The sequence below is a fragment of the Propioniciclava tarda genome (assembly GCF_900182665.1).
Classification (GTDB): domain Bacteria; phylum Actinomycetota; class Actinomycetes; order Propionibacteriales; family Propionibacteriaceae; genus Propioniciclava; species Propioniciclava tarda.
In genome coordinates this window covers 170,772-381,962 of the sequence record NZ_FXTL01000002.1, presented here as the reverse complement: position 1 = coordinate 381,962, position 211,191 = coordinate 170,772, and the positions used below count along the sequence as shown (strand labels likewise).

Below are 211,191 nucleotides of genomic sequence, written 5' to 3'. Positions count from 1 at the left end.
CTGACTCACCCTCGCCGCTCGACAGCCGCGACGGCGACCCACCCGCCACCCACGACCAACCCGCCGTCAGATAGACGCCTTGTTCAGCAGGCTCCCAGCACGACCGGTCCGGGATCGACGCGCTCGGCCCCGATCGTCACGGCGTCCGCGAGGGCCTCGAGGGCGCGGGGCACCCGGTCCGCGTCGTCCGTGGATAGGCGGAACAGCTCCTGGCCGGCGCTGACGCGGTCGCCGACGCCCGCCGTCCAGGTGACGCCGGCCGCCGCCTGCACCGGATCCTCCTTGCGGGCGCGTCCGGCGCCGAGCCGCCAGGCAGCGAGACCGACGGCCATGGCGTCCATGCTGGTGATGAAGCCATCGGACGCGGCGCGGACGACCTCCGTGTGCTGGGCGACGGGCAGGGGGCTGTCCGGATCGCCGCCCTGAGCAGCGATCATGCGCTTCCAGACGTCCATGGCCCGACCGGACGCGAGCGCTTCCGCCGGATCGGCGTCCACACCGGCGCAGGCGAGCATCTCGCGGGCCAGAGCGAGGGTGAGGTCAACCACGTCGGCTGGTCCGCCGCCGGCGAGCACCTCCACCGCCTCGGCCACCTCGCAGGCGTTGCCGGCGGACCGGCCCAGGGGAGCGTCCATGGCAGTGACCAGGGCGACCGTGTTGACGCCGGCGGCCTTGCCGAGGGCGACCATGGTGCGGGCGAGGGCGTCCGAGTTCTCGCGCGTCTTCATGAAGGCGCCCGATCCGGTCTTGACGTCGAGCACGAGCGAGCCGGTGCCCTCGGCGATCTTCTTGCTCATGATCGAGGCGCTGATCATGGCGATCGACTCGACGGTGCCCGTCACGTCGCGCAAGGCGTACAGCTTCTTGTCGGCGGGGGCCAGGCCGGTGCCGGCGGCGCAGATCACGGCGCCGACATCCTCCAATTGGGCGAGCATGTCGGCGTTGCTCAGGGACGCCCGCCAACCCGGGATCGCCTCGAGCTTGTCGAGCGTGCCGCCGGTGTGGCCGAGCCCGCGGCCCGAGAGCTGCGGAACCGCGACGCCGCAGGCCGCAACGAGGGGCGCCAGCGGCAGCGTGATCTTGTCGCCCACGCCGCCGGTCGAATGCTTGTCGGCGGTCGGCCGGGACAGCGACGAGAAGTCCATGCGCTCGCCGGTGTTGATCATGGCCGTCGTCCAGGTCGGGAGCTCGCGGCCGTCCAGGCCGCGGAAGAAGATCGCCATCGCCATGGCCGCCATCTGCTCGTCTCCGACGCCGCCGTCGGTGTACGCCCGGATCAGCCAGCGGATCTCGTCGTCACTCAGGACGCCTCCGTCGCGCTTGGTCCGGATGAGGTCAACCACGTCAAAACTCGCCATGCCGGCGACGGTACCCTCTTCCCCATGCGTATCGCTCGTTATGTGGTGGGGGAAGACCCCGTGTACGGCGTGGTCGAACTGGCAGCAGACGGCGGTGAGCATCCCGATACCGTGCGCACGCTCACGGGCGACCCGCTGGCCGGCCCGGTGAAGTACACCGGCGAGCGGCTCCACCTGGACGATGTCCGCCTGGTCGCGCCGGTCATCCCGCGCTCCAAGGTGGTCGCCATCGGGCGCAACTACGTCGCCCACATCCGCGAACTGGGCAACGAGATCCCGGACGCGCCGGTCAGCTTCCTGAAGCCGAACACGAGCGTGATCGGTCCGGGGGAGCCCATCGTCTACCCCAACGCCACGAAGCATGTCGACCACGAGGGCGAACTGGCGATCGTCATCGGACGCATCTGCCGCGACGTCCCCCGCGACCGCGTGCCGGAGGTGATCTTCGGCTACACGGCCGCCAACGACGTCAGCGCCCGCGATCTGCAGAAGTCGGACGTCCAATGGGGGAGGGCCAAGGGCTACGACACGTTCTGCCCGCTCGGGCCGTGGATCGTCACGCATCTGAGCGTCGACGAGGCGTCCGACCTCGACATCACGGTCACGGTCGAGCACGCCGACGGCTTGCGGGAGGAGCGCCAGCACGGCAACACGGGCCTGATGATGCGGGGCATCGCCGAGTTGGTGGAGTTCGTGTCCTCGTTCTGCACCTTGCTGCCCGGCGACGTCATCTTGACCGGGACGCCATCCGGCGTCGGTCCGATCGTGGCCGGCGACCGCGTCAACGTCGAGATCTCGGGCATCGGCGTCCTGTCGAACCCGGTCGTGTCGCAGGACGCCTGAGTGGCGTCCGACAAGCGTAAGCCGGCGCCGCGTCCGATCGCCAAGGCCCCGACTAGGACCGGTGCCCTCTCCTTCTGGGCCACCGAGCAGGTGCCGGAAGGGGTCGAGTTCACGGGGGTGCTCCGGACGCCGGGGGCTCGCCCGCTGATCGGCATCCTCGGCGTGATCATCGGGATCGGCAGCTTTTTCGCCTTCACGCCGTTGCTGACCCAACTCCTGGCTGTCGCCTATTGGCTGGCGACGGGCCGGGCGACGACCTTCCCCGAGACCTACAAGACCCTGCTGTCGTACGAGGTTCCGTTCGGCATGGTGGCCGCCCAGTTGGGCATCGCACTGCTCATCCCGATCTCCGCCGCCGTGATCCTGACCATCCACCACGTGCGTCCGGCGTATCTCTTCTCGGTGCGGCCCGGCCTGCGCTGGCGGGCGCTCTTCATCTTCCTGCCGGTGGCCTTCGTCGCCCTCAACGCCGTCCTGTTGCTCCAGAACGCCCTCGCGGGGCGTCCGTTCGTCCTGCAGCCCCAAGAGGGCTTCGTCGGCTTCCTCATCGCGATCTTGCTGACGTCCCCGCTCCAAGCGGCGGCCGAGGAAGTCTTCTTCCGCGGCTACCTGCTGCAGGCGTTGGGCTCGCTCGCGTCCAGCAAGTGGGTGGGCATCGTCGGCTCCGCGTTCGTCTTCGCCCTGTTCCACGGGACGCAGAACGCGTGGCTGTTCGGCAGCCGCTTCGCGTTCGGCGTCCTCGCCGCCCTGCTCGTCGTCTACCTCGGGGGACTCGAGGCCGGCATCGCCGCCCACATCGTCAACAACATGTGCGCGTTCGTCTACGCAGGCCTGTCAACCGGCATCGCGACACTCAAGGCCACCACCGAGGTCACACCGATGGACGCCGTCGGCGAGGTCGTCATGTACGCGGTCTTCACCCTGGCCGCCCTGGGGGTGGGGCGGGCGCTCCGCCTGCGGAGCCGCACGTCGGCGTCCGGTTTGGGTGAAGTCAAAACGGTGCGCTAAGGTTTGACCTCGCTGGCCGCAAGGCCAGCGAATCTGTGAGTGGGGCTCCACCCCCGCTCGCAGGCCTAGGGGTATGGGGTAATTGGCAGCCCGCCGGATTCTGGTTCCGTCAGTCTAGGTTCGAGTCCTAGTACCCCTGCGGAAGGCGATTTCCAGGCGCCACGCAGGCTCTGGTAAGGTCTTCTGGTCGCAAACGCGACAACCTGGCCCCGTTGTGTAGCGGCCTAGCACGCCGCCCTCTCAAGGCGGTAGCGCGGGTTCGAATCCCGTCGGGGCTACCAGGTGGCAACAGGGCGAGTCCTCTCGGACTCGCCCTGTTTCGCGTCTGGCATGCTTGGGCGCCATGAGCAGCATGTGGCCGGCGTCCAGTAACGACTCGTGGTTCAGGGTCGGACGCCTCGAGGTCACGACCGTCATGTTCGTGGTCCTCGTCACGGTGGCCTCCTGGCTCGCCTGGGTGATCTACCCGCCCCTGAGCTCCGACTTTGCGCTCATCCCTGGCGCCGTGTGGGACGGTCAGGTCTGGCGGCTGATCACGTGGCCGCTGGCCGACGGTTTGTCGTTCTGGGGCGTGCTCAACCTCTTCTTCTTCTGGTACTTCGGCACGGAGCTCGAAGGCCAGATCGGACGCCGACGCATGGCCTGGTTCCTGGGCGGGGTGTGGCTGAGCCTGACGACCGCGACGATGGTCGTGGGCTTCGTTTCGCCCGCGCTCTTCTTGGCCGGAATCGGCCTGATCGAGTTCATGGTCCTGCTGGTCTGGATCGCGGAGTACCCGAGGCGTCCGCTGTTCTTCGGAATCCAGGCCTGGGCGTTCGGCGCGATTCTGCTCGCGCTGCAGGTGCTGCAGTTGCTGGCGGCGCGGGGCTGGGCCAACATCGTCAGCCTGCTGCTCGGCGTCCTCTTGGTGGCGATCGTGGCGCGTAGCCAGGGCCTGTTGAGCGACTACGCGTGGATTCCGGGTCGGATGACCAAAGCGGCCCGTCCGGCTCGCCCCAAGAGCGCTGACCGAGCAGCAGCCCGGCAGCAGACGCGGCGAGCGTCCGATCGCGAGCGCCTCGACACGCTGCTGGACCGCATCAGCGAAGGTGGCCTGCAGAGCCTCACCGACGCCGAGCGCAAGGAGCTCGGCGACATTCGCAACCGCCTGCGCGGCGACCGCTGAACGTACTGGGTCGCCCCTAGGTCTGGCACGGCGATCGTCGCGTCGATGTCGCGGTTCACCATGACCCCGAGCGCTTGGGCGCCGGTTCGATGAACGGTCCAGCCGGCCAGAACTCGGTCAACCCGAGCCGCTGCCACACCTCGGACGCCTCACGTCGCAGGTCGGCCTCCGCCGCCAACAGTGCCGCATCCGAGGGATCCATCACCCTCAGCCCTCGGCGCCGGAGCGGCGCAAGACCTCTGACAGGCGCTCTGCTGCGGCGATCACGGCCGGTGCGTGCATGCGTCCGGGCTGGCGGCTGAGCCGCTCGATCGGACCCGACACCGAGACCGCGGCGATGACCTTGCCCGAGGGGGAGCGGACGGGGGCCGACACCGACGCCACACCCTGCTCGCGCTCAGCGACCGACTGGGCCCATCCGCGCCGACGCACGGTCGCCAGTGCTACCGCGGAGAACGACGAACTCGACAGTCCGCGGTGGATGCGCTCGGGGTCCTCCCACGCGAGCAGCACCTGAGCGGCGGAGCCCGCCGACATCGTGAGCTGGGCGCCGACCGGGATGGTGTCGCGCAGGCCGGACGGACGCTCGGCGGCCGCGGCGCACACGCGCAGGTCACCCTGGCGGCGGAACAACTGAGCGGACTCGCCGGTGATGTCGCGCAACCGGTTTAAGATCGGTCCCGCGGTCGCGAGCAGCCGGTCCTCGCCGGCTGCGGACGCCAGCTCGGTGAGGCGGGGGCCCAACACGAAGCGGCCCTGCAGATCACGGCTGACGAGGCGGTGGTGCTCCAGCGCCACGGCGAGGCGGTGAGCGGTCGGCCGCGCGAGCCCCGTCGCCCCGACGAGCCCTGCGAGAGTGGTGGGGCCTTGCTCGAGCGCTGTGAGCACGAGCGCTGCCTTGTCGAGCACGCCGACGCCGCTGGAATTGTCCATAGTGTGATACTGCCGTCTCGATTGGTGACATAGCAAGCGAGAATAGAGCGATAGATCGGCTTTTCTCGACGTCGAGATACTTTCACGAAGGAGCTGCGGTGGGCAAGACCCTTGCAGACAAGATCTGGGAGACCCACGTGGTCCGGACCGCGGCCGGTGAGCCCGATCTGCTCTACATCGATCTGCACCTCGTGCACGAGGTCACCAGCCCCCAGGCGTTCGATGGGCTCCGGCTCGCTGGCCGACGCGTACGGCGTCCGGACCTGACGCTCGCGACCGAGGACCACAACACGCCGACCGAGAACATCCTGGCCCCGATCGCAGATCCGGTCAGCAAGCTCCAGGTCGACACCCTCCGGGCCAACGCGGCGGAGTTTGGCGTACCGATCCACTCCCTCGGCACCGCCGACCAGGGCGTCGTCCACATCATCGGACCCGAGCTGGGCCTGACCCAGCCCGGCATGACGATCGTCTGCGGCGACAGCCACACCGCGACCCACGGCGCCTTCGGCGCGATCGCGTTCGGCATCGGGACGAGCGAGGTCGAGCACGTGCTGGCCACGCAAACCCTCGCCCAGGCGCGCGGCAAGCGGATGGCCGTCAACGTCCGCGGCGACCTGGCCCCCGGAGTCACCCCGAAGGACCTGATCCTGGCGCTCATCGCGCAGGTCGGCACCGGCGGCGGCCAGGGCTACATCGCCGAGTACCGCGGCGAGGCCATCGAGAAGATGTCGATGGAAGGCCGCATGACGATCTGCAACATGTCGATCGAGTGGGGCGCCAAAGCGGGCCTCATCGCGCCGGACGAGACGACGTATGCCTACCTGCAGGGGCGTCCGAACGCGCCGGAAGGCGACGAGTGGGACGCGGCGCTGGCGTACTGGAAGACCCTCTACTCGGACGCCGACGCGTCCTTCGATGCCGAGGTCGACCTGGACGCCTCCGCGCTCACCCCGTTCGTGACGTGGGGCACCAACCCGGGGCAGGGCCTGCCGCTCTCGGCCAACGTCCCCGTGCCGAACGAGATCGCGGACGCCGTCGATCGCGCCGCCGCCGAGAAGGCCATCGAGTACATGGGGCTGACCCCGGGCATGGCGCTGCGCGACATCAAGGTCGACACCGTCTTCCTGGGCTCGTGCACCAACGGACGCATCGAGGACCTGCGCGCCGCGGCGTCCGTCTTGAAGGGCCGCAAGGTGGCCGACGGCGTCCGGATGCTCGTCGTGCCGGGCTCGGCGCGGGTGCGCGTCCGGGCGATGTCCGAGGGGCTCGACAAGGTCTTCACCGAGGCCGGCGCCGACTGGCGCGAGGCGGGCTGTTCGATGTGCCTGGCCATGAACCCGGACAAGCTGGCGCCGGGGGAGCGGTCGGCGTCGACGTCCAACCGCAACTTCGAAGGGCGCCAGGGCAAGGGCGGCCGTACCCATCTCGTGTCCCCGGAGGTCGCCGCGGCGACCGCCGTGCGCGGCACCCTGTCGTCCCCCGCGGACCTGTGATCGGAGCCTGAACCATGGACAAGTTCACCACCCACACCGGCATCGGCGTCCCCCTGCGGCCGAGCAACGTCGACACCGACCAGATCATCCCCGCGGTCTACCTCAAGCGGGTGACGCGCTCGGGCTTCGAGGACGGCCTGTTTGCGGCCTGGCGCACCGACCCCGACTTTGTCTTGAACCAGCCGGCGTACGCGTCCGGATCGGTGCTCGTTGCAGGACCCGACTTCGGTACGGGCAGCTCCCGCGAGCACGCGGTGTGGGCCCTGCAGAACTACGGCTTCAAGGTCGTCGTCGGCAGCCGGTTCGCGGACATCTTCCGGGGCAACTCCGGCAAGGCCGGGCTGTTGATCGCCCAGGTCGACCAGGACGTGGTCGAGGAGCTCTGGCGCTACCTCGAGGACGCCCCCGGCTCGACCATCGCCGTGGACCTGACCGACCGCACTGTGACGGCCGGGGCCAACTCCTACCCGTTCACGATCGACGACTACACGGCGCATCGGCTGCTGAACGGCCTCGACGACATCGGCATCACGCTGAGCCACGCCGACGCGATCTCGGCGTACGAGGCCACGCGTCCGTCGTTCAAGCCGACCACGCTTCCGGTGCGCGTGGCCTCCTGACACGGGACGATTCCGACGCGGGTGGTCTGGCGGGTGCTCCGGACGCGCACGTCCGCTGATGCGCGTCGGTTTCATCCCGGACGCCGACCGCTACCGTTAGCGCGGTACAGCGACGATGGGGAGCCCGTGACCGAACTCGAGCCCTACGACGGACGCGCCCAGCGTCCGCTCCGGCAGGTCAATCGCGACGCGGCGACGCCGTTCTACGAGGCCATCACCAAGGCCTTCGGCTGGCTCATGCGACGCACCTCGAAGCAGAACTGGGGTCCGGCGAGCGCGATCCCGGCGCAGGGGCCCCTGATCGTCTGCCCGAACCACATCTCCAACTACGACGCGCCCGCGATCGGCCACTTCCTGATGTGGTCCGGACGCTTCCCGTACTTCCTGGGCAAGCGGCAGGTCTTCACCTGGCCGGTCGTCGGCTGGATCGCCCGCAAGTGCGAGCAGATCCCCGTCGATCGCGGGACGGACCGGGCCGGTGACGCCCTCACGCACGCCCGCGCTGCCCTCGAAAAGGGCCGCTGCGTCGTCATCTACACCGAGGGCACCCGGACCAAGGATCCCGATCTTTGGCCCATGACCGGACGCCCCGGCGCGGCCCGCCTGGCCCTCACCACCCGGACGCCCGTCATCCCGGTCGGGCAATGGGGCGCGCAAGAGGTCATGCCGCCCGGGCGGCCGGGATTCCACATCTGGCCGCGCCGGACGATGCGGGTGATCGCCGGCCCGCCGGTGCCCCTGGCCGACCTGTACGGCGACGAGCCCAGCAAGGCCGACCTCCAGGTCGCCACCGACCGGATCCTCGACGCCATCACGGTGCTCGTCGAGCAGGCGCGTGGCCAACAGGCCCCCGAGGGACGCTGGGACACCCGGGTCGGCGCGCGCCAGCCGCACTGACGGCGCTGAGGGCTTCGCTAGGCTGGCCCGCGGTCCACCACACTGACGACCGGCAGGAGCCTCCATGTCGAACCACCAAGCAGACCGCATCACGGTGGCGCTGATCTTCGGCGGGGTCAGCTCGGAGCACGACGTCTCGTGCCTCACGGCCGGCGGGGTCACGCGCGCGATCGACAGCGAGCGCTTCGACGTCGTCGGCATCGGGATCACGCCGTCCGGTCGCTGGGTGCAGGTGCCCCTGGCCGACATGCGGGCGATGGAGGTCGTCGACGACCGTCTTCCACGGTTGGACGAGGGACGCCCCGAGGCGTCCGTCTTCCGCGGAACCAACGGCGGCGGCCGGGTCGCCACGCTGGACGGCGACCGGCTCTCCGACGTCCACGACTTCGACGTGGCGTTCGCCCTGCTCCACGGACCGTTCGGCGAGGACGGCACGATCCAGGGCCTGTTCGAGATGCTGGGTATCCGGTATGTCGGCTCCGGCGTCGCCGCGTCCGCCAACGGGATGGACAAGGACATCATGAAGCGCCAGCTGATGGGCGCCGGGCTGAGCGTCAGTCCGTGGGTGACGATCACGAAGGCCGCCTGGGACGCCAACCCCGGACGCCTCCTCGACAAGTGCTCTGCGGACCTCTCGTTCCCGCTCTACGTCAAGCCGGCCCGCGCTGGGTCGTCCATGGGCATCAGCCGCGTGACTGGTCCCGCGGACCTCCCTGCAGCAATCCATGCGGCCCAGCAGCACGACCCCAAGGTCCTGGTCGAAGAGGGGCTGGTCGGCGTCCGCGAGATCGAGCTGTCGGTGCTGGGGGTGACCGGCGGGCGTCCGCGGGTGTCGATCGCGGGCGAGATTCTCGTGCACACCGACGACGCCTTCTACGACTACGAGGCCAAGTACACCCCGGACGAGCGTGTCACGCTGCAGATCCCCGCCGACGTCAGCCCGGCCCTGCTGAGCCGGATGCAGCGGGTCGCGGCCACAGCGTTCAACTCCCTCGACTGCGAGGGGCTGGCACGCGTCGATCTCTTCGTCACCGAGGACGACGACGTGGTCGTCAACGAGATCAACACCATGCCGGGCTTCACCCGGACGTCGATGTACCCCTCGCTGTGGGCGGCGTCCGGGCTGGCCTACCCCGACCTGATCGCGGCCCTCGTCCAGTTGGCCCTCGAGCGCCCCATGGGCCTGCGGTGAGCCTCCGGCCACCGGAGCCGACCGTCCGGGACGTCGGCGAGTTTGGGCTGATCGCCGCGATCACGGAAGGCCTCGGGCCCACGGCGTCCGTGCCGGTGAGCGTCGGCGACGACTGCGCCGTGCTGGCCCCGACCGGACGCCTCGCGGTGTCGACGGACGCGATGATCGAGGACGTCCACTTCAAGCGTGTCTGGTCGTCGGCCCACGACGTCGGACGCAAGGCCGTGGCGTCCGCGATGGCCGATGTCGAGGCGATGGGGGCGCGCCCCCTGGGTCTCGTGGTCAGCGCCTCGCTGCCCAAGGACCTGCCGGCGTCCTGGGCGCGGGAACTGACCGCAGGCATCCGCGCCGAGGCCGAGCTGTGCGGCGCCCAACTCGTCGGCGGCGATATCACCAGCGGCGACAAGATCGGCATCGTCTGCACCGTCTTCGGAGACCTCGAAGGCCGGACGCCGACGCTGCGGTGCGGCGCGGTGCCGGGCCAGGTCGTGGCCTACATCGGCAACCTCGGCATGGCCGAGGCCGGGCTCACGGTGCTGCGTCGCGGCTTCCGCTCGCCGGCGGCGGTCGTGAACGCGCACCGGGTGCCCGCACCGCCGTACGGCCAGGGGATCGTCGCGTCCGAAGCGGGAGCGGGGGCCATGATCGACTGCTCGGACGGGCTCGTGGCCGACCTGCGGCACATCGCCGAGGCGTCCGGGGTGGTCATCGCCCTCGAGACGGACGCGCTGCAGGTGGCCGAGCCGCAGAAGACGGTCGCCGCGGCCATCGGGGGAGCGGAACCGCTCGACTTCATCCTGCGCGGCGGCGACGATCACGCGCTGCTGGCCACCTTCGCTCCGGGACGCGTCCCGGCCGGCTGGACCGTCATCGGCGGCGTTGCCGCCGCCGACGGGACCCCGGGCGTCCTCGTCGACGGACGTCCCTGGGACGCCGATGGCGGCTGGACGCACTTCTGAGTCCGGGGATGACGAAGCTGCGCATTCGCCTGGTCGAGCTCTCGGACGCGGACGAACTGGCGGCCCTGCTGGTCGCGTCCCGTGAACACCTCGAGCCGTGGGAGCCGACCCGGGGCGACGACTACTTCACGCTGACGGGTCAGCGCACCGTGATCGAGAAGGCGCTGCGTCTGCACCGGCTCGAGGCCGGCACCCTCGTCCACAGCGTCGCGTCGCAGAAGGCTCTACTCGCCAACGGATTCGAGCGCTACGGCCTCGCGCCGAAGCTGGTGAAGATCGCCGGCGTCTGGCAGGACCACGTGCTCTACCAAGCTCTCACCGACGACCCCACCGTCTGAGCCGCGCTCGGCGTGGCGGACGCCCGGCTCGGGGGTCCGGCCGCGGGAGCTTGTTAGGGTGACCTCCATGGCGACCCGCGCGTCTTCCCCCACGCGGACCCGATCGACGTCTGCCCGTACGGGCGGGGCGAGGTCAGGTTCGGCTGGCTCCGGAAGCAAACGACCCACGACGGCACGTCCCAGGACCAGGTCCTCGGGTGGCGTGTTGTCGACGCTCGGACGCGGCGTGGCGGGGCTCTGGAACGGCATCGCCCATCTGCTCGGCGGAGCCGTCCGGTCGGTGGGTCGCGCGGTCCGCAACATCGATCCTTCCGTGCGCCGCGACGGCGCCGGGCTCGCACTCGTGGCGGTGGCGCTTGTCACGGCCGCGGCGTCCTGGTTCGCCTTGCCTGGCGCGGCTGGCGATTGGCTGCGGATGGTCGTCACCACGGTCTTCGGGTCGTTCAGCTACGCGCTGCCGCTGTGCGCCGCCGCGATGGCCTGGCGGACGCTTCGCCATCCCGAGAACAACGGCCCAGCCGGACGCCAGGCGGTCGGTTGGACGGCTCTGGTGCTCGGCGTGCTGGGCCTGATCAGCATCGCCAAGGGAATCCCCAACCCACAGCACCCGCTCGACCTGCGCGCCGCGGGCGGCATGCTCGGCTTCATCTCCTCCAGCTTCCTGGCCGATCTGCTCACGGCCTGGGTGGCCGCCCCGATCCTGGTCCTGCTCAGCCTGTTCGGCGTCCTGGTCATCGTCGGCATTCCGCTGCACGAGGTGCCGATGCGCCTGCAGCGGGTTCGCGAGGTCATGGCCGCCTCGCGCACCCCTCGGGTCACGACCTACCGCGCGGACCTGGCCTACGAGACCCCGTTGATCCTCGAGGCGCTGACCGACGACGAGGGCGCCCCGGGCGCAGCCCCGCTCGCCCTGGACGAGGCCCCCAAGGCGCCGGTGACCGCCGGACGCAGCCGTGCGGCCAAGGCGGACGCCCCGGCCGAGTTGCTCCCGCCCGCCCACTCGAACGCCCCGCTACGCGCGGAGCAGCTGACCTTGTCGGGCGACGTCGCCTACGTCCTGCCGGACCACTCCATCCTCAAGCCGGGCACGACGCCCAAGGCGCGCTCTGAGGCGTCCGATGCCGTCGTGGGACGATTGCAGGACGTGCTGAAGCAGTTCGACATCGATGCGACCGTGACCGGCTACCAGCGCGGGCCGACGGTCACGCGCTACGCCGTCGAGCTGGGCACGGGCATCAAGGTCGAGAAGGTCACCGCCCTGGCGAAGAACATCGCGTACGCGGTGGCGTCCCCGGACGTGCGCATCCTCTCGCCGATCCCCGGCAAGTCGGCCATCGGCATCGAGATCCCCAACAGCGACAAGGAGATCGTCTCGCTGGGCGACGTGCTGCGCTCGCCGAAGGCGCGCAACGACCATCACCCGATGACCGTCGGCCTGGGGAAGGACGTCGAGGGCGGCTACCTCGTCGCCAACCTCGCCAAGATGCCGCACCTGCTGGTCGCCGGCGCCACCGGCTCGGGCAAGTCGAGCTTCGTGAACTCGATGATCACCTCGATCATGATGCGGTCGACTCCGGACGAGGTGCGCATGCTGCTGGTCGACCCCAAGCGGGTCGAGCTCACGCACTACGAGGGCATTCCGCACCTGGTCACGCCGATCATCACCAGCCCGAAGAAGGCCGCGGAGGCGCTGCAGTGGGTCTGCCGCGAGATGGACGCCCGCTACGACGACCTCGCAGCGTTCGGGTTCCGGCACATCGACGACTTCAACAAGGCGGTCGCGGCCGGCCAGGTCAAGCTGCCGCCGGGCTCCGAGCGCAGCCTTGAGCCGTACCCCTACCTGCTGGTGATCGTCGACGAGCTCGCCGACCTGATGATGGTCGCCCCCCGCGACGTCGAGGACTCGATCGTCCGCATCACCCAGCTGGCGCGGGCGGCGGGCATCCACCTCGTGCTGGCGACTCAGCGTCCGTCCACGGACGTCGTGACCGGCCTGATCAAGGCCAACGTGCCGTCCCGCCTCGCGTTCGCGACGTCATCCATGACCGACAGCCGCGTGATTTTGGACCAGCCGGGCGCCGAGAAGCTGGTCGGCCAGGGCGACGGGCTGTTCCTGCCGATGGGGCAGAGCAAGCCGGTGCGCGTCCAGGGCGCCTGGGTGACCGAGCACGAGATCCGCGAGGTCGTCGCGGCCATCAGCGCGCAGGCCAAGCCGGTCTTCCGCGAGGACGTCTCGGTCGTGGCCGAGTCGACGAAGGTCGCCGAGGACATCGGGGACGACCTCGAGCTGGTGCTCGAGGCGGCGTCCCTGGTGGTCAACCTGCAGTTGGGCTCGACGTCGATGCTGCAGCGGAAGCTGCGGGTCGGCTTCGCCAAGGCCGGACGCCTCATGGACATCCTCGAGACCCGCGGCGTCGTGGGCCCGTCCGAGGGCTCGAAGCCCCGCGAGGTCCTCGTCAAGCCGGACGATCTGGACGCCGTGCTGCTCAACCTGCGCGAGGGCTGACAGGACGCCTCCGCGCTCAGCCGAGGGTGCGATCCAGGAACGGCAGGACCAGTCCGCGCAGCACCTGGTCGGTGTAGAACGCGCCGTCATCGTGGCCCGCGGGCAGCAGTTCGAGCTGCACCGGCGTCCCGGCGGCCCGGAGCGCGTCGGCCATCCGCTGACTCTGCGCCGCGGGCACCAGGCAGTCCTTCGTCCCGTGGAGCAGCAGCATCGGCGTCCTGGCGCCGCCCGCGTGGGACACGGGGCTCGCCCGGAGGGCCTCCTCGCGCGCGGCGCCGGCCGGGTCGCCACCCAGCAGCGTGATCAGGACGCCCGTCGTCGCGGCGTCGAACTGGCAGCCGGCGGCGTCCTGATCGGACGTCAGCCGCGTGAGATCGGAGACGCCGTAGAAGCTGACCACGGCGGACGCCTTGGTGGAGACGCCGGTCGTCCCGACCGTCCCCTCCCAGGCGGGATCGTCACCGGTCAGGGCGGCGAGCTGGGCCAGGTGGGCGCCGGAGGAGTCGCCGGCGAGGACCAGGGTGTCAGGTTTAAGCGTGAGGCCCCCCGCGTTCGCCCGCAGGAACCTGATCGCCGCCTTGACGTCGTCGAGCTGGGCCGGGAACCGCGCGGAGGTGCTCGGGCGGAACTCCGCGCTCGCCACCGCGTAGCCCCGTGCCAGCAGGGCGTCTCTGAGCGCCCCGTAGCCGCCGAGCATCGTCTTGCGGCCGATCGCCCAGGACCCACCGTGGAGGAACAGCACGGTCGCGGACGGCCCCGGGGTTGTGGGGAGGTACAGGTCCAACCGATGGGACACCGAGTCGTCCGAGGCGTACGCGACGTCCAGGTAGGCCGCCCCCGGCGTCCCCCGAGGAACGGACGCCGACGGCGTCGCCGCGCTGGCTGACGCGATCCCGGACGCCGACGTCGAGGTCGACGGCGACGCCCCCACACCGGGCACCGGACCCGGCGCCGACGCGCACGCGCCGACCGTGAGGGCGACGACGGCCGCCCCGGCCAGCAGGCCCGCCGACCGCACGGATCAGGCTCGCTTGGTCTCGAGGAAGCTCGCGATCCGGCCGATGGCCTCGGTCAGCACGGACGTGTCCGGCAGTGCGACGAGGCGGAAGTGATCCGGGTGCGGCCAGTTGAAGCCGGTCCCGTGCGTGACCAGGATCTTCTTGGCCCGCAGCAGCTCGATGACGAACGCCTGGTCGTCCTCGATGGGGTAGACGTCCGGGTCGAGGCGCGGGAAGACGTACAACGCGCCCTGCGGTTCGACGCAGCTCACGCCGGGGATCTCGTTGAGGAGCTTCCAGGCGAGCTTGCTCTGGTCGTAGAAGCGGCCCCCCGGGACGATGTACTCGTCGATGCTCTGGTAGCCGCCCAGCGCGGTTTGGATGGCCTGCTGACCAGGCACGTTGGCGCACATCCGCATATTGGCCAGCAGCGTGATGCCCTCGATGAAGTCGGCGGCGATGTCCTTCGGGCCGGTGATCACGGCCCAGCCGGCCCGGTAGCCGCAGACCTGGTATGCCTTCGACAGCCCGCTGAAGGTGATGCACAGCACGTCGTCGCCGGCGAACGTCGCCGTGTGGTGGTGGACGTGCCCGTCGAACAGGATCTTCTCGTAGATCTCGTCGCTGAACAGGACCAGCTCGTGGCGGCGGGCGATCTCGGCAAGGCCCTTGACGATGTCCTCGCTATAGACCGCTCCGGTGGGGTTGTTGGGGTTGATCACGACCAGCGCCTTGGTGCGGTCGGTGATCTTGGCCTCGATGTCGGCGAGGTCGGGGTTCCAGCCGTTGCTCTCGTCGCACAGGTAGTGGACGGCCTTGCCGCCCGACAGCGTGACGGCGCCCGTCCAGAGCGGATAGTCGGGCGCGGGCACCAGGATCTCGTCGCCGTTGTCGGTGTAGGCCTGCAGGATCATGCTGATCAGCTCACTGACCCCGTTGCCGATGTAGACGTCGTCGACGCCGACCCCGGTCAGCCCGTGCGACTGGTAGTAGTTCGCCACGGCCGTCCGGGCGGCGTAGATGCCGCGCGAGTCCGAGTAGCCCTGCGACTCGCCCAACGTATGGATCATCGCCGCCTGGATGCCCTCGGGGGCCTCGAAGCCGAACGGAGCCGGATTGCCGATGTTGAGCTTCAGGATCTTGTGGCCCTCGGCCTCGAGCCGCTGGGCCTCGACGAGGATGGGTCCCCGGACGTCGTAGCGGACGTCGGCCAGCTTGCGGCTCTGAAAGATCTGTCGGCGCATGGGGGCGATTATCGCACCCGGGCGCGGCCGATCCTCCGGAGGCCCATCGCGCGTTCGCCGCGTCCGGTTGCCGCGCCGCTAGCCTGTTCGGGTGACTGCTGCGACCACCGTGCACATCGTCTCCCTCGGCTGCGCCCGCAACGAGGTGGATTCCGACGAGCTCGCCGGACGCCTCGAGGCCGGCGGTTTCGTCCTCGTCGACGAGCCATCGGACGCCGAGGCGATCGTCGTGAACACGTGCGGCTTCATCGAGTCGGCCAAGAAGGACTCCATCGACACGCTGCTCGCGGCGTCCGATCTGAAGGGCGGAACGACGCGGCGCGTCGTGGCAGTCGGTTGCATGGCCGAGCGCTACGGCGCCGAGCTCGCCGACGCGCTGCCCGAGGCGGACGCCGTCCTGGGCTTCGACGCGTACGCCGACATCGATGCCCGGCTGCGCCGGATCATGGCGGGCGAGCACCTCGACTCCCACGTCCCGACCGATCGTCGGCGGCTCTTGCCGCTGGCACCGAGCGGACGCCAGCGTGCGGCGTCCGATGTCGCCGTTCCCGGCCTGTTCCAGCCGCAGCTGTTGGAGCCGACCGACGACCTGCCGGATCTGCCCAGCGTGGCCGCCCCGGCGTCCGGCCCTCGTCCGGTGCGACGCCGGCTGAGCCCGGGTCCGTCCGCGCCGGTGAAGATCGCGTCCGGCTGCGACCGTCGCTGCACGTTCTGCGCCATTCCCTCGTTTAGGGGCTCGTTCGTGTCGCGTCCGGTGGAGGACGTCGTGGCCGAGGTGCGCGCCCTGGCCGCCCAGGGCGTCAAGGAGGCGTTCCTCGTCAGCGAGAACTCGACCTCGTACGGCAAGGACCTGCGCGATCTGGACGCGCTGCCTCGATTGCTGCGGGAGCTGTCGGCGATCGACGAGCTGGAGTGGATTCGAGTGAGCTATCTGCAGCCGGCCGAGGTGCGGCCCGGGCTGCTGGAGGCCATGTGCTCGACGCCGAAGGTCGTGCCGTACTTCGACTTGTCGTTCCAGCACGCCTCGACTCCCGTGCTGCGGCGCATGCGCCGCTATGGCAGCCCCGAACAGTTCCTCGGCCTGCTAGAGCGGATTCGCACGTTGGCGCCGAACGCTGGCGTCCGCAGCAACGTCATCGTCGGGTTCCCCGGCGAGACGGACGCCGACGTCCAGACCCTCGTCGACTTCGTGTCAGAAGCTCGACTGGACGCGCTCGGCGTCTTCGCGTACTCCGACGAGGAGGGCACCGAAGGCGTCGCACTGCCGGACCACGTGGACGACGACGTGATCGCCGAGCGGTACGAGCGCCTGTCCACGCTCGCGAACGACCTGGTCGAGGCGCGAGCAGACGAACGGATGGGGGAGCGCGTCCAGGTGCTGATCGAGGGCCGCGACGAGCGGGGAGCGGTCGGACGGGCCGAGCACCAGGGCCCCGACGTGGACGGCTCGGTGTCGATCGAGGACGCCGCGGGCCGCCTCGCCGTGGGCGAACTCGTGTGGGGTAGGGTCACGGCAACTGACGGCGCAGACCTGATCGTGGAGCGTGAGCGATGACCACACCGGTGCAGGGCACGACCAGCAACTGGAACGTGCCGAACGCCTTGACCGTCCTGCGCATCGTGCTGGTGCCCGTCTTTGCCTGGCTGCTGCTGGCCAACCTCGCCAGCCCGTCGATGAGGTGGATCGCCGACGGGGTCTTCATCCTCGCGATCCTCACCGACATGGCCGACGGCAAGATCGCCCGCAGGTACAACCTGATCACCAACTTCGGCAAGCTGTGGGATCCGATCGCCGACAAGGCCCTGACCGGAATGGGCTTCATCGGGCTGTCGATCCTCGGCGAGCTGCCGTGGTGGATCACCGTGATGATCCTGCTGCGCGAGTGGGGCATCACGCTGATGCGGGTCTGGATCCTCCAGTACGGAACGGTCATGGCCGCCAATATGGGCGGCAAACTCAAGACCGTCACCCAGGCGGTCGCCCTGGCCATGTTCATTCCGGGGCTGGGCTTCCTCCCGGCGTGGTGGGGGTGGATCGCGTGGGCGATCATGATCCTGGCCTTCGCGCTGACCGTCTACACGGGCATCGACTACCTGCTGGCGGCAGGACGCACCCGGGCGGCCTACTTCGAAGCGCACCCCGAGGAACGACGGCGATGACCGACCTGGCCGCCCGCGTGGTGGCGACCATGCGCGAGCGGGACATCACCTTGGCCACGGCCGAGTCGTTGACCGGCGGGATGCTGGGGGCGGCCATCACATCGGTGCCGGGGGCGTCCAAGGTGTACCTGGGTGGAGTGGTTGCCTACGCCACCGAGCTCAAGTCGAGCCTGCTGCAGGTCGAGCGCTTGGAGATCGAGACGTTCTCGGTGGTCAGCTCGCAGGTCGCGCAGGGGATGGCCGCCGGCATCAGCGCAGCCACGGGGGCCGACTGGTGCATCGGCGTCACCGGCGTTGCGGGTCCGGATCCGCAGGACGGCCATGATCCGGGCGAGGTCTGGATCGGCGTCCAGGGCCCGCGCATCGGAACGCTGGCCCCCTTGGTGATGACCCAGCAGTTCCAGTTCGAAGGCGACCGCTCGGCAGTCCGAATGGCCACCGTCGACGCGGCGTTGTCGATGCTGCTGCGCATCTTGTCCCCGGTGTAGGCTGAAACGATCCGGAATACCTCACGGCTCGTGTGGGTTTCAGGGCATGGCTTGAGGATGGGAGGCGAGATGGCTGCGGTGCTGATGAGAGACATGCTGGGGCAGACGCTGCGCGAGTTGCGCGTGTCCTCCGACCTCACGTTGCGTGACGTCTCGTCGTCCGCGCGGGTCTCGTTGGGCTACCTCTCGGAGATCGAGCGTGGCCACAAGGAGGCGTCCAGCGAGCTGCTGAACGCGATCTGTGCCGCCCTGGACGTCCCTTTGGCGGACGTCCTGCGCGATGTCGCCGAGCGGGCCGATGCCGGCACCCGCATCACCCCGCTGCCGCTGCGCACGGTCCGCGCGGCCTGATCCTCGGCAACCTGCGGTGAGGGAGACGGAGCTGTGGCGCCGTCTGGACAGCCATGTCGGCGCTGGCTACGCGAAAAGCTGGGCCGGCCAGGTCGCCTTGACCGCCCTCGACAGCCGAACCGTCCTGGAGGCACTGGCTGACGGCGTGCCGACACGGGCGGTCTGGGATGCCGTGTGGGTCGCCCTGGAACTGCCTGATTCCGAGCGCTGATTCCGCTCCTCGACACGCCGGAGACCGGTTGCTTGTCTTCGAACATGTGTTCGGTAGTCTGTCTCGCGACGCTGGATCCGAGCAGAGTTATCCACAGATTTGGCGAACGTGACGAAATGTCGGAGGCGGTTCCTAATGTGTGGACGTCAACTGGCTGAGGCAGGAAAGGAACGGTCATGGCGGTAGCTGATCGCGAGAAGGCTCTGGAGGCCGCGCTCGCCCAGATCGAGAAGCAGCACGGCAAGGGGTCGGTCATGCGGCTGGGCGATGAGACCCGGTTGCCGATGGAGATCATCCCGACCGGGTCCATCGCTCTGGACGTGGCGCTCGGGGTGGGCGGCCTGCCGCGCGGGCGCGTGGTGGAGATCTACGGCCCGGAGTCGAGCGGTAAGACGACCGTGGCCCTGCACGCGGTGGCGAACGCCCAGCGCGCGGGTGGCATCTGCGCCTTCATCGACGCCGAGCACGCCCTGGATCCCGACTACGCGAAGGCGCTGGGCGTCGACACCGACGCCCTGCTGGTCAGCCAGCCCGACAACGGCGAGCAGGCGCTGGAGATCGCCGACATGCTGGTGCGCTCGGGTGCCCTTGCACTGGTGGTCATCGACTCCGTCGCAGCTCTGACCCCGCGCGCCGAGATCGAGGGCGAGATGGGCGACAGCCACGTCGGCCTGCAGGCGCGCCTCATGAGCCAGGCGCTGCGCAAGATGACGGGCGCTCTGAACTCGTCGAACACCACCGCCATCTTCATCAACCAGCTGCGCGAGAAGATCGGGGTGATGTTCGGCTCACCCGAGACCACCACGGGTGGCCGCGCCCTGAAGTTCTACTCCACCGTGCGCCTCGACGTGCGTCGCATCGAGACCCTCAAGGACGGCACCGAGTCGGTGGGCAACCGCACCCGCGTCAAGGTCGTCAAGAACAAGGTCGCGCCGCCCTTCAAGCAGGCCGAGTTCGACATCATCTACGGCGAGGGCATCAGCCGTGAGGGCAGCCTGATCGACGCCGGTGTGGAAGAGGGCATCATCCGCAAGGCAGGGGCCTGGTTCACCTACGAGGGCGATCAACTCGGCCAGGGCAAGGAGAACGCCCGCAACTACCTCAAGCGCAACCCTGAGGTTGCGAACGAGATCGAACGGCGCATCAAGGCCAAGCTGGGCATCGGTCCGGAAGGTGCGGCCGCGCTGGCCGCCGCCACGGCTGCGAGCGCTCCGGCGCCCGCAGCCGAGCCCGCCTCGCCGTCGCCGCGCGGACGCAAGGCGTCCGCTGTTCCCGACGGCGTCGACCCCCTGACCGGCGAGCTGGTCTTCTGACGCCGATGGTCTCTCGACGACGGCCCCGGGAAGAGCCGGAGGGCGGGTCTGGCCCCCCGGCCGATCCCGTGGCCGTCGCCCGCGAGATCGTGCTGCGGCAGCTCACCACCCGGGCGCGTAGCCGGGCCGAGTTGCAGAAGGCGCTTGATGCGCGCGGGGTGCCGGCCGAGGCGTCCGAGGAAGTGCTCGACCGGTTCGAGGAGCTTCGGCTGGTCGACGACGCCGCGTTCTCGCAGGCCTGGGCCGAGAACCGCCAGCGGTCGGGGCGCAGCACCCGTGTCATCCGACAGGAGCTGCGCACGAAGGGCGTCGACTCCGACACTGTTCTGGAGGCCATGGGCAGCCTGGACGAGGACGCCGACCTGCAATCGGCGCTCGCCTTCGCGCGCAAGCGGGTCTCGGCCCTGCGGAACGTGGAGCCCGCAGTGCGGTATCGGCGTCTCGCCGGGGCGCTCGCGCGTCGAGGCTTCCCGTCCGGCGTCGTAGCCCGCGTGCTCCGCGAGGTGCTGAACCCATCCGAGCCTGAGTGAGTTCGTACGGGGAAAACGCGGTCACCCGTGTGCACGACGAGAAACCAGGGCGACGGATCCCGAGCGCACCTAGTCGGGGCTCAGACGCCGCCGGGTGCTCGCGAGGTCCCGAGCGACTACGAGCCCGAGTGAGTCCGCACGGCGCCGGGTGTTGCCCGGGGGCGATTGTTTAGGTCCGATCACGTCCTACGATGGCCCCGACGCGACGAGGGGGCGACATGACGACAGACGCATTGCTGAGGCTGGGCGTCGTGCTCCTGATCGTCGTGGTCGTGCTCGTCGCGGCCGTCCTGGTCATCATGGCGCGCATGCCGAGGCTGTTGGTCCGGCTGCGGCGCCCTCCAGTCGAGCCGACCCAGCGTCCCGCCGAGCAGGTCAGCAAGAAGCAGACCGCGATGGAGAAGGCGAGCCTCGAGAAGGCGCGGGCCGAAGTCGAGGGGATCAAACTCGAAGCCGAGCGTCTTCGGATTCAAGCCCGTGAGGTCCTCGCGGTCCAGACCGATGCCCTGGGGCGGCAGCGAGAGGAGCTGGACCAGAAGGCGTCCGAACTTTCGACGCGGGAGGACGAGCTGAACCGGTCCCGGCGCGCGGCCGTCGAGCACGAGGCCAAGCTGGTTGGCCAACAGGATGAGGTGCTGCGCCGCCTCGAGACCCTGAGCAAGCGTGAACTCGACGTCGAGCGGCGAGCGCAGGACTTGGCCCGGACGGAGGCCACGGCGCGCGCGACGCTGGAGCAGTTGGCCGGGCTGACCGCCGAGGAGGCTCGGCAGGCCCTGATGGCCCGCGTCGAACACGAGGCCAAGCTGTCCGCCGCAGCCCTCGCGCGCGAGATCGAGACCGCCGCCGTCCGGGACGCCGAGGCCCGGGCACGCCGGACCATCGTGGAATCGATCCAGCGGCTTGCGTCGGAACAGACGTCGGAGTCGGTCGTGACCACCGTCCCGCTGCCGAGCGAGGACCTCAAGGGACGCATCATCGGCCGCGAGGGACGCAACATCCGCGCGTTCGAGCAGATCACCGGCGTGAACCTGATGATCGATGACACCCCCGAAGCCGTCCTACTCAGCTGCTTCGACCCGGTGCGGCGGGAGACGGCCAGGATCACGCTCGTCGAGCTGATCCGCGACGGCCGCATCCAGCCGGCGCGCATCGAGGAGGCGTACGAACGCAGCCTGGCCACCGTCGAGGAGCGCTGCCTGCGAGCGGGCCAGGAGGCGCTGGTCGAGATGAAGATCACCGACCTGGCGCCTGCGCTGGTGCCGATCGTGGGGGCGCTCCAGTACCGAACCTCGTACGGCCAGAACGTCCTCAAGCACCTCATCGAGTGCGGTCATCTCGCCGCCATGATGGCTGCTGAACTCGGGCTCGACGTCGACACCTGTCGGAGGGCCGCCTTCCTGCACGACATCGGCAAGGCCTTGACCCACGAGGCGGGGGGCTCCCACGCGATCGTCGGGGCGGAGTTGCTCCGCCGGCACGGGGAGCACGCCGACATCGCGCACGCCGTCGAGGCGCACCACAACGAGGTCGAGCCCCGCACCGTCGAAGCGGTCCTCACCCAGGCCGCGGACGCGATCTCCGGGTCGCGACCCGGGGCGCGTCGGGAGAGCCTCGAAGCCTACGTTCAGCGGCTGGAGCGGCTCGAGGAGATCGCGGGCGACAGGGACGGGGTCGACCGCGTGTTCGCCATGCAGGCCGGACGGGAGATCCGCGTCATGGTCAGCCCCGAAGCGGTCTCGGACGCCGACGCGCAGTTCCTCGCCCGCGACATCGCCAAGCAGGTGGAGGCGGAGCTCACCTACCCGGGCACGATCAAGATCACGGTCGTCCGGGAGTCCCGCGCCACCGAGCTCGCCCACTAGCCGACCGCTGGCAGCCAGATCGGGCCGAGCTGGCGTCCCGCTGGCCACCGAAAGAGCGGGACCACCCGATGAGCCCGCTCTCTGGACCCATGGAGTGCCGGTGCGCCTTGAATAGCCCTAGGCCAGCCGCAGCCACACGGCCGTGTCGGACGGCAGCAGCCCGCCATCGATCGGTGCACCGCTGCTCAGGATCGGCTCGGCGCCGGCGGGCAGAGCGACCGGCTCGGGCCCGAAGTTCACCCAGCAACCGAACCCCGGATCTCTGGTGAAGGCGAGGACCTCGGGTCCGGCGTCCACCCAGGTCATGCCACCGTCTCCCAACGCGGGGTTGCCAGCCCGCGCCTTCAGCGCCGCGCGATAGAAGCTCAGCGTCGAGGACGGGTCACCTTCCTGCGCGGCCGCGCTGAGGCGTCCGAAGAACTCCGGCTGCGGCAGCCAAGGCTGCTCGCCGCCGATGGGGCCGAAGCCGAAGGTGTCACCGGACGCCGTCCAGGGCAGCGGCACGCGGCACCCGTCGCGGCCGAGATTCTCGAAGTTGGTACCGAAGGCCCACGGGTCCTGCAGCGCCTCCCGCGGGATGGCCTCAGCCTCGGGGAGGCCCAGCTCCTCGCCCTGGTAGATGTAGGCGCCGCCCGGCAGGGCCAGCGACAGCAGCGCCGCGGCGCGGGCACGCCGCAGGCCCACCTCGAAGTCGGCCGGGAAGGGTAGGAAGTCGGAGAGGAATCGATCCTCGGGCTTCAACAGGTCCTGCGGACGCGCGTACCGCGACACCGGACGACACACGTCGTGGTTCCCCAGCACCCACGTGGGCGGCGCGCCGACGGACGCGTGGGCGTCCAGGGTTCGGTCGATGACGGTCCGCATGGGTCCGGGCAGCCACGGGGCCATCAGGAAGTTGAAGTTGAACGCCGTGTGCAACTCGTCTGGACGCAGGTAGGCGGCCAGCCGCGCGTCACGACCCACCCAGATCTCGCCGCAGAAGGCACGCGCGCCCTCATACGAGTCGGCCACCCGCCGCCAGGCCCGGAAAATCTCGTGCACGTCGGGACGATCCCAGTGCGGGTGGTCGACGCCGTCCGGGGTGTCGTCGGGCAGCGGGAAGCCCAGGCCGTCGAGGTCGGGCAGGGACGGGTCCTTCACGAGACCGTGCGCCACGTCGATGCGGAACCCGTCGACCCCGCGGTCGAACCAGAACCGCAGGGTCTCCTCGAACTCGGCGTGGATGTCGGGGTGCGACCAGTTGACGTCGGGCTGCTCCGGGGCGAACAGGCGCAGGTACCACTGCTCACCGCGACCGTCGGCGTCCGTCAGGCGCGTCCAGGCGGGGCCGCCGAACACGCTCATCCAGTCGTTCGGCGGTTCGGCGCCGTCCTCGCCGCGGCCGTCCCGGACAATGAACCGCTCGCGCTCCGGTGAGCCCGGGCCCGCCGCCACGGCGTCCTTGAACCAACGGTGCTGATCAGAGGTGTGGTTGGGGACGATGTCGATGATGACCCGGATGCCACGCGCATGCGCCTCGGCGATGAGCGCTTCGGCCTCGGCCATCGTCCCGAAGATGGGTTCGATGTCGCGGTAGTCGGACACGTCGTAGCCGGCGTCCTTCATGGGGGAGGGGTACCACGGGTTGATCCAGATGGCGTCCACCCCCAGCTCGGCCAGGTGGTCGAGGTGGGCGCGGATCCCGCCGATGTCGCCGACGCCGTCGCCGTTGCTGTCGGCGAAACTGCGCGGGTAGATCTGGTAGACGACGGCGTGGCGCCACCAGTTTGGGTCGGGTCGGACGGTGGACTCGGGCGCGGTGTGGGCCATGGCGATCCTTCGAACGGGAGTTAGGTGTCGAGGCAAAGCTCAACGACGACAGCTAGGATCCCCCTTCGTTATGACGAACGCCACGCGCAGCTACCAGGTGATCACCTACGGGTGCCAGATGAACGTCCACGACTCCGAGCGCATCTCGGGGCTGCTGGAGGACGCGGGCTACGTACGGGCTGCGGAGGACGCCCAGGCCGACGTCGTGGTCTTCAACACCTGCGCGGTCCGCGAGAACGCCGACAACCGGCTGTACGGCAACCTCGGCCATCTGCGTCCGGTCAAGAACGCGCACCCCGGGATGCAGATCGCGGTGGGTGGCTGCATGGCGCAGAAGGACAAGGACATCGTCACGTCGCGCGCCCCGTGGGTGGACGTCGTCTTCGGCACCCACAACATCGGCTCGTTGCCGATCCTGCTCGAGCGGGCCCGAGCGCTTGAAGCGTCCCAGGTCGAGATCGAAGAGGCGCTGACCCGGTTCCCGTCCACGCTGCCGACGCGCCGCGAGTCCGCCTACTCGGCCTGGGTGTCGATCAGCGTCGGCTGCAACAACACGTGCACTTTCTGCATCGTTCCCTCGCTGCGGGGCACCGAGCAGGACCGCCGCCCGGGCGACATCCTGGCCGAGATCGAGCACCTGGTGAGCGAGGGCGTCCAGGAGGTCACGCTGCTCGGCCAGAACGTCAACACCTACGGCGTCGAGTTCGGCGACCGGCTGGCCTTCGGCAAGCTGCTGCGGGCTTGCGGACGCATCGACGGGCTGGAGCGCGTCCGGTTCACCTCGCCCCATCCGGCAGCGTTCACCGACGACGTCATCGCCGCCATGGCCGAGACGCCGAACGTGATGCCCAGCCTGCACATGCCGCTGCAGTCCGGGTCGGACGCCGTCCTGCGCGCCATGAAGCGCAGCTACCGCTCCGAGAAGTTCCTCGGCATCATCGAGCGCGTCCGGGCCGCCATGCCGGACGCCGCCATCACGACCGACATCATCGTCGGCTTCCCGGGCGAGACCGAGGACGACTTCGAGCGGACGATGGACGTCGTCGCGGCGTCTCGGTTCGCCGCCGCCTTCACCTTCCAGTACTCGATCCGCCCCGGGACGCCCGCCGCCACGATGCCGAACCAGGTGCCCAAGGAGGTCGTGCAGGCGCGCTACGAGCGGCTGGTCGAGCTCGTCGGCGACATCTCGTGGGACGAGAACAAGAAGCTCGTCGGCCAGACCGTCGAGGTCATGTTCGCCGAGGGCGAGGGCCGCAAGGACGCCGCCACGCGCCGCGTCTCCGGACGCGCCCGCGACAACCGCCTCGTGCACGTCGCGGTGGCCGACGGCGAGGTGCCGCGTCCTGGTGACATCGCCGACGTCGAGATCACCTACGCGGCCCCGCACCACCTGAACGCGGACGCTGGCCTGACGAACCTGCGTCGGACCCAGGGCGGCGACGCCCACGAAGCCCGGTTGGCCGCCGCGCAGGAGCCGGCGGCGACGGCGTCCGTGGGGCTCGGTCTGCCGACGCGACGGTCCTAGCGGGCGCGCCGCCGAACGACGATCGTCGCGATGACGACGACGGCGACCGCGGCAATGACGGCGATCCCGAGTGGCGACGAAATAGCCGCCCCGAGCAGCGCCTCGAAGGCGGCGATCCCGATCGTGGAGTAGATCCAGGCCCAGGCGATGGCGCCGGGCAGCTGGGCGAGGGTGAAGCGCACCCACCCGACGCGGAGGAGTCCGGCGCTGGCCAGGATGATCGTCTGCAGGCCCACCGTGAGATAGCAGATCGTGATGAGCGGCAGGCCCCAGCGCCCGAGGAGGCGGCGGCCGACCGCGACGCGGGGGCCGTCCAGCCACGCGGCCACCCGAAGGCGCCAAGGCCGCGAGTTCTCCGTGACGCGCGTCGAGCCGTGGGCGACGAGGCGGGCCAGCCAGTAGGTGCCTTGGCCCCGGAGCATCGCGATCGCGAAGAGCCCCGCCAGCGCGATCCAGAACGCGGTGGGCTGGGTGGTGGTCGGCACCGGCATACCGTACCCGAGGACCGGTGACAGGGCAGAATGGCCCGGTGCCCCCCGTGCTCGCGCTCAACGGACCGACGGCGTCCGGCAAATCGACCCTCGCCGTCGACGTCGCCCTCGCGCTGATCGAACGCGGGCAGCCGGCAGAGATCGTCAACGCCGACTCGATGCTCGTCTATCGAGGCATGGACATCGGCACGGCCAAGCCCACGCTCGCCGAGCGCAGGGGCGTCCGGCATCACCTCGTCGACATCATCGACGTGACCGCGACGGCGACCGTGGCGGACTTCCAGCGGCTCGCGCGCGCCGCGATCGCCGACTGCCGGGAGCGCGGGGTCGTTCCGATCGTCGTGGGGGGGTCTGCGCTCTACGTGCGGGCGATCCTCGACAACTTCGAGTTCCCCGGAACGGACGCCGAGGTCCGGGCCCGCTGGGAGGCCGAGCTCGAGCGCGTCGGCCCCGAGGCGCTGCACGGACGCCTCGCAGCGTCGGCCCCGGACGTCGCGTCCGGCATTCTGCCCGGCAACGGCCGCCGCATCGTCAGGGCGCTCGAGGTGATCGAGCTGACCGGCGGCTTCACGTCCACGCTGCCGGAGTGGACCTACGCCGTGGAGGGGGTGCTGTCCTACGGCCTGGAGCTGCCGCGCGAGGTCATGGACGCCCGCATCGAGGCGCGCGTCCACGCGATGTGGGCGGACGGGCTGGTGGACGAGGTCAGGGCGCTGCTGCCGCTGGGCCTGCGGAACGGACGCACGGCGTCCAGGGCGCTGGGGTACCGGCAGGTGCTGGAGTTCCTGGACGGAAGCTGCACCGAACAGGAGGCTCAGGAGGCAACGATCCGCGGCACGCGTCGCTTTGCCCGCAAGCAGCTGGGCTGGTTCAGGCGCGACGCGCGGATCACCTGGCGTGCGGCCGGCACGCCGGGACTGGCCGCCGAGCTCGCGGACGCCGTCGCGGCTACTTGAGCCGCCGAAGCTGGGACTTCGCGAGCGCCTGCGCCTGGTCGATCTTGCGCGTATAGCGCCCCTTCGTCTGGGCGTCCACGAAGTCGCCGACCTGATCGACGAGGCCCGCCAGGTCGTCGGCGTGCTCGGCCGCGAAGCCGCGGAGCTTGACCAGGGCCGCCTTGACGTCGGGCCTCGACGACGTGGCCGCCCGCGAGCCGGCGCCGCCCGGCGGCTGCTGCCAGGTGGGCTCCTCGTCGAGGTTGAACGGGTCGGCGGCGTGCGCGGGGGCGTCCGGCTTGAGCGTCGACTTCACGCGCGTCGTCACCGCAGCCTGGGCGCGGTCGATGCGGTCGCTGTAGCGGCCCTTGGTGCGCGCGTCGACGAAGGCACCGAGCGAGTCGATCACGCCGACGATGTCGTCGGAGTGGTCCGTGGCGTAGGCGCGGAGCTTGGCGAGGGCGGCGCGGGCGTCGGCGGCTCCAGAGGCGCTCTTGTCGGTCATGGCCTCTATCGTGCCTGACCTGGCAAGGGGCGTCCGGAGACTGTCGGAGTGCTGTGGGAGAATCGCGCACATGCCTGTCCAGCTCGAGTTCGCCAAGGGTCACGGCACGATGAACGACTTCGTCGTGTTGTCAGATCCCGACGGCTCGTTCGATCCGAGCCCGGCGCAGGTGCGCTTCCTGTGCGACCGTCGAGCCGGAGTCGGGGCCGACGGGGTGCTGCGGGCCGTGCCCGCCCGGTTCATCGAGGGCTGGGCCGGCAAGCCGGAGCTGTGGTTCATGGACTACCGCAACGCCGACGGTTCGCTGGCCGAGATGTGCGGCAACGGCGTCCGGGTCTTCCTCGTCTTCCTGAAGGCGGCCGGGCTGGTGCCGGCCGACGTCGAATCGGTCACCATCGGCACGCGCGCCGGCGTCCGGATCGGCACGTACCTGCCGGCCGGCGGGGTGCGCGTCTGGATGGGCCGCCCCGCGGTCGAGGAGCCCGCGGTCGAGGTGAGCGTCGGCTCGCACACGTGGCGCGCCCGGGCGGTGGACGTGGGCAACCCGCACGCCGTGAGCGTCGTGGACGCCGACCGCCTGCGCTCGCTGGACCTGACGCGCATGCCCGCCTGGTCACCGTCGGACGCCTTCGCGAACGGCGTGAACCTCGAGTTCATCACGCCGGTCGGCGCGAACGAGCTGCGCATGCGGGTGTTCGAGCGCGGGGTGGGCGAGACCTTCTCGTGCGGCACGGGGACGGTCGCGGCGGCGTCCGCCTTCGCCGCTGATCACGGCGAAACCGAGGCCGAATACGTGGTGCACGTGCCCGGCGGAAGCGTCCGGGTGGAGCTGGCCGGCGGTGACGCGTACCTCAGCGGGCCCGCCGAGATCGTCTACCACGGCACGATCGTCGTGCCTGAGGAGGAGCATCGTGGCTGAGCGCGTGGAGTACACGGACGCCGCCGATCCGGAGGCGTACGACGGCGACCAGAGCGAGCTGGCCGAGCGCCTCGCGCTGCGCCGGGTCGCCGGCATGTCGACGCAGCTGACCGACATCTCCGAGGTCGAGTACCGCGACCTGCAACTGGAGCGGGTCGTGCTCGTCGGAGTGTGGATGTCGGGCTCGGCTGCGGACGCCGAGAACTCGATGGCCGAACTCCGACTGCTCGCCGAGACCGCCGGAGCCGAGGTCCTGGACGCGCTCGTCCAGCGCCGATCGCATCCGGACGCCGCGACCTTCGTCGGTCGCGGCAAAGTGGACGAGGTGCGCGAGGTCGTCATCGCGACGGCCGCCGACACCGTGATCGCGGACGGCGAACTCGACCCCGCGCAGCTCCGCAACCTGGAAGACCGCCTGCAGGTCAAGGTCATCGACCGCACCGGGCTGATCCTGGACATCTTCGCCCAGCACGCGAAGTCGGTCGAAGGCAAGGCCCAGGTCGAGCTCGCGCAGCTGCAGTACCTTCGCCAGCGCCTCCGCGGCTGGGGTGGCAACCTGTCGCGCCAGGCGGGCGGTCGCGCGGCCGGCGGCGCCGGGATCGGCGGCCGCGGCCCCGGTGAGACGAAGATCGAGACCGATCGTCGCCGCATCAAGACCCGCATCGCCATCCTGCGCCGCAAGCTGCGTGACATGGACGCCGTGCGCGCGACGACGCGCGCCGAGCGCCGACGCAACGCGGTGCCGTCCGTCGCGATCGTGGGCTACACCAACGCGGGCAAGTCGTCGCTGCTGAACCGGCTGACCGGCGCGGGCGTGCTCGTGCAGGACGCGCTGTTCGCGACCCTCGACCCGACGACGCGCCGCACCGCGACCGGCGACGGACGCGTCTACACCCTCACCGACACCGTCGGTTTCGTCCGGAACCTGCCGCACGACCTGGTGGAGGCGTTCCGGTCGACGCTGGAGGAGTCCGTCGAGGCCGACCTGCTCCTGCACGTGGTCGATGCCTCGGACGCCGACCCCGCCGGCCAGATCCGAGCCGTGCGGACGGTCCTGGCCGAGATCGGGGCGTCCGGGGTGGCCGAGCAGCTGGTCTTCAACAAGGTCGACCTCGCCGACGCCGACCGGATCACCGAACTGCGCACCCTGGACGCGGGAGCGATCTTCGTCTCGGCGCGCACCGGGGAGGGCATCGAGGAACTCCTGGCCCGGGTCGAGGAGCGGCTGCCGCGGCTGCAGATCGAGATCCGCGCCCTGGTGCCGTACGCCCGCGGCGACCTGATCGACCGCATCCACAAGGCCGGCGAGCTGATCTCCACCGAGCACACCGGAGACGGCACCCTCGTCGTCGCCCGCGTCGCGCCGGCCCTTGCCGACGAGCTGTCGCCGTTCGTGCAGGACGCCTCGTGACGACCGAGCCGGTCCTGTTCCCGCTGTGGCACCTGGCGCTGGCGTCCGACTGGGAGGACGCCTTGGCGTCCGGCTCGTACGAGATCAGCACCCGGGGACGGTCGCTGGCCGAGGAGGGCTTCATCCACTGCTCCTACCCGCATCAGCTCGCCGGCGTGGCCAGGGCCTTCTATGCCGACGTCGACGAGCCGTTGCTGGTCTTGGAACTCAACCGCGAGGCGCTCGCGGCCCGCGGCGTCCGGGTGCACGTCGAGGAGGTGCCCGCCTCGAACGGGCAGCGGTTCCCGCACGTCTACGGGCCGATCGCGGTGGACGCCGTCCTCACCGTCCGGCCGGCGACCTTCGACGAGGGCGGCGGTCTGGTCCTGGGGACGCCGGGTGTCGTCGAGTAGCTCCGAGATCCTGGCCGCGGCCGTCGCCGCGATCGGCGGCGCGCCCCGCGAGGGCCAAGAACAGATGGCGGACGCCGTCGCAGCGGTCATCGAGCACGGCGGCAATGTCTTGGTGCAGGCGGGCACCGGCACCGGGAAATCGTTGGGCTATCTGGCCCCGGCGCTGAACTACTTGAGTGAGCACCCGTCCGAGCGGGTCGTCATCGCGACGGCCACGCTGGCGCTCCAGGCTCAGCTGGCGGGCTCGGACATTCCTGCGGCCGTCGACGCGGCGGCCTCGGTGACCGGGCGGACGGTGAGCCACGCCGTGTTGAAGGGGCGCTCGAACTACGCCTGCCTGCTGAAGGTCCGCAACGGAGCCGGCCACGAGGACCAGTCGACGCTGCTGGGCGCCGCGGACCTGGCGGACACGCTGCGCAAGGGCGCCGCCGACGCCACCTCGGTGCTCGGCGCCGAGGTGGTGGCCCTGCGGGAGTGGGCCGAGGACGAGGCGTCCGACGGTGGCCTGGCCGATCGCGACGGGGCGCCGACGCACACCCCGGCGGCGTGGTCGCAGGTGTCGGTGCCCGTTCGCGAGTGCCTGGGCGCCACGAACTGCCCGTACGGGGGTGAGTGCTTCGTCGAGAAGTCGCGGGAGATCGCTCGCGGTTCCCAGCTGATCGTGACCAACCACGCGCTCCTGGCCATCGATGCGATGCACGGCGGCACCGCGCTGCCCGAGCACTCGCGGCTGATCATCGACGAGGCGCACGAACTCGTCGCGCGCGTGACGGGGGCGGCGTCCATGGAGCTCTCCCCGCAGCAGGTCGAGCGGGTCGCCAAGCGCTGCCTCACCTGGCTGGACGACGACCTCGGCCTGGAGTTCCTCAACGTCGCCGACGATCTCGGGGCGGCACTGCTGGACGCCCCGCTGGGCCGCATCGAGGACCCGGATGCCGAGGTGATCGCCGTGCTCTCCCTCGTCGCGGACGTGTCCCGCCGGGTGGTCTCCGCCCTCCCGAGCGACGACCCGGACGCCAAGCAGGCGTCGGCGGCGGCCAAGGAGGTGCACGACGCGGCGTCCGCGATGGCGACGCTGAAGCCGACCGACGTGGTCTACGTCAGCGAGCGGGAGCGGTTCGGACGCTGGCTCGTCCTGGCCCCGCTCGACGTCGCCGGCCTGCTGCGGGAGCGGGTCCTGAGCCGGACGCCGACCGTCCTGACCTCGGCCACCCTCAAGCTCGGGGGCGACTTCGAAGCGGTCGCGTCCAGCGTGGGGCTGCGCCGCGACGAGCGCGATGCCGAACTGGACGCCGACGGCGACGGCCTGACCTGGACCGCTCTGGACGTGGGCTCGCCGTTTGACTACGCGCGTCAGGGCATCCTCTACATCGCCGATCAGCTGCCTACACCGGGGCGCGACGGCATCGGCCCCGAGGTCCTGGCCGAGGTTGCCGAGCTGCTGTGGGCCGCGGATGGGCGCGTCCTGGGGCTGTTCGCGTCCCAGCGCAACGCCGAGGCCGCCGCTCGCCACTGTCGGGCGGAGCTGCCGGGACGCACGATCCTGTGCCAAGGCGACGCCCAGCTTCCCGAGCTGACGAGGCGATTCGTGAACGAGCCCGAGACGGCGCTGTTCGGCACGCTGTCGTTGTGGCAGGGCGTCGACATCCCGGGCGACACCTGCTTGTTGGTGATCATCGACAAGATCCCGTTCCCGCGTCCGGACGAGCCGCTCATGCAGGCCCGCCAGCAGGCGGTGGCGCAGGCCGGCGGCAACGGATTCATGGCGGTCGCGGCCACGCACGCGGCGCTCCTGCTGGCCCAAGGCTCCGGACGCCTCATCCGGCGGCTGAGCGACAGGGGAGTGGTGGCCGTCCTCGATCCACGGCTCAAGCGCGCGCGGTACGGGAGCTTCCTGAGGGCATCCATGCCGGGCTTCTGGCAAACCACCGATCGCGAGATCGCGGTGTCGGCGCTGCGCCGTCTGGCGTCCAGCGCGAAGGACGCGGACGCCTGACGACTCGCTAGCTACGGTTACGTAAGTGTAGGATCGCGGCATGGATCTCGACCACGATCCCGGCTTCGTCCAGCTGCTGACGCCCGACGGACGCCGCGTCTCCCACCCTGACTTCGGCTACGCCGGCGACGATTCCTCGATCGCGGCCCACCTGCGCGCCATGGTGCTGGCGCGCCGGTTGGACGCCGAAGCGACCGCCCTGCAACGCAAGGGGGAACTCGGGCTGTGGCCGCCGATGCTGGGGCAGGAGGCGGCCCAGGTGGGCTCCGTGGCCGCAGTGGGGTCGCGCGACGAGGTCATCCCGAGCTATCGCGAGCACGCCGTCGCGCTCGGGATGGGCGTGACGCCCCTGGAGATCCTCAAGACGTTCCGCGGCACCCACATGGTCGACTGGGACAGCCGCGCCCTGCGCTTCCACCTGTACAGCTTCGTGATCGGCACCCAGGCGCTGCATGCCACGGGCATCGCGATGGCCCTCCAGCTCGACGGACGCGTGGGCCCCGACGACGCCACCAACGCCGCCGCCATGGTCTACTTCGGCGACGGGGCGACGTCCCAGGGCGACGTCAGCGAGGCCTTCGTGTTCGCCGCGTCCTACAACGCGCCGCTGGTCTTGTTCTGCCAGAACAACCAGTGGGCCATCTCGGTGCCGATCGAGCGCCAGACCAAGATCCCGCTCTACCAGCGTGCCCGGGGGTTCGGCATCCCCAGCGTCCGCGTGGACGGCAACGACGTCCTGGCCGTGCAGGCCGTCACGTCATGGGCGCTCGACCGGGCGCGTCGCGGCGAGGGTCCGACGTTCATCGAGGCCTTCACCTACCGCATGGGCGCCCACACCACCTCGGACGACCCCACCAAGTACCGGGGACGCGACGAAGAGGCGTCCTGGCGGGCCAAGGACCCGATCGCCCGCGTCCGGGCCTACCTGCGGTCGACCGGGGCCATCGACGACCTCTGGGAGGGTCATCTCACCAACGAGTCCGACGCCCTCGCCGAGCAGCTGCGCGACGACGTCGTCTCACTGCCCGATCCGGCCCTCGCCGACTGGTTCACCCGCGTCTACGCCAAGACGCCGTCCGGGCTGATCCGCCAGCGCGACGCCCACGAGGCCTACGAGGCGTCCTTCGAGGAGACCGCATGATGACGATGACCCTGGCCAAGGCGATCAACGCCGGCCTGCGGCGCGCCCTGGAGGCCGACCCGAAGGTCGTCCTCATGGGCGAAGACATCGGACGCCTCGGTGGCGTCTTCCGCGTCACCGAGGGCTTGCAGGCCGACTTCGGCGAGAGCCGGGTCATGGACTCGCCGCTGGCCGAGTCCGGGATCGTCGGCACGGCCGTCGGGCTGGCCCTGCGCGGGTATCGGCCCGTCGTCGAGATTCAGTTCGACGGGTTCGTCTTCCCGGCCTTCGACCAGATCACGTCTCAGGTCTCGCGGCTGCACTTCCGCTCGCACGGACGCCTGACGGCGCCGCTGGTGATCCGGATCCCCTACGGCGGCGGCATCGGGGCCATCGAGCACCACTCCGAGTCGCCCGAGGCCTACTTCGCCCACACGCCCGGGCTCAAGGTCATCACGGTCAGCAACCCGTCGGACGGCTACTGGGGCATCCAGCAGGCGATCGCATCGGACGACCCGGTGATCTTCCTCGAGCCGAAGCGGCGCTACTACGTGCGCGGGGAGGTGGATCCCGACGTCTCGCCCGAGCCCCTGCACGCCGCCCGGGTCGTCCGGTCGGGCACCGACGCCACGCTGCTCGCCTACGGCCCCACCGTGCAGACGTGCCTGGACGCCGCGGAGGCGGCGGCGTCCGAAGGTCGACAGCTGGAGGTCGTCGACCTCCGCTCGCTAGCTCCGTTGGACGACGACGCGATCGTGGCATCTGTCGAGCGCACCGGCCGCTGCATCGTCGTGCACGAGGCGTCCCGCTCGGGCGGGCTTGGCGCCGAGATCGCCGCCCGCGTCACCGAGTCGTGCTTCTACAGCCTGGACGCGCCCGTCCTGCGCGTCACCGGCTACGACATCCCCTACCCGCCGGCCAAGACCGAACACGCCTACCTGCCCGACGTCGACCGCGTCCTGGACGCCGTGGACCGCGCGTTCGCCTACTGAGGAGAGTCCGATGAAGACCGTGCTGCTGCCCGACCCCGGTGAGGGTCTCGTCGAGGCTGAGATCGTGCACTGGCTGGTGAAGCCGGGCGACGTGGTGGCCGTCAACGACGCCATCGTCGAGATCGAGACGGCCAAGTCGCTCGTCGAACTGCCCGCGCCGCATGCCGGCACCGTGGTGGCCCTGCTGGTGGACGAGGGGCAAATCGTGCCCGTCGGATCGGCCATCATGACGGTCGACGAGGGCCAGGACGCCGGGACGCCGACGGTGTCCGGCCCTGTCGTGGGCGAGGTTGAAGGCTCGGGTGCCGTCCTGGTCGGCTACGGCACCTCTGCGGCGGCCGTCAGCCGACGCCCCCGCAAGGGGGCGGTCGTGGCCGACGAGCGGCACGAGCTGGTGAACGAGTCCTACGCCACGGACGCCCCCGTGTCCCGGCCCGTCGACGAGGTCTCGTCGCCCGCGCCCCTCTCGGCGGGAGCCGTCCCGCCGCCGCTGCCCGAGCCGGGCGAACCGGCGTCCGGGGCGTCCGGCTTCAACGGTGTCCGGGCGAAGCCGCAGGTCCGGCGGCTGGCCCGCGACCTGGAGGTCGACCTCTCGACTGTCACCGGGACGGGTCCGGACGGGACCATCACCGCGGCCGACGTGGCGCGGGCGGCGTCCGTCTCAGGCGGGAACGGTCCGCAGCCCGGACGGGTCACCCGGACGCCCCTGCGCGGCGTGCGGCGCGAGATGGTCAACGCGATGATCAACTCGGTCAAGGCCCCGCAGGCCTCGCTGTGGGCCGACGTCGACGTGACCGAGACGGTGCGCTTGATTGAGGCGCTCAAGAAGCGCCGCGAGTTCGACGGGCTGCGCATCTCGCCCATCCTGGTGCTCGCCCGGGCGGTGTGCCTGGCCATGAACCGCAGTCCCGAAGTCAACGGCTCGATCGACCTCGATCGAGGCGAGATCGTCGTCCCCGACGACGTGAACCTCGGCGTGGCCGCCGCGACCGCCCGCGGGCTGGTCGTGCCGAACATCAAGGCGGCCAACCAGCTCAGCCTCGTGGCGCTGGCGCAGGCCCTGAACGGCATCGTGACCGCGGCCCGCGAAGGACGGATCACGCCGGCCGACTGCCGGGGCGGTACGTTCACCATCACGAACGTCGGCGTGTTCGGCATCGAAGGCGGGACGCCGATCCTGGTGCCGGGGGAGTCGGCCGTCTTGTGCCTGGGGGCCATCAACAAGCGACCCTGGGTGGTGTCCGGCCCGGACGGGGATCAGCTGGAGATCCGGTCGGTGGCGACGCTCACGCTCACGATCGATCACCGCGTCCTGGACGGAGAAGCAGGAGCCCGGTTCCTCAACGACGTGGCCACCGTGTTGAGGGAACCGGGCCTGGCCCTGCTGTTCTAGCTAGACGCGACGCAGAACGGCCGTCACCTTGCCGAGGATCGTGGCTTCGTTGCCGTCGATGGGGGAGTACGCGGGGTTGTGCGGCAGCAGCCACACCTGCCCCGGCGTCCGCTTGAACGTCTTGACCGTGGCCTCGTCGCCGATCAGGGCGGCGACGATGTCGCCGTTGTTGGCGTCGGGCTGCTGGCGGACCACTACGTAGTCGCCGTCGCAGATGGCGGCGTCGATCATCGAGTCGCCGCGGACCTCCAGCAGGAACAGGGTGCCCTCGCCGACCAGCTCGCGCGGCAGCGGGAAGACATCTTCGATCCGCTCCTCGGCGAGGATCGGACCGCCCGCTGCGATGCGTCCGACGACGGGCACGTTCACCGCGTTGCCGGTGGACGAGAAGTCCTGGGCGGAGTCGAGTTCGTGAACGGACGCCGGCGCCTCGACCACCTCTGACACGTCGGCAGGCGGCAGATGGACCATCAGGGCCCTCGGGCGCTTCGGATCACGACGCAGGAAGCCCTTGGCCTCCAACGCCTTGAGCTGGTGCGTCACCGACGAGGGGGACGCCAGCCCGACAGCCTCACCCATCTCGCGGATCGTGGGCGGGTAGCCGCGGGACTCGGTGGACTCCTTGATCATCTGCAGGATCAGCCGTTGGCGCAGCGTGAGCCCGGCGCCGTCGACCGGACCGTCCGGCAGGCTGGTGACCTTCCCGAGCTTCTTGGCCACCTTCCCGAGCGCGACGATCTCGTCATCGGTCGGACGCCCCCGCCGCGCCTGGGACGGGATGACCTTCTTCGTCGGCGGACGGCCGACCCGCTTCGGAGGTTCTGAGGTACCCATGCCATCAACCTAAGCATTCGAACGGAGCCTAATCAAACACACGTTCGGCGTGTCGTTCGATTCTCCCCGAGTCCCGTCCAGGGCGCTTCCCAAAACTGTCGGAGGCGCCTGGCAGGCTCCTCGTCACGGAAGCACGGATCGAACAACCAGCCGATTACGTCTTGCAATCGGGCCTGCGTTCGATAATACTTCCGAACAGACGTTCGAGTCGATGGGAGATCGAGATGACCGCACTTCTGGCACAGCCGGCGCCCAGCCATGTCGCGCCGAAGCGCCCGGCGGACGTTCGCCACGCACCGAGGGCCCGATCGAGTGCACCCGTCGGCCCCCAGCAGCCGACGCGTTGGACCGCGAGAGCGGCCATGGTGCCCGTCAACCTGGCGCCGACCTTTGTCAACGAGGGCGCACCTCAGCATGAGGCCGACACGGTCCGCGTCGTCCGGCTGGCCGATCCGGCGCCGCGCTACGAGTGGACGAGCCGGGGCCTCGCTGTCATGCTCGCGATGGTCACCCTCGTGGTGGTCGCGATGACGACCACCTTGGTGTCGTCATTCCTGGCCGTGAGTGACGCCCCGATCTCGGGACAAGTCGCCGCAGCCGGCATCGTTGCGGAGGCCGCCATCGGCCGCTGAGGCAGAGCCACGTTCGAGCCCGGCCCGGTGGGTCGGGCTTGATCTTTTTCCGGATCGGTGCGTCGGCGTGTCGGCACTTGCAGCCCACGACACTCGCGGCCTAACCTCTACATCTAGTAGTTACAAGGGTGTGTTTTTCCCACAGATTGTGGTGAGAGTGCACATCTCGTCCACAGCGTCGTCCACATCCTCGCGGCGCAGGCGTCCGAACTGGAAGGGGTACGGCGTGCATTGCCCTTACTGTCGGCACCCTGATTCGCGCGTCCTCGACTCTCGGGTCGCCGAGGACGGCTCCAGCATCCGCCGCCGCCGCGAGTGCAAGGAGTGCGCGCGCCGGTTCACCACGCTGGAAGCCACGCAGCTCGTCGTGCTGAAGCGATCCGGCGTCGTCGAACCCTTCTCGCGCGAGAAGGTCATCGGCGGCGTCCGCAAGGCCTGCAAGGGGCGTCCGGTCAGCGAGGCCGACCTGGCCAAACTCGGCCAGCAGGTCGAGGAGACCATTCGGGCGTGCGGCCAGGCCGAAGTGCCGGCCGAGCAGGTCGGGGTCGCGATCCTGGGCCCGCTGAAGAGCCTGGACCCGGTCGCGTACCTCCGGTTCGCGTCCGTTTATAAGAACTACGCCTGCCTCGACGACTTCGAGACCGAGATCCAGCGGCTCCGTGACACGGTAGCCGCCGTCCCACCCCGCGCACAGAGCTCTGCTGAGCACCTGTTCTGAACCACCAAGAACCACCCACACCACCCGGTACGTCCTGAGGAAGGCGAAACGCATGACCGACACCAAGACCGAGCGCACGAAGGCGTCCGGAAAGCCGAAGGGCCTGACGATCCAGCGGGTCTTCACCACGGCGGGCGTCCACCCGTACGACGAGGTGACCTGGGAGCGCCGCGACGTCGTCCAGACCAACTGGAAGACCGGCGAGACCGTCTTCGAGCAGCGCGGTGTCGAGTTCCCCGACTACTGGTCGCTGAACGCGTCGACCATCGTGACCACCAAGTACTTCCGCGGGGCCGTCGGGACGGACGCCCGCGAGGCGTCCCTCAAGGCGCTCGTCGATCGCGTCGTCGACACCTACCAGGCGGCCGGCGAGCGATACGGCTACTTCGCGACCGCCGAGGACGCCGAGATCTTCGGGCACGAGCTCAAGTGGATGCTGATCCACCAGTACTTCAGCTTCAACTCCCCGGTGTGGTTCAACGTCGGCACGGCGTCCCCGCAGCAGGTGTCGGCCTGCTTCATCCTCAGCGTCGACGACTCCATGGAGTCGATTCTGAACTGGTACCGCGAAGAGGGGTTCATCTTCAAGGGCGGCTCGGGCGCAGGCCTGAACCTGTCGCGCATCCGCTCGTCCAAGGAGCTGCTGAGCTCGGGTGGTACGGCGTCGGGTCCGGTCAGCTTCATGCGTGGCGCGGACGCCTCCGCGGGCACGATCAAGTCCGGCGGCGCCACGCGGCGCGCTGCGAAGATGGTCGTTCTGGACGTCGACCACCCCGACATCGTCGAGTTCGTCGAGACCAAGGCGCGCGAGGAGGACAAGATCCGCGCGCTCCGCGACGCCGGCTTCGACATGGATCTCGGCGGCAAGGACATCGTCAGCGTCCAGTACCAGAACGCCAACAACTCGGTGCGCGTCTCCGACTCCTACATGGCGGCGGTGGAGGCCGGCAGCGAGTTCGGGCTTCGCGGCCGCAAGGACGGACGCGTCGTCGAGACGGTCGACGCCCGCGAGCTGTGGAACAAGATCGCGCTGGCCGCTTGGGAGTGCGCCGACCCGGGCATTCAGTACGACGACACGATCAACGCCTGGCACACCAACCCAGAGACCGGACGCATCACGGCGTCCAACCCCTGCTCGGAGTACATGAGCCTCGACAACAGCTCCTGCAACCTGGCCTCGCTGAACCTGCTGAAGTTCCTCGGCGAGGACGACACCTTCGACGCCGCCACGTTCGTGAAGGCCGTCGAGCTGATCATTACCGCGATGGACATCTCGATCTGCTTCGCCGACTTCCCGACCGAGTCGATCGCGGAGACCACGCGCAACTACCGCCAGCTGGGCATCGGGTACGCCAACCTGGGCGCCCTGCTCATGGCGATGGGTCGCGGCTACGACACCGAGAACGGACGCTCCCTGGCCGCGGCGATCACCTCGGCGATGACGGGCGCGTCCTACCGCCGCTCCGCCGAGTTGGCCGCGATCGTCGGCCCCTACAACGGCTACGCGCGCAACGCGTCCGCGCACCAGAAGGTGATGCGCAAGCATCAGGTCGCGAACGACGAGCTGCGCCTCATCGAAGAGGCCGATCGCGACATCCACGAGGTGGCAACGCACGAGTGGTCCCGGGTGATCGAGCTGGGTGCCCGCAACGGCTTCCGCAACGCGCAGGCGTCCGTGCTGGCCCCGACCGGCACCATCGGCTTCATGATGGACTGCGACACCACCGGCGTGGAGCCCGACTTCTCGCTGGTCAAGTTCAAGAAGCTGGTCGGCGGCGGCTCGATGCAGATCGTCAACCAGACGGTGCCGCGGGCACTGAAGCGGCTGGGCTACTCGGACGAGATCTCCGAAGCCATCGTCGCCTACATCGCCGAGAACGGGCACGTTGTGGACGCCCCCGGGCTCAAGCGCGAGCACTACGAGGTCTTCGACACGGCCATGGGGGAGCGCGCCATCAAGCCGATGGGGCACGTCCGGATGATGGCCGCCGTGCAGCCGTTCATCTCGGGCGCCATCTCCAAGACGGTGAACCTGCCCGAGACCGCGACGGTCGAGGAGATCGCGGACGTCTACCTGCAGGGCTGGAAGCTCGGCCTCAAGGCGCTGGCCGTCTACCGCGACAACTGCAAGGTCGGCCAGCCGCTGTCGGACGGCAAGAAGAAGGAGGCCGTCGTCGAGGCGCCGGTCGCCGAGCCCGAGGTGCGGATCGAGTACCGGCCCCGCCGCCAGCGGCTGCCCAAGTCGCGGCGCGGCAAGACGACCTCGTTCACGGTCGGCGGCGCCGAGGGCTACATGACCTCCTCGGAGTACACCGACGGACGCCTCGGCGAGTTGTTCCTCAAGCTCGGCAAGCAGGGCTCCACCCTCGCCGGCGTGATGGACGCCTTCTCGATCGCCATCTCGATCGCGCTCCAGTACGGCGTCCCGCTCGAGACGTACGTCCAGAAGTTCACGAACCTGAAGTTCGAGCCCGCCGGCATGACCGACGACCCGGATCTGCGGATGGCGCAGTCGATCATCGACTACGTGTTCAAGCGGCTGGCGCTGGACTACCTGGCCTTCGACGAGCGCTCCGAGCTCGGCATCTACACCGCGGACGAGCGCGCTCGGTACGTGGCGACCGGGTCGTACCTCTCGGAGGAGGACGAGGCTCAGATGATCGAGTCCGAGTCACTCAAGAACGACGCGGCCGACAACATGACCTTCGACGAGCGCGGCGCCAACCAGCCCGCCCTGCTCACCATCGAGCCCCGGCTCAGCGGCACGGCGCGCACGTCGGCCGAGCTGATGGAGAAGCTGACCGGCCACGCCGTGGACGCCCCCCTGTGCCTCACGTGCGGCACCAAGATGCGTCCGTCCGGGTCGTGCTACGTCTGCGAGGGCTGCGGGTCCACGTCCGGCTGCAGCTGAATGTCAGTCCTCACTGAGATGTCGCCGAACTCATCAAATGTCAGTGGGTGCTCACAACCGGGCTGGGTGAACCGCGGGTCGAAAGACTTTGGACGGCCCGGAGCGGCCAGGTGAGAGCAGGAGCGACATAGGGATGACGATTTCCCCGGTCCGCATTGGCGGGCCGGGGTTCTCGTTGACGGGTCCTGTGGGTTGTGGTGTGGCGCTCGGGCGTGAAGCATGCCCCAGGCCCGTGCGCTGCGTCCATCAACCGCCCGAACCCGGCAGCCGACGTGCCCATGTTGGCGTGGGCGACGACCAACCGCCGACCACACGACCACGGACCTGCCAGCCCACTTCCACCACCTCGCGAGCTGAACCCGGCCACGGACGCTCGACTGGGCCGAAACGCTTCGACTGGTTCACCGCCTCGTTGGCGAGGCATGGCACGTACCCGGCCATGACCGAGGACGACTACCTCAACATGCTCAGCCCTCTGATGACGAAGATGGCGATGAGCAAGAGTGGGAACCTTAAGTGGCGTTGCCAAGCAGCGGACCCAAAGTGGGTGCGTGTCGACGAGCCAGCGGCAGGCGGCCGAGTACAGAATGGGTCAATGGAGTTCACCCCCGCCGAGTTGTTGCTCGACGTGACCAATCCGCGGTTCGAGGCGACCGCGAGCCAGCGCGAGGCGATCAACGCGCTGCTCGCGGACCGGGAGAAGATGCTTGCTCTGGCGGCCGACATAGGGGACAAGGGCATGCTGAACCCTGCCGAGTCGCCCATCGTGGTAGAAGAGGACGGAGCCCGGATCGTTGTTGAGGGAAACCGTCGCTTGGCCTGCCTGAAGGTTCTCGCGAACCCCGATCTAGCGGACGACCCGAAGATCAGGGCTGCGTTCGAGCGTCTCGCACAGAGGGGGCCCGGTCCGGCGCGTATCGACGTGTGGGTTGCCCCCTCGCGGGACGCGGCCCGTCACTGGATCGAACTGCGGCACACCGGCCAGAACGGCGGGGTAGGCGTGAACCCGTGGACGACGGAGCAGCAGCACAGGTTCGACAGGAAACTCGGCACTCAGGCAGATCGTGCTTTGACGTTTACAGACGGGGTAGCGGTCGCATTCGCTGGCGACAAGGAGATGACGGACGCTTTGCGGCAGGCGAAGGCGCGTTCGATCACCACAATCGGGCGTGTCATCGCCGACCCGGACGTGCGGGCCGCGTTCGGTTTCGACCTCCACAACGGGCAACTCGTGTTCCTGTACGAGCGGGCGGCAATTCGACGGTCTTTGCTGAGGCTACTGCGGGACCTGGCGGCGAACACGGTGGGCACGTTCATGTCGAAGGAGGATCGGCGCGACTACACGAAGGATGCCGTGTCCGATCAGCCGACGAAGGAAACCCGTCTGGCGAAGCCCGTGCAGGCAAGCGAGCTAGCCCCTGTCACGGACTCCGACGATGATGAACGGGCGGGCAAGGGAAGCCCTGTGGAGAGCAAGCCGAAGAGCAAGATGACAAAGGACGAACGCGTCATCTTCGAAACGGTGAAGCTGAAGTACGTCGCGAACCGGACGAAGATCACTCTGAGCGAGGCGCAGAGGGTCGCCATCGAGGATGCTCCTCACGTCGGCGCTGTCATGCTCCGAGTGATACTTGAACTTGTCCTGTCTGAGGCGGGGCAGAGGTACGGATGGTGCGCCGAAAGTGACAAACTGCATCAGAAGGTCGTCAAGGCGATCAGGATACTCGACCCGGACTGCGACAACTCATCGAAGTGCGACAGGAAGCTGCAGCCGGCATACATCTCCTCTAACACCGGCAAGGGCGGGGTCGCGATCGTCGACCTGAACCAGGCAGTCCACAACTTCTCCAAGGTCGCGTCCTCGTCCGACGTGCGGGCACGCTCTGCGGACTTCGGGCCGCTGCTCGTGGCCGTGGACACCTATGTCGGGCAGAATCCTGTCCCGTGACGACGCGCTATCTCTCCCCACTGCGGTATCCAGGGGGTAAAGCACGTCTCGCTCCCTACCTCGCCAGCCTGCTCCGACAACAACGACCCCGACCGACCGCATACGCAGAACCGTTCGCCGGCGGAGCAGGAGCAGCCCTCCGCCTCCTCGTTGACGAGCACGTAGAGACCATCCACATCAACGACCTGAACCCGGGCATTGCCGCGTTCTGGCGAGCAGTCACAAACCACCCTGCTGAGTTCGAGGAGCGAGTCCGTAGAGCCATCGTGAACCTCGACACGTGGCACGAGGCCGTCGCCACCTACAACGACCTGGAGACTCGCGATGACCTCACTCTCGGCTTCGCCACCTTCTTGCTTAACAGGTGCAATAGGTCGGGGATCCTAGATGCCCGACCTATTGGCGGGCTCGATCAGACCGGTGCGTGGAAGATCGACGCCCGCTATAACCACGACACGCTCGCCCGGCGCGTCCGCCTCATCGGCCAGTACTCGTCCCGCATCCATGTCACCGAGCTCGACGCCCGAGCTTTTATCACCGGCCTGGAGAAGCGCGCGGACGCGGACCTGCTGTTCATGTACGTGGATCCGCCATACCTCGGCCAGGGCGAGCACCTCTACATGGACTCGCTAACTCTCGTCGACCACCAGGAGCTCGCAACCCGCCTCCGCGCGACCCCGGTGAAGTGGTTCCTCACTTACGATGCCGACCCGCGCATCACGGACGAGCTATATGCGGGACTAAGGTGCAAGGAGTTCGACATCGCCCACACCGCGCATACCCAGCACGTCGGCACCGAATACGCCCTGTTCAGCGACCACGCCACCGCCTCGGGCGAGCGGCTCATGCGGCTAGGCGAGTCTCGATGGGTCCACGACGGGCCGGTCATAGGTGGTTCATTGGAACCTGCAGGCAGCAACTGATCACTACCCGGACCGGAGGAAGATAAGGGCGCCGTCGCGACGCCCGCGAGCTGAAGGTCGCTTGAAGGTCGCATACAACCACAGCCTCAACGACACATCGGCACGTTCGCGCTCACCTTGCCAGCCAGCCGATAGCACCCAAGCGCGAACTCGATGCAGACCTTGCTTCCACCCTCAAGCCAGTTGGCAGAAGGTACAAGGTCACCGTGCCCAGTGGTGGCCGGCGCCGGGTTGGCCCACACGAAAGTAGGGCTCGTCGCCCGACCGAAAGCGATTAGCGGGTGCCGGCCGCTGGCGCCATCAGCACCGTTGACGAGGTTCAAGCGACCGAGTGAGAACTGGACTGACAACTGCGGGTGAACTTGCGGTTATGGGCCGGTCGTGAGCGGTCTCGGAGTCATCCGGAGCCCGCTCTGGCATTGGCGCGTCGTGGCGAGGGCCAGGATCGACCCGGGGGAAGCATTGATTCAAGGCAGGCCACGGGTGTGAAGAGTCAACTCGTGGTCGCCTGGCGGCCGTCACGTCAGCGTGGTGCCTCGGCGGCGTCCCCATGTGGCAACATCACCAGTGAAATCCGCCTGCCGCCGAAGGACCGACGGCGCATCGCTGAAGGAGCACCAACGTGTGCGGCATCGTCTCCCTGTGCTACGGCCAGGACAACCCCCGCCTTGGTTTCGAGGGCGGTGAGCTGCTGAAGCGACTCGAGTACCGCGGCTACGACTCGACCGGTGGCGGCTTCGTGGCCGAGGACCGTTCGATCAACCTCCTCAAGGCCGTCGGCGCGCCCAGCCGCGTCGTCCCGGACCTCGGCATCGATCGGGCGAGCGGCCAGCGCTTCATCGGTCAGGTCCGCTGGGCCACTTACGGCGCCGTGACGCAGGAGAACTGCCAGCCCCACCAGATGGCCTGCCGGCTGCCGTTCCTGGGCGCCCACAACGGCAACATCTCCAACACTGACGCGCTCAAGACGTTCCTCGCCGACGCCGGCCACACGGTCGTGTCCGACAACGACGGCGAGATGATCACCCACCTCACCGAGCACTACTACGCCCAGGGCCTCGCCGACGCGGCCGTGCTGACCGAGGTCCAGGCCGCGGCGACGGCGTCCGGAATCGATGTTCCTGACACCGCCCTGCTGCTGATCGAGGGCGCCCGTCGGGCGGACGCCCAGGCCGACGGCAGCTACGCCGCCGCCTTCTGCGACCCGGCCTCGCCGGGCGTGGTGGCGGTCAAGTCAGGTTCGTCGCTGTACGCCGGCATCGGCTCGGACGGCTTCGGCGAGTTCGTGGTCGTGTCCAGCGATCTGACGTCGGTGCTCTCGAAGACCCAACTGCTGATCCCCTTCACCGAGGGCCAGGGCGTCTGGTTCACCGAGAACCGCTATGTCGTGTTCAACCTCGCCGGACCGCTCACCCTGAGCGTGCCCGCCCCGAAGCGGTCGCGCCTCGGCGTCCACGACACCGCGCTGCGGCCCGAGTTCGAGTACTACATGGACCAGGAGATCTCGTCTGTCCCCGAGAACCTGGACGCCGTGGCGCGGTACTACCTCGCAGACGCGTCCGATGCCCTCGCGCCGGTCGTCACCGACCAGCCGGACGCCGTCGCCTCGGTGATCGCTGCTGTCCAGCAACTGGGGGACGCGACCGACGAGGCCTCGCTCCTCGCGGCGTCCCAGGCCCTCGCGGACGCCCCCGTGCTCGCCTCCGTCGCCCACAACCCGACCGCGGCGCCGCTGGTCTCTGATGAACGCGCCCTCCTGGCGGACGCGACCCGCGTGCTGCCCGGCGCCGCGGCGTCCTTCGCCCTCGCGGACCGCCTGCTGGTGGCCGCGAAGAGGCACGACGTCGTCGCCAACCGGGACCGCCTCGTCGCCGACCTGAAGAGCACCTACGACAAGGGCGGACGCATCTTCCTGGTGGCGTCCGGCACGTCGTATCACGCCGCCCTGGTGGGGGCCTACTTCTTCAACGGACTCGCTGGCATCAGCGTCATCGCGTGCAACCCCGGCATGTTCCGCTCGATGTACCTGGGCTCGCTGACGCCCCGCGACACGCTCGTGGGCATCACCCAGTCGGGTGAGACCAAGGACCTCGTCGACATCTACCTGGACGCCGCCGCGCAGCAGCCCGCGATCCGTCGGGTCACCCTCGTCAACAACGAAAACAGCCGCATCCCGCAGGAGCTGAGCGACTACTACCTGCCGCTGCTCTGCGGCCCCGAGATCGCCGTGGCGGCCACGAAGAGCTTCGTGAGCCAGTTGGCCGTCTTGTACGTCCTGGCCTGTGCGTTCACCCACACGGACGCCCAGATCGCCCCTCGGGTGAGCACCGCCAAGCGGTTGGTGAGCGACACCTTGACCCAATGCTCCGCCGCCCTCGACGCGGCGGCCGAGCGGCTGTTCCAGGAGCCGAGCATGCATCTGCTGGGCACGAGCCTCATCGGCATCGCCCGGGAGGGCGCCCTGAAGATCCGCGAGGTCGTCCTGAACCACGCCGAGGGCTACGACGCAGCGGAGTTCAAGCACGGCCCGAACACCATCCTGGGCAAGAACACGATCTTCTCGATCGACGACCTGGGCGCCCTGCTGGACGCCTACGAGGCCGGACGCCCCAGCGCCCGCTTCACTGGTGGACGCCAGACCCTGACCGAGCGGCCCGAACTCCTCGAGGGCCTGTTCTCGAACTATCCGCTGCTGTTCGTCTGCCCTCCGGACGCCCGCGACCAGCGCATCACCATCAGCCAGATCCACACCCACAAGATCCGCGGGGCCAACGTCTTGCTGCTGGCCGAGTCGGACGCGGCACTGACGGCTGCCGTCGAGGGGCGTCCCGCCGGCGTGGACGACTACTGGGCGCAGTGCATCGACTTGCCGCCGTCGGGGGACCCGAACCTGTTCGTGTTCTCGGCCTCGGTGGCGCTGCAGAGGCTCGCGTTCCGCATGTCGGAGCTCAAGATGCAGGCCCTGGACGCCCTGGGGGTCCGTGACCACGGCGTCCATCCTGACGCGCCGAAGAACGTCTCGAAGTCGATCACAGTCGACTAGGCGAGGCCGAGGAAGTCCTTCCAGCGGCCGACCTCGCCGGCCGCCTGGATGCGGCCGGCCTGGAAGGCGTGATCGAGCCGGTCGAGGCGCTTCTCGGAGTTGGTGATGCGCAGATCGACCGGACGGAAGAGGTAGGCGCGTCCCTGCCGTTCGAGCTCCTCGAGTTGGTCCAGAGTCTCGTTGTAGCGCTGGTAGCGATGCAGCAGCGCGTCCACGACCACGGGGAACCCACGCAGGGCCCTCCGGTACAGACCTGGGTGCCGCTCCGGACGCTTCCGATAGCCGGCCGGGCGCGTCAGCACGACGAAGAACTTCGAAAACCCGTCCTCCTGAGCGATGTCGAGGGCGATGCCGCCGGACGTCCCGAGCGCGCCGTCGACGTAGCGCTCGGAGTCGATCTCGGGCATCGGCATCAGGATGGGCATGGTCGACGACGCCCGGACCCTCTTCATGAGCCCGTCCAGGCCGCCGAGGTCGTCCTTGCCCCAGTAGACGGTCTCCCCGGTGGACGCCTTCACCGCGCCGATCCGGACGCGGGCCTCGTTCGCCATGAACCGCTCGTAGGGAAAGGGAAGTGCCTGGCCGGGGTGCCCGGTGCCCTCGTAGATGTACTCGGCGTGAAAGAAGCCCTTCCCCGAGACGAACGTCCGCAGATCGCCGAAGCGTGGATCGGCGGCGAGATCGACGAAGGACCGACGCGCGCGATCGGCGTCCTGGGCGACGTAGTTGCAGGTGCAGCTTGAGCCCGCCGAGATGCCGCCGACCCAGCCGAAGCGGATGCCGTGGGCCAGCATTGTCACCAGAGCGCCCGAGGAGTACGCAGCCCGCATACCCCCTCCTTCCCAGATGAGCGCGGTGTCCGTGACGTTGGGAGCGGCGGGAAGTCCCGCGGGGGTGTTCATCCGCTCAGCGTACGTCGAGAGCGAGCCCGCTCGACCCTGTCACCCCGAGGGGCACTTCACGTCCGTCGGACCCCACACATACGGTCACACGCATGGCGCACGCTACAAGTTCACCGCGACCGACCGCAGAGGACCACGGGCAACGCAACGCGGAATGGGAGGAACTCGGAAGCGTCTTCCGGGCGCTGGGATCGCCCCTGCGGGTGGGCATCGTCGTCCTGCTCCAGGAGCGGTCGCGCAGCGTGAACGAACTCGTCGAGGCCCTAGCAGTGTCTCAGCCGCTCGTCTCCCAGCACCTGCGCGTGCTGCGGTCTGCCGGCCTCGTCGCCGGCGCGCGCAACGGTCGAGAGATGATCTACGCCACCACCTCCGACGCGGTCTTCGACCTCGTGGCGCGGGCGGGACGACAGCTTCGGCAGCCGCGTCCGTCCTTGCGGGTCGCGCGCTAGAGCCTCTGGGAGCCTGCTAGGCGTTCGCGGCCCGACGCATCAGCCAGGACCCGAGCCAGACCAGCCCCACCCCAGCCGTTGATCCGGGGCTGGCCGGATGCAGGACCGTCCCCGTCTGCCAGACAATCCCCGTCCCGAGCACGAGGATGGCGTAGGCCACGACCACGATGCGTCCGTCCTGGTGCTCCCCGAGCGGCGGAATGAGCCGGTACTCGATGCGTCCGAGCAGGGGCACGACGGCCACCACGATGGCCAGGCTGAGGACCGCGACGCTCGCCTGGGACAGCACGATCCCGGACGCCGCAGGTGCCGCGATGCTGAGGGCGAGCAGCGCCCCCGCGGCCAGGGCGATGCACCCGATGTGCCACAGGTAGGCGGTCATCATCAGGGCATTGACCAACGCGAGAGCCCGCTGGACGCGTCCCGACACATCGCGCAGCCAGCCGGCCCGCTCGACGAGCGCGAGCGCCCCACACTGCGCGAGGGCGAGGAAGCCCATGGCCAGGGTCGGCGGCTGGACGTTGGCGATCGGAATGTCGGCCAGCCCCACCGCACTGCCCGGATAGCCAAAGCCGAAGACCAGCACCGCGATCCCGGACACCCCACCCGCCAGCGCCAGCACGGCACCCAGCGCGTGACCCGTCCGGAACCAGCCGCGGTGGTAGGCGATGCCGAGCTGGTGGGCCAGCGGCCAGACGAGCAGCATGTTGAGGTTGCGCAGCCAGAACTCGTCGGTGGCGAACGACCAGGTGTCGACCCCGGCCGCGGCGACTGCTGCGACCAGCATGGGCCGCCACCCCCACCGCTCGTGAGCCGCCACCGCCCACGGCGCGACGGCGGCGATGACCAGGTAGACCGAGATGAACCACAGCAGCTGCATCAGCTGTCGGGTGCCAGGGATCACGACGTCCGCGTAGCCCAGCCAGGCGGCCACGGTGCTGGCGAGTGCCAGCACCGTCACGAACAGGATCAACGGGCCGATGAGGCGGCGTCCACGATTGGCCAGGAAGTGTGCGTAGCTCGTGCCCTGCAGACGCATCCGGTCGACCAGTAGCGCGTGCGCGTAGCCGCCGGCGATGAAGAAGATCGGGATCACCATGAACAGCCAGGACAGGGGCCACCACGGCACGTGCGGCGGCGCCCACGGCACCAGGGCCGGACGCCCGTCCACCAGGCGAACCTCGTAGAGCAGCGCGTGGAACACGACGACGACGACGATCGAGGCCGCGCGGGCGGCATCGATCACGTGGTTTCGGGGCTCGCGCACGACGTCCATGACGCGGGTCATCGTAGGCGAGTCGGGCCCTAGGCTGAGCGCGTGCTGGCAGCGTTGGGCGGATTCGCGATCATCTGGTCGATCGTCGCCTTGGGTGCCCTGCTGGCCCACACCGGCGTCCTGGGGGCGTCCGCCGAGGCGACGCTGAACAAGCTGACGTTCGCGGCGGCGTCCCCCGCTCTGCTGTTCACGATCGTGGCCAAGGGCTCGCTGGGCCACCTGGTGTCGCCGACGCTGCTCGCGTCCGTGGTGGCGATCGCCGCCGCGATCGGCGTGTACCTGCTCGTCAACGCCCTCTGGCTCCGCCACGGATTGGACGCCGGCACGATCGGCTGGCTCTCGGCTGCCTATACCAACGCGGGCAATCTCGGCCTGCCGATCGCCCTGCACGTGCTGGGTGACATGACCTGGATGGCCCCCATCCTGCTGCTCCAGGTCGGTCTGCTGCAGCCCTTCGCGCTGGCCTGTCTGGACGCCTCGGCGGCCCGCGCCGACGGCGTGAGACTGTCGCCGGCGAGGTACGCGCTGCTGCCGTTGCGGAACCCGATCACGGTCGGCATCCTGGCGGGCCTGCTGGTGAACCTCACCCAGCCGCCGCTGCCAAGCTGGCTGCTGGACGCGGTGGCGATGGTCGGGGCCACCGCGGTGCCGTTGATGCTGATCGCGTTCGGCATCTCGCTGCGCCTCGACCCGCTGCCGGGTCGTGGGGCGCACGCCGGGGAGGTCTGGGCCATCCAGGCCATCAAGCTGATCGTGATGCCAGCGGTCGCCTGGGGCGTCGGCCGGCTCCTCGGACTACCGCCGGCAGGGCTGATGGCGGTGACCGTGATCGCCGCCCTGCCGTCGGCCCAGAACATCTTCGTGATCGCGTCGCGCTACCGCGTCGCGTTACCCGTGGCCCGGGACGCTCTTTTCTGGTCAACGATCCTGACCGTGCCCGTGATCACGGCGATCTCGGCGTGGCTCTCCTGACACGACGGTGACGGAGGCGGATAGGTTGGCCGCGTGAACGACGCCACCGACGCATCCTCGGTCTCCGACTTCGACATCGACCGGAGCACCGCAGAGGCCTGGGCCCTGTTCGGGACGAGGCTCGCCGAAGTCCTGTCCGTGATGGACGAGTCCGCCGAGCTGACGATCGGCGCCGTCGCGTCCGAGCAGGTCACCGAGCCGCCGTTCGTCCAGTTCCGCTGCCTGCCCGCCGGACGCCTCCGCGCCGAGACCCCGGGCAACGCCGAGCTCGGGGCGCATTTCCAGCTCACGGCCGACCAGCTGGCCGCGCTCGAGCGCGGCGGGTGGACGCCGCCCTCCCCAGACGGCCCGTCGGCCACGCGCTTCGAGACTGAAGGCGAGCAGGAGGCCCCCCAAGTCCTGGCTGACAAGGCGATCTTCGCCCTCCACGAGGTGTTCGGCGTGCCCCACCCGGCCTTCCTGGCCCCCGATCACCTTGCCGAGATCCTGACGCCCCCTGCCGTCGCCGAGCTCCCGGCACAGCCGCCCCCGTCCTTCACCGAAGAGGAGTTGGTGGCCGTCCAGCCGCGTGATCGACAGCACCTGGACGCGCTGGTCCGGGCGCAGCTCGGACGCCTCCTCGGCCACCCGCCGGTGCAGGACGCCGACGGCGACTACGGCATCCGGGTCGGTTCGACCATGGTCTTCGTCCGGACCACCCCGGACGCCCGCGAGGTGCTGGTCTTCGCGTCCCTGGTCCACGACGTCGACGGTCGTTCGCGGGCGATGGAGGTGCTCAGCGACCTGAACACCGACGCCCGCTTCGTCCGGTTCATCCTCATTCGCGACCGCGTCTACGCGAGCCTCTCGGTCTACGGGCAGCCGTTCGTGCCGGCCCACCTCAGCCAGGCGCTGCAGCTGGTCACCGTCACCAGCGACGCCATCGACAACGAACTGGCGGCCAAGCTGCGTGGCCGCACCACGTTCGCCGACGAAGGCCCCGGCGCGGACGATCACACGTAGTCGTGTCGGCGCTGTAGCCTACGGACCATGATCCATCGTCGGGTAGCCGGATGACTGGCCACCTGTTGCCGATCGACACGCAGGAGTGTCGGAACCTGCTGCGGGACGCCACCGTCGGGCGGCTGACCTGGCAGGCACCAGAGGGTCTGACGTCCCTTCCGGTGGCCTACGGCGTCCACGTCGACGGGCGTCTTGGCTTGCAGGTGGGTGCGTCGGGCGTCCTGGCGACGTTGGCTCAGCCGACCGAGGTGGCCTTCGAGGTCGACGACCTCGATCCGGTCACGTTGACCGGGTGGAGCGTGCTGGTGCGGGGGACCGTCCAGGCCTGGCAAGGCGAATTTCCTGCCGGGCTGTGCCGTCCCTGGGCGCCGGGTGAAGAATACGTGGCGCTCGAGATCACTCCCCGGCAGCTGTCGGGCAGGTCGGTCTCGGCAGACTGAGAAAGCGGAGGAAGCATGAGCGCGTCGGACGTGAAGGTGCTGGTCGGCTACGACGGCTCCGATGACGGCATGGCCGCCCTCACCTTCGCGGCCACCGAGGCGGTCGCCCGCGAGGGCATGTTGCGCATCGTCTACGCCGTGGACGACACCGTGCTCAACAGCGCCTGGGGCATCGTCTTCGATGTGGACGCCGTCCGTCGCGAGGGCCTCGAGCTGCTCGCGCAGGCCGGGGAGATCGCCCACGGGCTGGGCGTCCCACTGGAGGACATCCTGACCGAGTGCGTGGTCGGCCAGCCCGCAGCGGTGCTCTCGCGGCTGTCGGAGGCGGCGTCCGTGGTCGTGGTCGGACGCCGCGCCGAAAGCGGAACGCACTCGATGTTCGTCGGCTCGACGGCGGTCGGCCTCGTCGGCACCGCCGGCTGCCCGGTGATCATGGTGTCCGCCCTCAACCGCGCGGACGCGCCGCAGCGGGTCATCGGGGTCGGTCTCGACCCGGTCGCGCACGGCCTGGTGGCGGTCGAGTGGGCCATGAAGCGGGCCAAGCGTCTCGGGGATCGCGTGCACGTCGTGAGCGTGGTGAAGAAGCCCCAGGGCCGCTTCTTCGGTGGCACCGTGTCCGAAGAGCAGCGACTCCGCGCGATCGAGGACGTCCGCCAGAAGGTTCAGGCTGCCGTCGACCGCCTCACCGAGGAGATCCCGGGCGTCCCCGTCGCGGTGGACGTCCGATTCGGCAGCCCGATCGATGAGCTGGTGTCGATGTCCGAAGAACTGGATCTCCTGATCGTGGGCGTCCACCCGACCTTCCCGACCTACAGCTTGGGCGGCGTGGTTCGAGGGCTGATGGCTCACTCGGGCTGCACGCTCGGCCTGATCCGGCACGGCTGACGCCCACCTGGGGCCGCTTCCACCCCGGCGGTAGAGTGGCGCGGCCATGGTGTCGACGCCCATCACGTTCCCCGACGGCCTGCCGATCAGCGCCGCCGTCGACGAGATCCGTGCTGCCCTGGACGCGCATCAGGTCGTGATCGTCGCCGGCGAGACCGGGTCTGGCAAGACCACCCAGCTCCCGAAGATCTGCCTCGCCGCCGGACGCCGCCGGATCGGCCACACCCAACCTCGCCGGATCGCGGCGCGCACCGTCGCCGGACGCATCGCGGAGGAACTCGGCGTCGAGTTGGGCGACACGGTCGGCTACCAGGTCCGGTTCACCCGCAGGGCCGGACGCGACACCGCGATCAAGGTCATGACCGACGGCATCCTCTTGGCCGAGATCGCCCATGACCGCGACCTGCGGCACTACGACACGATCATCATCGACGAGGCCCACGAGCGCAGCCTCAACATCGATTTCCTGCTCGGCTACCTCAAACAGCTGCTGCCGCGGCGTCCGGACCTGCGGGTCATCGTCACCTCGGCCACCATCGACACCGAGCGGTTCAGCACCCACTTCGGCGGCGCCCCGATCATCGAGGTCTCCGGTCGCACGTTCCCGGTCGACGTGGTCTACGACCCGCCCAGCAACCCCGACGCCGACCAAGTCGACGGCATCGCCGAGGCGGTCAAGGCCCTGCACGCCCTCGGCGGGGGCGACATCCTCGTCTTCCTGTCCGGCGAGCGCGAGATCGCGGACGCCGCCGACGCGATCGCTGCCTTGAAGCTGCCCGACGTCGAGATCCTGCCCCTGTTCGCCCGGTTGTCGGCAGCCGAGCAGAACCGGGTCTTCCAGCCGCATCGCGGGACCCGCGTGGTGCTCGCGACGAACGTCGCGGAGACGTCGCTGACCGTGCCGGGCATCCGCTACGTCGTCGATCCGGGCTTCGCGCGCATCTCGCGCTACTCGGCCCGGACCAAGGTCCAGCGACTGCCCATCGAGCCGATCTCCCAGGCGTCGGCCAACCAGCGCGCGGGTCGCTGTGGACGCCTCGGACCCGGAGTCTGCATCCGCCTCTACTCCGAGGACGACTTCGCCTCGCGTCCGGAGTTCACCGAGCCCGAGATCCTGCGGACCAACCTCGCCTCGGTCATCCTGCAGATGGCCGAGGCCCGCCTCGGCCCCATCGAGGACTTCCCGTTCGTCGAGCGCCCCGACACCCACCAGGTCCGCGACGGTCTCCGTCTGCTGACCGAGCTGGGCGCCTTGGCCAAGCCGGACGCGCGCGCTGGCGTCCAGCTGACGCCGATCGGACGCCTCCTCGCGCGTCTGCCCCTCGATCCGCGCCTCGGACGGATGCTCGTCGAGGCGGATGCACGCGGCTGTCTCAAGAAGGCGACCGCGATCGTCGCCGCCCTCGCCATCCCGGACGTGCGCGAACGCCCGGCCGACAAGCAGCAGCAGGCGGACGAGTTCCACCGGCGCTTCTGGAGCGACGATCCGGCGACGGCGTCGGGTCAGCGCGATCCGTCCGACATCAACGCCATCCTGCGGCTGTGGCGCCACCTACGGACGCAGCGTCGGGAGCTGTCCGGCAACGCCTTCCGGCGTCTGTGCCGGGACGAGTTCCTGAACTACCTGCGGGTGCGCGAGTGGCAGGACCTCACCTCGCAGCTGCGCGACATCTGCAAGGAACTGGGCCTTGGCCGGACGCCCACCGCGGCAACCTCCGACGGCGATGGCCTGCACATCTCGGTGCTGTCGGGACTGCTGTCCCACGTCGGCCTCGTCGACACCGCCGCGGCGGCCCGGGCGACCCAGCCGACGGCCAAGCCGGGGCGGCGGCGTCCGATGGCCGAGTACCTGGGCGCACGGGGGGCGCGGTTCGCCATCCAGCCCGGATCGGCGGCGGCCAAGGCCGAGCCGCCGCTGGTGATGGCCGTCGAGCTGGTGGAGACGTCCCGTCTGTGGGCCCGGACCGTCGCCCCGATCCGGGCCGAGTGGATCGAGGACGTGGGCGCACATCTCGTGAAGCGCCAGTACTCCGAGCCCCGCTGGTCTGCCTCGGGCGGACAAGTGGTCGCGGACGAACGGGTGAGCCTGCTGGGCGTACCGATCGTCGCCGGACGGACGGTGAGCTACGGCGGCATTGATCCGGTCGTCGCGCGCGAGATCTTCATCCAGTCGGCCCTGGTGGAGGGGCAGTGGCGGACGCGGCACCACTTCTTCGCCCGCAACGAGCGCGTCCGCCGGGAGGCCGAAGACCTCGAGGAACGCACCCGACGCCGCGATCTCGTCGTCGACGATCGAGCTCTCTTCGCCTTCTACGACGAGCGCATCCCGGCGGGGATCACCACCGTCGCCCACTTCGATCGCTGGTGGCGCGACAAGCGACGCGCCGACGACGCCTTCCTCGACCTGACGTTCGACGACATCACGTCGGACGCCGCCGGGGGGCTCCGCCCCGACGACTTCCCCGACGTGTGGACGGTGGGGGACACCTCGGTGCCCGTGTCGTACACGTTCGATCCCGGCCAGCGCCACGACGGGGTGACCGTCGAGCTGGACGTGTCGCTGCTCAACCAGGTGGACGCCGCGCCCTTCACCTGGCAGGTGCCGGGCCTGCGCCTGGAGCTCGCGACCGAGCTGATTCGCGGGCTACCCAAGGCGACCCGCGTCCGGTTCGTGCCGGCGCCCGACTGGGCTCGACGGGCCCTGGATCACCTCGGCGCCAAACCCGAGCTGTCGGCGCTGCCCTTCCCGGTCGCGCTCGCCCGCGCCCTCACAGCGCTGAGCGGCGACCCGCTGACCGAGGACGCGTTCGGGGTGGACGCCCTGCCCGAGCACCTGCGCGTCACCTACGTCGTGACGGACGCGACCCTGCGCGCCCAGGAGTCCGAGCTGGGTCACGGCAAGGACCTCGCGGCCCTGCGGAAGCAGTTCGCCCCGGCGCTGGCCCAGCGCCTCAACGCGGCGGCCGGGGAGCTCGCGCACGCGGGGGCGTCCAACTGGCAGTTCGGGACCATCCCGGAGACGGTGGAGCTGGCCACCACGCCGAGCCCGCTGTTCGGCTACCCCGCCCTGGTCGACCTGACGGACAAGGTGGGCGTCCGCATCGCCAACACCGCGCGTCAGGCCTCCAGGTGGCAGCGGCTCGGGCTGCGGCGCCTGGTCACCCTGGTGTCGGTCGACCCGACGCGCTCGGTGTTCGCCCACCTGTCGAACGAGACCAAGTTCGCACTGGCCGCCGGGCCCTACGCCTCGCTCAACGCCCTGCTGGCGGACGCCCGGTTGAAGGCCACGGCCGACCTGCTCGCCCGCGCGGGGATCGACGCCGACCGCGTCCGAGACGAGGCTGCGTTCGCCCGAGTCGTAGAGGTGGTCCGGCCCGACGTCGCGAACCGCATGCAGCAGGTGGTCGCCATCGCCGGACGCATCCTGGGGCGCCACCAGGCGGTCTTGCGGGCAGTCGAGGGCCGCCCCACGGACGCGAGCCTCGCCGACCTGCGCGCCCAACTGGACAACCTCGTGTTCCCCGGGTTCATCGCCGCGACGCCCGAGCCCCACTTCGGCGCTCTCGAGCGGTACCTGCAGGCTGCGCAGAGCCGGGTGGCTGCCTGGACCTCCCACCCCGCCCGCGAGCAGCAGGGGCTCGAGGTGATCGGCGCCCTGGAGGACGCCTACGCGGCCGTCGTCGACCGCTACGACGTCGGCGAGCTTCCGGCGGAGGCTGCGGAGGTGGGGTGGCTGCTCGAGGAGCTTCGGGTGAGCCTGTTCGCCCAGTCGCTCGGGACGGCGCAGCCAGTGTCCGCGAAGCGGGTCCGGTCGGCGATCGATGCCCTCGGCTGAGGGGCCTCGCCCCCTAGAGTGGCGGTGTGACGGATCCGCACTCGCTCTACACCTTCTCGCCCGAGGCCTGGGCCAGCGTGCAGGGGACCGAGCCCGTCATGATGCATCTGCTGGAGGGCTACGTGGACGCCGGCGGCGTCACGCGAACCCTGGCCGAGCAGATCCTCGAGCACTGCGAGCACACGCCGCTGGTCGAGTTCGACACCGATCAGCTGCACGACTACCGGGCTCGGCGGCCGACGATGACCTTCGACACGAGCCGCTGGATCGACGTCACGATGCCCGAGCTCACGCTCCACAAGGTCACGGACGCCGCGGGTCACGACTTCTTGTTGTTGGCCGGACCCGAGCCCGACGCCCAATGGACGCGGGCCGTGGACGCCATCTTGGAGGTGGCTCGTGGCCTCGGGGTGTCGATGTTGGTCACGGCGTCCGGGGTGCCGATGGGGGTGCCGCACACGCGTCCGCTGCTGGTGACCACGCACGGGACGCGTTCTGATCTGACCGGGGAGAATCCGATCCTGATTGACCGGGTCTCGGTGCCGGGCAGCTTCTCGGCCCTCCTCGAGATCCGCGCGGGGGAGCGCGGCATGGCCGCGCGCGGCTTCGTCGCGCACGTGCCGCACTACCTCGCGCAGGGTACGTTCACCCCCGCCGCCCTGCGCGTGGCGTCCATGATTTCGGACGCCGTCGGCATCGCCCTGCCGCTGTCGGACCTGGAGGACACCTCGACCGCCACCCTGCAGGCCCTCGGCAAGGAGCTGTCGGGCGACTCAGACCTCGCCCAGCTGATCACGGGCCTGGAGGCGAGCTACGACGAGCTGCAGGCGAAGGGCAACAGCGTCCCGTCCGTCGACGAGATCGGCCAGGCCGTCGAACGCTTCCTCGCCGAACACGACGAGAACCGCGGGGAGGCCTGACGTGCCCCAGGGCGTGGACGAACTGCTCGACATCCTGACGCTCGAGCCCCGAGGCGGACTGGTCTTCCGCGGCCAGCACCCCGCGACGCACATGCAGCGGTCCTTCGGTGGGCAGGTGCTGGCCCAAGCCCTGTCGGCGGCCTACGCGACCATCGGCGACGACCGGCTGTGTCACTCGCTGTCCAGCTACTTCCTGCGTCCGGGGGTGACGTCGGCCCCGATCGACTACCACGTCACCGCCACCCGCGACGGACGCGGCTTTTCGACGCGGCGCGTGGTCGCCACCCAGGCCGGCCGCGACATCTTCGTGATGTCGGGCTCGTTCAAGACGCCCGAGGTCGGCCTGGATCATCAGCTGGCGCCGTACGCCCCGCCGATCCCGCCGGATCAGTGCCCGCCGCTGGCCGAGATCCTGGCCCGCAGATCCCGGGCGGGGCGTCAGCACTGGGAGGACGAGTGGGGCGTCCTCGACGTCCGCTACGTCGACTCGTCGCTGGCCAATCCGCTGGAGGCGACGGCCCGGATGACGGTCTGGGTCAAGACCGTCGACTCTCTGGGCGACGACCCCCGCGTCCACCAGGAGATCCTGGCCTACGCGTCGGACCTGACGATCCTGGCCGTCGCGACCGTGCCGCACGACATCGACTTCTACAGCCCGCGCATGCAGATGGCCACCATCAACCACACGATGTGGTTCCACCGGCCGATCCGGGCGGACGGCTGGGTCCTGTACGACCAGCAGTCGCCGTCGGCGTCCAACGGCTTGGGGTTCTCCACCGGCCGGCTCTACGCGGGCGGCGTCCTGGGGGCGTCCTGCGCGCAGGAGGGGCTGATCCGGGTGCTGCCCGAGGACGAGGCACCCGAAGACATCACCTGGCTGAAGTGAGTCCGGAGAGGGCGAGGACCCCGGCGGGGGGATTGCCAGGGTCCTCGCGATCGTGAGCAGGCGTCCGCCTGCAGGGGCGCTGCCTACGCCGCCATGCTGCGGTCGCGGAGCTTGGAGATGGCATGCCGTTCGATCTGGCGGACGCGCTCGGCGGTGATGCCCCAGACCAAGGCGATGTCGGCCAGCTTGGCCTGACGGCCGTCCAGCAGGCCGTAGCGGCGGCGGACCACGTCGGCAGACCGGGGGTCGAGCGTGCCGAGCAGGTCTTCGAGCCGCTCGCGGTCGACGGCGTCCAACACGAGGTCGTCGGGGCCGGGCGACGTGTCGCGCGCCAGGAGGTCGCCCAGCGCGGTGTCGCCGTCGGCTTCGACCGGGGCGTCCAGGCTGACGTGCTCGCGGGCCAGGCGCAGCAAGTCGATCACCAGGTCGACGTCGTGGCCCAGCTCGGCTGCGATCTCTTCGACCTCGGGCTCGCGACCGAGCTTGCGTTCGAGGTTGCGCCGGACGGCGGAGACCTGGTTGATCTGCTCGGCGACGTGCACGGGCAGCCGCACGATGCGAGCCTGCTGCGCGATGCCCCGCGAGATCGACTGCCGCACCCACCAGGTGGCGTAGGTCGAGAACTTGAAGCCCTTGGTGTAGTCGAACTTCTCGACGGCGCGGATGAGGCCGGTGTTGCCCTCCTGGACCAGGTCGAGAAGCGGCATCTGCGAGCGGCCGTACTTGCGGGCGACGCTCACGACGAGCCGGAGGTTGGCGGTAATGAAGCGGTGCAGGGCCTCCTCGCCGGTGCTGGCGATCTGACGGAGTTCATCCTCGGACGCCTCGACGGCACCCAGCCCGCGCTCGTCGTCGCCGACCTCGCCGGAGAGGATCGCCTGCGCGAAGAGTCCGGCCTCGATCTGACGGGCGAGGATCACCTCTTCCTCCGCGGTCAACAGTGGCGTCTTGGCGATGCCGTCGAGGTACAAGCCGACGGCGTCGCGGCCTTCGATTCCATCGGTTGACCGCTGGCGGTGGGCTGTGGAGATCATCGGGGTCCCTTTCGCTTCGTACGCTTGAAGTACAACGTCCGGCACCGACGAATTGTTCGGGCGGCGCCCCGAACCGACCCTGAGCAGCCCCCTGAGAGGGCCAATTCGGCCACCAGTGGGAGGCAAGAATCAGACCGTGGGCCGATGCGGTGAGCGCTCCTTGCCTTGTCAGAAGGCAGGTGCCGGGCTCAGCGCGCGACCAGGTCGATCATCCAGGCCAGTTCGAAGGCGCGGTCTCTCCACGCCTGATAGCGGGCGGACACCCCGCCGTGCCCCGACGCCATCTCGGTCTTGAGCAGGATGGGGGAGCCAGTGTCCGCGACCGCCAGGTCTCGAAGTCGAGCCACCCACTTGCCCGGCTCGGTGACCTCGACGCGCGTGTCGTGGAGCCCCGCCGTCACGAGCAGAGCTGGGCGTCGGCCCGGCGCGACATTCTCGTAGGGGGAGTAGCTCTTCAGGTAGGCGTAAGCGTCCGCGTCGTGCAGCGGATTGCCCCACTCGTCCCACTCGACCACCGTCAGGGGCAGCTCGGGATTGAGGATCGTGGTCAGCGCATCGACGAACGGCACCGCGGCGTGGACGCCGCAGAAGAGCTCGGCGCCCAGGTTCAACACGGCGCCCATCAGGAGTCCGCCCGCCGAACCCCCTTCGGCGATGAGGCGTCCGGGTGCGACGTGGCCGCCGTCGAGGAGGGTCCGGGCGCAGGCGAGGAAGTCGGTGAAGGTGTTGCGCTTGTGTTGGAGTCGCCCCTGCTCGTACCAGGGGCGGCCCAGCTCGCCTCCGCCGCGGACGTGCGCGATCGCATAGACGAAGCCACGATCCAGCAACGACAGCCTGGCGATGCTGAAGAAGGGGTCCATCGAGACCTCGTACGCGCCGTAGCCGTACAAGAGCCCGGGCGCCGTTCCGTCCAGCGCCGTGTCGCGTCGCCGCACGACCGACAGCGGCACCGCGGTGCCGTCGTCCGCCTGAGCCCACAGCCGCTCCTGCACGTAGTCGCTCGGGTCGTAGGCGCCCCAGCGGGGGTGGTCGAGGACAGGCGTCCGCTTGAGGGTCGTCAGTTCGAGGCTGTCCAGGCGGCACTCGAGCACGCTGAGCGGAGTCACCATCGACTCGTAGCTGAGCCGGAACCGATCGGCGTGGAAGTCCGGGTCGGCGGCGGCGTCCACGGCGTAGAGCGGTTCGTTGAAGCTCAGGTCCTGCCACGGACCCAGCGAGCCGTCGGCGTCCGAGCGCAGGAAGGCCACCCCGGACAGGCCGGCCGTCCGGTGAGACACGACCAGACCCCGCGCGTAGGCGGCCACCGAGAGGAGTCGGCGGTCGTTCGACCCCGCGAGGATCGTGTGCCAGTCAGCGGGCGATGAGGCGTCCAGCGGGGCCTTCGACAGCGAGAACTGCGGATGGTCGGCGTTGTGCACGATGTACAGCCCGTCCGGCGCCACCTCGACGGTGTAATCGACGCCATCACGACGGGGCGCGACGCAGCGAGGGCCCGCCGTCGGGTCCGCGGCTGGAATCAGGTGTGTCTCTCCCGTGATCTTGGACGCGACCTCGATGAGGGTGAAGGCGCGATCGCGGGAGGCGTCCACCGCGACGAAGAACCGCTCGTCATCTTCGCGGTAGACCAAGACGTCCTCGGCGACGGGCGTTCCGAGCCGATGCCGCCACACCTCGTGCGGACGCCAGCTGTCGTCGATGCGCAGGTAAAGCAGGTACTCGTCGGTGATCCAGGTGCCGCCTCCGCCGACACCCTCGATCGGCCCCGCGACCACCTCGCGGCTGTCGATATCCATGACGTACAGGTCGAAGCGTTCGTCGCCTTCGGTATCCGTGGAGTAGGCGATGAGGTTGCCATCGGGGGACAGGTCGGCCAAACCCAGTGCGAGGAAGTCGGTGCCCTGCGCCAGTTGGTTCACGTCGAGGACCAGTTGCTCGCCGGCGGGGGCGTGGGTGACGTCCGGGATGTGGTCCCGATCGGTCGCCGGGAGGCGGTAGTGGGCCGGGTAGTCGAGGCCCTCCGTGGTCCGGGTGTAGTACCAAAAGGACCGTCCGCCCACGTGCGTGATGAAGCCGGGCACCGAGAGGTCGGTCTGCTTCGTCCGGCTCGAGATGTCCTCGAACAGGTCCTCGCGCAGGGGTCCGAGGTGGGCGGTCATGGCGTCGGTGTAGGCGTTCTCCGCGGCCAGGTAGTCGAGGAAACGCTGATCGGACTTGTCGGCCATCCAGTGGTAGGGGTCCTCGACTCGATCGCCGTGGAACTCGCGAACGAAAGGCACCTGGGGGGCATCGGGCGGGACGGGTGAACCTTCGCGATCGACCATGCCCGCCAGGATAGGGGCGCGGCAGCTCGTCGGCCCGCGCATTTGGGCTGGCGGCAGGAGCGTGGCAGACTGACGCACGTGCGCGGGTATTGACACGTCCCGTCTATTGCGCGCCCAAATCTGGAACTCGTCCGAGAGGCCCTCCGTGACTCCACGCTCCGCGTCCAAACCTGCCACCGTCGATTCCGCCGAGGCGTCCACGCCCGTCGTCGAGACGGCCGAGGTCAAGCCGCGCCGGACCCGGAAGCCCGCTCCGACCGCCGCCCCGGAGGCGTCCGAGGCCACCGAGGCCCCGGTCAAGGCCGTGCGGAGCCGGACGCGCAAGCCGGTCGTCGCAGAGCCCGTGGTCGAGGAACCCGCGAAGGTCGCCGAGCCCGCCGAGGCGGACGACGAGGACGTCGAGCCCGATCTCGTCGACGAGGATGTCGTCGACGAGCTGATCGATGAGGACCTGATCGTCGACGAGCTGACCGTCGAGGACGTCACCACCGGAAAGGTCGAGGCCGTGGCTTTCGAGCGCGAAGGTGACGACGTCGTCCTGACGGTCGGCGGCAAGAAGCGCAGCCTGGACGAGATCGACGAGGGCGCCTTCGACACCGCCGAGGCCGAGAAGGACGAGAAGGAGATCGTCGCCGAGGACGAGGGCTTCGTGGTCTCGGACGCCGACGACACCGACGAGCCGGAGCAGCAGGTCATGGCCGCGGGCGCCACCGCCGACCCGGTCAAGGACTACCTCAAGCAGATCGGCAAGGTCGCCCTGCTCAACGCCGAGCAGGAAGTGTCGCTCGCCAAGCGCATCGAGGCCGGCCTGTTCGCCGACGAGTCGATGACCGTCGGTCAGGTCAAGGACACCGACGTCGAGGACTACGACTGGATCGCCGAAGACGGACGCCGCGCCAAGAACCACCTGCTCGAGGCCAACCTCCGCCTCGTGGTGTCGCTGGCCAAGCGCTACACCGGACGCGGGATGCTGTTCCTCGATCTGATCCAGGAGGGCAACCTGGGCCTGATTCGTGCGGTCGAGAAGTTCGACTACACGAAGGGCTACAAGTTCTCGACCTATGCCACGTGGTGGATCAAGCAGGCCATCACGCGCGCCATGGCCGACCAGGCCCGCACGATCCGCATTCCGGTGCACATGGTGGAGGTCATCAACAAGCTGGCCCGCGTCCAGCGGCAGATGCTGCAGGATCTCGGCCGCGAGCCAACGCCCGAGGAGCTCGCCAAGGAACTCGACATGACGCCGGAGAAGGTCGTCGAGGTGCAGAAGTACGGACGCGAGCCGATCTCGCTGCACACCCCGCTGGGCGAGGACGGTGACTCCGAGTTCGGCGACCTCATCGAGGACTCCGAGGCCGTCGTTCCCGCCGAGGCCGTGAACTTCACCCTCCTGCAGGAGCAGCTACACGACGTCCTCGACACGTTGAGCGAGCGCGAGGCCGGCGTGGTGTCGATGCGCTTCGGCCTGACCGATGGCCAGCCGAAGACGCTGGACGAGATCGGCAAGGTCTACGGGGTGACCCGCGAGCGGATCCGGCAGATCGAGTCCAAGACGATGAGCAAGCTGCGCCACCCGTCGCGCTCGCAAGTCCTTCGTGACTACCTCGACTGATCTGGCTCGCGATCGCAGGGGATTCCTCTTGGGCTGGGGTCTGATGGCGGTCGTCTTGGGGGCAATCGCAGTGCTCTTGGGTGATCTCAGCGTCACGAGGTACGCGGTGCCGACGCCGGACAAGACGTCGCGTGGCGGACCTACGTTGACCCGAGGCTGGTTGCGTTGGCCGTCGTGAACGGCGAGCTCTGCCCCGTGACACTCGTCTTCACGGTGCTCAGGCTGGTCGGGCGTCGCCCACGGGCGTGGGTCGGGCGAGCCCTTGTGGTCGCCTTCGTTCTGGTCGTGGCAGCGTCGGTCTTCGCCGCCAGCGCCCCGCGTCCGTCCTTCTGACATGGCGTTCAAGATTCGCGAGGCACGGCTGTCCGATCTGGACGCCGCGTCTCGCGTCCGTGCCCACGCGTGGCGGGAGTCGTTCGCCGGCGTCCTGCCGGACGACGTCGTCGCGAATGCCGAAGCCTGGGCGCCCGCTGTGGCGGAGCGCTGGGCGTCCGCGATGCTGGACCGTGGCGTGACGTTCTGGCTCGGCGTGGACGCCGCCGGCGAGATCGTCGCCGTCGCGCACGCGGACGCCGCCGGAGAGGCTGACGCGCCGGCGTCCTTGGAACTGAAGACCCTGTATGTCCTGGACGCCGCAAAGGGGAGTGGGCTCGCGGACGCCCTGCTACACCGCGCGATCTCCGACGATCTGCCGGCGTACCTGTGGGTCATCGAGGGCAACGATCGGGCGATCGCCTTCTACCGGAAGAACGGCTTCGAGCTGGACGGCGTGTCCCGGCCGATCGAGCCCGGCTGGCCGGGCGGGCGGCAGGTTCGGATGTTCCGACCTGCGCCGACTGACGACGCGGCCTGACGCGGCGGCGTCCTAGGCCTCCAGGGCAGCGGTGAAGACGTCGAGAGCAGCCCGACTCGCCAAGACGAACCGGACGACCTCGACCGTGCCGCCCGGCCAGGAGCGCACCGCGTCGACGGCGATCCGGGCGACGTCATCCATGGCCCACCCGTAGGCGCCCCCGCTGATCGCCGGGATCGCGACGGTCCTCGCCCCGAGGTCGCGGGCCACGTTCAGCGAGCGGGTGAAGCAGGACGCCAGCTGCTGCGGGTCGTCCTGCCCCCGGTGCAGGTTCGGTCCCACGGTGTGGATCACCCAGCGGCACGGAAGATCGAAGGCGTCGGTCGCGACGGCGTCCCCGACGGGGAGCCCCCTGGGGAATTGGCTACGCCGGAGAGCGCGACAGGCCTGCAGCAGGAGTGGTCCGGCGTCTTGGTGGATCGCGCCGTCGACGCCGCCACCGCCCAGCAGCGTGGAGTTCGCGGCGTTGACGATAGCGTCCACGTCCTCTCGGGTGATGTCGCCCAGCCGGGCCTCGATGGTCAGCACCCCACCATTGTGGCGAGCCGTTAGGGTGCAGGAATGCTGTCCGTGCCCCTCTCCGTCCTCGACCTGTCCACCGTCTCGGTTGGTATGACGACAGCGGACGCCTTCGCCGCCACCCTGGACCTCGCCCGGGCCGCGGACGAGCTGGGCTGCCTCCGGTTCTGGACGGCCGAGCACCACAACATGGAGTCGGTGGCGGCCACGAGTCCGGCCGTGCTGATCGCCGCCCTCGGTGCGCACACCCAGCGCATCCACGTGGGATCGGGCGGCGTGATGCTGCCCAACCACAGCCCGTACGTCGTCGCCGAGCAGTTCGCCGCGCTCGAGGCCCTGTATCCCGGCCGCGTCGACCTCGGCATCGGACGCGCGCCCGGAACCGACCAGCTGACGGCCTGGGCACTGAGGCGCTCACTCGAGCGCGGCGGGGTGGACGAGTTCGACGAGTCGGTTGAACTGATCCGGGCCTGGCTGAGCCCGCACGGCGTCCAGGCGGGCAACGGACGCGAGCTGCGGGCGACGCCCGCGGCGTCCAGCTACCCCGAGATCTGGCTGCTGGGCTCGTCCGACTACTCGGCGCGCCTGGCCGGACGTCTCGGCGTCCGCTACGCCTACGCAGGGCACTTCGGCGACCTGGATCCGGCGTCCGTGCTGGACCTGTATCGACGCGAGTTTCGTCCTGCTGAAGGCCTCGGGACGCCGCACGGCATGATCTGCGTCTCCGCGATCGCCGCCGCCACGGACGCCGAAGCCCAGTTCTTGGCGGGTCCGGCCCGCGTCCGGTGGTTGGGGATGCGCGAAGGACGTCGCGAGCCGATCGTCAGCCCCGAGGACGCCGCCGCGCGGCTCGGTCCGGACGCGTCCCGCATCTCGGCGGTCAACTTCGTCGGCACACCGGACGCCGTCGCCGCCGGTATCAACGACCTCGTCGAACGCGGGGGAGCCGAGGAGGTCATGGTGACCGGGGCCACCTTCGACGTGGCCAGCAGGATCGCCACGCTGCGGTTTCTGACCGCATGACAAGAGCCGGCCCCCGCCCGAGGCGGGAACCGGCTCCTGTGGAGTCCTTCAGGCCTACGAGATCTTGGCACTCTCGTCGTGGATGTTCAGGGCTACCTGCTTGAGCTTGTCCTCGTGGGCGCGCGCGTGATGGGCGCAGAAGAGGAGCTCCCCTCCGGAGGCCAGGGTGACGCGAAGGTAGGCCTGGGCTCCACAGCGATCGCAACGATCGGCGGCGGTCAACGGCTCGGCGATGGTGGTGGTCATCAGACTTCCTTCCTGTCACGGGATGGCTCATCGGTTCATCCGTGCGCACCCTCAACGATTCGGTCGAGGCCTTCATTCCCGTGGCACCCCAGACACTACCGCCGTCTCCAACCCGAACCGGGGAGGAGGCGTCCGGGCGGCTGGCGTCCGACGTGTCGGAGTCGGCCTGTCTGAGGTCCCCGGTAGGCTCGCCCGGTGACCACGACAGCTCAACGGGGGACCCGACCCAAGGCAGAGACGCGCGACTACGAGGCGCGCCACCTGCTGGTGTTGGAAGGCCTCGAAGCCGTCCGCAAGCGCCCGGCGATGTACATCGGCTCGACCGACACCAAGGGCCTCATGCACTGCCTGTGGGAGATCATCGACAACTCGGTCGACGAGGCCCTGGGCGGCTACGGAGACACCATCACGGTGAGCCTGAACCGCGACGGCTCGATCTCGGTGGCCGACGTGGCCCGCGGCATGCCGGTCGACACCGAGCCCCGCACCGGGCTGTCGGGCGTCGAGGTCATCTTCACCAAACTGCACGCCGGCGGGAAGTTCGGCAGCGGCTCGTACAACGCGACCGGCGGCCTGCACGGCGTGGGGGCGTCCGTGGTCAACGCGCTCTCGTCGCGCCTGGACGTCGAGGTCGACCGCAACGGCGCCACGTGGGCGACGTCGTTCCGCCGCGGCGTCCCGGGGCGCTTCGATGGCGACGGCCCGGACGCGCCCTTCACGCCGGAACCCGGCCTTCGCAAGGTCGGACGCGTCGCCAAGGGCGTCACCGGGACGCGCCAGCGCTACTGGCCCGACCGGCAGATCTTCCTCGCGGACGCCCGACTTTCGATGACCCAGCTCACGGCGCGCGCGCGGCAGACGGCGTTCCTGGTCCCCGGCCTCACGCTCGACATCCGCGACGACCGGACGCCGGACGGAGCGCACGAGCGGTTTCAGTTCCGTGGTGGCATCTCCGAGTTCTGCGAGTTCCTGAGCAGCGACCCCGCGGTGACCGACGTCCTGCGCATCGCGGGCAGCGACACCTTCACCGAGACGGTGCCCATGTTGGACGACTCCGGCGCCATGACGGCCACCGACGTCGAGCGCACCCTCGACGTCGATATCGCGCTGCGCTGGGGCACCGGCTACGAGCCGAAGGTCCAGTCGTTCGTGAACATCGTCGCCACCCCGAAGGGCGGCACCCACGTGTCCGGCTTCGAGCGCGGGCTGGTCCGGGCGTTCGCGAAGGGCCTCGATGGCACCCGGATCCTCAAGGCGTCCGAGGAGGTCGTCAAGGAGGACATCCTGGAGGGCCTGACCGCCGTCGTGACGGTGCGGCTGCCGGAGCCGCAGTTCGAGGGCCAGACCAAGGAGGTCCTCGGCACGCCGCCGGTCGCCCGTCTCGTGACGAAGATCGTCGAGAAGCAGCTCAGCGACTTTCTGACCAGCACCAAGGCCGCCCAGCGAGGTCAGGCGCGGTCGGTCATGGAGAAGGTGGTCGGCGCTGCCCGGACCAGGGTTGCTGCCCGCGCGCACCGCGAGAACCAGCGCCGCAAGTCGGCGCTCGAGTCGTCCTCGCTGCCGGCGAAGCTGTCGGATTGCCGCAGCTCCGATGTGGATCGCACCGAACTGTTCATCGTCGAGGGCGATTCGGCGCTCGGCACCGCCAAGCACGCCCGCAACTCCGAGTTCCAGGCGCTGCTGCCCATCCGCGGCAAGATCCTCAACGTCCAGAAGGCGTCCGTCGGCGACATGCTCAAGAACGCCGAGTGCGCCTCGATCATCCAGGTGGTCGGGGCCGGCTCCGGGCGCACGTTCGACGTGGACGCCGCGCGCTACGGCAAGGTCATCTTCATGGCGGACGCCGACTCCGACGGCGCGCACATCCGCTGCTTGCTGACCACGTTGTTCTTCAAGTACATGCAGCCGCTGATCGAGGCCGGCCGGGTGTACACGGCCGTCCCGCCGCTGCACCGCTTCGAGCTCACCAACCCCAAGAAGGGCCAGGAGAAGTACATCTACACATACTCCGACGCCGAGTACGCCCGCAAGCTCGCCGAGTTGACCAAGAAGGGCATCTCGTTCAAGGAGCCGCAGCGCTACAAGGGCCTCGGCGAGATGGACGCCGACCAGCTGGCTGAGACGACCATGGACCCCAAGCACCGAACGCTGCGCCGCATCACGGTCGAGGAGGGCGAGGCTTTGGAGCAGGCCATCGCCACCTTCGAGAAGCTGATGGGCAACGAGGTGGCGCCGCGCAAGGAGTTCATCATCGAGGGCGCCTACGCCCTGGACGCCGACCGCATCGACGCCTAGCCGCGCCGTCGGCGTCCGGCCGTGCACCAAACGGCAATCTGAGGCGGACGCCGCGACCGCGGCCTAGCCTTCGGGCATGACTGATACCGCAACGCGGCCGTGGCTGGACACCCAGCGGACGCCTGAGGACCGAGCGACGCTCCTGGTGGGCGCGATGACGCTGGAGCAGAAGATCGCTCAGTTGCACGGAGCAATGAACACGATCGACATCTACTCGCTGCCCACCCTGGAGCAGATCAACGCGATGTCGGCCGAGGAGCAGGACCAGCTCATGGCCCAACTGCAGGTCCAGCGGCACGTGACCGGTATCGACGAGCTGGGGATCCCGCGCTTCCGCATCACGAACGGCCCCGTCGGCGTCGGGATGGGTGACGGCCACCCGAGCCCCGCCGCCACGGCGCTGCCCATGACGATCGCCCTCGCCGCGGGCTTCGACCCGGACCTGGCCCGCCAGTATGGCGACGTGATCGGCTCCGAGACGGCCACCCTGGGCCAGCACGTCCTCGAGGGGCCGGGGGTCTGTCTGCACCGGACGCCGATCGCCGGCCGCAACTTCGAGTACTTCTCGGAAGACCCGTACCTCTCCGGTGTCATGGGCGTCGAGGTGGCCAAGGCGATCCAGGCCCACGGCGTCATCGCCATGGGCAAGCACTACGTCGTCAACGATCAGGAGGTCGAGCGGTTCCGGGTGAACGTCGAGGTCGATGAACACGTGCTCCGCGAGCTGTATCTCCTGCCGTTCGAAATGCTGGTGAAGGACGCCGAGATCGGCGCCATCATGAGCGCCTACAACCGCATCCGGGGCACGTACGCCACCGAGAACCGGCACACGCTGACCGATATCCTGCGCACCGAGTGGGGCTTCCAGGGCTACGTCCAATCCGACTTCTGGTCGTGCCGCTCGTGCGCTGCGTCCCTGACGGCAGGCATGGACCACGAGATGCCCGACTCCAAGTGGCTCAACGAGGCCAACGTGACGTCCGCGCTGAAAGACACGTCGCTCGAGATCGAGACCGTCGATCGCGCCCTCGTACGCCGGTTCACCCAGATGTTCCGCTTCGGCCAGTTCGAGCGCCCGTACGCGCCAGGCGTCATCGACGCGGACGCCCACGGGGCGATCGCCCGCAGCATCGGCGGGCAGGTGGCGGTGCTCCTCAAGAACGACACAGGCCTTCTGCCCCTGGACTCGGGCGCGGTCGGCTCCATCGTGCTCATCGGCCAATCGACGTTCGTCGACGAGGCGTGCAACGGCGGCGGTGGGTCCTCCAAGGTGACGCCGCTCTACACCGTGTCGCCGCTGCAGGGGTTGCGGAACGTCCTCGGCTCGCTGGGCTCGACGGCGTCCGTGTCGACCGTCACCGTTGCGGACGATCTCGCGAACCTGCCGGACGCCCTGGCCGCGGCGGCGGCGTCCGATGTCGTCGTGATCATGGCGGGCTGCGTGGCGAGCGAGGGTGCGGACGCGCCCGATGCCCACCTGCCGCACGATCAAGACCGCATGATCGCCGCGCTGCTGGCGGCCAACCCGCGGTCCGTGGTGGTGCTGAAGGACTCGACGCCCGTGCTGATGCCGTGGATCGCGGAGGCGTCCAGCGTGCTCGAAGCCTGGAATCAGGGCTCCGAGGACGGCCATGTCGTCGCCGACCTCCTATTCGGGGTGGTCAACCCCTCGGGGAAGGTCCCCACGACGTACGCCGCCCGCGCGGACGACCTGTTGTACGCCGGGCGCCCCGAGCGCTACCCCGGCGTGGATGAGGGGGAGGGCTTCCCGACGATCCGCTACTCCGAGGGTCTGCAGATGGGCTACCGGTGGTTCCAAGGGCAGGGGATCGAGCCGCTGTTCCCGTTCGGTCACGGCCTGTCGTACACGACGTTCGACCTCTCGGACGTAGCGGTCAGCCCGTCGGTGTCTGGCGGGGACGACGTGATCGAGATCACTGCGACTCTCACGAACACAGGGACGCGGGCCGGCGCGGACGTCGTCCAGGTCTACGTGGGCATCCCGGTCGCCGGGCAGCCACCGAAGCGCCTGGTGGGCTTCTCGAAGGTGACCTGCGAGCCGGGGGAGACCAAGGCGGTCAGCGTGCGGATCGACCCTGCGGCCAGCCATCATCCGCTGGGCGTCTGGGACTACGCCGAAAGGCGCTTCAAGGTCGTCAGCGGTGACTACGCGTTCTACGTCGGCACCTCCAGCGCGGACACGCCCCACGGTGGGCTGGTACACGTGCGGGACAACGTCTGACACGCCGGGTCCGAGGACTAGTCTGTCGCACGTGACCAAGGAATTCGACGACCTGCTCGCGGCCAACCGACGCTACGCGAAGTCGGCACCCCGAGGCTTCGACGGCATCGCGCACGAGGGCGTGTTGATCCTGACGTGCATGGACTCGCGCCTGGAGCCGCTCGAGATGGTCGGCCTGCGGGTGGGGGAGGCCAAGATCCTCCGCACCCCCGGGAGCCACCTGACCCCGGACGCCCTGGCCGGCATGGTGATGGGCGTTCATCGCCTGGAGGTCAACCGCATCTTGATCATCCCGCACACCAAGTGCGCCGCTGCGTCGCGCACCGAGGCGCAGACCCGCGACGTCATCTTGGAGACCACGGGTATCGACACCGGCGACTTCCACTTCGGTGTCGACCCCGACCAACTCGGACGCCTCGCAGCGGACGTCGAAGCCGTCCGTTCGCACCCGCTGATCGGGCCCTACGCCAAGGTCGCCGGCTTCCTGTACGACGTGGAAACCGGGCTGCTCGAGCGTCAGGTCTGAGCTCCGCCCTGGCCGCTTCCCACCGGAAGGCTGGGTCAGAACAAGGTCTCGTCGTCGCTGAGTCCGAAGGCGCCCGCGGTCGGCGCTGCGGCCGGGGAAGCAACCTCTGGACGCGTCGCGCTCTCAGGAGCGGTCGCTTCGCTCTGCTCGCCCGGGACGCCGTGGCGCCGCGAGCCGATGCCACCGATGGGCTGCAGCACGGGCGTCCCGGAGCCGTCGCGGCGTCCGTCATGGGTGGTGTTGAACTCGATCGGGGTTCCGCTCGGCGCGGCGGCGATCGCCGGACGCGAGCCGGCCCACGCGGCCAGCAGTCGAGTCTCGCCCTTGAGGAACCGATGACAGCGGACGCCGCCCGTCGCGCGCCCCTTCCCGGGGTACTCGCTCCAACCGGTCACCTTGACGAGCCCGGTCTCGGTGCCGGGCAGCCCGGTTCCCGCACCCGAGACGGTGACGACCGTCGCGTCGTCATCGGCGACTAGGCCGAACCACACCACCGCATCGCCGGACGCGAGCTTGATACCGGCCATCCCGCCACCGGTGCGACCTTGCGGGCGCACCGAGGCCACCGGGAAATGCAGCAGTTGGGCGTCCGCGGAGATGAAGCAGAGCTCACCCGCCTCGTCGGTCAGCTCGACCGCGCCGACCACCGCGTCGCCCTCGTCGAGCCGGATCAGCTCCCAGGCGTCCTTGTTGGAGAGCAGTTCGGGATTGGTCCGCTTGACGACGCCACGCGCGGTGCCGAACGCCCAGCCGTACGTCGACTCGCCCAGGCTGGTGACGGCGAGCACCCTCTCGCCCGGGTTGAGGTTGACCAGCTCGGTCGCCCGCGAGCCGCCCTGCAGGTTGGGGGCGTCCGCGGTCAGCACGACAGACGGGAGCTCGATGGCATGCATCCGGATGACGCGTCCGGTGGACGTCAGCACGCCGTACTCGCCACGCGAAGTCGTCCGCGCGGCCGAGGTGATGACGTCGTGCTGCGCGCGGCGTCCGGACGCCGGCAGCGGATCGCCGGTATCGGCGCGCGCCAGCAGCCCGGCCGAGGACAGCATGACCCAGCAGGGGGCGTCCGCGATCTCCAGCGGCGCGGACGCCGCGGTGACGGCCGTGCCCGACCCAGCCAGCAGGACCGTGCGCCGAGGCGTACCGTGCTTGCGGGCGACCTCGTCCAGCTCGGACGCCACCAGCGCGCGGAGCGCATCGTCGGAGTCGATGATCCCGGACAGCCGGGCCAGCTCCGCCTCCAGCTTGTCGCGCTCGGCCTCGAGGTCGAGCTGGCTGAACTTGGTGAGGCGACGCAGCTGCAGATCAAGGATGTAGTTGGCCTGAAGCTCGGTCAGGTCGAAGACCTCCATGAGCTTCTGTCGGGCCGAGGCGGCGTCCTCAGAGCCCCGAATGATCGCGATGACGTCGTCGATATCGACGATCGCGATCAGCAGACCCTGCACGAGATGCAGCCGGTTGGCGGCCTTGAGGTGCTCGTAGCGGGTGCGGCGCAGCGTGACGTCGAGGCGGTGATCGGCGTAGACGACGAGCGCGTCCCGCAACGACATGGTCTGCGGCTGGCCCTCGACCAGGGCGACCATGTTGATCGAGAAGGAGTCCTCGAGCTTGGTCAGCCTGAACAGCTGTTCGAGCAGCGCCTCGGGGTTGATGCCGTTCTTGACCTCGATGACGAGGCGAAGCCCGTTCTTGAAGTCGGTCAGGTCCTTGACGTCGGCGACGCCGGTGATCTTCTTCGCCTGGTAGAGGGCGTTGATCTGCTCGACGATCTTCTCGGGGCCGACCAGGTAGGGGAGTTCTGTGACGACGATGCCCTTGCGGCGGGGGCTGACCTGCTCGATGCGGGTGGTGGAGCGGATCCGGAAGGAACCGCGTCCCGTCTCGTAGGCCTCCTTGATGCCGTCCAGGCCGACGATCTTCCCGCCGGTGGGCAGGTCGGGTCCGGGGATGAACCTCATGAGGTCCTCGACGGACGCCGTGGGATTGGTCAGCAGGTACTTCAGAGCCTGCACGCATTCGACGAGGTTGTGCGGCGGGATGTTGGTGGCCATGCCCACGGCGATGCCGGTGGAGCCGTTCACGAGGAGGTTCGGCAGGCCCGCCGGCAGGACGGTCGGCTCCGACTCCTTGCCGTCGTAGTTGGCCTTGAAGTCGACCGTTTCGGCGTCCAGGCCCTCGATCATGGTCATCGCAGCCGGGGCCAGGCGACATTCGGTGTACCGCATCGCGGCGGGTCCGGCGTCCAGGGAGCCGAAGTTGCCGTGGCCGTCGATCATCGGCAGGCGCATGGCGAAGTCCTGGCCCTGTCGGACGAGCGCGTCGTAGATGGCCGTGTCGCCGTGCGGATGCAGCTTGCCCATGACGTCGCCGACGACGCGCGCGCACTTGACGTAGGAGCGGTCCGGTCGCAGGCCCATCTCGCCCATCGAGTAGAGGATGCGGCGCTGGACGGGCTTCAAGCCGTCGCGGGCGTCCGGCAAGGCGCGGCTGTAGATGACCGAGTAGGCGTACTCGAGGAAGCTCGACTCCATCTCGGCCGAGATGTCGACATCGACGATCTTCTCGGGCTCTTCGTCCTCGATGGGCGGCTTGGTCACCACGGGTGTGCTACTCCTCCAACGTGCGTCCGGCGCCGGAGGCGCCTCGTGCATTCTGCCACCCGGGACGCCGGCTCCCGGCGGGACGCTCCGTGCACGACCGGACGCCTCCGCGTCAGATCAGCAGGACTCGAACTTGCTGCTGGGGCGTCAGCCGTGAGCGGGCGCGCAGGGCGTCGCCGGCGGTCACGATGATCGCGGCCTGGGGACGCTGGGCCAGGATGGCTCGGGCCTCGACCGAGACGTCCACGGGTGTGCGCCCGCCCTTGTCGATGGTGTCCGGAAGCAGGACGCGCAGCGTGGGGGACTGGTCGGAATCCCAGTTCATACCGCAACTGATGATCCACACGCCGGCCCGGACGTGATCCTCGCGACTGACCCCGTTCAAGAGCAAGTAGTACTCGCCGCGCCGCCCGTCGATCGCCTCGCAGGCGGCCAGCACCGCCAGCGCGATCGGTCGGCGTCCATCAGGACCGGCGGACGCCGACAGGGCTCGCAGGCTCCCGCCCGGCGACATCGGAAGTGGGGCCAGGCGAACCGGCGTGCCGGCGCAGCACAGCATGACCACGGTCGCCGACGCGACCACGGCGACCCGCACGCCTGCCTTGAGCCGTTCCAGCAGCCCGAAGCGATCGGCCAACTCGGCGACCGCGACGACGGCCACTCCCACGGCCAGGATCGTCGTCGCGCACAGCACTTTGACCCCGTAGTAGCGCGACTCCCCGACGCGCACCTGCTCGTAGGCCAGCATCGCTCCGGACGCCACCAGCGCGAGGGCCGGAGCGAGCCAGAGGTACCCCAAGGCGCCAATGTTGACCCGTCGGGCACGACTCCACACCAGCAGCGCCACCGGGGCCGCGACCGCGGCGGCCGCGAACACGATGGGCCAGTCCTTCGAGTTCGTGCTGATGGCGCCGTCCAGCAGCACGAAGGTGTCGATACGATCCCAGAGGGACGCGCTCGCCGTCCCGGACGCGACCGCCTGCGCCGGTGACGGCTGGTTGAGGAACGCCAGCACGGCTGGGAGGACGCCCACCGGCATCGTCAGCAACAGGCGCTTCAGGCAGCCCGGCTCGTCCCGTCGGCGTCCGAGCCAGACCGCGAACGGCACGGGGACACAGACCGCCAGGAGCAAGGGCCAGGTGCCGACGATCCCAGCCGCCGCGGACCCCAGCAGGAACCAGCGCCACACGTCGTCCCGCCGGCCCCAGCCGAGCGGAAGCAGAGCCGCCACCCCGGCCAGCGCCGCGGCCTCACCGAAGTTGCCGAAGCCGTAGAACGGGATCTGTGCGGCGTCCTCGAGTTGGAGGTAGACGGTGATCAGGGTCGCCAGCGCCGGCGCGAGCAGGAGCGGACGGCGCCGGAAGATGTCGGAGCTGAGGACCCAGGCGGTGACCATCAGGAGGGCCGCGGCGAGCACCGCCAAGGACCCGTAGGCGTAGGCCACCACCTCGGACGCCACGGAGCCGGGCGCGCCGGATGCGAGTTCCATCAGCGAGGCCACCAGGGCGTGGAAGCCGCGTGGGTAACCGGCGAAGGCCGTGGCCGCGTCCTGATGCGGTAGCCGCAGCTGTTCGACCATCGCGAAGTGGCCCGAGTTGTCCCAGCCGAGCAGGAGGCGAACCAGAACGTGCGTCGCGTCGCCCTGCCACGGCCAGAACCACCACACCAGCACGCCAGCGAGCACGAGCAACGCGGACGCGGCGGCGTCCCAGCGCGGCAAGGCCTCCCGAAGGCCAGTCGGACGCCACAGGCGCCAGCCGAGCACGAGCACAACGGCGAGCGTCCAGGCGACGGCCTGCCGGGGCGGCCAGTCGGCAGGCCAAGGCAGCCGATACGCGAACTGCGACCACGACAGCCACAACAAGGCCACCACACCGACGCGGCCGCTCAGGGAAGACGACGTGGGCACCAGCGCGACCACGACCACAGCCCCGAGGACGACGGCCGCGACGGGCCAGGCGAAACATGCGACCAGCGCACCGACGAGGACCACTGCCAGCACGGCTCTCGGGACGATCGAGTGGGACGTCGGCACGGCCACCACTCTGCCGGACCGGACGCTCAGTCGGCGACCCCGGGTAGATCCCGGAGCTTGGACGCCAGCGCCCGGCCGTCCGGGGCCTGGATGATCGGCGTCCCGGGGTGGAGACGTCGGCGGGTCGGCTCGATCGGCTCGAGCGTCCCGTGGGCCAGGAACTGCTCGGTGGGGTTGAGTCGCCGGATCAGCACGGCGCGCACACGATCGGGGTGCGCCTCGGCGAAGTCACCGTAGATCTCGGGATCGTGCTGACCGTCGTCGCCCACCAGGATCCATCTCACCTGCGGGAAGTCGATCGACAACTGCAGCAGGGACGCCCGCTTGTGCTCGAGTCCCGAGCGGAACCAGCCCGTGTTGGTCGGGCCCCAGTCGGTCATCAGCATGGACCCGTCCGGGAACCCGTGCCGCTTGAGGAAGCGGCGCAGGAAGCCCTGGGTGTTCCACGCGCCCGTCGAGAGGTACACCAGCGGCGCATGGGGATGCTTCGCCAGCAGCTGGCGGTAGAGGGCGGCCATCCCGGGGACGGCCTGGCGAGCAGCCTCGGTCCGGAAGAACGAGTTCCAGGCCGCGATGAGCGGCCGGGGGAGCATGGTCGAGATCACGGTGTCGTCCAGGTCGGACACGACCCCGAAGGTCTCGTCGTTCGGCACGATCTGGACGGACGCGCCGAACTCCAGACCGCTGCCGAGGGTGATCGTCGCGGTCTGCCAGCCGACCGGGCACCCGTGGCCCCGCAGCCGATGATCGATGTAGCCGCCGCGGTCGGTCGAGCCCGACACGGTGACGTCGCCGAACTCGATCGTGTAGCGCGAGTGGACGGTCGCGGCGGTGACGAAGTTCCTCCAACCCCGGCGCCGCAGGAACTCCTCCGCAGCCTTGCCGATCTGGGTATCGCTCCAGCGGGGCGCCAACACGATGCGTCCGAGGATGCGAGCCGAGTCCTCGATGCCGTAGCCCGGGTATGTGATCACCCGCTCGGTCCAGCCGAAGAGGCGTAGCAACTGCTCGGCCCGACGGTCGAGCCACAGCTCAAGCCTGGCGGCGACGAACGGACGGTTGCTACTCACGGCGGACACCCTAACGGCATCCGTCGGCGGCACCGACGAGCCACGCACCCCGCGGGCGTGGGATCATGGCGCAATGACCTCCGGACTGCTGCCCAAGCCCCTGCGTGACGCCATCGTGGCGTGCGGCTACTTCCCCGAGGTCATCGAGTCGACGGTGGCCCGTGCGCTGGGGTCCGAGACGATCGAGGCGTCCTGCGTCCATCACGAGGCGACGTTCGACAGCGATGAGTTGCACCGGCACGTCACCGTGTTGGTCCTGACGCCGACGCGGTTCCTGGTCAGCCACACCGACGACGGCGAGTCGCCGGGCGTCGGTCAGGCCCTCGCCACCGTCGAGTCGGTGCCGCTGCGCAGCGTCCGGTCGGTGAGCGTGACCAGCGTCGTCTCGAACCCGGCGCGCTACCGCCGCGGGGCCACCCCCGACGAAGTGTGGCTCGCCGTCGGCTGGGGCGCGATGCGGCGGGTGGAGATCGTGCCGGCCAGCTGCGGCGATCCGAACTGCGAGGCCGATCACGGCTACGACGCGCAGAACCTGGACGACGACCTCACCATCCGGATGAGCGTCGCGGCCGACGGCGACGACAGCGTCGCCCGCCTCATCGCGTTCGCCACCGCACTCCAGGTCGCGACCAGCTAGGCGATGACCGCACCCGTCGTACCCCGCTACGGGGCGTCCAGTCTGGTCGAGCTGATGCCCGCCATCGGCGCCCATCTCGGCCTGCCGGGGTGCGTCGACGTCCTCGATCTTCCGGACGCCGAGCGTTACGTCGTCCTGCTCATCGACGGGCTCGGGCAGACGAACGTGGCGGCGTCCAAAGGCCTCGCCCCGTATCTGGCGAGCCGGCCCGACACCCGGACGCTGACCTCGGTGACGCCCACCACCACCGCCACGGCCCTCACGTCGCTGGGCACCGGCCTGGACCCCGGCCAGCACGGGGTCGCCGGCTACTCCTTCCGGCACCCCTTCAGCACGGGCGTCCTGAACATGCTGGCGTGGGAGCCCGGGCTGTCCGGGCTGGACGTCCAGCCGCGGCTCACCCTCTTCGAACGGCTCGCCCGGGCCGGGATCGCCACCACGTCCGTGCTGCCGACCCGGTTCTCGGGCAGCGGCCTGACGGAGGCCGGCCTGCGCGGCGCCCGCTTCAGCCCCGTCGACGACGAGACGGACGGCGCGCGGCGCATCGAGCAGGTGGTGGACGCTTCCGCCGCCGGCGAGCGGTCCTTCGTGTACGTGTACGAGCGTTCCCTCGACCACATCGGGCACGGGGTGGGCTGGCGGAGCGAGGAGTGGTCCGCGGCCCTGGCTGAGGTGGATCGGCTGGCCGCCGACCTGCGCAGCGCCTTGCCGGACGCGACACGCCTCGTCATCACCGCCGACCACGGCATGATCGACGTCCCCGCGGACGAACGGGTCATCGTCGAACGCGAGCCCGACCTGCTCGCCGGCGTGGAACTCCTCGCCGGGGAAGGCCGCTTTCGGCAGCTCTACACGGCCGAGCCGGACGCCGTGGCGTCCCGCTGGAACGACCACCTGCAAGACCGAGCCTGGGTGCGGACGCGTGCCGAGGCCGTCGACGAAGCCTGGTTCGGGTACGTCACCCCCCAGATGGCGCCGCGCTTCGGCGACGTGGTCGTGGCGATGAGAGGGACAGGTGCCGTCATGACCCGAGCGCTCCCGCGTGAGCTCAAACTGATCGGCATGCACGGATCGTTGACCGCTGACGAGATGCTCGTCCCGTTGATCGTGGAGTAAGCCATGGCACAACTGACCTTCTTCACCGGCCCGATGAACTGTGGCAAGTCCACCCTGGCGCTCCAGATCGACTACACCGAGTCGTCCGCCGGACGCCGAGGCGTCCGGTTCACCTGTAAGGACCGGGGCGGAGAGTCCGTGATCTCGTCCCGGATCGGTCTGTCCGAGGACGCCGTCGAAGTCACCTCGGACCTGGACTTTTGGGCGTTCGTCGTGGCGGAGTTCACCGCAGGCCGGCGGATCGACTACCTGGTCTGCGACGAGGCCCAGTTCTACGCGGCGGAGCAGATCGACCAGCTCGCCCACATCGTCGACGACCTGGGCATCGACGTGCACTGCTTCGGCATCCTGCACGACTTCCGGACGGCGATGTTTCCTGCCTCGGCGCGACTGGTCGAGCTGGCCGACCGCATCGAGATGCTGCAGGCCCGGCCGCGGTGCTGGTGCGGCCAGCCCGCCACCCACAACGCCCGAACCGTGGGCGGGGTGATGGTGACCGAGGGCAGCCAGGTCGTCGTCGGTGACACCGCCGGCGATGCCGAGGTCGCGTACGAAGTGCTGTGTCGCAAACACCACCGTCGTCGTGAGAACTCGGCCGTGGTCAACGTCGATCTCACTCCGGACCCGCTCCCGTTCGGAGCGGCCGAGTAGTCAGCGCGGGTCTTTGCCCTGGCGCGGGGCGCCGAACATGATCTCGTCCCAGCTGGGGACGGACGCGCGCCGGGACCGCTTGGGCTGCTTCGGGGCGGGCGGCGCGGCCTGCTCGATGAGGGCCGGCTGCTCGGCCTCGTCAACAACGGCCGCCGGAGCGGCGTCCAGGTCGAACGGGCCGCCGCTCGCCGCGGCCTCGGTGCGCGACGGCCGCGGACGCCACCGCGGCTGCGCCGCGTCGTCCAGCGGCGCCGGCTCCGGGTCGGGCTCGGCGACGACCGGGTCCGTGACGGGATTGACCAGCCCGGTGTAGATCTTCACGGAGTCCTCGTCGAAGGAAGCCAGCAGGTCGTACAGCGCGTCCATCTGCGGATCGCTGCGGCCCACCAATTCGTAGACACCGTCCACCTCGGCGAGGTCGCCGTCGGCGTAGGCGTCGTCGGTCTCGGCGTCCTCCGGCGCGGGGCTCTGCAGGGCCCGGACGATCGCCAGTTCGTCGTCCTCGGCGACCGGACGGGCCGGTTGACCACTGGCCACGGCGGACGCCTCTCCGATCATCCAGCGCGCGTCGTCGTCACCTGCGACCGAGAACCGTCCGGCAAGGTCGAACACGAACGTGGCCCGGTGTCGGCGTCCGGACTTCTCGAACGCTGCGGTGATCTGCCAGCGACGGGCGCCCAGCAGCGCGGCGTCCCACTCGACGGTGTCGGGGTCGATGCCGCGGGCAACGAGCGCCTCGATGGCGGCGTTGCGCAGTGACCGGTGAGAGGTCGACTCCCCGCGTCGGCGGACGGGGCTCGTCAACGCCAACCCCGCCACGTGGCTGCGCTCGGCCAGCACCGGCCCCGCAAAGGGCTCGATGCGCTCGACGGAGACCCCGGCCGCCTGGGCGACATCGTCCACGGACTCGCCGGCCCTGATGCGGGCCTGGATGTCACGCGGCCTCAGTGCACTGTCCATCTGGCATCTTTCGTGGTCGTGTTCGAAGTCGTGGGTGGCTGCTGGTGAGTAACCTACCGCCTCGACCGACGATTGTGCCGCTGGCAAGGTCGGGGATCGCGCCACGCCGGGCCCGCTGGCGTGCCGCTGGACACCCCGATTCACGACCACAACCTGCACTCCTTGCCGTCATGTGATATTCATGCCTCGGTTCAGCGGAGTCACCTTCAGGAAAGGAACCATGGCCACCGACTACGACGCACCTCGCAAGACCGACGAGGAGAGCGAAGACAGCATCGAAGAACTCAAGACCCGCCGCAATGACAAGAATTCCGGCAAGGTCGACGAGGATGAGGTAGAGGCCGCCGAGACGTTCGAGTTGCCCGGCGCGGACCTGTCGCACGAGGAGTTGACCGTCCGGGTGCTGCCCCGTCAGGCGGACGAGTTCACCTGCTCATCATGCTTCCTGGTGAAGCACCGCAGCCAGATCGCCGAAGAGAAGAACGGCGTCCTCTACTGCGTCGACTGCGCGGGCTGAGCGGGCCCGCTCCAGCCTGAGCCCACTACAGCTTGAGGTTGACCGAGCGCGTGCTCGGAGGCTGTTCGCCGGTGAACTTGGCCCAGCGCCCGGCGGCGAACCGGTTGGCGGCGACGCCCAAGATTCCGATGCCGATCGCGTTCGCGAGCACCCAGGCGAACGCCTTGTTGGGGGGCGTGCTGGGGTCGTTGGGCTCCGGCGGCTCCTCGCCGGTCACCGACCGCCACACCGACTCCACGATCTTGTTCGCCACCACGGCGGTCGCCGCGGCGATCGCGCCCGAGTAGGCGTTGAACATCAGGTTGCGCGTGACTGCCATCTCGACTCCCGGGCCAGGTAGGCGGCCTTGTCCGGCCGCCGATGCGCTCCCATCCTAGGCGGCGTCCGGTTGCATCGCGCTAGGTTGTCTTCGTGGAGACAGCAAGCGTCAGGCGGCAAGGGGACACCGTGCCCGCGTCGTCGTACACCGAGCGCCTGTACGCCCCCTGGTCCTACTGGGTCATCGCTTTCGGGGTCGGACTGTCCTTCGTCACGGCGATCGGGTGGTACCTAGGTCCTTGGTACGCCGTGGGCTCCGCCATCCTGACCGCGTGCGGGATCGCCACCGTGTTGCTGTGGGTCGGCAGCGTGCGCATCCGCGTCGACTCGCGGGGGCTGTGGGTGGGTCGATCCTTGCTGGAGTGGGAGTATCTCGGCCCGGTCACCGCCTTGGACGCCGAGTCCAGCCGCCTCCGCCTCGGCCGGGACGCCGACCTGAGGGCGTTCGTGGTCACGCGGCCCTTCTTGCTCAAAGCGGTCGAGGTGGGCGTCCGCGATGCGGCCGACCCGCATCCGTACTGGCTCGTCGGCACCCGCTCGCCCGCCGGCTTGGCCCGCGCGCTGACCTCCCCGAATCGCCCCGGGCCAGCCTCGTGAGCGTCGAGGAGCCGATCGTGCAGATCGTGCGCCTCGATCCCGAGCTGCCGCTGCCGCGCTACGCCCATCCCGGCGATGCCGGTGCGGACCTGTGCACGGCGATCGACGCCGTGCTCGCCCCCGGCGAGCGTCGCCTGTTGCCGACAGGCGTTGCCCTGGCCGTGCCCGAGGGCTGGGCCGCCTTCGTCCACCCCCGATCGGGCCTGGCCGCACGGTCGGGCATCACGATCGTGAACGCGCCCGGCACGGTGGACGCCGGCTACCGGGGCGAGATCAAGGTCTGCTTGTTGAACACCGACCGGGAGCGGACGGTTGAGCTGTCGCGCGGCGATCTCATCGCACAGCTGGTCTTCCAACGCGTAGGACGCGCTGTGTTCACCGAGGTGTCGGCACTAACCTCGACGGAGCGTGGCGGGAACGGCCACGGCTCCACCGGGGGCATCCAGACCTGGCGCCGAGATCCGGACGCCGCGCAGATCGAGGAGTAGACGTGATCTTTGGACGACGTGACCGTGCTGTCCAGCCGGACGAGGCTGACCTGACGGCGTCCGAGGACGGGACAGAACCGGAGACGGCGGACGGAGCCGACGAGGCGTCCACGGTCAGCCACGATCCCCGCGCAGACGGACCCTTCGACGCCTCGGAGGTCGACCTCACCGGCGACGCGGTGTCCCGGCTGGCGCTGGGACCCCTGACCATCACCCCGTTCGAGGGCATGGGACTGCAGTTCCAGGGCGACACGCAGACACAGACGATCTACTCGGCTCTCGCCATGCACGAGAACTCCGGCCTGCAGCTCGAGCTCTTCGCGGCGCCGACCAGCGGGGGACTGGCCGACGAACTGCGCGAGGACGCCGTCGAGGAGGCCGAGCAGCAAGGCGGCACGGCCGAGGTCCAGGACGGACCCTTCGGGCTCGAGCTCAAGCGCGTGCTGCCCATGGAGGGCCCCGAAGGCGAGCAGCTGTTCCACGTGTCGCGGGTGTGGCTGGTCGACGGTCCGCGCTGGGTGCTGCGCGGCACGGTGATGGGCCAGGCGGCACTCGTCGCCGGCGAGGAGGAGCCGGCTGACGTTTTCGCCGAGTTCTTCCGCAACGTCATCGTCCACCGCGACGATGCGCCGCGCGTCCCCGGCGAGTTGATCACGCTCGTCCTGCCGGACCTGCCCGGCGCCGAGGGCTGACCATTGCCGTCGCCGCTACGCCGCTGGCTCGGCCGCATCGGAGTCGGGTCCGAGGAGGGGGCCTGGGAGGATCCCCGGCTGAGCGCCCAGCGCTCGACCGCGGACAAGATCGCCGAGGCGTCCGATCGGCAATACGTCGTGCTCAAGGGCACCATCAGGTCTGTGTCGGAAGTGCAGCGCGCGACGGCCAACTGGCTCGAGGCTCAGCTCGACGACGGCACGGCCACGGTGACGCTGGTCTGGATGGGCCGCCCGTCGATCCCGGGCATCGAGCCGGGACGCGTCCTCAAGGCCGAGGGACGCCTCAGCGACGCCGACGGCAAGCGGAAGATCTACAACCCCCTGTACACGCTGCTCTGAGGCTCACTCGGCCTCGAGCGTCGAGCGCCGTCCCCCCGGAGCCAGGTACTCGGTCAGGGCGAGCTCGTGGGCCGGGTCGCCGATGAGCAGCAGCTCATCGCCACCCGCCAAGGTGGTGTCCGCCTGCGGCGGGCGAGCCTGACGATCGCGGATCAGGGCCACCACCACGAAGTCGCCCGGCAGCTCCAGCTCACCGACGCGGCGGCCGATCTGCGGACTCGTGTGCGGCAGGGTCATCTCGACCAAGTTGGTGGTGCCGCCCCGGAAGCTGAACAGCCGGACGAGGTCACCCACGGTCACGGCCTCCTCGACCAGGGCGCAGATCAGCCGCGGCGTCGAGACCGCGACATCCACGCCCCAGACGTCGTCGAACATCCATTCGTTGCTCGGATGGTTCACCCGGGCGACCGTCCGCGGCACCGAGAACTCCGTCTTGGCGAGCAGGGAGTGCACCAGGTTCGCCTTGTCGTCGCCAGTCGCGGCGATGGCGACGTCGCACTGGTCCAGGCGCGCCTCTTCGAGGGAGTCGACCTCGCAGGCGTCCGCGAGCAACCAGTCGGCCCCGGGAACGCTGTCGGTCTTGATGGCCGCAGGCTCCCGATCGATCAGCAGCACCTTGTGCCCGTTCGCGAGCAGTTCCCTGGCGATAGAGCGTCCGACGTTGCCGGCCCCGGCGATTGCCACGCGCATGTTGTTGCCCCTAGTTCTTGGCCGGCGGGTTGCCGAGGATCGTCTCGATGGAGTCCACGTCGGTGTTGGCGCAGCCGACGTAGATCAGGTCGCCGTCCTGCACGATCGTCTGCTCGTCCGGGACCATGCCCTGGCCGAACCGCAGGATGAACGGGATCGGCGCCGACGCAGCCTTCTGCAGGTCCCGGACGCGGCGCCCGACCCAGCCCACGTGCGCCGAGACCTGGATCAACCGCACCGTGCCGGACGGGTCGCGCCACTGCGGCTCGGAGCCTTCGGGCAGCAGTCGCCGCAGCACCTGGTCGGACGCCCACCGCACGGTCGCGACGGACGGGATGCCCAAGCGCTCGTAGACCGCGGCGCGGCCCTGGTCGTAGATGCGGGCGACGACGTTGTGGACGCCGTACGTCTCGCGGACGACGCGCGCGGCCAGGATGTTGCTGTTGTCACCCGAAGACACCGCGGCGAAGCCGTCGGCCTCCTTGATGCCCGCCGCCTCCAGCACCTTGCGGTCGAAGCCGACACCCTTGACGGTGCGCCCGCGGTACGACGGGCCGAGCCGGCGGAAGGCGTCCGGATCGATGTCGATCACCGCGACGGAGTGGCCGCGCCGCTCCAGGCTCCGCGCCAGCGAAGAGCCCACGCGTCCGCAGCCCATGATGACGACGTGCACGATCAATCCCTTTCGGCGGGTTCACCGACCGGGTCACCGGGTCGGCGTCGCTAGAGTCTAACGCCGTGGACTCCAGCGACAGCGACTCTTTGATCGGCCCCCTGCGGGTCACCAAGGTCGCCCACGGCGGCCACTGGGTGGCCCGCACCGAGGACGGCCGGGTGGTCTTCCTGCGCGGGGCGCTCGAGGGTGAACTGGTCCGGGCACGCATCACGGCCACGGCCAAACGCCATGCGTTCGCCGACGTCATGGAGGTGCTGGAGGCGAGCCCCGACCGCGTGCTGACGCCGTGCGGCATCGCCGATCGATGCGGCGGGTGCGACTTCCAGCACGTCCGCCCGGCCGCGCAGCTCGAGCTGAAACGCCAGGTTGTCGCCGAGCAACTCGGACGCCTCGCAGGCTTGGCCTGGACAGGTCAGGTCGAGGCCGTCCCGCCGGTTGAGCGCTGGCGCACCAGGGTCAGGTACCACTCCGACGGTGAGGCGTGGGGGATGCATCCGGCACGGTCGCACGCGGTGACGCCGTTGCCCGAGGCAGGGTGCCTGATCGCGGCCGAGGAGCTTTTGGCGCCGCCCGTATCGGCGTCTGCTGGCGGCAGCATCGTAGGCGTGGCCTCCGCCGACGGCGTCCGGTGGTTCTCGAACGAAACGAATGACACGGTCCTGGAACAGGCCGCCCGACGCACCTGGCGGGTTGCGGCGGACGGCTTCTGGCAGGTCCACCCGGCTGCGGCGGACACGCTGGTCGACGCCGTCTTGACCGGCTTGGCGCCCCGGGCGGGGGAGTCCGCGTTCGACCTCTATTGCGGTGTCGGGCTGTTCGCCGGGGCGCTCGTGGATCGCGGGGTGTCGGTGGTCGGCGTCGAGGGCAGCAAGACGGCCGTCTGTCACGCGCGGACCAACGTGCCGGAGGCGTCCTTCCTCGCCGGATCGGTCGACAAGGCCCTCCGGCGACTGCCCAGGGCGGTCGACCTGGTCGTGCTGGATCCGCCCCGAGTCGGGGCCGGGGCGTCCGTGCTGGGAGAGATCCTCGGACGCCGTCCGCGGGCCGTGGCGTACGTGGCCTGCGATCCTGCGTCCTTGGCGCGGGACCTGGGCCTCGCGCTGGCCGCCGGCTGGCGGGTCGACTCGCTGCGCGCGTTCGACCTTTTTCCCATGACGCACCACGTCGAATGCGTCGCGATCCTGCAGCCGGACGACTGAGCCCGCCATCTGCGGACGCCGCACGTCGAGATCGTCTCGACTCTGGCAGGCTTGCGCACTAGACATGTAGTCAGACGTCGACGCGAGGACTACTATCTCGATGTCGAGAGAAATGCTCGCGTTTCAATGCCCGATCAGGAGTGAGCCCATGAGCGCCAACAGCTTCGGAGCCAAGACCACGTTGGACGTGGCCGGCAAGCAGTACGAGATCTTCAAGGTGGACGCCGTTCCGGGCTCCGACACCCTGCCCTACAGCCTGAAGGTCCTCCTTGAGAACCTGCTGCGGACCGAGGACGGCGCCAACATCACGGCCGCCGACATCGCCGCGCTGGGGGAGTGGGTGGCCGACAGCGAGCCCGATCGCGAGATCCAGTTCACGCCGGCCCGCGTCATCATGCAGGACTTCACCGGCGTCGCCTGCGTCGTCGACCTGGCCACCATGCGGCAGGCCGTCGCCGACCTGGGTGGGGACGCGTCCAAGATCAATCCGCTGGCGCCCGCCGAGCTCGTGATCGACCATTCGGTCATCGCCGAGTACTTCGGCACGCCCGATGCGCTGACCAAGAACGTCGACGTCGAGTACCAGCGCAACGAGGAGCGCTACAAGCTGCTGCGCTGGGCGCAGACCGCGTTCGACGAGTTCAAGGTCGTCCCGCCGGGCACCGGCATCGTCCACCAGGTCAACATCGAGAACCTGGCCCGGGTGGTCTTCGCCCGCGAGGTCAACGGCGTCCTGCAGGCCTACCCCGACACCTGCGTCGGCACCGACAGCCACACCACCATGGTCAACGGCCTCGGCGTCGTCGGCTGGGGCGTCGGCGGCATCGAGGCCGAGGCGGCCATGCTCGGCCAGCCGATTTCGATGCTCATTCCGCGCGTGGTCGGCTTCAAGCTGTCCGGCAAGCTGAACGACGGTGTGACCGCGACCGACCTCGTGTTGACGATCACCGAGATGCTGCGCAAGCACGGCGTCGTCGGCAAGTTCGTCGAGTTCTACGGACCCGGCGTCTCGCAGATCCCGCTGGCCAATCGCGCCACGATCGCCAACATGAGCCCCGAGTTCGGCTCGACGATCGGCGTCTTCCCGATCGACTCGAAGACGACCGACTACCTACGCATGACCGGACGCAGCGAGGAGCAGATCGCCCTCGTCGAGGCGTACGCCAAGGCGCAGGGCATGTGGCTCGACCCGGAGGCCGAGGCCCGCTACAGCGAGAAGCTGTCGCTGGACCTGTCGACCGTCGTCCCCAGCACCTCCGGACCCAAGCGCCCGCAGGATCGCATCGTGCTGGCCGAGAGCAAGGCCAAGTACGCCGCCGCCATCCCGACCTACACCGAGGACGTCGCCAAGGCGGTGCCTGTCACCCTGGCCGACGGCACGTCGTTCGAGCTCAAGAACGGCGCCGTCACGGTCGCCGCGATCACGTCCTGCACGAACACGTCCAACCCGTCGGTCATGCTGGGCGCCGCGCTGGTCGCCAAGAAGGCCTACGACCTCGGCCTCAAGCCGAAGCCCTGGGTCAAGACGACCGTCGCCCCCGGCTCGCAGGTGGTCACCGACTACTACGCCAAGTCCGGCCTGCAGCAGTACCTGGACGCCCTCGGCTTCAACACCGTCGGCTACGGCTGCGTCACGTGCATCGGCAACACCGGCCCGCTCATCCCCGAGGTCAGCAAGGCGATCAACGACAACAACCTCGCGGTGACGGCCGTCTTGTCGGGCAACCGCAACTTCGAGGGACGCATCAGCCCCGACGTGAAGATGAACTACCTGGCGTCCCCGCCGTTGGTCATCGTCTACGCGCTGGCCGGAACGATGGACATCGACCTCGCGTCCGAGCCGATCGGCCAGGGCGCGGACGGCCGTGACGTGTTCATGGCCGACGTCTGGCCGACCACCGAGGAGATCGAGGCGGTCGTGGCCGAGTCGATCAGCGCCGACATGTTCGCCTCGCGGTACGCCGACGTCTTCGCCGGCGACGCCCGCTGGCAGAACCTGCCGACCCCCTCGGGCGAGCTGTTCGCGTGGGACGAGGCGTCCACGTACATCCGCCGCGCGCCGTACTTCGACGGCATGCCGGCCACGCCGGAGCCCGTCAAGGACGTGCTGGGCGCGCGCGCGTTCATGAAGCTGGGCGACTCGGTCACGACCGACCACATCAGCCCGGCCGGCTCGATCAAGCCCGAGACCCCCGCTGGCCAGTACCTCAGCGGACACGGCGTGGCACGCGGCGACTTCAACAGCCTCGGCTCACGTCGTGGTAACCACGAGGTCATGATCCGCGGCACCTTCGCCAACATCCGGCTGCGCAACCAGATCGCCCCCGGCACCGAAGGTGGCTTCACGCGCGACTTCACCCAGCCGGACGGCCCCGTCGTCTACGCCTTCGACGCCGCCGAGAACTACGCCAAGGCCGGCGTCCCGCTGGTCGTGCTCGCCGGCAAGGAGTACGGCTCGGGATCGTCCCGCGACTGGGCCGCGAAGGGCACCACGCTGCTGGGCGTCAAGGTCGTCATCGCCGAGAGCTACGAGCGCATCCACCGGTCGAACCTCATCGGCATGGGCGTCATCCCGCTGCAGTTCCCCGACGGCGAGAACGCCGACTCGCTGGGTCTCGACGGCACCGAGGTCTACGACGTCACCGGCATCGAGGCCCTCAACGCGGGCACGACCCCGAAGACGGTGCACGTCGCGGCCACCAAGGCGAACGGCTCCGTCATCGAGTTCGAGGCTCCGTTGCGGATCGACACCCCCGGCGAGGCCGACTACTACCGCAACGGCGGCATCCTGCAGTACGTGCTGAGGTCGCTGCTCACCAAGTGACGACGTTGATCGCCTCGGAGGCGTCCGATGGGGCGTAAGCGGGCCAAGCCCGTAGCGCGGCCGTTGGACGCCTCCGTCGCGGTCTCGCGGCGGGTAGCACCCGTCCGCGGAGCCCGGCTGGCGTGGTCCTACGTCGCGGCCATCGTCGGCGGCATGATCGCCGGCCTTGGCGCTGCCATCGCGGACGGCATCCAGTCGACGACCTGCGATGACGCCACCTGCTCGCTGGGCGTCTTCCTGATCGGAGGCCTGATCGGCGGACTGGTCGCCGTCTCGGTCGTCGCGCCCCTGTTCCGGCTCGGCTGGGAGTGGTGGCTCGTCGGCGTCACCGCCGTGCTCGCGATGCCGACGATCCTTGACCTGGCGGGCTCGTGGGGCTGGCTGGCGCTGATGCTGGCCCCGGGCATCGCCGCCCTGGCGACCTGGACGGGCCCGGAGCGGTCGCGCTGGCGTCCGTGGGTCATCGCCGGGGTCTGCGTTCTGATCAGCGCGCTCGTCCTGCTCGGCACCTTCCTGGACAGTTGAGCCAGTTAGCACACCTGTTCTAATATGCGAACGGGAGGTGCGATGTCCAGAGGGTTCACGCAGGCAACAGCGCCGGCGGTTGGCCGGTCACGCCGACCCGTCGGGACGACCGACAACTATGTGCCTCCGGGGTGGCCTTCGGCGGTCCGTCCCGCGCGTTCGCCGGACTGGGAGCGCACGGCGTCCGCGTTCCTCCTGGACGCCTGCCCGCCCGATACCCGCGGCTACGCCGTGCTCCGCAAGCATCCGATCGTGCTGGCCATGTTCGCCCTGCGGTGCGTCGACGCCCAGCTCGCGGCCTGCCGCGAGGCTCTGAGTGCCTGCCGGGCCGATCTCGACGACTTCGTTCCCGCCGACGCCATCGCGGACGCCTCGCAGGCCTGGCTCGAACTCGAGGCCGGGCTGGTCCGGCAGCGCCGAGAGGTCGCGCTCGTCGACGAGGCGCTGCGCGGGGGAGTCTTCATTCGACGGCTGTGATGCACGACGTGGGGCCGATGGGCCGAGACCGTAGTCCGGGCTAGAATCGCCGCCATGTCGGTGCTGGATCGGATTCGTGAGCCCCGTGATCTGCGCGCCCTGACCGGTGCCGAGTTGGACGCGTTGGCCGCGGAGATCCGCACCTTCCTGATCCGTCACGTCAGCCGCACGGGCGGGCATCTGGGCCCCAACCTCGGGGTGGTGGAGCTGACGCTCGCCCTGCACCGCGTGTTCGACAGCCCGCGCGACCCGATCATTTTCGACACGGGCCATCAGAGCTACGTTCACAAGATGTTGACCGGACGCCGTGAGGGCTTCGCTCAGCTGCGCCAGAAGGGCGGCCTGTCGGGCTACCCCTCGCGTGCCGAGTCCGGCCACGACTGGGTCGAGAACAGCCACGCCTCGACGTCGCTGTCCTGGGCCGAAGGCCTGGCCCGCGCCTTTCAGCTGAGGGGCGAGAAGACCCGCACCGTCGTCGCGGTGATCGGCGACGGCGCCCTGACCGGCGGCATGGCCTGGGAGGCGCTCAACAACATCGCGATCCAGCCCGACCTGAGGCTGACCATCGTCGTCAACGACAACGGGCGCAGCTACACGCCGACGGTCGGGGGGCTGGCGTCCCATCTTCAGGGCCTGCGCACCGACAAGCGCTACGAGCAGGCGCTGCGGGCCATCAAGGAGGGGGTCCGCGCCACGCCGCTCGTCGGCGGGCCGGTCTACGGGCTGATGCACGGCTTCAAGGCCGGGGTGAAGGACGTCCTCGCGCCGCAGGGCCTCTTCTCGGACCTGGGCCTGAAGTACATCGGCCCCGTCGACGGGCATCACCTGGGCGCCCTGGAGGCCGCGCTGGAGGCGGCGCGCCAGTTCGAGGGTCCGGTGATCGTGCACGTCATCACCGAGAAGGGAAAGGGCTACCTGCCCGCCGAGCAGCACGACGAGGACCGCTTCCACGCGGTCAACAAGATCGACGAGCTGACGGGCGCGCCGCTGACCACAGCGGCGAAGCGCACCTGGACCAAGGCCTTCTCCGAGCAGATGGTCCATCTGGGCGAGGGGCGTCCGGACGTTGTGGCGATCACGGCCGCGATGCTGCACCCCGTCGGGCTCGGGCCCTTCGCCGAGGCGTTCCCCGATCGCTGCTTCGACGTGGGCATCGCCGAACAGCACGCGGTCACCTTCGCCGCCGGACTGGCCCGCGGCGGGTTCCATCCCGTCGTCGCCCTGTACGCGACCTTCCTCAACCGGGCGTTCGACCAGGTCCTCATGGACGTCGCCCTGCACAAGCTCGGCGTCACCTTCGTGCTCGACCGGGCGGGCCTCACGGGCCCCGACGGCGCGAGCCACAACGGCATGTGGGACCACTCGATCATGGGCCTCGTTCCCGGGCTTCACCTCGCTGCGCCGCGCGACGAGACGCGCCTCATCGAGGCCCTCGAGTGCGCCGTCGCCATCTCGGACGCCCCCACGGTGATCCGCTTCTCCAAGGAGGCCGTGCCCCCGCCGCTGCCCGCGCTCCGTCGCGTCGGTCAGGTCGACGTCTTGGCGGACGCCCCGGGCGCCCGCCTGCTCGTGGTGGGCTACGGCCAGTTCGCGAGCCTCGCCGCCGACATCGGACGCCGCCTCGGCGACCAGGGCGTCCCCTGCACGGTGGTCGACCCGGTGTGGTCGCTGCCGGTCAGCGCCGACCTGGTTGACCTGTGTCGCGACTACGAGCACGTCGTCACGGTCGAGGACAGCCTCGTCGTGGGCGGCCTGGGTGCCCGCCTCGCTCTCGCCCTGCAGGACGCGAGCGTGCCGACGACGATCAAGAACGTCGGGATCCCGGCCAGCTTCCTGGATCACGCGTCCCGCGACGAACTCATCGACTCTCTCGGGCTGTCGGCCCAGGCGATCGCCCGCCAGCTGGTGGAACGCGCCGCGGCTGCAGACGATGCGTCCACGGCGGCGCGCTCAGGCGTCCGCAACCACCTCGACTAGTCCGACAGCAACGCCGTCAGCAGTGGGACGACCTGCTCACGCTGCCACGGCCGGACCAGGCGCTCGGCGAGGAAGGCATCCACGTCGGCCTCGGACGCCGGTGGCGGCTCCCAGGCGAGCCGGCGGACGGCGTCCGGGGAAATCAGATTCTCCACGGGCAGGCTCAGCTCCTCGGCGCGGGCGACGGTGGCGGGCCGGATCCGGTTCCACCGCTCGAATGCCTCCGGGTGACGCTTGGCCCACGTCCGGGGCGGCGGCGGCCCGTCTGGCTGGACGCTGACGGCAGGAAGCTCGTCCTTGGTCAGGGCGCATGCGGTCGCGAGGGCGGCCACGAAACTCTCTTCGTAGCGGTTGGCGATCCGCCAGGAGAAGCCCTTGACCGCGCGCAGATCGCTGCGGTCGACCGCGCCGCGCTCCGGGGTGGCCCGAGCAGCGACCTCGCTGATGGCGAGGTCTGACAGGACGCGTCCGGGCGCACGATCGAGACGGCGAGCGATCGAATCGCGCGTCTCCCACAGCTCCCGGACGATCGCCAGCTGCCGGGCTGAGCGCAGCTGGTGAATGCCCGACGTGCGCCGCCACGGCTCCTCACGCCGGGTGACGGGGTCGCCAGCGTGCCGGGCGAGGTGCTCGAACTCCTGCCGCGCCCACTCTTGTTTGCCCGCGGCCCGCAGCTCGTCGGCGGCCCAGTCCCGCAGCTCGCAGAGCAGCTCGACGTCCAGGGCCGCGTAGCTCAGCCAGTCGGCGGGCAGCGGCCGCTTGGACCAGTCCGCCGCCGAGTGCTCCTTCGCCAGCGTTTTGCCGAAGGCCCGCTCGAGCAGGGATGCCAACGACACGCGCGGCAGGCCGAGGAGGCGTCCGGCCAGCTCCGTGTCGAACAGGGTGTCGGGCAGGAGGTCGACCTCGGCCAGGCAGGGCAGGTCCTGCTGCGCGGCGTGCACGATCCACTCGACGTCGGACAGGGCAGCGGCCAGCTCCGACAGGTCAGCCCGCTCGCGGCCCTCTTCGAGGGCGACGGGGTCGAGCAGGACGGTTCCAGCTCCCGGGCGGCGCAGCTGGATCAGATAAGCCTTGGCCGAGTAGCGGAAGCTCTGGGCTCGCTCGGTGTCGACCGCCAGGGGACCGTGCCCCGCTCGCAGCCGCGCGATGGCGGCGTCCAGCGCGGCCGGAGTGTCCACCAATGCGGGGACGCCGTCGGCCGGCTCGCTGATCAGGAGCGGCTTCGGCTCCTCGCCTGCCGGCGCCTCGGCCGCACGCTTAGGGTCAAGACTCACCGTCGACGCTTCCCGTGGCGGCTCAGTGGGAGGGGGACGACGCCCTCCGGCAGCGGGGGGAGCCCGGCCACCATGCAGAGCAGGTCTTGCCAGGCGTGCACGTGGGCGGCGATGTCACTGCCGAGGTTGATGGTGGGCGTCCACGAGGCGCGGATCTCCACCTCGATGCGCTGCGGGTCGTCCTCCATCGAACCGAAGGACTGCGACGAGACGGCGGTCACGGTGCCGGACGGCGAGCCGTAGTCCGCGGACCGCCGATCGAGGGCGTCCACCAGCCAGGACCAGCCGACCGGGGCCAGCAGGGGATCGGTGCCCATCTCGGCGTCCACGTCGGCCCGGGCGTACGTGACGCACCGGAAGGTGCCGTCCCAGGCCGGGTTGCCGGCCGGATCGTGCAGCAGGACGAGTCGTCCGCTGCCGACCTCCGCGTCCCCGTCGAGGACCTCGGCGGCGATGGCGAGCGCGTAGGGCGCGATGCGCTGGGGGGCGGGGATCTCTTCGACCGCCAACTCCGGACGCCACGGCATGGCCAGCAGCGTCGCGGCTGCCTCGTCGAAGACCCGCGAGACTGGATGACTGTTGACGCCCACGGGCTCAGGCTAGGCCGACACCCGACAAACTCAGGCGGGGCGCGCCGACGGGTGGCGCCTCGGGGGCCGGGTCAGGCAGGCGTGTGGACGAGGCAGACGGAGTTGATGCAGTACCGCTGATCGGTCGGCGTGTCGTAGCCCTCGCCCTCGAACACGTGGCCCAGATGGCTGTCGCAGGCCGCGCAGCGGACCTCGACGCGGGGGCGTCCGGGCAGTGAGGCGTCCGTGACGTAGCGCACTCGGTCGTCGGCTGCAGGCGCGTAGAACGACGGCCAGCCGCAGTGCGAGGAGAACTTCTCGGTGCTCGTGAACAACTCGGCACCGCAGGCACGGCAGGCGTACGTGCCAGGCTCACTGAACTCGTTGTAGGCGCCCGTGCCCGGACGCTCCGTACCGGCTTCGCGCAACACGTGGTACTCGAACGGGGTCAGCTTCGCCCGCCACTCGTCAGGAGTCAGCAGGACGCGGGGCACGTTGTCGGTCACGGCGCCATCCTGCCCGGTGGGAGCCAAAGACCCAAGGGAGCGTCCGGGTTGGGGGCGCGTCGCTTCCCTTCGCCCGGGCCGGGAGGCCACACTTCGTCCATGGCCAAGACCGCGTACGTCAAGGGTGGCAAGCCCCTGTCCCAACTCCTCCGCGCCCCCTCTGGAGCCGTCGACATCAGGTCCATTCCCACGGACGCCAGCCCGGGCTACCCCGGGAGAGGCAAGTCGGACGCCGAGGCGTCCCGCCTCGTCCTGGCCTCCGTCCTGGGTGACCTGCAGGAGCGCATGTACGCGGACGGGAAGGCGAAGCCGGAGACCGCCAAGCGCGTGCTGTTGATCCTGCAGGGCATGGACACGTCTGGGAAGGGCGGGATCATCCGGCACGCGATCGGCCTCGTCGACCCCCAGGGCATCCAAATCAAGGCGTTCAAGGCCCCCACGGCCGAGGAGCGGGCCCACGACTTCCTGTGGCGCATCACGAATGCCCTGCCTGGGCCGGGCATGATCGGCATCTTCGACCGCTCGCAGTACGAGGACGTCCTGATCGTGCGCGTGGAGCAGCTGGTGCCGCAGGACGTCTGGGAGGCCCGCTACGACCAGATCAACGCGTGGGAGGCCGCTCGGGTCGCCGAGGGGTACACCCTCATCAAGTGCTTCCTGCACGTCTCCAAGGAGGAGCAGAAGAAGCGGCTCGCCGCTCGACTGGTCGGCCCCGACAAGTACTGGAAGTACAACCCGGGCGATCTCGACAGCCGCGCCAAGTGGGACGCCTACGAGGATGCCTACAACGCGGCGCTCACCCGCTGCAACCCGGATGCCGCACCCTGGTACGTCATCCCCGCGGACAAGAAGTGGTACCGCGACTGGGCGGTCGCGGAGTTGCTGCGCGAGAAGATGGCTGAGCTCAACCTCGACTGGCCGGCGCCGACCTTCGACGTGGAGGCAGAGCGCGCGCGGGTGGCGGCGTCCTGAGCCTTCTTACGGCTCAGGCGGACTGCCAGTCGATGTCCTCGTCGAAGAAGTCGACGTACGTCGGGGCCGCCTGAGCGAAGTCGAGCAGGTCCATGGCGGCGAAGGCGTAGCGGGCGAGGACCAGGTCCAAGACCTCGCGGGCCGCCCCGATCGGATCCGAGACCGCGACCGCGCCTCCGCGCAGGGCCAGATCCGCCTGCGCCTGGAAGAGCTCGTCGGCGGTGAGAAAGAACGAGCCGACCGCGATGTGGCGCCGCCCCTGGGACCGCAGGCCCTGGATCGCCTGAGTCACTGACGGGCCGGTGCCGTCCGCGACGGCGGTGAGGCAGGGGAGTCGATGGTGGGTCGACCACTGCCGAGCCCGACGGGCCAGCAGCGACGACCCGCGCACGTCCCCGCAGGACGCCGACGACAGCACGAGGCCGTCCAACTCGAGCACGCGAGCGGACGCCAAAGCGGCGCGCAGCCTCTCGTCGAGGATGCTCAGCAGGTTGAGTTCGGGACCGATCGGTCGCGAGGCGACGAAGTTCATCGCGGGCGTGTGCTCACGGCAGGTCGAAACGAGCGAGACGATCGGCGGATCGGTCTCGATCGCATGGGTCAGCTCGAGGGGGACGAACACGGCCTCCGTCGCGCCGGCGTCGCTTAGCTGGGAGACGACCTGCGCCGGGCTCGGGGGACACTTGTCGAAGAAGGCCGCATGGATCGTCAGGTCAGGACGGGCCGCCCGAAGGGATTCGCGAAGGGCATGCACGACTTGAGCGACTCGCGGGTCGATGCTGCCGTGCGCCACCATCACGAGAGCGGGTGCTGACATGGCGCTCCTGACTGTGAGTAGTCCGTGAGACGGCGCCCTTGCCGATCTTTTGTTAACTGAATCGTTGTTGTTTAGTCCCTATGACGCAAATCGAGGTCTCGCATAGCGAGATCGGCGTCTCATTCTGCGACCATCCAGCGCGGATTGCGTCACGTATGCCGTCCCCGGGACTGGCCCGGCCAGGAAACCAAGAACAAAAGAGCCGCCCGGTCCAGGTGGCGTACCCCGGATCGAGCGGCTTTCGTGCGGTGGGCGATACTGGGTTCGAACCAGTGACCTCTTCGGTGTGAACGAAGCGCGCTACCACTGCGCCAATCGCCCGCGAGGAAGAACCTTACTGGACGCCCGCGAAGTTCGCACATTGCCGCCGCGTGGTTCCGGGTCGGCTGGGTCGGTTTGAAGTCCCTCAGCGACCCCGCTATGGTTATCGACGCGCCGAAACGGGTAGTCCGGACGGCACAACGCGGACGTGGCTCAGCTGGTAGAGCATCACCTTGCCAAGGTGAGGGTCGCGGGTTCGAATCCCGTCGTCCGCTCGGAGGAGGGTCCTTCGGCTCGCGACAGGGCCTACCTGCGTTGGTGGGTTGGCCGAGAGGCGAGGCAACGGACTGCAAATCCGTGTACACCGGTTCAAATCCGGTACCCACCTCGGGCGGTTGGCGCAGTTGGTAGCGCGCTTCCCTGACACGGAAGAGGTCATCAGTTCAAGTCTGGTACCGCCCACCATGCAACGGCCCGGTTCGTCCGGGCCGTTTTGCATCTCGGTCAGCAGAGGGGACCCCGTGTCGATCGTTGAGCTGGTGCTCATCGCCGTCGGACTGTCGATGGACGCGTTCGCCGTGTCGGTGGGCAAGGGGCTCGGGATGCGCCGGCGCGAGCACCTCCAGGCGTTCGTCCTGGCCGGCGCCTTCGGCCTCTTCCAAGGGCTGATGCCTTTGATCGGCTGGCTCGTCGGCTCGCAGTTCGCGTCCGCGATCACCGCCTACGACCACTGGATCGCTTTTGGCCTGCTGGCCATCGTCGGCGGCCGCATGCTGTGGGGCGCTTTCCAGCCGGACGCCGACGAAGAGTCCCCGTCGCGCACCGGGCTCGGACTCAGGGAGATCCTCGTGCTCGCGGTGGCCACCTCGATCGATGCTCTCGCGGCCGGCGTCGGCTTCGCGTTCATGCGGCTCGACATCTGGGTCACCGTCGCCATGATCGCCGTCATCACCGGCGTGTTGTCCTTCCTCGGTGTCGTGCTGGGCCACCAGTTCGGCTCCCGGTTCGAGAAGCCCGCCGAGATCGCGGGCGGCATCATCCTGGTGGGGATCGGGCTGAAGATCCTGCTGGAGCACCTGGGCATCCTGGCGTTCTGACGCTCGCAGAGCCGGCTTGGCGTCCATGGGGCTGAAGTTGGTGAGCGCCAGCAGCGACCTGACGCCGGCCAACCGAACGACCCTGGGCCCCGTGCGGCCGAGCAGCGCCGCCCATACTCTGGCCGACATGGACGACTACTTGGTCATCAACGAGGCGAACTGGGACGCCCGCGCAGCCACCCACGTCGCGGCCGGGTACGGCATCCCCGAACTGCTCGCCGATCCGGAGGCCCTGTCCGGCGTCGTCCGGTTCGATCTCCCACTGCTCGGACGCCTCGACGGGCTCGACGTCGTTCACCTGCAGTGCCATCTAGGAACGGACACGCTGAGCCTCGCCCGCCTAGGGGCGCGCTCGGTGGTCGGGGTCGACCTGTCGGGGGAGTCCCTGCGCCACGCCCGCGACCTGGCGGGTCGCGGCGGGGCGTCCATCGACTACGTCCGAAGCGATGTGTACTCGGCTCCGGACGCCCTGGCAGGTCGCACCTTCGACCTCGTCTACACCGGCATCGGCGCGCTGTGCTGGCTGCCCAGCGTCAGCCGCTGGGCCGAGGTGGTGAGCCAAGTCCTGCGCCCCGGCGGTCGGCTGTTCATCCGCGAGTGTCATCCCATGCTCAGCACGCTGGTGGTGGCGCCGATCAGCGCGGCGGCGTCCGAGCGGGAGACTCACGGCTGGCTGACCGCACCCGGCGAACTGGCGCCCGTGGTCGACTACCCGTACTTCGAGCAGGACGAGCCGCTGGAGTGGAACGACGCGATCAGCTACTACGGCGACCTGCCGGTCACCAATCCCCGGTGCCTCGAGTGGCCGCATGGGCTGGGTGAGATCGTCTCCGCAGTCCTGGACGCCGGCCTGACGCTCACCGCCCTCCGCGAGCACGACAGCGTCCCGTGGAACGCCTTGCCGGGTCTGATGACCGCAGACGCGACGGGGGAGCACCGGCTCCAGGTGAGGCCCGAACGGCTGGCGGCGTCCTACACGCTGATCGCAACGCAACCCCTCCGCTGACCCTGCAACGAAAGGCGGGCCCGCGGCGTCCATCCAGCATGCGATCCGCGCCGGCCCTGCCTTACGCGGCAGCAGCCCATGCGCGACGACATCATCGTCCGCACGGCGGACGGAACCCTCGCAGCCTTGGTCGGCACCTGCGGCGGCGTCTACGTCGGCAACGGGATCTACTGGCAGCTCACCACCGAGTCGAGCGCGTGGCTCGCCGGTCTGCCCCCGCGGTGACTGCGCGGACCTGACCGGGCGATGCGGCAGAATGGGCGCGTTCGTCCTGTCGAAAGGAAAGATCGTGTCCCTCACCATCACCGTCGCATCACCTGGCTCGCGCGAGCAGCGGACGGTCGAGACGGGCACGACCGGTCTGGACCTGTTCGGCACCAACCCCGACATCGTCGCCATGAAGGTGGACGGCGAGGTCCGCGACCTGCGCGCCGGCATCGCTGACGGCGCCGAAGTGGAGGCCGTGCCCGCGGCGTCCAACGACGGCCTGCACGTGATCCGGCACTCGGCCGCCCACATCACCGCGCAGGCGGTGCAGCGGCTGTTCCCCGGCACGCAGCTAGGCATCGGTCCCGCGATCGACAACGGCTTCTACTACGACTTCCGCACGGAGAAGCCGTTCACCCCGGAGGATCTCGCCGCGATCGAGAAGGAGATCAAGCAGATCGTCCGCGAGCGGCAGCCGTTCCTGCGACGCGTCATTCCGGACGCCGAGGCCGCGGTCGAGTTCGCCGCCGAGCCCTTCAAGATGGAACTCGTCGACCTCAAGGGCAAGCCCCAGGACGCCGAGACCGCCGGCGAGGTGGGCGGCAACGAGCTGACCGTCTACGAGAACATGCGCCGTGACGGCTCGGTGGCCTGGCGCGACCTGTGCAAGGGCCCGCACCTGCCGCACACGGGCTATCTCAAGGCGATCAGCCTCACCCGGACGTCCGCCGCCTACTGGCGCGGCGACCAGGCCAACCCCCAGCTGCAGCGCGTCTACGGCACCGCGTGGGCGTCCATGGACGACCTCAAGGCGTACCAGACCCGCCTGGAGGAGGCCGCCAAGCGCGACCACCGCAAGCTGGGCGCCGAACTGGACCTCTTCAGCTTCAACGACCTCGTGGGCTCGGGCCTGCCGCTGTTCCACCCCAAGGGCGGCATCATCAAGCGCGCCATGGAGGACTACGTCCGCCAGGCCCACATCGACAACGGCTTCGAGTACGTCGGCACGCCACACATCGCCAAGGAGGATCTGTACTACACCTCCGGCCACCTGCCCTACTACGGCGATTTCATGTTCCCGCCGATCAACGACGAGGGTCAGGCCTACCGCCTCAAGGCGATGAACTGCCCGATGCACAACCTGATCTACTCGTCTCGGGGCCGGTCGTACCGCGAGTTGCCGCTGCGGCTTTTCGAGTTCGGCACCGTCTACCGCGACGAGAAGTCCGGCGTCATCCAAGGGTTGACCCGCGTCCGCTCGATCACCCAGGACGACTCGCACAGCTACTGCACCACCGAGCAGGTCGCCGACGAGATCCGGCACCTGCTGGGCTTCGTGCTGAAGCTGCTGCGCGACTTCGGGCTGAACGACTTCTACCTGGAGCTCTCGACCCGCGACGACGGCAAGAAGAAGGACAAGTTCCTCGGCACCGATGAGCAGTGGGCGGTGGCGACCAAGACGCTGGAGGAGGTCGCGTTGGCGTCCGGCCTGGACTTGGTCGCCGATCCGGGCGGCGCCGCGTTCTACGGCCCGAAGATCTCGGTCCAGGCGAAGGACGCCATTGGGCGCACCTGGCAGATGTCGACCATTCAGCTCGACTTCATGCAGCCCGAGCGCTTCGGGCTGGAGTACGTCGCCGCGGACGGCAGCCACCAGCAGCCGGTGATGATCCACTCGGCCAAGTTCGGGTCGATCGAGCGGTTCCTGGGGGTCCTTATCGAGCACTACGCGGGGGCGTTCCCGGCGTGGCTGTCGCCGGTGCAGGTGCTCGGGATCCCGGTCGCGGACGAGCACGCCGAGCACCTGGAGGCGGTCGCTGCGCAACTGCGGGCACGCGGCGTCCGGGTCGAGATCGACCACAGCGACGATCGCTTCGGCAAGAAGATCCGGAACGCGGCCAAGCAGAAGGTGCCGTTCGTCATGATCGCCGGCTTCGAGGACGTCGCCGCCGGCGCCGTGTCGTTCCGCTACCGCGACGGGTCCCAGCAGAACGGCGTTCCGATCGCGGACGCCGTCGCGCAGGTCGCGTCCTGGGTCGAGTCGCGTCGCAACGACAGCCCGACGGCCCCCGAGTCGCAGGGCTGACATGGACGCCGAGGCGTCCGCTGGTTTCGCCGGGGTCCCGGACGCCTTCCAGCGCCTGTGGACGCCCCACCGCATGGTCTACATCGGCGGCGAGGCGAAGCCTGCGGACGCGTCCGAGGGGGAGTGCCCCTTCTGCCGCGCCCCGCACCAGTCGGACGCCGACGGTCTCGTCGTCTTTCGGGGCGAAGCGTCCTATGTGGTCATGAACCTGTTCCCGTACAACCCGGGGCACGTGCTGGTCTGCCCGTATCGCCACGTGGCGGACTACACCGAGCTGACCGAGGGCGAGCGGGCCGAGTTCGGTGAGATCACCAAGCGGGCCATGGACGTGATTCGCGCGGTGTCGCGTCCGGCTGGGTTCAATGTCGGGATGAACCAAGGTGAGGTTGCAGGCGCGGGGATCGCCGCCCACCTGCACCAGCACCTCGTTCCGAGGTGGGCGGGGGACTCCAACTTCTTGCCGGTGGTGGCCCAGACCAAGGCCTTGCCGCAGCTGTTGGAACAGACCCGGCGGCTGCTCGCCGACGCGTGGAGCCAGCTCTAGGCGTCCACCGTTTGAGTGGTCGGCAACCTCATCCCCGCGGCCAGGGAAGCGACTAGGCTGACAGCCGTCCCAGGGCTTTGACGAAATGAGGAGGCTCCATGTTCCCCGAGGATCTGCGCTACACCGACAAGCACGAGTGGCTCCGCGCCGGTAATGGCGGCACGGTGCGCGTCGGCATCACCGCCTTTGCCGCAGAGGCACTCGGTGACGTGGTCTACGTCTCCCTGCCTCAGGTCGGCGAGGAAGTCGCCCTGGACGACAGCTGCGCCGAGATCGAGTCGACCAAGAGCGTGTCCGACGTCTTCGCGCCCGTCTCCGGCGTCGTGACGGCCGTCAACCCGTTGCTGGACGGCGCGCCCGAGACCATCAATGCCGACCCCTACGGTGACGGCTGGATGTTCGAGGTGGAGATGTCCGATACCGCGGAGCTCGACGATCTCCTGGACGCCGAAGGCTACGCGGCGCTGGTCGGCGAGAGCTGAGCGCCCGCGGCTAGGTTAGTGTTAGCGAACCCCGGGGTCCCCCCGGGTCCACGCTCAGAAAGGGACTCGATGACCTGCCCCGAATGCGGCCAGCAGCTACCCGACACCGTCAACTTCTGCAGCAACTGCGGCGCCGCTCTCAAGAGTCACAGCGGCGACACGACGCGCGTGATCCCCGCGATTCCGAGCGAGGACCAGGTCGAGCTCACCGAGGCGCAGTTGGAGGCTCTGGCCGACATCCCGCGCGGGGTGGGGCTGCTGCTCGTCGTCCGGGGCCCGAACGAGGGCACCAAGTTCGTTCTCGACACCGACACGGTGACCGCCGGGCGGCACCCTCAATGCGACATCTTCTTGGACGACGTCACGGTCTCAAGGCATCACGCCAAGCTCACGAACCGGGCGGGGCACAGCTGGATCACCGATCTGAACAGCCTCAACGGCACCTACGTCAACCGATCGCTCATCGAGGGGGACAGCCCGCTCAAGCGGGGTGACGAGGTCCAGATCGGCAAGTTCCGCATGCTCTATCTGGTGGACCCGGCCGGGCAGGACTAAATGCCCCCGGATCGGCGCAGCATCGGCCAGGTCCTGAAGATCCTGGTCGACGAGTTCCCTGACATCTCGATCTCGAAGATCAGGTTCCTCGAGACCGAGGGACTGCTGTCGCCGGAACGGGCGCCATCCGGGTACCGCCGCTACTCCGAGGCGGACATCAAGAGGCTGCGCTACATCCTCGACGTGCAGAAGAACCATTACCTGCCGTTGAAGGTGATCCGCGAGCATCTGGACCTCATCGATCAGGGCCTGGACCCGCCGAGCCTGGAAACGCCGGTCCCGGAGCCCGACCTCACGCCGGCTCCGGTGACGACGGGCCCGACGCTGGCGTCCGGGCCGAACCCCGGGAAGCGTCCGATCCACGTGACGCGCCGCGACCTGCTGCGGCTGAGCGGCCTGTCGGACGCGGCGTTGGTCGAGCTGGAGCGGCACGCCCTCGTGGTGCCCCGCCGGGGGACGATTTTCTACGGCCGCGACGCGCTCATGGTGGCCGTGGCGGCCCGGAAGCTCGCGGGCTACGGCATGGACGCCCGACACCTGCGCGCGATCAAGCAGGCCGTCGAGCGTGAGGTCGGCCTGATCGACCAGGCCGTGAACACCGGCGCCCGACGTGGCCAGGCATCGCGCCAGGCGGCGTCCGACATCATGCAACTCGTCATGCACGTCCACGCCGCGATCCTGCGGCAGTCGATTTCCCACTGAGGCCGCCATGATCCAGCTGCTCTTCGGCGACGTCCGGGTGACGGACCACGCGGTCTCACCGGTCCTGGTGCTGAAAGAGCTCGACGGGGAGCGGCAGTTGGCCATCTGGATCAGCGCAGCCGCGGGCGCGGCGATCCTGTCCGCGCTCGAACCCGAATCGGTCGATTACCCGTCGACGCACGACCTGCTGGTCGAGGCCCTGGCCAGCCAGGGAGCCCTCATCGAACGCCTGAACATCACCTCGGCCGCCGACGGGATCTTTCACGCCGAGCTGAGCATCAACGGCATGACCGTCACGTGCCGCGCCTCGGACGGGGTCGCGCTCGCGCTTCGGTGCGGAGCCCCGATGTTCGTCGCGGACGAGGTGATGGCGGACGCCGGCGTGACCCAGGCACAGCTGGCCGCCGGTGACGAGTGGCCTGAGTCCACGGCGGACGAGGTCGAGCAGTTTCGGGCCTTCCTGGCCAACGTCAACGCTGACGACTTCGACGAGCGGTCCTAGCAACCCTCCAGATCTGCTTCAGACTTCGCGACCCGATGCTCGCGCAGCGGCGGCGTGTCGAGCCCTGCGGTGGTGATGCATGGTTAGCGTACGGGCCGTAGAGTCAGCCCAACGACGACGAATGAGGCCCCCGTGAACGCCCAAGCGACGCAGCGCCCGGTCCCGGCTCAGGTGCAGGACGCACTCTTCGAGGGGGACTTCTCTCCGCTGCCCGAGGACCTCGGCTTCCGCGGCCCCGTGGCGTGCAACGCCGCCGGCATCACCTACCGCCAGCTCGACTACTGGGCGCGCACCGACCTCGTCGTTCCCGAGATCCGCCCCGCCGGCGGCTCCGGAACGCAGCGGCTCTACAGCTTCCGCGACATCCTGATGCTCAAGGTCGTCAAGCGCCTGCTGGACGCGGGGATCTCCCTGCAGCAGATCCGCACCGCCATCGAGCACCTGCGCGCCCGCGGCGTCCGCGATCTGACCCAGGTCACGCTGATGAGCGATGGCATCTCGGTCTACGAGTGCGTGTCCAACGACGAGATCATCGACCTGGTGCAGGGTGGCCAAGGCGTCTTCGGCATCGCCCTCGGTGGGGTCTGGCACGAGCTGGAGGGCACCCTCGCCGAGCTGCCCACCGAGCGGGCCGACGTCTCGGTCGACGCGGGGCTGGACGCCTCGTCCACGATGGGTGACGAGCTGGCGCTGCGCCGTCAGGCGCGGCACGCCGGTTAAGTTGAGGGGCCCTCGCCACCCCGTCCGGGCGGCTCCAATCGGGGCCTGACTCGATAGATTGTCCAGGTGGCGCCGCCCCGATGGCCGGGGCGCAGCCGCTGGGAGCCTCATCATGGACGTGTTCGTTGATCGCCACCTAGGCGTCATCGGAGAAGACCGCCGGCACATGCTGGACGCCGTCGGGTACGACGATCTCGACGCGCTGGCGTCCGCGGTGGTGCCCGCCACGATCCTCATGGACCGGGCGCTCGACCTTCCCGAGGCTCTGACCGAGGCCGAGGCGCAGGCTCGCCTCTCCGGCTTGGCCGCCGCTAACACCCCTGGCCGCGCCATGATCGGCCTGGGCTACTACGGCACGATCACGCCCGCTGTGATCCGCCGCAACGTGCTGGAGAACCCGGGCTGGTACACGGCCTACACCCCGTATCAGCCCGAGATCAGCCAGGGCCGCCTGGAGGCGCTGCTGAACTTCCAGACGATGGTCGCCGACCTGACGGGCCTGCCGTCGTCCGGGGCGAGCCTGCTGGACGAGGGCACCGCCGTGGCCGAGGCGGTCGCGTTGGCGCGGCGCACGACGCGCAAGGGCTCGGTCGTCTTGCTCGATGCCGGCCTGCTGCCGCAGAGCGCCGCCGTCGTCCGGACGCGAGCGTTGGCCCTGGGCTACGACGTCGTCGAGGCAGCAGACCTGGTCGAGGGCCTGCAACGTCATGACGCTTTCGCTGTCGTCGTGCAGACCCCGGACGCCGACGGTCGCGTCCGTCGCCTTGACGAGCTCGAACTCATCGCGGCCAAGGCCCACGAGAACGGCACCACCGTCATCGCCGCGGCAGACCTCCTGGCCCTGACCCTGCTCACGCCGCCCGCCGAATGGGGTGCCGACGTCGCCGTGGGGACGACCCAGCGCTTCGGCGTGCCCCTGTTCTTCGGCGGCCCGCATGCCGGCTACATCGCCGTGCGCGAGGGCCTGGAACGGCAGATGCCGGGACGCCTCGTCGGCCTGTCCGTCGACCCGCACGGCGCGCCCGCCCTGCGCCTCGCGCTGCAGACGCGCGAGCAGCACATCCGCCGCGAGAAGGCGACATCCAACATCTGCACCGCGCAGGTGCTGCTGGCCGTCGCGGCGTCCATGTACGCCGTCTACCACGGGCCGCAGGGACTCAAGGCGATCGCCCAAGACATCCACGACCGGACGCGTCGGCTCGCGGCGAATCTCGCGGCCCACGGGACGCCGCCCGAGCACGAGGCGTTCTTCGACACGCTCACCGTCAGCGCTCCCGGCCGCGCTCGCGACGTCGTGGCCGCGGCGCGCGCGTCCGGGGTCCACCTGCGTCTGGTCGACGAGGACCGCGTCGGCATCAGCGTGGGGGAGGACACGACGGCGTCCGACCTGCACGCCGTGGTCGCCGCGTTCGGGGGCGTCTGGGACACCGACGCCGTCTGGGGCGGTCTGGGTCAGGACCTGCGGACGAGCTCCTACCTCACCCATCCGGTGTTCAACACCTACACCTCCGAGACCGAGATGATGCGGTACCTGCGCTCGCTCGCCGACCGCGACTTCGGGCTGGACCGCGGGATGATCCCGCTCGGCTCCTGCACGATGAAGCTCAACCCGGCGGCGTCCATGGAGCCCATCAGCTACCCGGGTTTCGCCAATCTGCATCCGTTCGTTCCCGCCTCGGACGCCGTGGGCTACGCCCAGCTGATCGACGACCTCGAGCGCTGGCTGTCGGCGGTCACCGGCTACGACAGGGTGAGCCTGCAGCCCAACGCCGGTAGCCAGGGTGAGTTCGCCGGCCTGATGGCGGTCCGGTCCTACCACCTCTCCCGTGGGGACGCGGCCCGTGATGTCTGCCTGATCCCCGCGTCCGCTCACGGCACCAATGCGGCGTCCGCAGCGATGGCCGGCATGAAGGTCGTGGTGGTCGGGACGGCTCCGGATGGCTCGGTCGACATGACCGACCTCCGCGCCAAGATCGCCGCGCACGCCGACCGGCTCTCCGTGATCATGGTTACCTACCCGTCGACGCACGGCGTCTTCGAGGAGCAGATCACCGAGGTGTGCGCCCTGGTCCACGAGGCTGGCGGCCAGGTCTACGTCGACGGGGCGAACCTGAACGCCCAGATGGGCCTCTCCCAGCCCGGCAAGTTCGGGGCCGACGTGAGCCACCTGAACCTGCACAAGACGTTCGCCATCCCGCACGGCGGCGGCGGGCCCGGCGTCGGCCCGGTGGCGGTCCGTGAGCACCTCGCGCCGTTCCTGCCCTCCCACCCCCTGCGGTCGGACGCCGGCCCGGCGACGTCGTATGGGCCGGTCTCATCCGCGCCCTTTGGCTCCGCGGGCGTGCTGCCGATCACCTGGGCCTTCATCGCGATGATGGGCGCTGCCGGCCTGAAGGCGGCCTCGCAGACGGCCGTGCTCAACGCCAACTATCTGGTGGCGCGCCTCAAGGACCGCTATCCGATCCTGTACACCGCCGAGAGCGGCCTCGTCGCCCACGAATGCATCCTCGATCTGCGGCCCATGACGAAGGCCACGGGAGTCACCGTGGACGACGTCGCCAAGCGGCTGATCGACTACGGCTTCCACGCGCCGACGATGAGCTTCCCGGTGGCCGGCACGCTCATGGTCGAGCCGACTGAGTCGGAGTCCCTGACGGAACTCGATCGCTTCGCGGACGCCATGGTGGCGATCGCGGACGAGGCGGAGGCCGTCGCGTCCGGGACGTGGCCGGCCGACGACAACCCGCTGCACAACGCCCCGCACACGCTGGAGCAGTGCGTGGCCGATGCCTGGACGCATCCCTACCCGCGGACCCTGGCCGCCTTCCCGGCGGGGCAGAAGCGCGGCCTGATCGCCCTCGGCGCCCAGGACCGCTACTGGCCGGCCGTCGGGCGCGTCGACAACGCGCACGGCGACCGCAACCTCATCTGCTCCTGCCCGCCGCCCGAGGCGTACGAGGACTGAGCTCGAACAGACGGACGCCTCGCAGGCTTGGCCTGCGAGGCGTCCGTCTTTGGTCGGGGGCCGTCAGTGGTGCTCAGGCAACGCGGCCGCGACCGGCGCGGGCTGCCCGATGCCGGCCAGCAGCTCGAGGTACCAGTCCTGGGTGATGTCGAACGGCTTGCCGCCCTTGATGCGCTCGAACTCGATCGCTCGGAGTTCGTCGCCGCGCTCTTCGTCGTGGCCGATGACGCCGGGCACGCCAGCCAGAGCCGAGTCCACGGCGAGGTGGCACATCTCGGTGATCAGCTCGCGATCGAAGTCGTTGGACGCCGCAGAGCGGGCGAAGTAGCCGGACTTCTGGACAAGCGTCTTGCTGGCGCCGAGCATGTGGGCGAACTGCTTGCCGAACCAGGCGCCGGGGTTGATGGTCTCCAGGCGAATGTGGCCGAAGGCGTCCCGGGCTACGGTCTCGCCCTTGGCCTCCAACTCGGCGACGATGGATTCGACCCCGGCACCCTCGGACAGGAAGATCGTCACGCAGCCGACCTCGTCCATGACGTGGCGGAGGCGCTCGGCCTCGGCCTGCAGATCGATGACGGCCTCGGGGACGAAGACGCCGTGCACATCCCACGCCTTCTGGTCCAGGCCGATCTCCGGCAGCCACTCCGAAGCCAGCACCCAGTCGTGGTACCGGCGGGCCGTGGCCGCGGTCAGCCAGCCGCAGTTGCGACCCATGACCTCGTGGACGATGAGCGTCCGGCTATTTGAGTTGTGCTCGGCGATTACATTCTTGGCGAAGAGCGCGCCCTGCTCGGCGGCGGTGTCGGCGCCCAGCGACTGCCGGATCGGGATCACGTCGTTGTCGATGGTCTTCGGCAGGCCCACGACCGTGAGGTCGTAGTCGTGCTTCTTGAGATAGGCCGCGAGGTCGGCGGCCGTGGTGTTGGTGTCGTCGCCGCCGATGGTGTGCAGGACGTCGACGCCGTCGGCGACCAGGCGATCGGCAGCCACCTGAAGCGGATCGGCGCCCGCGGGAACCAGCCCGCGCTTCACCAGGTCCTTGGCGTTCGTCAGCTTGACCCGCGAGTTGCCGATCGGCGAGCCGCCGTAGAAGGCCAGCAGCGCCGCCTTGTCGCGGACCGTCGGCGTCACCGTGTAGAACGACCCCTGCAGGAGGCCCTGGTAGCCGTTGCGGTAGGCGATGATCTCCACGTCGGGGGCGACCTCGGTGTAGCGCTCGATGAGCGCCCCGACGGCGGTGGACAGGCAAGGGGCGAACCCGCCGGCGGTGAGGAGGGCGACTTTCTTGACCATGGGTCGGTGACCTTTCGCGTCTCGTTCGGGCGGGATGTCCCCGCCCGGTCAGCCTAGTGCGGGACGCCTGTCCACAGGCGGGGGCGTCCCAGGAGCGGGACGCGGCCCCACCTGGCAGAATCGCCCGCATGGCCCACCCCGGCCCGCCGATCCGGCGGCGAAGCGACGAGCGTGGCGCCTCGCTGTCCGCGTTCGTCGCCACCGTTGTCGTGGCCCTGCTGTTGATGGGTGGACTCGTCATCGACGGGGGCAGGCGCTCCAGCGCCGACCGCGAGTGCCAGCAGGTCGCCACGGAGGCCGCCCGGGCCGCGACGGACGCCGGCGCGGTAGCGCGGGCCGCCGGCGTCACCCCTGATCCGGCTGACCTCAAGCGCGTGGCCCAGTCCGTCGTGGCGACCCATCCCGGGCTCACCGCCAGCGTCGTCGTCACGGGCGGAACGATCCAGGTGTCGACGCGGAGAGTGGTCCCGACGACGTTCCTCAGCCTGATCGGGGTCAACCAGCTGGAGGCGGGCGGGCAGGCGTCCGTCGCCTTGCTCGGCACGCCCTGACCGGACGCCGACGCTAGGCTTCGCCCGTGGCCAGGTACATCGACGTCCATCCCGACAACCCCCAGCCCCGCGCTCTCGCCCAGGTCGCGGACCTGGTGCGTGCGGGGGGGCTCGTGGCGTACCCGACGGACTCGGGATTCGCCCTCGGCTGCAGCCTGGGCAACCGCGACGGGCTCGAGCGCATCCGCGCCATCCGCCACCTTGGCCCCAAGCACCACTTCACGCTCGTCTGCAGCGAGTTCTCCCAGCTCGGCGAGTACGTGCACATGGACAACCGGGTCTTCCGGGCCGTCAAGGCCGCCACGCCCGGCCCCTACACCTTCATCCTGCACGGGACGAAGGAGACGCCGAAGGTCATGTTGCACCCGAAGAAGAAGACGGTGGGCGTCCGGATTCCGCAGCACACGACCGCTCTGGCGCTGCTGTCCGAGCTCGGCGCGCCGTTGATGTCCAGCTCGTTGATCCTGCCGGGCAGTGACACTCCGCTGACGGACGGCTGGACCGTCAAGGAAGAGCTCGACCACGTGGTCGACGCCGTCCTCGATTCCGGCGACTGCGGCCTCGGGCCCACCACGATCGTCGACCTCAGCGACGAGGAGCCCGAGGTCGTCCGGATCGGTGTCGGCGACCCCTCGCCGTTCCTCGAGGATTAGGGGGACGCCTCGGCCTCCGGGCTGTCGTCCGACCCGTTGTCGTCCAGGCCGTTGTCCTCGGGGTCGTGGTACTTCGGCGGGACCTCCGCGTGATTCAGGGCCGCCGCGTAGTCGGGAACCCGCGACATCAGCCGCTGGTCCGTGCGACGGTAGCCGGTGCCCTTGGGCCGCTTGGGGAACTCGATCACGGGGCGGTCCACGTGGGTGTAGGGCACCGACTCGAGCAGGTGCGTGATCATGTTGATCCGCGCCTTCTTCTTGTCCTCGGCCTCCACCACGTGCCAGCGCATCGGCTCGATGTCAGTGTGGATGAACATGTCGTCCTTGGCGCGGCTGTAGTCCTCCCAGCGGGTCAAGGACTCCAGGTCGGTGGGGGAGAGCTTCCAGCGCCGCATCGGATCGGTCATCCGTGACTTGAAGCGCTTCTCCTGCTCCTTGTCGCTGACTGAGAACCAGTACTTGAGCAGCATGATGCCGTCGTCGACCAGCATCCGTTCGAAGACCGGCACCTGTCGGAGGAAGCGCTGGTACTCCTCGGGCGTGCAGTAGCCCATGACCCGTTCGACGCCGGCCCGGTTGTACCAGGAGCGATCGAAGAGCTTGATCTCGCCGGCCGCCGGCAGGTGCTCGACGAAGCGCTGGAAGTACCACTGCGTCTTCTGCCGCTCGGTCGGGGTTGGCAGGGCGACGACCTCGGCGAGGCGCGGGTTGAGGTACTCGGTGATGCGCTTGATCGCGCCGCCCTTGCCCGCGGCGTCGCGTCCCTCGAACAGCACCACGACCCGCGCTCCGGTCGCCTTGACCCACTCCTGCATCTCGACCAGCTCGGCCTGGAGCCGCGTGAGTTCGGCCTCGTACAGGTCGTTGTCGAGCTTGGCTGCCTTCTGACTCATGAGCACATGATTGCCTGCCACGGCTCGCCGCGCAGCCCCCTCAGCAACATTCCCAGCCGACCAGTGCTGTACTGGCCCCGTAGGCCGCCGAGCGTGTGGAGTGGATGAGACATGCTGTACGTACCCGAGTTCGACTGTGACCTGACGCTGTCCCGCTGGACGGGTCGTCCGTCGGGACTCACGATCGACCCATTCGGGGTCGAGTGTTTCGTCGCCGCCCCGACCCCCAAGCGTCGTCTGTTCGGACGCCGCCCCGCCGCGGTCCGCCCCGCGTACCTGCACGTGCTCGTCCACCGGGAACTGGCGGCGGAGCGCATCAAGTCGTGGGCCGTCATGCAGGTGGCCCGACTGGGGGTCGTGGGCGATGACCCGGCCCTGTCCGGCGATCAGCTCAACCGTCTCGTCGAAGCCGAGTTGGGGCGGCTGGGTTCGGTGACCTGGACGCCGTCAACGGTCGTCATCGACGGCGTCGACCGGCCCGCGGAGGCCTTCGTCGTAGACGAGCAGCGCTGGGCTGTCTGGATGGACGTCGGCCAGCAGCAGGTCGCGCTGGTGGGACGGGACATCGCACTGGACGCCGCACGGCTGCGGTCGGCGTCCGACGCCGAGACCCGGGAGATCAGGATGGCTGCGCTGAGGGTGTAGGGGACACGGCAGCCAGGGCGGCCAACTGCTGCGCGGCCTCGATCGCGAGGTCCGAGCCCGGGGCCACGTCGATCACCTGCTGCCAGGACGCCCGCGCGCGGCCGGCGTCGGGGGGCGTCCGAGACAGGTAGAGGAAGCCCAGGTTGTACGCGCCCGCGGCGTTCTTGGGGTCCCGTTTGACGACCTCGAGCCACTCGCGCTCGGCCCCTTCGAGGTCGGCGTTATTGAACAGGTAGGTCCCCAGCAGGAGCCGAGAGTCGGCGTGGTCAGGGCGCAGCGCCACCACGCGTCCCTGCCAGTCGACGGCCTTGTCCCAAGACCCGGCGCGGGCCTGCATCGCGGCGATGGCGGCCCGCGTCTCGGCGTCCGCGGGGTCCGCGGCGGCCTTGGCTTCGAGGGCGCTCAGCGCCGCGGCGTCCACGGGCGTCGCCGTAGGGAGCGTCATCGTGGGGTGGCCGCTGGGCGGGGCACTGGCACGCTGCCCCCACGAGCTGACCGCCACGCCCAGGACGATGCCGGCGAGCAGCGCGGCGAGGACGAGCCAACGCGACGGACGCCAGCCCCTGCCGGCCGCGACCGGACGACGCAGAGAACGGGCGGACGCCGATGGCCCGGTGACCTCCCCCAAGACATCGTCCACGCTGTCGACGTCGTCCAAGGGACTCGTCACCGGGCCACCGTCATGTCACAGGCCTTACGGGGTCGCCGTCGGCGCCGGGGCGGCCGGGCTGTAGACGGGGTTGACGATCGGCGTTGGCGTCGCAGCCGGAGCCGGCGTTGCGGGAGCCGCGGTCGTCGGAGCCGGGGTCGCCTTCATCGGCGTGTAGTCCTTGGCCGGATCCTTGGTCACGGGCTCGGTGATGCCCCGAAGCGCGAGCTGACCGCGACGGGCGGCGTCCGTCACGTCGGCGACGATGCTGAGCGCGTACTGCGGGGCGTGGAAGCCGCGGCTGTTCTCGCTGACGGTGTAATCCTGGAAGAACTGGGCCTTGCGCTGCCACTGCTGGGCGGCCGCGATCCAATCGGGGTTGACGTTGCCCGCGGCCTTGGCCGCCGCGATGTCACGGATCAACTGATCGAGCGCATCGAAGGACTTCGACGACGACTCCTTCCAGGTGGACTGGATGGTCTCGACGCGGCCCTTCATCTCGGCCTCGGTCTGGTGGTGGCAGGTCAGGCAGGACTTGTTGATCTGCGCCTCGTCAGCCATCGGGCTACGGACCTGGTGGTCACTGACCTTGACGGCGCCTTGCCGCGTGTACGGCATGTGGCAGTCGGCGCAGGTGACGCCGTTCTTAGCGTGGATGCCCTGGGCCCACGTCTCGTAATCAGGATGCTGGGCCTTGAGCACCTTGGCGCCGGTCAGCGACTGGGTGAAGTCGCTGAAACCGATCGAGTCGTAGTAGTCGAGGGCGTTGTTGGCGGTGAGGCCGTTCTTCCACGGGAAGACCAGGGTCTTGGCGTCGCCCTTGAAGTAGTACTCGACGTGGCACTGGGCGCACACGAAGGCGCGCATCTCGTTGTTGGTCGCGTCCTTATTGGGATCGAAGTTCGCGATGCCCTGGGTCGCCTTGTAAGCCTTGATGCCCTCGACGAAGGCCGGACGGGTGATCCGCAGCTTCATGGTGGCCGGGTCGTGGCAGTCGATGCAGGTGACCGGATGCTTCGCCAGCTTGGTGGCGTCCGCGTACGGCATCTTGTTCATCGTGGCCCAGGCGCCCGCGGGATCCTTGGGATCGATGGCGTTGAGAACCTCGGGGACCGACGCGTGGCAGTTCAGGCAGGAGCCCGGCTGCTTGAACGGCGGCTGGACGCGCTTCACCAGCTGCTGATCCAGCAGCATGTACGCGTGCCCGCGCGGCTCGTTGTACTCGACGGCGAACGCGTAGCCCTGCCACATCGTGACGAGGCGCGGATCGGCCGCCAGCTTGCTCTTGGCCATGAAGGCGCGGGGGTCACCGGCCGGCGGGGTGGCCTGCTCGGACGCTGGCATTTCGGCCGTCTTCGCCCACGACTCGTACTGAGCGGGGAAGTTCTTGCCCCACTCGGCCGGGTCGAAGCTGGTCTCGGTCAGCTGCACGACCTGGAAGAAGGGCTGGGTGCTTTCCGCCTTCCGCTGCGCGATGTTCATGAGGAGCGCGACGATCCCTCCCGTGATCAGCGCGCCGATCACGAAGAAGGCGGCCGGCAGCAGCCACCGACGGCGGCTGTGGTCGGGCTTGGGCTCCACGACGGGCTGGGGCTCTTCAGCGGTACTCATGTCATTCACCTCTTGTGTCCGACCTCGTTGTGGCAACGGAGGCAGTCGATCTGGGCATTGGAGTGCAGCGAGGGCTGCTCGATCTGGCTCACGAGATTCCCGTGGCAGTTCAAGCAGTTCTCGCGGACGAGCTCCTTGTTGTGGTCTCGGATCTTGATGTTGGTCGGGTACGCGCCGGTCGTGAACTTCAGCGAATGCCAGAAGCCGTTGTCCGCCTCGGACAGCAGCCATTGCACCGGTTGGCTGTGCTTCTCGGGGGAGTGGCACTCCTGGCAGGCGACCGTCTTGTGGCTGCCCTTGGCCCAAGCGTCGTACTGCTTGTTCATCGAGTGGCACTGCTTGCAGGTGGCGGGATCGTCGGCGAAGTAGGCGAAGCCGTTGGCGTAGCCGAACGTGAAGCCCATGATCCCGACGGTCACCCCCACTAGGCCCGCTCCGATCAGGACGAGGAAGCCTCGCATCCCACCGGCCAGGGCCAGGAGCTTGGAGACCATCCGGGCACCTCCTCGACGTCGCGGTTCCGTCTCTCATTCTTTTCTGTCGAAGGGGTGCCCGCTGATGAATGGAGGCACACCGTAGATACATTCGGGCAGACCTGGGTCGGGCCCGGCTCACCGCTGGCCGGCGAGGCCTCCGGCGACGATCAACGCGGCGGTCGATCTGTCCGATACACCCAGCTTGCGCAGGGTGCTGTGGCCGTGGTTCTTCACGGTGCCCTCGGTGATGAAGAGGCGTTGGCCGATCTCGCGATTCGTGAGCCCGGCGGCCACCCAACGCATGATTTCCTTCTCGCGCTCGCTCAACTCGTCCAGCCCGGGAGCCGTGGAGCGCGGCGCGGCGCTGGCGCGCACGGCCTCGAACAGGCGGCCGATGAGGGTGCTCGAGAGTGAATTGCCCTTGTCCCGCACCGACCGCAGCGAGTCGAGCATCTCGGGGATGGGCATGTCCCGGAGCAGGTAGCCGTGGACGCCAGCCCTGATCGCGGTCACCAGCCCGTCGTCGGTGGCGTCGCTCGTCCACAGGACGACCCGGCACGCGGGGAGCCGATCGAGGATCGCGACCACGTCGTCGATGATGGCCAAGGCGTCCTCGATCTCGATCAGCACGATGTCCGGGCGGGACAGGACGGCCTGGGTGAGGGCGGCGACGCACGATTCGGCTGGAGAGACGGTGATGAAATCTGCCTGGGCCGCCAAGGCGTTCGCAAGGATCGCGCGCGTGGGCCGGTGTTCGCTCACGACCATCACGCGGCAGGGCGCCAACGCGGCGCAGGACCCGCCGGCTCCGGACGCGCGGGACGGACGCGTCCGCGGCTCCCTGGCGGCGCGCGGTGAGCCGGCCAACACGGCGAGCTTGCGCGTCGTCAGGGTGGCGACGTCGCCGCCCTGTGGTGCTCGGCAGACGGTGAAGTCCACGGGCAGTCCTCCCGGGGGAGCCGACGCGAACGGGTGGTGGACGGCCCCTTACGGGCACGCTAATAGACCGATCGGTACACGCGGGGGGACTCTGCGTTTAACGGAGTCCGGGTCAGCGGGCAGCCCCCGAGAACGCTTCCTCGAACGCCCTCGCCGGGCTCTCGGACCGCGCGTTCTTGTGCGCGGTGGCGACCATCAGCTTGATCCGGTTGAGCTGGTTCACTTCGGACGCCCCGGGGTCGTAGTCGATCGAGACCACGTTCGCGCCCGGATAGAGCCGCCGGAGTTCCCGGAAGACGCCCTTGCCGACCACATGGTTCGGCAGGCAGGCGAAAGGCTGAGCACACACGATGTTGGGCGTCCCGGTCTCGATCAGCTCGATCATCTCGGCGACGAGCAACCACCCCTCACCGGCGGTGGTGCCCAGCGAGATGACCGTCTCGGCGCGTCGGGCCATCGAGTCGATGTCGGCCGGCACGGTGAACTTGCCCCGGCTGCGGGCCAGAGCCTTGTTGGCGGGGCGCAGGTACTGCTCGACCAGCCAGATCATGGCCTTCTGTCCCCGGACGCCTCCGGCGGTGCCGATGCCCAGCTTGTCGAGCCGCCAGCCGGACGAGTACATGCTCATCAGGAAGAAGTCGAGCAGCCCCGGCAGGACGGCCTCGCAGCCCTCGTTCTCGATGACCGCGACCGCGTGATTGTTCGCGTCCGGGGAGAACTTGACCAGGATCTCGCCGACGAGTCCGACCCGAGGCCGGCGTGGCTCGGCGGTGAGCGGCAGGGCGTCGAAGTCGGCCACGATGCTGTCCAGGATCCAGGAGTAGCCGATGCGTCGTTCCAGCGTGGGGGAGTAGCCCCCGTAGCTGAAGAACTCCTGGACGAGCTTGTCCCACCGTGCGTAGAGGGCGGTGGCGCTGCCCGGCACCAGCTCGTACGGCCGGACCCGCAGCAAGACGTTCTGCAGCAGGTCACCGATGACGAGGGCCTGGACGCCGCGATGAATCAGTGCGGGCGTCACCTTGAACCCGGGGGCCTCCTCGAGACCTTGCGCGCTCATGGCGAGCACGGGCACCTGATCGAAGCCAGCATCCCTCAGCCCCTTGCGGAGCATCCCGGCGTAGTTGGTGGCCCGGCACATGCCGCCGGTCTGGCTGATCACCACCGAGCTGTTCAGGGGATCCGCGCCGCCCGTGACGAACTTGTTGATGAGCTGACCGATCACCATGATCGCCGGGTAACACACGTCGTTGTTGACGTATTTCAGGCCGCACTCGGTGTCGTCGGCCGACGCGTGCTCCAGCAGCTGCACGTTGTAGCCGAGCCGATTGAAGATCGGCATGAACAGACGGAAGTGGATCGGCGCCATCTGCGGCGCGTACAGCGTGTGGTTCTTGCGCGCCTGCTTGGTGAACACCGGGAAGGGCGCCGGGGCGTGTTCGTCCGGCAGCGTCGAGACCTCCTCGGAACGGCGGCGCTCGGCGGTCGCCGCCTTCAGCGACCTCAGCCTGATCGTGGCGGCCCCCAGGTTGGACACCTCGTCGATCTTCAACACGGTGTAGACGTCGTCTGCGGCCTCGAGGATCTCTTGGACCTGATCCGACGTCACCGCGTCGATGCCGCAGCCGAACGAGTTCAGCTGGACGAGTTGCAAGGTGGGCGCGTCGCGCACAAAGGCGGCCGCCTCGTACAGCCGCGTGTGGTAGCTCCACTGATCGCGCACCCGCAGCGGACGCTCCACGCGAGGAACGCCGGCGACGGCGTCCTCGCTCAAGACCACCATGCCCAGCTGGCTGATCATCTCGGGGATGCCGTGATGGATCTCGGGGTCGACGTGGTACGGGCGTCCGGCGAGCACGATGCCCTTCGCGCCGTGCTCGACCAGGTAGTCGAGCGCGCGGCGTCCCTCGGCCCGGACGTCCTCCTTGAAGCGCAGGTCCTCGGCGTAGCCGAGGGCCACCGCCTCTCTGGCCTCGTCCAGGCTCACGTCGAAGTCCTCGAAGGTCTCGACGAGCCGCTCGGCGAGCTTGTCGGGGTTGGCAAGGTTCACGAACGGATCGAGGTAGCGGACGCCGGCCGCGCGCAGGGCATCCACGTTCTTGGCGAGCACTTGGGGGTAGAACGCGACGATCGGGCAGTTGAAGTTGTTGTCGGCGGCCTCGAACGCCTGCACCTCGTTCGTCACGCACGGATAGAAGATCGTGCGAATGCCCTTGTCGAGCAGCTGTTCGAGGTGGCCGTGCGCCAGCTTCGCCGGGTAGCAGACGTTCTCGGACGGGATCGACTCCATGCCTGACTCGAACACCTCGTGCGAGCTGCGACCGCTCAGCACGACCTTGAACCCGAGGTGCGTGAGGATCGTGAACCACAGCGGGTAGTTCTCGTACATGTTCAGCACGCGCGGGATGCCGATGGTGCCGCGCCGCGCGGCGGCGTCCGTCAGGCGCCGGTACGCGAAGACGCGCCGGTACTTGTAGTCGTAGAGGTTGGGGACGGTGCTCTTGCGCGGCACCGCCTCGTCGGACGCCCCCCGCTCGCACCGATTGCCCGAGACGTGCCGACTGCCGTCGCCGAAATTGCTGATGGTGAGGCCGCAGTGGTTGGCGCACAGCTTGCAGATCGTGCGTTCCGTGCTGAGCTCGAAGTGGTCGAGCTCGTGCAGGTCCATCAGCGTCGAGCGCTGCCCAGGCAGCCAGGCCCGCTTCGCGGTGAGGGCCGCCCCGTACGCGCCCATGTGCCCGGCGATGTCCGGCCGGACGACGTCAACGCCGGTCAACAGCTCGAAGGCCCTGAGCACGGCGTCGTTGAGGAACGTGCCCCCCTGGACGACGACACGGTCGCCCAGCTGGCCGGCGTCCCGCAGCTTGATGACCTTGTAGAGCGCGTTCCGGACGACGGAGTACGACAGGCCGGCGCTGATGTCGCCGACGTGGGCGCCCTCCTTCTGCGCCTGCTTGACCGACGAGTTCATGAAGACCGTGCAGCGCGAGCCCAGGTCGACAGGGTTCTCGGACCGCAGCGCGGCGCGCGCGAAGCTGGCGACGTCGGTGTTCATCGTCTGCGCGAACGTCTGGAGGAAGCTTCCGCAGCCCGAGCTGCACGCCTCGTTCACGGCGATGGAGTCGACGGCGCCGTTGCGGATGCGGAGGTACTTCATGTCCTGCCCGCCGATGTCGATCACGCTGGTGACGCCAGGGGCTACGCGTTCGGCGGCCCGATAGTGAGCCATGGTCTCGATCTCGCCGGAGTCGACCCGCAGCGCGGCCTGCACCAGCCCCTCGCCGTAGCCCGTGACGCAGGCTCGGGCGACGAAGGCGTCCGACGGGAGGTTCTGGCGGATGTTCCGGACGATGTCGACGGCGGCGGAGACGGGATCGCCCTGGTTGGAGGCGTAGTGGCTGAAGACGATCTCGTCGGCCTCGTTGAGCACGACGGCCTTGATCGTGGTCGAACCCGCGTCGATGCCGACGAAACACGGCCCGGACGCCGACGTCAGGTCGCCCTGCGGCACGCTCGCCTCGGCGTGGCGCGCCTCGAACTCGATCCGCTCGGCGTCCGAGGCGAACAGCGGACGCATGACCGAGGACAGCGTGGTGGCCTCCCGAGCGCCCGAACTCAGCGCCTCGCCCAGCTGGGGACAGGTCACGGTCAGCGGACGGCTCTCGGCGTCCATGCCGACACGCAGCCGACTCCGGTACCGGGCGGCGGCGAGCATCGCGGCGCCGAGGGCGACGTACAGCTGCGCATTTCTGGGAGTCGTGAAGGAGGTCACCTGCCCGGAGAGGGCCCGTTCGTAGGCCTTGCGCAGCTCGGGCAGGAAGTGCAGCGGCCCGCCCAGAAAGACCACGTTGCCCCGGATCGGGTGGCCGCAGGCGAGCCCCGCGATCGTCTGGGTGGCGACGGCCTGGAAGACGGACGCCGCCAGGTCGGTGTGGTCCGCGCCCTGGTTGAGCAGCGGCTGGACGTCCGACTTGGCGAAGACGCCGCAGCGGGACGCGATGGGGTAGAGGTGGGTGTAGTCGGCCGCGAGGTCGTTGAGGCCGGAGGCGTCCGTGTGGAGCAGGGTCGCCATCTGATCGATGAACGCTCCCGTGCCGCCGGCGCAGGTGCCGTTCATGCGCTGCTCCGGCACCGGCTTGAGGTAGGTGATCTTGGCGTCCTCACCGCCGAGCTCGATGACCACGTCGGCCTCGGGGTGGATCCGCTCGATGACCTCGGTGGCGGCGATGACCTCCTGGTAGAAGTCGACGCCCATCAGTTCGGAGACGTGCAGCCCGCCTGATCCGGTGACCCCGACCGTCATCGGCTCGTCGGTGAAGTGGCGGCGTACGTCCTCGATCAGGTCTCGCAACTCGCCGCGAACATCGGCATGGTGGCGTCGGTAGTCGCTGAACACGATGTCGTCGCCCGCCAACACGACGGCCTTGACCGTCGTCGAACCGATGTCCAGTCCGAGGGAGAGGGGTGGTGTCGCCATCTACGCTCCAGTAACCGAATGATCGTTCTAGTAACGCTACTCTAGTGCCCGAGCGCCGACAGGAGGAAACATGGCCGCGGCAAGTCCCTCCGAGCAGACCGGCCAACGCCGGTCCAAGCGGGATGCGATCGTGGAGGCCGCCGCGCGATTGATCCGGGCGGAAGGGGTGCATGCGGCGTCCATCTCAGAGTTGATCCGCGCCTCGGACGCCTCCGCCGGCACCATCTATCACCACTTCGCGAACAAGAACGACATCGTCGCGGCAGTCGCTCAGGCGGCCGTCGTGGACCCTCTCGAGCGGATGCTGTCGCAACGAGAGGCGACGGGCGCCAGCCCCGGCCAACTGCTCCGGATGATCGTCGGCGCGGTGATGGGCGGCGACGTCGAATCGGCTCTCATCGTCCAGCTGTGGGCGGGATCGTCGAGAGATCCGCACCTCAAGGAGATCGTGCGCAGCCGGATGGCTGCGGTCCACGAGGGCCTCACGCGCGAACTGGCCGCCTGGCTGCGCCTGCAGGGCGAACCGAACGCCGATGCGCGCGCTATCCACCTGGCGCACGTCACGATGGGCCAGGCCATGGGGCTGCTCGCCGAGCGCACGATCCTCACCGACCTCGATCGGGACGCCTACCTGGACGAGGCCGCCCGACTTCTGGACGCCGCGGCCAGCGTCGCCGCCTCCTAAAGACGCACACGGCGCCCGACCCCAAGGTCGGACGCCGCCGTCGATGGTCTGACTACGCGAGATCCTCGGGGGCCACGGACAGCGCCTTGACCTCGCCGAGCGCCGTGGACAGGTAGCGATCGCCGGAGTCCGGCAGCACGACGACGATCTGCTTGCCGGCATTCTCGGGACGCTTGGCGAGCTGAACGGCAGCGTGCAGGGCCGCACCGGACGAGATTCCGCCGAAGATGCCCTCGGTGATCGGCAGGCGGCGGGCCGCCGCGATGGCGTCCTCGCTCGTGACCGTCAGCACCTCGTCGTAGACGCCCGTGTTGAGCACCTCGGGGACGAAGCCTGCGCCGATGCCCTGGATCTTGTGCGGGCTGTGCGCGCCGCCATTGAGGACGGGCGACTCCGCCGGCTCGACGCCGACGACCTTGATCGCGGGGTTCTGCTCCTTCAGGTACTGGCCGGCGCCCGTGATGGTGCCGCCCGTGCCCACGCCGGAGACGAGGATGTCGACCGCGCCGTTCGTGTCGGCCCAAATCTCCGGGCCCGTCGTGGCGTAGTGGATCGCCGGGTTCGCGGGGTTGTTGAACTGGCCCAGGACGACCCCGCCGGGCGTCGCGTCACGGATGGCCTCGGCCTTGGCGATCGCGCCCTTCATGCCCTTCGCGCCGGGGGTCAAGACGACCTCGGCGCCGTAGAGCTGGACGAGGGCCCGGCGCTCCACGCTCATCGTCTCCGGCATGGTCAGGATCACCTTGTAGCCCTTGGCGGCGCCCACCAGGGCGAGCCCGATGCCGGTGTTGCCCGAGGTCGGCTCGATGATGACGCCGCCCGGCTGCAGGGCGCCCGACTTCTCGGCGTCCTCGATCATGGACGCCGCGATGCGCTCCTTCACGCAGCCGCCCGGGTTGAACGACTCGAGCTTGGCGACGATCTGGGCGCCCTCGACGCCGGCGTCCGCCGCGAAGCGGGAGACAGCGACGAGCGGGGTGCGGCCGATGAGATCGAGGACGGAGGAATGGACGGTCATGGTGATCCTTCTGTGTGGTGCTGGTGCGAAACGACCAACGCGACGGCGCTGGTGACGTGGGGGATGATCGGGGACGCGAACGGCGTCTGACTGAGGTGAACGGGTCGAAAATTGCGCGGTCAGCGACACATCGCGCTCGACACGTGACCGAAGTCCACGTGCCGGCGGAGGACCGGCGTCTCGTTCATATTTCAACCATACGCGACGCCGTGTCGCGATGTCGAGGCGTCTCAGGGCGTGGCGGCGCCGGGATAGCCCAGTTGGCGCCAAGCCTCGTAGACCGCGATCGCGGCGGCGTTGGCGAGGTTGAGCGAGCGGTTGTCAGGCCGCATCGGGATCCTGATGCGCTCGGTGACGCGCGCGTCCGCGAGCAAAGCGGGGGCCAGTCCCGTCGGCTCTGGGCCGAACAGCAGCACGTCGCCCGGGCGGTAGGCGATGTCGGAATGGGCAACCGTGGCGTGGGCGGTGAAGGCGAAGACGCGGGCGGGCAGCAGGGCGGCGTAGGCGTCCTCGAGGCTGTCGTGCACGAAGGTGACGGCCTTGTCGCGGTAGTCGACGCCGGCGCGGCGCAGCTTGGCGTCGTCGAGGTCGAAGCCCAGGGGCCGCGCCATGTGCAGTTCCGCCCCGGTGATGGCGGCCAGCCGCATGGTGGCGCCGGTGTTGTTGGGGATGCAGGGCGAGCAGAACAGAATCCGCAGGGGAGTCATCTCAGGTCGTCCTCACGTGATCGGGGTCGGGCCATGGCAGCGGGACGCCGCTGGTGAAGTACCGTTGCGTGCCGTCGACCGGGTCGGCGAAAGCCAGCCGCCGCGCGACCAGCTTCAGCGGCGTGCTGAAATCGGCAGGGTCGACGTCACGCACGGCGGGGTAGAGCGGGTCATCGACGATCGGGATACCGAGCGAGGCCAGGTGCAGCCGCAGCTGATGCGTCTTGCCGGTGTGCGGCGTGAGTCGGTAACGGCCGAACCGGCCGTTGGTCTCGACCAGTTCCACCAGGGTGGAAGAGTTGGGCTCACCGTCGACCAGCTCGGCTTGCAGGCGGCCCGTGGTCTTCTCGATCCGGCCCGTGACGGTCAGCGGGAACTGCACGGACGCCGTCGCCGGCGCGATCGCCTCGTAGGTCTTCTCTGCCTGACCGGACGAGAAGACGCCGGCATAGGGGGCGCGCCAGCGGCGTCCGATCGTGAGCACCAGGACCCCGGCGGTGAGCCGATCCAGCCGATGGGCGGGGGCGATCTCCTCCCACCCTGGCTGCTGACGAAGCTTCGCCACGACCGACTCGACGACGTGGATTCCGCGCGGGGTGGTCGCGAGAAAGTGCGGCTTGTCGACGACGACGATGCGCTCGTCGGCGAGGATGACTCGCAGGCGTCCAGGAACGGTCGCTTCGGCCAGAAAAGGTCGGTGAAACCAGACGAACGCGTTGGGCCGGTAGGGCTCGTCCGGACGCCAGGCGCGTCCGGTGCCATCGACGAAGCCCTCGCGGGCGAACTGGCCGTCGACATCGGCCTCGGTCGGCAGTCGGTCCAACAAGAAGTCGCGCATCGTGGTCCAGAGCGCGGTGTGGTCTGGACGGTTGTCCGGCGTGCGGACCCAGGACGCGTCCAGGCCTTGCTGGCGGGGCAACGGCGGCTTCGGCGGCACGGCGACTACGCCCGGTGCTGGGTGTCGCGTACGACCGTGGTCTGAAACACAGCCCGCACTGTACTCAGATGTCTCACACCGCCCGGAGGCGTCACCCCGGGGGTTAGAGTACGAACGCCCCTCATGCCGTGAAAGTCCGAGCACGGCCCCTTGTGGTGGGCAGAAGCAAGGACAGGGGGTAGCCGGTGTCGACGGTGACGGGGATGCCGCGGCGTGCGATCGTTCGGCCGAAGCGTCGCGCCTGGCGCTGGGTCGTGTCGATCCTGGCCGTGCTGCTCGTCGTGATCGCGGCCCTCGGCGGCTGGATCCTGAGCAGCGCCCAAAACGCGGTGGACAAGTCGATGAACGGCCAGGGTGGCTCCGCTATCGACATCTTGATGCCCAAGCCGTTGAACAACGAGGGCACCGGGCGCGTCAATGTGCTGATAACCGGCAACTCCTTCGACGACGAGGGACACCAGGGCGCCGCACTGACCGACAGCATCACCGTCGCGTCGATGGATCTGGTCAACAAGAAGATCACGCTGATCAGCATTCCGCGCGACATGTGGGTCGACTACAACGGCACGAAGATGAAGATCAACAACGTCTTCCCCGCGGCCGCCGGCGGTACCGCTGCTGCCGACGGGCTGGGTGACTGGCGCAAGGGGCTCGATGCCCTGGGCACCGTCGCCGAACGGATCACCGGCCTGCGGATCGATCAGAAAATTCTGGTCGGCTACACGGCCCTGAAAGACACGGTGGACGCCGTAGGCGGCATCGACGTCGACATCACCCAGACCGCCACCGACAAGCGGGGCATTTATGACGCCAACGTGCACCTGACGCTGCCGTATGCCGTCGTACACATCAATGGCGAGGACGCCTTGAAGCTGGCCCGAGCCCGCAACCACCCGATGCCCGGTGAAAAGCCCTACGGCATCGCCGATGGCGATTTCGGACGCGGACGCAATCAGCGCCTGATCATGGCGGCGTTGCAGACCAAGGCGAAGACCTCTCCGGCGCTCGCCAATCCGGCAGCGATCGTCGCCATCTTCGACTCGATCTCGACCAACGTGCGCACCGATTTGAGCGTCAGTCAGATCCGTCGCCTCTACGACATCGGCGCCGCAGCCGAGCCTCCCTCGAGCATCTCGGTCCGGGGCCCGCGCGACAAGTTGCTGATCACGGACTACACCAAGGGTGGAGTCGACGCGCTAGTCCCGATCGCCGGAACATTCGAGTACGAGGCGATCCAGAAGTACATCGAGACGACGCTCAAGGGCTGACGGGCCCGGTCGGCACGCCGGCGTCCTTCCGCGGCGGCACCCGCCGCGACCGCGCGCGGATGGCTTCGTGCCGATCGGTTTCCTCGTCGGCCGACAGGCCCGGACGCCGCAGGCGGTCGTAGTCGGAGAGAGGTCGCGGACCGGCCAGCACCCAGCGGACGACGTGCAGGTACCCGTTGGCGTCCGATTCGACGCGCCACCGCACCAGCGAGATCTCGCCGTTGACGATCTCCAGGCCGGTGACGTAGGCGTTGAAGGTGCAGGAGCCCGAGTTGAAGTAGGGGGTCTCGTCGGAGGCCGGGAACTTCGCTCGGTGGGTGTGGCCGCAGATCAGGGCGATGCCGTGCTCGCGAATCCACTTGACGTAGTTGCGTTCGACCTTGTGGCGCTTGAACGTGTTGCGGATCGGGCTCGACGGGCTGTGGATGCCGAACGCGTGCAGCCACTTCCAGAAGGCCCGGTAGGTCCACATCGTGAAGCGCCAGTTCTGGTCGTTGCTGAAGTCGCCCTGGTGTCCGTGGACGACGAGCACCTCCTGGCCGGTGTCGCGGTCGCGCAGCAGCAGCGACTCGTGCACCTCGAGCCCGGGCAGCAGAGGCTCCAGCTCGCCGGTCTGCGGGTTCTGCGCCTGGAAAAGGGTCTGCCGGACGTAGCGCGGATCGGCCAGCTGGGCGTCATGGTTGCCGAACAGGCGCAGGTAGCGGCCGAGCGCGTGGAACTCGCGGAGGCGTCCGTAGACAATGCCGTGGGCGCGGACGATGTGTCGGACGTGCGGGAACTCCCACAGGTCCTCGGTGTCGCCCAGCTCGACCAAGGTGAAGCCCTCGTCCAGGTAGTGGGTGAGGGCATGCGTGACGATCACCTTGTTCTTGGCGAACTCGTCGGCGTTGGACCCGTCCCCGCGGTGCTGGTCGCTCAGAAACACCAGCTTCGTGGCGCGGTCGACCTCGACCACGTGGGCGCGGTCGTAGGCGGCGGACAGCCGGTCCTGGGTCTTCATGGCAGCTTCACGCTCCGTCTCGAGAGGGGCCAACGGTCTGAACCGCCGAGCCTAGGCGACGCCCGGCCAGTAGCAAGGCACCGCCTTACCGGACGCGCCTGGCCCCCGGTCCGGGCACTGCGCTGAGGAAGGCCGGGCGCGTCCAGCCGCGGGCGTCGAAGGCTGCCTGGACGCCCCGGGCCACGGCCGCCTCGTCGCCGGCGCGGATCAGCGCGATGGCCGAGCCCCCGAAGCCCCCGCCGGTCATCCGGGCGCCGAGCGCTCCCGCCGCGCGGGCGGCGTCCACGGCGGCGTCCAGTTCGGGGCAGCTCACCGCGTAGTCGTCGCGCAGCGAGTCGTGCGAGGCGTCCAACAGGGCGCCGATGGCGTCGGGACGGTCGGCGTCCAGCAGCCGCGCCACGGCCTTCACGCGCTCGATCTCGGTGACGACGTGGCGGACGCAGCGGCGCTCCCAGTCGTCGGCCAGCGCCGTGAGCGCGGCGTCCAGGTCGGTCACCTCGCGTAGGGTCTGGACGCCGAGGCGGGCCGCGGCCGCCTCGCAGGCCGCGCGGCGGCGTCCGTATTGGCCGTCGCCCAAGGCGTGGGCCGCCCGCGTGTCGATCACGAGCAATTCGAGCCCGGCCGCGGCCAGGTCGAACGGGAGCAGTCGGGTCGTCGAGTCGCGGCAGTCGAGCAGCAAGGCGTGCCCGGACGCGCCACGCAGCGACGTGGCCTGGTCCATGCCGCCGGTCGGGGCGCCGGCGACCTCGTTTTCGGCCTTCACGCAGATGGACGCCAGCGCGGCCCGTCCGGCGTCACCGCGGGCGGCGTAGCCGCAGCCGAAGAGTTCGTCCAGGGCCAGCGCGACCGCGCACTCGATCGCTGCCGAACTCGACAGCCCGGCACCCAGCGGCACGCACGAGTCGATCGCGGCCTCGAAGCCGCCCACGGCGCAGCCGGCCTCCCGCAGCGCCCAGGCCGGACCCGCCGCGTAGGCCGCCCAGGAGCTCACGGCCCCCGGCGCGATCGAGGAAACCGGATCCTCCCAGACGGCCTCGGGGTCCAGGGACGACACCAGCCTCACCACGTCGTCGTCGCGGCGCCGCACGGCGGCGAACGTCGCGTGGGGCAGGGCCAGCGGCAGGCAGAGTCCGCCGTTGTAGTCGACGTGCTCGCCGATCAGGTTGACGCGTCCGGGGGCGGCCCAGACCCCGTCCGGCTCCGCCTCAAAGGTGGCGCGGAACAGGTCCGCCGCTCGGGCCGCGCCTTCGGCGTCCGACCAAGCCGTGATGGTGTGCACCTCGCCTCGCTTCCGTGTCGCTGGTGGTCGATAACCTAGCCGGACCACCGGCCAGGAAGCGACGCGCCCATGACCATCTCCACGAGGCTGTGCCTGCACGCCGCGGACGTGACCCTCGTCCTGGATGCGCCAGCCGGTCAGCTGCCGGCCGTCCTGCATTGGGGCGCCGCTCTCGGCGAGCTGTCCGAAGCCGACACCGCCGCGCTGGCCGCCTGCCAGACCCCGCCGATCATCCCGAACGGCCCCGACGCCCCGGTCCGGGTGGCGCTCGTCCCCGAGGGGCGCACCGGCTGGCAGGGGCGTCCGGGGCTGTCGGGCTCGCGCGACGGACGCGACTGGACGCCCCACTGGGTGCTGTCGGGCGTCACCATCGACGGCGCACCCGCGCCCGAGCACGCCAACCTCGGCCCCTGCCTGGTCGTCTTCGAGGCGGCGGACGCCGACGCCTCGCTAGGCCTGACGATCGAGGTGGAGCTGCTGGCATCAGGACTGGTCCGGGCCCGCGCGGCGGTGCAGAACACCGGCGACGAGGACTACCGCGTGGACGAGTTGCTGGTCGCCTTCCCGGTGCCGATGCGGGCCCGCGAGATCCTCGACTTCGCCGGGCGCTGGACCAAGGAGCGCGTCCCCCAGCGGACGACCCTGCAGGTCGGCACCCACTGGCGCGAGGCACGACACGGCCGCACGGGCGCTGACTCGGCCTTCGTCCTGCACCTGGGGGCACCCGGGTTCGGCTTCGCCGACGGCGAGCTGTGGGCGGTCCACACGGCGTGGTCCGGCAACCACGTCCACTACGCCGAGCGGCTGGCGTCCGGCGATCAAGTCGTCGGCGGGGGAGAGCTGCTGCTGCCAGCCGAGGGCACGGTCGCGCCCGGGGCGTCCTATCGAGGGCCGTGGGTCTACGCGAACTACGGCGTCGGACTAGACGCCGTCGCGCGGCGGTTCCACCGGACGCTCCGCTCGCGTCCGGAGCACCCGGATGTGCGGCGTCCGGTCACCCTCAACGTCTGGGAGGCCGTCTACTTCGACCACGATCTCGACCGGCTGGTCGCGCTGGCCGAGCGGGCGGCGTCCATCGGCGTCGAGCGGTTCGTCCTCGACGACGGCTGGTTCGGCGGACGCCGCGACGATCACCGCGGCCTCGGCGACTGGTTCGTGTCCCCGGACGCGTGGCCCCATGGCCTGCACCCCCTCACCGACAAGGTGACCGCGCTCGGCATGCAGTTCGGGCTTTGGTTCGAGCCCGAGATGGTCAACATCGACAGCGACGTGGCCCGCGCCCATCCCGAGTGGATCATGCAGCCGTCCGGACGCCTCCCCGTCGAGTCCCGCTTCCAGCAGGTCCTCAACATCGGCCTCCCGGACGCCTACGCCTACGTCCGCGACCGCATGCTCGCCTTGCTGGACGAATACCCGATCGCCTACATCAAGTGGGACCACAACCGCGACCTGGTCGACGCCGGATCCGCGCCGACGGGCGTGCCCGGCGTGCATCGCCAGACCCAGGCTTACTACCGGCTGCTGGACGAGCTCAAGGCCGCCCACCCCGGCCTGGAGATCGAATCGTGCAGCTCGGGCGGGGCCCGCATCGACCTGGAGGTCATGAGCCGCTGTGACCGCGTCTGGGTGAGCGACTGCATCGACCCGCTGGAGCGGCAGTCGATGATGCGCTGGACGACCCAGCTGCTTCCGCCCGAGTTGCTCGGCTCGCACATCGCGTCCGGCCGGTCGCACACCACCGGACGCCAGCACGACCTCGCCTTCCGCGCCGCGACGGCCGTCTGGGGCCACCTGGGCATCGAGTGGGACCTGACGGCGGCGTCCGCCGAGGAACTGGCCGAACTGACCGACTGGATCGCCTGGTTCAAGGAGAACCGCGCGACGCTGTTGGGTGGCGACCTGGTGCGCGTCGACGTGTCGGACGCCGGCCTGATCGTCCACGGCGTCGTGACCAGCGAGCGGGGCCTCTACGAGGTCTGCTCGACCACCCTCCCGGACGTCGCCAACCTCGGACGCATCGTGCTGCCGGGCCTGGACGCCGACGCGCGCTACCGCGTCCGGCTGGTGCGCCAGCCGGCCGCGCTGCCGCTGCCGATGCGGGCGCCGTGGTCGTTCGACCCCGACGGGGTGGTTCTCAGCGGACGCGTCCTCGCGCGGGCCGGCGTCCGACTGCCCTACCTGCCGCCTGAGCAGTCCTTCATCATCGAGGCGACGCGGGTGTGAGGCAGATCGACGGCAGCGCGAACCAGCGCAGGTCGTCGAAGTCGGCGTCGACGGACGCCGGGGCGTCCAGCTGCTCCGACGCCGCGGCGAACACCTGGCGCGCCTGCTCCAGGTAGCCCGCGAGCACCTCGACCCCGGCGGTCGTGTCGTGCAGCGGATAGGTCATCGCCCCATCCGCGGCGTACGTGACCTGGGCCAGGCGCAGCGGCGGCTCCGCGGTGCCGCTGCGGTGGTGCCACAGCCCCGAGTGCGCGTCGAAGGTGTAGTCGGGCAGGAGCTTGTAGCCCTCGCGCGCGACCAACGCGACGGCCTCGATGATGTAATCGGTCACCGCCTCGTCGACGAAGTAGTTGAAGTTGACCCGCACCCAGCCGGGCTTGATGCCCTCACAGCCGTCGGCGATGCGCCGCTCGAACGCGTGCGACCTCTCCAGGCCGATGCCCAGCAGGCGGTGGCCGTACGGGCCGGCGCATGAGCAGCCGCCGCGCGTCTGGATGCCGAAGAGGTCGTTGAGCAACGAGACGACGAAGTTGTGGTGCAGGTAGCTGCCGTCCGGCGCCTTGATGATGAACGACACGATCGACAGCCGCTCGGCGGCGATGTTGCCGAGGATCTGCGCGTTCGGCTCCCGCAGCCAGGCCGTGACCGCCCGGTTGAGGAGGGCGTCCTCGCGCTCCTTGATCAGGTCGGTGCCGACGGCCTCCTTCAGCTGGAAGACCAGCCCCGCCCTGATCGACTCGATGATCGCCGGAGTCCCGCCCTCCTCGCGATGCACCGGGTCGTCCAGGTAGCGGTGCTCGCTCGGGTTCACGTAGATCACGGTGCCGCCGCCGGGGGCGTCCGGGACGCGGTTGCGCAGCAACTCCTTGCGCACGACGAGCAGGCCGGGCGTCCCGGGTCCGCCGATGAACTTGTGGGGGCTGACGAAGATGGCGTCCAGGTACGAGTCCGGACGCCCCGGCGCGGCGGACACGTTGATGGCGACGTAGGGGCCGCAGGCCGCGAAGTCCCACAGGGACAAAGCGCCGTGCTCGTGCAGCAGTTCGGCGATGCCGCGAACGTCCGACTTGATGCCCGTCACGTTGGACGCCGCCGAGAACGACCCGATCTTCAACGGGCGATCGGCGAACCGCTCGAGTTCGGTGCGCAGGTGGGCCTGGTCGATGTGGCCGTCGGGGTCCTCATGGATCGTGACCACGTCGGCGATCGACTCGCGCCACGGCAGCTCGTTGGAGTGGTGCTCGAAGGGCCCGATGAAGACGACCGGACGGTCGGCGTCCGGAATCTGCTGGGAGAAGCCGTACCTGTCGTCGAGTTGGCAGGGCAGCCGCAGGCCGAGGATGCCGACCATCTTGTTGATGGCGGCCGTGCTGCCGGCCCCGCAGAAGATCACGGCGGTGGACTCGTCGCCGCCCACGCAGTCGCGGATCAGCCGGCGGGCGTCCTCGCGCAGGCGCGTGGTCTGCAGGCCCGTCCCGGACGCCTCCGTGTGCGTGTTGGCGTACCGCGGCAGCACCTCGGCGCGGATGAAGTCCTCGATGAAGTCGAGCGAGCGTCCGGACGCCGTGTAGTCGGCGTAGGTCACGCGGCGCGGGCCGTACGGGCCGGGCATCACCTGGTCGTCGCCGATGACCCCCGCGCGAACGCGTTCGAGCAGAGCGGCGGACATGATCGGGTTCGTCACGGGCTCACTGTAAGACGACGCGTTCGGCGTCGCAGTGGGCGAACTGCACCCTCTCGGCGCCGAGATGCAGGCGTGATGCACTCCCCGCGGCACTGAGCAACGCCCCAGCCCCCAGGCTCAGGCTTGGGGGTCCGCCGCTTCGGTGACGGCGTGCACCACGGGATCCTCGTCATCGGACAAGCCGAACGCGGTGCCGCCGCCGAGCGTGGCCAGCATCTGCCGGACGTTCGTCAGCTGCGCCGAGATCGCGTCGCGCCGCTGCGTGGCCGCGACGAGCTCACGCTCGGAGTCGCGACGGATGCGGTCCGCCTGGGAGCGTGCGGTGCCGACGACATCGGACGCCTCGCCCTTGGCGGCGTCCAGGATGGCGCTGGCCTGCTCCTGGGCCTGCGCCAGGATGCGGGCGGCCTCGGCCTCGGCTGCGTCCCGCCGCTCGATGGCGGCGGCCAGCTGCTCGGCATGGCTCGCGTGCTGCGCCTCGAACTCGCGCGCAGCGTCGTCGCGGCGTCCGGCGAGCGTCTTTTCGAAGTCGGCGGCGGCCGCGGTGGCCCGCTGCTGCTGCTGCTCGTAGACCGCCTCGGCCTCCTCGCGACGGGCGGACGACTCGCGGTCAGCGTGGTCCAGTTGCTCGTCGGCGTGCCTGCGCGCGTTCTCGACCAGGCGCGCGGCCTCGGCCTGCGACGACGACGCCAGGTCGGACGCCTCACGCTCGGCCTTCTCGGTCATGGCGGACGCCTTGGCAGCGGCGTCGCTGAGCAGGGCGTCGGCGTCCGCCTGCGCCTTGGTGCGCAGTGCCTGCGCCTCCTTCTCCGCCAGCGACAGGATGCGTCCGATCGTGGTGCCGAACTCCTCGTACGACGGTCGCCCCACGGTGGCCAGCTGCTCCTCGAGCTCGGCCACCCGCGCGACGACGGCGGCGTGCTGCGTCTTCAGATCGGACGCCTCCGCCTTGGCCTTCTGCAGCTCGACGTTGACGCGTCCGACCTCGTCGTTGCTGTCGGCGACGGCCTTGCGCAGCTGCGCAAAGGCCGGATCGACGTCGAGCGGGTCGTAGCCACGGAAGGCGGTCTTGAAGGGCGTGTCGGTCATGCGGGCTCTCCTGCCTGGTCGTTTGGAGTGTTGGTGCCGGACACGGCGAGTCCTTCGATGACCCCGCGCAGGTGTCCGAGCTGTCCGGTGATGGCACTGCGGCGGTCGGCGAGGGCCGCGACTTCGTCGCGCGCCCGCTGCAGCTGGGCCTTGGCCTCGGCCCGGATGGCGTCGGCGTCCGATCTGGCGGAGGACAAGACCCCGACCGCCTCGTCCCGGATGGCCCGGGTCGAGTCGAACGCGTCCTGCTGCATCTTCGCCAGGTCGGCGGTCGTCTGCTCGCGCACCTGGCGTGCCAGGTCCTCGGCGTCAGCGACGCGACGGTCGGCGCGGGCGATGGTGGCCTCGGCCTTGTCCAGCGCCTCAGCGATGATCCGCTCCGACTCGGCGGCTGCGTGCCTCTTCGTCTCGGACGCCTCGGCTTGGGCTGCCTCGAGCACCGCGGACGCGCGGGTGCGCAGGTGCTCTCCCTCGGCCCGCAGGGCCGCCGCGTCGGCGCGGGCTGCCGCGGCCAGGTTGGCGACGGCGGCCCGGGTCGCCTGCCGGATCTCGACCACCCGGGCATGCGCCGCCGCGCGCGCCTCGGCCCGCAGGTGGGCGATGTCGTCGTCGGTCTGGGCGAGCAGCGTCCGGACGGTGGCCTGCGTCCACGACAGCTGCTCGCCAGCGGACGCCAACGTGGCGTCCGCGCGGGCCTGGGCGTCGTCGAGGAGCCCGGTCGCGTGCGCCTCCGCGGCCGCGCGGTGTTCAGCGGCCTCAGCCGCGGCGCGGACGCGCAGTTCCTCGGCGTCCCGGATGGTCGCCTCGGCCTCGGTGCGGGCCGTGGTCAGCAGCGTGTCTGCCTCGCTCGCCGCCTGCGTGGAGCGATCCGCCACCAGGGTCTCGAGCGCGGTCATCCGCTCGGCGTGCGCCCCGGCCCATTCTTCTTCGCGGCGGGCGATATCGGCGTTGTGCAGTGCGGACGCGTCATCCAGGCGAGACACGTGCTGAGCGTGCTCGTCGGCCACCTGCGCCCGGACTCGCTCGGCGTCGGCCTGGGCCTTCGACAGCAGCTCGGCGGCCTCAGCGCGCGCCTTCTCCAGCGCCTGGTTCGCAGCGGTCTCCACCGATGCGCGGAGGATCGCAGCCTGGGCCGAGGCGTCCGAGATGAGGTTGTGGGCGTCGGCGCGCGCGGAGTCCAGGGTCGCCGTCGACTCGGCCAGGGACGCGTGAGCCTTGGCCAGCGCAGCGTCCGCCTCAGCCTGCTGCCGCTGGGCGCGCGCGACCGTGGCGGACGCCTCGGCCTGGGCCTCCTGCTGCAGCCGCTCGGCCATCAACTGAGCCCGGTGCAGCAGGTCGGTGACGCGCCGCGTGTCGTCGCTTCCGTCGACCGTGACGTGCGCCTGAACTTCCTCCTGCATGGGCACATTGTGAAGCTCCGGACAGCCCCGCGCCAATCGGTGTCCAGCGCCCCTTGAGAGCCTGGCTGGACGGCCCCGCGCGATCTCCTAGCCTTACCTGCGTGCTGATTCTTCTGCCGCCGTCGGAGGGCAAGGCGGCGCCGCCGCGGGGCCGTTCGCTCGACCTCGGCGCGCTGTCCCAACCGGTCCTTTCGGACGCCCGTCGTCGCGTCCTGGACGCGCTGCGGACGGCGTCCGCAGGCCCGGACGCCCTCACGACCCTGAAGGTCGGCCTGTCGCTGGCGGCGGAGGTCCGGGCGAACCTCGACCTCGACGGGGCGCCGTGCGCGCCGGCGTCCCGCATCTACACCGGCGTCCTGTTCGACGCCTTGTCCTACGCGACGTTGAGCGAAGCCGGACGCCGCCGCGCCCGTGAGTCGGTGCTGATCTTCTCGGCGGCCTTCGGAGTGCTTCGGCTGGACGATCGCCTCCCGGCCTACCGCCTCTCCGGGGACGTCGCCCTGCCCGACATCGGACGCCTCGGCCCCTTCTGGAACCCGCTCCTGACCGCGGCCTTGGAGGCGCGCCGGGACGGGCAGCTGGTGATCGACTGCCGGTCAGCTACGTACCAGCCGTTCTGGACGCCGTCCGGCGCCTGGCCGGTCCGCGTGTTCCGTGAGGTCGGCGGCCAACGCTCCGTCGTTTCACACCTGGCCAAGCACGCCCGAGGCCTGTTGGCGCGAGCCCTCTGCGAGGCCCCGCGCGCCCCCCGGACGCCCGAGCAGGCGGCTGCCGCGGCGTCCGCCTGGTTCGACACGCACGAGGTACGGACTGCCGCGGGAGTCGTCCAGCGCGTGCGCATCGAACTGACCCCGCGTTCACTCGACGTGATCACCGACTGAACCTCAGCGCAGCCGACACGCATCCGGTGACGTGTCGGGGGGCGACGGGTCGCGATAGCCTCGTGGGACCGGTGTGGACCCGGGTCGTCGACAGCCAAGGAGTGCAGCAGTGACCACCAGCGGGGAGCAGGCGACGGGGGAGTCCAGGCCGCTCGGGAGCTATGACGTCATCGTGGTCGGGGCCGGTTTCGCCGGCGCGACCGTCGCGCGCGAGCTGGCCGAACGGGGCGGCAAGAGCGTGATCGTGCTCGAACAGCGCCACCACATCGGCGGCAACGCCTACGACCGCCTGGACGACGCGGGGGTGCTGATCCATCAGTACGGACCCCACATCTTCCACACGGTCGACCAGCGCGTCTTCGACTACGTGTCGCGCTTCACGACCTGGAACGGGTACAGCCACGAGGTCCTGGCCGACGTCTACGGGACGTACCTGCCGGTGCCGTTCAACAAGCAGTCCCTGCGGCTCGCCTTCGGCCACGAGCGCGGCGCGTACCTCATCGCGAAGCTCATCGAGCGGTTCGGCGACGAGAAGAAGGTGCCGATCAGTGAACTCCGCAAGGAGGCGGACCCCGACTTGGTCGAGATCGCCGACTACGTGTGGGAGAACGTCTTCCTGCACTACACGACGAAGCAGTGGGGCAAGTCCGCCGACGAGATCGACGTGTCCGTCACGGCGCGTGTCCCGGTGTTCGTCTCCGAGGACTGCCGCTACTTCACCGACCCGCACCAGGGCCTGCCCACCGAGGGTTACACCAAGATCTTCGAGCGGATGCTCGATCACCCACTCATCACCGTGCGTACCAACGTGGACGCGCGTCCGCTGCTGGACCTGTCCGAGCCCGGCGTCGTGCGGGTGGACGGGAAGCCGTATGCCGGCACCGTGATCTATACCGGACCTCTCGACGAGCTCTTCGGCTGCCGGCACGGACGCCTCCCGTACCGCAGCCTGGACTTCGTCTTCGAGACCCACGATGTCGACCAGTTCCAGCCGCGCGGCACGATCAACTACACGGTGAGCGAGGACTACACGCGCATCACCGAGTTCAAGCACCTGACCCGCCAAGAGCTGCCGGGCAAGACGACGATCGTCCGCGAGTACAGCCGCGACTACGACCCCGAGTCCGGCATGGACCCCTACTACCCCGAGGTCAACGCCGAGGTACAGGCCATGCATGCCGCCTACGTCGCCCTCACCGAGCAACTGCCGTCCTTCTACCCCCTGGGACGCCTCGCCGAGTACCGGTACTACAACATGGACGCCACCGTCGCCAAGGCGCTCGACCTCGCCGACGCCCTGCTGGAGGAGAACAAGTGAGCACCGCCCGCCCCAAGACGATCAGCTTCGTCATCCCTTGCTACAACTCCGCGGCGTACATGGACGCCTGCATCGAGTCGATCCTCGGCGGGGGCCGCGACATCGAGATCATCATCGTCAACGACGGGTCCACCAAGGACAACACGGCCGAGAAGGCCGATGAATGGGCCGCCGCCCACCCCGACATCATCAAGGTCATCCACCAGGAGAACGCCGGCCACGGCGGCGCCGTGATGGCGGGCCTGCGGGCGGCGTCCGGGGTGTACTTCAAGGTGGTCGACAGCGACGACTGGCTGGACCGGACGGCCCGCGATCTGCTGCTCGCGAAACTCCGCGGCTTCATCGCGGGCGACAACCTGGTCGATCTGGTGGTCTGCAACTACGTCTACGAGCACGTTCAGACTGGCTCGCAAAAGGTGATCCGCTACCGCGGCGCCCTGCCCACCAACAAGATCGTCGGCTGGGACGAGATCGGCGTGTTCGGCCCCGGCCAGAACATCTTGATGCACGCCGCCATCTTCCGGACCCAGGTGCTGCGCGACTCGGGCCTCGAACTGCCGAAGCACACCTTCTACGTCGACAACATCTTCGTGTACGTGCCGCTGCCGTTCGTGAAGACCCTGCACTACCTGCCGGTCAACCTGTACCGCTACTTCATCGGCCGCGAGGACCAGTCGGTCAACGAGACCGTCATGATCGGACGCCTCGACCAGCAGATGCGGATCACCAACATCATGGTGGACGCCTACGTCCTACCCGACGAGATCCCAAGCAAGCGGCTGGCCCGCTACATGGAGGGCTACCTGGCGCTCATCATCTCGGCGTCCTCGATGTTCGCCGCGATCCGCAGCGACGCCGAGGCGCTGCGCATGCGCAAGGAGATGTGGGAGCACTTGTACGCCAAGGACGCCAAGATGGCGAAGCGCCTCGGACGCCACCCGCTCGTGCTGGGCTCCAACCTGTCCAGCCAGCCCGGCCGCAAGGCGTCCATCGCGCTCTACCGGCTGGCGCAGCGCCTGTACCACTTCAACTAAGGCCTGATCGGACGCCTCAGGTCGCGTCCGCCTGTGGGGCGGGCGCGACCTGGTCTGGCGCCGGATGGTCGACGGACGCCTGCAGCTTGGTCAGCCAGATGACGCCGCCCACGGCGACCAGACCGCAGATCACCATGAACCAGGCGGCTGCGCCGGTGAGCCGAGCGCCCTCGCCGAGCACGGCGATGCCGAAGAGCACGGCGACGAACGGAGAGGTGATGGTCATGGCGGCCACCACGACCTCGGCGGCGCCGGTGGCGTAGCCCTGCTGGACCATCCAGCCGGCCGTCGCGCTGCCGATCAGCAGGGCGATCAGGATCGACCAGAAGGACGCCGAACTAGACCACCCCGGGAAGTCCCGGGCGAACTCGATCAGCGACTTCGCGAGGGCCGCCTCAAGACCGTAGAAGAAGGCGCCGCCCGAAGCCCAGAACAGCGAACGGAACTGCCTCGGACCGCGGGACCCGAGCCACCCCAGCCCCATGGCGCACAGATAGATCACCAGGGCGCCGAGGAAGACGCGGGTCTGGTCGAGGTCGGCCCGCGGGGCGGCGAAGACGCCGGTGATCACCGTGAGCGCGAACGTGGCCCCGGCGGTGATCGCGGTAGCGATGATCACCTGCTGCGGCGGCTTGCGCTTGGCTGCCCAGGCCTGGATCGCGATCGACCAGGGGAAGGCCAGCAGCCCGACCGGCTGAACGACCGACACCGGCGCGAACATCAGCGCCAGGACCTGCAGCCCCAGCGACACCCCCATGGCCACAAGCCCGAGCAGCCAGCGCGGTCGCTTGATGCTCTCCCACAGTTGGCCGAAGCCGATGCCGGACGACGCCCGGTTGCCGGCAGTCTCCTGCCCGACCGCGTGGTGCTGCAAGTAGGCGGAGATGGCGAAGCAGAACGACCCGATCACCTGCAAGGCGATTGCCAGGGGGATGATCTGCGGCACAGGTTCCTCGGTTCGCGGGCCGGTGGGACGAGACGGCGAATCCGGCGGGGGCTACGGCGTCCATCACACGTTACCGCAGCGACCCGCGCGAAAGCGTGAGGCCTAGCGGCGGCGTGCCCGGATTGCCCCCGGGCTTCGGGCGCCTCAACAAGGGGTTGCACCCGGCGTGCACGGCGAGCCCGGGGATTCCGCGAACCGAGACCGCGTGGGGCGTCCACGTAGTCTCATGCCACCAAACGGACCTGGGAGGCATCCGTGAAGACCTTTCATGACAGCGAGACCCATCACGTCGTGATCATCGGCTCGGGCTTCGGCGGGCTGTTCGCTGCCCAGGCCCTCAAGCGCGCCGACGTGAACGTCACGCTGATCGCCAAGACCACCCACCACCTGTTCCAGCCGCTGCTGTACCAGGTGGCCACGGGCATCCTGTCGGAGGGCGAGATCGCGCCCGCGACGCGCGACGTGCTGCGCAACCAGCCCAACGTCCAGGTGCTCCTCGGTCTCGTCTGGGACATCGACCTCGACAACCGCCTCGTCAAATGGCGCCACCACAACGACGAGACCGTGACCCCGTACGACTCGTTGATCGTCGCGACGGGAGCCGGGGCGTCCTACTTCGGACGCGACCACTTCGCCACCTTCGCGCCGGGCATGAAGACGATCGACGACGCGCTGGAACTGCGCTCGCGCATCTTCTGGGCCTTCGAGCAGGCCGAGCTGTCCGAGGACCCCGAGCAGGTCCGGCGGCTGCTCACCTTCTCCGTCGTGGGGGCCGGGCCCACCGGAGTCGAGATGGCGGGCCAGATCCGCGAACTCGCGTCCAAGACGCTCCGGCGGGACTTCCGCGACATCGACCCGTCCAGCGCGCGCGTCATCCTGATCGACGGCGCCGACCAAGTGCTGCCACCGTTCGGACCCACCCTCGGCGCCAAGACCCAACGCTCGTTGGAGTCCATGGGCGTCGAGGTCATGCTCGGGGCGATCGTCACCGATCTCGACGCGTCCGGCCTCACCGTCAAGCGCAAGGACGGCAGCACCGAGCGGATCGACTGCTCCTGCAAGGTCTGGGCCGCAGGCGTCCAGGCCAGCGACTTGGGGGCGACGCTGGCGCGTCAGTCCGGGGCCAGCCTCGACCGGTCCGGACGCATCGCCGTCGAGCCCGACTGCTCGCTTCGCGGCCACCCCGAGGTGTTCGTCGTGGGCGACCTGATGAACGTGCAGGGCGTGCCCGGCGTCGCCCAGGGCGCGATCCAGTCGGCCAAGCACGTCGCCAAGATCATCGCCGCGCGAGCCCTGCCCGAGGGATCGGGTCGGGCGCGGGCCATCGCGGCGGCGTCCAAGCCCTTCGTCTACCGGGACAAGGGCTCGATGGCCACGATCGCCAAGTACCGGGCGGTGGTGAAGGTCGGCAAGACCGAGCTCACCGGCTTCGTGGCCTGGCTGATGTGGCTCGTCCTGCACCTGCTCTACATCGCCGGCTTCAAGAATCGGGTGGCGACGCTGCTGCGGTGGGTGATCAGCTTCCTGAGCAACGCGCGCTCCGAGCGGGTGACGACCAACCAGCAGCTGGTCGGACGCCTCGCGCTCGAGCAGCTGGGTGAGGGGGCGTCCGGACGCCTCGTCGCGGGTGAGGACATCACCGAGCGCAAGCCCCGCCGCGAGGCCTGATCCGGACGCCGAAAGGTCCCGGCGGTCGCCCGCCGGGACCCTCTGGGCGCGTCAGGCGCCGATCACCGCGAGATCGTTCTCGGGGTTGGTGATGGGACGCAGCCCGAACTGGCTGACCAGCACGTCGAACACCTCAGGCGCCACGAACGCGGGCAGCGTCGGGCCGAGGTAGATGTTCTTCACGCCGAGGCTGAGCAGCGACAGCAGGACGCACACCGCCTTCTGCTCGTACCAGGACAGGATCAGCGTCAGCGGCAGATCGTTCACGCCCACGCCGAACGCGTCGGCGAGCGCCGAGGCCACCTTGACGGCCGAGTAGGCGTCGTTGCACTGGCCCATGTCGAGGATCCGGGGGAGCCCGCCCAGGGTGCCCAGGTTCATGTCGTTGAACCGGAACTTGCCGCAGGCCAGCGTCAGCACGAGGGTGTCGGGCGCCGTCTTCTCGACGAAGCGCGTGTAGTAGTTGCGTCCGTGCAGGGCGCCGTCGCAGCCGCCGACGAGGTAGATGTGCTTCAGGTCCCCGGCCTTCACGGCGTTGATCACGGTCTCGGCCGCACCGAGGACGGTGTTGTGCCCGAATCCGGTCGTCAGGGTCGACCCGCCGTTCATGCCGGTGAACATCCGCGGCTCGGACCAGCCGCCCAGGGCCTTCGCCTGGGCGATGGCGGCCGAGAAGTCCTTGTGGCCGTCGGCGTCCGCATCGACGTGCTTAAGGCCCGGGTAGGCCACAACCGAGGTCGTGTAGATGTTGTCGGCGTAGCTGTCGCGGGGCGGCATCAGGCAGTTGGTCGTGTAGAGGAACACGCCCGGGACGCCCGCGAACTCCTTTTGCTGGTTCTGCCAGGCGGTGCCGAAGTGGCCCTTCAGGCAGGTGTACTTGGCCAGCTCCGGGTAGCCGTGGCCGGGAAGCATCTCGCCGTGGGTGTAGACCGAGACGCCGGTGCCTTCGCACTGGTCGAGCAGCATGCCCATGTCGTGCAGGTCGTGGCCCGTGATGACGATGAAGGGGCCGGCGGCCACCTCCATGGTGACGTTGGTGGGCGCCGGGTGCCCGTAGGTGCCGGTGTTGGCCTCGTCGAGCACCTCCATGCAGCGGAAGTTGGCCATGCCGAAGTCCTGGATCAGCTGGAGCCAGTCGGCGACCTCGTGATGCTTGGACGCGTCCGCCATGCCCGAGATCAGCCAGGCGTCCACGGCCTCGTCGCGGCGTCCGAGCATGGAGGCGTGGTGGGCGTAGGCGGCCATCCCGCGCAGGCCCAGCACGAGGAGGGTCCGGCAGGACGCCTCGACGCCGGGCTGGCCGAAGATGTCCGCGGGGCTCGGGATGGCCTCCAGGGGCGTGTCGGCGCCTCCCGTGATCGCGAGGCGACGGGCCGCGATGTCGTCCGCCAGGGCGAGGCAGCCTGCCTCGTCAAAGCTGACGTTGGTGACCGTCGTGAACAGAGCCTCCATGAACAGGACCGGCAGATCGTCGTCGACCCGCTTGTCCTGGACCGCGACCGCCAGCTTCATCAGCTCGTACGTGATGCGGTCCTGCGCGTCCGACGTGCCGACCGACTTGCCGCACGCACCGATCTCGGTGCAGCCGGTGCCGTGCGCCGTCTGCTCGCACTGGAAGCAGAACATCCCCATGGGTGGGCTCCTCAATATCTCGTGGCTCCGTGCCGACGTGTGCGGCAACCTCGGCCAAGGTAGGGAGCCCTGCGCCCGTTGTCTGTTGCCGGGGCAACACTTCGTGCGCTGTCAGGAACGCCAGGTGGCAAGCAGAATGGCTACGGCGTCCTCGTAGGCGAGGACGGAGGAGAGCTTGTCGTTGCCGATGATCGCGAACGCGTAGGGTCGCCCGTCCGCGCCGGTCACGTAGCCGGCCAGCGACCGCGAAACGTTGAGCGTCCCCGTCTTCGCCCGCAGATTGCCGGCGGCCGGGGTGCCCACCAGCCGCTTGGCGAGGGTGCCCGCCACGTCCACGTCGTCGACCCCGGCGACGGGCAGGCCGTCGTAGAAAGCGTTGAACCAGGCCTGGCCGCGCGCGTATTGCAGGGCGCCGACGAGCGTCCGGGCGCTGACCCGATTGCCCCCCGAGAAGCCCGACCCGTCCAGCAGGACGATGCCGTCGGTGGGGATGCCGCTGCTGGAGAGCCAGTCGCGGACGCGGGCGGTGCCGCTCGCCCAGGAGCCCGGCGAAGTGGGGGTACGCCCCAACGCCTTGACGAGGTGCTCGGCGTAGCCGTTGTTGGACTCCTTGAGCGTGTCGTGCACGATCTGCGACAACGGCGCCGACTGGTGGGCACCCAGCTGGGTGGCGTCGGCCGGCTTCGTCCCGCGGACCACGGCCCCCTTGACCGTGACTCCAGCGCTCGCGAGGGCGCTCTTGAAGACCGCCCCCGCATAGAGGGCCGGATTCTCGACCGTCATGGGCCAGACGACCGCCGGATTCGCGACGGCGAGCGAGCCCGTCACGGTGATCGTGTTCGAGCCCGGGGCTCGGGCAAGGCTGATGAGGTTCCTGCCGGCCTTGGTGGTCTTCGACTTGTTGTCGATCTTCACGTACGCGGACGCCGACGCAGGCTTGAGCGTGACGACGGCCGGCTTGCCCTCGGTCGCGGCCCCTGCGTAGCTCACCTCGACCGAGCCGACATGACGGACCGAGCCGAGGCGACTCACGGTCGCCGGGGATACCGTCAGCGCTTCGACCGGGGGGCGCGACACATTCGGGAAGGGGCTGCCCCAGTTGTCGTTGTAGTCGACGTCGTCGAAGGCGCTCGCGTCCACGATGACCGACCCGGTGACCCTCTTGATGCCGGCCGCGCTCACGGCGCTGGCGAGAGCCGCGTAGTCGGCCTCGTCGGTGGTCGGATCCCCGTCACCCTGCAGGTACAGGTCTCCGGTCAGGACGCCGTCGGCGGGCGTCGCGGCTGCTGACACCGTGGTGCTGAACCGGTACTGGGGCCCCAGGATCGACAGGGCGGCCATGGTCGTGAGCACCTTCTGCGTGGACGCCGGGATCAGGGCCGCCTCGGCGCCCTTCGCGTAGAGGGGTGCGCCGCCGGAGGCGTCCGCGACAACGACGGAAAGGACCGACGGGACCGGGGCCGGCTTGGGCGTCGCGGCCGTGGTCAGCAGACCGGCCAGCTTGGCCGCTAGCGCGGGATCGGCCGCCGCGAACGTCACGGTGGGGGAGGGCGCCGGGCTGCTCGGTTGAACCGAGACTGACGTCGCGACCGCGCTCGGCGTCCCTGGTGTCGATAGCGACGACTGGGGCGTCGACGGACCCGCGGACGGGCTGTACCGCTGCACCGCGCAGCCCGCCAGCAGGCTCAGCGCCGCGCCGCCGATACCCAGGGCGGACACGCAGCGTTTCGAGCGGGGGTGATGGACCATCGTTCTCCTGTTGGCAACGGTGTCGCCACCTTACCGCGGGTCTCGGTAGGGTCCGGGTCGCAGTCGGCGGACAGGAGAGCACGTGATGCAGGATGAAGGGGAGCTAGCCCGCCTCGTCTCGCAGCCGCTGACGCCGGATGAGCGACGCGTCCTCTTGGCGTCGGAGTTCGGCAGGGGACTGAGCCCCAAAGACCTCGCCGTCATGATGACCGCCGGCTACGCCCGGCTCGCCGACTGGAAGCGTGGGTCGATCGTGACGCTGGCCGGGTCGTCCCAGAGCGAGTTTCTTGTCGTGTTGACCGGACGCCTCGACGTAGCCCGGACCCGTCCCGATGGGAGTCGCCAGATCGTCGATGTCGTCGGCGCCGGCGGCGCGTGCGGAGCAGTCACGGCTTTCGGCTCGTCGCCACGCTGGCCCGCGGACGTCCACGCCGTCTCGGACGTCCGGGCGCTTGCGGTCCGCGCCGCCGCCCTCGTCGCCGGGGGAGGTGCCGATGAGACCCGGCTGCGGCTCCTGCACAACTGCACACGCATCCTCGCCGAGCGGGCTCGGCACATGAGCGGGCGCGTGGAACTGCTGACCCGGAGGGGGCTGCGCGAGCGGCTCGCGTACTACCTGCTGCGCAACGCGGGTCCGGACGGGGTGGTCGTGCTCGGCCTCACGCGCCAGGAGTTGGCCGACGTCCTCGTGGTGTCGAGGGCCTCCATGACGCGCGAGCTTGGCCGGATGGCGGACGAAGGGCTGATCGGCGTCAGCGGACGTTCGTTCGTCATCTACGAGCCGGACGCCCTGCGCGCGGCCTCGGGGTAGCCGCGGCGACAGCCCTGGCGGCTAGCTGAGGGTCCAGGTCTTGGGGCTGGCGTTCAGGCGCATGGGTCGTCCGGACTGGTCGATCGCCACGATGTCCTCGATCCGGACGCCGAAGCGCCCGGGCAGATAGACGCCCGGCTCGATGCTGAAGACCATCCCCGGCAGGAGCGGCTGATCGTTTCCGACGACCAGATAGGGCTCTTCGTGAACCTCAAGCCCGATGCCGTGGCCGGTGCGGGTGATGAAGTGCTCGCTGAGGCCCGCGTTCGCGATCACGCGGCGGGCTGCGGCGTCCACGGACGCGCAGGAGGCGCCCTCGACGGCGGCCTGGAAGCCCGCCTCCTGGGCGGCGACGACCAGCGCGTGCACGGCGGCGAAGTCGGGGTCGCGGGGGGTGCCGAGGCAGTAGGTGCGGGTGCTGTCCGAGTTGTAGCGGGACGGAGCCGGGCCTCCGATGTCGATCACGACCGGGTCGCCGTCGAGGATCACCGTGTCGGAGCAGCCGTGATGCGGGCTGGCCCCATGGGCTCCGGACGCCACGATGACGAAGTCCGCGTGGGCGTGTCCTTCGTGGACGAGGGCCGCGGCGATGTCTGAGGCGACCTCTGCCTCGGTGCGGCCGGGCCGCAGCCATTGCGATACCGCCTGCTGGACGCGGTCGTTGGCGCGGCCCACCGCGGCCAGGGCAGCGAGTTCCTCGGACTCCTTGATGCGGCGCTGGGGCGCCGTGAGCACGCTCGCGAGCCGGACCTGACTCGGCTCGAGTGCCGCATTGAGCTTGAGCAGGTGCAGCGCTGGCACATGATCGTCGACGGCGACCTTGGCGACTCGGGGCAGGGCACGAGCGACCAGCTTGTAGGGGTCCTCGCCGTCCGACCAGGCGGTGACCTCCAGCGCGCCAGCGAGCGTGGTTTGCGCCCAGCCGGGCGCCTCCAGCGCCGGGACCACCAGGAGGGGGTCCCGGCCAGGACGGATCACGAGGGCGGTGAGCCTCTCGTACGACCCTTGGTCGCGTCCCGCGTAGTACAGCAGGTCAGGGCCGGGGACCAGCACGACGGCGTCCAGTTGCTCGTTCGCCGCAGAGTCGGCGAGACGCCGAATCCGGGACAGATAGCGATCCAGATCAGGCGTCCAGGACAGGGCATACGCGTCGTTGGCGATCACGAGTCGAACGCTAGCGGAAGCGCCGCCCGGCAGCGCTTGTACGATCCCCGAGGGCGTGGACTGCGCCGCCATGCAATGATCCTCCAAAGAGGGTGCGTCCAGGCTCATCATCCGGACTGCTGATCGCCCGCGACGCCAGTGCGTCAATGCTGGCTCCAATACGTGGAGGTGCACCATGCAGGTAGGGATTGTCATCGGGTCGATCCGCGAGGGCCGAGTCGGGGCCGGCGTAGGGGAGTGGGTCGCCCAGCAGGCTGCCACCCACCCTGGAGGCATCGACTGGGTCGTCGTGGATCTGAAGTCTTTCGACGTGCCGCTGTTCGAAGGCGCCTACCTGCCGATGATGGCCGGCAAGAAGTACGCCTCGCCGGCCGTGCAGGCATGGTCCGGCGCACTGGACGCCTGCGACGCCTTCGTCTTCGTCACGCCGGAGTACAACCACTCCGTTCCTGGAGCCTTCAAGAACGCCATCGACTCCGTCGGTCCGGAGTTGGTGGGCAAGCCCGTTGGCCTCGTCGGCTACGGGGCCGTCGGAGGCGTCCGCGCCATCGAGCACTGGCGAGCGATCCTGTCGAACTTCTCGGCGCCCACCGTGCGCGCCGAAGTGAACTTGTCGCTGTTCACCGACATCGCGGACGGGGCGGTCAAGGAGTCCGACCTGAAGAACAAGAACCTCGCTGATCTGTTCAACCAGCTTGTCGATCTGGCCAGGAAGCTGAGCGCCGCGAGTTGAGCGTGGCGGGAGGAGTGCTCCTGTACGACCCGGACTGCGGCTTCTGCACTCGGGCCGCTGGCTGGGTCGGCAAGCTGGGCTGCGAGTGCGCGGTCGTCCCCGGCCTTCCCGCGACCCTGAGGGCATCGGGCGTGGACCCGGACCGGGCGCGACGGGAGATCCCCTTCATCGATGAGCACGGAAGAGTCACCTGGGGCTCGGACGCCGTCGCCTCGGCCCTGGCCACGGGCCCGTTGCCGACTCGGCTCGCGGCTCGGGTGTTGATGGCGCGGGGCGTCAGGGAGGTGGCCCAGGTGGTCTATCGGCTTGTCGCCCGGCATCGGCATCGGCTACCAGGTGGCACGGCGGTGTGCGCGATGCCGCCCGCGCCCGACGCCTAGTCCGTCCGACGTGGCGGAGGAGGCCTGAAGGCGTTGCTTCGTTGTGACATAATGTCAATTATCGGTCATATGTGAAGCTGGCTCCAGGAGTTCGATGTCACGACGAATACTGAAACGTCACACTCAGCACCCTTGAGGTCGTCACATGCATCGTGCCTGCGTGGACGTCGTCGCCACCGAGCGCAACATAGACGTCAACCTTCTCGCTCATCCCCGCACCCGCTTGGGCACCGTTTGATCCGCACGTGCGCGTCCCAGATCCGACTCGTACGGATCCGTGGCCGTCACGATTTGTTCTCGGATGCCCAGAGCCGCCGCGACATTGAGCAGCGCCTCGAGGCCGACCCCGACGTCGCCGTTCTCTAACCGACTTAGTGTGCTTCTGGAGATGGCGGCCCGCTCGGCCACCACGGCCGCAGGCAGCCCGAGGAGGCGACGCCACGTGGCCAGGTTCCCACCCAACGTCGCGGCAGCCGTCCGCGTGCCGGACGGGGTCGGTTGCGTAGCCATGACGTCATGGTAGTCATTACGTCGCGCATATGCTACCTAAAACGCAGTTATGACGCGCATACGCGATCTAAAGTCAACGCTTCCGATACAGCTTCTTAGACTGATAGACCGGCTCACTCGTGACATGCACGCCCAGGCTGCGGAAGATCCCCTCGTCGACCGAGCCAAGAATCACCGTCGTGTGCACGTCGCAGCCCCGCAGCTCGTGCAGCTGCGCCAGGGCGGCTCGCGCGTTGGCGTCCGTCGTGGCACTCACCGACAGCGCGATCAGGACCTCGTCGGTGTGCAGCCGCGGGTTTCGGCTACCCAAGTGCTGCGTCTTCAGGGTCTGGATCGGCACGATCGACTCCTCGGCGAGCAGCTTCACCGCAGGATCGATCCCGGCGAGCGCCTTGAGGGCGTCCAGCAGCATGGCCGAGCAGCTGCCCAGCAGGGCCGACGTCTTGCCGGTCACGATGCGGCCGTCCGGAAGCTGGATGGCCGCCGCCGGCGCCTTCGTGCGCTTCTCCAGGTCCAGTGCCGGACGCACCACCGGACGGTCCTCCGGCTTGATCCCGAGCTTCCCCATCAGGATGGCCACCCGCTCGGACGCCGACGGCTCCAGTTCCTCGCGCCGCTCCTCCACCAGGGCCTTGTAATAGCGCCTGATGACCTCTTGTTTGGACGCCTCACGGCAGGCGTCGTCGTCGCTGATGCAGTAACCCGCCATGTTGACGCCCATGTCGGTGGGCGACTTGTAGGGCGACTGCCCCATCAGCCGCTCGAACAAGACGTTCAGCACCGGGAAGATCTCGACGTCGCGGTTGTAGTTGACCACCTGCTGGCCGTAGGCCGACAGATGGAACGGATCGATGATGTTGACGTCGTCGAGGTCGGCCGTGGCGGCTTCGTAGGCGACGTTGACCGGGTGATCCAGGGGCAGGTTCCAGATCGGGAACGTCTCGAACTTGGCATAGCCCGAAGCCAGACCGCGTTGGTGATCGTGGTAGAGCTGGCTCAGGCAGGTCGCCATCTTGCCGCTGCCCGGACCCGGCGCGGTGACGATGATCAGGTCGCGGGTCGTCTCGACGTACTCGTTGCGCCCGTACCCGTGCTCGCTGACGATCGTGGCCACGTCGTTCGGGTAGCCCTTGATCGGGTAGTGGCGATACACCTTGAGCCCCAGTCGCTCGAGCTTGCGCTTGAACGCCTTGGCGATGCGGTTGTCCTCGGTCATCTTCGTGATGACGACGCTGCCGACGAACAGCCCGTACGAGCGGAAGGCGTCGATCAGCCGCAGCACGTCCGCGTCGTAACCGATGCCGAGGTCGGCGCGCTCCTTGTTGCGGGCGAGGTCGGTCGCACTGATCGCGATGACGACCTCCACCTCGTCGGCGATCGTCTCGAGCATGGCGATCTTGTTGTCGGGCGTGAAGCCCGGCAGGACCCGAGACGCATGCATGTCGTCGAACAGCTTGCCCCCGAATTCCAGGTAGAGCTTGCCCCCGAACTGCTTGCGACGAGCCTCGATGTGCTCGGACTGAAGGCTGAGGTACTTCTCCCGGTCAAAGCCGATCTTCACGTCCGCACTCCCCTGCTTCGCTGTTCCCGCTGGATCATACGAGCAGCCGGACGCCGTCGCCGTTGGCTTGGCCGATTGGTGCGCTAGGACTTGGCCCGCAGTCTCAGGACCGTCACGACCGCCAAGGCGACGACGGTGAGGACGCCGTTCAGCGCGTACACCCCCGCATAGCCCAGCCCGGTGGCGGTGCCGCCCGCGATGATCGCACCGGAGAAGATGGATCCGAGCCGGCTGGCGTTCATGTAGAGACCCGTCGCCAGGCCGGGCCGATCGACGATGCCTTGAAAGTAGGTGAGGCCGATCCCGGCCACGACGGCGTAGAAGGCCGCGTTGAGCAGCTGGCCGGCCAGCAGGGGCACCAGTCCGTGGCCGAAGGCGACCAGCCCGTAGTAGGTCGCTCCGACGACGCAGCCCGCCATGAGCAGCGATAGGGCAGAGAAGCGGTGCCCGAGGCGTCCGATCAGGATCAACGCCGGAACCTCGAGGCCGGCGGCCAGGCCTAGCGCAACTCCGGCCCAGGCGATGGACTCACCCATCGTCGTCACCAGCAGGTTCATGACAGCGACGCCGGCGGTGTTCGTGGCCTGCAGCACGGCGAACACGGCCATCACGGTCACCACGATCGCCCAGTGCACCCTGGCGGGCGGGGCGTCCGGGCTGACCTCGGGCCTCTCCCCCACCGGGACGCGTCCCCCGCGGGCTAGCAGCACCGCCAGCACCAGGTTGTAGAGGGCCACCCCGGCCAGCAGCGCGAACACCGAGCGAGGACCGGCTGCTGCCATGACGAACGAGGCGATCGGCGGGCCGGCCACCCACGCGAAGGAGACAGCCGCCCGCACATTCATGGTCTCGGCGGTCGTCGCCCCGCTGTGCCGGACGTGCGCGAACAGCAGGGCGTTGCCGACCCCGGCTGGCGCGCCGAGCACCACGAGGGCGACGGTGGCCCAGACGAGCGACGGGGCCAGGGACAGCGCTCCCGCCAGGACCAGCGTCAGGACGGCGCACAGGATCATGGGCCGTACGTAGTCCCGCGCCCGGTCGGCCAGGAGGGGCAGGACGATGGACGCCGCCAGTCCGGCCGCGTTGGCGATGGCCAACACCAGCCCGACCTGGGCGTCCGAGGCCCCGAAGACCGAGACGAGCACGAGGGCCAGCGCCGGTGAGAGAAACGCGAACTGCAGGCCCCAGCCGAGGCCTGCGGCCATGGTCAGGGAGCGGCGCACGGGCGGACTCTATCCTCGGCCGGCGCGCGGCCTTGATGTCGCCCACGGACGCCGGCTGTCGCCAGCCCAGGCCTCCATCGACTCAGCCGAGCCTGACGCAGACCCCCGGACCCGGACGACAGACCGACTCTCACCACTCCAGGATCGGCCAGCGATTGCGCTTCGCCTCGGCGTAGAGCCCGAGGTCTGGGTCGACGGCATGCGGGTGCCCGAGCAACGACAGCCAGGTGACGTCGGCTTGGCTGTCGCCGTAGCCGTGGGACGCCGCGAGGTCCAGTCCCTTTTCGGCGGCGTAGCGCAGCAGCCAGGCCGCCCGCGCCTCGTCGACCACCGGCGGGCCCCCGAGGTAGCCGGTCAGCTCGCCATCTGTCGATTCCAGCGGCGTCGCCACGATCTCGTCGAACAGGTCGGCGAGCGCCGCGACGAAGGGCGCCGGCACACCGGTCACGAGCACCGTCCGATGCCCGGCCGCCCGGTGCGCCTCGATTCGCTCGAGCGCCTCAGGACGCAGCGTCTTGCGTAGCCAACGGGCATACCGGCCGGAGACGGCGTCCGACAGTTCTTGGACGCCGATGCCCGCGTAGCGCCGGGCGAACGTGCGCAGGAAGGTGCTGCGGGCGCGACGATCTGCGCCCAGGTAGGCGGGTGAGTTCCAGGCGATGGACGCCGCTTGCAGGCCCTGGCCCAGCGGACCGCGGAGCGCCCCCTGCAGGGCCAGGAACTGCGTGACGACCGTGGCCGAGGAGACCGTGCCGTCCAGGTCGAAGACCGCCGCCGCGGTTGGCGTCACCTCGAGGTCCTCGACGCCTGCGCGGCGGGCGCGGTCGGCCTTCTTCTTGGCGGAGTAGTCCGAGGTGAGCTTGACCAGCTCCGGCAGATGGTGATCCGTGAAGTACGTCGGCCAGTTCACCGAGGCCACGTCGAAGGAGATCGGGGCGCGCTCCCCCAGCTCGGCGAGCAAGGCCCGCGTGTGCGCATCGTCGAACACCAGCTCGGTGCGCGTGTAGTTCTTGTACAGCTCGACGAACTTGCGCAGCGTCGTCAGGCCCGTGCGCTGCTTGTGCAGGGTGCCCGCCCAGCGGCGCGCATTGCGGCGCGGCACCACGGTCGCCACGCCCTCGGCCAGCCGGACGCCGGACTCCTGCAGGGCGATGATCGGCTCGACGAGGTGACCGCGGCGATAGGTCCAGCGGGGCACCTTGATCGGGCGACCCTTCTCGTCGGTCAGCGGGTTGACCGTGAAGTAGTCGTGGACGCTGTCGACCATCGTGTGGAACGGCAGCGGGTTCGTCGTGCCGGAGACCACCTGGTAGTAGGCGTCGGTGCCCGTGCGCTCGGTCAGGCCGAGGGCGAGCGCGACGATGACTCCCACCACCATGTCGACCGGGATGACGTCCAGCAACGAGTCCGGCAGCGCCGGGATCTCGGGCAGCATGCCGCGCGCGTAGGCCATGATCAGCGGATCAGCGACCTTGTAGCCGTCGATCCAGCCCGGGTAGGGCCACGACTGCGAGCTCTCGATGATGGACGGGCGAACGATCGACAGCCGATGACCTTGGCCCGCCCACTCGGTCTCGGCGACCCGCTCGGCCATCGCCTTGGTGAAGGTGTAGACGTCGGTCCAGCCGAGGGTCTGTGCGCGGAGGCGTCCGGCCTCGACCAGGCCGTCCTGCACGGACGCCCGACGCGCCTCTTCCGCTGCGGCGGCGACGGCGTTCGGGCCCTCCTTGCCGTGGACGAGAGCCGCACGGCGCAGGTGTCGCGCCAACGCGTCCGCGGAGCGCGAGGCGAGTTCTGCGTCGTTCCTGGACGCCGTGGCCCACGCTTGCTCGGAGCGCCAGTCGACGCGGTGCGCCAGCGGCCCCTCGGTGCGCAGGCCGCGCGCCGACCCGCCGACGTACGCGGTCGAGACGTGGACGACATGGGGGTCCTGGCCGGACGCCGCGAGGGCCCGATAGAGGCCCAACGCGCCGCCCACGTTGGTGTCGAAGGCTTCGTCGATCGCCAGGTCGAACGAGACGGCCGACGCGCAGTGCACGGCTGCGCTGAGGCGTCCGCCGTCGCGCAACTGGGCGACCGCTGCCGCGTCGGCGTCCAGGCCACTGAGGTCGGCGGGGATGACGGTGACCCTGCGCGCGAACTCGGCGCGTGCCGACCCGCCGCCCCGGGACTCGACGAACCGCGAGAAGGCCGGCTTGTCCAGCAATCCGGCGAGGCGCGCCGCGGCGTCCTCCCCCTTCTTGCCCCGGACGACGGCCACCACGTCAACGTCGGTGGACGTCTCGAGCAGGGCCAGGAGCACGGCCTGACCCACGAAGCCGGTGGCGCCGGTCAGTAGGATGCGGCGACGTTCGGGGGTGTCGGCAGGTGTCGAGCTGGACGGCACGCTGGCTCCCTTCGTGGAGGTTCGAGGTCGGCGTGTCTGAGCACCGAACGATCATTCGGTTACGGCACCGTAGTGTATCTTGCTCGCTCATGACCACCTCCTGCGTGACCGGCGGCACGTCCGGGATCGGCCTCGCCTTCGCCCGCGCGCTGGCGTCCCGAGGCGACGATCTGGTGCTGGTGGCCCGTGACGAGGCCCGCCTGCAGGCGGTCGCCGACGAGCTCGCCGCCGCCCACGGCGTCCAGGTTGAATGTTTGGTGGCGGACCTGGCGGAGCGTCCAGACGCGCAGCGCGTCGCCGATCGCGTCGGTGACTCGTCCCGGCCGGTCGATGTCTTGGTGAACAACGCGGGGTTCTCTGTCGGCGCCGGACTGCTGTCGTCCAGCATGGAGAAGCACGACCGCGCGGCCGAGGTGATGATGCGCACGGTGGTCCTGCTGCAGGGCGTCGCCGGACGCGCCATGCGGACCCGCGGACACGGAACCATCATCAACGTCGCCTCGATCGCAGGCTTCGTCACCCAGGGCCACTATTCGGCGATCAAGGCCTACGTCGTCACGCTCACCGAGTCGCTGGCGGTCGAGCTGCGCGGCTCGGGCGTCCGAGTATGCGCGCTGTGCCCCGGGTACGTCCGCACCGAGTTCCACGAGCGGGCGGGCATCAAGGGCAGCTCGATCCCCGGTCCGCTCTGGATGGACGCCGATCAGCTCGTCGCCGACTGCCTGCGCGATGTCGAGCGCGGCAAAGTGATCTCGGTGCCGCAGGCACGCTGGGGCTTCATCCACCGCGTGCTGCGCCACGCACCCCGTTCGCTCGTCCGCCGCCTGTCAGGCATGCTCAGTTCTGCCCGGCGCAACGAATCGGCTTGACCACCCAGGAAGGGACACGACCATGCCAGACGTGAAGCATCAAAAGTGGTGGGGCTGGGGCTACGACGGCATCCCGGACTTCCACTACGAGAACAAGCCCGGCTTCGCGCCCTTCGTGCTGGCCAACATCGGCCTGGATCTGGCCACGGCCAAGGTCGTGCGTCCGCCGGCCCTGTCGGAGCTCAACGTGCCCGCCACCAAGGCGTCCGTCGATGATGTCGCGGCGCTGGCCGCGATCGTCGGCGACGCGTTCGCCCTGACCGACGACGAGGCGCGCATCGTCCACTGGGCCGGACGCAGCGTGCGCGACCTGATCCGGACGCGCGCTGGCAACTTCAGCCGTGTCACGGACGTGGTGGTCTACCCCGGCAGCGAGGACGAGGTCCAGCGTGTGCTGGCGCTGGCGTCCGAACGCGACTTCGTCGTCATCCCGTTCGGCGGCGGCACGTCCATCTCGGGCTCGCTGCAGGCCGAGGACCACGAGACGCGCGTCGTCGTCACCGTCGACCTGGGCCGCATGAACCGCCTGCTCGACGTCGACACCCACTCGGGGCTGGCGCGCGTACAGGCCGGCATCCTGGGCCCGGACCTCGAGGACGCCCTGACCGCCCGCGGACTCACCATGGGCCACGTCCCGGACTCGTTCACCTACTCGACCCTCGGCGGCTGGGTAGCGACGCGCTCGTCCGGCATGCAGAGCGACAAGTACGGCGACATCGCCGACATCGTGAAGGGGCTGCACCTGGTGCGTCCGTCCGGCGTCGTCACGCTGCGCGACCTGCCGTCGACGTCGACGGGCCCGTCGGTGCGCGAGATGATCATCGGGTCGGAGGGACGCCTCGGCATCATCACCGAGGTCACCATCCAGGTGCACAAGCTGCCGGCCAAGCGCGAAGTCGTGGCCTACATGTTCCCGACCTGGGAGGCCGGGCTGTTGGCGATGCACGAGATCTCCCGCTCGGAGGCACACCCGGTCTTCACGCGTATCTCGGACGCCGACGAGACGCGCTTCTCGTTGTCGACGCTGAAGGCGCCCACCACGCCCCTGAAGAAGGTGGCGTCCTTCGGTCAGGAGCGGCTCTGGGACTACCTGCGGCTGCGCGGCTGGGACACCAACGCGATGTGCATCAGCTACTGCTGCTTTGAGGGCTCGGCCAAGCACAACGACCGCGAGAAGGACGTCGTCAAGGCGATCGTCGGTCGGCACGGGGGCATCGTGCTGGGCGGCGGCCCGGGAGCCATGTACGACCAGAAGAAGTTCGACACCCCCTACATCCGCGACTTCCTGCTCGACCGCAACACGGTGGGTGACGTGTCCGAGACGGCCGCGCCGTGGTCGAAGCTGGCCGAGGTGCACCGCAAGGCCAAGGCGGCCGCTCACGCGGCGCTGGAGCAACTGGGACGCAAGGGCTTCGTGATGTGCCACATGTCGCACAGCTACCACGCCGGCGCCTGCCTCTACTTCACGTTCGCGTTCGTGGCGGACGAGGGCATCGGGGCGCTCAGCCAATACGACGCCGTCAAGTCGGCGATTCAGCAGTCCTTCATGGACTCGGGCGCGACCCTGTCGCACCATCACGGCGTGGGCGTGGAGCACCGTCCATGGATGGAGCAGGACCTCTCCGAAGAGGGTGTCGCGCTGATGGCCGGGCTGTTCGCGTCGGCCGATCCGGGGAACCGGCTCAACCCGGACAAGGTGCTGCCCAGCCCGCGATAGGGATCGGATCAAATCGTTCGCCCGCTCGCCCATCGGCGGGCGGGCGAGCGCAATTCCTACTCGGACGCCTTCGCGGCGGCCTTGGCGGCCTTCTTGGTCTCGCGGACCTTCTGAAGGGACGCGTCGTCGACGACGTCTGCCACGCTGCGGAAGCCGTCGAGGGAGTAGTCCCCGGCGGCCTGGCGCCAACCCGTGGGCGCGATCCCCCACTGCTTGGCGAGCAGGGCGACCATGATCTTCGACTTCTGGTCGCCGAAGCCGGGCAGGCTGCTGATGCGCTTCTTCAGCTCGGCACCCGTCGGCGCGTCGAACAGACTCGCCGCCGAGCCGCCCCACTCGTCCACCAGGACGCGACACACCGATTGGATGCGCTGGGCCATCGACGCCGGGAAGCGGTGCACCGCGGGCGTCCGGGAGCAGAGCTCGGTGAACGCCTCCGGGTCCATTCCGGCGATCTCGGCGACGTCGAGGCGACCGAGCCGCTCGGCGATGATCGCCGGACCCTGGAAAGCCCGTTCCATGGGGAACTGTTGGTCCAACAGCATGCCCAGAAGCAAGGCGTTGGCGTCGGATGCGAGCAGCTCGTCGGCGGCGGCGTCCCCGGTCAGGTGCATGGTGCGGGTCATGCCCGCAGCTTACGTGGGAGCCTCGGCGGGCCGACATGAGATAATGGGCCCATGACCAATCCGTACCTGTCCGTCTCGTCCGAGGTGGCCGAGGCCGTCGCGTCCGGACGCCCCGTAGTCGCGCTCGAATCGACGATCTTCACCCACGGGCTGCCGCGGCCGCGCAACGTCGAGGTGGCGCTGGAGGGCGAGCAGATCGTCCGGGACGCCGGCGCAGTTCCGGCGACCATCGGCGTCCATCGTGGGACGCCGACCGTCGGCCTGTCCGCCGACCAGATCAACGACCTGGCCCACGACGACGCCGTCATCAAGGCCGGCATCCGCGAGCTGTCCATCGCCTCGGTCACCGGCGCCAGCGCTGGCACCACGATCGCCGCGACCGCCTTCCTGGCCCGGGCCGCGGGCATCGACGTGTTCGCCACGGGCGGCCTGGGCGGCGTCCACCATGGTGCGTCGGAGAACTTCGACGAGTCCGCCGACCTGTACGCGCTGGCCACCACGTCCGTCGTGCTGATCTCGTCGGGCGCCAAGGCGATCCTGGACATCGGGGCCACCCTGGAGCGCTTCGAGTCCCTGTCGGTGCCCGTCGTCGGCTACCGCACGAACTCGTACCCGGGCTTCTATGTGGTCGACTCGGGCTACACCGTCGGCGCGCGCGTCGAATCGCCCGAGCAAATCGCCCGGCTGCTGACCGTGCATCGCGGGCTCGGTGCCGCCGGAGGCGTCCTGGTGGCCAATCCCGTCCCGGCCGATCAACAACTCGATCCCCACGAGCTGGACGCCGTCATCCAGCGCGCGTGGTCGGACGCCGAACGCGACGGCGTCCACGGACAGCAACTGACGCCGTACCTGCTCGACTACATCCGCCGCGCCACCGACGGACGCAGCCTGGACGCCAACGTTGCCCTTTATCGCAACAACGTCGCCCTCGCCGCCCAGGTCGCCACCGCCCTGGTGGTCGGCGCCTGATGCTGGGCGTCATCGGCGACGTCGTCCAAGACGTCGTCGTCTGGCAGCGCGAGGAGCACCGCCCCGGTACCGACACGGCGTCCGACGTCTTCATGACCCGCGGCGGATCCGGCGCCAATGTGGCCGCCTTCGCGGCGTCCCGCTACCCAACGCGGTTCATCGGGTGCGTCGGCGACGACCTCGGCGGCTTCGTCCTGGGCCGCGAACTCACCGAGCGCGGCGTCGACGTTCGCCTGCAGACCCGCGGACGCACCGGCATGATCGTCGTCCTCATCGCCCCGGACGGCGAACGGACGATGTATCCCTCGCGCGGGGCGTCCGAACAACTCCAGACCATCGACCCGGACTGGCTCACGGGCCTTGATCTCGTCCACGTCACCGCCTACTCCTTCGCCTCCGGCAGCACGCCGGACGCCGTCGGCGCGGCCTTGCCCGTGGTGCGGGCCGCTGGCGGTCGGCTCAGCTTCGACGTCTCGTCCGTGGGACTGATCCAGCACTACGGCGTCGACCGCTTCCTGGGTCTGGTCGAGAGCCTCCGCCCCGACATCGTCACCGCGAACGCGGACGAGTCCGAGCTGCTCGGCCTCACCGCTCAGGGGCAGCCGGGGCCAGCACTCCCCCGCCTCGGCGGTGCAACGCTCCTTGCCAGGGCTGGCTCTGAGCCGACCCGCGTGTTCCGAGCCGGACGCCTCCTCGCCACGATCCCTGTCCCGCCCGTGGCTGTCGTCCGCGACCTGACCGGTGCCGGGGACGCCTTCAACGCGGGCTACCTCACCGATCTGCTCGCCCACGGCGACGACCCCGAGCGCAATGTGGCCGCGGCGCACGCGCTAGCCGCCCGCGTCATCGGCCGGGCCGGCGCGACGGAGAAGTAGCAGCCAAGAACGCCACGACGGACGCCCCAGCCGGGGCGTCCGTCGTTGATTTCAGGCGCTGATCAGAGGTTGATCATGTGCCCCGCGATGCCCTCCATGGCCTCCTTGATGGCCTCGGACAGCGTCGGGTGCGCATGGATCGTGCGGCCGACCTCTTCGGCCGTCAGGTCCCACTTCTGGGCCAGGACGATTTCGGGCAGCAGCTCGGTGACCTCGGGGCCGATCATGGCGACGCCGACGATCTCGTTGTACTTGGCGTCCGCGATGACCTTGACGAAGCCAACGCCCTCGCCGAGCCCCCACGCCTTGCCATTCGCCGAGAACGGGAACTTCGCCGTCTTGACGTCGTAGCCCTTGTCTTTCGCCTGCTGCTCGGAGTAGCCCATCGACGCGATCTGCGGCTGGCAGTAGGTCGCACGCGGGATCATGTCGTAGTCGATCGGCTCGGTCGGATGACCGGCGATGGTCTCGGCGGCGACCACGCCCATGGCCTCGGCGGTGTGCGCGAGCATCATCTTCGCGGTGCAGTCGCCGATGGCGTAGATGCCAGGGACGTTCGTCCGCATGTAGTCGTCGATCGCGATCGCGCCGCGCTCGGTGAGCGCCACGCCGGTGTTCTCGAGCCCGAAGCCCTGCGTGCGCGGCGCGAAGCCCATGGCCTGCAGCATCTTCTCGGCCTCGAGGACCTGCGGCTCGCCGCCCTTGGCGGGCTCCACCGTCACCCGGACGCCGCTGCCAGTGTCCTCGACGGTCTTGACCGCGGTGCCGGTGAGCACCGTGATGCCCAGCTTCTTGTAGGCGCGCGCCAGCTCCTTGGACACGTCGGCGTCCTCCAGCGGGACGATGCGGTCGAGATACTCGACGATCGTCACGTCGACGCCGTACGAGTTGAGCACGTAGGCGAACTCGGTGCCGATGGCGCCCGAGCCGCCGATGATGATGGACGCCGGCAGCGAATCGGCCAGGATCTGCTCCTTGTAGCTGACGACGTTGGCCGACAGCTGGGTGCCCGGCAGCAGCTTGACCGTCGCGCCGGCCGCGATGATGCAGTGATCGAACGTCACGTCGCTGGTCGAGCCGTCATCGGACGCCACCGCGATCGTCTTGGCGTCGCGGAACGTCCCCCAACCGTGGATCTCGGTGATCTTGTTCTTCTTCATCAGGAAATGGATGCCCTTGACCATGCGGTCGGACACCTCACGGCTGCGCGAGTAGGCCTTGCCGTAGTCATAGGTGAAGTCACCGGAGATGCCGAACATCTCGGCATCGTGGTTCAGGATGTTCACGATCTCCGCGTTGCGCAGGAGGGACTTCGTGGGAATGCAGCCCACGTTCAGGCAGACACCCCCCCAGTACTCCTTCTCGATGATGGCGGTCTTCAGACCCAGTTGGGCCGCCCGGATCGCGGCTACGTAGCCGCCCGGGCCAGCGCCGAGGACGACGACGTCGAAGTGAGAACTCATGGGTGTCACTCTAGCCACGCGGGCACCGGACGGGGTGAAGGTGTCCCTCGGGTAGACTCACGCAACGTGAGCGACACTCCCAGCAGCCTCGGCAGTCTGCTCCGCAACGTCCGGAACCAGCGCGGGCTGAGCAAGCAGAGCATCGCGCAGGCCCTCAATGTCGGCGTCCGAGCCATCGATCAGATCGAGATCGGCGAGCGAAATCCCGACCTCTCGTTGCTGAATCGGTATGCCAGCGCGCTGATGGATCCTGCCGACAACGGCAAGGTTCCGGCCGTCAACCTGAGCATCACCGGTCCCACGAAACTCAGCGGCTCGATCGTCGTGCGCTCCTCGAAGAACGCGGCCGTCGCGCTGCTGTGCGCATCGCTGCTCAACGAGGGCCGCACCGTCCTGCGCGGCATCGCCCGCATCGAAGAGGTGAACCGGATCCTGGAGGTGCTCGAGAGCATCGGCGTCCAGGCGACGTGGTCCGACGACCGAACCGAGCTGGAGCTGATCCGGCCCGTCGTGCTGGACCTGGAGTCCATGGACGTGGACGCCGCGCGGCGCACCCGCAGCGTGATCATGTTCCTCGGCCCGCTGCTGCACCTCTTCCCCGAGTTCCGGCTGCCGTACGCCGGCGGCTGTGACCTCGGGACGCGCACCGTCACGCCGCACCTTCAGGCCCTGCAGCGCTTCGGGCTTGAAGTGCACGCGACCGAGGGCTGGTACAAGGCGCAGGTCGCCGAGGTCGGCACCGGGCTCCGGACGATCACGCTCACCGAGCGCGGCGACACCGTCACCGAGAACGTCCTGATGGCCGCCGCCCTGTACCCGGGCACGACGATGATCCGCAACGCCTCCCCCAACTACATGGTTCAGGACGTCTGCTTCTTCCTTCAGCAGCTGGGCGTCACCGTCGAGGGCATCGGCACCACCACCCTGACGGTCACGGGACGCGAGCGCATCAACGCCGACGTCACGGCGTCCCCGTCGGAGGACCCCATCGAGGCCATGAGCTTGATCACGGCGGCGATCGTCACCGACTCCGAGTTGACGATCCAGCGGGCGCCGATCGAGTTCCTCGAGATCGAGCTCTCGGTGCTGGACGAGATGGGCCTCCGGTACACCCTGTCCCCCGAGTACGCGGCCGACAACGGTCACACCCGCCTGGTCGACATCACGATTCACCCCAGCAAGCTGCACGCGGCGTCCGACAAGATCCACCCGATGCCGTTCCCCGGGCTCAACATCGACAACCTGCCGTTCTTTGCCGTGATCGCGGCCATGGCTGAGGGACGCACCCTCATCCACGACTGGGTCTACGAGAATCGGGCGATCCACCTCGTCGAGCTCAACAAGCTCGGGGCCCACACGCAGCTGCTTGATCCGCACCGCCTGCTGGTACAGGGTCCGACCCGCTGGCGCAACCAAGACATCGTCTGCCCGCCCGCACTGCGCCCGGCGGTCTGCCTGCTGCTGGCCGCGCTGGCGGCGTCCGGGACGACGTTGCTACGCGACGTCTACGTCATCAACCGTGGCTACGAGGACCTGGCGAACCGGCTCAACAAGCTCGGCGCCAAGATTGAGACCTTCGTCGGCTGATCGGCCTCAGTCGGCTCAGTCGAGCCGGGTCACCGCGAAGTCGTGGCTCGGGCTGACGAACTCGTCCTGGGCGGCGACCAGCGCTAGCTCGCGGGTCCCGGCCTGGGTGGTCTTCTCCAACAGGCCAAACACGACGTCGGCCGTCGTCGCCAGGGCGTCCGGCACGCTCGCACCCCGCAGCGTCTCGGCGAGGAACACGGCCGACGTCACGTCGCCCGAGCCCGTGAACGACCGGTCGATGAGGGGCGTCGCCACGCGCCAGGCACCGTCCGCGCCAACTGCGAGCATGTGAATCTCGTCGGCTGGCGCGTCGGACGTCACCGCGGACGTGACCACCACGACACCCGGCCCACGCGCCGACAGCTCGCGGGCAGCCGCGATGATGTCGGCCGTCGTGGACGTCTCGCGTCCGACCAGGTAGTTCAACTCGAAGTGGTTCGGGATCAGGATGTCGGCGAACGGCACGACCTCGTCGCGCAGGAACTCGGGGATGCCGGGCAGGGCGTAGAAGCCGCGTTCGACATCGCCCATCACCGGATCGCAGCAGTACAGCGCCTTGGGGCTGCGCGCCTTGACGGTCCGGACCGACTCCAGGATGCGAGCTCCCATCGCCGGGGCGCCCTGGAAGCCGGACAGCACGGCGTCCACATCGGACAGGACGCCGAGGGCGTCCAGTCCGCCGACGACCGCCCCGACCTGGTCGGGCGTCAGCATCGGGCCGCTCGGCGGGCCGTAGACGGTGCTCGCCGCGAAATGGACGGTGTAGACGGGCAGCACCTCGCAGCCCATCCGCATCAGCGGGAAGGTGGCGGCGCTGTTGCCGACGTAGCCGTAGGCGACGGACGACTGGATGGAGACGATCTTGGTCACGAGGATGCATTCTGCCCTCCCCGACGGCGTGCCCCTAGTCTGTGGCCGTGCGCGCCCGCGACTTCTCCTACTTTCCGCCCGGCTTCTGCGCCCTGGCGCACCGGGGTGGCTGGGCCGCCGGCGAGGCCGCCGAGAACACGCTGGCGGCGTTCAGCGCGGCAGTCGAGATGGGCTACAGCCATCTCGAGACCGACGTCCACGTGACGTCTGACGGCGTGCTCGTCGCCTTCCACGACGACCTGCTGGATCGCGTGACGGACGCCTCGGGCCCGATCGCTCAGCTGCCGTGGAGTGAGGTCAGGGCCGCTCGCATCGGCGGCGTCGAGCCGATCCCCACCTTTGACGAGCTGCTGGACGCCTTCCCCACGACGCGCTTCAACATCGATCTCAAGGCCGACGGGGCGGTGGCCCCGCTGGCGGAGACGCTGGCACGGCACGGCGCGGAGCGGAGGGTGTGCGTGGGCTCGTTCAGTACCCGCCGGATTCGGCGGTTCCGCCGCCTGGCCGGACCTTCCGTCGCCACGTCCGTCGACCCCTTGGGCGTGATCTGGTACGCCTTCGCTGCCGGCGGACGCCGCGTAGTGGCTCCCCCGGGTCAGGCGTTGCAGGTGCCGGTGCGGGACGAGAAGACGGGCGTCCTCATCGTGAAACCGTCACTCATCACGGCCGCACACCGGGCCGGACGCGTCGTCCACGTCTGGACCGTCAACGACGCCTCCGAGATGCATCGCCTGATCGACCTGGGTGTCGACGGCCTGGTCAGCGACGACATCGTCCTGCTCAAGGACGTCCTCGTCGAGCGCGGCCTCTGGACGGGCGCCTGACGGAACAAACGGCGTCCCGGCGACGTTGGCCCCAGTAGTTCTCACGCTAGGAGTTGATCATGGCCGACAAGGCGCTCAGGGGACGCGGGCTTGGCTCGAAGAGCCTCGCCGACTCATCCGGGGTCGAACTAGCCGCCCGCCAGGACCTGGACTTCGACTGCCCCAACGGGCATCACTTCTCGCGCACCTTCGCCGAGGAAGCCGAGCTCCCGCTCGAGTGGGAATGCCCCCGCTGCGGCCAGACCGCGTTGCGCTCCGACGGCAGCCGGGCCGAGGCCAAGGAGGCGAAGCACCAGCGCACGCACTGGGACATGCTGCGGGAGCGCCGCTCGATCCCCGAGCTTGAGGAAATCCTCGCCGAGCGGCTTCAGGAGCTCCGCGGCCAGCAGTAACGCTGTCAGGGCTCGATCTCGCCCTTGATGACCTCGGTCTCGTTCGGACGCCGACGCGCCGCTTCGTCGGTGGCGGACGCGTCCGCGACGGACCCCTCCACCACCGAACCCCGATCGACGCGAGTGGCCAGCAAGTCGGCCTGATCCCGATACTTCCTGGTCAGCGAGCGGAAGAGGCCCACAACGCCGGCCTTCGCGACGCCGCGGGTCGGCGGCAGTAAGAACAGCGCGCCGACGGCGTCCGAGATGAAACCGGGCAGCATGATCAACAGCGCTCCGACCAGAACCAGGGCCGCGTCGGTCAGTGCAGCACCGCGTCGGTCCGGATCGGCCTGCGCGGCTCGCAACGACGCCCACGCTTTGGAGCCCTCGTGGCGAACCAGCCAGCCGCCCAGGAGCGCCTCCGCCACCAAGATGCCGACCAGAGGCAGGGCCCCGATCCGCTGACCGACCGCGGCCAGCACCGCGACTTCGGCGATCGCGAGGCAGCCGAGTCCGACCAGCACCCAGGTGGAGCGCCTCATGCCTTGTCTCGCCCCGTTCGCGTGAGGTCTTGTGCCGCGTGGACGCCCGTCCGCAGCACCGCCCGACCCAACGACACCGCATCGCCCACCGCCCGCTTCGCGACCGGCAGGGCCTTCGCGGCGGCGTCCCGGAGCTGCCCGCCGCGATGGTCGAGGCCGAGCAGGGTCGTGCGCTTGAGGGCCTCGACCACGACGTCGCCGCCGAGCTTCGACTGGCCGCGCTCACGCTCGATGAACTCGATCGGCTCCTCGACGATGCGGAAGCCCTTGCGATGCGCCCACCACGTCAGGTCGCGCTGAATGCCATAGCCGCCGGCATGGATGTCGTCGATGATCGCTTCGAGGGTGGCTCGCCTGAACAGGTTCAGCCCGCCGGTGATGTCCTTGACCGGGATGCCCAGCATGACGCGCGTGTAAACGCTGCCCGCGCGGGACAGCAGCTCCCTCGACTTCGGCCAGTTCACGACGCTGCCGCCCTTGACCCACCGCGAGCCCTTCACCATGTCGGCGGTCTTCAGCCTCTCGAGCAGGCGGGGCAGTTGCTCGGGCTGGTGCGAGCCGTCCGCATCGAACTCCACGAAGACGCCGTAATCACGCTCGAGACCCCACCGGAAGGACGCCAGGTAGGCGGCGCTCAGCCCCTCCTTGCCCTGGCGGTGCAGCACGTGAAGGTGATCGTCGGCGGCGGCCAGCTCGTCCGCGCGGCGTCCGGTGCCGTCCGGCGAGTTGTCGTCGGTCACCAGGATGTGAGCCTGTGGGACTGCAGCGCGCAGCCGGGACGTCACGATGTCGATGTTCTCGATTTCGTTGTACGTCGGGACGATCACCAAGATCGTGCCCAGCGACCAGTCGTCACCCATGTGTGCTGTCCCCTTCTTGTGGCTCGGATCGCGCCGCCATTCTGTCACCCGCGCGGACGCGTCCGGCGACGGCCCCTGCGACCGCGGCGGCTAGGGCCAACGCAACCGCCACCCACTCGAAGACCCAGCCGCCGAGCACGTACGGGGTGCGAGAGTCGGAGCGCACGAGGCTGACCACGCCGGACGCCGCGTCCTGCAGCGGGGCGCGCATGGTGATCTCGCCGCGCTCGCCGATCAGGCCCGTCAGCCCCCAGACGGTCACGACGAGGATCTGGCGGCCCAGCTCGGCGGCGCGCACCCGGGTGATCGCGAACTGCTGCTCGATCTGCGGGCTGCCCTGGAACATGGCGTTGTTGCTGCCCACGACCATGACCTCGGCGCCGTGGGTGACGGCGTCGGCCATCGTGTCGGCGAAGGCCACGTCGTAGCAGATCGCCACCCCGACCTTGAGCGGGTTGCCGGACGCGTCTTGGACGCTCAGCACCCCCGGCAGCGTGCCAGGGATGGCCTGATCGCCGATGACCTGAAGCGTCGGGATCAGGGGCAGCAGAACGTCACGGAACGGGATCCATTCGCCGAACGGCACGAGATTGCGCTTGTCGTAGCGGGCCCCGATGCCGGCGTTCGTCCACCACAGGTCCGTGGTCTGCCGCTCCCCCGGGCCGGGCCCGGTGGTCGGGACGCCGAGGAGCAGCGGGACGCCGGCGTCCGCCACCACGTCCGCGACGATCTTGTTGGTCGTCGGGTCCAGCAGCGGGTCGTTGTCGGTGCCGTTCTCGGGCCAGACGATGAAGGCGGGCTTCGCGACGCGTCCGGCGTCGGCATCCCCCAGCAAGACCCGCGTCTGGGCCGCGTGGCGGCGCGTGGTCTCCCCCGGCTCGCCCAGCCCGTAGAAGCCGCCCCCACCAGAACCGCCCTGCACCCAGCCCACGTCGATCGTGGGTCTGTTGGTGGGTGTCGTCGGGACGAGCGTGCCCAGAGCACCGAGGGCCAGGACGCTCACCGCCACGCCGGCCGCCATGAGGAACTCGCGCCTGCGGCGTCCGGACAGAGCCCAGACCGCCGTGTGCGCTACGAGCGCGACGGCGAAGCTGGCCAGCGCCGCCCCCGCCAGGGGGTAGAGGCCGGACAGCGGCGTGTCGACGACGGCGTAGCCGAGTCGAGTCCACGAGAAGCCGCCGAACGGGACGCGGGCCTGGAGCGCCTCGACCAGCACCCAGCAGCAGGCGGCTGCGAGCGGCGCCCACCTCAGCCGACGCACCAGCCACAACAAGCCGCCCAGGAGGGCGAAGAACAGCGCCTCGAGCAATGCCAGCCCGAGGTAGGAGCCGACCTCGATGAGGATCTGCCAGCGGATCGTGACGAGGTTGAACGCCAAGCCGTAGGCCAGGCCGAGGCCGAGGGCAGCCCGCAGACGCGGGGCCGCGCCGATGACGGCCGCTAGCACCCCCACCGCCACGAAGGCCGCCGGCCACCACGAGAACGGGGCGAAGGCGAGCGAGCCGACCAAACCCCCGCCGAGGGCGAACGGCAACAGGACCCACCCGGACGGCGCCCTCGTCGCTGGCTCGCTCTTCACGTCGGCAAGGGTAACCGGCTCGGGCGCCGGGACGCCGTCTGGGCGTAGTGTCTTCGATCGTGACCTCGATTGCTGACGTGCGCGCCGCCGTAGCGCGCGAACTCCCCCAGGCCCTCGACGATCTGGCCAAGCTCGTCGCCATCCCGTCGGTCAGTATGGCGACCGACCATGCCGACGACGTGGCCGCCAGCGCGGAGGCCGTCGCCGGCCTCGTCCGCGAACTCGGCTGGGCCGACGTCCGCATCGTGTCGGTGCCGGGTGGCCGGCCCGCCGTGATCGCCAAGCGTCCGGCCGCGCCCGGAGCGCCCACGGTCTGCTTCTACGCCCACCACGACGTCCAGCCCACGGGCGAGGCGTCCAGCTGGACGTCGGATCCGTTCACCGTCACACGACGCGACGGCCGGCTGTACGGACGCGGCGTCGTCGACGACAAGGGGGCGATCGCCGTTCACCTGACTGCGCTGCGCGCCCTGGGCGACGAGCTCGGCGTGGGCGTCACGCTGCTGATCGAGGGCGAGGAGGAGGTCGGCTCGCCGACGATGGACGCCTTCCTCGACGAGTTCTCCGACGATCTGGACGCCGACGCCTTCGTCATCCTGGACTCGGGCAACTGGGCCGTGGGGCGTCCGGCCTTCACGTCGTCGCTGCGCGGACTCGTCGATCTCGTCGTGGAGGTCCGCACGCTCGATCACGCCCTGCACTCGGGGCAGTACGGCGGGGCCGTCCCGGACGCCCTCACGACGCTGTGCCGGCTGCTCGGCAGCCTCTGGGACGCCGACGGTGCCGTCGCCGTCGCGGGGCTCGACAGCACACCGGTCGCCGAGCTGGACTACCCCGAAGACCGACTGCGGGCCGAGTCCGGACTGCTCCACGGCGTCGACTTCATCGGCCGGGGACGGCTCGTCCAGCGGCTGTGGGGCGAGCCCGCCGTGACCGTGATCGGCCTGGACGCCCCCAAGGTCGAGGGCGCCTCCAACACGCTGGTCCCCCGGGCGCGCGCGAAGGTGAGCATGCGCATCGCACCGACCCAGGACGCCTCGCAGGCCCTCGATGCCCTCAGGAAGCACCTCGTCGACCACGCGCCCTTCGGCACGCGGATCTCGTTCGAGGAGGAGTCCGGCGCGGCCGGCTGTCAGCTCAGGTTCGACGGCGACATCGCGCAGACGGCCGTGGCGTGCCTGCGCGACAGTTGGGGCGTTGATCCGGTGTTCATGGGCATGGGTGGGTCGATTCCGCTGGCTGGCAACCTGATGCACCGGTTCCCGCGGGCGGCGGTGCTGCTCACCGGAATCGTCGATCCCGACTCACGCATGCATGGGCTGGACGAGTCCGTCGACCTGGACGACCTGGAGAAGGCGGCCGTGGCAGAGGCTCTCCTGCTGACCCGCCTCGCCCAGGCGGCCGACGCCTAGACCAAGGGCCGGTCGTGGAACGGGACCGAGAGCACCAGCGTGGTCTCGGTCGACACGTGCGCCGTCTGGCGGATCTGGGTCAGCAGGGCCTCCAGATCAGCGGGCGTGCCCACCTGCACCATCAGGAGGTGCGACGCCTGACCCGCGACCGAGTAGCACGAGATCACGCCCTTGAGCGGGGTGATGATGTCCGGCACCTGGTCGTCGCGGGTGGGATCCAGCGCGCGCAGCTGGACGAAGGCCGTCAGAAGCTTGCCCAGGGCGTCCGGATTGAGGATGGCGCGGTAGCCCGTGATGAGCCCACGCTGCTCGAGCCGACGCACCCGTTGCTGGGCGGCTGACGTGGAAAGCCCCGTCTCGCGGCCGATATCGGTGTAGGACATGCGGCCGTCCCGACACAAGAGCCCGAGGATCTGCTGGTCGATGCTTTCCATGGGGCGGATTGTGTCACGATGACGGCCATGACCGGTCAGCGTTCGCAACTATTTGATACAGCATCGCTATATTTCCGGGCTTTTTACGGTTTGCCCGAGTCTTTGACCGGTCGTGACGGGCGTCCGGTGAACGCGGTGCGGGGACTGTTGGACTTCCTAGCCCGGTTCATCACGGACTACCGCCCCGACCGGGTGGCCTGCTGCTGGGACAACGACTGGCGTCCGGCATGGCGGGTGGCCCTGGTGCCGTCCTACAAGGGCCACCGGGTGGCGCGGACCGTTGCCGGACCCGGAGGGACGGCGTCCTATGTCGAAGAGGTGCCGGACGCGCTGACCGCTCAGGTGCCCCTGATCCGGGCCGTCCTGGACGCGCTCGGCCTGCCCATCGTGGGCGCCGACGGCTTCGAGGCCGACGACGTCATGGCGACGCTGGCCGCCCGCGCGCCGGGTCCGGTCGACGTGGTCACCGGGGACCGCGACATGTTCCAGGTGGTCGACGACGACGCGGGCGTCCGGGTGCTGTACGTGGCGCGCGGCGTGGGCAAGCACGAGCGCGTGACCGACGGCTGGCTCGCCGCCAAGTACGGAATCACGGGCGCCCAGTACGTCGACTTCGCCACCCTGCGCGGCGACGCGTCCGACGGGCTGCCGGGCGTGAAGGGCATCGGCGAGAAGACCGCTGCATCCCTGCTGGCCACCTACGGCGACCTGGAGGGCATCGTCGAGAACGTCGGCTCCCTGGGTGCGGCGGTGCAGCGGGCTCTCGTGGCCAACGCCGACTACCTGGCAGCGGCGTCCCAGGTCGTCGCCTGCGACCGCAACGTCTCATTGCCGGACGCCGACCTGACGCTCCCCCGGACGCCTCGCGAGCCCGAGCTCTTCGACGCGCTCGCCGACGAGCTGAACCTCGGCGGGGCGGCCGAGCGGATCCTCAAGGCGATGGCTGGGTAACCCAGGATTCGACTCGCCCGCCGTCGAGCCCCCCTCGGGCGACCGAGCGGATCAGGGCCCGGTAGCGTCGTCAGGCCGTAACGCAGCGGATCAGCACCTTGCCCCGTTCGTCGCACGTCCTCCCATCGGCGGGGAGGTCAGCGCAATATCCAGCACGTTCCGGGTCAGCGCAATGACACGTACGCCCTGGCTCATTGATCGTTGCGCTGACTTGTCTTCAGCGTTCACAACATGGCGCTGACGCCGAGAAGTGATCCACAGATTTCGTCAGCGTGACCGAAGGGACGGATTGGCGTCGGATCGAGTCGGGCTGTGTCGCCTACGCCTCTGCCGTACGCGCACTCGTGGACGCCGGACGCTACTGCGAACTCGACGCCGCTGGCATGAGAGCGCTCGCCATCCGTCTGCTGCAGTCGGGTGACGTGGCGGAGGGAGAGCTGGCGACTGAACTGACGGCCGGTCGACTCAACCACACCCTGCCAGTGAGAACCGGACTCCGGGACTTCGTCACCGGCGCCTGGTCGCTGCCGGAGGCATGGCTGGCGCAGTTGGTGCGGGGACGAGGACTGCCTGCCATGGCCCACAATGTCACTCTCTCCACCCTGGACGGCCGACGGATCGGGACGCCGGACGGCTACTTTCTCAAGGCGGCGGTCGCAGTCCAGGTTCGCTCTCGTCAGTTCCATACCGGCCTGGACGACCGGGGGCGTGACCGCTGGGAGGAAACCGTCGAGCAGGACGGGGCGTACGCGGCGGCCGGGATCCTGTGCCTCGGAGTGACGCCAACGACCCTTCGCGGCGAACCCGATCGGCTTCTCGAGCGCTGTGCATCAGCACTTCGATCCAGAACCGGTAGCGCCATCCCGGCCATCAGGGTCGGCGAGCGCCAGCCACGTTGCGGTGATCCCCGGCCCGCCACCGTGCGGTCGGCCTGAGGCTCCGCCCGCCGAGTGGCGGTCGCACGGGGGTGATAGGTCAGCGCAATGAATCGGCACGCTGCTCGGTCAGCGCACTGAATCACACGCCCTGACGTGCAGCGCATTGCGCTGAATCTCAATCTGACCTGAGCCCAAGGCCGAGAGCTACGACGTCCTCGGTCGCCCGCCTGGCCGCAGCACGTAGACCGCAGCTCCGGCCGTGAGGTTGGCGCGGGCGCCTTGCATGCGGAGGCGGCGGCCGTCCTCGGTGAAGGTGAAACGTTTGACCACCGTGAGTCCGAGCTTGTCGAACAGCGTCTCCAGATCGACCAGCGTGGTGTGGCGAATGTTCGGCGTGTCGTACCAGGAGTACGGCAGCTCCTTCGACATGGGCATGCGTCCGCGCAGGAGGCGCAGCCGGTGGCCCCACCAGCCGAAGTTCGGCACCGACACGATCAGCAGTCCGGCGATGCGGGCCATCTCCTCCAGCACGTGCTCCGGACGCTGGATCGTCTGGATGGTGCGCGACAGCACGCACACGTCGTACGAGGCGTCCGAGAACTCGCTCAGACTGCGGTCGACGTCCAGCTCGATAATAGGCACGCCCCGACGGATGGCCTTCAGGACCTTGTCCGGATCGATCTCGACTCCCGTGCCGCTGCAGCCGCGCTCGGCCATCAGGTAGCTCAGCAGCGTGGCCGAGCCGCAGCCGAGGTCGAGGACGCGCGAGGCGTCCGGAATCTGCGCGGCGACCAGCGCCAGGTCCGCGCGCAGCGGGCCGCTCTGCCACTCGGTCGCGTTCACACGCCCACCTCCAGCGCCCGGTCGAACCACGCACGCAGCGTGTCGTGGTAGGCGTCGATGACCAACAGGAACGAGTCGTGCCCCCAGGGCGAGGTGATGTCCCGGAAGGTCACCGGGTAGCGAGCCGACTCGAGGCGCCGGACGATCCGCCGCGAGTGCGCGGACGAGAACCGCCAGTCGGTGTCGAACGAGACGACGAGGTAGTTCACCGGACGCCTCCGCGCGACTAGCTCGTGCGCGGCGAACGGGTCGAAGTAGTCCATGACCCGGCTGAGGTAGAGATACGAGAGGGCGTCGAACCGCTCCAGGAACACCTCGGCTTGGTGCCCCAGGTAGCTCTCGACGGCGAAGTCGACGCCGAACCCCGGACGCCGGCTCGCGTTCTGCGGGGCGCGCCCGAACTTCTCGGTGAAGGCGTCCTCGGACAGGTAGGTGATGTGGGCCATCATCCGGGCGATCGACAGCCCGATGTCGGGGCTCTGCCCGGTGTCGGCGTAGTGGCCGCCCGCGAAGTTGGGGTCGTCCATGATGGCCCGCCGTGCCACGGCCGAGAAGGCGATGTTCTGGGCGGTCAACCGCGAGGACGCCGCGATGATCGCCGCGTTCGCGACCTCGTCCGGGTAGCGCAGCGACCACTCCAGCGCCTGCATGCCTCCCATCGACCCGCCGATCACGCCCAGCAGCCGGCCCACGCCCAGGTGCCGGACCAGCGCCCGATGCACCTCGACGAAGTCCTGGATCGCGAGCAGGGGAAAGTCGAGCCCGTACACGTTTCCGGTCTCGGGGTTGACCGTCGACGGGCCGGTGGTGCCCATGCAGCCGCCCAGCAGGTTGCTGCTGATGACGAAGAACCGGTCGGTGTCCAGCGGCTTGCCCGGACCGATCAGGTTGTCCCACCAGCCCGGACCCTTCGCGCCCGCGTGCCAGCCGGCCGCGTGCGCGTCACCTGTCAGGGCATGGCAGATCACCACCGCGTTCGAGCCGTCAGCGTTCAGGGTCCCGTAGGTCTCGTACGCGACGTCGATCGGCCCGAGGGTCCGGCCGGATGCCAGCGTGAGCGGGGCGTCCGCGGTGAACAGCCGGACTGATCGGGTCTCGACCAGTCCGACCGATCCTGGGTCGTGGTGCACCGTCAGTTCGCCGCCAATGCCTGGTCCAAGTCGGCGATCAGGTCGTCGACGTTCTCGATGCCGATGCTGAGCCGGACGCCCTCGGGCGCCACGCCCGCCGCGACCAGCTCGTCCTCGGTGAGCTGGCTGTGCGTCGTCGTGGCGTTGTGGATCGCCAAGCTCTTCGCGTCGCCGATGTTCGCCAGATGGCTGAACACCTTGAGGCTCTCGATGAAGGACGACCCGCCGGCCCGTCCGGCCTTGAGTCCGAAGGAGACCAGCCCGCCGAAGCCGCGGCCGTCCAGGGTCTTCTTGGCGGCCTCGTGATAGCGATCGCCCTCGAGGCCCGGGTAGTTGACCCACGCGACGGCCGGATGCGACTGCAGGTGCTTCGCGACGGCCATGGCGTTCGAGCTGTGCCGGTCCATGCGGAGGTGCAGCGTCTCGAGGCCCTGCAGCAGCTGCCACGCGTTGAACGGCGAGATGGCGGCGCCGGTGTTGCGCAGCATGATCGTGCGCGCGCGGATGATGTACGCGGCCGGGCCCGCGGCGTCGGTCCAGACGACGCCGTGGTAGGCGTGATCCGGCGCGGTCATGTTCGGGAAGCGGTCGGCGTTGCCGACCCAGTCGAAGCGTCCGGAGTCAACGATGATGCCGCCCATCGTGGTGCCGTGCCCGCCCATGTACTTGGTGGCAGCGTGCACCGCGATGTCGGCGCCGTGGTCGAACACACGGCACAGGTACGGCGTCGGCACCGTGTTGTCGATCACGAGCGGCAGCCCGTGGGCGTGCGCGGCGTCCGCCCAGGCCCGCACGTCGAGCACGTTCATGGCCGGGTTGCCGAGCGACTCGCCGAAGACCAGCTTGGTGCGCTCGTCGACCACGGCGTCCAAGGACGACGGGTCGTCGGGGTCGACGAAGCGGCACTCGATGCCGAACTGCGGCAGCGTGTGGGCGAACAGGGCGAACGTGCCGCCGTACAGCTTCGAGGACGCCACGAAGTTGTCGCCCGCCGAGCAGAGGTTGCGCACCGCGTAGTCGATGGCCGCCGCACCGGACGCCGTGGCGAGCGCGCCGATGCCGCCCTCCAGCGCGTTGACCCGCTCCTCGAAGACGTTCTGCGTCGGGTTCATGATGCGGGTGTAGATGTAGCCCGGCTGACGCAGCGCGAACAGGTCGGCGGCGTGCTCGGTGCTGTCGAACGTGTACGACGTGGTCTGGTAGATCGGAACGGCGCGCGCCTTGGTCGCCGGGTCGGACTGCTCCTGACCCGCGTGGACGGCCAACGTCTCGATGTGCTGCGTCATCTCACTCCCTCTCAACGGTGTCGGGTCAGGCTAGGGCCGATTCGTCTCGCGCGGTCCGCGATCTCGGTGCTCGGTTAGCCCTTGAACCGGAAGCGCTCGACCACCTCGTACCGATTCGCCGTGTCCCGCAGATGCGACTCGATGAGCACGAGTTCGTCGGCACGCCAGGACGCGTCCGGGCAGGCGTCCAGGACCGTCAGCCACGGCGTGGCTTCGATCGGACGCCGCATGCGCGCAACCGTCATGTGCGGCACGAACCGAGCCCCGTCGACCGCGACCCCGGCGTGGCTGAACGCCGTCCGGCAGGACGCTGCGAGGCGTCCGAGCTGTTCGGACGGACCAACGCCGAACGCCAGGACTCTCGCCTCGACCGGGGTCGGCAAACAGCGACCCCCGCCCACGGTCAGGTCGAGGGGCGGCGTCCGGCCGGCGACGTCGACCAGGGCCTCGGTGAGGTCGTCGACGTTCCGGGACGCCACCGCCGCGGCAAAGGCGGTGGTCACGTGCCACGAGTCGATCGGGACGAAACGGACGCGAGAGTCGGCCTCCCGGCGGACTTCGATGAACTCCTCGAGCTGGACCAACACCGTCGGTGGGGGCACGAGGGCGGCGAACATGCGCGCTGGCATGGGTGCGAGAATAGGGCCGAACGCACGAGGAGGACGCATGACAACGCTCGAGACCCGCATCAGCGCGGACATGGTGGCCGCGATGAAGGCCGGCGAGAGGGACAAGGTCGTGACGCTGCGCGCTGCGATCGCCGCCCTGCGCCTGGAGAAGGTCGCCGGCCCGGTGGCGCGGGAGCTGTCGGAGGCCGAGGAGCTCAAGGTGCTCACGAGCGAGGTCAACAAGCGCAAGGACTCCGCGGAGGCGTACAACGCCGGCCACCGCCCTGAGTTGGCGGCCAAGGAGCTCGAGGAGGCGGCCCTGCTGCAGACCTACCTGCCCGCGCGGCTCACCGACGCCGAACTGGACGATCTCGTCGCGAAGGCCCTGGCGGACGCCGAGGCCGCCAGCGGCGAGAAGCCGACCATGCGGCAGATGGGTCTCGTCATCAAGGCCGTCAACGCCGAGGCGGCCGGACGCGCCGACGGCGCCACGGTGGCCGCGAAGGTCAAGGCGGCGCTGGCGTAGCGCTCCTTGCCTACTTCAGCGAGCTGAGGCCCTTCGCCAGTGCGGCCACGACCGCGGCGACCAGCGCGCCGGTCGTGACGAGCCCCAGCGCTGCGATGACGGGGTGCTTGGTGGGCTCGTTGCCGTTCGGCGTCCGGGGATCTTGCTGTGGCATGCCCACCATTGAACCATCGAGCTTGCGCACCCCAGATACCCCTGGGAGTATTTTGGTATGGCACTGCTCCGGCTGATTTCACTGTTCTTCGTGGGCCTTCTGCTCGCAGGCTGCGCGAGCGGTTCGCCGCAGTCCGGCTCAGGCACGGCAGCGCCGGGCGGCAACGAGACGCTCTCGGCGGCGGACTTCGCCACCCTGATCGCGCAGCCCGACGTCGTCCTGCTCGACGTGCGCACCCCGGCCGAGTTCGCGAGCGGCCACCTCGCCGGGTCCCGCAATGTTGACTTCGAGGCGTCCGACTTCAAGACGCAGATCTCCGGCCTGCCCAAGGACGCCACCTACGCGCTCTACTGCCGCTCGGGCAACCGGTCCGGCCAGGCCCTCGCCGTGATGAAGGCGGCCGGTTTCACCAAGGTCCAGCACTTGGGCGGCGGGATCACGAGCTGGCAGGCCGCGGGACGCCCCGTGGTGAGCTGAGGCACCTTGCCAGACGAGGAATGAACAGGGCCCGACCTGGCGTTGAGGACGATGAATCATCATCGGTCGCCGGCGTGCAGGAGGAACCATGCTCGACCCTTCGCTCTTCAGCTACGACAGCCACATCGACGCGCGCACGATCCGCGCGCGCGTGCTGCTCGTGACCCTTGGCTCCTTCGCGGACGCCGGTCACGCGCAGCGACTCCTCGACGATCACATGCTCAACAACCTCACCAACCATCGCATCGGCGCCTTCGACACCGATCAGGTCATCTCCTACCGGGAGCAGCGGCCGAGCATCGTCTTCAACTCCGACCACTTCTCCCAGTACCGCGCGCCGTCGCTGGTCCTGCACGAGGTGACGGACGCCGCAGGCGAGAGCTTCCTGCTGCTGGTCGGCCCCGAGCCCGGCCTGCAGTGGGAGCGGGTGGCCGCGGCCGTGCGCGACATCGTCGAACGCCACGAGGTCGAGTTGACGGTGTTCGCACAGTCGATGCCGATGCCCGCGCCGCACACGCGTCCGGTGGCGATCTCTCGCTGGGCTTCCAGTTCGGAGTTGCTCGTCGACAACCGGCCCATGTTCGGCACGATCATGATGAGCGCATCCTTCCCGGCGATGCTGTCGACGCGGCTGGGAGAGGCCGGGCACGACATCATCGGGCTGACCGCCCACGTGCCGCACTACCTGGCCGACCACGACTTCCCGGATGCCCCCATCGCACTCATCGACGCGTTGCGGGAGGTGGGAGCGCTGCAGATCCCGACGATCACGCTGGCCGTCGCCGCGGGGGTCGTCCGGGCGCAGATCGGCCATCAGGTCTCGCAGTCGGAGGAGTTGGGCGAGCACGTCGAGCAGTTGGAGCGCGCCTACGACGAGTTCCATCGCCAGCGCGAACTCGCCGCCCAGGCGGAGGAAGCCATTCCCAGCGCTGATGAGATCGGCGAGGCCGCAGAGGAGTTCCTCAAGACCCTCGGCACGGACTCCCCCGGCGACCCCACTGATGGGACGCCGAGCGGCCCGTCCTTCTAGGCAGGCAGTTGTCCCCTTGGCGGATTGGCTCGTCGAGGCGACACCTCCTGGGCTTCGACAGGCTCAGCCAGCGGCACCAACGAGGGCTTCGACAGGCTCAGCCAGCGGCACCAACCAGGGCTTCGACAGGCTCAGCCATCGGATTCAACTCGGCCAGCGGGAGCGGCCGATCAGGGTTGCCTAGGACGCGTGGAGCTGCGTCCGGATGAGGTCCATCGTCTCCATGATGGCCAGCGTCTCGTCCAGCGGCAGCAGCGGTGACTCGAGGCGTCCCTCCTTCGCCAACGTCGCACAGTGGGCCGCCTGGTAGCACAGGCCCTGATGGGCCGGGATCGTCGGCTGGGCCGACGTCAGTTGGACGCCGTCGCGTCCGATCAGGGTCACGGGCTGCGGGATGTAGAAGGGTCCGGGCAGCTCGACGCGCGCCTCCGATCCACTGATGGACGCCGTCGTCGGCGTCTTCGCCGCGAGGGTCGTGTTGAGTAGCGCCTGCGCGTTGGGCGCGGCCGCGAAGCCATCGAGGATGAGCGAGAGCTGGCGATCGACTCCGGTGGGCGCGAGCGATCCGACCGTGGTGACGCGGCCGGGGCGTCCGAGGGCGAAGAAGGCGAACGACAGCGGATAGATCCCCAGGTCCAGGAGCGCACCACCCGCTAGCTCAGGCGCGTAGAGGCGGTGGGTCGGATCGAAGGCGAACGCCTGGCCGTGGTCGGCGATCACGGTCTCAAGCTCACCCAAGACGCCGTCGGCCAGCAGCTGGCGGATGATGTCGGCGCCCGGCTGGAAGCGGGTCCACATGGCTTCCATCGCCAAGACACCGGCGGCGCGGGCGGCGTCCACGACGGCGTGCGCCTCGGCCGCGGTCCGGGTGAAGCTCTTCTCGACCAGAACCGGCTTGCCCGCCGCGATGGCCAACAAGGCATGCTCGGCGTGATGCGAGTGCGGGGACGCAACATAGATCGCGTCCACGTCAGGGTCGGCGACCAGCGCCTCGTACGAGCCGTAGGCCCGCTCGGCACCCACGGCGGCCGCGAACCGGTCGGCGGCGTCCTGGGTGCGTGAGCCGCAGGCCAGCACGACCTGCCGGGTGTGCAGCCGGAGGGCCTCCGCGAAGGCCCGCGCGATCCCTCCCGTGGCCAGGATGCCCCAGCGCAGCGGAGGGGCATCCCGGGGATCGGGGACTCGGGACGACGGCAAGGCGGACGGCAGGCTCATCGCCCCAGTATGGCTCTGCAGCTGGGCACTGGGTCCAGCGTGGCTCGGTAGTGTTCGGTCCGTGGCCCTGAACCGTGACGAGGTGGTGGACGCCGCCTGCGTCATCCTGGACGAGTTCGGCCTGACCGACCTGACCATGCGCCGGCTCGGGGACGCGCTCGGCGTCCGGGCGGGGGCGCTTTACTACCACGTCCCGAACAAGCAGACGTTGCTGGCGTGGGTCTCGGATCGGATCCTGGCGGACGTCCGCCCGGTGCAGGGCGACTGGCGCTCTGCCTTGTCAGGCTGGGCGTGGAACCTCCGAGAGGTCCTGCTGGCGCATCGCGACTCGGCCGACCTCGTGGCCTCGGCTCGGGCCATGGGCATCTCGGAGCTCGACGCGGTCTCCGCTCCCACCGCGGCGCTCTCCGCCGCCGGACTCAGCCACCCGGACGCCGACGCCGCGGCGTCCGCTCTGCTGCACTTCGTCCTGGGCCACGTCGCCGAGGAGCAGGCCCGCGCCGACTGGGAGCGCTTCGGGCAACCGGATCCCGACCGTGGCCCGACGGCCACCGAGCAGACGTTCGCCGTCGGCGTCCAACTGCTGGTGGACGGGGTGAAGGCGCGGTTCAGCCCTCTCTGACGTCCTCGCGGGCGACCGCGACCGAGCCGATGGCCGCGCCGTCGGCGTCCACGATCATCGCGAACGTCATCGTGACGTAGACGTTGGAGCCGTCCTTGCGGACGCCCTTGGTGCGACGCGGGCGACCGTCGGAGGCGAGGTGACCGCGCTCCATGGCGCCGAAGAACCCCCGATCGTGGGCCTCGGCCAGGCGCGGCGGGATGATGATCTTGACGTCCTGACCGATCGCCTCGGCAGCGGTATGGCCGAACATGGCCTCGCAGGCCTTGCTCCACACGCGGATGATTCCGTCGCGGTCGATGGCGATGACGCCGTCGCCGGCCTGGTCGAGGGCGGCGGCGGTGAAGGTCGCGAGATCCGTCATGGAGTAGTCCTAGCCTGGCCGGTCGGGCTCGGCAAGCGGACGTCCAGCGTCAGGAGACGACGCGCACCCAGTTGGCGCCGTTGCCGCCCGTGGACTTCCCCACCGGTGTCAGGTCACCGCCCGCCGAAATCGAGTAGACGACGACCTCGGTGGATCGCTCGCCGGCGGCGATGCAGTGCGCGCCGTCGGGGGTCACGGTGAAGCCGCGGGGCTGGGTCGGCACCTGCTGAACGCCCACGAACTGCCCGAGGCGTCCATCGGCGTCGACGGTCACGGAACCGATCGTGCTGGCGGTGCGTTCGGACGCCAAGAGGATGCGTCCGCCCTGGGCGAGGTGCAGGTCGGCTCCCCAGATCAGGTGCTCAGCGCGCGGATCAGCACCGAAGCGTGAGTGCTTCAGTCCGGCGTCGGGGTCGACGATGCTGACCGACTCGGCCGGCGTGAGGCGTCCGTCGGCGGCGCGGTCGAAGCGGATGACCTCGCCCGAGAATTCGGTCAGCAGGTAGAGCGAGCGCTCGTCCTCGGACAGCACGATGTGCCTCGGGCCGCTGCCGGCCGGAGCCGCCACGCTGGGCGGGTCCACCGGGGTGAGGTGACCGGCGGCGTCCAGCTCGTACTGGGCGATCAGGTCGTCGCCCAGCGACGCGACGTAGGCGTGCCGGCTGTCGCGCGGCGCGATGACGCTGTGCAACTGGGGAAAGGCGATCTCGGCGGAGTGCTCCCCCACCACCCCGTCGGCGACCGGCCAGACCGCGCCGACTTCACTGTGGTACGAGGCCCCTAGCAGCAGCCCGCCCTCCGCGGCCAGCGTGAGGTAGACCATGGCGCCTCCGCAGCGGCGACGTCCGATCTCTGTCAACGAGCCCAACGCGCGGTCCAGGGCCAAGGTCACGATGGCGGGCTCGGGCGCCTTCACGGACGCGTAGACGAGACTCCGCGCTGCGTCGACCGCGAAGGTGGAGCACGCGCCGGGCAGCTCCGACACGCCCAACGCGGTCAGCCGGTCACCGTCGAGCCGGAAGGCGCCGATCGTGGAGTCACCGGAGTTGGCCACGAGCACGAGAAGCGGATCCATGACCACAGCCTATGGCTCAGCGCGTGGTCGGCCGCGGCGGCGCGGTCCGGGGTCGCTAGGGTCAGCCAGACGCATCCGGCTCCATCGATCCCTGGAAGGCCAACCCGTGACCCAGCCCGACACCATCGCGCGCCAGGGCGCGTCCCTGCTGGCGTCGGGGGCCCCGCTGCTGGCGGGCGCCGGCGTCCTGTGGGGTGGGGCGGGTGCGGCCGGACGCATGGTGGCGGCGTCCGGGCAGCTGTCGTCACTGGAGGTCGCGGCGGGACGCGCCCTGATCGGCGGGGTCGCGCTGGTGTTGGCCGCTTGGCTGCTGCGGCGTCCGTGGCTGCGGGGGCGACGAGCCGTCCGGCACGTCGTCGCGATGGCGTTGCTCACGATCGCGTATCAGACGACGTACTTCGCCGCGGTGGCTGCCGGCTCGTTGAGCATCGCGACGCTCGTGGCCCTCGGCTCGGCTCCGGTGTTCGTGACGATCGTCCATGCGGTACAGCGGCGTCGGCTGGAGGCGAGATCGGTCGCGATCCTCGCCCTGGCGCTCGTCGGGCTGGGGCTGTTGGTCGGACGCCCCGAGGGCGGCGAGGGCGTCTGGACGGTCGTGGGGCTCGCCTTGGGATCGGGGGTCGCCTTCGCTGCGATCACGTTGATCAACGCGGACGCCGTGCCCGGCAGCGACCACATCACCGGAACCGGGGTGGCGTTCGTCCTTGCCGGAGCGGTAATGGTGGTGGTGCTGCTGATCGCTCCGGGTCCGAGCATCCAGTGGTCCGGGCCACTGGTGGGCTGGTTGGTGGTGCTGGGGCTGCTCTGCACGGCCGCGCCGTACGGCCTCTACTTCACCGGGCTGCTGCGCGCGTCCGCGCCCGTTGCCGCGCTGTTCGCCCTCTTGGAGCCCGTCACGAGCACCTTGATCGCGGTCGCGGCGTTCGGTGAGCGCCTCGGTGTCTTGGGTTGGGTCGGCGGAGCGCTGCTGCTGGGCGCGGTGGTGGCGTCGTCGTGGACGCCGAAGGCGGCGAGTTAGCAACGTGCCCGGCGCTCGGGGCGTCCCTGTGGCCACTCGGTACAGTCGAGTCATGACTGCCGCCGAACCCCGCCTCTCCCCTTCGATGGACACCCTTGCGCGCCTCCTCGACGCCGTGGACGCCGACAACGCTGCCCTCAGGGCGCAGTTGCCTGAGCTCCGGGCCGCCGCCCAGCGAGCCCGTGACCTGTCGGACGCCTACGCCGATTCGTGGCTGGACGAGCGCGACGAGTTGATAGCCCAGTTCGGCGCCGAGGTCACGCCCCGTGTGCTCTCAGAGGACGCGATCTTCGACGCGCTCACCGTGCACGAGCGGCTGATGAAGGCCCTCCTGCACCTCGTGGCGTCCAGTGTCTTCATGGACGACACCGATCCTGACGAGGGCTGATAGATCGACCATTGACCGCCGCGGGGCCGTGGCCCATCCGTCACTCAGACACCGCGTTGGGATGGGACCAGGATGAACGCGATCAGCAGAAGAACCGTTGTGGCAGGGGCGGCGTCCGTCGTCGCCACGTCGATCGTCGAAGCCACGGCCGCCGAGGCAGCACCGCCGTCACGGTCGCTGGCCATTCGGGGGGCCGACATGACGTTCCTCCCCCAACTGGAGGAGGCAGGCGTCCGCTGGTCAGACCTCACCGGACGCCGGCGGGCCTGCCGAGCAGATTCTCGTCCGCGCCGGGGCGAACACGATGCGGATGCGGATCCGGGTCTGGGTCAATCCGCCGACTGGCTACACGAACCTCGAGCGAGCGCTGGCGGTCGGACGCCGCGCGAAGGCGGCAGGCATGAAGATCATGCTCGACCCGCACTACTCGGACTTCTGGGCCGACCCAGGCCACCAGAGCCCCCCGCCGGGTGGCCGACGACGCTCCCCGAGATGCAGGACACGGGCGTACACCCGCGACCTCGTCGCCGCCTTCGCTGCCCAGGGCACGCCCGTCGACATCATTCAGATCGGTAACGAGATCACGTACGGCTTCCTCGTGCCTGTCGGTGCCATCTACCGCGGGCCTACCGGCCTGAACTGGCCCGACTTCACCAGCTTGGTGAACGCAGGTGTCGTGGGCGCCAAGCAGGGTGCCGGGACCCGCGGCATCCAGATCATGATCCACATCCACCCGGGCGACAGCGCCTCCTGGACACGGTGGTGGTTCGACAACTTCGTCCAGTACTGCGTGCCGTTCGACATCATCGGCGTCTCGTACTACCCGTTTATGACCGGTGGACTGTCGAGCCTGCTCTACAACGTGCGTTCGAACAGGCTCCGCGGGGTTCCTCGGCGTGGCCGATCGGCCAACCGACCTGGCAGGGATCACGCCGCTTCATGGCCTCACCTTCCCGCCGTAGATGTCGGGACGGATGACCCTCTGTGCGGTGTACAGCCGTTGGCGGCCGAGCAGTCGGCGGGCTTCATCCACGGACGCGACTCCGAGGGTGCGGTTCGGACCCCATCGGTGAAGGCACAGCCAGATCAGCGCGAGGTAGGCAGCCATCGCGATCAGCTCGACCGCGAACACCCACGCGATCAGCGCGTCCGGTGAGGCGAGCGGGGCGACGTGGTCGAGGCCGGCGCCCGCGTCGCCTTGAAGGACGCCGATCGCGCTGCTGAACAGCAACGTCGGGACGGGCCACGCCCACCCGGCACCAGCGGCCAGGTTTGCCAGGCCGCGTCCGAGTTGGACGCCGAGAACGAGGGCCAGCAGTGACCCTGCGAAGACCGCCGCGGGGATCTCCCGGGTCGACGGGTAAGGATCGGCGCGGCGTTCGCGTTGGGAGACCATCGCGTCACCGTCCGATCGTCGGCCCGTGGTCGGGCGAGTACAGCGGCGGCAGCACGTCCATGCCCGGCAGGACGTGCTGGTGTGACGCGGGCTGTTCGCTGGCCATGACCGACACGGGCTGCAGTGCACGGTCGACCTTGGGTTCGATCTCCATTGCCAGCGACCCGACTGCAACCTCGGCCACCGACGGACCGGGCCGGGTCACGTTCAGGATCTGGTCGGCGGCGGTGATCACTCGCTGGCCGGTGGCCTGCACGATCTCCTCGATGCTCGGACCGTCCGGGGCGAGCGCCTTGGCCTGGTGTGCCCGGCCGGCGACGTAGTTGAACGTGTATTGGCTGCTATCGACCTGGTGCGCAGCAAGGACGAGGAACGCAACACTCTCTGCTTCCACCTCGATCAGCCCACGGCACGTCCGGTCGACCAGCTTCTCGTGCAGCGTTGTGTGAGCAGCCTCGTGCGCGAGCGTCTTGACGGCTTGGGCGTCGTCGACGTCCGGGCGGACGATCACCTCCTTCGTGTCGAACTTGGTCACCCCGTTGGCGCCTTGGCAGTCACCGCGTGAGACCGTGTAGCCCCTGGACTCGCAATAGCCCACCAGCGACGCACAAAGGCCGATCGGCGCTTCCCCCTTCAGCAGCTCCACCTCCGGCTGCTGAGGCAGCGGCACACCATCGGTTTGGCTCACATCGAAGACGGCTGCGGGTTTCACTCCGACCATTGCCGTCCGCGTCGTACACGGGGTTGCCTGCCGCGTCGAGCCGCGGCACCCGCTGGGTCACCGGCGCGAACACCTGAAGCGCCTTCTCGCCGCGGCGAACCTGCCTCCCCCGGGCCAGCCACGCCCGGTAACCTGACCGCAGTGGCGTCTGGCCGGGCGAGCCAGATGAGTACGGAATTGTTGAATGAGTAGCGGTGGAAGCTCTGCGTGAACCTCAACCACGCCTGCCACTCCCCCACCGAATCCATCGACCCGACCTTGGACGCCAGGTCGGCATGCATCCGCTCGAGCGTCTCTCGACGGGCGGCCTGCCAGTCGTCCTTCGAGGCGTCCCGCCGGCTCACCGGACCCGACCCCGCTTCAGGTCGTCCCACATCGCCTGCAGCCGCACGATCGGCTCATCGTCCGGCGCCATCAAGACGGCGAACTCAAGCTCGCTCAGCAGCTGCTCGGCCAACAGGTCCCGATCGGGCAACGGGACGCAGGCCAACTCGCGGGCATTCGGAGGTTCCATCGCGAACTCCCTTCTTCGTAGATGAAGAAGGCAGCGAGGAGTCCTCTGCGGTCACCCGGGAGCCGCCGATCTTCGGCACAGAGGTGGACGTTCGTCCGCCAGCACGTGAGAGTGACGAACCGGCACCGACGGCAACTACACGACTACTGTTCGCTTGTGACTGACACGCCGCCCGCGATCGCACTCCTGGTCGATGCCGACAACGCCGCACTGGACAGCCTCGATGAAGTACTCGCCGCGCTCACCAAGCACGGTCAGGTTCAGATTCGCCGCGCCTACGGCAACTGGTTCAAGACGGCCCTGCGCAGCTGGGACGCCGAACTGAACCGACGCGGCTTCCGCGCGATCCAGCAGTCCGACCCGGTGAAGGGCAAGAACGCCACCGACCTCGCGCTCGTGATCGACGCCGTCGATCTCCACCACACCGTTGCCCCAGAGATCTTTGCGCTTGTCTCAAGTGACAGCGACTACACCCCGCTGGCCCACTACTTGCGCGAGCGCGGCGTGAAGGTCCTCGGCTTCGGACGCCCAACCACCGCCCCGTCATTCCAGGCCGCCTGCACCACGTTCACCGCCATTCACGGCAACGGCGCCAGCACCCCAAGCTCCACAGCGGGCACGGCGAAGCAGAAGACCGCGACGAATCCCCAACCCACTCTGACCGAGATGCTGGCCGGCGCCATCGCCAAGAACGCCGACAAGCAAGGCTGGGCCCGAGTCAGCGCCGTCGCGAACCACCTGCGCCAGCACTACGGGCAGACGTCGAGGGACCACGGCAAGGCAACCTGGACCAAGGTCCTCAAGGCACTGCCCGGCTACGAGTTCCGCAACGAAGGCACCACCAGCGTCTCCGTCCGCGTGAAGCCTGGCAGCTAAGTCACCCGACCGAGTCGAGGAAGAACCAGCGCCCGTCCTCGCGGACGAACTGTGAATGCTCCTGCTGCACTCCGGCCCCGGCGTCGGGGACGAGGTAGGTCGCTCGGAACCAGACGACGCCGGTGAGGGCTAGCGCGGCCATCCGCGCAACGGTCGAGCAAGGCTCGCAGACAGACAACTTCGGGCGCGCGCCTCGCGGCAGTTCAGGATGCTTGATTGCCGGGTCGAAGGTGTGCTCTCAGTCCGGGAGACCGTCGGCCGCAGTCTTGGGGCCGAAGTCTTCTCGCAAGAGATCGACCGCGGCGGGCAACGCTGACCACGCGTGTGCGGGCGAGGCGCCGATCGCCCAGATCGCGAAGGACTTCGGGATCAGCGAGTCCTGTCTGCGGAACTGGCTGCACCGGGCCGATGTCGAAGACGGCGTCCGGTCCGGGACCACCGAGGCCGACGCCAAGGAACTCCGCGACGCGAAGCGCCGGATCCGGCTGCTAGAGCAGGAGAACGAGGTCCTGCGTCGAGCGGCGGCGTATCTGTCCCAGGCGAACCTGCCGGGAAAATGATGTACCCGCTCGTCAAGGAGCTGGCCGCCGGCGGGATCCCCGTCACGGTCACGTGCCGGGTCTTGAAGCTCGCCCGCCAGCCCTACTACCGCTGGCTCGCCCACCCCATCAGCGACTCCGAACTCGCCGAGGCCTACCTGGCCAACGCCCTGTTCGACGCCCACCACGATGATCCGGAGTTCGGCTACCGACTCCTGGCCGATGAGGCGCGCGCTGCCGGCCACACCGGGTGTGACCGAACAGTGTGGCGGATCTGTGCGGACAACGGCTGGTGGAGCGCGTTCGGCAAGAAACGTGGCCGCAACGGCAAGAAGCCCGGCCCGCCGGCCCACGACGACCTGGTGAAGCGGGACTTCACCGCGACCGGGCCGAACCAGCTGTGGCTGACCGACATCACCGAGCACTGGACCGATGAGGGCAAGTTGTACGAGTGCGCGATCAAGGACGTGTGGTCCAACCGGATCGTCGGCTACTCGATCAGTGACCGGATGAAGTCCAAGATCGCCGTCGACGCGCTCAACATGGCCGTCGCACGCCGCGGGAGCGTGGCCGGCTGCATCGTGCACAGCGATCGAGGCAGCCAATTTCGTTCCAGGAAGTTCCTGGCCGCGCTCCGCCGTCACCAGCTGAAAGGGTCGATGGGCCAACTCGCCTCCGCCGGCGATAACGCCGCCATGGAATCCTTCTTCGCCCTGCTCCAGAAGAACGTCTTGAACCGGCAACGCTGGCACACCCGCCACGACCTCCGGATCGCCATCGTCACCTGGACCGAACGCACCTACCACCGCCGCCGACGCCAGCAACGCCTCGGCCGATTGACCCCCATCGAGTTCGAGACCATCATGACCACACCGGCCCTCCAGGCCGCCTAACCCAACCTGTCACCAAATCGTGCAGCAGTCCCCGTCGGCCAGCGCCCCGACTGCGCGAAGCGGCAAGGGAGTAGCGCCTCGACTCAAGTCAAGTTGAGCGCGATGATCCGTACCCTACTGCTGCGCATCGCACGGTCGTTGCAGGTCCGGCGCACTACGCGGGATCACGGTCGCCGTCCCTGAACACTGACCATCGTTGCCAGCGCCAAGCGATTCTCCGAGGGGAGACTTTGGTGACTGCCGAACGCCGCCGTCCGGTCGATGGTGACGAACTCGACTGAGGAGCCGCGCTCCACTGCGAGATCGAATCCAGCACCCATCAGGCCTCGAATGACCGAGCCCTCGTCCCCCAGCCGTCGCGCCGCGTCGTCCACCAGACTGCGGTGGTGAGCGACCTGGTGAGGTTGTGCGGTGCCTCTCACGGCAGCGATCGCCAGCGTGGCGTCGCATGCGGGGGCGCACTGTGCGAGCTCGGTGGCCCACGCAGTGTCTGACAGTTGGGCAGGTTGCAGGTCCAAGGCGGCGTCCACGGCCACGCGAGAGCGGGTGCCTTCGGGTTCGACACGGTACGTCTGTGGAAACCCCTCGGCCTGGTCCGTGATCAAGAGGTAGTTGTCCGGCGAGAGGGGATCCTCAAGTAGCACGCCGTCACGCAGGCTCGTGGCAAGTTCTGACGACACCCGTGCGGCCAAAGCGTTCAGCAACGGGTGCCCGGGAGCGAGGAAATCAGCTGCGCCAGCGTCGTCGGCTGCCAGGTTCGCCCGGTCAAGGTGGAGGCGCGCATACGATCTGGCCACGCCCGGCTCGCTGGCCAGGGGCTCCGGTACGTAGGGCACACTCCACGTCCCTGGTCTGACGGTGTGGACTTCCGCGCCGAGTCGCAGCAACGCACTTCGGGCGAAGGTCGGCACCATCACCGGCTGGGGGTCCAATGCCTTGGCCCATTGAAGTCGACGCTGGATCCCTGCCAAATCGTCCGGGCTGAACTCCGTGGTACTCGCCGCTCGCCGGGCTACCTCGTAGCCCAACTCGTGGTCGAGGAGTTGTTTGACAACTGAGAGTGCGCCGGACGGATCCTGCGTGCGAACCGCCTCGGTGAGGATCCGGCTCAGGTCGGCCCCCGACAGGACGTCGCCCAGCACGTCGAAGACGCGGTCCCCCAATGCCTCGCGCTGCACGGCGAGCTTCTCGAGGAGGGTCTCGAAGACGTAGCCCTCTCGGGTGTCCGTGGCCACCAAGTTCCAGAGGTAGCAGGTGCGGTCCTGACCGATGCGGTGGATCCGGCCAAACCGCTGCTCGAGGCGGTTGGGATTCCAAGGGATGTCGTAGTTAACCATGAGGTTGGCCACCTGCAGGTTGACTCCTTCGCCCGCGGCGTCCGTGGCCAACAAGATTCCGCACTGACGATCGTGATTGAAGTCGTGCTGCGCCTGCCTCCGCTCGTGGCGCGGCGTCTGGCCGTGGATGACCGCCACATACTCTCCGTGTTGCAGGACCTCGTCCATGCGTTCGAGCAGGTAATCGAGGGTGTCGCGGTGTTCGGTGAACACGATGACCTTGCGGCGCATACCGAGGTCGTCCCTGCTGTCTGCGCTGGTGAGGAACGCCTTGAGCGCCTCCCACTTCTGGTCGACGCCCGACGAGCGCACCCTGTACGCCTCACGGATGAGACGTTCGAGGACGAGCAGTTCCGTACGTAACTCGGCCGGTGTGCGCGCTGCCGAGGCCGAGGAAGCTGAGTCGTCGCCCGGCCCTTCGTCGTCTTCCGTGGAGGGGTCCTCTTGGAGGGAGGCCGCGAGCAGGACTGCCAGATCGGCGTCCCTGGCTTCGGCCCGCTCGAGCAGGGACTGCAGCAGGTCGAACCGCCGCTCCAGTGAGCGGAGGATGGCCTCGGGCGACGAGGCCAGGCGTCGCTGGAGCACCATCATGGCGAAGCCGACCCGGCGCCGCACGGTCTCGTCCATCACCCGGTTCATCTCCTCGGCCACATACTGGGTGACGGCCTCGTACATGTGGCCTTCGTCCGGCGTCATCTCGTAGCCGAGGGTCGAGGCCATGCGGGGCGGGAACAGGGTCCTCCCGTCCGCATGAACCAGCTGCTCCTTGACGAGCCGCCGCACCGGGGCTTGGTCGAGGACGGGTCTGCGCTGGTCCAGCTCGACGTCCAACAGCTCCATGAAGCCCGCGAAATCCTCGGGTTTTCCGTTGTGTGGAGTCGCAGTTAGCAGCAGTAGGTGCGGCGCCTCCGCCGCTAGCGCCTTGCCGACCAGGTAGCGCTTGCTGAAGATCATTCGGCTGCCCCAGCGGCGGGCGCTCATCTTGTGGGCCTCGTCGACCACGACGACGTGGAAGTCCTCGCGAAGCACCGCTTGCAGCAGATCTTCGTTGCGAGCAAGTTGGTCGAGTCTGGCCACCACGAGTGGGCCGGCGTCCGCAAGGGCGGGGCCACCCACGGCGTCCGACACCAGGTTCTGGGTGCCCAACTCGACGAACGAGAGCCCGAAACGGTTCCACATCTCGTCAACCCACTGCTCGGTGAGGCTGCCCGGCGCGACGATCAGCACCCGCGTGACCTGTCCGCGGGCCAGCACCTCCTTGAGGTAAAGGCCCGTCATGATCGTCTTTCCGGCCCCCGGATCGTCGGCGAGGAGGAAGCGCAGGCGATGGTGCGGGAGGATCTCGCGATAGACCGCTTGAACCTGGTGCGGGAGGGGGATGACGTTCGAAGAGCTCACGGCGAGCAGCCGGTCCTCGAACGGCGCCGCCTGCAGCGCCAACGCCTGGACACCCAGCTTGAAGTCGGACCATCGAGCGCGCCACGTGGACCGTGCCGCAACTTGGACCAGGCCCGCCAGAGCATCGCGGTTCAGGAAGGCGGTGCCTCGTTCGCCATTGATGCGCTCGTAGGTCACCAGCGCGGAATCACCCGATCGCCGGATCTCGAGCAGCCTCACGACCTCGTCGGCGATGACGCCCTCGACGAGGGCGCCGATTTCGAGGTGGTGGGGGTCAGGCATGCCTTGTCCTGTAACGTCCGATGACAATGGGAAACCCTATCTGAACAGGGGCCGCGGGATGGGTGCTCGGATCTTGGTCGTGGCGGGGCTCAACCTCGACAAGGCATGGCCTGACGAGGCGGTGGGTGCCGCCCGCGGGTTGCGCGAGGCGAGCGTCAGTCTCCTTATGGAGGTGGCGCAGCAGTGCATCGACCTGCGCGTTGATGGCCTGATCATTCTGGGCGGCCTGTGGGATCCCACAACGGTGCGCCGGTCGACCGTCGGGGATGTCCGAACCGTGCTGGGCAGCCTGCCCTGCGAGGTGCTGCTCGTCCCGAACGAGCAGGACGCCGAGAGCAACTTCGCGCCGCAGGCATTGGACGAGTGGCCCTCGACCGTACGCTGGATGACCCCGGAGGCGAGCACCGTGGTGGTGTTTGGTGACGCCCGGTTCGCCATCCTGGGCCCGAGGGGCTCGAGGATCCCGCCGCTGGAGGGGGTTGTCGCAATGCTCACGACCCACCCCTCACCACCGGGGACCCATTTGCCTGTGATCCGACCGGCTGTCTTGCAGGGCAGCCAGACGCCTCGTCCCTCGGATCTCACGCTCACGCCGTTGGTTGTGGGCACGGGTGGGGGCCGCTCCGAGGGTGTCCTGCTCATCCACGGCTCGGACCCGGACCTTCACAGTGAGGACGTGACCTACGCGCAACAGTTGGGCTCGACACGACACCTGCCCCTGGACGACTTCCGGGACGGCGCCACCCTCACCGCAGCGCTCGACGGCCTGTTGTCGCAGTGTGAGCGCCTCGACCGCGTGGTGGTGAGTGGCAGTGTCGCTGCACGGTTGCTTGTGCCACCCGCCCTGCCGTGGCAGCCCAGCCGGGATGACGTCACCGTCGACTGGAGTGACCTCGACTACAGATTCCCGACGGCCAAAGCAGACGATCGCACCGTCGCGGCGGAACTCATTCGCCGGCTGTCGGGCGCCGGGCCGAATGAGGCCCGCCGCCATCAAGCCCTGGCCCTGGCCTTGAGCTCCCTCGAGAGCGAAGAGTCCTCATGAGGTTCGAGACGGTTACGGCTGTTTCCTTCGGCCCGTTCCGGGGCGAGCACCTCGGGTTGGCGCCGGCCTTCACCATCGTCACGGGTCCCAACGAGAGCGGCAAGACCACGTGGGCCGCAGCGCTCTACTCCAGCCTCGCCGGAAGGCGTCGATCGCGCGGTCGAGGAACACGCGACGACGCGCAGTTCAAGGCTAAACACAAACCCTGGAGCGGTTCGCGCTGGCAGGTCACCAGCGCGATCACGACCGACGACGGCACCAGACTGACGATCACCCAAGACCTCGTCGGCGGCACGACGCGGATCCTGCCCACGGGGACTCCTAAACCCTTGAGCCGATCGGAGTTGGAGCGGCGCTTCGGGCTTTCTTCGACCGACTGGGACGACATCGACGTCGGCGAGCTCTTCGGGCTCAGCCGAGGAACCCTGCGGGCCACCACGTTCGTGCCACAAGCCGAAATTCTGCGCGTGCTGGAGCAGTCCGACGAACTGCAGCAGTACCTCCAGCGCGCGACCTCCAGCCAGGCCATCGATGTGACCGCCCAAGAGGTACTCGACACGCTCAAGGCCGACCTCGCCACCCGCGTTGGCAGTCTCTCGATCGGCAGGCGTCCACTGCGCCGGGCCATCGAAGAGTTGCAAGACGCCGAAGACACCCTCTACAAGCTCCGTGCCGCTCGCGATGACCTTCGACGAACCACTATCCGCGTCGCCGAATTGGCCCGTGATGAAACTCAGGCGCGCAACACGCTCGCCCAAGCACAGGCATGGCAGAAGTGGGCCGAAGTGGACGCCCTGGAAAGCCGGATCGCCAAGATCCGGGGTTACGATGCCGAACTGGCTGACTCGACAGTCGTTGGCGAACCGGCCCCGCCCGAACTTCTCAAGAAGGTCCGGGATGCTCGAATTGCCTTCCTCGCGCGCGACGAACCACCAGAAGCACCGACCGGGCCGTCCGTCGACGCGCTCGAATCGCAACTGGCGACACTTCCGCAGGCGCCGGACGGTGACACGTCGCCCGATCCGCAGGTACGCGCAGTGTGGGAGCAGTTCCACCACGCGACCTCCGCAGTCGCCTCTCGGACGGAATTGCCCCTCGAGACCGCCACAGACGAGGCGCTCCCCGACGCGGAGAGCGACGAACTTCGACGCCACGCGAACCGGTTGCGGCTGCGGCGACCCACGTGGGATCCCCGTGAGGACGAGACCGAGTCGCTGTTGCGCAACCGGCACGCGCAGGCCCTGGAACGGTTCGCACACGACCTGTCGGCGTGGCAGGCGAGAGCCGCAGCTCACGAGCAAGCAGCCACCTGGTACGCCACAGCACGCGAACGCTACGCCGCCGAGCAAGCCGAGTACGCCCGCAGTTGGGACGCCTACCGTGCGACGCTCACGACTCGTGGGGAGCCTGTCGGACGCCGTGGGCTCAGTTCGGGAGCTGCGCGATTCGGCGCACCCCAGTGGTTACTGGTGATCGGAGCTTCCCTCATCGTGGCGGGGCTGGCCGCTACTCTCCTCGACCCGCTCATCGGCGCGCTCATCGCCGCTCTTGGTGTGGCTGTCGTCGTCGCTGGCCTCCTGATGCGCACCGGGTCCCGGCGTGCAACCGACGGCGGTGCACCCAGCGTGCCCCAAATGGACGCCCCTCCGCCGGCCCCTCAAGCACCGGAACCCACCGATCTGCCTCCCCCCGGTGACAGGCCGACCGAACCGGCACTGTCTGACCAAGTGGCCGCGATCGCCAGCCGCAGGTCCGACTGGCAACAAAGAGCCTCGCTCTTCGACGCGGCGCACGCTCAACTCACGGAGCAACTCTCGCGTCGCGGACTGCCATCCAACCCCGAGGAGCTCGACCGGCTGGCCCAAGCCATCGACCTGCGAGCCGGCGCCCGGAGGCTCGGCGAACAGCAGCGCGCAGATCTGACCCGGCTTCAGAGCGAAGCCCAATTAGCGGCGACAAGACTGCTCGATGCGCTGCGCGAGAAGGGCGAACAACCGCCAATCGCGGAGGGCGAGGAGGCCGACGCGGCGGACGCCGCCTACCGCCTTTACGAGGCGGCGTGTGACCGCCGGGCGGAGATCGCCTCCCAAGCCAGCCGTCGTGCCGATCTGACGCGCGCTCTGGAAGCGCGCAGCGCAGCTGACGTCGCATACCGGACGGCTATCGAACGCTGGGCCTCACGCGCCGACGAGCTACTCGCGACCGCACGGCTCGTGGGCGGCGATCCCAGCGACGATGCGCAGGCCGCTGCGCAGTGGCTCGGCGACTGGCTGGAGGCCCAAGACCACGCCGCCGCCGTCTACCAGAAACGGGACCGGATCGGCTCGCTGCGCGCTCAACTGCTGACTGGCGCCACCCTCGAGCAACTCGCAACGAAGGTCGACACCCTCACAGCAGGGCTCGGTAACCGGCCGCAATCCCTGCCCCCCAACCCTGACGAACTCGTCGCGTCCGCTTCCGCGCAGGTCGAAGCCTGCGTCACCCGAAGAGCAACCGCCGAGGGGCAACTGGTGCGCCTACGCGAGCAGGAGGGCGACCTGCCTGCGGCCGTCGAACTCGCCGCCGCAAGCCGGTCGGAGAAGGACTCCCTCATCGAGTTGAAGGCCACCCTCGAGTTGGCGATCGAACACCTGGAAGCTGCCCAACAGCAGGCGCACCGCACCATCACCCCCGTTCTTGAGTCCGCGATCCGGCGACGGCTTCCCTTGGTGACGGGCGGCCGTTACCAAGACGCCCGCGTCACACCAGAGACACTCGCCGTGGAACTGCAGGAACGGTCCGGCGTCTGGCGCGACGCCGCCCTCCTCTCTCAGGGCACCGCCGAGCAAACGTTCTTGCTGCTACGTCTCGCGCTCGTGGAACACCTCGGAACAGCCGAGACCATGCCACTGATCCTCGACGATGTGACGGTGCAGTGCGACGCCACCCGGACCGAGGCTCTGCTCTCGCTGCTGCACGACATCTCGAAGGAACGCCAAGTCATCCTCTTCTCGCAAGAGACCAGCGTCCGCGACTGGGCTGCGACCCACCTGGACCCCGCCCGCTCGGACCTGATGGTCTCATTACCACCCCTGGGATGAACGGAGCGGCAACTCCGGGGAGCAGCGATCCACCGTCGGACGCGTCAGTGCCGCAGCACAACCTTGGTCGGCCAGCGCGTCTCGCATTCTGGCGAGGGATCAGTTCGCGTTGAGGCCGAACTCCTTGCTGAGCAGCTTGCGCTTGTACAGGGTCTCCACGGCAACGACCTCGTCCGCGGTGGAGCTCTTCGGGAGGATCTGCAAGACCGAGAACTGGAAACGCTGGAACATGGACGGATCGGCACGCACGCCCTCCACCATGTTCACGTTGTGGCCGTGGTACGTGGCCACGTACTCCTTCCAGCGGCCGAGCAGGCCTCCCACGCCGTACGCAGACCCGACGTAGTGCTTGCCGGTATGCGCGTCGACGATGAGGTAAACGGCGTTCACCGAGGACATGGCCGCATGCCACTCCGCGTAGCGGCGCGGCTCGATAACGACAATCTCAAGCTCCCGGAACGTCAGGACGAGGTTCTCGAACCCTGGGAAGTGTTCGACTCTTCGGTCCATGATCGCGAGGACAGGCTTGCTCACCGCGGTCGGCCCGTTCTGCCACCAACTGCGGGTCCCGGGCCCCCAGTCGACGACAAGGCGGTTGACGAGGTCAGGGAGAACTGCCGCATCGCTCAAGTCAAAGCTGCCGGGGGTGAGGATGCCTGCGTTCTCGTAGCAGGCCACATAGCGGGCACTGCGGCCCTCCTCCCCAAGAAAGACCAGCCAGAAGCGCTGCCGGCCCTGGAATCGGGCGCCCTGGCTGCTGGTGTACTGGCGTAACTGGTCCGCCTCGAGTGCCTCCCTCACTCTGGCGTTGCTCAAGGGGTGCCTGATCAGCAGGACGTCGATCAGGGCGAGACCGGCGACGGCCACGACGTCAGCCAACGAGATCGAGGACACCGTGGGCCCCTGCTCTGCGGTCATGAAGGCACCCTCCCCTGCCGCCCGGCAGGCGCCGCCGGGTCCACCGTCGGCCGCATCTCGTCAACCAGGCCGCTCACGCTTCGCAGCAGCGAGGCTGGCTCGGCTTGCAGATCCAGGGTGTGCGCGACGATCCGAACCCCGGCGTGCCGCACCGCGTGCTCGCGCGCGTCCTCGAACCCCTTCGCGTAGATCAGGTGCCCGACCGGTAGGCCAAGGACGGTGCAGTATGCAAGAAGCTGGTAGAGGTCGGCCTGCGGAAACCCGCTGGGCTTCTCTGCCTTGTACTTGGCGTCCACCACTACCCGCGGGAGGCCGGTGTCCAACCACACGAAGTCCGGACGAACCGGCACCGTCTCGGCCTCGTCCAGATGGGTGCGGTACTGCAACCGCGAACGACCCCCGAACGGCCGAAACGCCTCCCGCAACACGACCGTCACGAAGTCCTCGAAGATTGTCGCCATGTTGAACAGGTAGCCCGACACCACCAGGTCCCCGACCCGCTGCTCGAACGACCGCCCCGCCAGCACCAACTCCGCCAACTCCAACGCCGGCACGTACTTCGCGTTCAACCGCGACGCCACCCACGAAGGCCGGACGCCGCCCCGCCCAGGGGCGGTCACATCCGCCAACTGCAGCCGCAGCCGCTGCAACCCCGCCCGATGCCGGACGCCGACCCGCGGCGTCCGCAATAGCTGCTCGACTGCCGCCAACAGCAGCTGGTTCTCGGCGATATCCACGGTGAACTCGTCGTAGCGAACCTCGAGCGGGATGCTTCGCCCCCACCGACGCCGCAGCTGGTCGGCCTCGCGGACCCGTCCGCGCAACACTGCCAGGGTCTCGTCCACCGTCACGTACCCCTTGAGCAGTCCCTGCTCCAGCGCCCGACGCGCGAGCCGCACGAAGGCGTCCGCCAGCGCCTCGGGGAGGTCCGCATCCGAGTCCAGCAGCACTCGATCGTCGCGCCAGAAGGTTGGGTGCCGCGCGTACCCCATGAGGAACACCAACCGCTTGATGCCGATCTTGGGCTGAATGACCACCTGCAGCCCGTCGACGCTGACAACGCCGATCTGGGTGCCGGCCGACACTTCCCACCAGCCCGGCCGGTCCGTCAAGCCGAGCTGCACGGTCCCAGCTGCGGCGAGGGCGTCCGCAACCGGACGCCGCAACTCCACCAGCCGCGGACCGTCACCTTCACGCAGGATCAGCGGGTTCGCCATCACCAGGCCCCGAGTTCGCGGCCGCAGATGCCCGTGCCACCCGGGCGCGAATCGCGTCAAGCCCGTAACGGGCGCGCACGTCGATGCCGTCGCCGTAGTGATGCTCCTCGAGGAGCGGCAGGATCGCCGTCCGCCACGCCCGCTCGAGACCGCCCGGCTCGTGCACTGCCTTGCGCATGAAGTAGGACGGCCCGATCTTGAAGCCCGGATCCTCGATCCGACGGTTCAGTTCGTCCAGAAGGTCAGCCACGCCGACGTCCAAGCCGGATGCCCCGAGCCATCTCCGCAGCACGCCGTCGGTAGGCGGCTCGGACGGGTGCAGCGGCACGAAGGCGAACCGGCGCCGCATCGCGGCGTCCACCAGCGCGATAGACCGGTCGGCGGTATTCATCGTTCCGATCACGAACACGTTCTCCGGCAGCGTGAACCCGATGTCGTCGTCGGTGGCGTACAGCAGGTCGACGTTCTGGCTGCGGTACTCCAGCAGGAAGTACAGCTCGCCGAAGATCTTCGCCAGGTTGCCGCGGTTGATCTCGTCGATGATCAAGAAGTACGGGGTCGACGGATTCTCGCGTGCGGCGTCCACCGTCTTGCGCAGCGGGCCGGGCTTCAGCTTGAACCCGCCAGATTCGAGTGGCCGGTAACCCTCAAAGAAGTCCTCGTAGGAGTACGCAGGGTGGAACTGCACCAGCCGCACGTTGTCCCCGGCCAGGTGCGCGGCCAGGTGTTGGGCGATATACGTCTTCCCCGTGCCGGGCGGGCCATAGAAGATCAACTGGGGCCGGTCGCGGAGCAGTTCGATGCACTCCTGCAGCCACGCCCGATCCACATTCAACTGGCGTGCGAGTTCGTCCGTCGCGTTCGGCAGTGCCAGTTCACGCTCTACCACCGGCGGGGCAGGCTCGTCGTCCTCGACCTCCGTGGCTTGCGCGGCAAGCAACTTCCCCAGCAGGTCGAGCTGCTGGGTCATCTCGACGACGTCGTACTGAATCTGCAGACGCGCCTTCACCTCGCTCGGCAACTCGGCGTAGTCGAATCCGTCGGGAGCCCAGGCCACGGCCCGGCGCAGGTTCGACAGGTCATCGGCGGAGTTCACATACTCTGCCGGCCCGGTAACCGTGCCCAGATAGAGCTTCCCCTGGCTGGTGGTGGCGATCACGTCGTCGACCTGGATGCGTGACAGGAACGCGTGGAACTCGTCGAGCTTCGCAGCCTTCGCCGCGTACGAGGTCTGCGAGTAGTCCTCCTCAACGATCGCCTTGAGCTCAGGACGCCCGATGCCCGGTTCTACTTCGCGCAGCTTGGCCGCCCGTAGGGACGCGTAGCCCTCCTGTCGCCAGGTGGGGATCAAGTCGTGACCGTCCACGGACGACCCGCGCACGAGCCAGGCCCGCTGTGGCGGTGCGACCAAGACGCCAAGCTCCTCCAGATATGCCCGCAGATCCTCGGTCCGGACGTGCTGCGCTTCGCTCGCCACTCCCGACGAATCAAACTGCACTCCCTCGGCCTCCAGCGCCTCCCGCTGGGTGCCGGGGCGCCCATCGGACCAAACGAATCCGGCTGACGGGCGCCCGTCCTTGCCGATCACTCGATGCGTCGCCCCTTCTGAGGAGGCACCGCTCATGACATAGCCCACAGTCTGCGGATTCGTGCTCGCGACCGCTGCCATGTCGCTGTAAGTGGTCCACTGGCCGGGTTCCAGGAAATCCAGCGCCGCCTCCAGGATTCGCTGATAGCGAGGAGTCTCAGGGGCGTCCGCGCGGCGCGCATCGCGGTACGCCTGTCCCGACTCAACATCTAGCCCCGCGCCGTCCTCGGGGTGTGTGGCGAGCGCCTCCCGACCGGCGTCGGTTATCAGCCAACCCTGAGGGGTCTTCTCGATCCAACCGGCAGCCTTCATATCGGTACTCGCCCATGTCAGATGGTTCTCCCATCTGCGCAGCGAGTCGTTCGTCCGGAACGGGGCACGCTCGTACGGCGTCAGCTGCACTCGCTGCTCCACGAGGCGAATGACGTCAGCCCTCGGGACGGGACCGCCCGCCTCCGCAAGCACCTGCAGTGCGGCACGAATCAGGAGCCCCCGTCGAACCGGCTCGCTTGCGATCTCACTCATGAGCGCACTCACTCTCCTCCTGCGTGTATGGCGAAATCGCGCCGCGACCCTGCTCGCCAGCGAGTAAGTCAGCGAGCGGGGAGACGTAGGGCCGCCCAGCGTCGATAGCGGCTTCCATCGCGTCGTAGACGTCGAGGATCAGCTCCTTCGTCCGGAACGAGCCGAACGCAGCCACATCCTTCCGCTTGACGATCGGGAACGTGTCCATGATGTGTTCGACGTCAGCTCGCTCGACGCCGAGGAGCAGGAACATCGCTGCGTCAAGCTCGACCCGGCATGCTGCGCGGCGCTCCTGATCCCACTCGACAGGGAGCAAATACTCCCGGCCCAACTCACGGACGTAGGCGTGCATCTCGATACCTGAGCCGACAAGGACGGCCACTCGATCGACGACCCAGTCAACACCGTTCCCGACCAACGGGTCCAACCTCGCGAACACATCCGGCGGGAGCGTTGGCAGTTGGCCGAAGGTGCCTTGAGGGATCGACGGCTGCGATAGGAACTGGCGAAGGATGTAGTCAAGCGCGAACGAGTTGTACTGGGCGACCAGGAGCGCTAGCGCCCGCGCGTCGGGACCAGCACTGAGGATCCAGCCGTAGGAAGCCGCGCCGAACGGGATGAAGCTCGCGATGATGGTGCGCTCGTCGGTATTGCGCGCGACCCGGCGGTGGCCGAGCAGGGCGGCCTCGGACCCCCACGTGCGCCTGACGAGCCGATCGGCAACTACTTCTTCGCGAACCCAGTAGCGCGGGAGCACGAGCGAATCGTCTTGGCGCTCCTGGTTCGCCTCGATGTCCGTGTCCCCGACTCCCCTGAAGGAGGCGTAACGGTGGTCGTAAAGGAGGCCCATCTTCCCCTCGTAGAGCGGCAGCATGCGCTCCACCGTCTGCGTCATGTGTGAACCTCCTGGGGCCAGGGCTGCTGGTAGGTGCGTCCTGACGACTTCGCCTCGGCCATCGCGTCGTAGGCGGACAGGATCAGGTCCTTGGTCCGGTAGTTCCCATAGGCGGCCTCGTCCTTGCGCTTCACGATCGGGAAGGTATCCATGACGTACGACACTTCTGGACGCGTGAGTCCGTAGCCGTGGAACATCAGGGCATCCAGTTCGGCTCGCACCTGCGCCCGCTGGTCGGTGTCGGGGATCCAGCCGTTCAGACGATCGACTCGCAGAGCAACCCAGGCTCGCAGAGGGCGATCCAAAGGGAGCGCCAGCGATCCCAGTTGCTCAGGCATCACCATCGGGAGTTGCTTGGCCACGCTGAACTGGAGATGCATGTTGCTGAGCTTCTGTCGGGCGACAAAGTCGAACACGAAGCTGGAGAAGACCGCGGCGAATCCGGGCAATTCGTTGCGGTCGCACCCCAGCACCATGTCGAAGTTCCCACCGCCTGGGATGGCGGCAGGCATCACCGTGCCGATTGCGGTGCGCACGTCGCTGGTTCGCGCAATCCCACGCCAGGCGAAGTACGGACCCGTCGGCTTACGGCTTCCCCATGAGGCATCTACGTCGGCCTCGGTCAGCCAGTACCGGGGAATCGGAAGGAGGTAGGCGGCCTTCTCGTCCTCGGTGATCGGCCGAATCGACCCGTCTGGCTCATACGTCGCCCAGCGGGTGTCGTAGAGGTGGATCATCTTGGCTTCAAACAGCGGCAGCATTCGAGCTACCCCCCCCCCCGTCGATCTGGCGCTCGAAAACGTTGCCGTTGAGCGTCCAGCCGTCGGCCTCGAGTTCGTCACGGGTGTGGAAGAGGTGCGAATCGCTCGTCATGTTGAACAGCCCCTGCATGAAGCTGATGCCCCAAGGGTTGCCGTTGACCGGATCGTTCTCGTTGATCAGCACCGGGACTCGGCGATAGATGCCGAGGGTGATCTCGGCGTCCCGGCGAGTCCGGAAGATGGGGCAAGTGCCAGTGTTGGGGTTGAGGAGCTGGATCTCGTCGGGGGTGAGCTCGAAGCGGGCGTCGTCCTTCAATAGGTCGGACGGGTCGTGGGCGAAGAAGGCGAACTCCGCCTGGGCGACGCGCTCATCCTGGCCGGTGAGGGTGAGTAGGCAGAACTTGAAACGGCTGTCCACGCCTTCGAACAGAGGCTTGCGGTTCTCGAAGTCGTACAGACTCACGAGGTTTGCTCGCTGGACCAGATCCTTGAAGAAGTACTGGGTCGTTGCATCGGTCGCGATTCCTGTCGGAAGTACGAGTCCGAATCGGCCGCGTGAGGCGAGGAGATGCCGTCCCAGCTCGGCGAAGACCGGGTCGGTCTTGACGCGGCCACGCCCGCACAAGGGGTAACGGCCCGAGTTCGCCAGGAAGTGGCGGGTTGCGTCGATGTGGCGCTTCGCACTGGTGTACTCCGCTGCGAGGGCCGGATTGGTCTGGGGCAGGCCGTCGATCAGGCGCTTGCGTCGAGCTCCACTCGCCGCGCCGATCTCAGGGGCCCGGACCGCGAAGAACTCCTGTTCCTTCAGCTCGATGAGCTCCCACGGCGGGTTGCCGAGCACGACGTCGAATCCCCCGCGCCAGCCCGGTCCGTCGGCGGAGGCGGCGGGGCGGAACAGGTGCGGGAACTCCAGGTGCCAGTGGAAGAACCGGTATTCGGCGGCGAGCTCGTGAACAGCGGCGATCGTGGCCTCGCGCAGCGCCTCGCCGCGGACGAGGGCCCGCAGGCTCCGGTCGGTGATGGCCTTAGGGCCGCCTGGCTGCTTGGGCCAAGCGAAGGCGGCGCACCAAGCGTCCGCCAGCAGCCTTTGCTGTTGCAGCGCCGGATTAGCCTGCAACGCCTTGAGCCGCTGCTGCCGGGCCTGGATGTCGGCCAACGACGCTGGACGACCGCCACCGATCAATGCGCCCAGTTCACCCGCCACGACGGTGTCCATCATGGGCGCGGTGTCGTCGCCGAACAGGTCGTCCTGCCCGGAGCCCTCGGCCTTGTTCTGCTTCTTCAGTGCCGTGACGACCCTCTTGTCGTCGCCCTCGAGCGCCGCGAACGCCTCGTCGGGCACGCCCTGCCCGATGAGGGCCGGCGTCGCGCCGATCAGGGAGTTGCCGACCTTGATCTGGGCGTCGAGGAACGCCAGCGGGCGTCCGGGGTCGAGGGTCTCCAGCCACAGCGACACCTTGGCGAGTTCGGCGGCCAGAGGGTTGAGGTCGACGCCATAGATGCAGCGTCCGACCACGTCGGCGAGGGCTTCGCGGACCCGTTCGGGCGGGGGCTCGGGGTCGCCGGTCCGGATGGCCGCGACCCGCTTGGCGATCCGCCTCGCGGCTGCGACCAGGAAGTGGCCCGACCCGCAGGCGGGGTCGCACACGGTCAGCGCCAACAGGGCCGCCTCGGGGTCGGGTTCGCGCTCGGCGCGGTCGAGCACCGGGTCGAGCGCCGAATCGAGCAGGCAGTCGATCAGCGAGGTGGGCGTGTAGTACGAACCCGTCGACTTGCGGTCGTTGCCCGCGGCCGACAGCAACTCGAAGACCCGCCGTCCGGCGTCCCAGGAGGGCACGAACTCCAGCAGCGCCTCGTAGATGGAGCCGAGTTCCTCGGCGCCGAGGTTGCGGTAGTCGACGACGCGCTTCATCTTCGAGCCGGGTTCCTCGACGAGGCTGAGGTGCCGGACCGCCCGCAGCAGCGCCTCGTTCGACAGGTCGCTGCCCCGGAACAGGTCGAGGGCGCCGGGTTCGAACAGGCCGCCGATGCCGACCAGGCCGAGCTCGGGGCGTCCGTCGACCGAGCCGAGGCCGTCCCACACCAGGTTGAGCGCGCGCCACTGGTCGGCGTGCCGGGTGCCGCGCCGGCGGCGGGCCGTGCGGCGCAGACGCTCGGTCGAGAAGTAGTCGCGGTAGCGCTGCCGGGCGGTGAGGGTGGCGTCAGGGGAAAGCAGCAAACCGCGGTCCTCGGCGACGAACGTGAACAGCAGCCGGTACACGACCCGCAGCAGGCCGTGGTTGACGTCCTCGATGCGCAGGCTGCCCTCGGCGAGGCCGTCGCGAAGGTGGGCGTTCGCAGGGTGCGCGAGGAACCCGGTGCCGAGCGTGGTAATCGCTTTGGTCACTCCGTCCTGGAGCTGGTTGAGGGCCCGCGTGCCCGACTCCAGCGACTCGGTGCGCCATGCCTCGAGCCAGCAGGACGCCGCGCCCTTCTCGGGGTCGCGCACTTCGAGCCGCGACTCGTGGCACACGCTGTACAGCAGCAGGAAGTCGGCGAACAGGTCGCCGTCGAAGATGGCCTCCAGATCGAACTCGATGTAGGCCGACCCGACCAGCGACGTCGAGTCGCGCAGCAGCCGCAGGGTCAGCCCGTTGGACAGCACCGCCCACAGGTGGGCGTCCGACCGGTTCAGCAGTTCCTGCACCATCGACTGCGGCGACGAGATGGCGGCGCCCGCGACGCCCTGGGTGCGGCGGTCCAGTTCGATGCGGTGGCCGAGCAGGTGCATGGGCACGTGCTCCCACACGTGCGAGACGGGCAACTGCTTGCCGTCGGCGGTCAGCCCGCCCGCGGGCGAGGTCGGGACGCGCCCATACCCCAGCTCGCGCAGCAGGATCAGGAGCCACCGCTCGCGCGTGAGGGTGGTGCCGCGGTCTGACTCGGAAAGCTTCTCAGCCGCCTGCCGGTAGGTGGCCCACACCCCGGTCAGGTACGCCCAGGCCCGGTTCGCGGCCTCGCGGACGGTCTCGCCGGGTGCCAGGTGGTAGTCGCCGGACGCCTGCCCGCCCAACGCGCCCGCCGCGATCCGCGACAACAACTCGGCCGGCAGCAGGCCACCGGCCACCCGGACGCCCACGAATGATTCGGCTGCCATGGCTCAACCCTTCGGGACCGGAACGAACACGTACACGCCCAGAACATCGGGTGGGCTCTCGGCACGGACGCCCAGCCCGCGCACCACCGCACCGGATGCCGCGCGCACCCGCCGGTGCGAGGCCCGGAGCTTCTCGGCGAGCGACTGCCCGTGGGCGTCCAGATGCGCTTGCGCCTGGGCCAGTTGGCCGAGCGCGGACGTGAGGTACTGGCTGGGGTTGCTGACGTTCCCCGAGGGTGCGGCGTCGAGCAGGGCGCTGACCTCGTCGGGCTCCAGCCACGACAGGACGCCGTCGCGGGAGGTGAAGCCGAGGGTGGCGGCGTCCTCGGCCACGGCCGTCCTCTCCCCGGCGCGCGACGGCAGGGTGAGGTGGAACCGGTAGCGGACCAGCAGCAGCGTGGTGCGCGTTTCGACCGCGGCCGTCCGGACGACGGCGCAGCGACGAGCAGGCCTGGCCTCGGCGGGCAGGGCGGGGTCGAGCGCCGACTCGAGCACATAGGACGCGATGGCCTCGACTGCGGCGTCCGTGCGGTGCAGCACGTTCTCGCCCTTGGCGACGGGGAAGTCGTTCAGAAAGGTGAGTTGAGTCTCGCGGCCGGGCGGGAGGGCGTCCAGCAGGCCGCCGGGCAGTGGACTGGTGGCCGCCGTGAAGCCGCGCGGGGTCGTCTTGAGGGTTGCCTTGAGGGCCTTGAGTGACTGCTCGGTGAAGGCGCGCACCTCGGCGTGGGTGCCCAGGTTGGCGCGGATCTCGGCGACCTCGCCAGCCACCTCGGTCGGGTGGATGGCGCGCTGGGCGAACTTGGTGCGGGAGGCCCTCTCGCGTTCGGCGGCGGACTGCCACTCCTTGTCCAGGTCGACGACCTTCGAGTCGTACTCGAAGTCGAGGGTGTCCTGGCGATGGTCGCTCCCCCGCAGGATCAGGCCCTCCATCAGGGCCTCCAGCACGGCGTCGCTGTTGTCGGGCACCGGCACGGAGACGCCGGTGGCCTTGCGGATCGCCTCGTGCTTGCGGAGCAGGACATCGAGGACAATGCCGTCGATGCGGTTGTCCTGGCCGTAGAGGGTGATGGCACGGACGACGTCGCGTTGCTGGCCGAACCGATCGACGCGCCCCTCCCGCTGCTCGTGCCTGGTCGGGTTCCAGGCCAGGTCGTAGTGGACGACCGCCTGGAACTGGTCCTGCAGGTTGACGCCCTCAGACAGGCAGTCGGTGGCCACGAGTACGACCGGGCCGTCGGCGGCCGCCAGTTCGGCGATGCGGGCCACCCGCTCCGAGGGCGGCAGCATGCCGGTGACGCAGGCAACGGTGGTGCCCTTGCCCAGCTTCTGGGTGAGGTGCTCTGCGACGTACTCGGCGGTGTCGATGAACCGGCAGAACACGATCGGGGCGTAGGAGTCGGCGAGAAGCCCCTTCACCTGCGTGGTGATGGCGTCCAGCTTGTGGTCGCCGGCCTTCTCCAATTCCTTCGCCCGCTTGAGGAAGCCTTTGAGCCGGCGTTGCTGCGGGGTTCCCGACTCGGTCGAGGCGTCAGCGCCCGGAGCCACGTCGACCGATTCGAGGGTCTCGTCGTCGGCCAGGTCAAGCACGGCCGAGCGTCCCAAGGCGTCGGCCTCGGCGGCGTCCTCACCGCCCAATGCGGCCGAGCGGGTCGCCAGCGTTTGGGCGGCGGCCCGCGGCGAAGACGCCAGCGCCCGCAGCAGGGCGAGCACCGACCACCAGTTGATGCGCTGCTCGCGGGCACCGTTCGCCGTGCTCACGGTCTCGCGGGCGTAGGCGATCACGTCGTCGAACAGGTCGCGGTAGGCGGGCGACAGCTTGTACGCGACTTCTTTGGACTGCCGGTCGGACGGGAAGGGGGTCTCCTCATCGAGGAACTGGCGGATGTCGGCGCGGCGCCGCTGCACCAGATGCCTGGCAAGCAGTTCGCGGCCCTTCGTCTGGTCGAGGTCCAGGTCGTGCAGTGCGGGATGGAGCAGGCCGATCAAGTTGCGGAACGCCGCGTCCTTGCCACTGTGCGGGGTGGCGGTGACGAGAAGCAGGCGCCGGTCGGCGTCCGCTGCCAGGGCGCGGACCAGGTCGTAGCGCTGGGTACGGGCCTTGCCGCCGAACCCGCCGTCGGCAACGCAGGTGTGGGCCTCGTCGACGATGACCAGGTCGGGGCAGGTGCGCAGGAACTCGTTGCGGCGCCGATCCGACTTGATGAAGTCGGTCGACACCACCGTGATCGGGAACCGTTCGAAGATCGACTCGCCGCCGACGCACTGGCGCTCCAGCCGGCGGATGGTGCTCGGCAGCACCAGTTCGGCCTCCAAGCCGAACTTAGTGCGCAACTCCCCGGTCCACTGCTCGGCCAGCGCTGGGCTGCAGAGCACCGCGAGCCTGCGGGCGTCCCCGATGGTCAGAAGTTCGGCGGCGATGAGGGACGCCTCGATGGTCTTGCCGATGCCGACGTCGTCGGCGATCAGCAGGCGGACGGTTTCCTGCCGCAGGGCCATCAGCAGCGGCACGAGTTGGTAGGCGCGCGGCTCGACGGCAATCCCGGCCAGGGAACGGAACGGGCCGGCGCTCGACCGGAACCCGATCTGTAGGGCGCTGCGCAGCAGGCGCGCGCTCTCGTGGTCGCCCAGGTCGTCGGCGGTGGGCGGCGGGAACGACGCCGTCGTCACGGGCTCGATGGCCGGCAGCACGCCCGCGATGTCGTCCTCGGTGCCGCCGAGGGGACGCAGCACGAGGAAGTCGTCGGAGCTGTCGGGCAGCACGACCCACTCGCGGCCCCGCGCCGCCACCAGGCTCCCCACCGCAAAGGTCGTCACGCCCGCCGTCCTTCCCCGAACACGTCCGCTCGCTCGCGCAGCTTGGCCATCCAGTCCTCATCGAGCACAAACCGGATGAAGGAGTACCCCGCATCCAGCAGACGCTCCTCCGCCGCGGCGTCATCGGCGGTCTTGTCCGACCGGTCGTGGACCGGACCGTCGATGAACACCGCGAGTCCTGCTTCGGCGTACAGGAAGTCCGGCCTGCAGCGCGCGGACTCCAGCAGCGGTTGCGCGGCGTCCGGCAGCCGGAAGTCGCCCGCCATCAGCACCCGCAGCCAGTTGCGCTCCAAGTCAGTGTCGCAGGCAGCCAGCAGCTCGTCGGCGTGCTCGCCGCGCGGCAGGTCGGACGCCGACACGCTCGTTTGTGCACCTGCGAACCGCAGCAGCAGGTCGCGGATCAGGTGACGGTCGATCGATGTGTGCTCGAACTGGTTGCCGTAGGACAGCAGGCAGTCGTAGCACGCCTTCTCGCAGCGCTCGCTGCCCGCCTCCGCCGTGCTGCGGTCCTCGCCTGAGACCGGGTCGAAGTGGGTGATCTCGAGTGCCGTGCGGGCGGCCAGGGCGAGGGCGTCCGGCTCGGCCTGCAGGCGACGCAGGACGCCGGCTCCCCCTTCGGCCGACTCGGTGAACAGCATTCGGCCGCGGTGTTGGTCGTCGGGCAGCGCCTCTGTGGCCAGCTCGGAATCCTCCAGCTGGAACGCCGCCTCGATGCCCCGCTCCAACGCGTAACGCAGGGTGGTAGCCACCTCGTCGGGCACGGACTGTGCCAGCCGCAGCACGAGGATGTTCCGGTTGTCGCGCACGTACGGGATGACGCGGACCGCGTTCGCCTCGTCCGGGTCGGAATCGCCGTCGTCCGCCTCGGCGTCGGCGCCGGCCCTGTCGGACAACCATTGGCCCTTGATCGGGTCCAGGTAGAAGCCGACCTCGGCGGCGTCTTTGCGGCGGCGGCGCCCGCGATTGGTTACCCGCACCTCGGCCGAGTCACCGTAGGCCAGGTCGGCCAGCGGTGCTCCGTCGGCCAGCACCTCGGCTGCGAGCTTGCCCGAGCGGGCGCCGTGCTGGCTGAACCGGTAGGACGTCTGCAGCTCGAAGCCGGCGCGGCGGCGCTCCTCCTCGTCCGACGAGATCCGCTCGCGGCGGCGCGTGTACACCGTTGTCAGCTGCATCAGCCCGTACGTGGTGGCGCCAAGCTCCTCACCGCAGTTCTCGCACACGTCGAGCCCTGCGCGGCGGTCGTGGTGGTAGCCGCACGCCTCGCACCTGCGGGCCTCGGAGGTGTCGACGGTCGCCTGCCCCGACTGCGACAGCGGCACCTGGACGCGGTTCACCTCGTAGCGGGCGCCCTCGTGGTAAATCAGCGCGCCAGGCCCGAACTCGGAGATCGCCAGGAAGCGTGGTCGCTGGATGTAGTCGCCGCCATCACGCGGGCCCACCGCTCCTCGGACCGCCGGGATGTAGGCGGCCAGCGGCAGCCGCGGGAAGCTGTAGCCCGGCAGGAAGCCCTCGGAGGCGAAGTAGCGGTACGTGTAGAAGTCCGAGTGGCTCGACTGGTCGTCCTCGTTGCGGAGGAGCCGGAGCTGGTTCTCCGCCTCGCGGCGGCGGGTCGTCGCGGCCTGGCGTGCGCGGGGGGACAGGTGGCTTTCCAGAACGATCCGGTTCTGGGCGTCCTGGTCGGCCAGCGCGGCCAGGTAGAGGCGGCGCCACCGGTCACATGCCTCGTCCAGTGTGCGAGGTGCAGCCCGGACGACGTCGGCGACCCAGTCCTCCTGCCACCAGGCTGTGGCCCTGAGTTCGGGGAGCATCGGCTCGATGATCGCCTGCGCGTGCCGGGTAGCCCTTCGGATGGATTCGGGGTCGGCGAAAGCGCGTTCCTTCTCGGGCTTCATGACCAGTGACGGGGTGAGCCCCTCGGCGTCCAGCAGGTCAGTCATCCGCGAGCCGAGCTTCTCGCCGGTCTCGGCGAGCCACACGGCCTGGACGTGGCTTCGCAGCAGCGCCTCGTTGGCCAAGTCGAGCCGGGGAGCGGCCACCGAGCCCGCGACCATGTTCGCGGAGCGCCGGAAGTAGTACTGGTCGTGGGAGTTGCCCGTCGCGCAGTACGTCAGCACGAGCGCCGGCTGCCCCGACCGGCCGGCCCGACCCGAGCGTTGCGCGTAGTTCGCCGGCGTCGGCGGGACGTTGCGCAGGCCCACTGCGTTCAGGCTGGAGATGTCGACGCCGAGTTCCATCGTCGGCGAGCAGTAGAGCAGCGGCAGCGAGCCCTTGCGGAAGGCGCGCTCACGCTCCTCCCGCTCCGTGGGACCCACCTGCGCGGTGTGCTCGCGGGCCGACAGGCCACGCAGTTCACGAGCCACCCCCTGGTAGAGGGTGCGGAAGAAGGCGTTGACGCGGCCGCCGGTGTCGGCGTCCACGGTCTTGCGGATTGGGTCGGCGGCGGCGCTCGTGCCGTCCCCTGCTGACCAGACCAACGAGGATGCCTTCAACCGGTACCCGCGGCGTCCATAGTTGCCCTCGACCTCGGTGAGGAGCCCCGCCCGGGCGAGAACCCCGAGGATGTCCTGGATGATGCGCTGGGCGTCGTCGATGCCCAGTTTGTCGGGGTGGCCAGGGAACTGGTTCGGGCGGGACAGGTAGCGACCCAACGCGGAGCGCCCGGTCAGGTGCAGGTCGTTGCGCCCCTTGCCCGGCTGGCTGGTGAACGCGTACACGATGCCGACCGGGGCGACCATCTCGTTGGGGGGAACGGCCCACACGCCAGTAAGTTCCTGCGAGGACTGGCGCTTGACCCGCTCGAAGCCAAGCTCGGTCAGGCAGTCGACATCGACGGCGAGCACCTTGCGGAACTCGTCCAGGACAATCCGGCACAACTCCTCGCGATGCCCGTCCCGCGCCTCGCGCAAGGGCTCCAGCGCTCCCGTCCACAGAGACTGGTCGGCCGCGATCTCGGTGAGCGATTCGTAGCCCACATGCAGCAGGCCCGTCTGCTCAAGGTTCGGCATCGTGATGCGCCAGCCGCGCTGTAGGTCGAGGTACAGCCGGTATTCGACCAGCTCGCGCAGTGCCCGCTCGGTTCTCGTCTTGGCCGCGTACACGGCGTCCGGCGCGGCGGCGTAGTCGGCGAACTCCAGGCCCAGGGCGTCCACAACCTTGGCGGCGACGCTCTCGTGGGTCAGGCCGTGGGGCGCCGCCTTCATGGCGGCGTGCAGGGCGCCGCGGAGCTGGGCCACCTGGACGAAGTCGTTGAGGTGGCCGGCCTGCAGGCTGGCGTCCTGCCGGTTGTCGACGAAGGTCAGCAGCTTGCGGGCCTCGGCGGGGAGCTCGGATTCGGGGACTTCGCGCAGGGCGCGGACCAGGCTCGTCGACAGCACCGAGACCGCCGAACTGCGGCCCTCGGCGTCCAGGGTGATCAGCTTGGAGAAGTCCCGACCCCGGGTCTGTTCGTAGCTGACCTGACAGGACAGGCAAAACGTGAACGGCGACGGGATGAACGCTGCTGGCGTCCCGCCGACGTCGACGAGGTGGCCGGCCGTATCGACCCGCACCCTGTCGGGCTTGTAGCGCTCCTTGTTGGGCAGCAACTGGTTATCCGGGCCCACCCAGGAGTCGGGCAGGCGGCCCTCGGCAATGGGATCAGCCGGCCACGGCAATTGCGAGGACACATACAGGTAGCCATCGGTCGCGTCGCCCGCGGTGATGTCGCGGGATGCGCGGGGGGCGTAGGTGGTCTCGCCCTGCCTCTTGATCGCCTTGACGACGGCGTACTCCTGACCACACTCTCGGCAGAACGCTAGCGGGAACAGCAGCTTCTCCGGTGCCGACGGGACGGCGACCTGGTACTTCGAGGTGATGAACCGATCCTGCTCCGGCTCCAGCGACACGTGGAGCGTGTCGCCCTTGGAGAGGAATTGGTGCAGTCGGAAGGCGAACAAAGGGCGTCCGGTCTCAGGGTGCCGGACCCGGGAGCCCTTCAGGAGGGCCTTCTGGATCGCGTCGTAACAGTCCTGCACGGGAAGGCCCGTCAACTCTGACAACGCCGGCGCGGCATGCTCGCGAAGTCGGCGGGGCACCTGCCGGATCAGCCGGCCCGTCGCCTCTTCGGTGGCCAGGCCGAACGTCGTCTCGATCCACGAGGCCAAGGGGGACGCCGACAGCCCGACGTGGTCGTCGGGCAGATACCTTGACCTGACCGCCTGCGCCAAGGCCGCGACATCCAGGCCGGTGTCCGAGGCCGTCGCCCGGGTCAGGGTCTCCCCGATCACGTGGTCCCGGACCACCGACGATCCGAAGATGCGGGTAGCCACCTCGGCGACCGTGCGCTTCTGGTCGAGCGACGACCCGCCACTCGCCATCGTGGCCGACGTGCCCACACACTGCAGGTGCGGCGATGAGCACGCCTCCCGGACGCGTCGCACCAGCATCGCGACGTCGGCGCCCTGGCGTCCGCGGTAGGTGTGCAGCTCGTCCAGGACGAGGAACTGCAACCCCTTGGCGGCCTTCACCAGTCGTGCGCGCTCGTCCGGGCGGGTGAGCACCAATTCGAGCATGACGTAGTTGGTCAGCAGGATGTCCGGCGGGTTGGCCAGGATCCGGTCGCGTTCCTCGCCCCGCTCCTGGCCCGTGTAGCGGGCGAAGGTGACCGGTTCGCGTCCGTCGCCGTACCCGTTGCGGAGGAACTTCTCGAGTTCGCCGCGTTGCGAGTTCGCGAGCGCATTCATCGGATAAACGATGATCGCCTTCACCCCCGGCGTCCGGGGCTGCCGCAGCACGTGGTCGACGATCGGGACGATGTACGCCAACGACTTGCCCGATCCCGTGCCCGTCGTGAGGACGTAGCTCTCGCCGGAGCGCGCGACCTCGATGGCCTCGCGCTGGTGGCGGTGCAGGGTGAACGGTCCCCGGCCCGGGTCTTCCAGATGCTGCTTGACTCGGAAGATGCGGTCACACTCGGGATGGAGGAGGCCTGCCTGGACGAGTTCGTCGATCCGGCCTCCGGTTTCGAAGGCGGGATTCAGCGAGATCCACGGCTCCGGCCACTGACGATCCCCATCGAGTTCGCGCTGGTAGTGCTCCTTGAGCCGGGCGTCCTTGATGTCGATGGACGCCGTCGTGAATGAGCGGTAGTCGTCAATGACCTTGTCGCGCACACTGAAGACGTCCACGAGCACCTCTCCTTTGGGGTTGCCCGCACTCTAGCCGGGACGGCAGGGGCACGGGCGAGCCGCCACACCCGTTCCGGGTGCCGTCGAGGGCCTACCTCACTGGTAGGGGCGGAGAGGGATGCCGTGTGGGCGCGACGAGGGGGTCGAGGCGGCCTTCGAGATCGGCGTCCCGGGGGAGGCGTCGTAGGAAGCGAACAAGAGGTTCGGCGAAGCCGAGCTCGGCGGCATGATGGTCGGCCGCCTCCCGCTGCTCGCGCTGCCATGCTTGGCGCTGGAGGGGCATCAGGTAGCTGAGGGCGAGGAATAGGGCGATGACGATCGGGGATGGCCAACGTCCTGCTTGGGTCTCGAGGACGACGGCGATGGTGCCGACGACGAACCGGGTCTGCCAGGCGAAGCGCCCGAGCGGCACCCACGAGAGTCGTTGGCCGATGCCTGCGAAGAGCCCACGAAGAAAGTCCCACGGCAGCGTCCAGAGCGTAGCCAGGAGGTCGAGGCGCGGTTGGCCGAGGCGGAGGCGTCCGACCCCGTGGGCGATGAGCGCCGCGGCCTCGGCATCGCTGATTCGGCCGGCGATGAGAGCGTCCACGATGCCGCGGTGGAGGATCACGTGATTGCGTCCGGCAGCGCTGACGGCCTCACCTCCCCCACCGAAAAGGATCCGAAGGTCATCGCGTCCGGACCGGTTGACGACCAGGCGCAGCGGCCCGGCGAGGTGACGTGCTTCGCGTGCGATGGGCTGGTGGGCGGCGTAGAGGATGCGGACGGCCACGCCCTCAGCGCAGCCGGACGCAATCACCAGTGACACCAGGAGCAGAACCGTGAGGAACCCGACCGCGACATCGGCCGGGGACGCTGCGAGCAGCACGAAGCCGATCAGCGTGCTGATGATCAGGTCGGGGACTACCACGGCGGCCTTCAACAGTCCTCCGCGGAAGCCCATCGATGGCAGGGCGACCGGGGCGTCCGCGCTCACCACTCCCCCGGCAGCTCGGGCGTCGTCTCGTCGAACTGGCGGTAGCCCTGCTCGCTAATGGCGGCCTGAGCATCCTCGAGCAGTTGGCCGAGGTCGGCTGCCTTGCGAGCAGCCCGGCAGAGCAGGCCGATGGCTTCGGCTACGGACTCCCCCGGGTGCCCGCGGTGGTCGTAGACGTCGAACGCCTCCAGCGACGCCTGGAGGCCGCGGGCGAGTTGCTCCAGTGCCTGGGGCAGCAGGTGGCCGACGCCCTTGAGGTCGCCGAGGATCCGGTAGGCGGTCGGTGCGGGGATCGGGCAGTGGCTCGTGAGGTGATTGATCGCGCGGATGGATTCGTAGGCGACCTCGGCCCAGCCGGCGACACGTTCGCCCTCCTCGGTGAAGCCGACCAGGGCCCGGCCGCCGTAGAGGAGGTTCTCGACGTGAACGGTGGTGGTCATGATCCGGCTCCGTCCTGGTCGAGCTCGGCGAGGCGGGTGGCTTCCTTGAGGGTGGTTTCGCCGTCGGTCCAGGTGACGACGTCGGGGAGCGTGAGCCCTTCGGCCAGCATGGCCCGGATGGCGGCGCCGGCTCGTCGCTCGAGGGCGTCGCGCTCGGCGAGGGTGACGATCAGGGTCAGGGCGGCGGCGTCGAGCCCCTTGTCCCGTTCGGCCGTCCTCGCCCGCCGGCGGGCCTGCGCGGCCACCGCCGCCTGCCGCGCTGCTTGACGGATCGACTGCTCCCCGGACTTCGTGTCGGTCATCGTGTGGCTCCCTTGGTGAGTCCTCTCACTATCCAGAAGTGAGTCGGAGGGCCCTCCACGGACACCGGGCGGGCACGAACTTCCCCGGACTGCTCGCGAACCGGGGCGTGGCAGACTGACGGTCGTCCAATCCAGCCGGGAGGGGTTCACGTGGGATCGTTGGCCGACGACGTGCTCCCCCTGGTCCGAACCCGGACCGACCTGCACCGCTGGAGCGCCGCCAACAGCTACGGCCACGGCGTCCACCAAGCGGTCGCCCTGCTGCGCCAAGCCGCGCAGACCCTGCCGGCAGCCGACGTGTTGCCGGTGACCCAGCGCGCGCTGGCGAGCGCGTTGAAGGCGATCGCCCGCGCCGACGACTCCAGCGGCATCATCGGCGACGCGATCAAGGACCTCCTCGCCCTGCACGCCGACCTCACCAACGCCGCTCCTCCCCCACCGGCCCGGCTGGTGGCGTGGCTGATCGACTTCCAGTTCGACGGCGTCGTCGACTACTTCACCCTCGACCCCGCCGCCTACGGACCCGCGCTCGGCGACCGCGGGATGGCCCTGTACAAGACCAAGCTCGCCGAGATCGCCGCTTCGGTGGGTCCGGCGCCCACCGAAGCGGAAGAACACGCGTACTGGCTGCAGCGGACGGCCGACCCCTCACTGTGGGACCAGCAGGCCGGGCTACGGCATGCGCGGTTCGTGCTGGAGTGGAACGCCCGCCGGCTGGCGGTCTGGGACCGTGACCTCGACGCGATCATCGCCACCCACGCCCGCGACCGGAAGGTCGCCGCCTGGCTGGAGGACACCGCCAAGGCGTTCGCCGAGATCGGCGAAACCGCCCTCGCGATCGACTGGGCCCGGCAGGCCACCTTCTTCGACCGGGGCCACCAGTCCGTCAACGCCGCCCGCCTCTGGTGCCGGCTGGTGTCCGAGCACCGGCCGGGCGAGGAGCTCGCCGCCCGGCTGGCGGTGTTCGACCGGTGGCCGACCGCGACCCACGCCGACGGCGTCCGCCGTGCTGTGGGTGAGGCGTGGCCCGACCACCGCGGGCACGTCATGGACGCCCTGCGCCAGCGTCCTGGTGAGGCCGTGTCGTTCGCGCTGCACACCCTGGACGACGTCCGGTTGGCGTGGGACCTCGCCCATTCTCTCGGCCTCGACGAGCCCGGCCTGTGGGGGACCCTGGCTGACCGCTACGAGAAGGTCGACCCGCTCGCCGTCGTGCCCCTCCACACCAGGCAGGTGCTCGACCACCTCGAGTACGCCGATGCCCAGCACTACCGCGCCGCCGCCCGGAAACTCGCGCACCTGCGCGCGCTCACCCGCGGCACCGAGATGGCCGACGGCATCGACGCGCTGGTCGCCGACCTGCGGGACGCGCACCGCCGGCGTCCCCGGTTGCAGCAGGAGTTCACTCGGGCTGGTCTGCCCTGACCCCTGGTTCCTCGGCCTCCTGCTGGACGGGACTGAGCAGTCGGCCCGCCAGCAACTGGAGGCTGGCCTCGCCGGGGGCGTCCGACACGGCGACCCTGCCCCACTACGTGCCGTCGGCGCCGGGGACCCAGGCGACCAGCAGTCCGGCTTGGCGTCCCGACGCCGACTGCACCCACACGTGACGGGCCAGATCCACCGGGCGCTCGGCAGGCTTGGGTTTCATGGCCGCCAAGCGTTCGCCGAGCGTCCCGAACTCGGAACCGATCCTGGTCGACACATGGCTCAAGGTAACCACGCAGTCTGACGTTCCTTCACGCGTGGCGCTGTCCGGCCTCGCTACGGAAGCTGCGCGGTCGGTCTGGTGGGGTGCGCGCCGGTTCCGCAGTCCGGGAGGGGCGTCCTTGCGGGGGGGGCCACCGTGACGGCTTGCCAGGCTGACAAGCGCGGGAGTTCGTTAGGGTGGCGCGCGTGCAGGTGACGCGATGGCGCCGCTACGGCAAGGACGGGCTGTACGTGAAGGACGCCGACGGCCACGACCTCGGCTGGTGGGATCTGGTGGCGAACGCCGCCCACCCGACCACGACCGAGACCGGGCAGGCGCTCCGCGAGACGGTGGCGGCCTGGCAGACGAGCGCGGCCTCACTGGGCAACGAGCCGGTCCCACCGCCGGACACCCGGGAACCCGCGCCGACCCCGGACCCGGTCCGCGGCCCCGACTTCCTGCCCCCCGCGCATCAGGACCGACCGCGTCCCAACTCGGATGGCCCGGGCCCGTCGAGGAGGAGGTGGCCCCACTCTCGTTCCCGCCGCCGCAGGGGCCTCCGGTCACCGACCTGGCCTACAACCGTCCGGGTGAGCAACTGGCAGACAAGGTCGCGGCGCAGTACCGGACCAGCGACGACGTCCTGCTCTACGGCCCCGACGGCACCTCCCAGATCTCGGCCGCCGACCTCGCCCTCGCCGTCCTCGACGACGTGGACCACCGCACCCACCAGCGGCGCCGTTTCCACATCGCCCACTGAACCAACCGT

The 211,191-nt window shown here is 69.3% G+C and carries 188 protein-coding genes, 6 tRNA genes and 1 pseudogene; 113 read left to right on the top strand and 82 right to left on the bottom strand.

The window, feature by feature from the left end:
• Positions 1-83: 83 nt before the first annotated feature.
• On the bottom strand, positions 84-1,358 hold the full coding sequence (locus FN821_RS03685) for a thymidine phosphorylase (RefSeq protein WP_131171183.1): 1,275 nt from the start codon (positions 1,356-1,358) through the stop codon (positions 84-86).
• Positions 1,359-1,382: 24 nt separating this feature from the next.
• Between FN821_RS03685 and FN821_RS03680 the strand changes: the two genes are divergently transcribed.
• From FN821_RS03680 to FN821_RS03660, 5 genes are all read left to right on the top strand, one after another.
• Entirely contained in the window at positions 1,383-2,201 is an 819-nt protein-coding gene (locus tag FN821_RS03680; RefSeq protein WP_131171182.1) for a fumarylacetoacetate hydrolase family protein, read from the top strand.
• Positions 2,202-3,209 carry a CPBP family intramembrane glutamic endopeptidase gene (locus tag FN821_RS03675; RefSeq protein WP_131171181.1) on the top strand — a complete coding sequence of 336 codons (1,008 nt, stop codon included), beginning with the start codon at positions 2,202-2,204 and terminating at the stop codon, positions 3,207-3,209.
• Positions 3,210-3,276: 67 nt separating this feature from the next.
• Positions 3,277-3,348: transfer RNA gene (locus tag FN821_RS03670), tRNA-Gln, on the top strand.
• Between the two features lie 66 nt (positions 3,349-3,414).
• Positions 3,415-3,490 (top strand) — tRNA-Glu (locus FN821_RS03665).
• Between the two features lie 62 nt (positions 3,491-3,552).
• A complete protein-coding gene (locus tag FN821_RS03660; protein ID WP_131171180.1) occupies positions 3,553-4,374 on the top strand; it encodes a rhomboid family intramembrane serine protease in 822 nt (273 codons plus the stop codon).
• A 55-nt stretch (positions 4,375-4,429) separates the two neighbouring features.
• Here the strand turns inward: FN821_RS03660 and FN821_RS14160 are convergent, their stop codons facing one another.
• Together FN821_RS14160 and FN821_RS03655 are read right to left on the bottom strand one after the other, a co-directional pair.
• Complete coding sequence (locus FN821_RS14160; RefSeq protein ID WP_165489227.1) at positions 4,430-4,576, bottom strand: hypothetical protein; 147 nt, start codon at positions 4,574-4,576, stop codon at positions 4,430-4,432.
• Positions 4,577-4,581: 5 nt separating this feature from the next.
• Positions 4,582-5,307: an IclR family transcriptional regulator gene (locus tag FN821_RS03655; RefSeq protein WP_131171179.1), complete on the bottom strand. Its 726-nt coding sequence runs from the start codon at positions 5,305-5,307 to the stop codon at positions 4,582-4,584.
• Between the two features lie 98 nt (positions 5,308-5,405).
• Here FN821_RS03655 and leuC point away from each other — a divergent pair, with 98 nt between their 5' ends.
• The 7 genes from leuC (at position 5,406) to FN821_RS03620 (ending at position 13,315) form a co-directional block, all read left to right on the top strand.
• Positions 5,406-6,803 (top strand): 3-isopropylmalate dehydratase large subunit, encoded by a 1,398-nt coding sequence (gene leuC / locus FN821_RS03650; protein WP_131171178.1) that lies wholly within the window; start codon positions 5,406-5,408, stop codon positions 6,801-6,803.
• A 14-nt stretch (positions 6,804-6,817) separates the two neighbouring features.
• The gene (leuD, locus tag FN821_RS03645) at positions 6,818-7,423 is read left to right on the top strand and encodes a 3-isopropylmalate dehydratase small subunit (protein ID WP_131171177.1); all 606 of its coding nucleotides are present in this window, start codon (positions 6,818-6,820) and stop codon (positions 7,421-7,423) included.
• A 126-nt stretch (positions 7,424-7,549) separates the two neighbouring features.
• On the top strand, positions 7,550-8,320 hold the full coding sequence (locus FN821_RS03640) for a lysophospholipid acyltransferase family protein (RefSeq protein ID WP_131171176.1): 771 nt from the start codon (positions 7,550-7,552) through the stop codon (positions 8,318-8,320).
• A 64-nt stretch (positions 8,321-8,384) separates the two neighbouring features.
• Positions 8,385-9,512, top strand: coding sequence for a D-alanine--D-alanine ligase family protein (locus FN821_RS03635; RefSeq protein WP_131171175.1), 1,128 nt, complete (start codon positions 8,385-8,387; stop codon positions 9,510-9,512).
• Entirely contained in the window at positions 9,509-10,471 is a 963-nt protein-coding gene (locus FN821_RS03630; protein ID WP_131171174.1) for a thiamine-phosphate kinase, read from the top strand. Before FN821_RS03635 ends, FN821_RS03630 begins: the two co-directional genes overlap by 4 nt.
• An 8-nt stretch (positions 10,472-10,479) precedes the next feature.
• A complete protein-coding gene (locus tag FN821_RS03625; protein ID WP_131171173.1) occupies positions 10,480-10,809 on the top strand; it encodes a GNAT family protein in 330 nt (109 codons plus the stop codon).
• 67 nt (positions 10,810-10,876) lie between these two features.
• Positions 10,877-13,315, top strand: a complete 2,439-nt coding sequence (locus FN821_RS03620) for an FtsK/SpoIIIE family DNA translocase (RefSeq protein ID WP_180319731.1) — start codon at positions 10,877-10,879, stop codon at positions 13,313-13,315.
• Positions 13,316-13,331: 16 nt separating this feature from the next.
• On the opposite strand, the gene FN821_RS03615 is transcribed toward FN821_RS03620, so the two are convergent.
• Positions 13,332-14,333 (bottom strand): alpha/beta hydrolase, encoded by a 1,002-nt coding sequence (locus tag FN821_RS03615; protein WP_131171172.1) that lies wholly within the window; start codon positions 14,331-14,333, stop codon positions 13,332-13,334.
• 3 nt (positions 14,334-14,336) lie between these two features.
• On the bottom strand, positions 14,337-15,557 hold the full coding sequence (locus tag FN821_RS03610) for a pyridoxal phosphate-dependent aminotransferase (RefSeq protein WP_131171171.1): 1,221 nt from the start codon (positions 15,555-15,557) through the stop codon (positions 14,337-14,339).
• Positions 15,558-15,648: 91 nt separating this feature from the next.
• Here FN821_RS03610 and rimO point away from each other — a divergent pair, with 91 nt between their 5' ends.
• The 8 genes from rimO (at position 15,649) to rny (ending at position 22,472) form a co-directional block, all read left to right on the top strand.
• A complete protein-coding gene (gene rimO, locus FN821_RS03605; protein ID WP_131171170.1) occupies positions 15,649-17,112 on the top strand; it encodes a 30S ribosomal protein S12 methylthiotransferase RimO in 1,464 nt (487 codons plus the stop codon).
• Positions 17,109-17,717 carry a CDP-diacylglycerol--glycerol-3-phosphate 3-phosphatidyltransferase gene (pgsA, locus tag FN821_RS03600; RefSeq protein ID WP_131171169.1) on the top strand — a complete coding sequence of 203 codons (609 nt, stop codon included), beginning with the start codon at positions 17,109-17,111 and terminating at the stop codon, positions 17,715-17,717. The genes rimO and pgsA overlap by 4 nt, the downstream gene beginning before the upstream one ends.
• The gene (locus FN821_RS03595; protein ID WP_131171168.1) at positions 17,714-18,205 is read left to right on the top strand and encodes a CinA family protein; all 492 of its coding nucleotides are present in this window, start codon (positions 17,714-17,716) and stop codon (positions 18,203-18,205) included. The genes pgsA and FN821_RS03595 overlap by 4 nt, the downstream gene beginning before the upstream one ends.
• A gap of 69 nt (positions 18,206-18,274) precedes the next feature.
• Positions 18,275-18,556 carry a helix-turn-helix domain-containing protein gene (locus FN821_RS03590; protein WP_131171167.1) on the top strand — a complete coding sequence of 94 codons (282 nt, stop codon included), beginning with the start codon at positions 18,275-18,277 and terminating at the stop codon, positions 18,554-18,556.
• 16 nt (positions 18,557-18,572) lie between these two features.
• Positions 18,573-18,767, top strand: coding sequence for a DUF3046 domain-containing protein (locus FN821_RS03585; protein ID WP_131171166.1), 195 nt, complete (start codon positions 18,573-18,575; stop codon positions 18,765-18,767).
• Positions 18,768-18,943: 176 nt separating this feature from the next.
• Complete coding sequence (recA, locus tag FN821_RS03580; RefSeq protein WP_131171165.1) at positions 18,944-20,080, top strand: recombinase RecA; 1,137 nt, start codon at positions 18,944-18,946, stop codon at positions 20,078-20,080.
• Between the two features lie 68 nt (positions 20,081-20,148).
• Positions 20,149-20,610, top strand: a complete 462-nt coding sequence (locus tag FN821_RS03575; RefSeq protein WP_165489226.1) for a regulatory protein RecX — start codon at positions 20,149-20,151, stop codon at positions 20,608-20,610.
• Between the two features lie 218 nt (positions 20,611-20,828).
• Positions 20,829-22,472 (top strand): ribonuclease Y, encoded by a 1,644-nt coding sequence (gene rny, locus FN821_RS03570; RefSeq protein WP_131171163.1) that lies wholly within the window; start codon positions 20,829-20,831, stop codon positions 22,470-22,472.
• 117 nt (positions 22,473-22,589) lie between these two features.
• Here the strand turns inward: rny and FN821_RS03565 are convergent, their stop codons facing one another.
• Positions 22,590-24,281: a glycoside hydrolase family 13 protein gene (locus FN821_RS03565; RefSeq protein WP_131171162.1), complete on the bottom strand. Its 1,692-nt coding sequence runs from the start codon at positions 24,279-24,281 to the stop codon at positions 22,590-22,592.
• 70 nt (positions 24,282-24,351) lie between these two features.
• Between FN821_RS03565 and miaB the strand changes: the two genes are divergently transcribed.
• Positions 24,352-25,806 (top strand): tRNA (N6-isopentenyl adenosine(37)-C2)-methylthiotransferase MiaB, encoded by a 1,455-nt coding sequence (gene miaB, locus FN821_RS03560; protein WP_131171161.1) that lies wholly within the window; start codon positions 24,352-24,354, stop codon positions 25,804-25,806.
• Here the strand turns inward: miaB and FN821_RS03555 are convergent.
• Positions 25,803-26,291, bottom strand: coding sequence for an SNARE-associated domain-containing protein (locus tag FN821_RS03555; RefSeq protein ID WP_131171160.1), 489 nt, complete (start codon positions 26,289-26,291; stop codon positions 25,803-25,805). The genes miaB and FN821_RS03555 overlap by 4 nt on opposite strands.
• 44 nt (positions 26,292-26,335) lie before the next feature.
• Here FN821_RS03555 and miaA point away from each other — a divergent pair, with 44 nt between their 5' ends.
• On the top strand, positions 26,336-27,253 hold the full coding sequence (miaA, locus tag FN821_RS03550; RefSeq protein WP_241660075.1) for a tRNA (adenosine(37)-N6)-dimethylallyltransferase MiaA: 918 nt from the start codon (positions 26,336-26,338) through the stop codon (positions 27,251-27,253).
• Here the strand turns inward: miaA and FN821_RS14155 are convergent.
• On the bottom strand, positions 27,246-27,737 hold the full coding sequence (locus FN821_RS14155) for an antitoxin (RefSeq protein WP_165489225.1): 492 nt from the start codon (positions 27,735-27,737) through the stop codon (positions 27,246-27,248). The genes miaA and FN821_RS14155 overlap by 8 nt on opposite strands.
• Positions 27,738-27,807: 70 nt before the next feature.
• Between FN821_RS14155 and dapF the strand changes: the two genes are divergently transcribed.
• The 7 genes from dapF to FN821_RS03510 are packed head-to-tail and all read left to right on the top strand — an operon-like array spanning position 27,808 to position 35,960.
• Positions 27,808-28,656 carry a diaminopimelate epimerase gene (gene dapF, locus FN821_RS03540; protein ID WP_131171158.1) on the top strand — a complete coding sequence of 283 codons (849 nt, stop codon included), beginning with the start codon at positions 27,808-27,810 and terminating at the stop codon, positions 28,654-28,656.
• Positions 28,649-30,067 (top strand): GTPase HflX, encoded by a 1,419-nt coding sequence (gene hflX, locus FN821_RS03535; RefSeq protein ID WP_241660074.1) that lies wholly within the window; start codon positions 28,649-28,651, stop codon positions 30,065-30,067. The genes dapF and hflX overlap by 8 nt, the downstream gene beginning before the upstream one ends.
• On the top strand, positions 30,064-30,459 hold the full coding sequence (locus FN821_RS03530) for a DUF952 domain-containing protein (protein ID WP_131171157.1): 396 nt from the start codon (positions 30,064-30,066) through the stop codon (positions 30,457-30,459). Before hflX ends, FN821_RS03530 begins: the two co-directional genes overlap by 4 nt.
• Positions 30,446-32,455, top strand: coding sequence for an ATP-dependent DNA helicase (locus FN821_RS03525; protein WP_421958036.1), 2,010 nt, complete (start codon positions 30,446-30,448; stop codon positions 32,453-32,455). Before FN821_RS03530 ends, FN821_RS03525 begins: the two co-directional genes overlap by 14 nt.
• A 40-nt stretch (positions 32,456-32,495) precedes the next feature.
• A complete protein-coding gene (pdhA, locus tag FN821_RS03520; RefSeq protein WP_131171156.1) occupies positions 32,496-33,596 on the top strand; it encodes a pyruvate dehydrogenase (acetyl-transferring) E1 component subunit alpha in 1,101 nt (366 codons plus the stop codon).
• Positions 33,593-34,567, top strand: a complete 975-nt coding sequence (locus tag FN821_RS03515; RefSeq protein WP_131171155.1) for an alpha-ketoacid dehydrogenase subunit beta — start codon at positions 33,593-33,595, stop codon at positions 34,565-34,567. The genes pdhA and FN821_RS03515 overlap by 4 nt, the downstream gene beginning before the upstream one ends.
• 10 nt (positions 34,568-34,577) lie before the next feature.
• Positions 34,578-35,960, top strand: coding sequence for a dihydrolipoamide acetyltransferase family protein (locus FN821_RS03510; RefSeq protein ID WP_131171154.1), 1,383 nt, complete (start codon positions 34,578-34,580; stop codon positions 35,958-35,960).
• On the opposite strand, the gene lexA is transcribed toward FN821_RS03510, so the two are convergent.
• Positions 35,961-36,794 (bottom strand): transcriptional repressor LexA, encoded by an 834-nt coding sequence (gene lexA / locus FN821_RS03505; RefSeq protein WP_131171153.1) that lies wholly within the window; start codon positions 36,792-36,794, stop codon positions 35,961-35,963.
• A gap of 362 nt (positions 36,795-37,156) precedes the next feature.
• On the opposite strand from lexA, the gene FN821_RS03500 reads away from it, so the two are divergent.
• The 6 genes from FN821_RS03500 to FN821_RS03475 all read left to right on the top strand — a co-directional run bounded on the left by FN821_RS03500 (position 37,157) and on the right by FN821_RS03475 (position 46,969).
• The gene (locus FN821_RS03500; RefSeq protein WP_131171152.1) at positions 37,157-37,426 is read left to right on the top strand and encodes a hypothetical protein; all 270 of its coding nucleotides are present in this window, start codon (positions 37,157-37,159) and stop codon (positions 37,424-37,426) included.
• Between the two features lie 226 nt (positions 37,427-37,652).
• Positions 37,653-38,144: a transcriptional regulator NrdR gene (gene nrdR / locus FN821_RS03495; RefSeq protein ID WP_131171151.1), complete on the top strand. Its 492-nt coding sequence runs from the start codon at positions 37,653-37,655 to the stop codon at positions 38,142-38,144.
• A gap of 52 nt (positions 38,145-38,196) precedes the next feature.
• On the top strand, positions 38,197-41,055 hold the full coding sequence (locus tag FN821_RS03490; RefSeq protein WP_131171150.1) for a vitamin B12-dependent ribonucleotide reductase: 2,859 nt from the start codon (positions 38,197-38,199) through the stop codon (positions 41,053-41,055).
• 439 nt (positions 41,056-41,494) lie between these two features.
• Positions 41,495-43,003, top strand: coding sequence for a hypothetical protein (locus FN821_RS03485; protein WP_131171149.1), 1,509 nt, complete (start codon positions 41,495-41,497; stop codon positions 43,001-43,003).
• Entirely contained in the window at positions 43,000-43,926 is a 927-nt protein-coding gene (locus tag FN821_RS03480) for a DNA adenine methylase (protein ID WP_131171148.1), read from the top strand. The genes FN821_RS03485 and FN821_RS03480 overlap by 4 nt, the downstream gene beginning before the upstream one ends.
• A gap of 622 nt (positions 43,927-44,548) precedes the next feature.
• On the top strand, positions 44,549-46,969 hold the full coding sequence (locus tag FN821_RS03475; protein WP_131171147.1) for an SIS domain-containing protein: 2,421 nt from the start codon (positions 44,549-44,551) through the stop codon (positions 46,967-46,969).
• Here the strand turns inward: FN821_RS03475 and FN821_RS03470 are convergent.
• Positions 46,966-47,871: a patatin-like phospholipase family protein gene (locus FN821_RS03470; RefSeq protein ID WP_131171146.1), complete on the bottom strand. Its 906-nt coding sequence runs from the start codon at positions 47,869-47,871 to the stop codon at positions 46,966-46,968. The two genes, FN821_RS03475 and FN821_RS03470, sit on opposite strands and share 4 nt — an antisense overlap.
• 92 nt (positions 47,872-47,963) lie before the next feature.
• On the opposite strand from FN821_RS03470, the gene FN821_RS03465 reads away from it, so the two are divergent.
• Complete coding sequence (locus FN821_RS03465) at positions 47,964-48,320, top strand: ArsR/SmtB family transcription factor (RefSeq protein WP_131171145.1); 357 nt, start codon at positions 47,964-47,966, stop codon at positions 48,318-48,320.
• A 16-nt stretch (positions 48,321-48,336) separates the two neighbouring features.
• On the opposite strand, the gene FN821_RS03460 is transcribed toward FN821_RS03465, so the two are convergent.
• Positions 48,337-49,596, bottom strand: a complete 1,260-nt coding sequence (locus tag FN821_RS03460; protein WP_142640436.1) for an acyltransferase family protein — start codon at positions 49,594-49,596, stop codon at positions 48,337-48,339.
• Positions 49,597-49,638: 42 nt separating this feature from the next.
• Between FN821_RS03460 and FN821_RS03455 the strand changes: the two genes are divergently transcribed.
• The 7 genes from FN821_RS03455 to FN821_RS03425 are packed head-to-tail and all read left to right on the top strand — an operon-like array spanning position 49,639 to position 58,536.
• Positions 49,639-50,568, top strand: coding sequence for an AEC family transporter (locus FN821_RS03455; RefSeq protein ID WP_131171143.1), 930 nt, complete (start codon positions 49,639-49,641; stop codon positions 50,566-50,568).
• Positions 50,569-50,601: 33 nt separating this feature from the next.
• Entirely contained in the window at positions 50,602-51,570 is a 969-nt protein-coding gene (locus FN821_RS03450) for a T3SS (YopN, CesT) and YbjN peptide-binding chaperone 1 (protein ID WP_131171142.1), read from the top strand.
• Positions 51,571-51,620: 50 nt separating this feature from the next.
• Positions 51,621-52,010, top strand: coding sequence for a pyridoxamine 5'-phosphate oxidase family protein (locus tag FN821_RS03445; RefSeq protein WP_131171141.1), 390 nt, complete (start codon positions 51,621-51,623; stop codon positions 52,008-52,010).
• A gap of 15 nt (positions 52,011-52,025) precedes the next feature.
• Positions 52,026-52,895, top strand: a complete 870-nt coding sequence (locus FN821_RS03440) for a universal stress protein (RefSeq protein ID WP_131171140.1) — start codon at positions 52,026-52,028, stop codon at positions 52,893-52,895.
• A 46-nt stretch (positions 52,896-52,941) separates the two neighbouring features.
• Positions 52,942-56,730: an ATP-dependent RNA helicase HrpA gene (gene hrpA, locus FN821_RS03435; protein ID WP_165489224.1), complete on the top strand. Its 3,789-nt coding sequence runs from the start codon at positions 52,942-52,944 to the stop codon at positions 56,728-56,730.
• Between the two features lie 26 nt (positions 56,731-56,756).
• A complete protein-coding gene (locus FN821_RS03430; protein WP_206661972.1) occupies positions 56,757-57,650 on the top strand; it encodes a PAC2 family protein in 894 nt (297 codons plus the stop codon).
• Between the two features lies 1 nt (position 57,651).
• Complete coding sequence (locus FN821_RS03425) at positions 57,652-58,536, top strand: acyl-CoA thioesterase (protein WP_131171139.1); 885 nt, start codon at positions 57,652-57,654, stop codon at positions 58,534-58,536.
• An 83-nt stretch (positions 58,537-58,619) separates the two neighbouring features.
• On the opposite strand, the gene FN821_RS03420 is transcribed toward FN821_RS03425, so the two are convergent.
• Both FN821_RS03420 and FN821_RS03415 read right to left on the bottom strand, forming a co-directional pair.
• Positions 58,620-59,567 (bottom strand): sigma-70 family RNA polymerase sigma factor, encoded by a 948-nt coding sequence (locus tag FN821_RS03420; RefSeq protein WP_421958037.1) that lies wholly within the window; start codon positions 59,565-59,567, stop codon positions 58,620-58,622.
• Positions 59,568-59,758: 191 nt separating this feature from the next.
• A complete protein-coding gene (locus FN821_RS03415) occupies positions 59,759-61,891 on the bottom strand; it encodes a S9 family peptidase (protein WP_131171137.1) in 2,133 nt (710 codons plus the stop codon).
• Positions 61,892-61,979: 88 nt separating this feature from the next.
• Between FN821_RS03415 and FN821_RS03410 the strand changes: the two genes are divergently transcribed.
• Positions 61,980-63,503 carry an RNA polymerase sigma factor gene (locus FN821_RS03410; RefSeq protein WP_131171136.1) on the top strand — a complete coding sequence of 508 codons (1,524 nt, stop codon included), beginning with the start codon at positions 61,980-61,982 and terminating at the stop codon, positions 63,501-63,503.
• A gap of 334 nt (positions 63,504-63,837) precedes the next feature.
• Complete coding sequence (locus FN821_RS03405) at positions 63,838-64,356, top strand: GNAT family N-acetyltransferase (RefSeq protein WP_131171135.1); 519 nt, start codon at positions 63,838-63,840, stop codon at positions 64,354-64,356.
• 12 nt (positions 64,357-64,368) lie between these two features.
• Here the strand turns inward: FN821_RS03405 and FN821_RS03400 are convergent, their stop codons facing one another.
• On the bottom strand, positions 64,369-64,884 hold the full coding sequence (locus FN821_RS03400; RefSeq protein ID WP_241660073.1) for an O-acetyl-ADP-ribose deacetylase: 516 nt from the start codon (positions 64,882-64,884) through the stop codon (positions 64,369-64,371).
• A gap of 33 nt (positions 64,885-64,917) precedes the next feature.
• Here FN821_RS03400 and FN821_RS03395 point away from each other — a divergent pair, with 33 nt between their 5' ends.
• Positions 64,918-65,898, top strand: coding sequence for an LLM class flavin-dependent oxidoreductase (locus FN821_RS03395; RefSeq protein WP_131171134.1), 981 nt, complete (start codon positions 64,918-64,920; stop codon positions 65,896-65,898).
• Between the two features lie 54 nt (positions 65,899-65,952).
• On the opposite strand, the gene FN821_RS03390 is transcribed toward FN821_RS03395, so the two are convergent.
• Complete coding sequence (locus tag FN821_RS03390; protein ID WP_131171133.1) at positions 65,953-66,144, bottom strand: DUF7455 domain-containing protein; 192 nt, start codon at positions 66,142-66,144, stop codon at positions 65,953-65,955.
• Positions 66,145-66,339: 195 nt separating this feature from the next.
• Between FN821_RS03390 and FN821_RS03385 the strand changes: the two genes are divergently transcribed.
• The 3 genes from FN821_RS03385 to FN821_RS03375 all read left to right on the top strand — a co-directional run bounded on the left by FN821_RS03385 (position 66,340) and on the right by FN821_RS03375 (position 71,207).
• The gene (locus tag FN821_RS03385; protein WP_131171132.1) at positions 66,340-68,439 is read left to right on the top strand and encodes a DNA gyrase/topoisomerase IV subunit B; all 2,100 of its coding nucleotides are present in this window, start codon (positions 66,340-66,342) and stop codon (positions 68,437-68,439) included.
• Between the two features lie 76 nt (positions 68,440-68,515).
• Positions 68,516-70,681, top strand: coding sequence for a beta-glucosidase family protein (locus tag FN821_RS03380; protein ID WP_131171131.1), 2,166 nt, complete (start codon positions 68,516-68,518; stop codon positions 70,679-70,681).
• A 31-nt stretch (positions 70,682-70,712) separates the two neighbouring features.
• Positions 70,713-71,207 carry a beta-class carbonic anhydrase gene (locus tag FN821_RS03375; RefSeq protein ID WP_206661971.1) on the top strand — a complete coding sequence of 165 codons (495 nt, stop codon included), beginning with the start codon at positions 70,713-70,715 and terminating at the stop codon, positions 71,205-71,207.
• A 35-nt stretch (positions 71,208-71,242) separates the two neighbouring features.
• Here the strand turns inward: FN821_RS03375 and FN821_RS03370 are convergent, their stop codons facing one another.
• The 3 genes from FN821_RS03370 to FN821_RS03360 all read right to left on the bottom strand — a co-directional run bounded on the left by FN821_RS03370 (position 71,243) and on the right by FN821_RS03360 (position 76,912).
• A complete protein-coding gene (locus FN821_RS03370; RefSeq protein ID WP_131171130.1) occupies positions 71,243-73,804 on the bottom strand; it encodes a DNA gyrase/topoisomerase IV subunit A in 2,562 nt (853 codons plus the stop codon).
• Positions 73,805-73,919: 115 nt separating this feature from the next.
• On the bottom strand, positions 73,920-75,842 hold the full coding sequence (locus FN821_RS03365; protein ID WP_131171129.1) for a hypothetical protein: 1,923 nt from the start codon (positions 75,840-75,842) through the stop codon (positions 73,920-73,922).
• A gap of 26 nt (positions 75,843-75,868) precedes the next feature.
• Positions 75,869-76,912: an App1 family protein phosphatidate phosphatase gene (locus tag FN821_RS03360; protein ID WP_131171128.1), complete on the bottom strand. Its 1,044-nt coding sequence runs from the start codon at positions 76,910-76,912 to the stop codon at positions 75,869-75,871.
• 73 nt (positions 76,913-76,985) lie between these two features.
• Between FN821_RS03360 and FN821_RS03355 the strand changes: the two genes are divergently transcribed.
• The 3 genes from FN821_RS03355 to FN821_RS03345 are packed head-to-tail and all read left to right on the top strand — an operon-like array spanning position 76,986 to position 79,316.
• A complete protein-coding gene (locus FN821_RS03355) occupies positions 76,986-77,549 on the top strand; it encodes a DUF5998 family protein (RefSeq protein WP_131171127.1) in 564 nt (187 codons plus the stop codon).
• Between the two features lie 3 nt (positions 77,550-77,552).
• Positions 77,553-78,665: an alkaline phosphatase family protein gene (locus FN821_RS03350; RefSeq protein WP_131171126.1), complete on the top strand. Its 1,113-nt coding sequence runs from the start codon at positions 77,553-77,555 to the stop codon at positions 78,663-78,665.
• 3 nt (positions 78,666-78,668) lie between these two features.
• Entirely contained in the window at positions 78,669-79,316 is a 648-nt protein-coding gene (locus FN821_RS03345; RefSeq protein WP_131171125.1) for a thymidine kinase, read from the top strand.
• Here the strand turns inward: FN821_RS03345 and sepH are convergent, their stop codons facing one another.
• Positions 79,317-80,381 carry a septation protein SepH gene (gene sepH / locus FN821_RS03340; RefSeq protein ID WP_277751006.1) on the bottom strand — a complete coding sequence of 355 codons (1,065 nt, stop codon included), beginning with the start codon at positions 80,379-80,381 and terminating at the stop codon, positions 79,317-79,319.
• A gap of 115 nt (positions 80,382-80,496) precedes the next feature.
• Between sepH and FN821_RS03335 the strand changes: the two genes are divergently transcribed.
• Complete coding sequence (locus FN821_RS03335; protein ID WP_131171123.1) at positions 80,497-80,793, top strand: DUF4193 domain-containing protein; 297 nt, start codon at positions 80,497-80,499, stop codon at positions 80,791-80,793.
• Positions 80,794-80,818: 25 nt separating this feature from the next.
• On the opposite strand, the gene FN821_RS03330 is transcribed toward FN821_RS03335, so the two are convergent.
• Positions 80,819-81,112: a DUF4235 domain-containing protein gene (locus FN821_RS03330; protein ID WP_131171122.1), complete on the bottom strand. Its 294-nt coding sequence runs from the start codon at positions 81,110-81,112 to the stop codon at positions 80,819-80,821.
• 128 nt (positions 81,113-81,240) lie between these two features.
• Between FN821_RS03330 and FN821_RS03325 the strand changes: the two genes are divergently transcribed.
• Genes FN821_RS03325 through FN821_RS03310 form a run of 4 tightly spaced genes read left to right on the top strand, consistent with a single transcriptional unit; the run spans position 81,241 to position 83,248 of the window.
• Positions 81,241-81,708 carry a DUF3093 domain-containing protein gene (locus FN821_RS03325; protein WP_165489223.1) on the top strand — a complete coding sequence of 156 codons (468 nt, stop codon included), beginning with the start codon at positions 81,241-81,243 and terminating at the stop codon, positions 81,706-81,708.
• A gap of 17 nt (positions 81,709-81,725) precedes the next feature.
• Positions 81,726-82,196, top strand: a complete 471-nt coding sequence (dut, locus tag FN821_RS03320) for a dUTP diphosphatase (RefSeq protein WP_241660072.1) — start codon at positions 81,726-81,728, stop codon at positions 82,194-82,196.
• Between the two features lie 2 nt (positions 82,197-82,198).
• The gene (locus FN821_RS03315) at positions 82,199-82,888 is read left to right on the top strand and encodes a DUF3710 domain-containing protein (protein ID WP_165489222.1); all 690 of its coding nucleotides are present in this window, start codon (positions 82,199-82,201) and stop codon (positions 82,886-82,888) included.
• 3 nt (positions 82,889-82,891) lie between these two features.
• Positions 82,892-83,248: an OB-fold nucleic acid binding domain-containing protein gene (locus tag FN821_RS03310; RefSeq protein WP_206661970.1), complete on the top strand. Its 357-nt coding sequence runs from the start codon at positions 82,892-82,894 to the stop codon at positions 83,246-83,248.
• 3 nt (positions 83,249-83,251) lie between these two features.
• On the opposite strand, the gene FN821_RS03305 is transcribed toward FN821_RS03310, so the two are convergent.
• Both FN821_RS03305 and FN821_RS03300 read right to left on the bottom strand, forming a co-directional pair.
• Positions 83,252-83,938: a potassium channel family protein gene (locus tag FN821_RS03305; RefSeq protein WP_131171118.1), complete on the bottom strand. Its 687-nt coding sequence runs from the start codon at positions 83,936-83,938 to the stop codon at positions 83,252-83,254.
• Between the two features lie 10 nt (positions 83,939-83,948).
• Positions 83,949-84,596: a potassium channel family protein gene (locus FN821_RS03300; RefSeq protein ID WP_131171207.1), complete on the bottom strand. Its 648-nt coding sequence runs from the start codon at positions 84,594-84,596 to the stop codon at positions 83,949-83,951.
• A gap of 80 nt (positions 84,597-84,676) precedes the next feature.
• On the opposite strand from FN821_RS03300, the gene FN821_RS03295 reads away from it, so the two are divergent.
• The 5 genes from FN821_RS03295 to dxs all read left to right on the top strand — a co-directional run bounded on the left by FN821_RS03295 (position 84,677) and on the right by dxs (position 91,616).
• On the top strand, positions 84,677-85,813 hold the full coding sequence (locus tag FN821_RS03295; RefSeq protein WP_241660071.1) for a class I SAM-dependent RNA methyltransferase: 1,137 nt from the start codon (positions 84,677-84,679) through the stop codon (positions 85,811-85,813).
• 148 nt (positions 85,814-85,961) lie between these two features.
• Positions 85,962-88,637 (top strand): aconitate hydratase AcnA, encoded by a 2,676-nt coding sequence (acnA, locus tag FN821_RS03290; protein ID WP_131171117.1) that lies wholly within the window; start codon positions 85,962-85,964, stop codon positions 88,635-88,637.
• A gap of 27 nt (positions 88,638-88,664) precedes the next feature.
• Entirely contained in the window at positions 88,665-89,162 is a 498-nt protein-coding gene (locus FN821_RS03285; protein WP_131171116.1) for a hypothetical protein, read from the top strand.
• A 120-nt stretch (positions 89,163-89,282) separates the two neighbouring features.
• Positions 89,283-89,639, top strand: a complete 357-nt coding sequence (locus FN821_RS03280) for a hypothetical protein (protein ID WP_131171115.1) — start codon at positions 89,283-89,285, stop codon at positions 89,637-89,639.
• A 54-nt stretch (positions 89,640-89,693) separates the two neighbouring features.
• Positions 89,694-91,616: a 1-deoxy-D-xylulose-5-phosphate synthase gene (gene dxs, locus FN821_RS03275; RefSeq protein WP_131171114.1), complete on the top strand. Its 1,923-nt coding sequence runs from the start codon at positions 89,694-89,696 to the stop codon at positions 91,614-91,616.
• Here dxs and FN821_RS03270 read toward each other — a convergent pair.
• From FN821_RS03270 to msrB, 3 genes are all read right to left on the bottom strand, one after another.
• Positions 91,613-92,890, bottom strand: coding sequence for an HRDC domain-containing protein (locus FN821_RS03270; RefSeq protein WP_206661969.1), 1,278 nt, complete (start codon positions 92,888-92,890; stop codon positions 91,613-91,615). The two genes, dxs and FN821_RS03270, sit on opposite strands and share 4 nt — an antisense overlap.
• Positions 92,887-93,480, bottom strand: a complete 594-nt coding sequence (locus tag FN821_RS03265) for a DUF3000 domain-containing protein (protein ID WP_241660070.1) — start codon at positions 93,478-93,480, stop codon at positions 92,887-92,889. The genes FN821_RS03270 and FN821_RS03265 overlap by 4 nt, the downstream gene beginning before the upstream one ends.
• A gap of 71 nt (positions 93,481-93,551) precedes the next feature.
• Positions 93,552-93,992, bottom strand: coding sequence for a peptide-methionine (R)-S-oxide reductase MsrB (gene msrB, locus FN821_RS03260; RefSeq protein WP_421958035.1), 441 nt, complete (start codon positions 93,990-93,992; stop codon positions 93,552-93,554).
• Between the two features lie 72 nt (positions 93,993-94,064).
• On the opposite strand from msrB, the gene FN821_RS03255 reads away from it, so the two are divergent.
• Complete coding sequence (locus tag FN821_RS03255; RefSeq protein ID WP_131171112.1) at positions 94,065-94,937, top strand: PPK2 family polyphosphate kinase; 873 nt, start codon at positions 94,065-94,067, stop codon at positions 94,935-94,937.
• A 13-nt stretch (positions 94,938-94,950) separates the two neighbouring features.
• Here the strand turns inward: FN821_RS03255 and FN821_RS03250 are convergent, their stop codons facing one another.
• Positions 94,951-95,754, bottom strand: coding sequence for a sirohydrochlorin chelatase (locus tag FN821_RS03250; protein ID WP_131171111.1), 804 nt, complete (start codon positions 95,752-95,754; stop codon positions 94,951-94,953).
• A 249-nt stretch (positions 95,755-96,003) separates the two neighbouring features.
• Positions 96,004-96,075, bottom strand: a tRNA-Val gene (locus tag FN821_RS03245).
• 142 nt (positions 96,076-96,217) lie between these two features.
• Here FN821_RS03245 and FN821_RS03240 point away from each other — a divergent pair.
• From FN821_RS03240 to gcvP, 14 genes are all read left to right on the top strand, one after another.
• A tRNA-Gly gene (locus FN821_RS03240) sits at positions 96,218-96,290 on the top strand.
• Between the two features lie 42 nt (positions 96,291-96,332).
• A tRNA-Cys gene (locus FN821_RS03235) sits at positions 96,333-96,403 on the top strand.
• Between the two features lies 1 nt (position 96,404).
• Positions 96,405-96,480 (top strand) — tRNA-Val (locus FN821_RS03230).
• Between the two features lie 56 nt (positions 96,481-96,536).
• Positions 96,537-97,112, top strand: a complete 576-nt coding sequence (locus tag FN821_RS03225) for a manganese efflux pump MntP (RefSeq protein WP_131171110.1) — start codon at positions 96,537-96,539, stop codon at positions 97,110-97,112.
• 127 nt (positions 97,113-97,239) lie between these two features.
• Positions 97,240-98,118, top strand: a complete 879-nt coding sequence (locus FN821_RS03220; RefSeq protein ID WP_131171109.1) for a class I SAM-dependent methyltransferase — start codon at positions 97,240-97,242, stop codon at positions 98,116-98,118.
• Positions 98,119-98,196: 78 nt separating this feature from the next.
• Positions 98,197-98,343 carry a hypothetical protein gene (locus FN821_RS14150; RefSeq protein ID WP_165489220.1) on the top strand — a complete coding sequence of 49 codons (147 nt, stop codon included), beginning with the start codon at positions 98,197-98,199 and terminating at the stop codon, positions 98,341-98,343.
• Positions 98,344-98,374: 31 nt separating this feature from the next.
• Positions 98,375-100,411, top strand: coding sequence for a threonine--tRNA ligase (gene thrS / locus FN821_RS03215; protein WP_131171108.1), 2,037 nt, complete (start codon positions 98,375-98,377; stop codon positions 100,409-100,411).
• A 1-nt stretch (position 100,412) separates the two neighbouring features.
• On the top strand, positions 100,413-100,955 hold the full coding sequence (locus FN821_RS03210; protein ID WP_131171107.1) for an HIT family protein: 543 nt from the start codon (positions 100,413-100,415) through the stop codon (positions 100,953-100,955).
• Between the two features lie 98 nt (positions 100,956-101,053).
• Positions 101,054-101,437, top strand: a complete 384-nt coding sequence (gene gcvH / locus FN821_RS03205) for a glycine cleavage system protein GcvH (RefSeq protein ID WP_131171106.1) — start codon at positions 101,054-101,056, stop codon at positions 101,435-101,437.
• A 69-nt stretch (positions 101,438-101,506) separates the two neighbouring features.
• A complete protein-coding gene (locus tag FN821_RS03200) occupies positions 101,507-101,992 on the top strand; it encodes an FHA domain-containing protein (protein ID WP_131171105.1) in 486 nt (161 codons plus the stop codon).
• Positions 101,993-102,694, top strand: coding sequence for a transcriptional regulator FtsR (gene ftsR, locus FN821_RS03195; RefSeq protein ID WP_131171104.1), 702 nt, complete (start codon positions 101,993-101,995; stop codon positions 102,692-102,694).
• Positions 102,695-102,701: 7 nt separating this feature from the next.
• Positions 102,702-103,196 carry a bifunctional nuclease family protein gene (locus FN821_RS03190; protein WP_131171103.1) on the top strand — a complete coding sequence of 165 codons (495 nt, stop codon included), beginning with the start codon at positions 102,702-102,704 and terminating at the stop codon, positions 103,194-103,196.
• A gap of 132 nt (positions 103,197-103,328) precedes the next feature.
• Positions 103,329-103,916: a MerR family transcriptional regulator gene (locus tag FN821_RS03185; protein WP_131171102.1), complete on the top strand. Its 588-nt coding sequence runs from the start codon at positions 103,329-103,331 to the stop codon at positions 103,914-103,916.
• A gap of 112 nt (positions 103,917-104,028) precedes the next feature.
• Entirely contained in the window at positions 104,029-106,881 is a 2,853-nt protein-coding gene (gene gcvP, locus FN821_RS03180; protein ID WP_131171101.1) for an aminomethyl-transferring glycine dehydrogenase, read from the top strand.
• Positions 106,882-106,944: 63 nt separating this feature from the next.
• On the opposite strand, the gene FN821_RS03175 is transcribed toward gcvP, so the two are convergent.
• Positions 106,945-108,174 (bottom strand): pyrophosphate--fructose-6-phosphate 1-phosphotransferase, encoded by a 1,230-nt coding sequence (locus FN821_RS03175; protein WP_131171100.1) that lies wholly within the window; start codon positions 108,172-108,174, stop codon positions 106,945-106,947.
• A gap of 128 nt (positions 108,175-108,302) precedes the next feature.
• On the opposite strand from FN821_RS03175, the gene FN821_RS03170 reads away from it, so the two are divergent.
• Together FN821_RS03170 and FN821_RS03165 are read left to right on the top strand one after the other, a co-directional pair.
• Complete coding sequence (locus FN821_RS03170; RefSeq protein WP_131171099.1) at positions 108,303-108,725, top strand: pilus assembly protein TadE; 423 nt, start codon at positions 108,303-108,305, stop codon at positions 108,723-108,725.
• Between the two features lie 26 nt (positions 108,726-108,751).
• Positions 108,752-109,378, top strand: coding sequence for an L-threonylcarbamoyladenylate synthase (locus FN821_RS03165; RefSeq protein ID WP_131171098.1), 627 nt, complete (start codon positions 108,752-108,754; stop codon positions 109,376-109,378).
• Here the strand turns inward: FN821_RS03165 and ppk2 are convergent.
• Positions 109,375-110,271, bottom strand: coding sequence for a polyphosphate kinase 2 (gene ppk2 / locus FN821_RS03160; RefSeq protein ID WP_131171097.1), 897 nt, complete (start codon positions 110,269-110,271; stop codon positions 109,375-109,377). The two genes, FN821_RS03165 and ppk2, sit on opposite strands and share 4 nt — an antisense overlap.
• A gap of 111 nt (positions 110,272-110,382) precedes the next feature.
• Between ppk2 and FN821_RS03155 the strand changes: the two genes are divergently transcribed.
• Positions 110,383-110,916 (top strand): hypothetical protein, encoded by a 534-nt coding sequence (locus tag FN821_RS03155; protein WP_131171096.1) that lies wholly within the window; start codon positions 110,383-110,385, stop codon positions 110,914-110,916.
• On the opposite strand, the gene FN821_RS03150 is transcribed toward FN821_RS03155, so the two are convergent.
• The 5 genes from FN821_RS03150 to FN821_RS03130 form a co-directional block, all read right to left on the bottom strand.
• A complete protein-coding gene (locus tag FN821_RS03150) occupies positions 110,891-111,586 on the bottom strand; it encodes a tetratricopeptide repeat protein (RefSeq protein WP_131171095.1) in 696 nt (231 codons plus the stop codon). The two genes, FN821_RS03155 and FN821_RS03150, sit on opposite strands and share 26 nt — an antisense overlap.
• A 24-nt stretch (positions 111,587-111,610) precedes the next feature.
• Complete coding sequence (locus FN821_RS03145; RefSeq protein ID WP_131171094.1) at positions 111,611-113,176, bottom strand: ammonia-forming cytochrome c nitrite reductase subunit c552; 1,566 nt, start codon at positions 113,174-113,176, stop codon at positions 111,611-111,613.
• Between the two features lie 5 nt (positions 113,177-113,181).
• Positions 113,182-113,670 (bottom strand): cytochrome c nitrite reductase small subunit, encoded by a 489-nt coding sequence (gene nrfH, locus FN821_RS03140; RefSeq protein ID WP_241660068.1) that lies wholly within the window; start codon positions 113,668-113,670, stop codon positions 113,182-113,184.
• A 117-nt stretch (positions 113,671-113,787) separates the two neighbouring features.
• The gene (locus FN821_RS03135) at positions 113,788-114,591 is read right to left on the bottom strand and encodes a LuxR C-terminal-related transcriptional regulator (RefSeq protein WP_131171093.1); all 804 of its coding nucleotides are present in this window, start codon (positions 114,589-114,591) and stop codon (positions 113,788-113,790) included.
• A gap of 112 nt (positions 114,592-114,703) precedes the next feature.
• Entirely contained in the window at positions 114,704-119,065 is a 4,362-nt protein-coding gene (locus FN821_RS03130) for an acyl-CoA dehydratase activase-related protein (RefSeq protein WP_131171092.1), read from the bottom strand.
• 70 nt (positions 119,066-119,135) lie between these two features.
• Here FN821_RS03130 and FN821_RS03125 point away from each other — a divergent pair, with 70 nt between their 5' ends.
• Entirely contained in the window at positions 119,136-119,750 is a 615-nt protein-coding gene (locus FN821_RS03125; protein WP_131171091.1) for a TetR/AcrR family transcriptional regulator, read from the top strand.
• A gap of 52 nt (positions 119,751-119,802) precedes the next feature.
• Here the strand turns inward: FN821_RS03125 and cysK are convergent, their stop codons facing one another.
• The 3 genes from cysK to FN821_RS03110 form a co-directional block, all read right to left on the bottom strand.
• Positions 119,803-120,768 carry a cysteine synthase A gene (gene cysK / locus FN821_RS03120; protein ID WP_131171090.1) on the bottom strand — a complete coding sequence of 322 codons (966 nt, stop codon included), beginning with the start codon at positions 120,766-120,768 and terminating at the stop codon, positions 119,803-119,805.
• A 230-nt stretch (positions 120,769-120,998) separates the two neighbouring features.
• A complete protein-coding gene (locus FN821_RS03115; protein WP_131171089.1) occupies positions 120,999-121,475 on the bottom strand; it encodes a tRNA (cytidine(34)-2'-O)-methyltransferase in 477 nt (158 codons plus the stop codon).
• Between the two features lies 1 nt (position 121,476).
• A complete protein-coding gene (locus tag FN821_RS03110; protein WP_131171088.1) occupies positions 121,477-122,412 on the bottom strand; it encodes a pseudouridine synthase in 936 nt (311 codons plus the stop codon).
• Positions 122,413-122,615: 203 nt separating this feature from the next.
• On the opposite strand from FN821_RS03110, the gene FN821_RS03105 reads away from it, so the two are divergent.
• Positions 122,616-123,680, top strand: a complete 1,065-nt coding sequence (locus FN821_RS03105; RefSeq protein ID WP_131171087.1) for an LCP family protein — start codon at positions 122,616-122,618, stop codon at positions 123,678-123,680.
• Here FN821_RS03105 and FN821_RS03100 read toward each other — a convergent pair.
• Together FN821_RS03100 and galK are read right to left on the bottom strand one after the other, a co-directional pair.
• Positions 123,670-124,680 (bottom strand): metallophosphoesterase family protein, encoded by a 1,011-nt coding sequence (locus FN821_RS03100; RefSeq protein ID WP_131171086.1) that lies wholly within the window; start codon positions 124,678-124,680, stop codon positions 123,670-123,672. The two genes, FN821_RS03105 and FN821_RS03100, sit on opposite strands and share 11 nt — an antisense overlap.
• A gap of 85 nt (positions 124,681-124,765) precedes the next feature.
• Positions 124,766-125,959: a galactokinase gene (galK, locus tag FN821_RS03095; protein WP_280525916.1), complete on the bottom strand. Its 1,194-nt coding sequence runs from the start codon at positions 125,957-125,959 to the stop codon at positions 124,766-124,768.
• Positions 125,960-126,028: 69 nt separating this feature from the next.
• On the opposite strand from galK, the gene FN821_RS03090 reads away from it, so the two are divergent.
• Positions 126,029-128,182: an alpha-galactosidase gene (locus FN821_RS03090; RefSeq protein ID WP_131171084.1), complete on the top strand. Its 2,154-nt coding sequence runs from the start codon at positions 126,029-126,031 to the stop codon at positions 128,180-128,182.
• On the opposite strand, the gene FN821_RS03085 is transcribed toward FN821_RS03090, so the two are convergent.
• From FN821_RS03085 to FN821_RS03075, 3 genes are all read right to left on the bottom strand, one after another.
• Positions 128,160-129,866, bottom strand: coding sequence for an aminotransferase class V-fold PLP-dependent enzyme (locus tag FN821_RS03085; RefSeq protein WP_241660067.1), 1,707 nt, complete (start codon positions 129,864-129,866; stop codon positions 128,160-128,162). The genes FN821_RS03090 and FN821_RS03085 overlap by 23 nt on opposite strands.
• 117 nt (positions 129,867-129,983) lie before the next feature.
• Positions 129,984-130,955 carry a coiled-coil domain-containing protein gene (locus FN821_RS03080; protein ID WP_131171083.1) on the bottom strand — a complete coding sequence of 324 codons (972 nt, stop codon included), beginning with the start codon at positions 130,953-130,955 and terminating at the stop codon, positions 129,984-129,986.
• Complete coding sequence (locus FN821_RS03075; protein WP_131171082.1) at positions 130,952-132,355, bottom strand: coiled-coil domain-containing protein; 1,404 nt, start codon at positions 132,353-132,355, stop codon at positions 130,952-130,954. The genes FN821_RS03080 and FN821_RS03075 overlap by 4 nt, the downstream gene beginning before the upstream one ends.
• A 101-nt stretch (positions 132,356-132,456) precedes the next feature.
• Here FN821_RS03075 and FN821_RS03070 point away from each other — a divergent pair, with 101 nt between their 5' ends.
• From FN821_RS03070 to FN821_RS03060, 3 genes are all read left to right on the top strand, one after another.
• Complete coding sequence (locus FN821_RS03070; RefSeq protein WP_165489219.1) at positions 132,457-133,236, top strand: YaaA family protein; 780 nt, start codon at positions 132,457-132,459, stop codon at positions 133,234-133,236.
• A gap of 109 nt (positions 133,237-133,345) precedes the next feature.
• Positions 133,346-134,554: a UDP-galactopyranose mutase gene (glf, locus tag FN821_RS03065; protein ID WP_131171080.1), complete on the top strand. Its 1,209-nt coding sequence runs from the start codon at positions 133,346-133,348 to the stop codon at positions 134,552-134,554.
• On the top strand, positions 134,551-135,588 hold the full coding sequence (locus tag FN821_RS03060; protein ID WP_165489218.1) for a glycosyltransferase family 2 protein: 1,038 nt from the start codon (positions 134,551-134,553) through the stop codon (positions 135,586-135,588). The genes glf and FN821_RS03060 overlap by 4 nt, the downstream gene beginning before the upstream one ends.
• 16 nt (positions 135,589-135,604) lie before the next feature.
• On the opposite strand, the gene FN821_RS03055 is transcribed toward FN821_RS03060, so the two are convergent.
• Positions 135,605-136,534 carry a DMT family protein gene (locus FN821_RS03055; RefSeq protein WP_131171079.1) on the bottom strand — a complete coding sequence of 310 codons (930 nt, stop codon included), beginning with the start codon at positions 136,532-136,534 and terminating at the stop codon, positions 135,605-135,607.
• A 255-nt stretch (positions 136,535-136,789) separates the two neighbouring features.
• Here FN821_RS03055 and FN821_RS03050 point away from each other — a divergent pair, with 255 nt between their 5' ends.
• Positions 136,790-138,202: an NAD(P)/FAD-dependent oxidoreductase gene (locus FN821_RS03050; protein WP_131171078.1), complete on the top strand. Its 1,413-nt coding sequence runs from the start codon at positions 136,790-136,792 to the stop codon at positions 138,200-138,202.
• 51 nt (positions 138,203-138,253) lie between these two features.
• Here the strand turns inward: FN821_RS03050 and hcp are convergent, their stop codons facing one another.
• A complete protein-coding gene (gene hcp / locus FN821_RS03045) occupies positions 138,254-139,834 on the bottom strand; it encodes a hydroxylamine reductase (RefSeq protein ID WP_131171077.1) in 1,581 nt (526 codons plus the stop codon).
• A gap of 111 nt (positions 139,835-139,945) precedes the next feature.
• Entirely contained in the window at positions 139,946-141,553 is a 1,608-nt protein-coding gene (dacB, locus tag FN821_RS03040; protein WP_165489217.1) for a D-alanyl-D-alanine carboxypeptidase/D-alanyl-D-alanine endopeptidase, read from the bottom strand.
• Between the two features lie 115 nt (positions 141,554-141,668).
• On the opposite strand from dacB, the gene FN821_RS03035 reads away from it, so the two are divergent.
• Positions 141,669-142,394 carry a Crp/Fnr family transcriptional regulator gene (locus FN821_RS03035; RefSeq protein ID WP_241660081.1) on the top strand — a complete coding sequence of 242 codons (726 nt, stop codon included), beginning with the start codon at positions 141,669-141,671 and terminating at the stop codon, positions 142,392-142,394.
• Positions 142,395-142,415: 21 nt separating this feature from the next.
• On the opposite strand, the gene FN821_RS03030 is transcribed toward FN821_RS03035, so the two are convergent.
• Positions 142,416-143,558 carry a M24 family metallopeptidase gene (locus FN821_RS03030; protein WP_241660066.1) on the bottom strand — a complete coding sequence of 381 codons (1,143 nt, stop codon included), beginning with the start codon at positions 143,556-143,558 and terminating at the stop codon, positions 142,416-142,418.
• Positions 143,559-143,733: 175 nt separating this feature from the next.
• Here FN821_RS03030 and FN821_RS03025 point away from each other — a divergent pair, with 175 nt between their 5' ends.
• Both FN821_RS03025 and FN821_RS03020 read left to right on the top strand, forming a co-directional pair.
• A complete protein-coding gene (locus FN821_RS03025) occupies positions 143,734-144,291 on the top strand; it encodes an NADPH-dependent FMN reductase (protein ID WP_131171073.1) in 558 nt (185 codons plus the stop codon).
• A gap of 14 nt (positions 144,292-144,305) precedes the next feature.
• The gene (locus FN821_RS03020) at positions 144,306-144,671 is read left to right on the top strand and encodes a thiol-disulfide oxidoreductase DCC family protein (protein WP_206661967.1); all 366 of its coding nucleotides are present in this window, start codon (positions 144,306-144,308) and stop codon (positions 144,669-144,671) included.
• 207 nt (positions 144,672-144,878) lie between these two features.
• Here FN821_RS03020 and FN821_RS03015 read toward each other — a convergent pair whose 3' ends face one another.
• From FN821_RS03015 to FN821_RS03000, 4 genes are all read right to left on the bottom strand, one after another.
• Positions 144,879-145,181, bottom strand: a complete 303-nt coding sequence (locus FN821_RS03015; RefSeq protein WP_131171071.1) for a helix-turn-helix domain-containing protein — start codon at positions 145,179-145,181, stop codon at positions 144,879-144,881.
• Between the two features lie 73 nt (positions 145,182-145,254).
• Positions 145,255-146,742, bottom strand: coding sequence for a DUF1846 domain-containing protein (locus FN821_RS03010; protein WP_131171070.1), 1,488 nt, complete (start codon positions 146,740-146,742; stop codon positions 145,255-145,257).
• A gap of 83 nt (positions 146,743-146,825) precedes the next feature.
• A complete protein-coding gene (locus FN821_RS03005; protein ID WP_131171069.1) occupies positions 146,826-147,965 on the bottom strand; it encodes an MFS transporter in 1,140 nt (379 codons plus the stop codon).
• 130 nt (positions 147,966-148,095) lie between these two features.
• On the bottom strand, positions 148,096-150,351 hold the full coding sequence (locus FN821_RS03000) for an HAD-IB family hydrolase (RefSeq protein WP_131171068.1): 2,256 nt from the start codon (positions 150,349-150,351) through the stop codon (positions 148,096-148,098).
• A gap of 89 nt (positions 150,352-150,440) precedes the next feature.
• Between FN821_RS03000 and FN821_RS02995 the strand changes: the two genes are divergently transcribed.
• Together FN821_RS02995 and FN821_RS02990 are read left to right on the top strand one after the other, a co-directional pair.
• Positions 150,441-151,220, top strand: a complete 780-nt coding sequence (locus FN821_RS02995; protein ID WP_131171067.1) for an SDR family NAD(P)-dependent oxidoreductase — start codon at positions 150,441-150,443, stop codon at positions 151,218-151,220.
• Between the two features lie 22 nt (positions 151,221-151,242).
• Entirely contained in the window at positions 151,243-152,937 is a 1,695-nt protein-coding gene (locus tag FN821_RS02990; protein WP_131171066.1) for an FAD-binding oxidoreductase, read from the top strand.
• A gap of 56 nt (positions 152,938-152,993) precedes the next feature.
• Here the strand turns inward: FN821_RS02990 and FN821_RS02985 are convergent, their stop codons facing one another.
• Positions 152,994-153,563, bottom strand: a complete 570-nt coding sequence (locus FN821_RS02985; protein WP_131171065.1) for an HhH-GPD-type base excision DNA repair protein — start codon at positions 153,561-153,563, stop codon at positions 152,994-152,996.
• Between the two features lie 51 nt (positions 153,564-153,614).
• On the opposite strand from FN821_RS02985, the gene FN821_RS02980 reads away from it, so the two are divergent.
• The gene (locus tag FN821_RS02980) at positions 153,615-154,532 is read left to right on the top strand and encodes a pseudouridine-5'-phosphate glycosidase (RefSeq protein ID WP_131171064.1); all 918 of its coding nucleotides are present in this window, start codon (positions 153,615-153,617) and stop codon (positions 154,530-154,532) included.
• A complete protein-coding gene (locus FN821_RS02975) occupies positions 154,532-155,407 on the top strand; it encodes a carbohydrate kinase family protein (RefSeq protein ID WP_131171063.1) in 876 nt (291 codons plus the stop codon). The genes FN821_RS02980 and FN821_RS02975 overlap by 1 nt, the downstream gene beginning before the upstream one ends.
• 62 nt (positions 155,408-155,469) lie before the next feature.
• On the opposite strand, the gene lpdA is transcribed toward FN821_RS02975, so the two are convergent.
• A complete protein-coding gene (gene lpdA, locus FN821_RS02970) occupies positions 155,470-156,870 on the bottom strand; it encodes a dihydrolipoyl dehydrogenase (RefSeq protein ID WP_131171062.1) in 1,401 nt (466 codons plus the stop codon).
• A 66-nt stretch (positions 156,871-156,936) separates the two neighbouring features.
• On the opposite strand from lpdA, the gene FN821_RS02965 reads away from it, so the two are divergent.
• A complete protein-coding gene (locus FN821_RS02965; RefSeq protein WP_131171061.1) occupies positions 156,937-158,457 on the top strand; it encodes a helix-turn-helix domain-containing protein in 1,521 nt (506 codons plus the stop codon).
• A gap of 15 nt (positions 158,458-158,472) precedes the next feature.
• On the opposite strand, the gene pdxY is transcribed toward FN821_RS02965, so the two are convergent.
• Positions 158,473-159,327 (bottom strand): pyridoxal kinase PdxY, encoded by an 855-nt coding sequence (gene pdxY, locus FN821_RS02960; protein WP_131171060.1) that lies wholly within the window; start codon positions 159,325-159,327, stop codon positions 158,473-158,475.
• Positions 159,328-159,374: 47 nt separating this feature from the next.
• Here pdxY and FN821_RS02955 point away from each other — a divergent pair, with 47 nt between their 5' ends.
• A complete protein-coding gene (locus FN821_RS02955) occupies positions 159,375-160,151 on the top strand; it encodes a glycerophosphodiester phosphodiesterase family protein (protein WP_241660065.1) in 777 nt (258 codons plus the stop codon).
• 59 nt (positions 160,152-160,210) lie between these two features.
• A complete protein-coding gene (locus FN821_RS02950) occupies positions 160,211-160,543 on the top strand; it encodes an RNA polymerase-binding protein RbpA (protein ID WP_131171059.1) in 333 nt (110 codons plus the stop codon).
• 5 nt (positions 160,544-160,548) lie between these two features.
• Here the strand turns inward: FN821_RS02950 and FN821_RS02945 are convergent, their stop codons facing one another.
• From FN821_RS02945 to lnt, 3 genes are read right to left on the bottom strand one after another with little or no spacing between them, the layout of a single operon-like run.
• On the bottom strand, positions 160,549-161,067 hold the full coding sequence (locus tag FN821_RS02945; protein ID WP_131171058.1) for an FxsA family protein: 519 nt from the start codon (positions 161,065-161,067) through the stop codon (positions 160,549-160,551).
• Positions 161,064-161,927: a polyprenol monophosphomannose synthase gene (locus tag FN821_RS02940; protein ID WP_131171057.1), complete on the bottom strand. Its 864-nt coding sequence runs from the start codon at positions 161,925-161,927 to the stop codon at positions 161,064-161,066. The genes FN821_RS02945 and FN821_RS02940 overlap by 4 nt, the downstream gene beginning before the upstream one ends.
• Positions 161,920-163,506, bottom strand: coding sequence for an apolipoprotein N-acyltransferase (gene lnt / locus FN821_RS02935; protein WP_131171056.1), 1,587 nt, complete (start codon positions 163,504-163,506; stop codon positions 161,920-161,922). Before lnt ends, FN821_RS02940 begins: the two co-directional genes overlap by 8 nt.
• 59 nt (positions 163,507-163,565) lie before the next feature.
• Here lnt and FN821_RS02930 point away from each other — a divergent pair, with 59 nt between their 5' ends.
• Positions 163,566-164,918 (top strand): dipeptidase, encoded by a 1,353-nt coding sequence (locus tag FN821_RS02930; RefSeq protein WP_241660064.1) that lies wholly within the window; start codon positions 163,566-163,568, stop codon positions 164,916-164,918.
• Here the strand turns inward: FN821_RS02930 and FN821_RS02925 are convergent.
• On the bottom strand, positions 164,915-165,352 hold the full coding sequence (locus FN821_RS02925; protein WP_131171055.1) for an Lrp/AsnC family transcriptional regulator: 438 nt from the start codon (positions 165,350-165,352) through the stop codon (positions 164,915-164,917). The genes FN821_RS02930 and FN821_RS02925 overlap by 4 nt on opposite strands.
• An 18-nt stretch (positions 165,353-165,370) precedes the next feature.
• Between FN821_RS02925 and FN821_RS02920 the strand changes: the two genes are divergently transcribed.
• Entirely contained in the window at positions 165,371-166,303 is a 933-nt protein-coding gene (locus tag FN821_RS02920) for a 5'-3' exonuclease (RefSeq protein WP_338324563.1), read from the top strand.
• 272 nt (positions 166,304-166,575) lie between these two features.
• Positions 166,576-167,238, top strand: a complete 663-nt coding sequence (locus FN821_RS02915) for a hypothetical protein (protein WP_131171053.1) — start codon at positions 166,576-166,578, stop codon at positions 167,236-167,238.
• A gap of 147 nt (positions 167,239-167,385) precedes the next feature.
• Here FN821_RS02915 and metW read toward each other — a convergent pair whose 3' ends face one another.
• From metW to thpR, 4 genes are all read right to left on the bottom strand, one after another.
• A complete protein-coding gene (gene metW / locus FN821_RS02910; RefSeq protein WP_131171052.1) occupies positions 167,386-168,024 on the bottom strand; it encodes a methionine biosynthesis protein MetW in 639 nt (212 codons plus the stop codon).
• Positions 168,021-169,154: a homoserine O-acetyltransferase MetX gene (gene metX / locus FN821_RS02905; RefSeq protein WP_241660063.1), complete on the bottom strand. Its 1,134-nt coding sequence runs from the start codon at positions 169,152-169,154 to the stop codon at positions 168,021-168,023. The genes metW and metX overlap by 4 nt, the downstream gene beginning before the upstream one ends.
• Positions 169,155-169,156: 2 nt before the next feature.
• Positions 169,157-170,440: an O-acetylhomoserine aminocarboxypropyltransferase/cysteine synthase family protein gene (locus FN821_RS02900; protein ID WP_131171051.1), complete on the bottom strand. Its 1,284-nt coding sequence runs from the start codon at positions 170,438-170,440 to the stop codon at positions 169,157-169,159.
• A 74-nt stretch (positions 170,441-170,514) separates the two neighbouring features.
• A complete protein-coding gene (thpR, locus tag FN821_RS02895; RefSeq protein ID WP_165489216.1) occupies positions 170,515-171,069 on the bottom strand; it encodes an RNA 2',3'-cyclic phosphodiesterase in 555 nt (184 codons plus the stop codon).
• A 37-nt stretch (positions 171,070-171,106) separates the two neighbouring features.
• On the opposite strand from thpR, the gene FN821_RS02890 reads away from it, so the two are divergent.
• A complete protein-coding gene (locus FN821_RS02890; RefSeq protein WP_131171049.1) occupies positions 171,107-171,574 on the top strand; it encodes a GatB/YqeY domain-containing protein in 468 nt (155 codons plus the stop codon).
• Between the two features lie 10 nt (positions 171,575-171,584).
• Here FN821_RS02890 and FN821_RS14145 read toward each other — a convergent pair whose 3' ends face one another.
• On the bottom strand, positions 171,585-171,728 hold the full coding sequence (locus tag FN821_RS14145) for a hypothetical protein (protein ID WP_165489215.1): 144 nt from the start codon (positions 171,726-171,728) through the stop codon (positions 171,585-171,587).
• A gap of 57 nt (positions 171,729-171,785) precedes the next feature.
• Here FN821_RS14145 and FN821_RS02885 point away from each other — a divergent pair, with 57 nt between their 5' ends.
• Positions 171,786-172,205, top strand: coding sequence for a rhodanese-like domain-containing protein (locus FN821_RS02885; RefSeq protein WP_131171048.1), 420 nt, complete (start codon positions 171,786-171,788; stop codon positions 172,203-172,205).
• An 88-nt stretch (positions 172,206-172,293) separates the two neighbouring features.
• Positions 172,294-173,235 (top strand): PAC2 family protein, encoded by a 942-nt coding sequence (locus tag FN821_RS02880; RefSeq protein WP_131171047.1) that lies wholly within the window; start codon positions 172,294-172,296, stop codon positions 173,233-173,235.
• Between the two features lie 180 nt (positions 173,236-173,415).
• On the opposite strand, the gene FN821_RS02875 is transcribed toward FN821_RS02880, so the two are convergent.
• A complete protein-coding gene (locus tag FN821_RS02875; RefSeq protein ID WP_131171046.1) occupies positions 173,416-174,450 on the bottom strand; it encodes a Gfo/Idh/MocA family protein in 1,035 nt (344 codons plus the stop codon).
• A 61-nt stretch (positions 174,451-174,511) separates the two neighbouring features.
• On the opposite strand from FN821_RS02875, the gene FN821_RS02870 reads away from it, so the two are divergent.
• Positions 174,512-175,072, top strand: a complete 561-nt coding sequence (locus FN821_RS02870; RefSeq protein WP_165489214.1) for a TetR/AcrR family transcriptional regulator C-terminal domain-containing protein — start codon at positions 174,512-174,514, stop codon at positions 175,070-175,072.
• Here the strand turns inward: FN821_RS02870 and FN821_RS02865 are convergent.
• Positions 175,059-175,436, bottom strand: coding sequence for a PAS domain-containing protein (locus tag FN821_RS02865; RefSeq protein ID WP_131171044.1), 378 nt, complete (start codon positions 175,434-175,436; stop codon positions 175,059-175,061). The two genes, FN821_RS02870 and FN821_RS02865, sit on opposite strands and share 14 nt — an antisense overlap.
• 49 nt (positions 175,437-175,485) lie before the next feature.
• A complete protein-coding gene (locus FN821_RS02860) occupies positions 175,486-176,511 on the bottom strand; it encodes a lactonase family protein (RefSeq protein ID WP_131171043.1) in 1,026 nt (341 codons plus the stop codon).
• 106 nt (positions 176,512-176,617) lie between these two features.
• On the opposite strand from FN821_RS02860, the gene FN821_RS02855 reads away from it, so the two are divergent.
• From FN821_RS02855 to FN821_RS15015, 3 genes and pseudogenes are all read left to right on the top strand, one after another.
• Entirely contained in the window at positions 176,618-177,529 is a 912-nt protein-coding gene (locus FN821_RS02855; RefSeq protein ID WP_165489213.1) for an EamA family transporter, read from the top strand.
• Positions 177,530-177,581: 52 nt separating this feature from the next.
• A complete protein-coding gene (locus tag FN821_RS02850; protein WP_131171041.1) occupies positions 177,582-177,917 on the top strand; it encodes a DUF4298 domain-containing protein in 336 nt (111 codons plus the stop codon).
• Positions 177,918-178,194: 277 nt separating this feature from the next.
• A pseudogene (locus FN821_RS15015) lies at positions 178,195-178,773 on the top strand (glycosyl hydrolase 53 family protein); the annotation flags it as partial.
• 81 nt (positions 178,774-178,854) lie between these two features.
• Here FN821_RS15015 and FN821_RS14610 read toward each other — a convergent pair.
• From FN821_RS14610 to FN821_RS14140, 3 genes are all read right to left on the bottom strand, one after another.
• Positions 178,855-179,313: a hypothetical protein gene (locus tag FN821_RS14610; RefSeq protein ID WP_241660062.1), complete on the bottom strand. Its 459-nt coding sequence runs from the start codon at positions 179,311-179,313 to the stop codon at positions 178,855-178,857.
• Positions 179,314-179,317: 4 nt separating this feature from the next.
• A complete protein-coding gene (locus FN821_RS02840) occupies positions 179,318-180,025 on the bottom strand; it encodes a M78 family metallopeptidase domain-containing protein (protein WP_131171039.1) in 708 nt (235 codons plus the stop codon).
• A gap of 349 nt (positions 180,026-180,374) precedes the next feature.
• Positions 180,375-180,548, bottom strand: a complete 174-nt coding sequence (locus tag FN821_RS14140) for a hypothetical protein (RefSeq protein ID WP_165489212.1) — start codon at positions 180,546-180,548, stop codon at positions 180,375-180,377.
• Between the two features lie 156 nt (positions 180,549-180,704).
• Between FN821_RS14140 and FN821_RS02835 the strand changes: the two genes are divergently transcribed.
• Complete coding sequence (locus FN821_RS02835; RefSeq protein ID WP_165489211.1) at positions 180,705-181,424, top strand: NYN domain-containing protein; 720 nt, start codon at positions 180,705-180,707, stop codon at positions 181,422-181,424.
• A gap of 1 nt (position 181,425) precedes the next feature.
• On the opposite strand, the gene FN821_RS14135 is transcribed toward FN821_RS02835, so the two are convergent.
• The gene (locus tag FN821_RS14135) at positions 181,426-181,566 is read right to left on the bottom strand and encodes a YchJ family metal-binding protein (protein ID WP_165489210.1); all 141 of its coding nucleotides are present in this window, start codon (positions 181,564-181,566) and stop codon (positions 181,426-181,428) included.
• A gap of 124 nt (positions 181,567-181,690) precedes the next feature.
• Between FN821_RS14135 and FN821_RS02830 the strand changes: the two genes are divergently transcribed.
• Positions 181,691-182,856 (top strand): IS3 family transposase gene (locus tag FN821_RS02830; RefSeq protein ID WP_421958034.1). Its coding sequence is split into 2 segments (ribosomal slippage): positions 181,691-181,975 and positions 181,978-182,856, totalling 1,164 coding nucleotides; the frame shifts between segments, so codons are not numbered across the junction.
• Between the two features lie 164 nt (positions 182,857-183,020).
• Here the strand turns inward: FN821_RS02830 and FN821_RS02825 are convergent.
• Positions 183,021-185,873, bottom strand: a complete 2,853-nt coding sequence (locus FN821_RS02825; RefSeq protein ID WP_131171037.1) for a DEAD/DEAH box helicase — start codon at positions 185,871-185,873, stop codon at positions 183,021-183,023.
• A gap of 79 nt (positions 185,874-185,952) precedes the next feature.
• Here FN821_RS02825 and FN821_RS02820 point away from each other — a divergent pair, with 79 nt between their 5' ends.
• Positions 185,953-186,918 (top strand): hypothetical protein, encoded by a 966-nt coding sequence (locus FN821_RS02820; RefSeq protein WP_131171036.1) that lies wholly within the window; start codon positions 185,953-185,955, stop codon positions 186,916-186,918.
• Positions 186,915-189,998 carry an AAA family ATPase gene (locus tag FN821_RS02815; protein WP_131171035.1) on the top strand — a complete coding sequence of 1,028 codons (3,084 nt, stop codon included), beginning with the start codon at positions 186,915-186,917 and terminating at the stop codon, positions 189,996-189,998. Before FN821_RS02820 ends, FN821_RS02815 begins: the two co-directional genes overlap by 4 nt.
• Before the next feature lie 99 nt (positions 189,999-190,097).
• Here FN821_RS02815 and FN821_RS02810 read toward each other — a convergent pair whose 3' ends face one another.
• From FN821_RS02810 to FN821_RS02765, 11 genes are all read right to left on the bottom strand, one after another.
• Positions 190,098-190,916: a GIY-YIG nuclease family protein gene (locus FN821_RS02810; RefSeq protein ID WP_131171034.1), complete on the bottom strand. Its 819-nt coding sequence runs from the start codon at positions 190,914-190,916 to the stop codon at positions 190,098-190,100.
• On the bottom strand, positions 190,913-192,133 hold the full coding sequence (locus FN821_RS02805) for an McrC family protein (protein ID WP_131171033.1): 1,221 nt from the start codon (positions 192,131-192,133) through the stop codon (positions 190,913-190,915). The genes FN821_RS02810 and FN821_RS02805 overlap by 4 nt, the downstream gene beginning before the upstream one ends.
• Positions 192,108-194,246, bottom strand: coding sequence for an AAA family ATPase (locus tag FN821_RS02800; protein WP_131171032.1), 2,139 nt, complete (start codon positions 194,244-194,246; stop codon positions 192,108-192,110). The genes FN821_RS02805 and FN821_RS02800 overlap by 26 nt, the downstream gene beginning before the upstream one ends.
• Positions 194,239-195,141, bottom strand: a complete 903-nt coding sequence (locus FN821_RS02795; protein WP_131171031.1) for a hypothetical protein — start codon at positions 195,139-195,141, stop codon at positions 194,239-194,241. The genes FN821_RS02800 and FN821_RS02795 overlap by 8 nt, the downstream gene beginning before the upstream one ends.
• The gene (locus FN821_RS14415; protein WP_206661966.1) at positions 195,138-195,902 is read right to left on the bottom strand and encodes a hypothetical protein; all 765 of its coding nucleotides are present in this window, start codon (positions 195,900-195,902) and stop codon (positions 195,138-195,140) included. Before FN821_RS14415 ends, FN821_RS02795 begins: the two co-directional genes overlap by 4 nt.
• Entirely contained in the window at positions 195,886-199,038 is a 3,153-nt protein-coding gene (locus FN821_RS02790) for an Eco57I restriction-modification methylase domain-containing protein (RefSeq protein ID WP_221929105.1), read from the bottom strand. The genes FN821_RS14415 and FN821_RS02790 overlap by 17 nt, the downstream gene beginning before the upstream one ends.
• A 3-nt stretch (positions 199,039-199,041) precedes the next feature.
• On the bottom strand, positions 199,042-201,852 hold the full coding sequence (locus FN821_RS02785; protein ID WP_131171030.1) for a helicase-related protein: 2,811 nt from the start codon (positions 201,850-201,852) through the stop codon (positions 199,042-199,044).
• Entirely contained in the window at positions 201,849-207,017 is a 5,169-nt protein-coding gene (locus FN821_RS02780; protein WP_131171029.1) for a DEAD/DEAH box helicase, read from the bottom strand. The genes FN821_RS02785 and FN821_RS02780 overlap by 4 nt, the downstream gene beginning before the upstream one ends.
• 91 nt (positions 207,018-207,108) lie before the next feature.
• Positions 207,109-207,993 (bottom strand): hypothetical protein, encoded by an 885-nt coding sequence (locus tag FN821_RS02775; RefSeq protein WP_131171028.1) that lies wholly within the window; start codon positions 207,991-207,993, stop codon positions 207,109-207,111.
• A complete protein-coding gene (locus FN821_RS02770; protein WP_241660061.1) occupies positions 207,990-208,433 on the bottom strand; it encodes a hypothetical protein in 444 nt (147 codons plus the stop codon). The genes FN821_RS02775 and FN821_RS02770 overlap by 4 nt, the downstream gene beginning before the upstream one ends.
• Positions 208,430-208,735, bottom strand: coding sequence for a hypothetical protein (locus tag FN821_RS02765; protein ID WP_131171027.1), 306 nt, complete (start codon positions 208,733-208,735; stop codon positions 208,430-208,432). Before FN821_RS02765 ends, FN821_RS02770 begins: the two co-directional genes overlap by 4 nt.
• 150 nt (positions 208,736-208,885) lie before the next feature.
• Between FN821_RS02765 and FN821_RS02760 the strand changes: the two genes are divergently transcribed.
• Positions 208,886-210,160: a DUF6880 family protein gene (locus FN821_RS02760; protein WP_180319730.1), complete on the top strand. Its 1,275-nt coding sequence runs from the start codon at positions 208,886-208,888 to the stop codon at positions 210,158-210,160.
• Between the two features lie 103 nt (positions 210,161-210,263).
• Here FN821_RS02760 and FN821_RS14130 read toward each other — a convergent pair whose 3' ends face one another.
• On the bottom strand, positions 210,264-210,437 hold the full coding sequence (locus FN821_RS14130) for a hypothetical protein (RefSeq protein WP_165489209.1): 174 nt from the start codon (positions 210,435-210,437) through the stop codon (positions 210,264-210,266).
• A gap of 508 nt (positions 210,438-210,945) precedes the next feature.
• On the opposite strand from FN821_RS14130, the gene FN821_RS14125 reads away from it, so the two are divergent.
• On the top strand, positions 210,946-211,182 hold the full coding sequence (locus tag FN821_RS14125) for an NAD(P)-dependent oxidoreductase (RefSeq protein WP_165489208.1): 237 nt from the start codon (positions 210,946-210,948) through the stop codon (positions 211,180-211,182).
• The last annotated feature ends 9 nt before the right edge of the window (positions 211,183-211,191 follow it).

Excerpts from the sequence above, each read along its gene's own strand:
- gcvH (WP_131171106.1), top strand. The coding sequence starts at position 101,054 with ATGTTCCCCGAGGATCTGCGCTACACCGACAAGCACGAGTGGCTCCGC.
- FN821_RS14160 (WP_165489227.1), bottom strand. The coding sequence starts at position 4,576 with ATGGATCCCTCGGATGCGGCACTGTTGGCGGCGGAGGCCGACCTGCGA.
- FN821_RS03485 (WP_131171149.1), top strand. The coding sequence starts at position 41,495 with ATGACCGAGGACGACTACCTCAACATGCTCAGCCCTCTGATGACGAAG.
- FN821_RS03285 (WP_131171116.1), top strand. The coding sequence starts at position 88,665 with ATGGGGCGTAAGCGGGCCAAGCCCGTAGCGCGGCCGTTGGACGCCTCC.
- FN821_RS03625 (WP_131171173.1), top strand. The coding sequence starts at position 10,480 with ATGACGAAGCTGCGCATTCGCCTGGTCGAGCTCTCGGACGCGGACGAA.
- FN821_RS03250 (WP_131171111.1), bottom strand. The coding sequence starts at position 95,754 with ATGTCAGCACCCGCTCTCGTGATGGTGGCGCACGGCAGCATCGACCCG.
- FN821_RS03210 (WP_131171107.1), top strand. The coding sequence starts at position 100,413 with ATGGACGCCGAGGCGTCCGCTGGTTTCGCCGGGGTCCCGGACGCCTTC.
- FN821_RS03350 (WP_131171126.1), top strand. The coding sequence starts at position 77,553 with ATGACCGCACCCGTCGTACCCCGCTACGGGGCGTCCAGTCTGGTCGAG.
- dxs (WP_131171114.1), top strand. The coding sequence starts at position 89,694 with ATGTCGGTGCTGGATCGGATTCGTGAGCCCCGTGATCTGCGCGCCCTG.
- FN821_RS02765 (WP_131171027.1), bottom strand. The coding sequence starts at position 208,735 with ATGACCGACACGAAGTCCGGGGAGCAGTCGATCCGTCAAGCAGCGCGG.
- FN821_RS02985 (WP_131171065.1), bottom strand. The coding sequence starts at position 153,563 with ATGACCCGCACCATGCACCTGACCGGGGACGCCGCCGCCGACGAGCTG.
- FN821_RS02800 (WP_131171032.1), bottom strand. The coding sequence starts at position 194,246 with ATGAGTGAGATCGCAAGCGAGCCGGTTCGACGGGGGCTCCTGATTCGT.
- recA (WP_131171165.1), top strand. The coding sequence starts at position 18,944 with ATGGCGGTAGCTGATCGCGAGAAGGCTCTGGAGGCCGCGCTCGCCCAG.
- lexA (WP_131171153.1), bottom strand. The coding sequence starts at position 36,794 with ATGGGTACCTCAGAACCTCCGAAGCGGGTCGGCCGTCCGCCGACGAAG.
- FN821_RS02880 (WP_131171047.1), top strand. The coding sequence starts at position 172,294 with ATGCTCGACCCTTCGCTCTTCAGCTACGACAGCCACATCGACGCGCGC.
- FN821_RS03025 (WP_131171073.1), top strand. The coding sequence starts at position 143,734 with ATGCAGGTAGGGATTGTCATCGGGTCGATCCGCGAGGGCCGAGTCGGG.
- FN821_RS14150 (WP_165489220.1), top strand. The coding sequence starts at position 98,197 with ATGCGCGACGACATCATCGTCCGCACGGCGGACGGAACCCTCGCAGCC.
- FN821_RS03465 (WP_131171145.1), top strand. The coding sequence starts at position 47,964 with ATGGCGCACGCTACAAGTTCACCGCGACCGACCGCAGAGGACCACGGG.
- FN821_RS03130 (WP_131171092.1), bottom strand. The coding sequence starts at position 119,065 with ATGGCGACACCACCCCTCTCCCTCGGACTGGACATCGGTTCGACGACG.
- FN821_RS03500 (WP_131171152.1), top strand. The coding sequence starts at position 37,157 with ATGGTGCCCGTCAACCTGGCGCCGACCTTTGTCAACGAGGGCGCACCT.
- leuD (WP_131171177.1), top strand. The coding sequence starts at position 6,818 with ATGGACAAGTTCACCACCCACACCGGCATCGGCGTCCCCCTGCGGCCG.
- FN821_RS03395 (WP_131171134.1), top strand. The coding sequence starts at position 64,918 with ATGCTGTCCGTGCCCCTCTCCGTCCTCGACCTGTCCACCGTCTCGGTT.
- FN821_RS02810 (WP_131171034.1), bottom strand. The coding sequence starts at position 190,916 with ATGACCGCAGAGCAGGGGCCCACGGTGTCCTCGATCTCGTTGGCTGAC.
- FN821_RS14145 (WP_165489215.1), bottom strand. The coding sequence starts at position 171,728 with ATGCCACAGCAAGATCCCCGGACGCCGAACGGCAACGAGCCCACCAAG.
- FN821_RS03035 (WP_241660081.1), top strand. The coding sequence starts at position 141,669 with ATGCAGGATGAAGGGGAGCTAGCCCGCCTCGTCTCGCAGCCGCTGACG.
- FN821_RS03680 (WP_131171182.1), top strand. The coding sequence starts at position 1,383 with ATGCGTATCGCTCGTTATGTGGTGGGGGAAGACCCCGTGTACGGCGTG.
- FN821_RS03445 (WP_131171141.1), top strand. The coding sequence starts at position 51,621 with ATGACTGGCCACCTGTTGCCGATCGACACGCAGGAGTGTCGGAACCTG.
- FN821_RS03510 (WP_131171154.1), top strand. The coding sequence starts at position 34,578 with ATGAAGACCGTGCTGCTGCCCGACCCCGGTGAGGGTCTCGTCGAGGCT.
- FN821_RS03415 (WP_131171137.1), bottom strand. The coding sequence starts at position 61,891 with ATGGTCGATCGCGAAGGTTCACCCGTCCCGCCCGATGCCCCCCAGGTG.
- FN821_RS03405 (WP_131171135.1), top strand. The coding sequence starts at position 63,838 with ATGGCGTTCAAGATTCGCGAGGCACGGCTGTCCGATCTGGACGCCGCG.
- rny (WP_131171163.1), top strand. The coding sequence starts at position 20,829 with ATGACGACAGACGCATTGCTGAGGCTGGGCGTCGTGCTCCTGATCGTC.
- FN821_RS03515 (WP_131171155.1), top strand. The coding sequence starts at position 33,593 with ATGATGACGATGACCCTGGCCAAGGCGATCAACGCCGGCCTGCGGCGC.
- FN821_RS03175 (WP_131171100.1), bottom strand. The coding sequence starts at position 108,174 with ATGGTCAAGAAAGTCGCCCTCCTCACCGCCGGCGGGTTCGCCCCTTGC.
- FN821_RS02850 (WP_131171041.1), top strand. The coding sequence starts at position 177,582 with ATGACTGCCGCCGAACCCCGCCTCTCCCCTTCGATGGACACCCTTGCG.
- FN821_RS02940 (WP_131171057.1), bottom strand. The coding sequence starts at position 161,927 with ATGGGTGACGACTGGTCGCTGGGCACGATCTTGGTGATCGTCCCGACG.
- thpR (WP_165489216.1), bottom strand. The coding sequence starts at position 171,069 with ATGCCAGCGCGCATGTTCGCCGCCCTCGTGCCCCCACCGACGGTGTTG.
- FN821_RS03105 (WP_131171087.1), top strand. The coding sequence starts at position 122,616 with ATGCCGCGGCGTGCGATCGTTCGGCCGAAGCGTCGCGCCTGGCGCTGG.
- gcvP (WP_131171101.1), top strand. The coding sequence starts at position 104,029 with ATGGACGTGTTCGTTGATCGCCACCTAGGCGTCATCGGAGAAGACCGC.
- FN821_RS02945 (WP_131171058.1), bottom strand. The coding sequence starts at position 161,067 with ATGAGGCGCTCCACCTGGGTGCTGGTCGGACTCGGCTGCCTCGCGATC.
- FN821_RS03470 (WP_131171146.1), bottom strand. The coding sequence starts at position 47,871 with ATGAACACCCCCGCGGGACTTCCCGCCGCTCCCAACGTCACGGACACC.
- thrS (WP_131171108.1), top strand. The coding sequence starts at position 98,375 with ATGGGCGCGTTCGTCCTGTCGAAAGGAAAGATCGTGTCCCTCACCATC.
- lpdA (WP_131171062.1), bottom strand. The coding sequence starts at position 156,870 with ATGAGTTCTCACTTCGACGTCGTCGTCCTCGGCGCTGGCCCGGGCGGC.
- FN821_RS02925 (WP_131171055.1), bottom strand. The coding sequence starts at position 165,352 with ATGGAAAGCATCGACCAGCAGATCCTCGGGCTCTTGTGTCGGGACGGC.
- FN821_RS14415 (WP_206661966.1), bottom strand. The coding sequence starts at position 195,902 with ATGCTGCCGCTGTTTGAAGCCAAGATGATCCACCTCTACGACACCCGC.
- FN821_RS03635 (WP_131171175.1), top strand. The coding sequence starts at position 8,385 with ATGTCGAACCACCAAGCAGACCGCATCACGGTGGCGCTGATCTTCGGC.
- FN821_RS03115 (WP_131171089.1), bottom strand. The coding sequence starts at position 121,475 with ATGACTCCCCTGCGGATTCTGTTCTGCTCGCCCTGCATCCCCAACAAC.
- FN821_RS02980 (WP_131171064.1), top strand. The coding sequence starts at position 153,615 with ATGACCAATCCGTACCTGTCCGTCTCGTCCGAGGTGGCCGAGGCCGTC.
- FN821_RS02825 (WP_131171037.1), bottom strand. The coding sequence starts at position 185,873 with ATGCCTGACCCCCACCACCTCGAAATCGGCGCCCTCGTCGAGGGCGTC.
- FN821_RS03660 (WP_131171180.1), top strand. The coding sequence starts at position 3,553 with ATGAGCAGCATGTGGCCGGCGTCCAGTAACGACTCGTGGTTCAGGGTC.
- acnA (WP_131171117.1), top strand. The coding sequence starts at position 85,962 with ATGAGCGCCAACAGCTTCGGAGCCAAGACCACGTTGGACGTGGCCGGC.
- FN821_RS02975 (WP_131171063.1), top strand. The coding sequence starts at position 154,532 with ATGCTGGGCGTCATCGGCGACGTCGTCCAAGACGTCGTCGTCTGGCAG.
- dapF (WP_131171158.1), top strand. The coding sequence starts at position 27,808 with ATGCCTGTCCAGCTCGAGTTCGCCAAGGGTCACGGCACGATGAACGAC.
- FN821_RS02790 (WP_221929105.1), bottom strand. The coding sequence starts at position 199,038 with ATGGCAGCCGAATCATTCGTGGGCGTCCGGGTGGCCGGTGGCCTGCTG.
- FN821_RS02995 (WP_131171067.1), top strand. The coding sequence starts at position 150,441 with ATGACCACCTCCTGCGTGACCGGCGGCACGTCCGGGATCGGCCTCGCC.
- FN821_RS03200 (WP_131171105.1), top strand. The coding sequence starts at position 101,507 with ATGACCTGCCCCGAATGCGGCCAGCAGCTACCCGACACCGTCAACTTC.
- FN821_RS03080 (WP_131171083.1), bottom strand. The coding sequence starts at position 130,955 with ATGACCGACACGCCCTTCAAGACCGCCTTCCGTGGCTACGACCCGCTC.
- FN821_RS03380 (WP_131171131.1), top strand. The coding sequence starts at position 68,516 with ATGACTGATACCGCAACGCGGCCGTGGCTGGACACCCAGCGGACGCCT.
- FN821_RS02815 (WP_131171035.1), top strand. The coding sequence starts at position 186,915 with ATGAGGTTCGAGACGGTTACGGCTGTTTCCTTCGGCCCGTTCCGGGGC.
- FN821_RS03655 (WP_131171179.1), bottom strand. The coding sequence starts at position 5,307 with ATGGACAATTCCAGCGGCGTCGGCGTGCTCGACAAGGCAGCGCTCGTG.
- FN821_RS03355 (WP_131171127.1), top strand. The coding sequence starts at position 76,986 with ATGACCTCCGGACTGCTGCCCAAGCCCCTGCGTGACGCCATCGTGGCG.
- FN821_RS03170 (WP_131171099.1), top strand. The coding sequence starts at position 108,303 with ATGGCCCACCCCGGCCCGCCGATCCGGCGGCGAAGCGACGAGCGTGGC.
- FN821_RS14155 (WP_165489225.1), bottom strand. The coding sequence starts at position 27,737 with ATGACCGACAAGAGCGCCTCTGGAGCCGCCGACGCCCGCGCCGCCCTC.
- FN821_RS02795 (WP_131171031.1), bottom strand. The coding sequence starts at position 195,141 with ATGACGCAGACGGTGGAGCGCATGCTGCCGCTCTACGAGGGGAAGATG.
- nrfH (WP_241660068.1), bottom strand. The coding sequence starts at position 113,670 with ATGGTCTCCAAGCTCCTGGCCCTGGCCGGTGGGATGCGAGGCTTCCTC.
- FN821_RS03610 (WP_131171171.1), bottom strand. The coding sequence starts at position 15,557 with ATGCGCCGACAGATCTTTCAGAGCCGCAAGCTGGCCGACGTCCGCTAC.
- FN821_RS03305 (WP_131171118.1), bottom strand. The coding sequence starts at position 83,938 with ATGCGCGTGGCAATCGCCGGGGCCGGCAACGTCGGACGCTCTATCGCC.
- FN821_RS03145 (WP_131171094.1), bottom strand. The coding sequence starts at position 113,176 with ATGAGTACCGCTGAAGAGCCCCAGCCCGTCGTGGAGCCCAAGCCCGAC.
- FN821_RS02950 (WP_131171059.1), top strand. The coding sequence starts at position 160,211 with ATGGCCGACAAGGCGCTCAGGGGACGCGGGCTTGGCTCGAAGAGCCTC.
- FN821_RS03255 (WP_131171112.1), top strand. The coding sequence starts at position 94,065 with ATGGCCAAGACCGCGTACGTCAAGGGTGGCAAGCCCCTGTCCCAACTC.
- FN821_RS03620 (WP_180319731.1), top strand. The coding sequence starts at position 10,877 with ATGGCGACCCGCGCGTCTTCCCCCACGCGGACCCGATCGACGTCTGCC.
- FN821_RS03075 (WP_131171082.1), bottom strand. The coding sequence starts at position 132,355 with ATGCAGGAGGAAGTTCAGGCGCACGTCACGGTCGACGGAAGCGACGAC.
- ppk2 (WP_131171097.1), bottom strand. The coding sequence starts at position 110,271 with ATGAGTCAGAAGGCAGCCAAGCTCGACAACGACCTGTACGAGGCCGAA.
- FN821_RS03595 (WP_131171168.1), top strand. The coding sequence starts at position 17,714 with ATGACCGACCTGGCCGCCCGCGTGGTGGCGACCATGCGCGAGCGGGAC.
- FN821_RS03460 (WP_142640436.1), bottom strand. The coding sequence starts at position 49,596 with ATGGACGTCGTGCGCGAGCCCCGAAACCACGTGATCGATGCCGCCCGC.
- ftsR (WP_131171104.1), top strand. The coding sequence starts at position 101,993 with ATGCCCCCGGATCGGCGCAGCATCGGCCAGGTCCTGAAGATCCTGGTC.
- cysK (WP_131171090.1), bottom strand. The coding sequence starts at position 120,768 with ATGACCGTCCATTCCTCCGTCCTCGATCTCATCGGCCGCACCCCGCTC.
- hrpA (WP_165489224.1), top strand. The coding sequence starts at position 52,942 with ATGGTGTCGACGCCCATCACGTTCCCCGACGGCCTGCCGATCAGCGCC.
- FN821_RS02920 (WP_338324563.1), top strand. The coding sequence starts at position 165,371 with ATGACGGCCATGACCGGTCAGCGTTCGCAACTATTTGATACAGCATCG.
- FN821_RS03490 (WP_131171150.1), top strand. The coding sequence starts at position 38,197 with ATGACCGACACCAAGACCGAGCGCACGAAGGCGTCCGGAAAGCCGAAG.
- FN821_RS02875 (WP_131171046.1), bottom strand. The coding sequence starts at position 174,450 with ATGAGCCTGCCGTCCGCCTTGCCGTCGTCCCGAGTCCCCGATCCCCGG.
- FN821_RS02900 (WP_131171051.1), bottom strand. The coding sequence starts at position 170,440 with ATGACGCAGCACATCGAGACGTTGGCCGTCCACGCGGGTCAGGAGCAG.
- FN821_RS14135 (WP_165489210.1), bottom strand. The coding sequence starts at position 181,566 with ATGGCCGCGCTAGCCCTCACCGGCGTCGTCTGGTTCCGAGCGACCTAC.
- FN821_RS03565 (WP_131171162.1), bottom strand. The coding sequence starts at position 24,281 with ATGGCCCACACCGCGCCCGAGTCCACCGTCCGACCCGACCCAAACTGG.
- FN821_RS02770 (WP_241660061.1), bottom strand. The coding sequence starts at position 208,433 with ATGACCACCACCGTTCACGTCGAGAACCTCCTCTACGGCGGCCGGGCC.
- FN821_RS03100 (WP_131171086.1), bottom strand. The coding sequence starts at position 124,680 with ATGAAGACCCAGGACCGGCTGTCCGCCGCCTACGACCGCGCCCACGTG.
- FN821_RS03335 (WP_131171123.1), top strand. The coding sequence starts at position 80,497 with ATGGCCACCGACTACGACGCACCTCGCAAGACCGACGAGGAGAGCGAA.
- FN821_RS03220 (WP_131171109.1), top strand. The coding sequence starts at position 97,240 with ATGGACGACTACTTGGTCATCAACGAGGCGAACTGGGACGCCCGCGCA.
- FN821_RS03685 (WP_131171183.1), bottom strand. The coding sequence starts at position 1,358 with ATGGCGAGTTTTGACGTGGTTGACCTCATCCGGACCAAGCGCGACGGA.
- FN821_RS02860 (WP_131171043.1), bottom strand. The coding sequence starts at position 176,511 with ATGGATCCGCTTCTCGTGCTCGTGGCCAACTCCGGTGACTCCACGATC.
- FN821_RS14140 (WP_165489212.1), bottom strand. The coding sequence starts at position 180,548 with ATGGAACCTCCGAATGCCCGCGAGTTGGCCTGCGTCCCGTTGCCCGAT.
- FN821_RS02885 (WP_131171048.1), top strand. The coding sequence starts at position 171,786 with ATGGCACTGCTCCGGCTGATTTCACTGTTCTTCGTGGGCCTTCTGCTC.
- FN821_RS02805 (WP_131171033.1), bottom strand. The coding sequence starts at position 192,133 with ATGGCGAACCCGCTGATCCTGCGTGAAGGTGACGGTCCGCGGCTGGTG.
- FN821_RS03190 (WP_131171103.1), top strand. The coding sequence starts at position 102,702 with ATGATCCAGCTGCTCTTCGGCGACGTCCGGGTGACGGACCACGCGGTC.
- FN821_RS03090 (WP_131171084.1), top strand. The coding sequence starts at position 126,029 with ATGACCATCTCCACGAGGCTGTGCCTGCACGCCGCGGACGTGACCCTC.
- FN821_RS03345 (WP_131171125.1), top strand. The coding sequence starts at position 78,669 with ATGGCACAACTGACCTTCTTCACCGGCCCGATGAACTGTGGCAAGTCC.
- miaB (WP_131171161.1), top strand. The coding sequence starts at position 24,352 with ATGACGAACGCCACGCGCAGCTACCAGGTGATCACCTACGGGTGCCAG.
- FN821_RS02990 (WP_131171066.1), top strand. The coding sequence starts at position 151,243 with ATGCCAGACGTGAAGCATCAAAAGTGGTGGGGCTGGGGCTACGACGGC.
- pdhA (WP_131171156.1), top strand. The coding sequence starts at position 32,496 with ATGGATCTCGACCACGATCCCGGCTTCGTCCAGCTGCTGACGCCCGAC.
- FN821_RS03390 (WP_131171133.1), bottom strand. The coding sequence starts at position 66,144 with ATGACCACCACCATCGCCGAGCCGTTGACCGCCGCCGATCGTTGCGAT.
- FN821_RS03590 (WP_131171167.1), top strand. The coding sequence starts at position 18,275 with ATGGCTGCGGTGCTGATGAGAGACATGCTGGGGCAGACGCTGCGCGAG.
- hcp (WP_131171077.1), bottom strand. The coding sequence starts at position 139,834 with ATGGGGATGTTCTGCTTCCAGTGCGAGCAGACGGCGCACGGCACCGGC.
- FN821_RS03015 (WP_131171071.1), bottom strand. The coding sequence starts at position 145,181 with ATGGCTACGCAACCGACCCCGTCCGGCACGCGGACGGCTGCCGCGACG.
- FN821_RS02865 (WP_131171044.1), bottom strand. The coding sequence starts at position 175,436 with ATGACGGATCTCGCGACCTTCACCGCCGCCGCCCTCGACCAGGCCGGC.
- FN821_RS02890 (WP_131171049.1), top strand. The coding sequence starts at position 171,107 with ATGACAACGCTCGAGACCCGCATCAGCGCGGACATGGTGGCCGCGATG.
- FN821_RS14610 (WP_241660062.1), bottom strand. The coding sequence starts at position 179,313 with ATGGTCTCCCAACGCGAACGCCGCGCCGATCCTTACCCGTCGACCCGG.
- FN821_RS03155 (WP_131171096.1), top strand. The coding sequence starts at position 110,383 with ATGCTGTACGTACCCGAGTTCGACTGTGACCTGACGCTGTCCCGCTGG.
- FN821_RS03125 (WP_131171091.1), top strand. The coding sequence starts at position 119,136 with ATGGCCGCGGCAAGTCCCTCCGAGCAGACCGGCCAACGCCGGTCCAAG.
- FN821_RS03440 (WP_131171140.1), top strand. The coding sequence starts at position 52,026 with ATGAGCGCGTCGGACGTGAAGGTGCTGGTCGGCTACGACGGCTCCGAT.
- FN821_RS03330 (WP_131171122.1), bottom strand. The coding sequence starts at position 81,112 with ATGGCAGTCACGCGCAACCTGATGTTCAACGCCTACTCGGGCGCGATC.
- FN821_RS03300 (WP_131171207.1), bottom strand. The coding sequence starts at position 84,596 with ATGGGCTGCGGACGCGTGGGCTCTTCGCTGGCGCGGAGCCTGGAGCGG.
- pgsA (WP_131171169.1), top strand. The coding sequence starts at position 17,109 with ATGACCACACCGGTGCAGGGCACGACCAGCAACTGGAACGTGCCGAAC.